Origin of the sequence: Novosphingobium sp. AAP83, assembly GCF_001295795.1 — a bacterium.
Taxonomy (GTDB): Bacteria; Pseudomonadota; Alphaproteobacteria; order Sphingomonadales; family Sphingomonadaceae; genus Novosphingobium.
In genome coordinates, this window is sequence record NZ_LJHY01000004.1 from 1 (window position 1) to 224,567 (window position 224,567).

Annotated in this window: 236 protein-coding genes and 2 tRNA genes (1 of these 238 running past the window's edge); 105 read left to right on the forward strand and 133 right to left on the reverse strand. The window is 60.0% G+C overall.

What is annotated here, in order from left to right; translation table 11 throughout:
- Nucleotides 1-27: 27 nt before the first annotated feature.
- Entirely contained in the window at nt 28-351 is a 324-nt protein-coding gene (locus IP81_RS02940; RefSeq protein ID WP_082355928.1) for a GIY-YIG nuclease family protein, read from the reverse strand.
- A 255-nt stretch (nt 352-606) separates the two neighbouring features.
- Nucleotides 607-2,379 carry a tetratricopeptide repeat protein gene (locus IP81_RS02945; RefSeq protein WP_082355930.1) on the reverse strand — a complete coding sequence of 591 codons (1,773 nt, stop codon included), beginning with the start codon at nt 2,377-2,379 and terminating at the stop codon, nt 607-609.
- A 1,243-nt stretch (nt 2,380-3,622) separates the two neighbouring features.
- Here IP81_RS02945 and IP81_RS02955 point away from each other — a divergent pair.
- The gene (locus tag IP81_RS02955; protein WP_054106500.1) at nt 3,623-4,912 is read left to right on the forward strand and encodes an adenylosuccinate synthase; all 1,290 of its coding nucleotides are present in this window, start codon (nt 3,623-3,625) and stop codon (nt 4,910-4,912) included.
- Between the two features lie 277 nt (nt 4,913-5,189).
- Nucleotides 5,190-6,170: a hypothetical protein gene (locus tag IP81_RS02960; RefSeq protein ID WP_054106501.1), complete on the forward strand. Its 981-nt coding sequence runs from the start codon at nt 5,190-5,192 to the stop codon at nt 6,168-6,170.
- Between the two features lie 161 nt (nt 6,171-6,331).
- Here IP81_RS02960 and IP81_RS02965 read toward each other — a convergent pair whose 3' ends face one another.
- Nucleotides 6,332-7,891 (reverse strand): DUF4139 domain-containing protein, encoded by a 1,560-nt coding sequence (locus IP81_RS02965; RefSeq protein ID WP_197274502.1) that lies wholly within the window; start codon nt 7,889-7,891, stop codon nt 6,332-6,334.
- Between the two features lie 10 nt (nt 7,892-7,901).
- Nucleotides 7,902-9,362: a DUF4139 domain-containing protein gene (locus IP81_RS02970; protein WP_054106503.1), complete on the reverse strand. Its 1,461-nt coding sequence runs from the start codon at nt 9,360-9,362 to the stop codon at nt 7,902-7,904.
- Between the two features lie 102 nt (nt 9,363-9,464).
- Here IP81_RS02970 and IP81_RS02975 point away from each other — a divergent pair, with 102 nt between their 5' ends.
- From IP81_RS02975 to IP81_RS02990, 4 genes are all read left to right on the forward strand, one after another.
- Nucleotides 9,465-11,216 (forward strand): cation:proton antiporter, encoded by a 1,752-nt coding sequence (locus IP81_RS02975; RefSeq protein ID WP_054106504.1) that lies wholly within the window; start codon nt 9,465-9,467, stop codon nt 11,214-11,216.
- A gap of 220 nt (nt 11,217-11,436) precedes the next feature.
- A complete protein-coding gene (locus IP81_RS02980) occupies nt 11,437-12,189 on the forward strand; it encodes a bacteriorhodopsin-like (protein ID WP_054106505.1) in 753 nt (250 codons plus the stop codon).
- Nucleotides 12,190-12,216: 27 nt separating this feature from the next.
- Nucleotides 12,217-13,164: a Brp/Blh family beta-carotene 15,15'-dioxygenase gene (locus tag IP81_RS02985; protein WP_054106506.1), complete on the forward strand. Its 948-nt coding sequence runs from the start codon at nt 12,217-12,219 to the stop codon at nt 13,162-13,164.
- A 42-nt stretch (nt 13,165-13,206) separates the two neighbouring features.
- A tRNA-Val gene (locus IP81_RS02990) sits at nt 13,207-13,282 on the forward strand.
- A gap of 50 nt (nt 13,283-13,332) precedes the next feature.
- Here the strand turns inward: IP81_RS02990 and IP81_RS02995 are convergent.
- Entirely contained in the window at nt 13,333-14,094 is a 762-nt protein-coding gene (locus tag IP81_RS02995; protein ID WP_054106507.1) for a FadR/GntR family transcriptional regulator, read from the reverse strand.
- 106 nt (nt 14,095-14,200) lie between these two features.
- Between IP81_RS02995 and manD the strand changes: the two genes are divergently transcribed.
- From manD to IP81_RS03010, 3 genes are read left to right on the forward strand one after another with little or no spacing between them, the layout of a single operon-like run.
- Nucleotides 14,201-15,409, forward strand: coding sequence for a mannonate dehydratase (gene manD, locus IP81_RS03000; protein ID WP_054106508.1), 1,209 nt, complete (start codon nt 14,201-14,203; stop codon nt 15,407-15,409).
- Between the two features lies 1 nt (nt 15,410).
- On the forward strand, nt 15,411-16,931 hold the full coding sequence (locus IP81_RS03005; RefSeq protein ID WP_054106509.1) for a hypothetical protein: 1,521 nt from the start codon (nt 15,411-15,413) through the stop codon (nt 16,929-16,931).
- Nucleotides 16,932-17,813 carry a sugar kinase gene (locus tag IP81_RS03010; protein ID WP_054106510.1) on the forward strand — a complete coding sequence of 294 codons (882 nt, stop codon included), beginning with the start codon at nt 16,932-16,934 and terminating at the stop codon, nt 17,811-17,813.
- Nucleotides 17,814-17,828: 15 nt separating this feature from the next.
- On the opposite strand, the gene IP81_RS03015 is transcribed toward IP81_RS03010, so the two are convergent.
- Both IP81_RS03015 and IP81_RS03020 read right to left on the reverse strand, forming a co-directional pair.
- Nucleotides 17,829-20,363 (reverse strand): beta-glucosidase, encoded by a 2,535-nt coding sequence (locus IP81_RS03015; protein ID WP_197274503.1) that lies wholly within the window; start codon nt 20,361-20,363, stop codon nt 17,829-17,831.
- Between the two features lie 33 nt (nt 20,364-20,396).
- Entirely contained in the window at nt 20,397-21,647 is a 1,251-nt protein-coding gene (locus IP81_RS03020; RefSeq protein ID WP_054106511.1) for an MFS transporter, read from the reverse strand.
- A gap of 417 nt (nt 21,648-22,064) precedes the next feature.
- On the opposite strand from IP81_RS03020, the gene IP81_RS03025 reads away from it, so the two are divergent.
- Complete coding sequence (locus IP81_RS03025; RefSeq protein WP_231626219.1) at nt 22,065-24,347, forward strand: TonB-dependent receptor; 2,283 nt, start codon at nt 22,065-22,067, stop codon at nt 24,345-24,347.
- Nucleotides 24,348-24,416: 69 nt separating this feature from the next.
- On the opposite strand, the gene IP81_RS03030 is transcribed toward IP81_RS03025, so the two are convergent.
- A complete protein-coding gene (locus IP81_RS03030; protein ID WP_082355933.1) occupies nt 24,417-24,824 on the reverse strand; it encodes a nuclear transport factor 2 family protein in 408 nt (135 codons plus the stop codon).
- A gap of 110 nt (nt 24,825-24,934) precedes the next feature.
- Here IP81_RS03030 and IP81_RS03035 point away from each other — a divergent pair, with 110 nt between their 5' ends.
- The 5 genes from IP81_RS03035 (at nt 24,935) to IP81_RS03055 (ending at nt 28,264) form a co-directional block, all read left to right on the forward strand.
- Entirely contained in the window at nt 24,935-25,942 is a 1,008-nt protein-coding gene (locus IP81_RS03035) for an NADP-dependent oxidoreductase (RefSeq protein ID WP_054106513.1), read from the forward strand.
- A 185-nt stretch (nt 25,943-26,127) separates the two neighbouring features.
- Entirely contained in the window at nt 26,128-26,865 is a 738-nt protein-coding gene (locus IP81_RS03040; protein ID WP_054106514.1) for a glucose 1-dehydrogenase, read from the forward strand.
- Nucleotides 26,862-27,395 carry a VOC family protein gene (locus IP81_RS03045; RefSeq protein ID WP_054106515.1) on the forward strand — a complete coding sequence of 178 codons (534 nt, stop codon included), beginning with the start codon at nt 26,862-26,864 and terminating at the stop codon, nt 27,393-27,395. Before IP81_RS03040 ends, IP81_RS03045 begins: the two co-directional genes overlap by 4 nt.
- A gap of 9 nt (nt 27,396-27,404) precedes the next feature.
- Nucleotides 27,405-27,755, forward strand: a complete 351-nt coding sequence (locus tag IP81_RS03050) for a Rieske (2Fe-2S) protein (RefSeq protein WP_054106516.1) — start codon at nt 27,405-27,407, stop codon at nt 27,753-27,755.
- Nucleotides 27,756-27,835: 80 nt separating this feature from the next.
- Nucleotides 27,836-28,264 (forward strand): nuclear transport factor 2 family protein, encoded by a 429-nt coding sequence (locus IP81_RS03055; protein WP_054106517.1) that lies wholly within the window; start codon nt 27,836-27,838, stop codon nt 28,262-28,264.
- 184 nt (nt 28,265-28,448) lie between these two features.
- On the opposite strand, the gene IP81_RS03060 is transcribed toward IP81_RS03055, so the two are convergent.
- The gene (locus IP81_RS03060) at nt 28,449-30,902 is read right to left on the reverse strand and encodes a TonB-dependent receptor (RefSeq protein ID WP_054106518.1); all 2,454 of its coding nucleotides are present in this window, start codon (nt 30,900-30,902) and stop codon (nt 28,449-28,451) included.
- A 158-nt stretch (nt 30,903-31,060) separates the two neighbouring features.
- Here IP81_RS03060 and IP81_RS03065 point away from each other — a divergent pair, with 158 nt between their 5' ends.
- Nucleotides 31,061-32,071, forward strand: coding sequence for an NADP-dependent oxidoreductase (locus IP81_RS03065; RefSeq protein ID WP_054106519.1), 1,011 nt, complete (start codon nt 31,061-31,063; stop codon nt 32,069-32,071).
- On the forward strand, nt 32,071-32,862 hold the full coding sequence (locus tag IP81_RS03070) for a ThuA domain-containing protein (protein ID WP_054106520.1): 792 nt from the start codon (nt 32,071-32,073) through the stop codon (nt 32,860-32,862). Before IP81_RS03065 ends, IP81_RS03070 begins: the two co-directional genes overlap by 1 nt.
- On the opposite strand, the gene IP81_RS03075 is transcribed toward IP81_RS03070, so the two are convergent.
- Nucleotides 32,859-33,623 carry an SDR family NAD(P)-dependent oxidoreductase gene (locus IP81_RS03075; protein ID WP_054106521.1) on the reverse strand — a complete coding sequence of 255 codons (765 nt, stop codon included), beginning with the start codon at nt 33,621-33,623 and terminating at the stop codon, nt 32,859-32,861. The genes IP81_RS03070 and IP81_RS03075 overlap by 4 nt on opposite strands.
- 99 nt (nt 33,624-33,722) lie before the next feature.
- Nucleotides 33,723-36,059: a TonB-dependent receptor gene (locus IP81_RS03080; RefSeq protein ID WP_054106522.1), complete on the reverse strand. Its 2,337-nt coding sequence runs from the start codon at nt 36,057-36,059 to the stop codon at nt 33,723-33,725.
- Nucleotides 36,060-36,212: 153 nt separating this feature from the next.
- Between IP81_RS03080 and IP81_RS03085 the strand changes: the two genes are divergently transcribed.
- Both IP81_RS03085 and IP81_RS03090 read left to right on the forward strand, forming a co-directional pair.
- The gene (locus tag IP81_RS03085) at nt 36,213-37,235 is read left to right on the forward strand and encodes an NADP-dependent oxidoreductase (RefSeq protein WP_054106523.1); all 1,023 of its coding nucleotides are present in this window, start codon (nt 36,213-36,215) and stop codon (nt 37,233-37,235) included.
- A complete protein-coding gene (locus tag IP81_RS03090; protein WP_054106524.1) occupies nt 37,225-37,953 on the forward strand; it encodes an SDR family NAD(P)-dependent oxidoreductase in 729 nt (242 codons plus the stop codon). The genes IP81_RS03085 and IP81_RS03090 overlap by 11 nt, the downstream gene beginning before the upstream one ends.
- 7 nt (nt 37,954-37,960) lie before the next feature.
- On the opposite strand, the gene IP81_RS03095 is transcribed toward IP81_RS03090, so the two are convergent.
- Together IP81_RS03095 and IP81_RS03100 are read right to left on the reverse strand one after the other, a co-directional pair.
- Nucleotides 37,961-38,503, reverse strand: a complete 543-nt coding sequence (locus IP81_RS03095) for a VOC family protein (RefSeq protein WP_054106525.1) — start codon at nt 38,501-38,503, stop codon at nt 37,961-37,963.
- Between the two features lie 13 nt (nt 38,504-38,516).
- A complete protein-coding gene (locus IP81_RS03100; protein ID WP_054106526.1) occupies nt 38,517-39,275 on the reverse strand; it encodes an SDR family NAD(P)-dependent oxidoreductase in 759 nt (252 codons plus the stop codon).
- Nucleotides 39,276-39,415: 140 nt separating this feature from the next.
- Here IP81_RS03100 and IP81_RS03105 point away from each other — a divergent pair, with 140 nt between their 5' ends.
- Nucleotides 39,416-40,222, forward strand: a complete 807-nt coding sequence (locus IP81_RS03105; RefSeq protein ID WP_054106733.1) for an SDR family NAD(P)-dependent oxidoreductase — start codon at nt 39,416-39,418, stop codon at nt 40,220-40,222.
- A 6-nt stretch (nt 40,223-40,228) separates the two neighbouring features.
- On the opposite strand, the gene IP81_RS03110 is transcribed toward IP81_RS03105, so the two are convergent.
- A complete protein-coding gene (locus tag IP81_RS03110) occupies nt 40,229-41,851 on the reverse strand; it encodes an AMP-binding protein (protein ID WP_054106527.1) in 1,623 nt (540 codons plus the stop codon).
- 177 nt (nt 41,852-42,028) lie between these two features.
- On the opposite strand from IP81_RS03110, the gene IP81_RS03115 reads away from it, so the two are divergent.
- Genes IP81_RS03115 through IP81_RS03125 form a run of 3 tightly spaced genes read left to right on the forward strand, consistent with a single transcriptional unit; the run spans nt 42,029 to nt 44,372 of the window.
- Nucleotides 42,029-43,207 (forward strand): aromatic ring-hydroxylating dioxygenase subunit alpha, encoded by a 1,179-nt coding sequence (locus IP81_RS03115; RefSeq protein ID WP_054106528.1) that lies wholly within the window; start codon nt 42,029-42,031, stop codon nt 43,205-43,207.
- Nucleotides 43,208-43,215: 8 nt separating this feature from the next.
- Nucleotides 43,216-44,019, forward strand: a complete 804-nt coding sequence (locus tag IP81_RS03120; RefSeq protein ID WP_054106734.1) for a sugar phosphate isomerase/epimerase — start codon at nt 43,216-43,218, stop codon at nt 44,017-44,019.
- Complete coding sequence (locus IP81_RS03125) at nt 44,016-44,372, forward strand: EthD domain-containing protein (RefSeq protein WP_054106529.1); 357 nt, start codon at nt 44,016-44,018, stop codon at nt 44,370-44,372. Before IP81_RS03120 ends, IP81_RS03125 begins: the two co-directional genes overlap by 4 nt.
- A 3-nt stretch (nt 44,373-44,375) precedes the next feature.
- Here IP81_RS03125 and IP81_RS03130 read toward each other — a convergent pair whose 3' ends face one another.
- The 11 genes from IP81_RS03130 to IP81_RS03180 form a co-directional block, all read right to left on the reverse strand.
- Nucleotides 44,376-44,780, reverse strand: a complete 405-nt coding sequence (locus IP81_RS03130) for a hypothetical protein (RefSeq protein ID WP_054106530.1) — start codon at nt 44,778-44,780, stop codon at nt 44,376-44,378.
- Entirely contained in the window at nt 44,777-46,522 is a 1,746-nt protein-coding gene (locus IP81_RS03135; protein ID WP_054106531.1) for an FAD-binding protein, read from the reverse strand. The genes IP81_RS03130 and IP81_RS03135 overlap by 4 nt, the downstream gene beginning before the upstream one ends.
- A 95-nt stretch (nt 46,523-46,617) precedes the next feature.
- Nucleotides 46,618-47,052: a nuclear transport factor 2 family protein gene (locus IP81_RS03140; protein WP_054106735.1), complete on the reverse strand. Its 435-nt coding sequence runs from the start codon at nt 47,050-47,052 to the stop codon at nt 46,618-46,620.
- A gap of 27 nt (nt 47,053-47,079) precedes the next feature.
- Entirely contained in the window at nt 47,080-47,631 is a 552-nt protein-coding gene (locus IP81_RS03145) for a VOC family protein (protein ID WP_054106736.1), read from the reverse strand.
- A 5-nt stretch (nt 47,632-47,636) separates the two neighbouring features.
- Nucleotides 47,637-48,956 carry an SRPBCC family protein gene (locus tag IP81_RS03150; RefSeq protein WP_054106532.1) on the reverse strand — a complete coding sequence of 440 codons (1,320 nt, stop codon included), beginning with the start codon at nt 48,954-48,956 and terminating at the stop codon, nt 47,637-47,639.
- Nucleotides 48,957-48,981: 25 nt separating this feature from the next.
- Complete coding sequence (locus tag IP81_RS03155) at nt 48,982-49,500, reverse strand: nuclear transport factor 2 family protein (protein ID WP_054106533.1); 519 nt, start codon at nt 49,498-49,500, stop codon at nt 48,982-48,984.
- Nucleotides 49,501-49,504: 4 nt separating this feature from the next.
- Nucleotides 49,505-50,926, reverse strand: a complete 1,422-nt coding sequence (locus IP81_RS03160) for an SRPBCC family protein (RefSeq protein WP_054106534.1) — start codon at nt 50,924-50,926, stop codon at nt 49,505-49,507.
- A gap of 86 nt (nt 50,927-51,012) precedes the next feature.
- Nucleotides 51,013-52,212: a cytochrome P450 gene (locus IP81_RS03165; RefSeq protein ID WP_054106535.1), complete on the reverse strand. Its 1,200-nt coding sequence runs from the start codon at nt 52,210-52,212 to the stop codon at nt 51,013-51,015.
- A gap of 109 nt (nt 52,213-52,321) precedes the next feature.
- On the reverse strand, nt 52,322-53,068 hold the full coding sequence (locus tag IP81_RS03170) for an SDR family oxidoreductase (RefSeq protein ID WP_054106536.1): 747 nt from the start codon (nt 53,066-53,068) through the stop codon (nt 52,322-52,324).
- A 143-nt stretch (nt 53,069-53,211) separates the two neighbouring features.
- Nucleotides 53,212-54,126: a nuclear transport factor 2 family protein gene (locus tag IP81_RS03175; RefSeq protein ID WP_054106537.1), complete on the reverse strand. Its 915-nt coding sequence runs from the start codon at nt 54,124-54,126 to the stop codon at nt 53,212-53,214.
- Between the two features lie 67 nt (nt 54,127-54,193).
- Nucleotides 54,194-56,491 carry a TonB-dependent receptor gene (locus IP81_RS03180; RefSeq protein WP_054106737.1) on the reverse strand — a complete coding sequence of 766 codons (2,298 nt, stop codon included), beginning with the start codon at nt 56,489-56,491 and terminating at the stop codon, nt 54,194-54,196.
- A 173-nt stretch (nt 56,492-56,664) separates the two neighbouring features.
- Between IP81_RS03180 and IP81_RS03185 the strand changes: the two genes are divergently transcribed.
- From IP81_RS03185 to IP81_RS03195, 3 genes are all read left to right on the forward strand, one after another.
- Nucleotides 56,665-57,330, forward strand: coding sequence for a TetR/AcrR family transcriptional regulator (locus tag IP81_RS03185; RefSeq protein WP_054106738.1), 666 nt, complete (start codon nt 56,665-56,667; stop codon nt 57,328-57,330).
- 136 nt (nt 57,331-57,466) lie between these two features.
- Entirely contained in the window at nt 57,467-58,153 is a 687-nt protein-coding gene (locus tag IP81_RS03190) for an SDR family oxidoreductase (protein WP_054106538.1), read from the forward strand.
- Nucleotides 58,154-58,167: 14 nt separating this feature from the next.
- Nucleotides 58,168-58,602, forward strand: a complete 435-nt coding sequence (locus IP81_RS03195; protein WP_054106539.1) for a nuclear transport factor 2 family protein — start codon at nt 58,168-58,170, stop codon at nt 58,600-58,602.
- A gap of 42 nt (nt 58,603-58,644) precedes the next feature.
- On the opposite strand, the gene IP81_RS03200 is transcribed toward IP81_RS03195, so the two are convergent.
- The 3 genes from IP81_RS03200 to IP81_RS03210 are packed head-to-tail and all read right to left on the reverse strand — an operon-like array spanning nt 58,645 to nt 61,024.
- Nucleotides 58,645-59,424, reverse strand: a complete 780-nt coding sequence (locus tag IP81_RS03200; protein WP_054106540.1) for an SDR family NAD(P)-dependent oxidoreductase — start codon at nt 59,422-59,424, stop codon at nt 58,645-58,647.
- Entirely contained in the window at nt 59,421-60,236 is an 816-nt protein-coding gene (locus tag IP81_RS03205; protein ID WP_054106541.1) for an SDR family NAD(P)-dependent oxidoreductase, read from the reverse strand. The genes IP81_RS03200 and IP81_RS03205 overlap by 4 nt, the downstream gene beginning before the upstream one ends.
- A gap of 5 nt (nt 60,237-60,241) precedes the next feature.
- Nucleotides 60,242-61,024: an SDR family NAD(P)-dependent oxidoreductase gene (locus IP81_RS03210; protein ID WP_054106542.1), complete on the reverse strand. Its 783-nt coding sequence runs from the start codon at nt 61,022-61,024 to the stop codon at nt 60,242-60,244.
- A 165-nt stretch (nt 61,025-61,189) separates the two neighbouring features.
- On the opposite strand from IP81_RS03210, the gene IP81_RS03215 reads away from it, so the two are divergent.
- Both IP81_RS03215 and IP81_RS03220 read left to right on the forward strand, forming a co-directional pair.
- Nucleotides 61,190-62,617, forward strand: a complete 1,428-nt coding sequence (locus IP81_RS03215) for an SRPBCC family protein (protein ID WP_054106739.1) — start codon at nt 61,190-61,192, stop codon at nt 62,615-62,617.
- A complete protein-coding gene (locus IP81_RS03220; RefSeq protein ID WP_054106543.1) occupies nt 62,614-63,390 on the forward strand; it encodes a ThuA domain-containing protein in 777 nt (258 codons plus the stop codon). The genes IP81_RS03215 and IP81_RS03220 overlap by 4 nt, the downstream gene beginning before the upstream one ends.
- Before the next feature lie 175 nt (nt 63,391-63,565).
- On the opposite strand, the gene IP81_RS03225 is transcribed toward IP81_RS03220, so the two are convergent.
- Nucleotides 63,566-64,663 carry an acyl-CoA dehydrogenase family protein gene (locus IP81_RS03225; protein ID WP_054106544.1) on the reverse strand — a complete coding sequence of 366 codons (1,098 nt, stop codon included), beginning with the start codon at nt 64,661-64,663 and terminating at the stop codon, nt 63,566-63,568.
- 141 nt (nt 64,664-64,804) lie between these two features.
- Here IP81_RS03225 and IP81_RS03230 point away from each other — a divergent pair, with 141 nt between their 5' ends.
- The 9 genes from IP81_RS03230 to IP81_RS03270 all read left to right on the forward strand — a co-directional run bounded on the left by IP81_RS03230 (nt 64,805) and on the right by IP81_RS03270 (nt 73,421).
- Nucleotides 64,805-65,572, forward strand: a complete 768-nt coding sequence (locus IP81_RS03230) for a LuxR C-terminal-related transcriptional regulator (protein ID WP_054106545.1) — start codon at nt 64,805-64,807, stop codon at nt 65,570-65,572.
- Between the two features lie 136 nt (nt 65,573-65,708).
- The gene (locus tag IP81_RS03235; RefSeq protein WP_054106546.1) at nt 65,709-66,116 is read left to right on the forward strand and encodes a Zn-ribbon domain-containing OB-fold protein; all 408 of its coding nucleotides are present in this window, start codon (nt 65,709-65,711) and stop codon (nt 66,114-66,116) included.
- A complete protein-coding gene (locus IP81_RS03240; RefSeq protein WP_054106547.1) occupies nt 66,113-67,264 on the forward strand; it encodes a thiolase family protein in 1,152 nt (383 codons plus the stop codon). Before IP81_RS03235 ends, IP81_RS03240 begins: the two co-directional genes overlap by 4 nt.
- Before the next feature lie 8 nt (nt 67,265-67,272).
- A complete protein-coding gene (locus IP81_RS03245) occupies nt 67,273-68,487 on the forward strand; it encodes an acyl-CoA dehydrogenase family protein (protein WP_054106548.1) in 1,215 nt (404 codons plus the stop codon).
- Between the two features lie 202 nt (nt 68,488-68,689).
- Nucleotides 68,690-69,664 carry a thiamine pyrophosphate-dependent dehydrogenase E1 component subunit alpha gene (locus IP81_RS03250; protein ID WP_054106549.1) on the forward strand — a complete coding sequence of 325 codons (975 nt, stop codon included), beginning with the start codon at nt 68,690-68,692 and terminating at the stop codon, nt 69,662-69,664.
- A gap of 16 nt (nt 69,665-69,680) precedes the next feature.
- Nucleotides 69,681-70,694, forward strand: a complete 1,014-nt coding sequence (locus IP81_RS03255) for an alpha-ketoacid dehydrogenase subunit beta (RefSeq protein ID WP_054106550.1) — start codon at nt 69,681-69,683, stop codon at nt 70,692-70,694.
- An 11-nt stretch (nt 70,695-70,705) separates the two neighbouring features.
- Nucleotides 70,706-72,148: a 2-oxo acid dehydrogenase subunit E2 gene (locus IP81_RS03260; RefSeq protein WP_054106551.1), complete on the forward strand. Its 1,443-nt coding sequence runs from the start codon at nt 70,706-70,708 to the stop codon at nt 72,146-72,148.
- Nucleotides 72,145-72,675 (forward strand): VOC family protein, encoded by a 531-nt coding sequence (locus IP81_RS03265; protein ID WP_054106552.1) that lies wholly within the window; start codon nt 72,145-72,147, stop codon nt 72,673-72,675. The genes IP81_RS03260 and IP81_RS03265 overlap by 4 nt, the downstream gene beginning before the upstream one ends.
- Nucleotides 72,676-72,755: 80 nt before the next feature.
- Nucleotides 72,756-73,421, forward strand: coding sequence for an extensin family protein (locus tag IP81_RS03270; protein ID WP_054106553.1), 666 nt, complete (start codon nt 72,756-72,758; stop codon nt 73,419-73,421).
- 65 nt (nt 73,422-73,486) lie between these two features.
- On the opposite strand, the gene IP81_RS03275 is transcribed toward IP81_RS03270, so the two are convergent.
- From IP81_RS03275 to IP81_RS03305, 7 genes are all read right to left on the reverse strand, one after another.
- Entirely contained in the window at nt 73,487-74,113 is a 627-nt protein-coding gene (locus tag IP81_RS03275) for a response regulator transcription factor (RefSeq protein WP_231626221.1), read from the reverse strand.
- Nucleotides 74,114-74,379: 266 nt separating this feature from the next.
- Nucleotides 74,380-75,138 carry a proteasome-type protease gene (locus tag IP81_RS03280; RefSeq protein ID WP_054106554.1) on the reverse strand — a complete coding sequence of 253 codons (759 nt, stop codon included), beginning with the start codon at nt 75,136-75,138 and terminating at the stop codon, nt 74,380-74,382.
- Between the two features lie 95 nt (nt 75,139-75,233).
- Complete coding sequence (locus IP81_RS03285) at nt 75,234-76,046, reverse strand: transglutaminase family protein (protein ID WP_054106555.1); 813 nt, start codon at nt 76,044-76,046, stop codon at nt 75,234-75,236.
- 8 nt (nt 76,047-76,054) lie between these two features.
- Nucleotides 76,055-77,002: an alpha-E domain-containing protein gene (locus tag IP81_RS03290; RefSeq protein ID WP_054106556.1), complete on the reverse strand. Its 948-nt coding sequence runs from the start codon at nt 77,000-77,002 to the stop codon at nt 76,055-76,057.
- Entirely contained in the window at nt 77,002-78,435 is a 1,434-nt protein-coding gene (locus IP81_RS03295) for a circularly permuted type 2 ATP-grasp protein (RefSeq protein WP_054106557.1), read from the reverse strand. Before IP81_RS03295 ends, IP81_RS03290 begins: the two co-directional genes overlap by 1 nt.
- 145 nt (nt 78,436-78,580) lie before the next feature.
- Nucleotides 78,581-79,384, reverse strand: a complete 804-nt coding sequence (locus IP81_RS03300) for a triacylglycerol lipase (RefSeq protein ID WP_054106741.1) — start codon at nt 79,382-79,384, stop codon at nt 78,581-78,583.
- A 100-nt stretch (nt 79,385-79,484) separates the two neighbouring features.
- On the reverse strand, nt 79,485-80,039 hold the full coding sequence (locus tag IP81_RS03305; protein WP_054106558.1) for a DUF3617 domain-containing protein: 555 nt from the start codon (nt 80,037-80,039) through the stop codon (nt 79,485-79,487).
- 126 nt (nt 80,040-80,165) lie between these two features.
- Between IP81_RS03305 and uvrB the strand changes: the two genes are divergently transcribed.
- From uvrB to IP81_RS03325, 4 genes are all read left to right on the forward strand, one after another.
- A complete protein-coding gene (uvrB, locus tag IP81_RS03310) occupies nt 80,166-82,367 on the forward strand; it encodes an excinuclease ABC subunit UvrB (RefSeq protein ID WP_054106559.1) in 2,202 nt (733 codons plus the stop codon).
- Nucleotides 82,368-82,464: 97 nt separating this feature from the next.
- Nucleotides 82,465-82,746, forward strand: coding sequence for a type II toxin-antitoxin system RelE/ParE family toxin (locus IP81_RS03315; RefSeq protein WP_054106742.1), 282 nt, complete (start codon nt 82,465-82,467; stop codon nt 82,744-82,746).
- Complete coding sequence (locus IP81_RS03320; protein WP_054106560.1) at nt 82,721-83,038, forward strand: HigA family addiction module antitoxin; 318 nt, start codon at nt 82,721-82,723, stop codon at nt 83,036-83,038. The genes IP81_RS03315 and IP81_RS03320 overlap by 26 nt, the downstream gene beginning before the upstream one ends.
- A 9-nt stretch (nt 83,039-83,047) precedes the next feature.
- Nucleotides 83,048-83,614 (forward strand): hypothetical protein, encoded by a 567-nt coding sequence (locus IP81_RS03325; protein WP_054106561.1) that lies wholly within the window; start codon nt 83,048-83,050, stop codon nt 83,612-83,614.
- On the opposite strand, the gene IP81_RS03330 is transcribed toward IP81_RS03325, so the two are convergent.
- Genes IP81_RS03330 through tsaD form a run of 4 tightly spaced genes read right to left on the reverse strand, consistent with a single transcriptional unit; the run spans nt 83,611 to nt 87,664 of the window.
- Nucleotides 83,611-84,111, reverse strand: a complete 501-nt coding sequence (locus tag IP81_RS03330; protein ID WP_054106562.1) for a hypothetical protein — start codon at nt 84,109-84,111, stop codon at nt 83,611-83,613. The two genes, IP81_RS03325 and IP81_RS03330, sit on opposite strands and share 4 nt — an antisense overlap.
- A gap of 19 nt (nt 84,112-84,130) precedes the next feature.
- Nucleotides 84,131-85,627 carry a lipopolysaccharide biosynthesis protein gene (locus IP81_RS03335; RefSeq protein ID WP_054106563.1) on the reverse strand — a complete coding sequence of 499 codons (1,497 nt, stop codon included), beginning with the start codon at nt 85,625-85,627 and terminating at the stop codon, nt 84,131-84,133.
- On the reverse strand, nt 85,620-86,615 hold the full coding sequence (locus IP81_RS03340; RefSeq protein ID WP_054106564.1) for an NAD(P)H-dependent glycerol-3-phosphate dehydrogenase: 996 nt from the start codon (nt 86,613-86,615) through the stop codon (nt 85,620-85,622). Before IP81_RS03340 ends, IP81_RS03335 begins: the two co-directional genes overlap by 8 nt.
- Entirely contained in the window at nt 86,612-87,664 is a 1,053-nt protein-coding gene (tsaD, locus tag IP81_RS03345; protein ID WP_054106565.1) for a tRNA (adenosine(37)-N6)-threonylcarbamoyltransferase complex transferase subunit TsaD, read from the reverse strand. The genes IP81_RS03340 and tsaD overlap by 4 nt, the downstream gene beginning before the upstream one ends.
- Before the next feature lie 45 nt (nt 87,665-87,709).
- Between tsaD and hemC the strand changes: the two genes are divergently transcribed.
- Genes hemC through IP81_RS03360 form a run of 3 tightly spaced genes read left to right on the forward strand, consistent with a single transcriptional unit; the run spans nt 87,710 to nt 90,245 of the window.
- Entirely contained in the window at nt 87,710-88,660 is a 951-nt protein-coding gene (hemC, locus tag IP81_RS03350; protein ID WP_082355934.1) for a hydroxymethylbilane synthase, read from the forward strand.
- Nucleotides 88,657-89,337, forward strand: coding sequence for a uroporphyrinogen-III synthase (locus tag IP81_RS03355; protein ID WP_054106566.1), 681 nt, complete (start codon nt 88,657-88,659; stop codon nt 89,335-89,337). Before hemC ends, IP81_RS03355 begins: the two co-directional genes overlap by 4 nt.
- A 29-nt stretch (nt 89,338-89,366) precedes the next feature.
- Nucleotides 89,367-90,245: a mitofilin family membrane protein gene (locus IP81_RS03360; protein ID WP_054106567.1), complete on the forward strand. Its 879-nt coding sequence runs from the start codon at nt 89,367-89,369 to the stop codon at nt 90,243-90,245.
- A gap of 619 nt (nt 90,246-90,864) precedes the next feature.
- On the opposite strand, the gene IP81_RS03365 is transcribed toward IP81_RS03360, so the two are convergent.
- From IP81_RS03365 to IP81_RS03410, 10 genes are all read right to left on the reverse strand, one after another.
- On the reverse strand, nt 90,865-91,782 hold the full coding sequence (locus IP81_RS03365) for an NAD(P)H-binding protein (protein WP_054106568.1): 918 nt from the start codon (nt 91,780-91,782) through the stop codon (nt 90,865-90,867).
- A 2-nt stretch (nt 91,783-91,784) separates the two neighbouring features.
- Nucleotides 91,785-93,263, reverse strand: a complete 1,479-nt coding sequence (locus IP81_RS03370) for a carotenoid oxygenase family protein (protein ID WP_054106569.1) — start codon at nt 93,261-93,263, stop codon at nt 91,785-91,787.
- Nucleotides 93,264-93,320: 57 nt separating this feature from the next.
- A complete protein-coding gene (locus IP81_RS03375) occupies nt 93,321-94,109 on the reverse strand; it encodes a CmcJ/NvfI family oxidoreductase (protein WP_197274504.1) in 789 nt (262 codons plus the stop codon).
- A gap of 100 nt (nt 94,110-94,209) precedes the next feature.
- Nucleotides 94,210-95,154 (reverse strand): Gfo/Idh/MocA family oxidoreductase, encoded by a 945-nt coding sequence (locus IP81_RS03380; RefSeq protein WP_054106571.1) that lies wholly within the window; start codon nt 95,152-95,154, stop codon nt 94,210-94,212.
- A 42-nt stretch (nt 95,155-95,196) separates the two neighbouring features.
- Nucleotides 95,197-95,592, reverse strand: coding sequence for a hypothetical protein (locus IP81_RS03385; protein ID WP_054106572.1), 396 nt, complete (start codon nt 95,590-95,592; stop codon nt 95,197-95,199).
- 81 nt (nt 95,593-95,673) lie between these two features.
- Complete coding sequence (locus IP81_RS03390; RefSeq protein WP_054106573.1) at nt 95,674-96,513, reverse strand: class III extradiol dioxygenase subunit beta; 840 nt, start codon at nt 96,511-96,513, stop codon at nt 95,674-95,676.
- Nucleotide 96,514: 1 nt separating this feature from the next.
- A complete protein-coding gene (gene ligA, locus IP81_RS03395) occupies nt 96,515-96,934 on the reverse strand; it encodes a protocatechuate 4,5-dioxygenase subunit alpha (protein WP_054106574.1) in 420 nt (139 codons plus the stop codon).
- Nucleotides 96,931-97,956, reverse strand: a complete 1,026-nt coding sequence (locus IP81_RS03400) for an amidohydrolase family protein (RefSeq protein WP_054106575.1) — start codon at nt 97,954-97,956, stop codon at nt 96,931-96,933. Before IP81_RS03400 ends, ligA begins: the two co-directional genes overlap by 4 nt.
- On the reverse strand, nt 97,953-98,774 hold the full coding sequence (locus tag IP81_RS03405) for an NAD(P)-dependent oxidoreductase (protein WP_054106576.1): 822 nt from the start codon (nt 98,772-98,774) through the stop codon (nt 97,953-97,955). The genes IP81_RS03400 and IP81_RS03405 overlap by 4 nt, the downstream gene beginning before the upstream one ends.
- Nucleotides 98,775-99,526: 752 nt before the next feature.
- Nucleotides 99,527-100,681: a LysR substrate-binding domain-containing protein gene (locus IP81_RS03410; protein WP_054106577.1), complete on the reverse strand. Its 1,155-nt coding sequence runs from the start codon at nt 100,679-100,681 to the stop codon at nt 99,527-99,529.
- 106 nt (nt 100,682-100,787) lie between these two features.
- Here IP81_RS03410 and ligK point away from each other — a divergent pair, with 106 nt between their 5' ends.
- The 5 genes from ligK to IP81_RS03435 all read left to right on the forward strand — a co-directional run bounded on the left by ligK (nt 100,788) and on the right by IP81_RS03435 (nt 106,109).
- Entirely contained in the window at nt 100,788-101,462 is a 675-nt protein-coding gene (gene ligK / locus IP81_RS03415) for a 4-carboxy-4-hydroxy-2-oxoadipate aldolase/oxaloacetate decarboxylase (protein ID WP_054106578.1), read from the forward strand.
- Entirely contained in the window at nt 101,455-102,513 is a 1,059-nt protein-coding gene (locus IP81_RS03420; RefSeq protein ID WP_054106579.1) for a 4-oxalomesaconate tautomerase, read from the forward strand. The genes ligK and IP81_RS03420 overlap by 8 nt, the downstream gene beginning before the upstream one ends.
- Before the next feature lie 139 nt (nt 102,514-102,652).
- Nucleotides 102,653-103,537: an amidohydrolase family protein gene (locus IP81_RS03425; RefSeq protein WP_054106580.1), complete on the forward strand. Its 885-nt coding sequence runs from the start codon at nt 102,653-102,655 to the stop codon at nt 103,535-103,537.
- Nucleotides 103,538-103,824: 287 nt separating this feature from the next.
- Entirely contained in the window at nt 103,825-105,708 is a 1,884-nt protein-coding gene (locus IP81_RS03430) for a methyl-accepting chemotaxis protein (RefSeq protein WP_082355936.1), read from the forward strand.
- 56 nt (nt 105,709-105,764) lie between these two features.
- Nucleotides 105,765-106,109 (forward strand): energy transducer TonB, encoded by a 345-nt coding sequence (locus tag IP81_RS03435; RefSeq protein WP_054106581.1) that lies wholly within the window; start codon nt 105,765-105,767, stop codon nt 106,107-106,109.
- Between the two features lie 79 nt (nt 106,110-106,188).
- Here the strand turns inward: IP81_RS03435 and clpB are convergent, their stop codons facing one another.
- On the reverse strand, nt 106,189-108,768 hold the full coding sequence (clpB, locus tag IP81_RS03440; protein WP_054106582.1) for an ATP-dependent chaperone ClpB: 2,580 nt from the start codon (nt 108,766-108,768) through the stop codon (nt 106,189-106,191).
- Between the two features lie 261 nt (nt 108,769-109,029).
- A complete protein-coding gene (locus tag IP81_RS03445) occupies nt 109,030-110,649 on the reverse strand; it encodes a M28 family metallopeptidase (RefSeq protein ID WP_054106744.1) in 1,620 nt (539 codons plus the stop codon).
- Between the two features lie 209 nt (nt 110,650-110,858).
- On the opposite strand from IP81_RS03445, the gene IP81_RS03450 reads away from it, so the two are divergent.
- The gene (locus IP81_RS03450) at nt 110,859-113,729 is read left to right on the forward strand and encodes a pitrilysin family protein (RefSeq protein ID WP_054106745.1); all 2,871 of its coding nucleotides are present in this window, start codon (nt 110,859-110,861) and stop codon (nt 113,727-113,729) included.
- A 103-nt stretch (nt 113,730-113,832) separates the two neighbouring features.
- A complete protein-coding gene (locus IP81_RS03455) occupies nt 113,833-114,129 on the forward strand; it encodes a hypothetical protein (RefSeq protein ID WP_054106583.1) in 297 nt (98 codons plus the stop codon).
- Nucleotides 114,130-114,174: 45 nt separating this feature from the next.
- On the opposite strand, the gene gatB is transcribed toward IP81_RS03455, so the two are convergent.
- The 6 genes from gatB to rpsU form a co-directional block, all read right to left on the reverse strand.
- On the reverse strand, nt 114,175-115,674 hold the full coding sequence (gene gatB, locus IP81_RS03460; protein ID WP_054106584.1) for an Asp-tRNA(Asn)/Glu-tRNA(Gln) amidotransferase subunit GatB: 1,500 nt from the start codon (nt 115,672-115,674) through the stop codon (nt 114,175-114,177).
- Nucleotides 115,661-116,059, reverse strand: a complete 399-nt coding sequence (locus tag IP81_RS03465; RefSeq protein ID WP_157573062.1) for a hypothetical protein — start codon at nt 116,057-116,059, stop codon at nt 115,661-115,663. Before IP81_RS03465 ends, gatB begins: the two co-directional genes overlap by 14 nt.
- 3 nt (nt 116,060-116,062) lie before the next feature.
- Nucleotides 116,063-117,547, reverse strand: a complete 1,485-nt coding sequence (gene gatA / locus IP81_RS03470) for an Asp-tRNA(Asn)/Glu-tRNA(Gln) amidotransferase subunit GatA (RefSeq protein ID WP_054106586.1) — start codon at nt 117,545-117,547, stop codon at nt 116,063-116,065.
- On the reverse strand, nt 117,547-117,849 hold the full coding sequence (gene gatC, locus IP81_RS03475) for an Asp-tRNA(Asn)/Glu-tRNA(Gln) amidotransferase subunit GatC (protein ID WP_054106587.1): 303 nt from the start codon (nt 117,847-117,849) through the stop codon (nt 117,547-117,549). Before gatC ends, gatA begins: the two co-directional genes overlap by 1 nt.
- 107 nt (nt 117,850-117,956) lie before the next feature.
- On the reverse strand, nt 117,957-118,532 hold the full coding sequence (locus IP81_RS03480) for an FKBP-type peptidyl-prolyl cis-trans isomerase (RefSeq protein WP_054106746.1): 576 nt from the start codon (nt 118,530-118,532) through the stop codon (nt 117,957-117,959).
- A 173-nt stretch (nt 118,533-118,705) separates the two neighbouring features.
- The gene (rpsU, locus tag IP81_RS03485) at nt 118,706-118,912 is read right to left on the reverse strand and encodes a 30S ribosomal protein S21 (protein WP_011446475.1); all 207 of its coding nucleotides are present in this window, start codon (nt 118,910-118,912) and stop codon (nt 118,706-118,708) included.
- Between the two features lie 184 nt (nt 118,913-119,096).
- Between rpsU and crcB the strand changes: the two genes are divergently transcribed.
- From crcB to IP81_RS03515, 6 genes are read left to right on the forward strand one after another with little or no spacing between them, the layout of a single operon-like run.
- Nucleotides 119,097-119,513 carry a fluoride efflux transporter CrcB gene (crcB, locus tag IP81_RS03490; RefSeq protein ID WP_054106588.1) on the forward strand — a complete coding sequence of 139 codons (417 nt, stop codon included), beginning with the start codon at nt 119,097-119,099 and terminating at the stop codon, nt 119,511-119,513.
- Nucleotides 119,510-120,907: an RluA family pseudouridine synthase gene (locus tag IP81_RS03495; RefSeq protein ID WP_054106589.1), complete on the forward strand. Its 1,398-nt coding sequence runs from the start codon at nt 119,510-119,512 to the stop codon at nt 120,905-120,907. Before crcB ends, IP81_RS03495 begins: the two co-directional genes overlap by 4 nt.
- A gap of 9 nt (nt 120,908-120,916) precedes the next feature.
- Complete coding sequence (locus tag IP81_RS03500; protein ID WP_054106590.1) at nt 120,917-121,519, forward strand: FMN-binding negative transcriptional regulator; 603 nt, start codon at nt 120,917-120,919, stop codon at nt 121,517-121,519.
- A complete protein-coding gene (locus tag IP81_RS03505) occupies nt 121,516-122,172 on the forward strand; it encodes an HAD-IA family hydrolase (RefSeq protein WP_054106591.1) in 657 nt (218 codons plus the stop codon). Before IP81_RS03500 ends, IP81_RS03505 begins: the two co-directional genes overlap by 4 nt.
- The gene (locus tag IP81_RS03510; protein ID WP_054106592.1) at nt 122,169-122,399 is read left to right on the forward strand and encodes a hypothetical protein; all 231 of its coding nucleotides are present in this window, start codon (nt 122,169-122,171) and stop codon (nt 122,397-122,399) included. Before IP81_RS03505 ends, IP81_RS03510 begins: the two co-directional genes overlap by 4 nt.
- Nucleotides 122,396-123,091: an ATP12 family chaperone protein gene (locus IP81_RS03515; RefSeq protein ID WP_054106593.1), complete on the forward strand. Its 696-nt coding sequence runs from the start codon at nt 122,396-122,398 to the stop codon at nt 123,089-123,091. The genes IP81_RS03510 and IP81_RS03515 overlap by 4 nt, the downstream gene beginning before the upstream one ends.
- Nucleotides 123,092-123,122: 31 nt before the next feature.
- Here the strand turns inward: IP81_RS03515 and IP81_RS03520 are convergent, their stop codons facing one another.
- Genes IP81_RS03520 through IP81_RS03535 form a run of 4 tightly spaced genes read right to left on the reverse strand, consistent with a single transcriptional unit; the run spans nt 123,123 to nt 126,703 of the window.
- A complete protein-coding gene (locus IP81_RS03520) occupies nt 123,123-123,695 on the reverse strand; it encodes an ABC-type transport auxiliary lipoprotein family protein (protein WP_054106594.1) in 573 nt (190 codons plus the stop codon).
- A 12-nt stretch (nt 123,696-123,707) separates the two neighbouring features.
- The gene (locus IP81_RS03525; protein ID WP_054106595.1) at nt 123,708-124,667 is read right to left on the reverse strand and encodes an MlaD family protein; all 960 of its coding nucleotides are present in this window, start codon (nt 124,665-124,667) and stop codon (nt 123,708-123,710) included.
- 9 nt (nt 124,668-124,676) lie between these two features.
- On the reverse strand, nt 124,677-125,537 hold the full coding sequence (locus IP81_RS03530; protein WP_054106747.1) for an ABC transporter ATP-binding protein: 861 nt from the start codon (nt 125,535-125,537) through the stop codon (nt 124,677-124,679).
- Nucleotides 125,538-125,584: 47 nt separating this feature from the next.
- The gene (locus IP81_RS03535; RefSeq protein ID WP_054106748.1) at nt 125,585-126,703 is read right to left on the reverse strand and encodes an ABC transporter permease; all 1,119 of its coding nucleotides are present in this window, start codon (nt 126,701-126,703) and stop codon (nt 125,585-125,587) included.
- Between the two features lie 140 nt (nt 126,704-126,843).
- On the opposite strand from IP81_RS03535, the gene IP81_RS03540 reads away from it, so the two are divergent.
- Together IP81_RS03540 and IP81_RS03545 are read left to right on the forward strand one after the other, a co-directional pair.
- Nucleotides 126,844-129,690 (forward strand): valine--tRNA ligase, encoded by a 2,847-nt coding sequence (locus tag IP81_RS03540; protein WP_054106596.1) that lies wholly within the window; start codon nt 126,844-126,846, stop codon nt 129,688-129,690.
- Between the two features lie 128 nt (nt 129,691-129,818).
- On the forward strand, nt 129,819-130,562 hold the full coding sequence (locus tag IP81_RS03545) for a 7-carboxy-7-deazaguanine synthase QueE (protein ID WP_054106597.1): 744 nt from the start codon (nt 129,819-129,821) through the stop codon (nt 130,560-130,562).
- A 61-nt stretch (nt 130,563-130,623) separates the two neighbouring features.
- Here IP81_RS03545 and ssb read toward each other — a convergent pair whose 3' ends face one another.
- From ssb to IP81_RS03570, 5 genes are all read right to left on the reverse strand, one after another.
- The gene (ssb, locus tag IP81_RS03550; RefSeq protein WP_054106598.1) at nt 130,624-131,172 is read right to left on the reverse strand and encodes a single-stranded DNA-binding protein; all 549 of its coding nucleotides are present in this window, start codon (nt 131,170-131,172) and stop codon (nt 130,624-130,626) included.
- Between the two features lie 94 nt (nt 131,173-131,266).
- Nucleotides 131,267-133,126, reverse strand: a complete 1,860-nt coding sequence (locus IP81_RS03555) for a ferrous iron transporter B (RefSeq protein ID WP_054106599.1) — start codon at nt 133,124-133,126, stop codon at nt 131,267-131,269.
- The gene (locus tag IP81_RS03560; protein WP_054106600.1) at nt 133,123-133,380 is read right to left on the reverse strand and encodes a FeoA family protein; all 258 of its coding nucleotides are present in this window, start codon (nt 133,378-133,380) and stop codon (nt 133,123-133,125) included. Before IP81_RS03560 ends, IP81_RS03555 begins: the two co-directional genes overlap by 4 nt.
- Before the next feature lie 88 nt (nt 133,381-133,468).
- Nucleotides 133,469-134,125: a COQ9 family protein gene (locus IP81_RS03565; protein WP_054106601.1), complete on the reverse strand. Its 657-nt coding sequence runs from the start codon at nt 134,123-134,125 to the stop codon at nt 133,469-133,471.
- 18 nt (nt 134,126-134,143) lie between these two features.
- Nucleotides 134,144-134,761, reverse strand: a complete 618-nt coding sequence (locus IP81_RS03570) for an ankyrin repeat domain-containing protein (protein ID WP_054106602.1) — start codon at nt 134,759-134,761, stop codon at nt 134,144-134,146.
- A 188-nt stretch (nt 134,762-134,949) separates the two neighbouring features.
- Between IP81_RS03570 and IP81_RS03575 the strand changes: the two genes are divergently transcribed.
- Genes IP81_RS03575 through IP81_RS03600 form a run of 6 tightly spaced genes read left to right on the forward strand, consistent with a single transcriptional unit; the run spans nt 134,950 to nt 138,806 of the window.
- The gene (locus tag IP81_RS03575) at nt 134,950-135,450 is read left to right on the forward strand and encodes an SCO family protein (protein ID WP_369800698.1); all 501 of its coding nucleotides are present in this window, start codon (nt 134,950-134,952) and stop codon (nt 135,448-135,450) included.
- A gap of 7 nt (nt 135,451-135,457) precedes the next feature.
- Entirely contained in the window at nt 135,458-135,919 is a 462-nt protein-coding gene (locus tag IP81_RS03580) for a YcgN family cysteine cluster protein (RefSeq protein ID WP_054106604.1), read from the forward strand.
- Nucleotides 135,912-136,670, forward strand: coding sequence for a M48 family metallopeptidase (locus IP81_RS03585; RefSeq protein ID WP_082355938.1), 759 nt, complete (start codon nt 135,912-135,914; stop codon nt 136,668-136,670). Before IP81_RS03580 ends, IP81_RS03585 begins: the two co-directional genes overlap by 8 nt.
- 40 nt (nt 136,671-136,710) lie before the next feature.
- Entirely contained in the window at nt 136,711-137,202 is a 492-nt protein-coding gene (locus tag IP81_RS03590) for a hypothetical protein (RefSeq protein WP_054106605.1), read from the forward strand.
- Entirely contained in the window at nt 137,199-138,170 is a 972-nt protein-coding gene (gene ribD / locus IP81_RS03595) for a bifunctional diaminohydroxyphosphoribosylaminopyrimidine deaminase/5-amino-6-(5-phosphoribosylamino)uracil reductase RibD (RefSeq protein WP_054106606.1), read from the forward strand. Before IP81_RS03590 ends, ribD begins: the two co-directional genes overlap by 4 nt.
- Nucleotides 138,171-138,182: 12 nt before the next feature.
- The gene (locus tag IP81_RS03600; protein WP_054106607.1) at nt 138,183-138,806 is read left to right on the forward strand and encodes a riboflavin synthase; all 624 of its coding nucleotides are present in this window, start codon (nt 138,183-138,185) and stop codon (nt 138,804-138,806) included.
- A 213-nt stretch (nt 138,807-139,019) separates the two neighbouring features.
- On the opposite strand, the gene IP81_RS03605 is transcribed toward IP81_RS03600, so the two are convergent.
- The 3 genes from IP81_RS03605 to IP81_RS03615 all read right to left on the reverse strand — a co-directional run bounded on the left by IP81_RS03605 (nt 139,020) and on the right by IP81_RS03615 (nt 142,045).
- Nucleotides 139,020-139,688 carry an alpha/beta fold hydrolase gene (locus IP81_RS03605; protein ID WP_054106608.1) on the reverse strand — a complete coding sequence of 223 codons (669 nt, stop codon included), beginning with the start codon at nt 139,686-139,688 and terminating at the stop codon, nt 139,020-139,022.
- A 3-nt stretch (nt 139,689-139,691) separates the two neighbouring features.
- Nucleotides 139,692-140,567, reverse strand: a complete 876-nt coding sequence (locus IP81_RS03610) for a methylenetetrahydrofolate reductase (protein WP_054106609.1) — start codon at nt 140,565-140,567, stop codon at nt 139,692-139,694.
- An 80-nt stretch (nt 140,568-140,647) separates the two neighbouring features.
- The gene (locus IP81_RS03615) at nt 140,648-142,045 is read right to left on the reverse strand and encodes an aminomethyltransferase family protein (RefSeq protein WP_054106610.1); all 1,398 of its coding nucleotides are present in this window, start codon (nt 142,043-142,045) and stop codon (nt 140,648-140,650) included.
- A gap of 123 nt (nt 142,046-142,168) precedes the next feature.
- On the opposite strand from IP81_RS03615, the gene purU reads away from it, so the two are divergent.
- Nucleotides 142,169-143,023: a formyltetrahydrofolate deformylase gene (purU, locus tag IP81_RS03620; protein ID WP_054106611.1), complete on the forward strand. Its 855-nt coding sequence runs from the start codon at nt 142,169-142,171 to the stop codon at nt 143,021-143,023.
- A gap of 78 nt (nt 143,024-143,101) precedes the next feature.
- Nucleotides 143,102-143,503, forward strand: coding sequence for a glyoxalase/bleomycin resistance/extradiol dioxygenase family protein (locus IP81_RS03625; protein WP_054106612.1), 402 nt, complete (start codon nt 143,102-143,104; stop codon nt 143,501-143,503).
- Between the two features lie 5 nt (nt 143,504-143,508).
- Here IP81_RS03625 and IP81_RS03630 read toward each other — a convergent pair whose 3' ends face one another.
- The 15 genes from IP81_RS03630 to IP81_RS03700 form a co-directional block, all read right to left on the reverse strand.
- Nucleotides 143,509-144,249: an alpha/beta fold hydrolase gene (locus tag IP81_RS03630; RefSeq protein WP_054106613.1), complete on the reverse strand. Its 741-nt coding sequence runs from the start codon at nt 144,247-144,249 to the stop codon at nt 143,509-143,511.
- Nucleotides 144,249-145,025 carry a glutathione S-transferase family protein gene (locus IP81_RS03635; protein ID WP_054106614.1) on the reverse strand — a complete coding sequence of 259 codons (777 nt, stop codon included), beginning with the start codon at nt 145,023-145,025 and terminating at the stop codon, nt 144,249-144,251. Before IP81_RS03635 ends, IP81_RS03630 begins: the two co-directional genes overlap by 1 nt.
- A 23-nt stretch (nt 145,026-145,048) precedes the next feature.
- The gene (locus IP81_RS03640; RefSeq protein ID WP_054106615.1) at nt 145,049-145,510 is read right to left on the reverse strand and encodes a protein tyrosine phosphatase family protein; all 462 of its coding nucleotides are present in this window, start codon (nt 145,508-145,510) and stop codon (nt 145,049-145,051) included.
- Nucleotides 145,511-145,514: 4 nt separating this feature from the next.
- The gene (locus IP81_RS03645; protein WP_082355941.1) at nt 145,515-146,387 is read right to left on the reverse strand and encodes an amidohydrolase family protein; all 873 of its coding nucleotides are present in this window, start codon (nt 146,385-146,387) and stop codon (nt 145,515-145,517) included.
- A gap of 83 nt (nt 146,388-146,470) precedes the next feature.
- On the reverse strand, nt 146,471-147,895 hold the full coding sequence (locus tag IP81_RS03650) for an aldehyde dehydrogenase family protein (RefSeq protein WP_054106616.1): 1,425 nt from the start codon (nt 147,893-147,895) through the stop codon (nt 146,471-146,473).
- Between the two features lie 45 nt (nt 147,896-147,940).
- A complete protein-coding gene (locus IP81_RS03655; protein WP_054106617.1) occupies nt 147,941-150,061 on the reverse strand; it encodes a PQQ-dependent dehydrogenase, methanol/ethanol family in 2,121 nt (706 codons plus the stop codon).
- A gap of 49 nt (nt 150,062-150,110) precedes the next feature.
- Nucleotides 150,111-151,676: an AMP-binding protein gene (locus IP81_RS03660; RefSeq protein WP_054106618.1), complete on the reverse strand. Its 1,566-nt coding sequence runs from the start codon at nt 151,674-151,676 to the stop codon at nt 150,111-150,113.
- Nucleotides 151,677-151,679: 3 nt separating this feature from the next.
- Entirely contained in the window at nt 151,680-152,465 is a 786-nt protein-coding gene (locus IP81_RS03665; RefSeq protein ID WP_054106619.1) for a glutathione S-transferase family protein, read from the reverse strand.
- Nucleotides 152,462-153,232 carry a glutathione S-transferase family protein gene (locus IP81_RS03670; RefSeq protein ID WP_054106620.1) on the reverse strand — a complete coding sequence of 257 codons (771 nt, stop codon included), beginning with the start codon at nt 153,230-153,232 and terminating at the stop codon, nt 152,462-152,464. Before IP81_RS03670 ends, IP81_RS03665 begins: the two co-directional genes overlap by 4 nt.
- Before the next feature lie 204 nt (nt 153,233-153,436).
- A complete protein-coding gene (locus tag IP81_RS03675; protein ID WP_054106621.1) occupies nt 153,437-153,805 on the reverse strand; it encodes a hypothetical protein in 369 nt (122 codons plus the stop codon).
- Nucleotides 153,805-154,227, reverse strand: a complete 423-nt coding sequence (locus IP81_RS03680; protein WP_054106622.1) for a cytochrome c — start codon at nt 154,225-154,227, stop codon at nt 153,805-153,807. Before IP81_RS03680 ends, IP81_RS03675 begins: the two co-directional genes overlap by 1 nt.
- Nucleotide 154,228: 1 nt before the next feature.
- Nucleotides 154,229-155,764 (reverse strand): FAD-binding oxidoreductase, encoded by a 1,536-nt coding sequence (locus tag IP81_RS03685; protein WP_231626222.1) that lies wholly within the window; start codon nt 155,762-155,764, stop codon nt 154,229-154,231.
- A gap of 239 nt (nt 155,765-156,003) precedes the next feature.
- Nucleotides 156,004-156,501 carry a DUF3237 domain-containing protein gene (locus IP81_RS03690; RefSeq protein WP_054106624.1) on the reverse strand — a complete coding sequence of 166 codons (498 nt, stop codon included), beginning with the start codon at nt 156,499-156,501 and terminating at the stop codon, nt 156,004-156,006.
- 9 nt (nt 156,502-156,510) lie between these two features.
- A complete protein-coding gene (locus IP81_RS03695) occupies nt 156,511-158,691 on the reverse strand; it encodes a PQQ-dependent dehydrogenase, methanol/ethanol family (RefSeq protein WP_054106625.1) in 2,181 nt (726 codons plus the stop codon).
- A complete protein-coding gene (locus IP81_RS03700; RefSeq protein ID WP_054106626.1) occupies nt 158,691-159,548 on the reverse strand; it encodes a hypothetical protein in 858 nt (285 codons plus the stop codon). Before IP81_RS03700 ends, IP81_RS03695 begins: the two co-directional genes overlap by 1 nt.
- Before the next feature lie 91 nt (nt 159,549-159,639).
- Between IP81_RS03700 and IP81_RS03705 the strand changes: the two genes are divergently transcribed.
- From IP81_RS03705 to IP81_RS03715, 3 genes are read left to right on the forward strand one after another with little or no spacing between them, the layout of a single operon-like run.
- On the forward strand, nt 159,640-160,029 hold the full coding sequence (locus IP81_RS03705; protein WP_054106627.1) for a nuclear transport factor 2 family protein: 390 nt from the start codon (nt 159,640-159,642) through the stop codon (nt 160,027-160,029).
- A 14-nt stretch (nt 160,030-160,043) separates the two neighbouring features.
- On the forward strand, nt 160,044-160,502 hold the full coding sequence (locus IP81_RS03710; RefSeq protein WP_054106628.1) for a nuclear transport factor 2 family protein: 459 nt from the start codon (nt 160,044-160,046) through the stop codon (nt 160,500-160,502).
- Between the two features lie 7 nt (nt 160,503-160,509).
- Entirely contained in the window at nt 160,510-161,250 is a 741-nt protein-coding gene (locus IP81_RS03715; RefSeq protein WP_054106629.1) for an SDR family oxidoreductase, read from the forward strand.
- A 4-nt stretch (nt 161,251-161,254) separates the two neighbouring features.
- On the opposite strand, the gene IP81_RS03720 is transcribed toward IP81_RS03715, so the two are convergent.
- From IP81_RS03720 to IP81_RS03730, 3 genes are all read right to left on the reverse strand, one after another.
- On the reverse strand, nt 161,255-161,461 hold the full coding sequence (locus IP81_RS03720; protein WP_054106630.1) for a hypothetical protein: 207 nt from the start codon (nt 161,459-161,461) through the stop codon (nt 161,255-161,257).
- A gap of 9 nt (nt 161,462-161,470) precedes the next feature.
- On the reverse strand, nt 161,471-161,827 hold the full coding sequence (locus IP81_RS03725; RefSeq protein WP_054106631.1) for a hypothetical protein: 357 nt from the start codon (nt 161,825-161,827) through the stop codon (nt 161,471-161,473).
- A gap of 81 nt (nt 161,828-161,908) precedes the next feature.
- Nucleotides 161,909-162,556 (reverse strand): glutathione S-transferase family protein, encoded by a 648-nt coding sequence (locus tag IP81_RS03730; RefSeq protein ID WP_054106632.1) that lies wholly within the window; start codon nt 162,554-162,556, stop codon nt 161,909-161,911.
- Nucleotides 162,557-162,635: 79 nt separating this feature from the next.
- On the opposite strand from IP81_RS03730, the gene IP81_RS03735 reads away from it, so the two are divergent.
- On the forward strand, nt 162,636-163,616 hold the full coding sequence (locus IP81_RS03735; protein WP_054106633.1) for an AAA family ATPase: 981 nt from the start codon (nt 162,636-162,638) through the stop codon (nt 163,614-163,616).
- Between the two features lie 248 nt (nt 163,617-163,864).
- Here IP81_RS03735 and IP81_RS03740 read toward each other — a convergent pair whose 3' ends face one another.
- The 3 genes from IP81_RS03740 to fmt all read right to left on the reverse strand — a co-directional run bounded on the left by IP81_RS03740 (nt 163,865) and on the right by fmt (nt 166,751).
- A complete protein-coding gene (locus tag IP81_RS03740; protein WP_054106634.1) occupies nt 163,865-164,980 on the reverse strand; it encodes a zinc-binding dehydrogenase in 1,116 nt (371 codons plus the stop codon).
- 1 nt (nt 164,981) lies between these two features.
- The gene (truA, locus tag IP81_RS03745; protein ID WP_054106635.1) at nt 164,982-165,734 is read right to left on the reverse strand and encodes a tRNA pseudouridine(38-40) synthase TruA; all 753 of its coding nucleotides are present in this window, start codon (nt 165,732-165,734) and stop codon (nt 164,982-164,984) included.
- A gap of 111 nt (nt 165,735-165,845) precedes the next feature.
- Nucleotides 165,846-166,751, reverse strand: a complete 906-nt coding sequence (gene fmt / locus IP81_RS03750; RefSeq protein WP_054106636.1) for a methionyl-tRNA formyltransferase — start codon at nt 166,749-166,751, stop codon at nt 165,846-165,848.
- Between the two features lie 75 nt (nt 166,752-166,826).
- Between fmt and recR the strand changes: the two genes are divergently transcribed.
- The 4 genes from recR (at nt 166,827) to IP81_RS03770 (ending at nt 170,455) form a co-directional block, all read left to right on the forward strand.
- Nucleotides 166,827-167,423, forward strand: coding sequence for a recombination mediator RecR (recR, locus tag IP81_RS03755; RefSeq protein ID WP_054106637.1), 597 nt, complete (start codon nt 166,827-166,829; stop codon nt 167,421-167,423).
- 131 nt (nt 167,424-167,554) lie between these two features.
- Nucleotides 167,555-168,121: a peptide deformylase gene (def, locus tag IP81_RS03760; RefSeq protein ID WP_054106638.1), complete on the forward strand. Its 567-nt coding sequence runs from the start codon at nt 167,555-167,557 to the stop codon at nt 168,119-168,121.
- Between the two features lie 76 nt (nt 168,122-168,197).
- Nucleotides 168,198-169,700, forward strand: coding sequence for a DNA recombination protein RmuC (rmuC, locus tag IP81_RS03765; protein ID WP_054106639.1), 1,503 nt, complete (start codon nt 168,198-168,200; stop codon nt 169,698-169,700).
- On the forward strand, nt 169,697-170,455 hold the full coding sequence (locus IP81_RS03770; RefSeq protein ID WP_054106640.1) for a hypothetical protein: 759 nt from the start codon (nt 169,697-169,699) through the stop codon (nt 170,453-170,455). The genes rmuC and IP81_RS03770 overlap by 4 nt, the downstream gene beginning before the upstream one ends.
- Here the strand turns inward: IP81_RS03770 and IP81_RS03775 are convergent.
- The 8 genes from IP81_RS03775 to IP81_RS03810 all read right to left on the reverse strand — a co-directional run bounded on the left by IP81_RS03775 (nt 170,452) and on the right by IP81_RS03810 (nt 176,352).
- Nucleotides 170,452-170,850 carry an META domain-containing protein gene (locus tag IP81_RS03775; RefSeq protein ID WP_054106641.1) on the reverse strand — a complete coding sequence of 133 codons (399 nt, stop codon included), beginning with the start codon at nt 170,848-170,850 and terminating at the stop codon, nt 170,452-170,454. The two genes, IP81_RS03770 and IP81_RS03775, sit on opposite strands and share 4 nt — an antisense overlap.
- Nucleotides 170,851-170,904: 54 nt before the next feature.
- Entirely contained in the window at nt 170,905-171,708 is an 804-nt protein-coding gene (locus tag IP81_RS03780; RefSeq protein WP_054106642.1) for an RNA methyltransferase, read from the reverse strand.
- Nucleotides 171,709-171,748: 40 nt separating this feature from the next.
- A complete protein-coding gene (locus IP81_RS03785; RefSeq protein WP_054106643.1) occupies nt 171,749-172,045 on the reverse strand; it encodes an HPr family phosphocarrier protein in 297 nt (98 codons plus the stop codon).
- Between the two features lies 1 nt (nt 172,046).
- The gene (locus IP81_RS03790; RefSeq protein WP_054106751.1) at nt 172,047-172,451 is read right to left on the reverse strand and encodes a PTS sugar transporter subunit IIA; all 405 of its coding nucleotides are present in this window, start codon (nt 172,449-172,451) and stop codon (nt 172,047-172,049) included.
- Nucleotides 172,452-172,593: 142 nt separating this feature from the next.
- The gene (gene rapZ / locus IP81_RS03795; RefSeq protein WP_054106644.1) at nt 172,594-173,526 is read right to left on the reverse strand and encodes an RNase adapter RapZ; all 933 of its coding nucleotides are present in this window, start codon (nt 173,524-173,526) and stop codon (nt 172,594-172,596) included.
- A gap of 60 nt (nt 173,527-173,586) precedes the next feature.
- The gene (locus tag IP81_RS03800) at nt 173,587-174,012 is read right to left on the reverse strand and encodes an HPr kinase/phosphorylase (protein ID WP_054106645.1); all 426 of its coding nucleotides are present in this window, start codon (nt 174,010-174,012) and stop codon (nt 173,587-173,589) included.
- On the reverse strand, nt 174,009-175,628 hold the full coding sequence (locus IP81_RS03805; protein ID WP_082355944.1) for a stimulus-sensing domain-containing protein: 1,620 nt from the start codon (nt 175,626-175,628) through the stop codon (nt 174,009-174,011). Before IP81_RS03805 ends, IP81_RS03800 begins: the two co-directional genes overlap by 4 nt.
- Nucleotides 175,597-176,352 (reverse strand): response regulator transcription factor, encoded by a 756-nt coding sequence (locus tag IP81_RS03810; RefSeq protein ID WP_054106646.1) that lies wholly within the window; start codon nt 176,350-176,352, stop codon nt 175,597-175,599. The genes IP81_RS03805 and IP81_RS03810 overlap by 32 nt, the downstream gene beginning before the upstream one ends.
- A gap of 231 nt (nt 176,353-176,583) precedes the next feature.
- Here IP81_RS03810 and IP81_RS03815 point away from each other — a divergent pair, with 231 nt between their 5' ends.
- Together IP81_RS03815 and IP81_RS03820 are read left to right on the forward strand one after the other, a co-directional pair.
- The gene (locus IP81_RS03815; RefSeq protein ID WP_054106647.1) at nt 176,584-178,188 is read left to right on the forward strand and encodes a phosphoenolpyruvate carboxykinase; all 1,605 of its coding nucleotides are present in this window, start codon (nt 176,584-176,586) and stop codon (nt 178,186-178,188) included.
- Nucleotides 178,189-178,358: 170 nt separating this feature from the next.
- Nucleotides 178,359-179,177 carry a GNAT family N-acetyltransferase gene (locus tag IP81_RS03820; protein ID WP_054106648.1) on the forward strand — a complete coding sequence of 273 codons (819 nt, stop codon included), beginning with the start codon at nt 178,359-178,361 and terminating at the stop codon, nt 179,175-179,177.
- On the opposite strand, the gene IP81_RS03825 is transcribed toward IP81_RS03820, so the two are convergent.
- From IP81_RS03825 to IP81_RS03835, 3 genes are all read right to left on the reverse strand, one after another.
- Nucleotides 179,147-179,866 carry a 1-acyl-sn-glycerol-3-phosphate acyltransferase gene (locus tag IP81_RS03825; protein WP_197274505.1) on the reverse strand — a complete coding sequence of 240 codons (720 nt, stop codon included), beginning with the start codon at nt 179,864-179,866 and terminating at the stop codon, nt 179,147-179,149. The genes IP81_RS03820 and IP81_RS03825 overlap by 31 nt on opposite strands.
- 73 nt (nt 179,867-179,939) lie before the next feature.
- Entirely contained in the window at nt 179,940-180,905 is a 966-nt protein-coding gene (locus IP81_RS03830; RefSeq protein WP_054106650.1) for an adenylate/guanylate cyclase domain-containing protein, read from the reverse strand.
- Nucleotides 180,906-181,053: 148 nt separating this feature from the next.
- Entirely contained in the window at nt 181,054-181,644 is a 591-nt protein-coding gene (locus IP81_RS03835; protein WP_054106651.1) for a J domain-containing protein, read from the reverse strand.
- A gap of 40 nt (nt 181,645-181,684) precedes the next feature.
- On the opposite strand from IP81_RS03835, the gene IP81_RS03840 reads away from it, so the two are divergent.
- The 6 genes from IP81_RS03840 (at nt 181,685) to nusB (ending at nt 185,779) form a co-directional block, all read left to right on the forward strand.
- On the forward strand, nt 181,685-181,957 hold the full coding sequence (locus IP81_RS03840; protein WP_197274506.1) for a BolA family transcriptional regulator: 273 nt from the start codon (nt 181,685-181,687) through the stop codon (nt 181,955-181,957).
- A complete protein-coding gene (locus IP81_RS03845; protein ID WP_054106653.1) occupies nt 181,950-182,414 on the forward strand; it encodes an NUDIX hydrolase in 465 nt (154 codons plus the stop codon). Before IP81_RS03840 ends, IP81_RS03845 begins: the two co-directional genes overlap by 8 nt.
- The gene (locus IP81_RS03850) at nt 182,411-183,295 is read left to right on the forward strand and encodes an alpha/beta fold hydrolase (RefSeq protein WP_054106654.1); all 885 of its coding nucleotides are present in this window, start codon (nt 182,411-182,413) and stop codon (nt 183,293-183,295) included. The genes IP81_RS03845 and IP81_RS03850 overlap by 4 nt, the downstream gene beginning before the upstream one ends.
- Nucleotides 183,296-183,375: 80 nt before the next feature.
- Nucleotides 183,376-184,047 (forward strand): ATP phosphoribosyltransferase, encoded by a 672-nt coding sequence (gene hisG, locus IP81_RS03855; RefSeq protein ID WP_054106655.1) that lies wholly within the window; start codon nt 183,376-183,378, stop codon nt 184,045-184,047.
- Nucleotides 184,047-185,336, forward strand: coding sequence for a histidinol dehydrogenase (gene hisD / locus IP81_RS03860; RefSeq protein ID WP_054106656.1), 1,290 nt, complete (start codon nt 184,047-184,049; stop codon nt 185,334-185,336). The genes hisG and hisD overlap by 1 nt, the downstream gene beginning before the upstream one ends.
- On the forward strand, nt 185,333-185,779 hold the full coding sequence (gene nusB, locus IP81_RS03865) for a transcription antitermination factor NusB (RefSeq protein WP_054106657.1): 447 nt from the start codon (nt 185,333-185,335) through the stop codon (nt 185,777-185,779). The genes hisD and nusB overlap by 4 nt, the downstream gene beginning before the upstream one ends.
- Nucleotides 185,780-185,876: 97 nt before the next feature.
- On the opposite strand, the gene fghA is transcribed toward nusB, so the two are convergent.
- The 4 genes from fghA to copC form a co-directional block, all read right to left on the reverse strand.
- Entirely contained in the window at nt 185,877-186,722 is an 846-nt protein-coding gene (gene fghA, locus IP81_RS03870) for an S-formylglutathione hydrolase (RefSeq protein ID WP_197274507.1), read from the reverse strand.
- Nucleotides 186,722-187,093: a VOC family protein gene (locus IP81_RS03875; RefSeq protein WP_054106658.1), complete on the reverse strand. Its 372-nt coding sequence runs from the start codon at nt 187,091-187,093 to the stop codon at nt 186,722-186,724. The genes fghA and IP81_RS03875 overlap by 1 nt, the downstream gene beginning before the upstream one ends.
- Nucleotides 187,094-187,189: 96 nt before the next feature.
- The gene (locus tag IP81_RS20030) at nt 187,190-187,330 is read right to left on the reverse strand and encodes a hypothetical protein (protein ID WP_157573064.1); all 141 of its coding nucleotides are present in this window, start codon (nt 187,328-187,330) and stop codon (nt 187,190-187,192) included.
- Between the two features lie 6 nt (nt 187,331-187,336).
- Nucleotides 187,337-187,714 (reverse strand): copper homeostasis periplasmic binding protein CopC, encoded by a 378-nt coding sequence (gene copC, locus IP81_RS03880; RefSeq protein WP_054106754.1) that lies wholly within the window; start codon nt 187,712-187,714, stop codon nt 187,337-187,339.
- 188 nt (nt 187,715-187,902) lie between these two features.
- Here copC and IP81_RS03885 point away from each other — a divergent pair, with 188 nt between their 5' ends.
- From IP81_RS03885 to IP81_RS21615, 4 genes are read left to right on the forward strand one after another with little or no spacing between them, the layout of a single operon-like run.
- Entirely contained in the window at nt 187,903-188,160 is a 258-nt protein-coding gene (locus tag IP81_RS03885) for a hypothetical protein (protein ID WP_054106659.1), read from the forward strand.
- Nucleotides 188,160-188,600, forward strand: a complete 441-nt coding sequence (locus IP81_RS03890; RefSeq protein WP_054106660.1) for a Spy/CpxP family protein refolding chaperone — start codon at nt 188,160-188,162, stop codon at nt 188,598-188,600. Before IP81_RS03885 ends, IP81_RS03890 begins: the two co-directional genes overlap by 1 nt.
- Nucleotides 188,601-188,608: 8 nt before the next feature.
- Complete coding sequence (locus IP81_RS03895; RefSeq protein WP_054106661.1) at nt 188,609-189,172, forward strand: RNA polymerase sigma factor; 564 nt, start codon at nt 188,609-188,611, stop codon at nt 189,170-189,172.
- Between the two features lie 53 nt (nt 189,173-189,225).
- Nucleotides 189,226-189,465 (forward strand): copper resistance protein B, encoded by a 240-nt coding sequence (locus IP81_RS21615; RefSeq protein WP_369800699.1) that lies wholly within the window; start codon nt 189,226-189,228, stop codon nt 189,463-189,465.
- 91 nt (nt 189,466-189,556) lie between these two features.
- On the opposite strand, the gene IP81_RS03905 is transcribed toward IP81_RS21615, so the two are convergent.
- Nucleotides 189,557-190,705: a M20 aminoacylase family protein gene (locus IP81_RS03905; protein WP_054106663.1), complete on the reverse strand. Its 1,149-nt coding sequence runs from the start codon at nt 190,703-190,705 to the stop codon at nt 189,557-189,559.
- Between the two features lie 41 nt (nt 190,706-190,746).
- Nucleotides 190,747-191,148: an Lrp/AsnC family transcriptional regulator gene (locus IP81_RS03910; protein WP_231626223.1), complete on the reverse strand. Its 402-nt coding sequence runs from the start codon at nt 191,146-191,148 to the stop codon at nt 190,747-190,749.
- 69 nt (nt 191,149-191,217) lie between these two features.
- Between IP81_RS03910 and IP81_RS03915 the strand changes: the two genes are divergently transcribed.
- Nucleotides 191,218-191,682 carry a DUF2721 domain-containing protein gene (locus IP81_RS03915; protein WP_054106755.1) on the forward strand — a complete coding sequence of 155 codons (465 nt, stop codon included), beginning with the start codon at nt 191,218-191,220 and terminating at the stop codon, nt 191,680-191,682.
- A 325-nt stretch (nt 191,683-192,007) separates the two neighbouring features.
- Complete coding sequence (locus IP81_RS03920; RefSeq protein WP_054106664.1) at nt 192,008-192,592, forward strand: hypothetical protein; 585 nt, start codon at nt 192,008-192,010, stop codon at nt 192,590-192,592.
- A gap of 19 nt (nt 192,593-192,611) precedes the next feature.
- Here IP81_RS03920 and IP81_RS03925 read toward each other — a convergent pair whose 3' ends face one another.
- Genes IP81_RS03925 through IP81_RS03935 form a run of 3 tightly spaced genes read right to left on the reverse strand, consistent with a single transcriptional unit; the run spans nt 192,612 to nt 194,879 of the window.
- Nucleotides 192,612-192,905 (reverse strand): polyhydroxyalkanoic acid system family protein, encoded by a 294-nt coding sequence (locus tag IP81_RS03925; protein ID WP_054106665.1) that lies wholly within the window; start codon nt 192,903-192,905, stop codon nt 192,612-192,614.
- On the reverse strand, nt 192,905-193,660 hold the full coding sequence (locus tag IP81_RS03930) for a hypothetical protein (RefSeq protein ID WP_054106666.1): 756 nt from the start codon (nt 193,658-193,660) through the stop codon (nt 192,905-192,907). Before IP81_RS03930 ends, IP81_RS03925 begins: the two co-directional genes overlap by 1 nt.
- 7 nt (nt 193,661-193,667) lie before the next feature.
- The gene (locus IP81_RS03935) at nt 193,668-194,879 is read right to left on the reverse strand and encodes a toxic anion resistance protein (RefSeq protein ID WP_054106756.1); all 1,212 of its coding nucleotides are present in this window, start codon (nt 194,877-194,879) and stop codon (nt 193,668-193,670) included.
- Nucleotides 194,880-195,019: 140 nt separating this feature from the next.
- On the opposite strand from IP81_RS03935, the gene IP81_RS03940 reads away from it, so the two are divergent.
- Both IP81_RS03940 and IP81_RS03945 read left to right on the forward strand, forming a co-directional pair.
- Nucleotides 195,020-195,739, forward strand: coding sequence for an SDR family NAD(P)-dependent oxidoreductase (locus IP81_RS03940; RefSeq protein WP_197274508.1), 720 nt, complete (start codon nt 195,020-195,022; stop codon nt 195,737-195,739).
- 130 nt (nt 195,740-195,869) lie between these two features.
- The gene (locus IP81_RS03945) at nt 195,870-196,751 is read left to right on the forward strand and encodes an MBL fold metallo-hydrolase (protein ID WP_054106667.1); all 882 of its coding nucleotides are present in this window, start codon (nt 195,870-195,872) and stop codon (nt 196,749-196,751) included.
- A gap of 1 nt (nt 196,752) precedes the next feature.
- On the opposite strand, the gene IP81_RS20035 is transcribed toward IP81_RS03945, so the two are convergent.
- The 5 genes from IP81_RS20035 to IP81_RS03965 all read right to left on the reverse strand — a co-directional run bounded on the left by IP81_RS20035 (nt 196,753) and on the right by IP81_RS03965 (nt 200,095).
- Complete coding sequence (locus IP81_RS20035; RefSeq protein WP_197274509.1) at nt 196,753-197,076, reverse strand: hypothetical protein; 324 nt, start codon at nt 197,074-197,076, stop codon at nt 196,753-196,755.
- 658 nt (nt 197,077-197,734) lie between these two features.
- Nucleotides 197,735-197,810, reverse strand: a tRNA-Lys gene (locus tag IP81_RS03950).
- Between the two features lie 39 nt (nt 197,811-197,849).
- Entirely contained in the window at nt 197,850-198,341 is a 492-nt protein-coding gene (folK, locus tag IP81_RS03955) for a 2-amino-4-hydroxy-6-hydroxymethyldihydropteridine diphosphokinase (protein WP_054106668.1), read from the reverse strand.
- The gene (gene aguB / locus IP81_RS03960; protein ID WP_054106669.1) at nt 198,338-199,186 is read right to left on the reverse strand and encodes an N-carbamoylputrescine amidase; all 849 of its coding nucleotides are present in this window, start codon (nt 199,184-199,186) and stop codon (nt 198,338-198,340) included. The genes folK and aguB overlap by 4 nt, the downstream gene beginning before the upstream one ends.
- A gap of 51 nt (nt 199,187-199,237) precedes the next feature.
- On the reverse strand, nt 199,238-200,095 hold the full coding sequence (locus tag IP81_RS03965) for a class I SAM-dependent methyltransferase (RefSeq protein ID WP_054106670.1): 858 nt from the start codon (nt 200,093-200,095) through the stop codon (nt 199,238-199,240).
- A 76-nt stretch (nt 200,096-200,171) separates the two neighbouring features.
- Between IP81_RS03965 and msrA the strand changes: the two genes are divergently transcribed.
- Nucleotides 200,172-200,708, forward strand: a complete 537-nt coding sequence (gene msrA, locus IP81_RS03970) for a peptide-methionine (S)-S-oxide reductase MsrA (RefSeq protein ID WP_054106671.1) — start codon at nt 200,172-200,174, stop codon at nt 200,706-200,708.
- A gap of 51 nt (nt 200,709-200,759) precedes the next feature.
- Here msrA and IP81_RS03975 read toward each other — a convergent pair whose 3' ends face one another.
- Nucleotides 200,760-202,019 (reverse strand): RsmB/NOP family class I SAM-dependent RNA methyltransferase, encoded by a 1,260-nt coding sequence (locus IP81_RS03975; protein ID WP_054106672.1) that lies wholly within the window; start codon nt 202,017-202,019, stop codon nt 200,760-200,762.
- A 72-nt stretch (nt 202,020-202,091) separates the two neighbouring features.
- On the opposite strand from IP81_RS03975, the gene IP81_RS19520 reads away from it, so the two are divergent.
- Nucleotides 202,092-202,268 (forward strand): DUF1674 domain-containing protein, encoded by a 177-nt coding sequence (locus IP81_RS19520; RefSeq protein WP_082355947.1) that lies wholly within the window; start codon nt 202,092-202,094, stop codon nt 202,266-202,268.
- Nucleotides 202,269-202,271: 3 nt separating this feature from the next.
- Here IP81_RS19520 and IP81_RS03980 read toward each other — a convergent pair whose 3' ends face one another.
- From IP81_RS03980 to dksA, 4 genes are all read right to left on the reverse strand, one after another.
- Entirely contained in the window at nt 202,272-202,718 is a 447-nt protein-coding gene (locus IP81_RS03980) for a DUF4112 domain-containing protein (protein ID WP_082355948.1), read from the reverse strand.
- Nucleotides 202,719-202,723: 5 nt separating this feature from the next.
- Entirely contained in the window at nt 202,724-204,190 is a 1,467-nt protein-coding gene (locus IP81_RS03985) for an ABC transporter substrate-binding protein (protein WP_054106673.1), read from the reverse strand.
- A gap of 75 nt (nt 204,191-204,265) precedes the next feature.
- A complete protein-coding gene (locus IP81_RS03990; protein ID WP_054106759.1) occupies nt 204,266-204,640 on the reverse strand; it encodes a PilZ domain-containing protein in 375 nt (124 codons plus the stop codon).
- 166 nt (nt 204,641-204,806) lie between these two features.
- The gene (gene dksA, locus IP81_RS03995; protein WP_054106674.1) at nt 204,807-205,265 is read right to left on the reverse strand and encodes an RNA polymerase-binding protein DksA; all 459 of its coding nucleotides are present in this window, start codon (nt 205,263-205,265) and stop codon (nt 204,807-204,809) included.
- A 295-nt stretch (nt 205,266-205,560) separates the two neighbouring features.
- Between dksA and IP81_RS04000 the strand changes: the two genes are divergently transcribed.
- On the forward strand, nt 205,561-205,905 hold the full coding sequence (locus IP81_RS04000; RefSeq protein WP_054106675.1) for a sel1 repeat family protein: 345 nt from the start codon (nt 205,561-205,563) through the stop codon (nt 205,903-205,905).
- 1 nt (nt 205,906) lies between these two features.
- Here IP81_RS04000 and IP81_RS04005 read toward each other — a convergent pair whose 3' ends face one another.
- Genes IP81_RS04005 through IP81_RS04025 form a run of 5 tightly spaced genes read right to left on the reverse strand, consistent with a single transcriptional unit; the run spans nt 205,907 to nt 209,125 of the window.
- Nucleotides 205,907-207,037 (reverse strand): GNAT family N-acetyltransferase, encoded by a 1,131-nt coding sequence (locus IP81_RS04005; protein ID WP_054106676.1) that lies wholly within the window; start codon nt 207,035-207,037, stop codon nt 205,907-205,909.
- A gap of 7 nt (nt 207,038-207,044) precedes the next feature.
- Nucleotides 207,045-207,824 (reverse strand): glycerophosphodiester phosphodiesterase family protein, encoded by a 780-nt coding sequence (locus IP81_RS04010; RefSeq protein WP_054106677.1) that lies wholly within the window; start codon nt 207,822-207,824, stop codon nt 207,045-207,047.
- Nucleotides 207,805-208,272: a RidA family protein gene (locus IP81_RS04015; RefSeq protein WP_054106678.1), complete on the reverse strand. Its 468-nt coding sequence runs from the start codon at nt 208,270-208,272 to the stop codon at nt 207,805-207,807. Before IP81_RS04015 ends, IP81_RS04010 begins: the two co-directional genes overlap by 20 nt.
- On the reverse strand, nt 208,269-208,898 hold the full coding sequence (locus IP81_RS04020; RefSeq protein WP_054106679.1) for a hypothetical protein: 630 nt from the start codon (nt 208,896-208,898) through the stop codon (nt 208,269-208,271). Before IP81_RS04020 ends, IP81_RS04015 begins: the two co-directional genes overlap by 4 nt.
- Nucleotides 208,895-209,125, reverse strand: a complete 231-nt coding sequence (locus tag IP81_RS04025) for a DUF3572 family protein (protein WP_369800700.1) — start codon at nt 209,123-209,125, stop codon at nt 208,895-208,897. The genes IP81_RS04020 and IP81_RS04025 overlap by 4 nt, the downstream gene beginning before the upstream one ends.
- Before the next feature lie 114 nt (nt 209,126-209,239).
- On the opposite strand from IP81_RS04025, the gene IP81_RS04030 reads away from it, so the two are divergent.
- On the forward strand, nt 209,240-209,602 hold the full coding sequence (locus IP81_RS04030) for a response regulator (protein ID WP_054106681.1): 363 nt from the start codon (nt 209,240-209,242) through the stop codon (nt 209,600-209,602).
- A 1-nt stretch (nt 209,603) separates the two neighbouring features.
- Here IP81_RS04030 and IP81_RS04035 read toward each other — a convergent pair whose 3' ends face one another.
- Nucleotides 209,604-210,185, reverse strand: a complete 582-nt coding sequence (locus IP81_RS04035) for a Pycsar system effector family protein (protein WP_082355951.1) — start codon at nt 210,183-210,185, stop codon at nt 209,604-209,606.
- A gap of 150 nt (nt 210,186-210,335) precedes the next feature.
- On the opposite strand from IP81_RS04035, the gene IP81_RS04040 reads away from it, so the two are divergent.
- From IP81_RS04040 to IP81_RS04050, 3 genes are read left to right on the forward strand one after another with little or no spacing between them, the layout of a single operon-like run.
- A complete protein-coding gene (locus IP81_RS04040; protein WP_054106682.1) occupies nt 210,336-210,575 on the forward strand; it encodes an acyl carrier protein in 240 nt (79 codons plus the stop codon).
- A gap of 37 nt (nt 210,576-210,612) precedes the next feature.
- The gene (locus IP81_RS04045; RefSeq protein WP_054106683.1) at nt 210,613-211,812 is read left to right on the forward strand and encodes an aminotransferase class I/II-fold pyridoxal phosphate-dependent enzyme; all 1,200 of its coding nucleotides are present in this window, start codon (nt 210,613-210,615) and stop codon (nt 211,810-211,812) included.
- Nucleotides 211,812-212,603: a GDSL-type esterase/lipase family protein gene (locus tag IP81_RS04050; RefSeq protein WP_054106684.1), complete on the forward strand. Its 792-nt coding sequence runs from the start codon at nt 211,812-211,814 to the stop codon at nt 212,601-212,603. The genes IP81_RS04045 and IP81_RS04050 overlap by 1 nt, the downstream gene beginning before the upstream one ends.
- A 19-nt stretch (nt 212,604-212,622) precedes the next feature.
- Here the strand turns inward: IP81_RS04050 and mutM are convergent, their stop codons facing one another.
- Nucleotides 212,623-213,435 carry a bifunctional DNA-formamidopyrimidine glycosylase/DNA-(apurinic or apyrimidinic site) lyase gene (mutM, locus tag IP81_RS04055; RefSeq protein ID WP_054106685.1) on the reverse strand — a complete coding sequence of 271 codons (813 nt, stop codon included), beginning with the start codon at nt 213,433-213,435 and terminating at the stop codon, nt 212,623-212,625.
- A 74-nt stretch (nt 213,436-213,509) separates the two neighbouring features.
- Here mutM and IP81_RS04060 point away from each other — a divergent pair, with 74 nt between their 5' ends.
- The 3 genes from IP81_RS04060 to IP81_RS04070 all read left to right on the forward strand — a co-directional run bounded on the left by IP81_RS04060 (nt 213,510) and on the right by IP81_RS04070 (nt 217,061).
- Nucleotides 213,510-214,247, forward strand: coding sequence for a class I SAM-dependent methyltransferase (locus tag IP81_RS04060; protein WP_054106686.1), 738 nt, complete (start codon nt 213,510-213,512; stop codon nt 214,245-214,247).
- A gap of 142 nt (nt 214,248-214,389) precedes the next feature.
- On the forward strand, nt 214,390-215,943 hold the full coding sequence (gene ubiB, locus IP81_RS04065) for a 2-polyprenylphenol 6-hydroxylase (RefSeq protein WP_054106687.1): 1,554 nt from the start codon (nt 214,390-214,392) through the stop codon (nt 215,941-215,943).
- A 14-nt stretch (nt 215,944-215,957) separates the two neighbouring features.
- Nucleotides 215,958-217,061, forward strand: a complete 1,104-nt coding sequence (locus IP81_RS04070) for an acyltransferase (protein WP_231626224.1) — start codon at nt 215,958-215,960, stop codon at nt 217,059-217,061.
- On the opposite strand, the gene IP81_RS04075 is transcribed toward IP81_RS04070, so the two are convergent.
- Nucleotides 217,058-217,456, reverse strand: coding sequence for a hypothetical protein (locus IP81_RS04075; RefSeq protein WP_054106688.1), 399 nt, complete (start codon nt 217,454-217,456; stop codon nt 217,058-217,060). The two genes, IP81_RS04070 and IP81_RS04075, sit on opposite strands and share 4 nt — an antisense overlap.
- A gap of 101 nt (nt 217,457-217,557) precedes the next feature.
- Between IP81_RS04075 and coaBC the strand changes: the two genes are divergently transcribed.
- Together coaBC and dut are read left to right on the forward strand one after the other, a co-directional pair.
- Entirely contained in the window at nt 217,558-218,754 is a 1,197-nt protein-coding gene (coaBC, locus tag IP81_RS04080; protein ID WP_054106762.1) for a bifunctional phosphopantothenoylcysteine decarboxylase/phosphopantothenate--cysteine ligase CoaBC, read from the forward strand.
- Nucleotides 218,741-219,208: a dUTP diphosphatase gene (gene dut / locus IP81_RS04085; protein WP_157573066.1), complete on the forward strand. Its 468-nt coding sequence runs from the start codon at nt 218,741-218,743 to the stop codon at nt 219,206-219,208. Before coaBC ends, dut begins: the two co-directional genes overlap by 14 nt.
- A 63-nt stretch (nt 219,209-219,271) precedes the next feature.
- Here the strand turns inward: dut and IP81_RS04090 are convergent, their stop codons facing one another.
- From IP81_RS04090 to secB, 4 genes are all read right to left on the reverse strand, one after another.
- Complete coding sequence (locus tag IP81_RS04090; protein WP_054106689.1) at nt 219,272-220,012, reverse strand: DUF4136 domain-containing protein; 741 nt, start codon at nt 220,010-220,012, stop codon at nt 219,272-219,274.
- Between the two features lie 157 nt (nt 220,013-220,169).
- On the reverse strand, nt 220,170-221,189 hold the full coding sequence (trpS, locus tag IP81_RS04095) for a tryptophan--tRNA ligase (RefSeq protein ID WP_054106690.1): 1,020 nt from the start codon (nt 221,187-221,189) through the stop codon (nt 220,170-220,172).
- An 11-nt stretch (nt 221,190-221,200) separates the two neighbouring features.
- The gene (gene murJ / locus IP81_RS04100; protein WP_054106691.1) at nt 221,201-222,772 is read right to left on the reverse strand and encodes a murein biosynthesis integral membrane protein MurJ; all 1,572 of its coding nucleotides are present in this window, start codon (nt 222,770-222,772) and stop codon (nt 221,201-221,203) included.
- 106 nt (nt 222,773-222,878) lie between these two features.
- Nucleotides 222,879-223,412 (reverse strand): protein-export chaperone SecB, encoded by a 534-nt coding sequence (gene secB / locus IP81_RS04105; protein ID WP_054106764.1) that lies wholly within the window; start codon nt 223,410-223,412, stop codon nt 222,879-222,881.
- A 231-nt stretch (nt 223,413-223,643) separates the two neighbouring features.
- Here secB and IP81_RS04110 point away from each other — a divergent pair, with 231 nt between their 5' ends.
- Nucleotides 223,644-224,345 (forward strand): Tim44/TimA family putative adaptor protein, encoded by a 702-nt coding sequence (locus IP81_RS04110; protein ID WP_054106692.1) that lies wholly within the window; start codon nt 223,644-223,646, stop codon nt 224,343-224,345.
- Nucleotides 224,346-224,399: 54 nt separating this feature from the next.
- Nucleotides 224,400-224,567, forward strand: the 5' portion of a protein-coding gene (locus IP81_RS04115) for a murein transglycosylase A (protein WP_157573068.1). 1,032 nt of this gene lie beyond the right edge of the window; only the first 168 of its 1,200 coding nucleotides appear in the window; it begins with the start codon at nt 224,400-224,402; its stop codon lies beyond the right edge, outside the window.

Sequence of the window (224,567 nt, forward strand, 5' to 3'; positions counted from 1 at the left end):
CTCTGCCCGGAATCACGAAGAAACGGGTCAAACCGCCCGAATTACCGACCGAAACATACCAACGGCGCGGTCGTTATAGCCGAAAAGCAGAGGGAGCAGCCCTCCTCGGACCAATCCGACTCGAACTACCCGGTTTTTGCGGGTGTCCAGCTTCTCGCGCGCGATCGCCGGTTCGATTTCGTCGTGCCGCTCGGCATAGACCAGCCTTGTCTTGCCAAAGTCCGTCACGTGGATTGAGCCGTCGCCCTCACGATGTTGCCACACGCGGCGGGTCAGATCGGATGTGACGCCAACGTACATCCCGCCACGATAGCGGTTTGCCATGATGTATACCCAGCCACCCTTTTCCATCAGGCCGTCATGCCAAAGGTGAGGTGGCAAGGGAAGCCAGGCCCCGTGTCAAGCACGGGGCGACGGGCGGGTGTTGGATCGGAATTCCGGGGACAGTATACCTAATTCCGTGATTGCTTTGCCATGCTGACCTCCATTGCAACCAGCAGGTTGAATCAGATCATTGCCCTAATGGGAATCCCTAATCGATTCCATCAATCTGAAATCGACTCTAAGTATACTGCCCCCGGGATTGCCATGAATTTGCGCCCTAACTCATTGCACATATATATGCCCTGGTGGCAATTCATTCAGATGAAAATGATGCATTTTTCGATACAAAATTTCAATATTCTTCGCATAAATCTTAGGATCAAATAATGATGTTACATGATTATTATCTAAAAGCTGGCCCCTGATTTTTTTAATTCTGTTCGAATCCAAAGCAAGTTCAATCGCTATTTTTTCATACGATTGTAAATCTTTTGCTATCAACTCGGGTATTCCGGCATTCGTTAACAAGCTTGCCGCAACCCTACTTGCAAATGACTGCCCTTCCATTGTGACCACTGGAAGCCCCATCCTCAATGCGTCACTACAGGTTGTATGTGCACCGCACGGGAACGTATCAAGAAATATGTCTGCCAAACGGATTCTATTCAAATGATCCTGTATTGGAACGTTTTCCGCAAATATTAGCCTATTGACATCAATGTTGGCTTCAAAAGCATATTTTTTAAGATTATTTTGAGCTATAGAATTGGTTGCTAATAACCAAAGAACGCTACCGTCAACTTCTTTCAAAATTCTCATCCAGGATGCAAAAATGGGCGGAGTTATCTTGTAATTATTATTAAATGAACTAAATACAACTCCATGTTTCGGTAAACTAAAATTTGATCTGCAGACAGACTCTGCAAATACATCTCTTCTATAACAGTTGGGTTGATAGCAATCGGGCAAATAAGCTATTTTTTCTACGTAAAATTCTTGCTGCTCCTCTTTGATTAGTAATTTATCAGCAACAATGTAATCTATAAAATCGGTACCCATCGTGCCAGGATATCCCAGAAAATTTACCTGAATTGGTGCCGCACGATCAGCAAAGATCCCGGTTCTTGAATCAGTTGTAAATCCCTTTAGATCAATTGCGATTTCAATTCCAAGATCGCGCGATAATTTTGCAATTTCTTTGTCAGAATTATTGTTGCATTCAATAAATTGATCGAATGCCTTTCTTGCCCGAGACTGCCAAGCGTCATTGGTAATAGGTCCAAATGAAAATGCAAAAATTTCAAAATGATCTTTGTCGTGCTTTTCAAGCACGTCTGCCAACAAATGCATCGTGGCATGGTTATGAAAATCTGCAGAGAAGTAGCCAATTTTAATTCTATGCGATTTATTGATCTTAAATTTTTGATTTTCAACTGCTCTAACATCAAATTTCGCTTTAACATAAATTTGCGATGCCATTTTTTGAGTGGCAGGGCAGTCAATTAAACTAAGCAAATCGAAAGGATAAATCGCCTTATTATTTTCATCAATTTTTTTCTTAATCGATTCCAATTGATTTTCAAAATCAAGCCAATTGGATAGATGCATCTGTAAATGTAATTTTATTCCTAATAAAAATTCTATTTTCGGATCAATATCAAATGCGTACTTATAGCTCTCATAGGCTTCATCGAGTCTTTTCAATTTTTGGAGAGTAATTCCGCGATTGTAATATGCAGTTGCGTATTTCGCTTCCAATGAAATTGCCTTGTCGTAATGGTTTATTGCCTCATCGAGGCGATTTAATTTTTTCAATACATTGCCAAGATTATTCTGTGACTCTGGGTTTTCAGGATTTAATAAAACTGATCTTTTAAGAAATTGATACGCCTTTAATGCTTCACCAATTTCATAATAAGCGCTGCCGATTAGGCATAAAAAATCAGAATTAAGTTTCATTTTTGGTAAAATTTTTAAATAAATACCAATGGAATCCTGAACTTTTCCAGATTTATGTAATTGAATTGCTTTTTTTATTAATTTCGAATTACTCATAATTTCTGCCTTTCGTTAACTTTGTCTCGATAAAAAGTTATTTGAATAAATTCATGATATCATTGGCTTTCGGTAATTGTATTTGCGCGATTAATTGCGATGAGGGTGTCGTAAAAATATCAGATTTCACAAAGATGAGGCTTTGTATTTTTCTAAAATTACAGAAACTAAGCAAACATTACCTTACATCCTTCAAGGAACATTCATTCTGACATTTATAAAGTAAGACTTTATTCAAATCTAACTACGGAAAATACTATCATCGACGTCGTCTTCAATCTTATAATCAAATTTCAAATCACTTTAAATCAAAGATACATTATTTTTTTATCGTGTGTCAACGAAGGTATAAAAAGGAGCCTGCTACAGGTTTGAAAGTGGGCCAGTCATTTCAGCCAAAGGCCTCTGATTGTGGCTGGGGTTGATCGGCGTCGGGTCAGCGGCAGTAGCATAGCGAAAGTCGATTTGCCGTTTCTGATCAGAGCATCTTGCCGCCCTCCTAGTCATTTTGGCGCTTACATCTGCTTGCAAGACGTAAGCTGTCACCATTCATCTCGAGGAGGTGGGCATGGTGGGCGTGGCCGTAGGACGTTCGGAGCCGGGGATTCAGAGGACAGCCGGGATTTCGAGGGGGATTCCGAGGACAGTATACTTAATTTCGTGATTGCTATGCGATGCCGCGAAGAGGTTGGTTCGTGCAGAGATCGCAGAGGACGCAAAGGTTTTTCGCGCAACGACGCCAAGAACTTGCGTAACGTCTAAGCTCTGAAGACAGCACAAACCGCTATCCTACACGCCGCCAAATCCCTACCGTCCATCCCGCTCCTTGAACCGTTCAAAACTCCGGCAAAGCCCGCCCAAACGCAGCGCATTTCCGCTGCGGGCGCGGGGCAAAACGCCCCCGAAAAGCACACCCCACCGGCCCCCTGATTTCTTCTCCAGAACAGTGTAAACTGTGTAAACTTGTTCAGGTTACGCCGCACCATCCTGAACAAATCCGCCATCCAGACCTTGCGCATAACCGATTCCCCAGCCATCCCAGCCTTGCCGAAAGTTGCGCCCCATACGGTATACGTCCGATGAATTGCTTTGCGCGCTGTCACACCCTTGACTTGGAGAGGCATTCCCCCCTAACGCGCGCTCCGAAATCAGGGTGCCTGCCGCCCGTCCAATCCATCCGTTTCGCCGAGTCCTGTCGAAGGGCGCTACCGGATCCACCTTGGCAGGGTGGAGGAGTATAAGCATGGCCAATGTAACCGTAATCGGTGCCCAATGGGGCGATGAAGGCAAAGGCAAGATCGTCGACTGGCTTGCCAGCCGCGCTGATGCCGTCGTCCGTTTTCAGGGCGGCCACAATGCCGGCCACACGCTGGTGGTGGGCGAACAGGTCTATAAGCTATCGCTCCTGCCATCGGGCATCGTCACCGGCACGCTGTCGATTATCGGCAACGGCGTGGTGCTCGATCCTTGGGCCTTGAAGGCCGAGATCGAGAAGCTGACCGCGCAGGGCGTCGAAATCAACGCTGACAACTTCGCGATTGCCGACAATTGCCCGCTGATCCTGCCGCTGCACCGCGATCTGGATGGGTTGCGCGAAACGGCTGCCGGTTCGGGCAAGATCGGCACCACCGGTCGCGGCATTGGCCCTGCTTATGAAGACAAAGTCGGCCGCCGCGCCATCCGCGTTTGCGATCTGGCGCATCTTGATAAGATGGGCTCGCAGCTTGATCGCCTCTGCGCGCACCACGATGCGCTGCGCGCAGGCTTCGGCCAGCCCTCGGTGGATCGTGAGGCCCTGATCGCCGAACTGCGCGAAATCGCACCTTACGTGCTGCAATTCGCCCAACCAGTATGGAAGCGCCTCAATCAGGTGCGCAAGGCTGGCGCGCGCATCCTGTTCGAAGGCGCACAGGGCGTGCTGCTCGATGTCGATCACGGCACATATCCCTTCGTCACCTCGTCGAACACCGTGTCGGGCACTGCCGCTTCGGGCTCCGGCCTTGGTCCCAACGCCACCGGTTTTGTGCTGGGCATCGTCAAGGCCTACACCACCCGTGTCGGCTCCGGCCCTTTCCCCACCGAATTGGAAGATGCCGTCGGCCAGCGCCTAGGCGAACGTGGCCACGAATTCGGCACCGTCACGGGGCGCAAGCGCCGCTGCGGTTGGTTCGATGCCGTGCTCGTCCGCCAGTCCTGCGCCATCTCGGGCGTCACCGGCATCGCGCTAACCAAAGTTGATGTGCTTGATGGCATGGAAAAAGTGAAGATCTGCACCGGCTATCGCCTGCGCGGCAAAGTGCTCGACTATTTCCCCAGCCACGCCGCCGATCAGGCCGAAGTTGAGCCGATCTACGAAGAAATGGACGGTTGGGAAGGCACCACTGCGGGCGCCCGCTCTTGGGCTGACCTGCCCGCGCAGGCGATCAAATACATCCAGCGCGTGCAGGAATTGATCGAAACACCCGTCGCGCTTGTCTCCACCAGCCCCGAACGCGAAGACACGATCCTCGTCCGCGATCCCTTCGTAGACTGACGCAGGCCCACGACACCGCCTTTGCCGAGTCGCAAAGGCGGTTGCGCGGCGGCGAAATCTTCGGCCAAGGCACTGCCCATCGCGCGTAGTACCTTCATTTTGGCCGTTGGATGCACGACACTAACGGATCGGTAAATCCAGCAATGGCGGCCATTTACAGGCGATAGTCTGCCGATGGCGCGCGCTAATTGATCCAAAATAGCGGTAAATGGTCTTGACCTGATCCTATTTTGTTCCCCACATGTTCATATACGTAGCGACACTAAGGAACGTAGGTATGGGACAAACAGCTACACAGTTTGATTATCCGGCCGATGATGTGGCGCTGTTGCGGCCGCTATCGCCGCTCTCCGTCGCAATTTTTTCTGACCGGGCCTATTTGCGGACCGAAATGGCCGAAGATGCTGCCGCTGCCGGTTTGCGTGTAACCCGTACATCAGAACTTAACGCGCTGCTGGGTGAGGTCGAACAACCACTCGGTGATCTCGTGCTGGTCGATTGCCCCGTGATCGAAGGCGCAGAACTGGCGGCGCTAGCGCGGCTGGATATGCGCGCGGCCCGCTCCGGAACGCAGCTTGTCGTCTCCACAAGCATGGGTTCGCTCGATGATGTGTTCGGCTGCCTAAATCAGTCTGCCGCGCAAATCCTTGTCAGCCCCAGCCGGGCTGACCGTGTGGTGGCACTGGGCCGTCTGCTCACCGCCGAAGGGGCGCGGGTGCGCGAATTGTCCGATCATGATCGCATGTCGTTGCTGCGGTTAACCGAACAAGTCTCGCAGATCGCGCAACAACTGGAATCGTTGTCAGGACCCGTAGATGACAGTATGGTTGTCAAAGCTTCTGCGTTTAGTTTCGATAGCAATGGTTCACGCGATCCTGCCGCACAACGGATGACACGCAAAACACGCCCCGCGCTTCCTGATCCACGGTTGGTGCGAAAGGTTATCCGCCAACGCCAACTGCGCGGACGCTTCTTCCAAAGCGATCTGTTCGCCGATCCCGCGTGGGACATGCTGCTTGATCTCACTGCGGCACGGGTCGAACACAAACGGGTTTCGGTCACCTCGCTATGCCTTGCCTCTGGTGTTCCGCCCACTACCGCACTGCGCTGGATCAACCAGATGACTGATATGGGCCTGTTCTGCCGTGCTGAGGATGATTCTGACCGCCGCCGCGCTTTCGTGACCCTGTCTGACAAAGCCTGCGATGGCATGGCGCATTACTTTGCCGAAGTCGAAGGCGCAGCTTTGATGGTCTGATGGTCTGATGGTCTGATGGTCTGATCTTCTGATTTGTCCCGGTCCGGTCCCCCCCTGCACCGGCCCCTGGCGCGCCCGGCCAGCCTTCATGCCGGGCGCGTTTTTTTGCGCATGGCAGCCAGAAAAGCATCGCCGCGATCAGCTATAAACAGAAGGTCCGATTATTGCGACTGCACCAGCGTATAATTCCACGATACTGAGCCGTTCGCGGGGATCGTCACCGCCCAGATCGTGCGGCCATCCTTGCGCGTTACCTTGCCCCCGGCGGGCGCGGTCTTCAGGCCAACGATCTGCTCTCCCGCACCACTGGCAATACGCGCCTCGAACTGCACAGGAACTCCACGGGCATTGCGCGCGGTCAGCCGCACTGTTTTCGCACGTTCGGTATCGCTGATAGTCTGCGCCTCCAGCGTCACTTGTGTCGCATTGGCGAGCATGATCTCCACATCCTCGCCCACCGCACGGTCAGCAAGGCCACCTTCGCCTGATAGCAGTACTGCATCGCCCTGCGGTTCAAACACGGTCACTGGCCCGCCCGGCAGCGGCAGGCCAAGGCCTTCTTCCTTGCGGTTGCGGGTGCGCAGCATCTGTCGCACGCCATCGGCGCTGTCTTCCCACACCTCGGCGCGATAAAGCGCCTCCATCTTCACAGCCTTCTTTAAAGCGAGCGCCACTTGCTTTTGTGAATTCGCCGCGACTGTAACTGGCACGGGCACACGGTAAAGCTTGAGATCGCCAAGCGCCTCTTGCTTGACTTCAACACGAGCCCTGACCAAGCCGAAGGCGCGTACTTGCGGAGCTGGTGAAAGTTCGTTCATCAAACTGTCGTCACCAGTCAATTCAAATACAAGCTGCGCATCAGTTTTCTCTGGTAAGGATGCAGGTGACGCTCGCGTTGCCAATGGCGATGATAGCGAGCACTTCAACACCAGCGCCCCTCCACTTGGCGCAGTCCCCCGGCCCTTATCTGTCCGATTTACCTTGCCCGCAATCACCGCCGCTTCCGCATTGGCAAAGCTGGTGGAATCGCTGCTCGCCAACGTCACCCAAGCCGATAAACTAGCAGTCCGGCCATCGGGGTTCATCGTGACCACATAATTGGTCTGCCAATCAAATCCCCACGCCAGATACGATAGCGAAACCGTGGCCTTGTGCGCCTGCGCAGCCTCCGTCTCGATCGACAGCGTCGGCCGTGCGGACAAATCCTTCGGAGCCTCCGGATAGATCAATTCGTCCTGAAGCCCACCGCAAGTGGCCACTTCAAAGCCCGCCGCCGTCTGAACAATTGCCGCGCCATCCACGCCGGACCGGATCACCGCGCGCTCCTCGCGCACTCCGCCCGATCCGGGCAAAGTGCGGCGCAAAGTCACAGGCCGCCCGAACATCCGCGCGTAAAGGCTGCGCGGCGATAGCAGATCGGCATCAAGGTTTTTTTCGCGCACGCCCGATGGCAGGCCGGTAACGATGGCGCTTTCGGGAAACAGCCCCGCCGCCACGCCTTCAAACCGGATCGTCGCCTTGCCCGCCGGAATATCCACCGTGCGCTTTTCGGTGATCAGCGCATAACCTTCCAACCAGCTCAGGTTCATCGCGGTATCGCTACCCCGGTTCGGCGCGCGATAGACGCTGACAGACACGTTATCGGGTGCAACCGATGTCACCACACCTTGCGCAAAGGCAGGCGCGCTCAACACCAGCGAAAGAGACAGCAAGCGGCGCACGCCCCGCGCCTCAGTATCGCGAATCAAACTGGACGGTCAGCGTCGTCTCGCCATTGGCGGGCACCGGCACCGCCCACGCGCGTTCATCGGCAGAACGCTGTTCGCCCTTGATGTTTTCGGATGGCACGCGCGTATCGTGCCACCAATTGTCCAGCCCACCCTGCACCACTTCCACCGTTACCGGCACGGCCTTGGCGTTGGTAACCTTGTACGTCATCGTCGTGCGCCAGAACGTTTTCTGGGTATCCACCGTCACTTCGGTCGGGGCCTTACCCGGTGTGGTCACGCGGTAACGGACGGTGCGCTCCCATTCGCCGCTTTCGATAACATCGCGCTTTTCCAGCACCGGCTGCACTTTCACGTCAAACGCCTCTCCGGTTTTCAGCGCAAGACTCGACCCCATCGGCGTGTGGCCGATGGAGTTTTCGCCAATGAACTGCGGCTGCCCGCGCGCATCGCGCATATAGACGCGCACCGTGCCTGCGGGCAGCGCATCGCCAAGTCCCGCATCCTTTGCGGTAGAGAAGCGCAGCACCGTATCGGCGCTTTGCGGCTCGGTCTGCGTCGAAAGCCAGCCATTGCGGAAATGATAGGCCTTCGATGCAGGCGCCCCCGCCACATCAAGGAAGCTCACCTGCTTTTGCTGGGCGTTGGCCACAGTAGTGCGGCCCGCAATCGGATACAGGTAAAAATCGCCAAGGCTTTCGCGATTGGCGCTCTGCGTGCCCATGCGGTTGCCGGGCATGACTTGCCGCCTGCCGCGATAGGTTTGCGCACCATCGCCCACCGATCCTGCCACCAGCAGCACCTTGGCCTTGTCAAACGTCGTGCCGCTATTGTTGGTCAACGTGATCCAGCCCTGCACATCGATCTTGCCCGCAGCTTCATCAAACAGCGCCACATAATCGGCCTTCCAGCCAAACCCGCGCGACAGGTAATTGAGCGAAACCGGACGCGCACCGGGGCTGGTCGTATCGAGCGTTACCGAAAGCGTGGGCCGCGCGCGCAGGCCTGCTGGCAAGCTGGGGAATACCACCCGCGCCGCATATGTGTTCAGCACCTCGATCCGGTCACCAATGCGCACCACGGTGCCGCCATTGTTGGCAAGGATCGTCGCGCTCTCGCGCGTCTCTGCGCCAGTGGCCGGATTGGTGCGCACCAGCGTCACCACCTGTCCCACCGCCTTGTCCATCAGCTTTTCCGGCGTCAGCAGATCATAATCAAAGTTCTGTTCGACAATCCCCGTGCCGCCAGCATTCAGCGTCACCGTCTCTGGCCGGATCGCGGCGGACACATCGGGAAATTCCTGCCGCGTGCGCCCCAGCGGAAGCGACATCTGCCGCACATCCTGCACCAGCGCCAAGTCGTTGTTATAGATCGTCAGCGATACATCGCCCTGCGCCGAAGGCGCGCTTTGCGCAAATGCCGCAACCGGCATAGCCACTGCCACAAGATACCCGACGCCGCGCATAAGCCTCTTCCCGATTTCCCACAGGCTATAGTTTCACCCGCCACAGATCAACGCAAGCTGAACAAGTATTGCGGCGCGTGTAGATAAAGCTAGACAACAAGCATGGCCGAACATGCATCCTTGCTTCACGATGGATTTCTCCTGCTCGGCTTCGCGCTTGTATTCGTGCTACTATTTCGGCGGCTCGGCCTTGGCGCGACTTTGGGTTATCTGGTGGCAGGTGCCGTTATCGGGCCGCAAGTGCTGGGGCTGGTCGGCGGGGCAGAACAGAAGCTTGGCATCGCCGAACTCGGAATAACCCTGCTGTTGTTCCTCGTCGGGCTGGAACTGAACCCGTCGCGGCTGTGGCGGATGAAGCGCGATATTCTGGGGCTGGGCCTGTTGCAAGTGACGGCATGCGGCCTCGCCGTGGCGGTGATGATCGGGCTGACGACGGAGTTTAGCTGGGCCGCAGCCTTGGCTTTGGGCCTGCCCTTGGCGCTGTCGTCCACCGCACAGGTCCTGCCGATGCTGCAATCTGCGGGCCGGCTGCGCACCCCGTTTGGTGAACGCGCCTTTGCCATCCTGCTGTTTCAAGACCTCTCGATTATCCCGCTTATCACGATCATCGCCGCGATGAGCCGCAACCCGGCAGACGCGGGCGGGCCTCCGGGCTGGCTGCTGGCGTTTTATACTATCGGCGCGCTTGTCGGCCTCATCGCCGCCGGGCGCTTTATCATCCGCCCGCTGTTCCGCCTGATCGGCAATCTGGGTGAGCGCGAGATGTTCGTCGTCGCCGCGCTGTTCACGGTGATGGCTTCGGCGGCGGTAATGGAGGCCTTGGGTCTATCCACCGCATTAGGCGCATTTGTCGCAGGCGTGATGCTGGCCGACAGCCCTTATCGCCACGAGCTCGAAGCCGACGTTGAGCCGTTCCGCTCGATCCTGCTCGGCCTGTTCTTCCTGGCCGTTGGCATGATGCTGAATTTGCAAGCCATTGCCGATCGCCCGCTATTCGTGATCTCGATGGCAATTGGCCTGATCACGATCAAAGCCGGGATCGTGTTCCTGATCGCGCTTGCCTTCCGCATGCCGTGGCGTGGGGCATTGGCGCTCGGCCTGCTGCTCAGCCAAGGCGGTGAATTCGGCTTTGTGCTGTTTGCCCAAGCCCAGCAAGCGATGCTGATTGCGCCTGATGCCGCCAGCCTGTTTGGCGCGGTCGTCACGCTTTCCATGGCCACCACCCCGTTCTTGATGATGGCCACCCGCCGCTTCCGGCAAGAGGCCGAAGTTACCAAAGGCACCCGCGCAGGCCCGCAACCTGATGGTGCCAGCGCGATCATTGTGGGCTTCGGGCGATTCGGCCAAGGCGTCAGCCAGATGCTACTCGCCAGCAATATCCCGGTCACGATGGTCGATACCGATATCGAAATGATCGACGTTGCCGCAAGCTTTGGTGCCAAAGTCTATTTCGGCGATGGCACGCGCCTCGATCTGCTTAGGCAAGCGGGCGCTGGCGATGCCGAAATGATCTTCTTCTGCATCGATGGCGATCAGATCACGCCCGAATTTGTCGAGGCGGTTCACAACGCCTTTCCCGCCGCGGCAATTTATATCCGCGCATATGATCGTCGCGCGCTGATCCAGTTGAAGGGCACTCCTGCCAACGCAGTGGTGCGCGAAGTGCTCGAATCTGCGGTGCGGATGGCCCGGATTGCACTGGGCGATGCGGGCATTTCCGAAGAAGCCATAAACCGCGCCGAAGACATGTTCCGTGCTCACGATCGTGAGCGCCTAAAACTACAGGTCGAGGCAGGTGACGTGCGCGCCGCGCGCGATCGGATTATCACAGAGCCACAAGCCGCGCCGGGCTAAACTGCCCCCCAAGCTCGCGCGTACCACAGAATATTTCGATAATACACAGTGTTATGCCCGTTAGGGTATAGCCATATTGTTGTATGGCCGGGAACTAAAATGCGTGTCATGCCTTCCCTACAAGGAATAATTACAAATCCGAAAGCAATCGCTTTTGGGAGACTTCACTATGATCAAAGCGGAATAATAGTTTTTGATCTTAGTGAAACTGGAGGGCATAATGGACGTTATTTCGATTTTCCAATACTCGCTCGTGTACAACGCATTTTCCTTCTCGTTCGCAACTATGGCGGCCGCAGCCCTGTTTCTCTGGCTCGGCCGCTCGCAGGTGTCAGCGAACTACAAAACCGCAGTAACGATCTCCGGTCTGGTCTGCGCCATTGCCGCCTACCACTACCTGCGTATCTTCGAGAGTTGGGAAACCGCCTATGTTGTCAAAAACGGCGTGGTCATCACCTCCGGGTTCGCATTCAACGACGCCTATCGTTATGTTGACTGGCTCCTGACCGTGCCGCTTTTGCTCATTGAACTTGTATTGGTGATGCGCCTTACCCGCGAGGAAACTATTAGTAAATCGGTGCGCCTGGGCTTTGCTGCAGCGCTGATGATTGCGCTTGGCTATCCTGGCGAAATCGCATCTGACATTCCAACGCGCGCGCTCTGGGGTACGCTTTCTGCAATCCCGTTCTTGTACATCGTGTGGGAATTGTTCAGCGGCCTTGGCGCTTCGATTGATCGCCAGCCAGAAAGCGTTCGCAATCTGGTAAAGAAGGCACGCCTGCTGACATTTGCGTCATGGGGCTTTTATCCCATCGTTTACATGGCACCTTATGCCAACATCTCAGGCGCAGATGCAGAAACGGCTATCCAGATTGGCTATACCATTGCCGATCTCGTCGCCAAGGCTGCCGTCGGCGTGTTGGTCTGGGTCATCGCAGTGCGCAAGTCTGAAGCTGAAGCACTTACGGCCTGATTTGACATGGAGGCCGCTCGGTCACTGATGATCCCCGTCCCCGCAGGGCCATTGACCGACAGCACCGGCACGCGCATTTCGCGCGTGCCGGTGTCTCCGCTTTTCTGGCTGGCGTTGTCGCTGATTGCAGGCGGGATGGCGCTAGGCTCTGGATTGGGCCAATCCCTACCGATTGCCGTAGCAGCGGTTCTGATGTTGCTGGGGGGTCTGCCGCACGGCGCCTATGATATAGCCATCGCACGCCATACGCTTGGCATGGGCTGGGCACGCGCAACCGTCGCCTTGCTGGCCTATATCGCGGTGGCTCTCGCCATGATCGCGCTCTGGGCTATCGCCCCACTATATGCGCTGGCGGTTTTTTTGATGCTTGCCGCCATTCACTTTGGCGAAGATTGGTTGATGATCGAAACCGGATTGCTGCGTGTGATGGCCGGTGCATCGATAATTTGCGTTCCAGCGTTCTTTCGCGGACCAGAAGTTACCGCATTATTCACCACCATGGCAGGACCAGGTGCGGAGACTTTGCAGAATATTGCGGTCGCCTGCACTCCGGTCGCACTGCTCGTAAACGCTGTCGGCACCTTGCAGACCTGGCGCGCGGGCCACCGCGAATGGGCCACGGCGCAAACCATCGCATTGATCACCCTTGCAACAACCCCGCCGCAGATCGGCTTCATGCTCTATTTCGTGTTCCTGCATGCGCCGTTGCATATGCGCGGCTTGGGCACCGCACTGCCGGATTGGTCCCCGACAAGAATATGGGCCTATGGCGCTATCATTTGCGTGATCACTCTGGCGGCAGGAGCCTTGATCGCCCCCGGCTTCTTGTCGGGCGATATCAAGGCACTATCGGCAGAAAGCTTCCGCCTCCTATCGGTTGTAGCAGCGCCTCACCTGCTGCTGACCACGATTTTGAAGCAGGCAACCCGAGGACATCCTCACCCAACCTCAAGATTCTCCAAACTCGGCGGTTGACGAACCAGCAAAAACCCGTAAATGCCCATCTTCCGCGAGAGCGGGCGCTTAGCTCAGTTGGTAGAGCATCTCGTTTACACCGAGAGGGTCAGCGGTTCGAGCCCGTTAGCGCCCACCACCGGACTACCGGATTTTATACCGGTCTATCCCCGATCACAGCCTCAACGCTTATGCCGTTGCGCGGGCATAGCGATCACGCTTTACTTGCGTGGCCTTGCGCGCTTCGGCCAGCGCGCGCTCTTCTGTCGCGAACAAAAGGCCTTCCAGCACGGCGGAAAGGTGCGCGCGCATAGCGGCTCGGGCGGCATTGGGATCGCGCGCGCGCAAAGCGTCCAGTACGGCGGTATGCTCTTCCACCACCGGCTTGATCTGGGCGTGGCGCGCTTTTTCATGCAGCAGCGCCGCCTCTGGCGATGTCGAACGCAAATCCCACAAGTGGGCGATAGCGTTATAAACCGCAACATTGCGCGTCGCACGGGCAATCGCCAGATGGAATTCCCGATCCGCGCTCTCGGTGCCGTTGGGCTCCTGATTTTCCTCGGCAATCCGCTGCACCAGCACTTCGATTTCGGCGATGTCAGCATCGTTTACTTGCGTCGCCGCCAAGGCCGCGGCCTCACCCTCGAACAACAGCCGTGCTTCGGTCAATTCAAACGCGGTCACGTCAAAGCCGGGCCGATCTTCATCGCCCGGCAAACGCATCACATATGCGCCAGAGCCAAGGCGTACCTCGACCAGCCCTTGCACTTCCAGTGCGATAACCGCTTCACGCACGGTGGGGCGGCTGACATCATAACGCGATGCCAGATCCCGCTCAGCCGGAAGCCGCGTACCCACCGGATAGTGTCCTTGCGCCAATTCCTCCATCAACGAGCGGGCAAGGTCTTGATACAAGCGGTCATTGGATTTGACGTTCGGCACGAGAGCCATGGCGGACAACCTTTTGGTAAAACCAATTTTCAAAACTTGACAGACCGAAATTGGTCCGTCAATCGGTAATACCACATTAGGCCAACACAATGCGAGTGCCCGAGTCATGAAAATTACCGCCGCCCGTGTGATCGTCACTTGCCCCGGTCGCAACTTCGTCACGCTCAAGATCGAAACCGATCAGGGTGTCTATGGCATCGGCGATGCCACACTGAACGGGCGCGAGCTTTCCGTGGTCGCCTATTTGCAGGAACACGTCGCCCCTTGCCTGATCGGCATGGACCCGCGCCGGATCGAGGATATCTGGCAGTACCTCTACAAGGGTGCCTACTGGCGGCGCGGACCAGTGACGATGCGCGCGATTGCTGCGGTCGATATGGCGCTCTGGGATATCAAGGCCAAGATGGCGGGCATGCCGCTTTACCAGTTACTCGGCGGGCGCAGCCGCGATTGCATCATGGTCTATGGCCACGCTAACGGATCGGACATTGCCGAAACGGTCGAGGCGGTCGGCCACTACATCGACATGGGCTACAAGGCGATCCGCGCGCAAACCGGCGTGCCGGGGGTGAAGGATGCTTACGGTGTCGGGCGCGGAAAGTTGTACTACGAACCCGCCGATGCCTCGTTGCCCTCGGTCACCGGATGGGACACGCGCAAAGCGCTCAACTATGTGCCCAAATTGTTTGAAGAATTGCGCAAAGTGTACGGCTTTGACCACCATTTGCTGCACGATGGCCACCATCGCTACACCCCGCAGGAAGCGGCCAATCTGGGCAAGATGCTCGAACCTTACCAGTTGTTCTGGCTGGAAGATTGCACCCCTGCCGAAAATCAGGAAGCGTTCAAACTCGTCCGCCAGCACACTGTCACCCCGCTCGCGGTGGGCGAGATTTTCAACACGATCTGGGACGCCAAGGACCTGATTCAAAACCAGCTTATTGATTATATCCGCGCCACCGTTGTCGGCGCAGGCGGCCTCACGCATCTGCGCCGCATCGCCGATCTGGCCAGCATGTACCAGGTCCGCACCGGCTGCCACGGTGCCACCGATTTGTCACCCGTTACAATGGGTTGCGCGCTGCACTTCGATACCTGGGTCCCCAACTTCGGCATTCAGGAATACATGCGCCATACCGCAGAAACCGATGCCGTGTTCCCGCATGATTACTGGTTTGAAAAGGGTGAGTTGTTCGTCGGCGAAACCCCCGGCCACGGCGTCGATATCGACGAGGCGCTGGCCGCAAAATATCCTTACAAACCCGCCTATCTGCCCGTCGCCCGGCTTGAAGACGGCACGATGTGGAGCTGGTAAGATGATGCGCAAAACTCTTTTGTCGGCCACGGCTCTCGTCGCTCTCACAGGTGCGGGGCAGGCTCCCACCCCCGCACTGCAATTGGCCAAGCTCCAGAAACTGGGCACAACCAGCGAACGCTATCAGTCTTACAACATTGAAATGGTTGAAGTTACCGGCGGGCGTTTCTGGGCACCCTATGGCGGCCCGGCAGACGAACGCTATCGCCAACGCCCGCCGATCGACCTGACCGATCCGAAGCTGATCGCCTTGGCCAAGGCACTTGGCCCCAGCCTGCTGCGCGTCAGCGGAACATGGGCCAACAACACGTATCTGGAGGCCGAAGGCGAAAACCTTTCCGCCCCGCCCGCAGGCTTCGTACAAGTGCTCAAGCGCGACCAATGGAAAAAAGTCGTCGCCTTTTCAAAAGCCGTCGATGCCCCCATCGTCACCAGCTTTGCGGTCAGCAATGGCACGCGCAACACAGATGGTGTTTGGACACCCGTACAGGCGCAGCGCCTTGTCGATCTCACACGTGAGGCAGGCGGCAGCCTCTATGCCGCCGAATTCTTCAACGAATCCAATATGCCCGGTGCGGCACCTGAAATGCCCAAGGCCTATACCGCTGCCAATTATGCCGCAGAGTTCCGCCTGTTCCACGATTGGGCGCGCAAGGCCGTCCCCGAAATGCGCATGCTCGGCGTTGGCGGCGTCGGTGAAGTCGGCTTGCTGAAAGATGTGCCCGTACCTGCCGAAATGGGCACCCACGTCAGCACCGAAGACATGATGAAGGCCAATCCCGATAGCGTTGATGCGGTCTCCTATCACTTCTACGGATCGGTTTCCCAACGCTGCCTCGGGCTTGGCATCGGCACGGCGGTCAAGGAAAACGCACTAAGCGCCGCATGGCTTGACCTGACGGTGCGCGATTATGCCTATTACGCCGCTTTGCGTGACAAGTTCGAACCCGGCAAGCCGATGTGGAACACCGAAACCGCGCAAGCAGCATGTGGCGGAAGCCCGTGGGCATCGACCTTCCTCGATACGTTCCGCTACCTCAACCAGAACGCGGCGCTTGCACAAAAAGGCTTGCAAGTGGTGATGCACAATACGCTGGCCGCCATCGATTACGCGCTGATTGACCGTGACACCTTGAAGCCGCGCCCCAATTACTGGGCCGCCGTGCTGTGGCGGCGCACGATGGGGCAAACCGTGCTTGCCTCTCCGAAGTCCCCCTCCCCCGCCATGCGGCTTTATACCCACTGCCTTGCCGGAAAGGCAGGCGGCGTGGCAGTTATGGCACTGAACACGGGCGAGGCGGCGCAGCGCATCAATCTTGGTGGCAAGGGACTTGGCTGGACAATGACCGGCACACCACTTGATACGCGCAACGTGCTGGTAAATGGCCACCAGCCTGTACTTGATGCTGATCTCAAGTTCACAGGGCTTGAAGGCGCGGCGATTAGCGGGACGACCACAATCCCCGGCCAATCGGTTTCATTCTTTGCGATACCGGGTGCCGCCAATCCGGTTTGCCGTTAAATGCGGGTCGTTCTCGTCGGGGAAGCCATGGTCGAACTGTCGCAAGACGGCGCGGGCTGGCAGCTTGCCTATGGTGGGGACACCCTGAACACGGCGATCCACCTCGCCCGCGCCGGGGTGGACACCGCCTACCTCACAGCGCTTGGCACCGATCCGTTCAGCGCAAACCTGAAGGCGCAATGGTCGGCCGAGGGACTGGACACTAGCCTTGTCCTTGCCGATCCGTTGCGCAATCCCGGACTCTATGCGATCACTTGCGATGATACGGGCGAGCGCAGCTTTACCTATTGGCGCGGCGATAGCGCGGCACGGCGGCTGTTTGATTGTGACGGCATTGCGCCTGCCCTTGCCAATGCCGCGCAGGCAGACCTGCTCGCCTTCTCGCTGGTATCTTTGGCGGTCCTACCCGATGCAGGGCAACAGGCCTTGCTGGCGCTGGCCCGCACTGTGCGCGAACGCAGCGGACAAGTGGTGTTCGACGGAAACTACCGCCCCCGCCTCTGGCCCGATGCCGCAACCGCACGGGCTGCACGCGATGCCGCGATTGCGCTGGCCACCATCGGCCTGCCCACGCTTGAGGACGAAGTGCTGCTGGGCAGTACCAACAATCCCGCCGCCGTGGCCGCCCATTGGCAAAGCCTTGGCTGCGCCGAAACCGTGGTAAAGCTTGGCGCAGACGGATGCCGCTTGCCCGATGGCCGGATCATCGCGCCCGAAAGCGTGCTCGCCCCTGTTGATACCAGCGGCGCGGGCGATGCATTCAACGCCGGCTATCTTGCCGCGCGCCTTCGCGGCGATACGCAAGAGCAGTCTGCACGCGGCGGACATGCCCTTGCCGGTTGGACAGTCATGCGCCGGGGGGCCATTCCCTCGCGGGATTAGCCCCCCAATGCCCGCCTACCGGTCGATATAGCCCACCCGCACCAGATCTGCCGGTGCGGACGAGCGCCCCGCCCAAACCGTAAAACGGCCTGCCGGGATCACCCACGCATGCGCCTTTTCATCCCACACGCCCAGCGGGTGGTTGGTCGCAGCAGGATCGATCCCGATCTCGACCGCACCCGATGCACCCGGCTTCAATTCTATGCGCTGGAAGCCCACCAGACGCTTGGGCGGTTGCACCGCGCCCACCGCGTTTGCGCTTTGCGGCAACGACACATAGACTTGCACCACTTCGGCTCCGGTCCGCTTACCGCTATTCTTGACCCGCACTTGCGCGCGCCATGATCCGCGCGCGCTGTCAAAGACAAGCTTCGGCGCGCACTGGACAAATGTGGTGTAGGACAGGCCGTGCCCGAACGGGAAGGCGACACAAGGGTTCCGCCCCGCCCGCACCGCGCAGCCACCGCTCACATTGGCATCGTACCAGCGATAACCAATGGCCAGCTTCTCGCTGTAGGTGACCGTCTGGGTCTTGCCGTCTGCGGCCAGAACGCCGGGGAACTGGGCCGGGGTCGCATGATCGAGGAAGCCCTTGCCCGCCTGCGGGAAAGTCACCGGCAGCTTGCCCGATGGATTGACCCGGCCGAACAGCACATCGGCCACGATATTGCCGTCTTCCTGCCCGGGGAACCATGTTTCAAGAATGGCTGGCCCCTTGGCTCCGATGACAGAACCCGGCAGCGCAACGCCTGCATTGTCTTTCAGCACCAGCACCGATTTGGCCGCCATCGACCGTCCCGTAACCGAACGCGCCGCCAGCAAAGCCTCGATCATCGCTGTCGTCCCGCTGTTGCGCGCTGTGTTCTTCTCGCCGCTGGTGGCAATCGCGTTGGACCGCGCCGCATACCAATCCAGCCCGCTGCCAAGCGCCGCACCCGACGCAAGCTGATGGCCGCTGGTATCGGTGAAAGTCGCACGGTCTGCCCCTTCCTCCGATATCGTGCCCGCCATGATAACAACCGCATCGGCCTTCGCCGCTTCGGCAACCGCATCAGCAAAGGAGACTTGCGTGCCGTCAACGGTGCCCGAGGCATTGGCATCATCCACCAGCACCAGCTTGACCGAAGCTGTCGCGCCCAAAGCGCTGCGCAATCCTTCAATCGGGGAAACGGTGTACGCTGGCACCACATCGGAACTGCCGCCGCCCGATCCCATCGGCTCGCCCGTAATCGCCCCGCCTGCTACCGCTTGCTGCGCATAGACCTGGCTGGCCTTGCCGATCAGGACGAGCGACTTGATCCCGCTGCGCAAGGGCAAGGCCCCGTTGTTCTGCAACAGCACCGCTCCGCGCCCGCCAATGGCCCGCGCCAGCTTGCCACCTGCCGCATAATCGATTGGCGATTGCTCCAGCTTGCGGTCAAAAATCCCCGCCTTGAAGGCTTGGGTATAGCGCCGCTCCAGCGCTGCATCGATCTGCGCCACGGTCAGCGCACCACTGGCAAGCGCGGCCTTGATCTTATCGGGTGCCCATTGGATCGGCATCGGCATTTCGTGATCCATGCCATTGGCAAAGCTTGCCACCGTGCTTTTCATCGCGAAAAAGTCTGACTGGACATAACCGGTGAAGCCCCAATCCTTGCGCAAGATATCGGTCAGCAGCTCGCGGCTCTCGCACGACGATTGCCCGTTCACATAGTTATAGGCGCACATCACCGATGCGGCCTTGCCATCCCTCACCGCCATTTCGAACGGCAGCAGATACAACTCGCGCAAAACCTGCCGGTCCACCGTGGTCTGGATGGCCATGCGGTTGGTTTCCTGCTCATTAGCGGCATAATGCTTGGGCATGGCGATCAAACCACGCGCCTGTATTGCCTTGGTTTCGGCAACCGCCATCACGCCGCTCAAATAGGGGTCTTCCCCAAAATACTCGAAATTCCGCCCCAGAACCGGCAAGCGCGCCAGATTGACGCCGGGGGCCTCGAACACGTGCAGGCCCAGATTGTGCATCTCTGTGGCGATCACCTCACCATACAGGCCCGCCACTGCCGGATCGAACGATGCCGCCGCCGCCATAGCAGATGGCAATGCCGTCGCCTTGGCCGAGCTTGGATGGGTATAAGCGCCAACGCTGATGCCACCAAAACCGTTCGCTGACGGCGGGATCTTGGCCACCTCGGGCGAGACGCAATCGTTCTGCCCCAGCCCGACCGGCCCGTTGGTGATGCGATAGGTCGGCACGCCAAGCGCCGCTATTGCGGTCACATGCCGCGCGCCGTAGCACGCTGGCAGGTCGGGCAGGATTTCGGGTCGCGCGCCGGTCAATTGCTGCAACTTCTGATCCAGCGTCATGGCGGCAAGCAGCATCTTTGCCCGGCGATTGGCGATACCTTCGCGCGCAGCCTCGCCTTGCGCCGCTGTCATTTCGGCGATCACATCGGGCGAAAGCCACGGCAGCGCCGTCTGCGAATAAACCGGATTACCAAGCGCCATGGCCAAAGCCATCGCACCTGTGGTGCTTGCCATTTTCAGCTTCGAACCCAAAGTCATGCGCTTCATCCTCACCAAGGTTTCCATACTATTTCAGACAGTTGCTTTGCCACCGTCAGACTTCAACAGTCCCCACAGCACCACCGCTGCCAGCAAATCCAATCCCGCCAGCGCCACGAACAGCGGGTTATACCCGAACAGGTCCGCGCTCTGCCCGATCAACAGCGTGAACAACATCCCGCCGATCCACGCCGATGTGCCCGCCATGCCGCTGGCCGTACCTACCGTGCGGCTGTCAAACACGTCGGCGCACAAAGTGATCAGCGCGCCGTTGAGCAATTGATGCGCAAAGCCGCCGACGCAGAACAGCGCGATTGCCATTGCGGGCGACGTGGCAAGGCCAATGCAAGCAGGCCCCACCATGCACAGCGCGCCCAGCGTCATGGTGACCTTGCGCGATGATAACAGCGATTTTCCGCGCGCCATCAACCAAGGCGGCAGCAATCCTGCTGCAAGGCTGCCAAAATCGGCAGCCAGAAACGGCAGCCAAGCCCACAGCGCGATAGATTTCAGATCAAGCTGCCACACCGCCACCAGATAAAGCGGGATAAAGAAGTTGAAGGTCTGCCACGCTGGTTCCGCCAGAAAACGCGGCACCGCAATGGCCCAGAAAGACCGGCTGCGCAGCACGTCCGCTTTGGTTGCAGGCTTGGTGGCATCGGGCTGGTTCATCTTGATCAATGCATCGCGTTCAGCCTGCGATAGCCGGGGATGATCTGCCGGGTCGCGATAGCCGACCCACCACAAGCCCGCCCAAACAAGGCTTAAAGCCCCTGTCACGATAAACGCCGCCTGCCAGTTCCACGCAAGAATGCAAAACGCCACAAGCGGCGGCGCAATCATGTTGCCAACGCTCGTGCCCATCTGGAACAGGCTCGTGGCAAGCGGGCGTTCCTTGGGCGGAAACCACTGCGCCACGGTCTTGGTGCCCGCCGGAATCGCCGCCGCCTCGGTCGCGCCCAATGCTGCGCGGAACATAGCAAGGCTCATCCAGCCTGTGGCAAAGGCGTGCGCCATATTGCTCACCGCCCACCCCACCGCGAACACGAAAAAGCCGATCCGCGTGCCCAGTGCATCCAGCACAGCGCCTGCCACCGTCTGCATCACTGTATAGGTCGCCTGAAAGGCAAGGATCACCCAGCTATATTGCTCGGTGGTCATCGCAAATTCGGTCTTGAGCGTGGGCGCGGCCACCGAAAGCGTCGAACGCGCCAGATAGTTGAGGATCGTGCCCAGCGTGATAAGCGCGATGATCCACCAGCGCAGCGGGAGCGTCTTGATCATGCCGGGCCTCCAATGGTCCTGAATCCAATGGTCCTGGACAAGTCTGCGCAAGCAACCTGCGCTCTTGGTCCGTCACACCAGCTGTCCCGATTCGAACAGGCAAAAGACTCAAGCGCCCCGGCAGGTGCAGGAGGTGACGCAAGCCAAGATGTCTGGCCGATAAAGCCGTTTTGCAACACGTCACTCTCCCCGTCGAAGCTGGCACCATATTGGTCAGACCGATAATAAAGCCATATTTGCCCGCTTTGGCAAGGATTTCCTGATGTTCCAAGCCAAAATCGGTAATTTGCGATCGCGAATTGCAACAAATTAGTCAAAACTTTGGCTTGACAGTCACGACTTTTCCCGCAATTCGGTCAGACCAACAAGCTTGCCAAATTCCGTTGGGAGAGAAAAATGTCGTTAAAGAGGCTTCTTTTGTCCGCGACCGCAGTCGCTTTGGTGCCCGGATTCGCATCGGCGCAAGACACTGGACAGACCGGTTCGGTCGAATCCGCTCCCGAACAGGAGAATGCCGGTCTCGAAGAAATCATCGTCACCGCGCAAAAGCGTGAACAGAACATGCAGGACGTGGCCGTTGCGGTCACCGCGCTTAGCGGAGATACGCTGACCAATCGCAACGTCGCCACGGTGGCCGACCTTCCGCGCCTCGCCCCCAGCCTTACCCTGACGCAAGGCAACGTGCCCACCAACAACTCGCTCAACTTGCGCGGAATCGGCACGGTATCGTTCAGCACCGCCATCGAACCATCGGTCGCGGTGATCGTCGATGATGTGCCGCTGCTGCAACAGGCCCAGGCGTTCTCGGGCCTCAGCGATATCGCCCGCATCGAAGTGCTGCGCGGCCCGCAAGGCACGCTGTTCGGCAAGAACGCCTCGGCAGGTGCGGTCAATATCGTATCGCGCGGCGCATCCGATGTCTTGACCGGCGCGATCACCGGCACAGCCACCACGGACGACGAACTGCGCGTCGAAGGATCGATCGCCGGACCTCTTGGCACCGGCGTCGGCTTCCGCGTCAATGCTTTCTACGCCGACCGCAAGGGCTATATCCGCAATCTCGAAGACGGTTCACGCCTCAACAACGACAAGAGCTACGGCGTGCGTGGGCGGCTTGAATTTGAACCGACCGACACGTTGAAGTTCGATGTCATCGCCAGCCATACCGTCAATGAAAGCAATGGCTTTGCCCGCACCTATCGCACGGCCCCTGCCGGAGCGACTGTGTTTGGTTCTTCGCTTGCCCCCAGCATCGCCGGGATCACCGCAGGCGAAGACAATTACAGCGTCCGCCTGAACCGTCCGCTGTTCAACAAAAGCGAACAGACCACAGTTTCAGGCCGCGCCACACTCGATCTCGGCTTTGCCGATCTGGTATCGGTCACCAGCTATCAGGACTGGGCCTTCCAGTTCGAGGAAGATTTTGACTACACGATCTCCAACGTGATTGGCATCCCCGGCGGGATCACCGCAAACAGCACTTATGCTGCCAGCATGTTCACGCAGGAATTGCGCCTCGTTTCGTCAGCCAAGTCAGACTTCACCTATGTGGTCGGGCTATTCTATGCCGATGGCAAAACCGACCGCAGCTTTGCCCGTGGCCCATCCGGACCGGTCGTGGCGAACTGGACATCGCGCAGCGCAACCCAAAGCTATGCCGGTTTTGCGCAGGCGACCTACACCCTTTCGGACACGACCCACATTGATGCCGGAGTCCGCCTGAACCACGAAGAAGTGTCCGCGCGCTTCATCAACAACGTGCCAAACGCCAACCCGCCCGCCAACAACGCCACATGCCTCAGCCTGTGCAACGGCGCAGCATCCGATACCGTGGTGACATGGAAAACATCGCTGCGTCAGGACCTTTCCGATGCCGTCATGGTCTACGCCTCGTTTGCGCGCGGCTACAAGGGACAAGGCTTCGATATCAGCACCGGCTTCAGCCCGCGCCGTGCGACCAACCCGGTACGTCCGGAAACCTCGGACGCTTATGAAGCAGGCATCAAGTCGCGCTTCCTTGACAACAAGGTGCAGCTCAACATTTCGGCATTCTGGAGCAACTTCCGTGACTTCCAGGCACAGTCGGCCATTGTTCTGCCCGATGATACGCTCGAACTGACGCTCAACAACGTCGGCCGTGTCCGCACACGCGGCTTCGAAGTCGAATTGTCCGCGCGGCCCATCCCCACCCTCACGCTCGACAGCGCGCTGAGTTTTACCGATACGCGGATCATGTCGTTCCCCGGCGCACAATGCTATGCCGCGCAAACCGTGGGCTGCTTTGATCTTGATGGCGCTGGTCCATCCAATGTCAGAGGCCAGAACCTTGCCGGCAAGCGCCTGCCCAACGCACCGCGCCTGAAATTCAACGTCGGCGGAACCTACGATATCCTGCTGCCATCCTTACCGTTTGACGGCTTTATCCAGACAGATGTGTCCTATCAAAGCGCGGTCAATTTCGACCTTCTCGCCAACCCGCTGCTTGAGCAAAAGGGCTATGCTGTCGTCAATGGCAGCATCGGTATCGACCAGAACGACCGTGGCGGGCTGCGCGTAGCGCTCTATGTCAACAACCTGTTCGACAAGCGCTATGCTTCCAACCTGACGGTTGCTCCGGGTGGCTCGGTCGGCCTGCTCCAGCAAGCCCTTGATCGCAATTCACGCCGCTACTTCGGCATCCGGGCACGCTACAAGTTCTGACCTGCTAACATAAAACCAGATCCACCCTAAGGCTCCGGGCGCGTCCAAAGCGCCTGGAGCCTCTTTTTGTTATGCAGACGCCTTCAATGCTGCTGCTGCCTGAAATACGGCGTGATCAAAATAGAACGGCTTGATTTCGCAGCACTTGCCATCGCGAAAGCGGAACACTTCGCACAATTCAGCAGGGGCCAACGACGGGTCTGCAAAGCGGAACGACAGGATCGTTACCGCATGGTCCTTGCCCGCTGTCGTTTCAACGCGGTCAAGCCCGACGACATCCACCATCGTCATGACTTTCGCATACAATTCGCGCAGCGCGGTTTTGCCGCGATAGACACCAGCCATCGGCAGGCCTTCTGCTTCGGTGATGAAGAAATCGTCCGTCAACATCGTTTCTGCCGTGTCGAAATCGCCCACGCCGGTCGCGGCATAGAGGTCGTCGACGAACTGGATCATTTCTGCTGCGGTCATGTTCATTTTTGATATTCCTCTTCCCGGTTTTGTGCAGGATCACCTAACCGGGCCTCGTGCGAAACCTAGCGATATAGCTAGCGCGGAACAGCGCACACTGTCGCTAAGGTGCTCCCATGCAAACAACCCGCCAGATCACCCTCGTCCGCCGCCCTTCAGGCGTGCCTCTGCCTACAGACTTCGCCCTGACCGTGGCCCCCCGGCCTGTACCCGGCCCCGGTGAAATCCTCGTGAAGATGCGCGTCTGCTCGTGCGATCCTGCCATTCGCGGGTTCCTGGATGACCGGCCGAGCTATTTGCCGCCGGTTGCGCTGGGTGCGCCGATCAACGGCATGTCGCTGGGCGAAGTGGTCGAATCGCACAATCCCGATTGGCCGGTTGGCACCCTGTTGCGCACATTTGCGGTCTGGTCGGAATACTACGTCGTGGGCGCAGACGCCTTGGGCATCGAAAAGGTCGAACCTGTGTCCGGCGTGCCCTTGCAGCACTATATGGGCGCGCTTGGCCCGGTTGGCCTGACCGCGTGGGTCGGCCTGTTTGAAATCGGCAAGGCGAAGGCGGGTGAAACCGTGCTGGTCAGCGCCGCAGCCGGCGCCACCGGCAGCACCGTCGTGCAACTCGCCAAAGCCGCCGGATGCCGCGTGATCGGCCTTGCTGGCGGCCCTGCCAAGGCGCAAATCGTGCGCGATATGGGCGCAGACGTGGCGATTGATTACAAGGCCGCACCCGATCTTGCCGCCGCCATCGCACAAGCCGCCCCCGAAGGCATCGACGTCTATTTCGACAATGTCGGCGCTGAAACGCTCGAAGCCGTCCTGCCGCTGATGCGCCTCCATGGCCGCATCGCGGTGTGCGGCATGATCGCGCAATACAATGATGCCGATAACCCCCACGGCAACCGCAACTTGTGGCAACTGGTGGTCAACCGCCTGACCATGCGCGGCTTCATCACCTATGATCACCCCGAAGTGCTGGGCGAGGCGCAAGCCATGCTGGATCGCTTGTTCAGCGAAGGAAAGCTCAAGCCGCTCGAAAACGTGCGCGAAGGCCTCGAAAAGCTGCCAGAAGCCTTCATCGATCTGATGAGCGGGCGCACCACCGGCAAAACGCTCGTCCTGATTTAAGGCATTAAGAAAGGCGTCTAGTCCGTTTGCAAACAAGCCCTTTGGCTTCGTCATTTGCGAGCCCTGCGCAGCGGGGAGAAGCAATCCAGAGCGGATTACACACCCTCTGGATTGCGTCGTCGGCTTCGCCTCCTCGCAATGACGAAGTTAGGTTTGGCAATAGGCTCAAAAAGAAGGACAGAGTGATGGGAATTCTGGAGGGCAAGACCGCCTTTGTCACCGGCGGCGCATCGGGCCTTGGTGAAGCCATCGCCCGGGCCTATGTGGCCGAGGGCGCAGCGGTGATCATTGCCGATATCGATGCAACCTCAGGCAAAGCGCTGGCCGAAGAACTGGGCGCGCGGTTCGTCGCGCTTGATGTGACACAGGAAGCATCCTGGGCCAGTGCTATCGCCGCCTGTAACCGGATCGATGTGCTGGTCAACAATGCCGGGATCACCACGCTCGGCTCGATTGAGGAGGTAACCCTCGACCAGTTCCGCCACGAACTGGATATCGATGTGCTGGGCGTGTTCATGGGCATTCAGGCCGCCTTGCCCAAAATGAAGCCGCACGGCGGATCAATCATCAACATGTCGTCGCTATCAGGCGTCAAAGCCTCGTCCAACCTTGTCGCCTACAATGCGGCCAAGGCGGCGGTAACGCTGATGACCAAATCCTGCGCGCTGCACTTTGCCGAAAAGGGCTACAACATCCGCTGCAACTCGATCCATCCGGGCGCAATCCACACCCCGATCATCGATAAAGTGCTGGCGCAATCGGACACCCCCGATGCGCTTTACCAAAGCTTCGTCGATGTCCACCCCGTCAAGCGTCTGGGACGGCCCGAAGAGATCGCAGCCATTGCGGTCTATCTGGCCAGCGATGCCAGCGCCTTTGCCACCGGGGCCGAATTCCGCATCGATGGCGGTGCCTCGATATGACCGGCGCGCTCCCCATCCGCCAGGTCGCGTTCTTCGTTGAAGATGTGCGCAGCGCCGCGCGCGCACATCACGCCACGTTCGGATCGGGGCCATTCTTCGTGGCCGACAATATCCCGCTCAAAAGCGCGGTCCATCGCGGCACCGAACGCCTGCTCGATCATACATCGGCCTACGGGCAATGGGGCGATGTGATGGTGGAATTTGTCAGCCAGAACAATCTCGGCCCCTCGCCCTTCCGCGATCTTTACCCCGAAGGATCGGGTCGCTGGGGTATGCATCATGCCGCCATCTTTGTGGACGATGTCGATGCCGAAATCGCGCGCTTTGCCGCCAAAGGTGCCGCCTGTGCCTTACGAGCAGAAATGAACGACGGCTTCGTGTTTGCCTTTGCCGATACAACCGCAACGCTGGGCCTGATGACCGAACTTTACGCCCCCACCCAAGCGCTTATTGATTTCTATGCAATGGTGGCGCAGGCCGCCAAGGACTATCGCGGCACAGACCCGATCCACACCATACGCATGACTTGAGGACATTTCGTGAGCGATACCTGGCACTCCCTGATCCCCGAAGCCGAATTCCCCGCAGAAGGCAAAGTCGCCACCAAAGTCGGCGGCTGGCACGTCTTGCTCGCCAAAACGGACGAAGGCCTGTTTGCGGTCAATGATCGCTGCACCCATCAGGCAGCCTTGCTCTCCACCGGACGCATCCGCCGTGGTGCGGTAATGTGCCCTCTGCACGGCGCGCGCTTTGAAATAGCAAGCGGTCGTTGCGTGGGCGGGGCGTACAAGGACTTGCGCCAGTTCCCGGTGCGCCTCGAAAACGGCCAGATCGAAGTCTGCGTGCCCGATGCCCAACCCGGCATGGATGAATTGCCCATCCAGATCTAACCTCGCCTATCCCACAGGTTCGCAAGGGGCGGCACCGCGTTACTCTTGTGCCCAAGCAACAAGAAACCGGAGAGAAACCCATGCCGTTCACTGGCCCTTTCGAAGACCGCCTCGCCATCCGCGAACTGCTTGAGGCTTATGCCGATGCCGTTACGCGGATTGATGCCGATGATTGGGCAGCGACATGGGCGCAAGACGCCGAATGGTCGCTGCCCGATTACCCCGAACTTGGCACCACGCGTGGCCGCGCCGCGATCAAGGCGATGTGGATCGAGGCGATGAAGAGCTATCCCGGCATCATGTTTGAAGCATGGCCCGGCTCGATCGAAGTGACCGGCGATACCGCCGTAATGCGAAGCTACACCTCGGAAGTCTATGACCAGAACGGTGTGACCATGCGTGATCGCGGCCAGTATGAAGATACCTGCGTGAAGATTGACGGCAAATGGCTGTTCAAAACCCGCAGCTTCCGCAACATCCACCGCCAGCACGCACCCAAGGGCTGTTAAGCGGCTCCTCCTTCAACAACACAAAAAAGGCGGAGCCAGAAGCTCCGCCTTTTTTGTTGCGCTGTCGTGCAGCTGACAGACAAGACCCTTCAATTCGTCACTGCGAGCCCCGCGCAGCGGGGAGAAGCAATCCAGAGCGATGAAACGCGGCTCTGGATTGCTTCATCGAAGGGCCTTCTCGCAATCAGAAGCGCTTCGTCACCGTCACCTGAACAGTGCGCGGCAGGTTGCCAAAACCGAGCTGGTCAGCGCGAATACCGCCAGCCGTGCCGGTGCCGCCACCGGTCGACGGGCCATCCACCACGCCGCTCACGAAGAAGCGGTTGGTCAGGTTCTTGCCGATCACCGCGATCTGCCAGTTATCGTCTTCCGCGCCAAAGCGGATGCCCGCATCAAGCACGGCATACTTGCTCTGTTCAGAGAACGGATTGCCAAAGCCCGATGCCAGATAAGCACCGGAATAGCGTGTATCGACATTGAGACCCAGCTTCATGCCGTTACCGATTGCCGCATCATAACCGATGCCGAATGCGCCGGTCCATTCAGGCGCAACCGACAGCGGCTTGCCGCCAAGGTTCTGGCGTGGCGCGCCTGCCACCAGCGAACAACCCTGCGCAGGCGTTTGGCCTGCATAGCATGGTGCCGATGGGAAGTTGGTATAACGCGCATGGGTGTAGTTGATCGAACCATGCACGTTCAACCCATCAAGGCTGCGCGGTGCATATTCGAATTCCACTTCCACACCCTTGGTGCGCGCATCGGCGGTCAGCGTCTGGAACGCGAAGATCGGCGAGTTGAAGAAATCGACCTGCAAATCATCATAGGCATAGCTGAATAGGCCAAGATTCAGCCGAAGCTGGTTGTCCAGCACGGTTGACTTGATGCCGAATTCGAACCCGCGCGCCTTTTCAGGATTGAAGGTGAGATCAGCCAGCGGATCAGCCGAAAACTTCGAATTGATCCCGCCGTTCGAGAAACCGCCCGACTTATAGGCCGTCTTGTACGCGCCATAAACCAGCACATCATCAACCGGCTTCCACGTCAGCGTCACTTCAGGCGACCAGTCGTTGAAGGTTTGCTGTGCGCTGATTTCGCCCTGACCATCGGGATCGGCCTCGTCGCGGAAAATCCCCTGCACGCCGATGTTGTTGTAAGGCTGCGTGAAATAGCTGTCCTTGGTTTCGTGGGTGTAACGCACCCCGCCTGCCAGTTCGAGCCGGTCCACGATTGCCCATGTTACCTGGCCGAACAGCGCGGTGGTTTCACCATCGGTGAAGCTGGTCTTGGCCGAAGCGACAAAACGGTTGGCAGCAGCAGCCCGATCATCGCGCAAACCCGCAAAGGCCACATACTGTTCAAATTCGCGCTTGGTCTTCTGGTACAGGCCGCCGATCATCAGATTGATCGGGCCATCAAACGCGGTTTGCGCACGCAATTCCTGCGAAAATGCACGCCATGTGGAATTTTCCGTCGCCCACGTTGCGTTGTTGCTCGTCTGGAAGTCGCAGGCGCAGGCCCAACGGTTGTTGTTGGTGTTGTAATTGGTGACAGAGCTGATCGTCAGATCATCGTTGACGGCATAAGTGATATTGCCGTTCAGCGCCCACGAACGATAGCGATTGTAGAGCGAACCGTCGCTTTTCGCGAAGGGGAAGTTGGCGGCAATATCAACCGGCATGTTGTTCTGGTGCGTGACGAAATCGGTGCCGCAAGCATAGCCGGTCAACTGGCTGATGCCGTTGGCGTTGCCGCAATTGTACGCCACATAGTTCCACGACGAATTGTTCACTTCGTTGTGATCGAACGAGCCCTTGACCGTCATGGTCAGCTTGTCGTCCGGCGTATACTTCAGCGTGATACGGCCCAGCAATTCATCCTCGCCCGGTGCATCGGCAGCAGCAGGCAAAGCAAGATGGCCGATCGGGTTTCCAGCACCGCCGGTCAGCAGGTTCTGGATATCAACCGTGGTATAAGTGCGGTTGACCGAGACATTGCGATAATAGCCCTTGTCCATCATCGAACCGCGCACGGCCAAACGCACACCAAAGGTATCGGACAACGGAACCGAAGCGATGAACTCGCCAAGGTATTGCTGCGAGCGGAATTCATACCCGGCACGCGCGATGAATTCGCGGTCCTGGCCCGGATCATTGGTGGTCAGCGAGATCACGCCAGCCGTCGCGTTCTTACCAAAGAACAGCGCCTGCGGGCCTTTGAGCACTTCAACCCGCTTAAGATCGAAGAAGCCTTCCTGAATGACGCGGCCTTGCCCGTAATAGGCGCCATCCACCACCACGGCGACCGACTGTTCGATACCGATCGAGGTTGATGACGAACCGATGCCGCGCATCGTCAACTGCGCGCCCGAACCGTTCGAAGCACGGCCGACCGAAAGGTTCGGCGTCGCGCCTGCGATCTTTTCGATGCTGGTGATATCGCGCTGCTGGATCACGCGCTCGGAAATGGCGGTAACCGCAACCGGCACGGTCTGCACCGATTCTTCACGCTTGCGTGCGGTCACGATGATTTCTTCAAGCCCGCCGCTGCTGGCCCCCTCTTGTGCCGCATCTTGGGCAAAGACCGGTGTGGCCGCAGTCAATGCGCAAGTCGCTAACAGAAGCGTTCTAAATGACCGCATGGTAATGTCTCCCTGGAATATTTTCGTTACAGTTTCTCGCGCCCGTCTTTAGTTTTTCATGCCGAAAATCACGCCTCCTCAATCGACTAGCCTGATCTATTGGCTAGGTGTGGCAAGCTTGTCGTCACGGCACCTCCTGTTACCGAGAGGAATTCCCGATGACCGCAAACCGCTTTTGGCAGCTTGACCGCCATCCCCAAGGATCAGACTTTGCCAGCGCGTTGAGCCTGCAAACCGAACAACTGCCCGTGCTGGAACAGGGCGAGGTTCGCGTGAAAGTGGGCTGGCTTTCGATGGATGCCGGCACCCGCATGTGGATGAGCCCGCGCACCGATGGCTATCAGCCGCCCCTGCCGCTGGGTTCAAAGATGGCGGGCCTCGTGCTTGGCCGGATCAGCGAAAGCCGCGATGCAGCATGGCCGGTTGGCACGTTGGTGCGCGGCTTCGGGCAATGGGCTGATAACGCAACGGTCGTGCCCGCCCTCTCCGGCCTCGAAGCGCTGGACGAAACTGTGGCCGACATCCGCCAGCACTTCGGCGCGCTGGGTATGAATGCCTGGACGGCCTATGTCGGCGTAAAAGAGGTTGCAGCGATCAAGCCCGGCGAATGGCTGGTCGTATCGGCTGCTGCCGGAGCAACCGGATCGCTGGCTTGTCAGGTAGGGCGCAACCTTGGCGCGAAAGTCGTCGGCATTGCCGGTGGGCCTGACAAGTGCCGCTACCTTACCGAGCAGTTGGGCGTAGACATGGCGATTGATTACAAGTCCGAAGATGTTGCCGCGCGCCTTGCCAGCATTGAGGGCGGCGTCCATGCCTATTTCGACAATGTCGGCGGCCCCATCCTCGATGCAGTCCTGCCCAATATGGCGCATTATGGCCGCGTGGCCGTCTGCGGCATGGTCGCCGCTTATGATAACGACGCCCCCCTGCCCGGCCCCGCGCAGTTTGATCAGGTGCTGATGCGGCGCTTGCGCATCGAAGGCTTCTTCATCCCCGATTTCCTGCATCGCGGTGCCGAATTCCTGCCCGCCTTGCGGCAATGGGAGGCGGAAGGACGCCTGACCGTCAACCTTGATGAAACATCAGGCCTTGAAAACACCCTCACCGCCTATGCCCGCATGCTGACCGGCAAGGCCATCGGCAAAGTCATCGTGAAAGTCGGCGCATAATGCCAATCATTCACCACCGCGCCCCCCTCAAATGCCTTGTCGCGGTGCGCGGCCATCCCTTTGATCGCACCGCGTTCGATGCGATGTTCCAGGCGATGGACGGGATCACCGCGACCATGGTCGATCAGCCCGCCGCCGCGCGCCTGATGAACCCCGAAGGCATGCGCGGGTTCGATGCGCTGGTGCTCTACGATATGCCCGGCCTCGATTTCGAAGCACCGGAAAATGCGCCGCTGTACCTTGAACCCGACGAGGCACTGAAATCGGGCTTTCGCGCCTTGCTGGAACAAGGGACCGGCGTGGTCGCGCTGCATCATGCACTCGCTGGATGGCCCACATGGGGGGAATATCACGAATGGCTGGGCGGACAATTCCATTACCATCCCGGCACATCACGCGGACAACGGGTAACCGACAGCGGCTATTGCCACGATGTGACGCACAGCATTGATGTGGTTGCAGACCACCCGGTCACAGCAGGTCTGCCCGCAAGCTTCACCCTGACGGACGAGCTTTATCTTGGCCAGGTTTATGGGGACAGCGTTACGCCGTTACTGCGATCATCGGCCACATTCACCCGCGATCACTTCTGGTCTGCCGAAAATGCGGTGCGGGGCGAGATGTATTCGCGCGAAGGCTGGGATCACCCGCCCGGATCAAATCTTGTCGGCTGGACAAAGCAGGCCTTGGGCAGCCGTCTGGTCTATCTCCAGCCCGGCGATGGTCCGTCTGCCTATGACAGCCCGGACTATCGCCGTCTGGTAGAAAACGCGATCCGCTGGGTGGCTTAAAGAGCTGTCATTCCGCCATCAACGACCAGTTCGGTGCCAGTGACATAGCGCGATTCATCCGACGCCAGGAACAGGTTCATGTTCGCGATATCCGCTGGATCGCCCATGTACCCCATTGGTATCAAAGCCACTGTGGCATCATAATTCGCGGCATTGTCTTCCTGTGCCACACCCTGGATGTTGGTCATGATCATGCCGGGATGCACCGAATTCACGCGGATACCGTCCTTTGCGGTTTCCACCGCGATGGTTTTGGAAAACAGCCGAACGCCGCCCTTGGCCGCAGCATAAGCGCCGCAAGCGGGCACACCTATCAGGCCTGCAACGGATGAAATATTGATGATTGATCCTTTGATGCCACCCTTGCGCATCATCACCACCGCGCGCTTCGTGCCTTGAAACACGCTTTCCAGATTGACCGAATTCTGCAAGCGCCAGTCCGCCGTCGTCATGTCCTCGATGGGCCGCAAAACCGCAATCCCGGCATTGTTGACCATCACATCCAGCTTGCCGTCTTCGGCCTCGATTGCGGCAAATACGGCGTCCCATTGCGCTTCATCGGTCACATCATGAAGCATCGCGGTGGCTTGTCCGCCATTGTCGCGAATGCCCTGCGCCACCTTTTCGGCACCGGCCAGATCGCGGTCGGTCAACCACACCTTGCAGCCTTCTTCGGCAAAGCGTTGCGCGGTGGCACTGCCAAGGCCGGGCACTGAAGCACCGCCAGTAATCAGCGCGATTTTTCCGGAAAGACGGGACATGGGCTGCAACTTTCAAAAAATCCGGGGAGAGGGACAAAGGAGCAAAACTCCAGGTCCCTCCCCCCGGCGAGGTGGATCAGATTATGCGTGCGTCAGGCCTCAATACTTGAAGCCGATCGTCGCGCCATACGTCCGTGGCTCAAGCGCCATCGCGAAGGACCACAGGCCCGCCACGGTAAACGCGTGAGTCGAAGTCCGCTCGTTCGCAAGGTTGCGTCCGAACACACGGAAATAAGCCTTGGTGTTGTTCAGATCGAAGTTGAAGGTCAGGCTGGCATCGACCAGATCCTGCGTGGTCGTGCGCACGCGCGGATCGTTACCGTTAACCGTCACGCGCGTCACATTGCCGCCAACGGTTGTCGGCGTCAGCGATGCTGCCGAAAGCTGCTGGTCGTATGGCGAGATATGACGCCAGCCCAGATTGGCCGAAATATCGCCAAAGCTGGTGGGCTGGGTATATTCCGCACCCAGCGATGCCGTGAAGTCAGGCGCATAGATCAGGCGGTTGGCCGAATAATCGAACGGCACAATTGCTGTTCCGAATACGCCATTGGCGACAAAGTTGCGGAACTTCGAATCCAGCACTGCCAGCGATCCGGTCAGGCGCAGATTGTCGGTAATGCGCAACGAACCATCAAGTTCGATACCCTTGATCAAAGCGCCGCCAGCCACGTTGCCGGTCACTGTCTGGTTGCCAGTAGGGCCGCCGGGCAGGGTCAGGTTCTGCTGCATGTCCTTGTAATCAGACACGAAGCCCGCAATGTTCACTTCCAGACGGTTGTCGAGGCCTGAGAACTTTGCGCCCACTTCATACGAATCAACCGTTTCTGGCTGGAACGGGGTGCTTGCCGTCTGTGCGGTTGCAGCGCGTGGGCTGAACCCGCCCGAACGATAGCCGCGCGACCAAGAAGCATAAACCATCACGTCGTTGTTCGGACGCCAATCGATGCCGACCTTCGGCGTGAACTTGCTGAAATCGGCATTACCCGTACCAACCGGCACGAACTGGCTGCGCTGAACATTGTTAGGATCAATCAGCTTGCCACCGGCAAAGCCATTGAACAATTGCTTGCTGTCATGGCTCCAACGGCCACCGAACGACAGACGCACGGTTTCATTCAGCGCCCAGTTGAAGTCACCAAAGAACGCATAGCTTTCGGTTTCGCCAACCACATGCTGCGCATTGCGGTCAAACAAGGTTGGCGGCGTGGTCGGGCTGAAACCGAACACGCGGCTCCACTGCGTCAGGTCATACTTCGATTTGAAGTAGAATCCGCCAACCACATAATCGAAGCCATCAAACGCTTCACCCGCAGCGCGGATTTCCTGGCTCCACTGTTCATAGTGCTGGCGGCGGTCGACGTAATAAAGATCAGCCGACGAACCATCGAAGTCCTGCGTCTGGGCTTCGGTGCTCTTGCGCCAGCCTGTGATCGAGGTCAGCTTGACCGCACCTGCATCGTAGTTCAATTCGAGCGTAGCTTCAGGGGCCTTGTAGTTGCTCGAAGCGGCATCACCGAACGTGGTGTAAAGGTCGGTGGTGCTGTTGCGATTGCATTCGCGCGTCGGAATAAATCCGCAGAACACTTCGCTGCTGTTGGTGATGTTGCTGACCACGGGATCAAATTCTTGTTCCACTTGGGCAACGGTCAATTGTGCTTCAAAGCCCGAACCTGTCGGCTTGAAAAGCAAGCTGGCGCCATAGTTTTCAGCGTTGCTCCAGCCTGCGCTGACATTGCGGGTGACGTTGCGGTAAAAACCGTCCGACTCGTTGTGGAAGTACCACGCCTTCACGCCCCAGCTTTCACCGTTGCCGTAATTGGCAATCGCTTTGGCTGCGAAAGTACCGAAGCGGGCATATGTTGCTTCGGCCTTGATGCCCGGCTCCATCGTGGGCTTCGAGCGCTGGATGCTGATCACACCGCCGATGGTGTTTGCGCCAAACAGCGTGCCTTGTGGGCCGCGCAGCACTTCCAGCTGGGCAATGTCGAACGCATCCTGCAACTGGCCGGTGTTGGTGCCGATCACCACGCCGTCCACCAGCACGCCCACGGTTGGCGTCTGCGATTTTTCGATGTCGGCATAGGTCAGGCCGCGAATCGAGATGTTGGCGGCTTGTGCGCCTGAATTCTGCTGCGTGATCAACAAGCCCGGTGCCGCGCCTTGCAGATCGCCGATGTTCACGGCGGCCTTGGCTTCCAGCATCGCGGTGTTCACAGCGGTGATGGCCACTGGCGTTGATTGCAGCGTTTCCGAACGGCGACGCGCGGTCACGATGATCGCACCGGTTTCCTCGGGGGCGTCGGCTGAAACATCGCTCTGCGGCGCTTGCGCTGCGTTCTGGGGTTCGTCTGCGGCAAAGGCGGGCATCGCCAGACCGAGCGCAGTGGTGGACAAGGCAACGGTCAACGTTCGCCGAGTAGTAAAGGCTTTCATTCAGTATCCTCCCTCATGGGCTGCCTCGCCTCATGTGGGCGATAGCTCGCCCCCTTAATCTACGTTGCCGTTTCCCGAACCAACTGCGACTTGTTACAGGTGCTATCCTCCAGCCATGCTGCATCTTCATAAAAACAACGCGGAGAGAACCCGATGACTGTAAACCGCCGCTTCCTGTTGGCCAGACGCCCCCATGGCGCACCGGTTCCCGAAGACTTTTCGTTTGTGGAACAAAAAGTTCCAGATGCGCCCGAGGGCGGATTTGTAGTGCGCAATTGCTATGCCTCGCTCGATCCTGCGCAGCGCGGATGGATGGACGATGCACCCAGCTACATGCCGCCCATCCCCTTGGGCGATCCTGTACGGGCCACCACAGTCGGCGTGATCACCGCCTCAAAATCATCCGATTTTGCCGTGGGTGACTGGGTTCTGGGCATGAATGGCCTTGAAGATTACTCTGTAAACGAAGCTGGCGGCTTCACCATGAAGGTTGATCCGTCAATTGCCGATTCGCCATCGCGGTTCCTTTCGGCAATGGGCGCGGTCGGCCTCACCGCCTATTTCGGGCTTATTGACGTGGCCAAACCGCAGCCGGGTGAAACCCTGCTCGTATCAGGTGCCGCAGGCGCAGTCGGCTCCGCTGTCGGCCAGATCGGCAAGATCATGGGCGCGCGCGTGATCGGCATTGCCGGTGGCGCAGAAAAGTGCCGTCGCCTCACGCAAGACTACGGTTTTGACGTGGCGATTGATTACAAAGGCAAATCGGTTGACCAGCTTGCCGCAGAAATCCGTGCAGCAGCCCCCGGTGGCGTCAACGTGATTTTTGAAAATGTGGGCGGCGATGTGTTTGATGCCGAACTGCTGAATCTGGCCAAACATGCGCGAATCGTGTTGTGCGGATTGATCAGCGAATACAACTCTCCGACCAAAATCGGCGTCCGCAATATGTGGCAGGTGCTGGCGCAACAGGCCACGATCTATGGCTATCTGATCATGGATTATGCCCCGCGCTTTGCCGAGGGCGGTGCGGTTATGGCCGAATGGATGGCGCAAGGAAAACTGCGCATCGATGAAGATGTGCAGACAGGCCTCGAAAACGCCTACCCCGCGTTCATGCGCCTGTTCAGCGGCGCAAACACCGGCAAGCTCGTGCTCAAAATCGCCGATGGCCTCTGATCCCATGGCGGGCCGGTTAAGCGGACGACGGGCGATTGTCACCGGCGCGGCATCGGGCATCGGTGCTGCCACCGCCGCCCGGTTGCGGGCTGATGGCGCGCACGTGTTCACCGCCGATGCCACAGATGGGGCCGATTTCGTCGCAGACCTTACCGGCGAAGGGGCAAATGCACGCCTTGTCGAATCAGCCGTCGCCGCGATGGGCGGTCTTGATACGCTGGTGCCATGCGCTGGAATCAGCGCGTTCCACCCGCTCGAAGGCCACGACGATGCCTATTTCGCGCGTGTGCTTGAGGTCAACGTGATGACCGTGTTCCGGCTTGTCCGCGATGCGGTGCCCCATCTGAAAGCGGCGGGCAAAGGCCGCATCGTCACCATCGGCTCAACCACCTCCAGCCATGGCGACGAAGGGCTATGTGCCTATTCCGCATCCAAACACGCAGTGCTCGGCTTCACCAAATCGGCCGCCGCGGAACTGGGGCCGTTCGGCATCACCGTCAACTGCGTCCAGCCCGGCGCCATCGCCACCGCGATGACCGCGCCAGCCTTTGAACAAATGCCCGAATTCAAAACCTTCTGGGAAAACAAAGCCCCCTTGCGCCGCTTGGGCCAGCCCGAAGACATCGCCGATGTCATCGCGTTCCTGTGCAGCGACGACGCCCGCTTCATGTCAGGCCACGGCGTCTGGGTCGATGGCGGCGCGATGGTCAGGCATTAGCCAAACCTCACTCCGGCGTAATCACGCCTTCGCCCGCACGCCACACCGCGCGGATCTGTTCGTGGTCATAGATTTCCATGATCTCGAATACGTTGCCGAAGAAATCGCGACAATATGTGGCGGCATAGCCGTGCTTGGTGCCGTCTGCGTCAACGGTTATACCTTCCAGCGTTGGCGGCGCATGCACCCGGATGCCCGCAGCCAGCAAGCGCTCGTAACAGGCCTGCACATCTTCAACCTGCACCGCAAAATGCGTGTAACCATAACGGTTTACACCCTCATCCGGGTCTTGCGGCGCAGATCGCGGGGATGAGTATTCGAACACTTCGATAAAGGCATTGCCCAACCGGCACATGAATTGCCGCGCCGCGCTGTCTTTCAATCCGACAATCGCATCAACGAAAGGATTGGCTTGCCATTCCAGCGGTGTTCCCACCTCGACCGCGCCCAGCAAGCCAAGATAGAATTCACGCGCCTTTTCGAGATCGGGGACGGACACGCCGATGTGCTGGATTGCCACTGCACCCACTTTTCCGTCCCCGATGCTCATGTTGTAATGATCCTTAGAACTGGACGCGCTTGGTATAGCCGCCATCGATCACCACGTTGGTGCCGGTGGTGTAGGACGATGCCGGGCTCGCCAAAAACACGATGGTCTTGGCCACTTCATCCGGACCGCCCCAGCGGCCCAGCGCAAACTGCGCTTCGGTCGCGTCATACAGCGCAGGCGCTGCGCCCTTGATCGCTTCCCAGTTGCCGCCCGGAAACGCGATAGGCCCCGGCGATACGGCGTTCACACGAATGCCCTTGGGTCCGATGGCCTGGCCCAATTGCTTGGCATATGTCAGCAAGGCTGCCTTCATCGCATTGAACGCCTGCGGCACGATAAACGTCTCGGTGCCCGCCGTGCTCGACATGATCACGATAGAACCCGCATCGCTTTTTTCCAGCCAAGGCTGCAATGCCTCACAGCCAAGGACCGTGCCCTTGATGTCGGCGTTAAAGCACGCGTCCCAATCGCCCGTCGCGCCCGATCCCGATGCGCTGGCACCCGGCACAAAGATATCGCAACCGCCCAGCTCTTCTGCCGTTGATGACAGCCAAGCGCGATAGGCATCGTGATCGCTCATATCCAGCGCCGTGCCGATCACTTTGCCGCCATGGCGCGAAAGCGATTCAACCGTTGCGGCCACTTGTTCGGCATTGCGTGAAAAGAAAGCCACATCGCAGCCCTCTTCGGCAAAGATTTCCAAGGCTGCCCGTCCGATGCCACGGCTGCCACCGGTCAGAATAACCTTCTTGCCTTTTAGTCCCAGATCCATGCGCCTGCTCCTCTTTGCCATTTATTGCGATAATGCCACCCTTGAAGCGGCCTGACATGCGCCACTACTCCCCTTTTGAACAGGAAAGGCATCGCTGCTGTGGTGATAACGCAGGCGCAAACACGCAACGGGAGCAGACCATGCCACGTCTTACCGGCAAAACCGCCATCGTTCTGGGCGCCAGCAGCGCAGGCAATATGGGACAGGTCATCGCACAGCGCCTGATCGAAGAGGGCGCAACCGTCCTTGTGGCAGGCCGCAAACAGGATGTGCTGGCTGATTTTGCAACGGCCTCCGGATGCCTGTGGGCACCGTGCGACATTACGGACGAAGCCAGCGTCAACGCGCTTGCCGAAACCGGTGTTGCCGCGATGGGCGGCATCGATATCGCGATCAACGCCACCGGCTGGGGCCTGCTCAAACCGTTCCTCGATGTCACGCGCGAAGAACTGGACGCGATGACCGCGCTGCAACTGGTCGGCCCGCACCAGTTCTTTCAGGCCATGGTCCGCAAGATGGCCACGTCGCTCGGCGGACGCGGCGGATCGCTGATCACGATCAGCTCGGCCACCGCCACGATCATGCTCAACGATCACGCCATCTATATGGGCACCAAGGCCGGCACCGATCACATCGTGCGCTGCATCGCGCATGAATTTGGGCAAGAAGGCATCCGCGCCAACTCGATCTCGCCCGGCCTCACCGATACGCCGATGAACGCCGAGGCCAAGCAGGTCCCCGGTCTGTTCGAAAGCTTCCGCAACAGCTACCCGCTGGGCCGCTGGGGCACATCGGAAGACGTCGCCGCCGCCGTCGCATTCCTCGCCAGCGACGAATGCTTCATGACCGGCGAAAACCTCCAGATAAACGGCGGCCTGACCCTGCGCCGCAACCCCACCCGCGACGAGATCAACGCCAGTGTAGCAAAGGCGATGAGCGAGGGGTAACCCTCGCTACAGGCCCAGCTTCGCCCGCACATCCGCCCGCAACTGGTCCTTGCGCACCTTGCCGCTGGCGGTGCGCGGGAAATCATCGACCAGTTCGAACCGCTCCGGAATCTTCTGCTTGGCCAGCCCCGATGCGCCTACATGCGCGGCCAGCGCCACCCCATCCACCTCCCCGCACGCGATGACATAAGCGCACACACCCTCGCCCAGCCGGTCATGCGGCATCGCCACAACGGCGGCCTCACGCACAGCGGGGTGGGTGTGCAGCACGTCCTCGATCTCCTTGGCCGAGATATTCTCGCCGCCCCGGATGATCAGGTCTTTCTTGCGCCCGGTCACGGTGATCGCACCATCGGCTGACAGCACGCCAAGATCGCCTGTCCGGAAATAGCCATCGGGCGTGATCGCCTCTGCGGTCTGCGCCTGATCGGCATAGCCCATCATCATGCCGGCCCCCCGCGCCAGAATCTCGCCTTCTGCGCCGCGCGGCAGATCATGGTCGTCATGGTCCACGATCCGCACGTCATAATCCACCACTTCGCCATCGGTTGTCGCGGCAAGGCCTTCGTCGTGCGGCCAGCCAAACGATACCAGCGGCACTTCCGATGCGCCAAACACGCGAAATGCGCGGGCGTTTTCAAACGCCGCATTGGCCGCCGGGATCAGGTCTGCCGGAACCGCCGCGCCACCACAGGCAAAGAACCGGAACGAGGGCAAACCCTTGCCCGCCGCGCGCGCAGCCGCTGCCAGCTCAACCAGAAACGGCGTTGCCGCCACCGTACCAATGCATTGATATTGCTCGATCAGCGCAAGCGCTTCATCAGCGTTCCACACTTCCATCAGCACCGACCGGACCCCGCAGATGAACGGCGCTTCCAGCCCGTTGGCATAGCCCGAAACATGCGTGACGGGCGATGGCATCAGCGTCGTCTCGCCTGCCTCCATCCCCCAGTGCCGCCCGCTTTGCGCCACGATATGCGCCAGCGTGCAATGGCTGTGCAGCACACCCTTGGGCCGCCCGGTCGTGCCCGAGGTATAAAGCACCATCTTCACGCCCATCGGATCAACGTCCGGCGCAACGAATGCTGCACTTTCTCCTGCTGCAACCAGCGCCGCAAAATCATCCGGCCCTTCGCCGCGCACCGTGAACACATGCTCCAGATCGGGCAGGGCATCTCGGCACCGTGCGGCCATTGCGGCATAATCCACCCGCCGCCATTCTTGCGGCACAAAGATCGCCCGCGCACGGCAATCGCCCAGCATCATCAGCATTTCGGCATCGCGATAGATCGGCACAATCGGGTTCACAATCATGCCCCCGATCACCGCTGCCAGATTGATCACCGCCGCCTCGCGCCAATTGGGCACCTGAAACGCGATCACATCGCCTGCGCCCAGCCCGCGCGCATGCAGCGCTGCGGCCAAGGCCTGCGCCTGCGCCAGAACCTGCGCAAAAGTATAGCTGCCCTCGCCATCGATAAAGCACACGAAATCAGGCGTTTCCCGCGCCCTTTCTTGCGCCAGACCGGCCAGCGTCTTCATCCCCCATAGCCCCGCCTGCACGAATTCCGTCTGATGCGGTGCGGGAATCGGGAGCCAGTCCCACGGTTTTGCGCTGTCAATCATCATGGCCCCATGTCCTCTGCCCCAGCAATGCCCCGCAATTGGCGAAAAGGCGAGTTCGGCCATGCCGCCAATCCGGCAACAAACCCGAAACCTAACCCCTGTCACAGCTTCCCCCGCGCCCTTGCGCAAGGCATGGTCCCACCCATGGACCCGTATGACGGGCACGGAGAGGCCAAATCAATGAACCGGATTGAGCGTATCGGGAATGTCGCCGCGATCATGCGCGATTATGTCGAGAACAAGCAGACCTTCCTCACCGACACCACCAAAAGCGTGCCCGCCCGCAGCTATACTGATCCCGATCAGTGGAAGGCGGAAATGGAGCTGATCTTCAAACGCGTGCCGCTGATGCTGGCCTTCACCGCCGAATTGCCCAATGCAGGCGATTACAAGGCGATGGACGCGGTGGGCATGCCCGTGCTGATCAACCGCGATAAAGCGGGCAAAGTCCGCGCCTTCCTTAACGTCTGCTCGCACCGCGCCGCGCCGGTCGCATCCGAGGGCCACGGCAATAGCGCCCGCTTCACCTGCAAATACCACGGCTGGACATATGGCGCAGACGGCAAGCTGATCGGCATTTCCGAAGCCAGCAAATTCGGCGAAGTCCACAAGTCCGAACTGGGCCTGCGCGAACTGCCGTGTGAAGAGCGCGCGGGCATGATCTTCGTCGTGCTCACCCCCAACGCGCCGATTGATGTCGATGCCTATTTCCGGGGCTTCCTCGATGATTTCGATGCGCTCGATTTCGGCAACTGGACTTATATGGGCAGCCGCACCATCCACGGCGCAAACTGGAAGGTCGCCTATGACGGCTACCTCGAAGGCTATCACTTCGCCTCGTTGCACCCCGAAACGATCTTCCCGCGCACCCCGTCCAATTGCATGCACTACGAAGGCTTCGGCCCGCACCAGCGCATCGGCTTCCCGCATCACCGCATTGCCGAAGCCTTGCAGGATGTCCCGCGCGAGGAATGGGGCACACAGGAAAACAACGGCTTCGATTTTGTGCGGATCATGTTCCCCAATGTCTCAGCCTTCATCGCGCCTGAAATTACCCAAGTCGCGCAGTTGTTCCCCGGGCCGACGCCGGGCGAGAACCGCACCGTCCTCAATTACCTCCGCCGCGAACCGATCCGCGATGAGGAAGACCGTGCCAATGTCGAAGCGGCTATGAACTTCTTCCGCGATGTGACTTATACCGAAGACTACCTGATCGGCCTTGAAATCCAGAAGGGCCTTGAATCGGGCGCGCACGATGAACTGATGTTCGGCCGCAACGAACGTGGCAACCAGTTCTTCCACGAATGGCTCGACTGGTACTTGCAGGATGACAAGGACCTGCCCGAACCGGTAATGTGATCCGGGCGATGAACCCGATCTCTCTCGCCTCGGGCGTCGTCCCCGAATTCGGCCCGGTTGATACCATCGAAGCCGCCCGCGCGGGCGGCTTCGATATGGTCGGCCTGTGGGTCGATCCGCTGGAATGGACCGCCGCTCACACCCGCGATGCCCGCACCGCCTTGACCGCAACCGGCCTGCCGCTGCTCGATGTCGAAGTGATCTGGATAAAGCCCGACAGTGCTCCAGGCAGCGCGATTGACGATCACCGCGAGGTAATCGATGTCGGCGCAGAACTGGGCGCGGCCAACGTGCTTTGCGTCTCGTCCGATCCCGATCATGCCCGCACCGCCGCGCATCTGGCCGCCTTGTGCTGCCACGCCGAAGCATCGGGCATACGCGTCGCGCTGGAATTCGGCATCTTTACCGAAGTCAAAAACCTTGCCGCCGCAATGGCCATCCTCGATCAGGTCGCCCACCCTTTGCGCGCGCTGCTGGTCGATCCGATCCATGTTGACCGTTCAGGCACCACCATCGCGCAAATCGCCAACGTAGACCCCGCGCTGCTGCCCTACGCGCAATTCTGCGATGCCCCTGCCCAGCGCCCCGACCCCGCAGATTTTGATGCGGTGATCCACGATGCCATCAACTTGCGCGAACAGTGCGGCGAAGGTGCACTGCCGCTGGCCGCGCTCTATCACGCGCTTCCGGCCAACATCCCGCTGGCCATCGAATTGCGGTCAGAGGCCTTGCGCGATGCCTTCCCGCACCCCGCCCTGCGCGCCCGCGCCGTGGCCGATGCCACCCGCCGCTGGCTTGAGGCTTTTACATGACGGTCACCGTCCTCACTCTGCTCAAACGCCGCGAAGGCATGACCAAGGCAGATTTCATCGCGTATTATGAAACGCGCCACCGGCTGATCGGTGAAAAGGTCCTGTCAGGCTGGGCCACCCGCTATGTCCGCAAACACTTGCACCCGCTGGACGGCAACGATGCAGTCCACGATTTTGACGTGGTACTGGAAATCGATTTCCCCGATCAGACCACCTGCGACGCCTGCTTTGCTGCCATGGCTGATCCCTCCACGATGGCCGAAATCATCGATGATGAACAACGCCTGTTTGACCGCTCACGCATGCGCACTTACGCGGTGGAAGTCCACGCATCGGCCTTACCCACCGGCTGACCGTTACGGTTTTGCTCCGTCCGCAATCCACTGGCGGACTTTGGCAATGTTTCCGGCATCAAGCGGGGGCGCGCCGAACGGCATTTGCCCACCCGATCCGGCATGGGCCAGATGCGTGCCCTCCAGCTTCATTACCAGATAACTGGCATCAGGATCGCCCGCTACCACCCGCATGATGGCCGGTGCTTCCTGCGATGGCTGGCCCACAAGGAAGTCACGCGCTACATCGCCCACCAGCGACATCCCGCCCGCTTCCTCACCCGTCAGATGGCAGGTGGCGCACTGGCTTTCGATCAGCGGCACGATGTCTGCCTGATAGGACACCGCAGCAATCGGGACACCAACTTCTGCCTGCGCACTGCAAGCAACAGCCAACAACGCCGCACTGCACAGCGCTAAATGCTTCATGCACTCACCGCATGCTTTGCCGCGATATAGCCAAAGGTCACCGCCGGACCAATCGTGCCACCTGCGCCCAGATAGGCTTGGCCGGTGGGTGCCGAAATGCAATTGCCTGCCGCATAAAGGCCAGGAATCGGCTGTCCGTTGGCCGCCAGCACTTGCGAATGGGCATTGATCTGCGGTCCGCCTGCGGTGTCAAGCGTGCCAGGTGCAAGGATGATCGCGTAATACGGCCCCTTGGGCGCAAACGGGTGCATCGTATTGTTGGGATACGGGTTTTCGGGCTGGGTCGTGCCCGCGCGGCGTGCCGAAAACAGCAAGTGCCATTCGCGGTCGTACAGATATTTGCCGCGCCCGAATTCGGGATCCACGCCCTTTTTGGCATAGCTGTTGAAATTGCTGATCGTCTGTTTGGCATTGCCCGCAAATTCGGGCGCAAGCCGCGCGCCGCCGGTACGGCCGGTCCATTCGGCCAGTTGCGCGTCGATCTTGGTGAACACCTCCTCCCAGCTCATCCCTTCGATCAGGTGCGGCTGTTCGGCCTTGTTTGCAGGGAACGGGAACGCGCCGCCAAAGGCATCGATGCTGCGTTCGTCAAACAGCATGAACATCAGGTGGTTGGGATATTCCTCGTGCGCCGGATCATAGCTGAAGTGCGCTTGCGTGCGGTCATTGTAGTCACGCTTTTCGTTGACCACGCGCTTTCCATACTTGTTCACAAGGATCATCGAATCCCCCGGCAGCACAAATGCGCCAAGCCCGATACCGCGCGTTTTCAGCGCCTCGCCCAGCACCACTTGCGTGCGCCAGCCCAGCCCCAGATTGCCCATCATCGCGCCTGCTTCCTGCGCAATCGCGATAAAGTCGCCGGTCGATCCCGGCGTGGAGCATGAGCCATAGACCGCAGGCTGGTGCACGTCGCACAATTGCATGTTGTGGCTGTAACCGCCAGTGCCGAAGACCACGCCCTTGTTCGCCTTGATGCGCAGCGTCTTTTCGCCCTGCACGGCTTCTGCGCCAATCACGCGGCCTGTTGCGTCCTTGATCACGCGCGTCACGCGGGTGCGCGTCATAATCGGCACGGCCTTGGCCTTGAGATAGGCGTGCATCTGGCTGGCCAGGCTGCCCCCGCCCTGCGACGAACCAGACCCGACCGCAGGCTCCAGCGCGCGGCCCGTAGGCACCTTGTTTTCAGGCAAGTGATCGGCATAATCGGGCGCGGGCTTGTCCACCTGAAACAGGCGGAACTGCTTGAACTGCACCGCATCCAGCGCACGCAAGTGATCCACCGCCGCCGATCCATGATCGTAAAACGCCTCGACCACGCGGAAGCGGTTTTCATCAAGGCCCAGCGTCGGGCTGTCAGGATTGTACTGGCGCGGATAGCCAAAGCGCACGGTATAGCGCAGCGCATCGGCCTTGGGATCGGCAATGCCCTGTTCGCGGAAAATGAAGTGGTTGAACACCCATGTCACGCCGCCCGATTTGGCGGTCGTGCCGCCAAGGATCGGCATCTTTTCGACCATCATCACTTTGGCCCCGGCAGCCAGCGCGGTGACGGCGGCGGTGCCTGCAGCTGCACCACTGCCAATGCACAGCACGTCGCATTCATGATCCCAGTCCGCCGACGCTGGTGCTTCTGCTGCGCGCGCCGCGCTGGTTATGCCGCCCGATGCGGCAGCGGCTGCGGCGATCCCTGCGCCTGCCAGAATCTGGCGGCGACCGACCTTGCTGGTCTTTTCAGTCATGGAAAGCGTCTCCCGTTTGCTTTTTTGCTTGGCGCAAGTCCGCCCTCACCCCCGAACGGGAGTGTGTTGCTGGCGGTCATCTTTGGCGAAATGGCTTACTTCGCGTTTTCCAGCGTGCCCGTCAGCGGCATCAGGAAGTCCATGGTGTAACGGGTAGCCTTCCAGCCAGCATCGGTGCGGACCACGTCAAAGTAATAACGCCCGTTCACCGTCACCGTGCTGCCATCCTTGCCCGTGCCCATGCCGACCACATAGGCGCGCATTGATGCCGTCTCGCCATCATAGGCAGTCACCGCAAAGTTCGTCAGATAGTGGGCGTGGTGCGTCATGTTGGCAAAAACATTGGTGAAGAATGCACGGATGCCATCGTGGCCCAGTTGCGCAGCAAGGCCGATACCCGAAAGATCGAACACGGCATCGGGGGTAAACACGTCAAGCACGCCATCTATGTCGCTGACGGTATCAACCGCATGGGCATAAGCGATCATGAGGTCCTGAATTTCAAGACGGTCTTCAATCGGGCATTTCATGGACATTGAGTCCTTTCTCATGAGTTATTAAGTGAACAAAGGCCGGATCGGGTCGGTCACACCGTCCCAATCAGCTGCGCCTTGGGCAATGCGCGTAAAGGCCTCGGTCTCGACATCGTCCTGCTCGACAATCTCGATCATGCAGCCCAGCGCAGACGATGTATCGACATAGCAGAAGCGCATGTTTCCGAACTTGCTGTCCACCGCGACAACAAAGCCCTGATCGACATAACGCTGGCGGCAGGCATCGTAATCATCGGTATAAATGCAGAAGTGGTGAAAGCCCTGCGCACCCTTGGCAATCGTATCGCGATAGGCGCTGGGGCGGTCGCAGTGCTGCTGGATCAATTCCACCTGCATCCCGCCCGATTGCGCCAGCGCCACCGAAAAGTCACAGCCCTCGCCCGGTTCCCCGCGATAGGTCAATTCCGCCAGTTCGATGTGCGGAACCATATAGAACGGCCCGATACCGGTCGTGGCGATCCATGCCTTGGCCGCAGCCTCCACGTCATCGACCATAAAGGCCACCTGCATCAGGTGCGGACCGGTCTGGCCGGGCGTGACTGCAATTGCGCGCATGGCCATCAATCCTTGTTCAATACAAAATCGTTCAGCCGCTCATGGAACCGCTGCACGCGCTTTTCCTGCCCCGGCAAGATGCAGCCCTTGAAGCCGCGCGAATTGAGGCCCTGTTGCTGGGTCGTGCCGATCGAAAGGTCCTGATCGGCCACATAGCCTACCGAAACCCCATCCCCGTAAACCGAATGCCGCGTGAGCGCGTCATGGCGCAGCGGAGCCGGCCCAACCGGGGTAACAACCTCGGCCAGCTTTTCGTTCTGCGGATACAGGCACCAGTGCTGGAACACGCACTTTTCAGGATCGGTCGGGTGCGGTTCGGTGCGCAGGATCTGGCACTGTTCAGGAGACATCGTCAGCGTCAGGTTGGGGAACAGCGTGCAGTGGAAATAATCCACCAGTTGCTGGTCGGTCATCGCGCTATAATCATAACCAGCATCCGCGCCGCGCTCGCGCTTGGCCTTGATCACAGCTTCGCGGATGTCCGATGTGCGGCCGCGATATTCCTTGGGATCAATGCCCCAGGCCTCCGCCGCTTCATACAGGCCGGGAGGCACGTCGCCGCTGACGTAATCCTTGCGGCTCGTGGCCTGATGGCCGATCATCCACATCGCATTGTGCCCGCTTTCATACATCTCGAACACGGTCGTGGGCAGGCCATCGTTGATGAAGGTCGCCAGTTCCGGATGGATCGTGGGCAGGTGGTAGCTTTCGTTGAAGTTATCGCGGATGATCTTCCAGTTGAATTCGCAATCTGCCGAAACCGCAAACACCCGCACCCAGTTGTCCAGCTTGTAGCCTGCAAGGCGGTCGGTCAGCGGGGCCAGCCATTCGCGCAGCGGCGCCACATCATCGTCCATGCACCAGAACACAAACGGCCCCCACGTCTCGCAACGCAGCTCCGCCAGCTTCACTTTGCCGCAAGGGCTGCCACCGGCAAAATCATCAGGGTCCTGCACATGCACCAGCGTGCCATCGGGCGCATATTGCCAGCCGTGATAGCCGCAGGTGATGCGCGGGGCAGAAGCCACATCGCCCAACACCAGCCGGTTTCCGCGATGCGGGCACGTGTTGTAAAATGCCTTCACCGATCCGTCGGCCTGACGGACCATGATCACCGATTCCTTGCCAAAGTTGTGGCGGACCAGATCGCCCTCTTCTTCCAGATCGGCCAACACCCCGCCCAGGTGCCAGACCTTGGGCCACAAGTGCTTGTTTTCCAGATCCATCCATTCGCGCGTGATATAACGATCCGCCGTGATCGTATCGCCGCGCACGGCCACGTCGAACTCCGGGGAATAACGGGAAATTGTGTCTTGGACGGTCATCTTGGCATCCTCTTGAATCGCTTTGTCAAACCGGCCAATCGCGGGTCTGGCTGAAGTCTGTTCCGCGCCGCCCCGGCCTGACCAGCGGGTTGCCTTCAAGGAAACCGTCAGCCGCCGGGTCGGTACGCGCCCAGTCTACTATTTCGCGGCGGCGGCTGATGCGCCACTGCCCATTCTTGCAGGTGTATTCGTCAACATAACGCCCAGCGACGACCAGATCCTTGGCCTCACCACCTTCGGTCGTGCGATGCCAGCCATAGAAATAGACCTCGCCCGAGGCTTCAGCCCCACGCACATCGATCTGCGCCTGCCCGATAATGTGCTGGCTGCCGCCCAGATCAGCCAGAAAACCTTGTGCAAACGCCACGAATTCATCGGCGGTGCCCTGCATCAACCCGCAATCAACCCAGGCATCGTCATGAAACGCACTGCGGTGTAATTCGGGATCCAGCCGGTCCTGCCCGCGCATGTACCGGCATAACGCATCGTGGATATCCCGGCGGGCACAAAGGTCCCGGACTTCGGCTTCCATATCGAATGACATCGCTTCAGCCCTCTGCCGCCAGATATTTGTCGATCACCATCTGGAAATGGCGGATGCGCGATTCCTGATAATTGCCAAGGTTTTGCACGCCGAAGGCACTGGCGCGGAAGCCTTGCTGCTGGGCGCGCAAGTTGTCCGTATCCTGATCATAGACATGGCCCATCGCCGCATCAAATCCCGGCGCGGTCGCATAGCTGTCGCGCTCGGCCACATGGAACGGCTCGGGCGGTTCGGGTGCCACGCCATTTTCAGGATTGGGCCGCAGAAACAGGATTTCAAACAAGGTGCGGTTCGGATCGCTGCCAATCGGCCGGAAGCGATAGACCATCGGCAAGGACAAGCCTGGGAACAGCACCATGTTAGGGAAAATGTGATATTCGATGGTGTCGATCATCTCGCTGTCCGAAACGGCCGAAAGATCGCATTTGTAAAGCGCGCCCATCACCTTGCGCAAATGGCGGGCCATCACCGTGCGGGCGGTTTCGCCCTCTTGCACATCAAGGCTATCGTCGCGTGAATCCGTGTCGCCAAGGATCATCGTGGCCAGCAATTCCTTTTCGGAAAGCGGATTGGCAAGGTGCGGAGAATTGACACCGCTGGCGGCATAGAAGCGCGTCACCGTGTCGGAATGGCAATCGTATTGCACGTTGGCATCGCCCACGCCTTTCAGCAATTGCGGGTGCGTTTCCAGAACATGATACGATTCAAGGAAGGCTTCCTGCGCGGTCTTCCAGTTACACGGCAGGTCCTTCGAAACATGCACCGCGACGTACCGGTTGGCGATGTCCCAATCCTTGAAATGCTCCGGCAAGGGGCTGAGGTATTCCTCAAGGCTTAGGCCTTCCGCGCTCGGATTGATAAAGATGAAACCGCCCCATTGCCCCACCCGCAATTGCGGCAGCGCGGTTTTGGCAGGATCGATATGCGCAAAATCCCATGCGCACGGCACCGCCTTCAGCGAACCGTCATTGTCCCACGTCCAACCGTGATAGGGGCAGCGCAGGCTGTCGCCCGAACCGATTCCCTCTCCGCGCTTGAACTTGGTTGACCGGTGCAAACACGAATTCACGAAGGCGCGAACCGACATGTCCTGCTGCCGCACCACCACATAGGATAAGTGCGCCACTTCATAAGTGTAGAAATCCCCCGGCTCGGGAATGTGATCCTCGCGGCACACCCACTGCCAGGTCTTTTTCCAGATTTTCTCGATCTCGGACTCGAAAATATCCTGATCAAAATAGCGGTTCACCGAAACCGGCGCACTACCCAGATAAGCCGGCTCCTCCATCGCCAGCACCGCAGGCGGCGGCAAGGCATCGCGGCCCACGATTTCCTGCATGCTCGGCGCACCGGGGCAGCGGATAGAGGCCAGTTCGCCGGGTTCTGCGGGTTCGGGTAAACCGTGGGGATTGATGGCTTCAAACATGACACTCTCCGATGCCGCCAATTAAAACCGGCAGCTTGACCTTTTTTATGAACTCAACCCCGCCTCGCCTCAACCTGTCCCTTGCGCTAGGTAGGCCAGACCAGCTCGATCCGGCGCAGCGCACCGACAATACCGGGCACGGGCGAAAGGTCGCTGCCTGTGCCCACGCTGAATTCGGGAATGCGTTTCAGCCACTCCTCCAGCGTGATCGCCACCTCCTTGCGCGCCAGTTCCTGACCGGGGCACATGTGCGCCCCACTGCCGAACGTCGAATGCCGCGCCCGCTTGCGCGCCGGATCTATCGCCAGCGGATCGGGATTGATCGCCGGATCAAGTCCATGGACTTGCGTCGGGATCGCAATCATGTCGCCCGCCTTCAACTGAAGCCCGTGAAATTCGGTATCTTGGCGCACCTCGCGCGCGATGGTTACCAGCCCGAAACGCCGGAACAGCTCGTTCACCACCGGCATCGTATCTGCACCCCGCGCGCGCAGATCGGCCCGCAGCGCAGGGTCATCCGCCAGTTCGCGCAGGATAAAGCCCAGTACGTTGACCACCGTATCCAGCCCCGCCACCAGCACTTGCGTCGATAATGAAAGCGCCTCATCACGGGTCAGGGTGCGGCCGCCGATATCGGCGGCCAGCATCCCGCTCAGCATATCGCCACCCGGATTGGCGCGGCGCGCATCCACCAGCGGCGCCAGATATTCAAAGAACGCCGCTTTGCCCTGCTCGAACGTCATGTCCATCCCGGGCCGCGTCATACATTCGGCCCAGTGGCGGATCTTTGGCGCTTCGGCCGCATCGATATCCACCAGCGCCATGAACACGCGGATGGGGAACTGTTCGGCAAATTCCGCTGTAAAGTTGCAGTGCCCCCGGCTTGCAAAACCGTCGATCAGTTCAATCGCGGTGGCACGGATGCTTTCGGACAGGCCACGGATCGTGGCGGGGTTCAGATGCGCGTTCAGCAATTGGCGATAGGGGCGGTGCTGCGGCGGATCGATGGTCGTAGGGATCAGGCCATGCTGCTCGCCTATCGATTTGGGCAGCACGATCACGCGCGATGAAAAACGCTCATGATCTGATTGCACCTCCTGCAATGCCTCGCCGCCCAGCGCAATCCAATGGCCTTCATTGCGCGGAGTCCACACCACCGCCGGATTGTGCGCGGTCAGGTCGCTCCACGCCTTGTGGAACCCGTGCTCCACAAGGCCGGGCGGCATATAGATGTCGATGTCAACGATACGGTCTTCAGGCACATGGTCCGGGCGCGCTGCGGTCATAACAAGTGATCCTCTCTCGATCTTTTGCCGGGGATCATGCGTGAGTCCGCAGCGGCTGGCGCTTGGCTTTTAGGATAGGGGCACAAATGCCCGCCGCTCACCCCGCCGCTCACCCCATCGTTTCGCCATTATCGATCACGATATTGGTGCCGGTAATGTGGCGGCCATCATCGCAGGCAAGGTAAAGCACCATGTTGGCAATATCGCTCGGCTGGCCCATGCCGTGGTTATGCACCTGATCCAGCCCCGCAGCATCGGCGGGCAACTCGGCCAGCGCCTGCGCGGTCATCGGCGTCACAATGCCGCCCGGCGCAATCGAATTGCAGCGGATACGATAGTTCTGTTCGCGGCAATGCACCGCGATCGAACGGGTCATGCCGATGATGCCCGCCTTGGCCGCAGCATAAGCCGGAATAACGCTGATCCCCTTGATCCCGCCAACTGATGCCATGTTGATGATCGAACCCGACCCGTCCCGGCTCATGTGCGGTATCGCCGCCTTGCATCCCAGAAACGTGCCGCCCGCCATCACATCGGTCTGGAGCTTGTACTCCTCGTACGACAATTCCTCGACCGTGCCGAACCGCACCAGCCCCGCATTGTTGACCAGCACATCCAGCCGCCCGAACCGTGCAATGGTTTCAGCCACCACTTCATGCCAGCGCGCCTCATCGCGCACATCATGGTGCAGGAACACGCAACCCGGAATACCGGCGGCTACTTCCGCGCCCAGTTCCGCCTGCATGTCGGTAATCACCACCTTTGCGCCCTCGCGCGCCAGCACGCGCGCGTCTTCCGCGCCCAACCCCGATGCGCCGCCGGTAATCAGCGCAACTTTACCTTCCATCTTGCCCATGTCGGTGTTCCTTATGCTGCCCAGTGGGCGTAAACGGGGTCTGCACTGCCAAAGCAGCCACGGTTGGTCAGCGCTTCGTAAAAGCCGTCATGCTTCATCGTCGATGGATGGGAATGGGTCCAATCCGCCACAAACGTGCGCGACTAGATCAGCCATTTGCCCTCCCGCTTCACATAGCGGTCAATATACCGCCCGCCGGTCAGCACTTCGGTTCCGGCCTGCACCATTTGCGCAATCGCGTAATGTTCGCCCACGGCTTCATGCCCACGCACATCAACCCATTCGTTGGCAACCGAATGGAAGCACATTTCAAGGTTGGTCTTTACAAACGCGGCAATATCGCGCGCAAAGTCCTTGCCCGATCCGTTCACGACGCCGGAGATAACGGTTGAATCATCGGTAAAAATCGATGCCAACAGCGCTTCATCGGCGCGGTCCACCCCGCGCGCATAGGCCATGCACAAGTCGTGGATTTCGGCTTTGGCAAGAGCGGCTTCAAGCGCGGCTTCGCGGTCTGGTGTTGCGGTCATAGTCGTTCCTCTGGCGCTGGCTGCATGAAAGGCGAGCAGGGCACGGCCCGGATCAGCCGCCCCCTTTGCGCCTGCGGGGACATAATGGTCAGGCGCGACCGGCGGATCGCTGCGTGCTGCGGTCGACACCCGGTTGCTATTGCCGTCCAGCACATAGGTGCGATGGGTCAGCCGCCATTGCCCGTCGCGGCATTCGTGGCGGTCAAGGTAACGCCCGAACACCCAGCGTTGCAGCGCCTCTTCCTCAACATAAGCGATGACATAGGATTCAGATGTGGCACGATTGCCATCCACCCTGATCCAGCAATTCGATGTGCGGTGCAGCGTCGGCAACGCGCCCTTTTGCGCCTCTACCAATACCCCCACCAGCGTTGCCGCAGGGCCTGCAAAAAAGCCGTAATCGACGGTCGCATCGTCGTGATAGGCCGCGCCCAGCAAATTTGCATCGGCGCGGTCAACGCCCCGGCTATGCAGCGCCAGCGCATTGGCGATGCCTGCGCGGGCGATAAAGTCGTCAGTCCCGATCAAGGCCCATGTCCTTCCAAAAAAGTGCCCCGGTTACAGTGAAGTAACCAGGGCTAGGGAGGATTTCAGATCAGAAGTTGAAGCCAGCCGATACGCCGAACTGGCGTGGCGGAGCATAGCCGACCAGACCCATGTAACCGGGGCTGTCGTACACCGTCGAAATGTAACGCTTGTCGAACAGGTTCTTGCCCCACAGGCCAATCGAATACTTCTTGTCCGGCCCGTAATAGGTCAGCAACGCATCAACATAGTATGTCGGCTGGATGGTCGAACGCGGGGTGTTGACCACGGCGGTATAAAACTTCGACGCGGTATACATCCAGCTCACATCGGCCACCACGCTGCTGTCATCGGGCAGCTTCGTGGTGAAGTTTGCGCCCAGCGTCGATGCCCAGCGCGGCGCATTCTGCAAGGCAAAGCCTTCCAGATCGAGTGTGGAGCCAGCTACCGGATCAAAATACAGGAAATTCTTGTACTTCGTATCAAGGAAGGCAAGCGATCCGCGCAGCGTCAAACCATCCACCGGCACGGCCTGCATCTCCAGCTCGAAGCCTTTGATTTCAGACTGGGCGGCATTGAGAATGCGGTTGCCTTGCACGTTGGTGTCCGGATCGAAATAGATCTGCGCAACCTGCATATCACGGTAGTTGGTATAGAATACCGACAAGTTGGCGCGCACCTTGCGGTCAAAGAAATCAGCCTTCAGACCGGCTTCAAACGTATCGACCTTTTCCGGGCCATAAGGCGTATCGCCATCTGCCGCCACGCCGATGCGCCCGGTAAAGCCGCCCGATTTGAACCCGCGCGCCCAGCTTGCATAAAGCAACTGGTTCTGCGCCAGCTCGTAATCAAGGCCGATCTTCCAACCGACATTGTTCCAGCTCTTCTTGCCGCCCACATCAAGGCTGCCGGGGAACACGACATCGAACTTGTCCCATTGCGCCGATGTCAGCGCTTCACTGCCAAGCCCGGTGTCGAGCGTTGAACGCGCATCGATCTTGTCATGGGTATAGCGGATGCCTGCTGAAAGCTTCAGCCGGTCTGTCAATTGGGTATAGCTCTGGACAAAGGCCGAAAACGATTCCGTTGCCTGATCCTGAACATTATACTGGATCAGGCCCGGCAGCGCGAAGTCCAGATGGTACATCTGGTAGTGGTTATAATCCGTCTTCAGATAAAACAGACCGGCCACGGCATTGAACCTGTCGCCCACATCGAATGAACTGCGCAATTCCTGGCTGAACTGCCAGCCTTGCGTGCGTCGGCGGGTGGCATTGTTGGTTTTCGCCGTGCCATCCTGATCGGTATATTCGAACAGGGTGAAACGCTTGTAACCGGTGATCGCCGTAATATCGCCCAGCGCAGTGTTGTCGTACTGGATGGTGCCGACAAAGAACTTCGTCGTCATGTCCGACTGGTCCGGCACTTCATTGTTGCCCGAAAGATATTCGTCTGGCGCAACGCAAGGCTGGTTGGGCACAGCGCAGGGGCTGCGGTACATCGGCAGCTTGGCACCATTCCAGAAGGTGCCTTCGGGAACATGGTTCGCCTCACCCGGCAACCCACCGTTGACGACAATCGGCGCACCATTGCGCGCGGCCACATATTCGCCCTGAAGCGTAACCGTCAGATCGGAATTGGGCGTGATACGCAACTGGCCGCGCACCGCGTCCACGTTCTTGCGGCCCATGTCCTCGCCGTTCCACACGTTCGTTACCCAGCCATCGCGCTGGGTGTGGATGCCCGAAACCTTCAGGCTCACCACATCTTTAACCAGCGGTGCCTCGATGGATGCATTCACATCAAACCGGTTCCAGTTGCCGTATGTGCCGCGCAGATAACCGCCAAATTCGCCGGTCGGCTGGTTCGTCACCACGTTGACAACGCCGCCTGTGGTGTTTGCACCAAACAGCGTGCCTTGCGGCCCGCGCAGGACCTCAACGCGGCCCGTGTCATATGTATCCAGCAGCGCCCCCATCGAGAAGAACTGCGGCACGCCATCAACCACGATCGACACGGTATTGCCGGCGTAGGGATCGGGTTCGATCACGCCGATGCCGCGAATGGTGAACACCGCATTGTTGGGCGTATTGGCAAAATTATCGATCTGCACGTTGGGAACAGAGCCTTGCAGCGCCTGCAACGTGGTCACGTTCATCGCCGAAAGTTGTTCGCCACTGACAGCCGCAATCGAGATCGGCACCGACTGGATGCTCTCGGCCTTCTTTTGCGCTGTAACGATGATTTCGCTGATGCCGCCTGTGCTGGCTTCGGCTTGTGCCTCTTGGGCTCCGGCAAACGTGGGCGCGGTGACCAGTGCCAAGGCCGAAAGCCCGGACATCAGACGAATGGCGTTTATCGCTTTCATCAATTCCCTCCCATGGTCGGGCGCCGACATTTCACGCCGGTCGCCTCCTTTCACGAATCGCCAAATAACAGGCGATGCTGCCTGTTTTATGATCCTATCCTTGGTGATGTGCCTACTAGCGGTTTTGTCAGGAGGTCTTGGCAAGCGCGAAAAGGCATGACAGGACGATGACGATGTCCGGTTCCACCATGCAAAAGCGCATGCTCGATGCGATGCGCCCCTCCGCTCTGGGCGATGAACCCGTGCGCTGGCAGCAACGCAAATCCGCGCAAACGCGGCTTAAAATGCTCGAAGCTGCGGTCGATTGTCTGGTAAGCGGCGGCTATGCCGGTTTAACGACTGCACAAGTGGCAGAACGCGCAGCCGTGTCACGCGGGGCCATGCACCACCACTTTGCCACACGCATCGATCTGGTCGCAGCCGTGGTCGATCACATTTTCTACCAGCGCATCCGCCTGTTTCTCGATGATTATCTGGGCACAGTGGCGCAGCGTAGCGACGTGGAACTAATCGATCTGGCAACGGAGGCACACTGGCGCAGCGTGCAAACGCGCGAATATGCCGCCTATGTCGAACTGGCCGTGGCCGCGCGCACCGATCCGGAACTCAACGCCGCGTTCGAACCCGCCGCCCGCCGCTATGACGAAGTGTGGACCGCCGAAATGATCGAATCGTTCCCGCAATGGCGCGATCAGTGGCACGCGATGAAGCTGGGCAGCGACTTTGCGATTGCGGTGCATTCGGGCCTGCTGTTGCACCGCCCCGTCTTCGGGCAAGAGCGCATCGACATGGTCCTTCAACTTTCGATGCAAGCCATCAGGGCGCTTTACAAGGCCTGAGGCCCTGCCCTCCAAATTTGCGGCAGGCTAGCCGGATTTCTCGCTGAAACACCAGTAGTCCCACCGGCACCACTGGTGCAAACAATCGCCAACACATCCCGGCACAGCGCGGGACCAAGATGGGAGAGCAGGCACTATGGCTATCGTCGCAATTACCGGCGCAGGGCGCGGGATCGGGCTGGAACTGGCAAGGCAGCACGTCGCAGCAGGGGACCAGGTACTGGCGCTGGTGCGCGATCCGCAGGGCGCAACCAGCCTTGCCGATCTGGCCGCATCTTCAGGCGGCAGTCTGACCGTCCATCAGATGGACGTCGGCAACGACGCCTCGGTCAAGGCCGGTGCTGCCGATACCGGCAGCGCTGCCATCGACATCCTCTACAACGTCGCCGGGATCGCTGGCCCCGAAGCCCCCGAACTTGACGGTGCAGACTGGGCAGCGTGGGACGATACCAACCGCATTATGGTGCAAGGCCCGCTGCGCGTCTTGCACGCCTTCCTCCCCCGCTTGGGAGCAGGCGCTAAAGTCATCAACATCTCCAGCCAACTTGCCGCCTCGACATGGCCCTATGGCGGTTTCTACGCCTATGTTGCCGCCAAAGCCGGTCTCAACCGCATGATGCGCTCGGTCGCGGTTGACCTCAAGGATCGCGGCGTGATCATTGGCCTTGTTCATCCGGGCTGGGTGAAAACCGATATGGGCGGCGAAGGCGCGGACCTCACGCCCGAAGAGAGCGCCACCGGCATCCGTAATGTCGCGGCCAACTGGACGCTCGAAACATCGGGCGATTTCCTGAAATGGAACGGTGAAACCCACGCTTGGTAAGGAGTTAAGCGCCAATGCCATTTACCGGACCAATCGAGGATCGCACCGCCATCCGCGAATTGATGGACACCCACGCCCACGGCGTGATGACCAGGGACGCCGAACTGTGGGGTTCAATCTGGGCAGAAGATGCCTATTGGGAACTGCCCGATTATCCCGATCTTGGCGGCTTTACCGGCAAGGACGTGATCGTTTCAGGCTGGGTGGAATCGATGAAGCATTACGGTCTGGACAATTGCACCAAACCGATGATCTACTTCATGCAACCCGGATCCATCGAAGTGGATGGCGATAAGGCCAATGCCATCGCCTACACCATCGAGATTTACGACGATCCCGCCACAGGCAAACGCATCCACACCACCGGATGCTACACCGACGAACTGCGCAAGATTGACGGCGCATGGAAATTTACGCGCCGGGCCTACCGCACGATTTTTGCTGATTGAAAAAATGGGGCGGAGCAACAATGCCCCGCCCCACTTTGACTATCAAATCTGACTGAAACCGCCATCCATCAGGAATTCGCTGCACGTAACAAAGCTTGCGGCCTCCGAACACAGATAGACCACGCCGCCGCCCATTTCATCAGGACGGCCCATGCGGCCAATCGGGTGGTTGGCCACAATGCCTTGCAGTGCAACCTCGCGCGATGGCACCGCGCCCAGTTCCACATAGCGGTCCATGATCGATCCCAACATGCTGGTATCGATCCCGCCGGGATGCACCGAATTGACGCGGATGTTATAGCCAAGCGCGGCAAACTCGGCGCCAAGGCACTTTGACAGCATCTTCACCGCAGCCTTGCTGGTGCAATAGGCCGCATTGAAGGCCGCGCCGCGCAATCCGCCCACGCTTGAGAAATTGACCACCGAAGCGCCACCTGCGCGCGCCTTGCCACCCCCGCGCAGCAATGGCAGTAACACCTGACAGCCGATAATGACCGCATCCACATTCACCGCGTTCACCCGGTGAAAGTCGGCAAGCGGCGTCTCGTCAAACTTGCCGACGATAGAGATACCGGCATTGTTCACCAGCGCATCCAGCCGCCCGTACTTTTCCTGCACCAGCGCGGCCACCGCCTGCCAATCAGCCTCATTGGTCACGTCATGCTGCAAATAGTGATCCGCGCCCTCGATATCTGCCGAAGCGGCCATGTCGGTGGCGATCACCACCGCATGGGCGGCCTTCATCGCCTTCACCAGTTCGCGGCCGATCCCGCCCGCAGCCCCGGTGACCACGGCCACCACGTTGTCCAAAGCGATTGTCATTGCGCCGTATATCCCCCGTCGATGACAAGCTCGCCACCGGTCATGTAACTTGAATCTTCAGATGCGAGGAAGAACGCGGCAGAAGCCAGCTCTTCAGGTTGGGCAAGGCGACCAAGCGGCGTCATCCCCACCACACCTGCCACCAGATCATCGGGCTTTTCGGCAAAGCCCTGATCGACCCAGCGCTGGAAGCCCGCCTTCAACAATGGCGTTTCGACAAAGCCGGGGTGCAGCGAATTGGCGCGGATCGGCATTTTCTTCTGCGCAAATTCAATCGCGATGCCTTTGGTAAACAGCCGCACCGCGCCCTTGCTGGCGTTATAGGCCGAAACCTCGTTCATCCCCACCAGACCCATGATCGAACTGACATTGATGATCGAAGAACCGCCCCGGAAATCGGTGCCGCTTTGCGCCATAAGCGGCACGAAATGCTTGGTGCCAAGGAACACGCCATCGACATTGATCGACATGATCCGCCGCCAGCCCTCAAGCGTCATATCCTCTACCGGGCCGGTCAGATCGATCCCGGCATTGTTCACAAGGATATGGCACTTGCCGTGGCGTTCCTTGACCAGTGCAATCGCGCGCCCCCAGTCTTCCTCTTTGGCCACGTTGGCGCTGATATAGCTGGCGGCCTGGCCAAGCTGTGCCATCACCTCGCGCGCGGTATCGCCATCTTCGGCATCAAGATCTGAAAGCACCACTTCGGCACCCTCGGCCAGAAACCGCCGGGCGCAGGCAAGGCCGATGCCGCGAAGTCCGCCCGATACAAAGGCGACGCGGCCCTTCAGCCGTTGTGCAGATAATTCCATCAACCTCAAACCCCCATCATTCCGGCGGTCGTCGCACCGTCGATTGCGTATTCTGCGCCAGAGATGAACCCGGCCTCATCGCTCGAAAGATAGGCGACCAATCCGGCCACTTCATTCAGTTGCGCCATGCGCTTCAGCGGAGCCATGCCTTCATACATCGCACGCGCCGCCGCAGGATCGGGCTGCGCATTCATGATCTGCTGGATCAGCGGGGTTTCCACCACGCCCGGCAAAATCGCGTTGACGCGGATGCGATAGCCCTGCTGCCCGCAATGCACCGCCGCCGATTTGGCCAGCGCGCACACCGCCGCCTTGGTCACCGAATAAGTCACATAATTGCCTAAGGGGCGCGTCGCATTCATCGAGGAGTTGATAATGATCGATCCCGCAGGCCCTTCGGGATTGCGCTTCATACCCAAAATCGCGTTCTGCACGGTCAGCATCACACCGGTTTGGTTGACCGCCACGACATTGTCCCAACCCTCGATGCCCACATCTTCAATGCTGGCATCGCCGCTTTCGGTGCCCGCATTGGCAAACACGATGTCGAGACGGCCTTCGGTCGCGATGATTTCATCGATCAACGGTGCCCATGCGGCAGCTTCCTGCACGCGGTGCTTACGAAAAGTCGCGCCGGTTTCAGCCACCAGCGCAGCGGCAGCCTCCTCTTTCGATCCGGTGAACCACACCTTTGCACCCTCGGCACTCAGCCGCGCCACTGTTGCTGCGCCAATCCCGGTCGTACCACCGGTGATAAGCGCGACTTTACCTGCAAGCCTGTTTGACACTGTTCTCTCCCGCGAGAATCCGTAAGAATTTATCGTGCAAGTGGTTACGCTTGCCACGCGCCTGTGCAACCTATGCTTTCAGCAAGGTGACTTGCGCGCGTGCGTGGATCAAAACCGGCGGCATTGCCCGAGACGCGGGCGTGAATCGTGGGTGAGGAAACAAAAATGGCTGACAGCGATCCCAACATGGGCCGCGATACCCTTGAAGGCGGCAGGGCACGTAGCGAAGCAATCAGTTGGCAGGAACTGTTGGCGCAGGATTCGCGCCCCGCGCCCGCGATCCTCACCGAAGAAAGCTACGAATACCGTGGCTCCGAACCGCTGGACGCCAGTCGCTATACCAGCGAGGACTTCGCCCGTCTGGAACGCGAAAAGATGTGGCCCCACGTCTGGCAATTCGCCGCCCGCGAAGAAGATATCCCCGAAGCTGGCGATTACACCGTGTTTGAAAACGCGGGCCGGTCTTGGCTGATCAGCCGTCAGGAAGATGGCAGCGTCAAGGCGATGCACAACGTCTGCCTGCACCGTGGCCGTAAATTGCGCACCGAAGATGGCACGGCGGACAAATTTACCTGCCCGTTCCACGGCTTTGCGTGGAACAAGGACGGCAGCTTTGACGGCATGCCCTGTTCATGGGACTTCAAGCACTTATCGGCTGAAAAAATGTCCCTTCCCGAAGCCGAAGTCGGCCGTTGGGCTGGCTATATCTTCTTGCGTGAGGAAAAGGGCGGCCCCAGCCTTGAGGAATACCTCGCCCCCCTGCCCGAATTCTTCAAACGCTGGCGGCATGAAGAATGCACCACTGTCATCTGGGTGGCCAAGGAAGTCCCGGCCAACTGGAAGGTGACCGCCGAAGCCTTCATGGAGGCGTGGCACACGGTCGTCACGCACCCGCAATTGCTGCCCTTCACCGGCGATGCCAACAGCGCCTACTGGATCTATGGCGATAATGTGAACGTCAATCATGTGCCGTTCGGGATCATGTCCCCGCACGTCGATCCCGATGGCAAAACGCAGCAGTGGATCGTTGACGAATTCTGCAAGTACAATGGCCGCAGCGCCGACAATTATGACGCGGCGGGCGATCCCTTCGCCGTCAGCGTGCCCGAAGGCATGACGGCGCGCGCCGCCTTGGGCGCTGCCATGCGCGCAGGCTATTCCGCGCAAACCGGCTATGATCACGATGACGCCACCGATGCCGAATTGCTCGACGGCCTGGTTTACAACGTGTTCCCCAACTTCGCGCCCTGGGGCGGGTTCATGCCGAACATCGTCTACCGCTGGCGTCCCGGAAAAACGCCCGACACCTGCCTGATGGAAGTGCGCATCATTGCGCGCGTCAAGAAGGGTGATCCGATGCCGCACGGCGTGCCGATGAAGCTTTTGACCAAAGACCAGAAATGGACCGACGCGCCTGAACTGGGCGTTTTGGGTCACGTGTTCGAACAGGACATGGACAACCTGCCCTATGTGCAGGATGGCCTCCATGCTTCGAAAACCGGAAAGATCAACCTTGGCGATTATCAGGAAATCCGCATCCGCCAGTTCCACCAGACGCTCGACAAATATCTGGGCGCAGGGGCCGCTGAATGACCGATACGGCGCATCCTCCCCGCATTGATTGCGTACTCGTCTGTGGCGGCGTGTGGCACGATATGGACTTTGCACGGCTTGAACTGCTCAAGCTCCTTGCCGAAGACCCATCCGTGCGCACCCGCGTGTTCGAGGATTACGAGAACATCGAGGCGATCAAGGCCGCCGATATCCTGATCACCTACACCTGCGATGTCACCCCCTCGCTAAAAGCGCAGGAAGCCTTGCGCGGCTGGCTTGAAGCTGGCGGGCGCTGGTATGCGCTCCACGGCACCAATTCGGTGCTGCGCCTGCTGGCAGACGGGCCGAACAAGGGCCTGTGGGATGCGCCGCGCTGGGCACCGCTGATGATGGACATGCTCGGCAGCCAGTTCATCAGCCACCCGCCCATCGCGCCCTACACCGTCACCGTGGCAGACCCCGATCACCCGCTGACCCGGGGGATCGAACCGTTCGAAACCACGGACGAGCTCTATCACATGGAATGCCACGGGCACTTGCACGTCCTGCTCGAAACCGAATGCACCGTCCCCGGCACCGGCTTTGTCGAAGCGGCAGACGCTATCGGCACGCACCCGGTCATGTACCTGAAAGACCACGGCGCAGGCGCAGTGCTCTATAACACGCTAGGCCATTGTCGCGGACACTATGACCTTCAACCCATGCTCGATTGGTGGCCCACAGTGGATCGCTGCGCATGGGACTTGCCGGTATTCTACGACCTGCTCCGGCGCGGCATCGGCTGGCTGAAAGACCGCCCCGCCAAAGCATAACCCCCAACGTCGTCATTGCGAGCACAGTGAAGCAATCCAGAGCGCCATACACCGCGATCTGGATTGCGTCTCCCCGCTGGGCGGGGTTGGCAATGACGAAGTGATTTCCCCTTCTTCCCCCCTCCCGTTTACGGGATGGGTCGGGGGTGGGCTTACAGCCTATGCGCCAACCGCCTCAACCCACCGCAGCAAACCGGTCCAGCGCCACTTCAGGATCATCGGGCCAGCGCGAAATCGCCAGCAGCCGCTTGTGCCCGTGCCCGATAAACAGTTCATCGGTCACGCCCATGCCGCCGTGGAACTGGATCATCTCATGCCCCAATTCCACCGCCGCTGGCGCGATAAACGCGCGCAGACCATAGACGGCAGAGGCAAAACGGTCTGATCCGGCAGACACGATGGCAAGGTTCAGCAACGCCCGCGCCTGTTCGATCACCGCATATTGCGCGGCCATGCGGTGCTGGATCGCCTGAAAGCTGCCCAGCGGCACGCCAAACTGCTCGCGCGTGCGCAAGTAATCCAGCGTCGCATCAAACAGATGCTGCATGATGCCCACAGCCTCGGCTGATCGGGCAATCGATGCCAGGAGGTCGTTCTCTTCAAGATCCGCCAGTGATCCACCCAGCCGGATTGCCGGAACCGCCGCCAGCGTCAGCGAAACCGCAACCGCCCCGTCCACCATGCGCCACGGATTGACCGAAAGCCCCGGCGCATCGGCGCTCACCAGATACATCGCCACGCCATCAGCACTGGTCACAGCCCCGCTCTCGCGCACGCTGACGATATAGCCATCCACCCCGGCCCCTGCGGGCACGCAGGATTTGGCACCGGTCAGTGCCCCCGTGGCATCAACGCGTGTTTCCACATAGGTCCGCCCGCCGCGTGCTGCGTGTTCGGCATGGGCCAGCGCCATGCGGCGGCTGCCCGTCGCCAGCGCTTTCATCCAGACGGCCTTGATCTCTTCAGGCGCAACCCGCTCGAACAGGCGCGCTGCGCTCATCACGTTTTCGATCAGCGGTTCAACCACCAGCCCCTTGCCCAGCGCTTCAAACACTGTGGCAATGGCCGTTGCATCCAGCGCCATGCCGCCGCTCTGTTCGGCCAGCGGCGCAGCAATCAGCCCCAATTCGGAAAGCATCGCCCACATATCCGGCGAAAAGCCGTTCGAGCCGCCGAGGTAACCGCGGCGGGAATCAAAGTCATAATTGTTGGCAACGAAGCGCTCGGCCAAAGCCTTCAGCATTTCTTCGTCTTCGTTCAGATCAAAATTCACGTACCTCTCCTCGGAGGTAACCCTTACCACTGTCTAAGATGCCGCCACGCTGCGCAAAAGACTAGGCGATTTTGCCAATCGCGCCGTTGTTTAGCAAGCGCGCGACCGGTATGGGTACGGCAATAAGAACAGGAGAGGTTTGTGCAACTTTCGGTCGAAGCCATCGACGCCGTGCGGATCGTAGGTCCCAAGGACGTGCGTCGCGCGGCCGAAGAACTCCACAAGATTGCCATGGCAGCGGGGCTGCGCGCCGCCCCTGCCCACGATATTGCCGACAAACGCACCCCCGTTGATGCCGACGGTAACATCCTCGCGCGGGACGTGTTCGGCTGGAATGACGAGAAAGTGTGGTGGCGCAATTCGCGCATCGCGCTCGATTCGCCGATCACATCGGCCTGCCGCTTTGAAAGCGAACCTTTCTGGGCCAACGCCAACGGCTTCCACACGCGCCAGCCCAATCACTATCTCACCGCGATTGACCTGACGAACTTTGAAACCCGCGCGATGACGCGCAGCGCCATCGTCGTGCCGGTGCATCTGCCGTTCGGGCAAATCGGCGCGGTCAGCTTCAACCCGCTCGATCCTGCCATCACCGAACTGGACGACGTGTTCCTCGAAATCGGCGATGCGTTGGGCATCTATGCGCGCACCTTCATCGCCAGCTACGTGCACGCGATGGGTTCGGCCCAGGCCCTGCCTTCGGGATCGCGCCTGTCCAAACGCGAAGTGGAATGTCTGCGCTGGGCCGCGATCGGGAAGACCGATCTCGAAATCTCGATGATCATGAGCCGCAGCCGCGCCACCGTACGCTTCCACATCCACAACGCCTCGATGAAGCTGAACGCGGTCAACCGCAGCCAGACCGTCTTCAAGGCCGCACAGCTGGGCTACATTTCGCTCGCCACTTGATCTTGCTGGCAGCGGCGGGGCGCTTCATCGGTCATCCTGGCAAAAGCGACAACCCTAGCGTTTTGCAGAGTCGGCAAAGTGGCATTTCAGGTGGCTTAAGGGGACGACTAAAGAATCGCACCTGATCGGGAGAGTAATGCAGGTAACCGGCCACGCCATTGCAGACGGATTGTTCACCGACGAGGCCCAGCCTCGGCTGATTGGCGGGCAAGACCTTGAGAGCGGGCGGATCGTGTTTCCGTGTCCAACAGGGGATCGCTTTGCCCCTATCCCTCTGTCGCGCACCGGCACGCTGTGGTCCTACACCATCCAGCGCTATCGCCCCAAATCCCCGCCTTACGCCGGGCCGGAAGCCTTCCGCCCGTGGCCGGTCGGCTACGTCGAACTGCCGGGCCAGGTCATCGTCGAAGCGCGGCTGACCAATGTTGCATTTGACGCGATCACCATCGGCATGCCGCTGGAAATGACCCTGATCCCGCTCGATCCCGATGCCGCAGAACCGGTCCTGATCTACGCCTTCCAACCTATCGGAGCCAGCGCATGAGCGGGGACGTCTGCATCGTCGGCATCGGCATTCACCCCTTTGGCCGCACCGATGGCACCTCCGGCCTCGATCAGGGCGTGGTCGCCGTGCGCGCAGCGCTCGCCGATGCCGGGATCGCATGGCCCGATGTCCAGTTCGCCTATGGCGGATCAGATGCTGCGGGCAATCCCGATACGATGGTCGAACGCCTCGGCCTCACCGGCGTGCAGTTCATCAACGTGCGCAATGGCTGCGCGGCAGGCGGCTCTGCGCTGTTCTCGGCGCAAATGGCGATCAAGTCTGGCGAATTTGAAATCGGCATGGCGGTCGGCTTTGACAAGCACCCGCGCGGCGCGTTCAACGCCCTGCCGTCCGAATACAACCTGCCCGAATGGTACGGCGATGCAGGCTACATGATCACGACGCAATTCTTTGCCAACAAGATCACGCGCTACATGCACGAACACGGCATCAGCCAGACCTCGCTCGCCCGCGTCGCCAACAAGGCCTTCCGCAACGCCGTCCACGCCGATCACGCATGGCGGCGCGAACCGGTCGATATCCAGACCATCCTTGATGCGCCGCTGGTTTCCGATCCTTACACAAAATACATGTTCTGCTCGCCCGCAGAAGGCGGCGTCGCGCTGATCCTTGCCAGCGAAAAGAAGGCGCGCGAACTGGGCAAACCGCTGATCCGCCTGAAGGCCGCCGCCATGCGCACGCGCCCTCCGGGCAGCTTTGAAGTCTTCGCCCCGTCAATCGATATCGGCGGCGGCAAGGCCACAGCCACCCGCATCGCCAGCGCCGATGCATTTCGCATGGCAGGCATCGGGCCTGAAGACATTGCCGTTGCCCAGTTGCAGGATACCGAAGCGGGCGCTGAAATCATGCACATGGCCGAAAACGGCTTTTGCGCCGATGGCGATCAGGAACGCTGGCTGGCCGAAGGGTTGACCGAAATCGGCGGCAAGTTGCCCGTCAACACCGATGGCGGCTGCCTTGCTTGCGGCGAACCCATCGGCGCATCGGGCCTGCGGCAGGTCTATGAAAACGTCGTACAATTGCGCGGGGATGGTGGCGGTCGGCAAGTCCCCGGCGATCCCAAAACTGCATTCACCCATGTCTATGGCGCGCCGGGCGTTTCGGCCGTGACCATCCTCGAACGCTGATAGAACCGATGGACATCACCCTTTCACCCGAAGAACTGGCTTTCCGCGACGAAGTGCGCGCATTTCTGGCCACCAACTTGCTGCCCGAAATCAAGGACGGCGCTGCCGCATCGCCCACCGTCTTTGTCGAGCCCGATATCGGCCAGCGCTGGAACGCAATCCTCAATGAAAAAGGCTGGCTCGCCTATCAATGGCCGGTCGAAGCAGGCGGCACGGGCTGGAGCCCGGTTCAGCGCTATATCTTCGAAAAAGAATGCGCGTTGGCGGGCGCTCCCAACCTCACCGTACTCGGCCTCAAACTCGTCGCCCCGGTGATTTACACTTTCGGCACGCCCGAACAAAAGGCCAAGTACCTGCCCCGCATCCTGTCGGGCGAAGATTACTGGTGCCAGGGCTTTTCCGAACCCGGCAGCGGATCAGACCTTGCCAGCCTGCAATGCCGCGCCACGCTGTCGGATGATGGCACCTATTACAAGCTCAACGGCTCGAAAATCTGGACCACGCATGCGCACTGGTCCAACAAGATGTTTGCGCTTGTCCGCACCGATAGCGAAGGCAAAAAACAGGCGGGCATTTCGTTCCTGCTGGTCGATATGAACCAGCCCGGCATACAGGTCCGCCCCCTTCTAACGCTGGCAGGCGATCACGAGGTCAATCAGGTTTTCCTCGAAAACGTGATCGTGCCGGTGGAAGACCGCGTGGCCGAAGAGGGCGATGGCTGGATGCTGGCCAAGTTCCTGCTCGAAAACGAACGCGGCGGGTCATGCCATTCACCCAAGCTTGAATATGATCTGGGTCAGCTTGAAGCCGCCGCCGCCGATGAGCCCGATGGCCGTGGCGGGGTCCTGGCCGAAGATGCCGAATGGAAGCGCCGCATGGCCAAAGTGCGCCTTGGCATCCAGTCGCTGGAAATGATCGAACTCAAAATCCTGTCCGAAGTGGCCAAAGGCCGCCCGCCGGGTCCGCAAACCTCGCTGTGCAAATTGCTCGCATCAAACTTGCGGCAGGATGTCGATCTGCTCGCGGTCGATCTTTACGGTACCGCAGGCCTGCAACTCGAATTCGCGCGCCCCTTCTATGGCGATAACGCCCCGGCCCCGGTGCATTCCAAAGCAGCACAAGTCGCCTCGGCCCGCTATCTAAACAGCCGCGCGTGGACAATTTTCGGCGGCACCAACGAAGTGCAGTCGGGCATCATCGCCCGCACTGTGCTCGGGCTTTGATGATGGCTTTGCGCTGGAACAAGCCCACCCCCAACCCCTCCCGCAAGCGGGAGGGGGGAATAATGCGCAACATCTGCCCTCCCGCAAGCGGGAGGGCAGCGAGACTTACCGAACGCAGTGAGGTTAGTCGCAGCGGGGTGGGCTTTGTGCCGCACGCAACGTTTGAAAACACAACTTCAAAAACAAAAGGTAAGGACCAAGGATGCAACTGAGCCGCGAGGCGCTATTGCGCGCTTACCGCCAGATGAAAGTGATCCGCGAATTCGAGGAGCGCCTTCACGTCGATATTCAAACCGGTGAAATCGCCGGGTTCACACACTTGTACTGCGGGCAGGAAGCCGTCGCGGTCGGCGTGTGCGAACACCTCTCGGTAGAGGACAAGATCGTCTCCACCCATCGCGGCCACGGCCACTGCCTTGCCAAAGGCTGCGATGTGAACGGCATGATGAAGGAAATCTGGGGCAGCCGCGAAGGCCTTTGCAAAGGCAAGGGCGGATCAATGCACATCGCCGATGTCGACAAGGGCATGTTGGGCGCAAACGGCATTGTGGGCGCGGGCGCACCGATCGCAGTCGGCGCGGGCATTGCCTGCAAGATCGATGGCAAAGGCCACGTCGCGATTACCTTCTCGGGCGATGGTGCCTGCAATCAGGGGACCACGTTCGAAGCCATGAACATGGCCGTCGTCACCAAGGCGGCCACGATTTTCGTGTTCGAAAACAACCACTATTCCGAACACACCGGCTTTGAATACGCCGTCGGCACACAGCGCGATATCGCCAGCCGCGCCGAAGCCTTCGGCATGAAAGTGTGGCGCGGCGATGGCACCGATTTCTTCAGCGTGTTTGAAACCATGCGCGAAGTGCTCGAATATGTGCGCGTTCCCGGCAATGGCCCGGCAGCGGTTGAGTTTGATACCGAACGCTTCTTCGGCCACTTCGAAGGCGATCCGCAGCGCTATCGCGGCCCGGGCGAACTCGACCGTATCCGCGAATTCCGCGATTGCCTGAAGAACTTCCGCAAGAGCGTGACCGATGCAGGCGTGCTGGACCACGCCGATCTCGATGCGCTGGATGCCGAAGTGCTCGCAGTCATCGAAGAGTCGGTCGCCCAAGCCAAAGCCGCTGATCGTCCCACCGCCGAAGACGTCCTCACCGACGTCTATATCTCGTACTAAGCCGGGGAGCGGACTTATGCCAAAAATGATGTACCGCGACGCCGTTGTTACGACGATCGCAGAAGAAATGGCTCGCGACGAAAACGTCGTCTGCCTGGGTGAAGATATTGTCGGTGGCATGGGCACGCCCGGCGGCCCCGAAGCCATCGGCGGCATCTGGTCAACCTCGACCGGCCTGTTCGGCAAATTCGGCGCTGATCGCGTAATCGATACGCCCATCTCGGAAAGCGCGATCATGGGCGCGGCAGCAGGGCTCGCACTCTCGGGCAAGCGCCCGATTGCCGAACTGATGTTTGCCGATTTCATCGGCGTCTCCCTCGACCAGATCTGGAACCAGCTCGCCAAATTCCGCTACATGTTCGGCGGCAAGACCAAGTGCCCGGCGGTCATCCGCATGGCCTATGGCGCGGGCTACAACGCTGCGGCCCAGCACAGCCAGGCCGTTCACCAGATCCTCACCGGCATGCCCGGCCTCAAGGTCGTCATGCCCAGCACCCCTGCCGACGTGAAGGGCCTGCTCCGCACCGCCATCCGCGATGATGATCCGGTGATCTTCCTTGAACACAAGGCGCTTTACGGGATGAGCGGCGAAGTGCCCGACGATCCTGAATACATGATCCCGTTCGGTCACGCCCGCCTCAGCCGCGCCGGACAAGACGTCACCATCGTCTCCACCGGCCTCCTCCTCGGCTTTTGCGAAGCGGTGGCGGATAGGCTCGCAGCTGAAGGCATCGGTTGCGATGTGATCGACCTTCGCACCACCAGCCCGCTCGATGAAGAAACCATCCTCGATTCGGTCGAAGTCACCGGACGCCTGATCGTGGTGGACGAAGCCCCGCCACGGTGCAGCCTTGCAGGCGACATTTGCGCGCTGGTTGCCGAAAAGGCCTTTGCTGCGCTGAAAGCGCCACCTTTGGCCGTCAATCCGCCACACACCCCCGTCCCATTCGCGCGCGAGCTGGAATCTGCCTACCTTCCTTCGGTCGACAAGATCGAAGCGGCGGTGCGCAAGGTTCTCTCTTACCGCTGAGGAGCCAGAACATGGCCAATATCCGCCCGTTCTGCATGCCCAAATGGGGCATCGAAATGACCGAGGGCACCATCGCCGAATGGATGGTCAAGGAAGGCGACGCCTTTACCAAGGGCCAAGTCCTTTGCCTGATCGAAACCGCCAAGATCACCAATGAGGTTGAGGCGGAATACGACGCAGTGCTCAAACGCCTGCTGACACCTGCCAGCGAAGACGCCCATCCCGTGGGCGCGCTGCTTGGCGTCTTTGCCGATGCCGATACGCCCGATGCCGAAATCGACGCTTTCATCGCAGGCTTCAAGCCCGCTGAAACATCGGTTGCGGCAAAGTCTGGCAGCAGCGCGCCTGCGTCTGCGCCCGCCGCTGCACCAGCTCCGGCTGCGGCAGAACCTGCACGCGCACCCAGGAAGATCGTCACCAACCGCGCAATCAGCCCCGAAGCGCTCAAGCTTGCCGAAGCCGAAGGCGTGGACATTGAACCCATCGCAGGATCGGACCGTAATGGCCGCATCACCTATCAGGATGTGGTCCAGGCCACCCGCCCCGAACGCGCCGCCGCGCTGAAGGGCAGCGCAACGCTGATCGAGGACAGTGCCGAAGCTTTCGCATCACCACTCGCCCGCCGCCTTGCCGCAACCCACGGCATCGCATTGTCCGGCATCACCGGTACCGGCCCGCGAGGTCGCATTTCAAAGGCCGATGTCCTTGCACTGGTAAAGCCGACCACGGCGGCTGCGCCCGTGTTCGGTGCTGCGTTCGAACTGGTCGCCAATCCCGCCACGGTCCAACCGTTCGACAAGATCCGCAAGATCGTCGCCAAACGCCTGACCGAGGCCAAGCAGACCATCCCGCACTTCTATCTGCGCTCATCGGCGCGGGTGGATGATCTGATCGCCTTGCGCAAAACCGCCAATGTCGTGCTCGGTGCAAAGGCATCAATCAACGATTACATCGTCAAGGCCGTCGCCCTCGCGCTGGTCCGCCATCCAGATGTCAACGTCCAGGTTCATGGCGATGCTGTGAACAGCTTTGCCCATGCCGATGTGTCGATCGCCGTGGCCAGCCCCAAAGGCCTTGTCACGCCCATCGTCCGGCAGGCAGACCGCATGCACATAGCCCAGATCGCGGCCACCACCCGCGCCCTGATCGACAAGGCACAAGCAGGCAAACTCGGCTATGAAGACATGGACGGCGGCACTTTCTCCGTCTCGAATCTCGGCATGTTCGGCATCGAAAACTTCGATGCGATCATCAACCCGCCCCAAGGTGCGATCCTTGCCGTGGGCGGGGTGAACCGCGTCGCGGTCGAGGCGGATAACGGCGAAATCGCGTTCGAAAGCCGTATCTCCTTCACCCTCTCGGTCGATCACCGCGCGATTGATGGCGCGGCAGGTGCGCAGTTCCTGCAAACCTTCAAGAACCTGCTCGAAGCTCCAGAAGGGCTATTCGCATGACCCGCAAGATCACAGACCTTGGCCCGGTCGGCCAGCTCGCCTATCTCCCGCAAGACTTTGATGCGGCGGTAAAATACTGGACCGAGACGATGGGCGTCGGCCCGTTCTACCTGATGGAGAACGTGGCGCTGGGCGATTGCAAATACAAAGGTGTGCCCACAGGCGCGGTCTTTTCCATCGCCATCGCCTATTGGGGAGATGTCCAGATTGAACTGATCCGCGCGGAAAACGCCGAACCATCGATCTACACTGGCGAATATGCGGTAACCGACCGCCTGCACCACATCTGCATCTTCGTGGATTCCATCGATGAAGCCCGCGCAGCCTGTGCCGATGCGGGCGCGGAGATCCTTGTTGAGGGAACCGTCGGTGCCGATGGCGCGGTGATCTATGTCGATGCCGGAGGCGGCCCCGGCCACGTCATCGAACTGCTCCAGAACATGACCGGAGCCGACGGCATCTTCCAGATGATAAAGGATGCCGGCAAGAATTGGGACGGATCGGAACCCTTGCGCAAGCTCGGCTAATCGCCTGATTCCATCTCTCGTTATGCACGATCCGGCGCGTTGTTAACGCGCCGGTCAACGCCTTGTGCCAGACTTCGCCGATGGGCATAAAAGTCGTTACCGCGCTGCTATTGGCCACGCTGCTCGCGGGTTGCGCCGGTGCGCCCGATGGGCCGCAACGCCCTCCTGCGCGAAATACGGGCGCAGCTATCAACCAGACCCCGCAAGGACGGGCCTGCCTTGCCAGCCTGGGCACAGCGCAAGCAAACTTCACCCCGCTGCCCGATCGCTTCTTTGGCGCAGGCTGCGCCACACAGGGCACGGTCAGGCTGGACTGGCTGCAAGGCGATGCCGGACGCTTGGCGATCACCAACCTCGGCCCCGTTTCTTGCCCCTTGGCGCTCGCCATGCAAAATTGGGTGCGGTTTGGCGTAGACCGCGCTGCCCGCCAGATCCTCGGCAGTCCGCTCGCCCGGATCGAAACGATGGGCAGTTATTCCTGCCGCAATGTGGCGGGCACGCGGCGGCTCTCTGCCCACGCCACCGCCAACGCGGTGGATATCGCCGCCTTCCGCCTTGCCGATGGGCGGCGCATCAGCGTGCTGGGCGATTGGAACGCCACCTCGCCGCAGATCCGCGCCTTCCTGCGCACCATCCGCGATAGCGCCTGCAAGCGCTTCGGCACCGTCCTCACGCCCGAATACAACGCCGCGCACCGTGATCACCTGCACCTCGAAACCAGCGCCATGCGCCCACTTTGCCGCTAAACGCACAAGAAAAAGGCAGGGTTTTGCGCCCCGCCCGTTTCAAAACATGCTGATCGGTATCGGGATCAAGCGGCGATGTCGTCCAGCCCCGTTGCCTCGATGCGCAACCGCACCGCTTCGGCAGCGTGGCGCGCGCCGAGTTTGCCCATCATCTTCATACGGTGGATTTCCACGGTGCGCGGGCTGATATCCAGTTCGCGTGCGATGGCCTTGTTGCTGCACCCTTCGGCCAGCCGGTCCAGCACTTCGCGCTCGCGTGTGCTGAGCCGCGATATACGCTGGCGCGCTTCTGCTGCGCGGGCACGTTGTGCGCGGAATGAATCCGCCTCACGCGCCGCTTGCGAAACCGCTTCGTTCAACGGCGCGATCTGTGATGGCATGGCCAGATAATCCAGCGCGCCCGCCTTGATCGCACGAACCACCGCCGAAGTTTCAGGCGTTTCTGCAATAGCGATAACCGGAAGCCAGTGCCCTGCGCGCATCATCGCGGCAATCAGGTTAGGGATGCCTTCCCCCACCGGATCGTCTTGCGCCAGCACAAGGCCGCCGGATGGCGCGTGCGCCAAAAGCTCCTCTGCGCTTGCATAGATTTCAGCATGATGTCCCGCTGCAAAAGCAAGACGTGCCAGTTGAGCCCTGCGGGCGGTGTCACCATCTAGGATGTGAAGGGTTACGCGATCAGCCATAACCATAGTTAGTGACCCGTATGAAAAATAAAGCCATAGGGGTTAGTTTCGGAATGAACCGATTATCCAGAGGATTCAGGCAAACATACAGGTTTTTGCTTAGGAGCATCGCTTCAGGAACGGATCATTACCTTATGCGTTTTGGCGAAAAAACCGCAGCGCGCCGCTGAAATCGGTTCAACCAGATAGCAATGCGGCAAAATTCAGAAGCTTTGCGTTAACCATTTCTCCGAGCCTTAATGCAGGGAATTGATCGGCAAGGCGTGGTAAATTCAATTCGGTTCTTCACCATCCTGTTGGAAAGTGTATTCCGGCAAGGAATGGAAAGCCTGCCGTAAAGCCTCGCTCCAACTGGATGAAATTGCAGTGAAATAAGGGTCATTGGCCATGATCCGGCGCTGGTGCAGCGGCTCGAAACGGTCACGTTCGATCACCATGAGATCCAGCGGCAAGCCCACCGAAAGATTGGCAGCCAGCGTGGAATCGAAGGAAACCATTAACAGCTTGACCGCATCTTCAAAGCTCATCGTCCGGTCGTAACCACGCAAAAGAATCGGGCGGCCATATTTAGTCTCACCGATCTGGAAGAACGGCGTATCAAAACTGGCTTCGATGAAATTCCCTTCCGGATAGATCATGAACAGGCGCGGTTCCATGTCCTCGATCTGGCCCGCCACAATCATCGAGGCAGTAAAGCGTGGCCCTTCGGATTGCATGCCGCCATCCTGCCGCCCCTCGATCACACTGCGCAGCAAACCGCCCACTTGCGTTGCCACCTGAAACATCGTTTGCGCTTCAAGGATGGATGGGCGACGGTCGCTGGGCGCTTTGTTGCGCTCTTCCAATTGCGAAATCACCGCTTGCGTCGTGGCAAGATTGCCAGCGGTCATGATCGTGATCTGGCGCTCCCCCGGGACCGACCAGTGGAACATCTTGCGGAACACCGATATGTTATCGACGCCCGAATTGGTGCGGGTATCGCTCATCAGGACAAGTCCCTTGTCGAGCACCATTCCCACGCAATACGTCATGCCTTGCCCCGATTTTTCCTGTCGCGCTCTTAACCCGTCATGCTGCGCTTGGCAGCCAATGACCGAATCCGGCGTCTCTAAGTCGTATAGCAGCTTTATTGCTCGATGTGCTGTTGTTCCACAGCCAGCTTGACATGCATGGCCTCGTCACGCGCGCCATATCGTATACCGGTGATCGGTGCTGCATCCTTATAGTCGCGTCCGGTCGCCACGCGGACATAGCGCGCATCCGGGCTGATCCCGTTCGAGATATCAAACCCCACCCAGCCCAGCCCCTCGACATGCGCCTCGGCCCAGGCGTGGCCTGCGTCCTGTTCGATCCGGTCATCCATCATAAGATAACCGCTGACATAGCGCGCCGGAATGCCAATCGAACGCGCCGCGCCTATAAACACATGGGCATGATCTTGGCACACCCCACGCCCTGCGACCAGAACGCCCTCTGCCGTTGTCGCCGAATCGGTATAGCCAGCAGCATATTCCACGCGCTCCCGGATCAACGCCGAAAGGTTGTGCAGCGATGTCAGGACATTGGCCTCGGCAGGCAGGCCGCTCAGCAGGCCGCGTGTCCTTGGCCCGGTGCGCGTCAGATCGGTCTGCTCAAGAAACTGCCACATCGGCATAAAACCGGAATGGCGGCCGATGATCCCGGCCTCGTCATTGGTATCGACCAGCCCCTCGCACCGGATGGTCACTTCGCTGGTGCCTGCATCGAACGAGATCAGCGAGACATGATTGCAATTGGCATCGTCATATTCCACCTGCAGTTGCGCGCCTTCGAAGGTCATCTTCCATTCGATCACGCGCTGCCCGGACGTCGTCTTGGGCATCAGGCGCAAGCGTTGCAGGCCCCGGCTCACAGGCCCGGAAAACACGTAATGCGTGGTATGGTCAACGGCGATGCGCATGGGCGGCCTTATTCTGTAAAACGGTAATCACGCTGGATTTGCAGCGCGAGCGCGGTATTGGCGCGGATAAACTTGCCGATAAACTCGTGCAGCCCTTGCTCGAAAATGCTCTCGATCGTCGTGGTGTGGAATTGGCACGCCGCATCGCCCAGCATTTCGTGGCTCTTCACCTCGCTGCCATATTCGCGCGCAAGGCTGGCCAGATTGGATCGCAGCTTGGAATAGCAAAACGCCAGACTGCGCGGAAAACGCTCATCCAGAATCAGAAACTCGGCGATCCCGCGCGGGTCCATGCGCCCCGCATTCAGCCAGCGATAAGCCCGTTCACCGGCCACAGATCGCAGCACGTTTTCCCACTGCACATTGTCCAGGCTGGACCCAACATAGGACACCGAAGGCAATAGCACATAATACTTCACGTCAAGGATACGCGCGGTATTGTCCGCCCGTTCTATAAAGCTGCCAATCCGCGCAAAGTTGTAAATCTCGTTGCGCAGCATGGTGCCTTCCATCGCCCCGCGCACTTGCGTCGCCTGCCGCCGCACCAGATCGAGCACAGCGCCCAGCCGCGTTTCGGTAACCGGCCGCGCCAGCGCCTCGCGCAATTGCATCCAGCCATCGTTGACTGATTCCCACACCTCGCGCGTGATCCCGCCACGCACCATGCGCGCATTGGTCCGCGCAGCCTCGGTAATCGCCAGAATGCTACCCGGGTTGTCCTTGTCGCGCAGGATAAAGTTGAACACGTGGGGGCCGGTATAATCGGTCCCGTACCGCGCCTCGAACGCCTGCCGCAACCCCAGCGTGACGATAAGCGACCGCCACTCATCCACCGCGTCAGACGCAGAACGCGTCAGCGCCATACGGAAACCCGCCTCGATCAGGCGGGAAACATTTTCCGCCCGCTCAAGATAACGGAACAACCAGAATATACCGTTTGCCGATCTACCTAACATCAGTCGTCCAGTACCCAGCTATCCTTGGTGCCCCCGCCTTGCGATGAATTGACCACCAGTGATCCCTTTTTCAGCGCTACCCGCGTCAACCCGCCCGGCGTAATGTCGATCCCGTTGGGGCTGACCAGCACGAAGGGCCGCAAATCGACGTGGCGCGGCGCAAGCCCCGCCTTGGTCAGGATCGGCACGGTGGAAAGCGCCAGCGTTGGCTGTGCGATATAGTTCTCAGGCCGCGCCCGCAGCTTGGCTTCAAACACAGCCAGTTCCTTCTTGGAAGACGTAGGCCCGATCAGCATCCCGTAACCGCCCGAACCGTGGACTTCCTTGACCACCAGCTCGGCCAAATTATCCAGCACATATTGCAGTGATTCCGGCTCCGAACAGCGCCACGTCGGCACGTTCTGCAAGATCGGTTTTTCGCCGGTATAGAACTCGACGATTTCGGGCATGAACGAATAGATCGCTTTATCGTCGGAAATCCCCGTGCCCGGCGCATTGGCAATCGTGATCCCGCCTGCGCGGTAAACATCCATGATGCCCGATACGCCCAGCATGCTCTGCGGGTTGAACATCAGCGGATCAAGGTATTCATCGTCCACCCGGCGGTACAGCACGTCAATCGGCTCATACCCGCGCGTGGTGCGCATCGCGATGCGCCCGTTTTCCGCGCGCAAATCGCTGCCATCAACCAGTTCGGCACCCATCTGGTCTGCCAGAAACGCATGTTCGAAATAGGCGGAGTTATAAATCCCCGGTGTCAGCACCGCCACCAGCGGCGTCTTGCGATCACACGCAGGCGGTGCGCACGCGGCCAGACTGCGGGCCAGACGGCGCGGATAATCCGAAACCTCGCGCACCCGCACCCGGGTGAACAGCTCGGGGAACATCGCCATCATCGTCTCGCGGTTCTCCAGCATGTAGGAGACACCGGACGGGGTGCGGGCGTTATCCTCCAGCACCATGAAATCATCCTCGCCCGTGCGGACAAGATCGATCCCGACGATGTGCGTATAAACCCCGCCCGGCGGCGTGAAGCCCACCATTTCAGGCAGAAACGCCACGTTGTTTTTCAAAAGGCGCGCAGGCAAACGGCCCGACCGCACAATTTCCTGCCGGTGATACAAATCGTGCAGGAACGCGTTCAGCGCCCGCACCCGTTGTTCAATCCCGCGCGAAAGCTTGCGCCATTGCTGTGCGGTGATGATCCGGGGAACCATATCGAACGGGATCAGCCGCTCTTCGGCGTCCTCGTTCCCGTAAACATTGAAGGTGATGCCAGTGCGGCGGAAGAAGGCCTCAGCCTCGCTACCTTTGCGCCGCAACAAATCGGCTGGTTGTTCATCATGCCATTGGCAGTAACCGGCATAGGCAGAGCGCACCGAACCATCGGCATCGAGCATCTCGTCATATGACGCGGATAAAGGTTTTTTCATTGGCACATCCCGTCTGTATCTCAAGCTGGCACAACGGATCGGGTTTGCCAAGCGCATCCATGTTGCACTTGCGAAATAAATTTTGCGTCAAATTGTAACGATGGGCAGGCCCAGAGGGATTAGGCGGGGGGATCAGGCAGTGCGGTCAGTAAGCGTCGACCAGCCGGTTGACCATTGCTGCCACATCAGGATGTGCGGCAAACCCCAAATGCGTACACCGCATTGGCACAGCCAGATCACGCTCGTCCTTGCGCCCGCAAGCGGACCGCGGCGAAACAATGCCATCGCGCGCGCTCCACAGCGCAACGGTCGGCACTGGCGGTTTGACTGACATCTCGCGCCCGATCGGCGGCTCGTCCACTGAATGGCCGGTAATCAGTTGATAGGCCCGCCACGCGTTGTTGGCCCGGCGGTCGCCCGAAAACGGCGTGCCCATCGTAATCACCATCCGCACGGCTTCAGGATGCAGCCTCGCCACTTCGCGTGCAAATATGCCGCCAAGGCTCCAGCCGACCAGCACCAGCGGCTCGCCTTCCTTGCGCGCCATGGTGCAAACCCGCTCGCATAACCGCTCGAACCGCTCTTCGCTCGGCCCGAAGTTGAAACCCAGCCCCCAGTCGCTCACCCGGTGGCCCGCCGCTTGCAGCACTTTGCCCAGCGGCTTCATCCGCGCAGGATGTGTGCCAAATCCCGGCAACAGCATGACCGCGCGCGAAGGCCCCGTTGGCGTATCGGCCACGCGTCGGTGCCGCCCCTGTTGCCGGACCGCCTGCCAATGCTCGATTGGCGTCCGCAATTCGCCCAGCAACCGCTCCCACGCCGGCCCGCGCGATCCTTCCGGGCGCGGCTCAAACGCCAGCGCTTGCCGCCGCACGATCTCAGCGCGCAGCACGGCAAGCCAGGCCAATGCATGGCCCTTGCTGCTTGCTGCTTGTGGTTGTTTGATCATCATTTCCATTGCCTGCGCTCTATCGGACTAACGCCAGATGAACGCCAGCATTTCAGAAATGTTTCACATAAGTGTCAAGGTTCTCAAAAATGTCTTAAACCTAGGAATCTTCATTACCCTTACAATCGCCGACATGTTTGGAAGCAATTGCCATGGTCATGTTCATGTTCATGTTTTTGCCATTGGGCGCTGCGCCTTGCATATCCATTGTCATGTCATAGGTATCTGCGCTGTAAGTACCGGCAAGTTTCATCTTGGCTTCGGTCGTGCCGTCAGGCCCCTCGCCCTTGCACGTCATGGTTGCATCCACTTTGCCGCCGCCCATCTTGAACGTTTCGTACCGGCAATCGGCCCCTTCTTGCCCGAAGAATGAACCGTCGGGCTTCTCCGCCTCTTCCTTGGTCAAACAATTGGAATAAGTGCGGCCCTGCCCCAGCATCTGCTCCATCGCCTTTTTAGCTTCCGGTGGCATGCCTTCAATTTCAAACTTGGTGAAGTCCGTCGTCAGTTCCCACCTCCCCGGCTTAAGCTTCATCCCCGCATCGGCGACAGATTTGGCCACTTCGGCGGCTGAAGCATCCTTTTTCTCCACGGACTTGTCATCCCCGCAGGCAGACAGGGCAACGGCAAACATCAAGGCATAAGCGGCGCGCATCGGGTTTTCCTCCAGGAATGTGCCGCCAAGCTAACACCCCCAAACCAAAGCACCAGTGCGCAGCATCACCGTCCTTGCCCGATACGCCCTGTTGCGCGGACGTGGCTTGTTCCCCATATCGCAACCATGGCCGAACTCGTTATCCGCAGGGGACTCGAAGAGCCCGACACATCGGGCACTTTCGTGCCGCACCGCCCCGCCCGCCCGGATAAGGTCGAAGGCGGCAGGCCCTTCAAAGTCGTCTCGGAATATCAGCCCGCAGGCGATCAGCCCACCGCCATCGCCGAACTCGTCGCCGGGATTCGCGGGCAGAACGGCGGCGAAGGTGATATGACGCAAGTCCTGCTCGGTGTCACCGGCTCGGGCAAGACCTTCACGATGGCCAAAGTCATCGAGGAAGTGCAGCGCCCCGCCCTGATCCTTGCGCCCAACAAGATCCTCGCCGCGCAGCTTTACGGCGAAATGAAAAGCTTCTTCCCCGAAAACGCGGTGGAATACTTCGTCTCCTATTACGACTACTACCAGCCCGAAGCTTACGTCCCCCGCTCCGATACCTACATCGAGAAGGAGTCCTCCACCAACGAGGCGATTGACCGGATGCGCCACTCGGCCACCCGCTCCCTGCTCGAACGCGATGACGTGATCATCGTCGCCTCGGTCTCGTGCATTTACGGCATCGGCTCGGTCGAAACCTATTCGGCGATGATCTTCGATCTCAAGGCCGGCAGCACCGTCGATAGCGGCGAAATCATCCGCAAACTCGTCGCGCTGCAATACAAGCGCAACGACCTCGGCTTTGGGCGCGGCAACTTCCGCGTGCGCGGCGATAACCTCGAAATCTTCCCCTCGCATTATGACGACACCGCATGGCGCATCAGCTTCTTCGGCGACGAGGTGGAATCCATCGCCGAATTCGATCCGCTAACCGGCAAGAGCGGCGCGAAGCTCGATAGCGTGCGCGTCTACGCCAATTCGCACTACGTCACCCCCGGCCCCACCATGCAACAGGCCGCCAGCGCGATCCGCTTCGAGCTCACCGAACGGCTCAAGGAACTCGAAATCGAAGGCAAGCTGCTCGAAGCCCAGCGGCTTGAACAGCGCACCAACTTCGACCTCGAAATGATCGCCGCCACCGGCAGTTGCGCAGGGATCGAAAATTACAGCCGCTTCCTCACCGGCCGCCTGCCCGGCGAACCGCCGCCAACCCTGTTCGAATACCTGCCCGAAAACGCGCTGCTGTTCCTCGATGAAAGCCACCAGACCGTGCCCCAGATCAGCGCGATGGCGCGCGGGGACCACCGCCGCAAGATGACGCTGGCCGAATACGGCTTCCGCCTGCCCAGTTGCATTGATAACCGCCCCTTGCGCTTCAACGAATGGGACGCGATGCGCCCGCAAACCATCGCGGTCTCGGCCACGCCCGCGTCATGGGAAATGGAACAGGCAGGCGGCGTGTTCGCCGAACAGGTCATCCGCCCCACCGGCTTGATCGATCCGCCGGTGGAAATCCGCCCTGTCGAAGATCAGGTGCAGGATTGCATCACCGAATGTAAAAAGGTCGCCTCCAACGGCTACCGCACACTCGTCACCACGCTGACCAAGCGCATGGCCGAAGACCTCACCGAATTCATGCACGAAGCAGGCTTGCGCGTGCGCTATATGCATTCCGACGTTGAAACGCTCGAACGCATCGAACTGATCCGCGATCTGCGCCTCGGCGTCTATGACGTGCTCGTCGGCATCAACCTCCTGCGCGAAGGCCTCGACATCCCCGAATGCGGCCTTGTCTGCATCCTCGATGCAGACAAGGAAGGCTTCCTCCGCTCAGAAACCTCACTCATCCAAACCATTGGCCGCGCCGCCCGCAACGTCGATGGCCGCGTCATCCTTTATGCCGATCGCATGACCGGCAGCATGGAACGCGCCATCGCCGAAACCGACCGCCGCCGCACCCGCCAACAAGCGTTCAACGAACTCCACGGCATCACGCCCCAATCCATCATCCGCGACATCCACAACATCATGGCCGACACCGCGAGCCGTGACGGCGTGCTCGTCGATATCGACGCAGAAGGCGCCAACAACCTCGTCGGCCACAACCTGCGCGGCTACATCGAAGACCTCGAAAAACGCATGCGCGCCGCCGCCGCCGACCTCGAATTCGAAGAAGCCGGACGCCTGCGCGACGAAATCCGCCGCATGGAAGCCACCGAACTAGGCCTGCCAGCAGGCGAACACAAAGCGCCGATTGTCGGGAGGAGCAACGAAGGCAAACCGGGGACGCGCAAGACGCGGTACGGGAAGAGCCAGAAGAAGTGGGGGAAGTGAGTCGTTTATCCCCGAACATTGCCTAATTGCGGAAAGTCAACCTTGCGGAAAGCGATTCTAGCCTATTAATAGGGTGCTGCACTCAGGAACCGCAGCCATGATCATCAACTTCGCCAACAAGGAAACCGAGGCCATCTGGTCCGGCAAGCGCAGCCCAAAGCTGCCTGCCGATATCCAGAACCGCGCGCTTGCCAAGCTGGCGATGCTCGATGCCGCCGCCGAACTGGACGACCTCAAAAACCCGCCAAGCAACCGCCTTCATGATCTAAAGAAGGATCGCGCAGGGCAACATTCCATTTCCATTAACAAACAATGGCGCATATGCTTTGTCTGGAATGACGGAAATGCCCACGATGTCGAGATCACCGATTACCACTGATAGCGAATGGCTGCATAACCCGCACGCAGGCGAACTGCTCGTGTCGGAATTCATGGAGCCGCTGGAACTCGATTGCACGTCGCTGGCCGGGGCCATCGGCGTTGAACCTGTGCGCCTGTCATCCGTGATTGACGGTGCAGCACGGATGGACGGCGAACTCGATCTTCGCCTCGCCCGCTATTTCCGTATGTCCGAGGGCTTTTTCCTGCGCCTGCAAGACCAGTTTGAACTGCGTGAGGCCAAACGCGCGCTGAACGGTGATCTTGAACGTATCGTGCCACGCGCCGCCTGATCCCGCCCCATGAAGTTCCGCATCACCGCCGCCCTCGCGCTCACCCTCGCCGCCTGTTCCAAATCCCCCGCTCCCCCCATCCGTGAAGGTGCGCCGGAAAACGCCGTGCGGATGGCAATGCCGGAAGGCGAGGCTTTGCCGGGCATTCAGGACAATGCATCCACGCCGGACTGGGCCGCATCAGCAGATGGCCAATCGGCACGTTTCGGCCATCCGGGGGAAACACCGCTCGTCTCCGTCGCCTGCCGCACCGGCGTGCTGGTTGTCACCCGCCATGCTTTTGCGCCCATCGGTGCGCAGGCGCTGTTCGCGCTTGTCGGCAGCGATGGCATCTTGCGCCTGCCGGTCGATGCCACGGCCATTCCCGGCCAGCGCGGCTATTTGTGGCAAGGCAGTCTGGCCGCAGACGATGCCCGCGCAGATGTGCTGGGCGGGGCCTATACCGGCACACTACCGGGCGCTGGCATGATCAAGGTTTCCGCAGGCAGCGCGGCGCGCGATGTCGTGGCGCGTTGTAGAAGCGCCGCGCCCACCTTTGCGGCAGAACCGGTCAACCCTGCCCAAACGGCTGACTAAATCTTCCCGAACTTCGCCTCATAGGCAGCCGCATCGCCGCTTGCCAAAAGCTTGGCCTGCTCCACCCAGTTATCCCGCACGGCGCGGCCTGCAAACGATCCCAATTGCGCATCGATCCGCGCAATGTCCTCGTCGCTCCAGCCTGCAATCTGCGCAAAGCTGGTCACGCCCAGCGACGCCAGCAGAGCCTTCAGCTTAGGCCCCACGCCCTTGATCCGGCTCAGGTCGTCGCCCGCACCAACCGGCGCAGCCTCTGCCACTTCATCGGTCGCGGCATGGGCCACAATCTCGCCCACGCCCGCCATCGTCACCGCGCTCGGCGCAGCAATCAGCGCGTTGTTGCGTGTCGCAGGCGCAGCGCCTTCCGATAGAACGTCGGTATATTCGCGCTTGGCAGGAGCCGCCTTTGACCGGCCCCACATCCACCACACCACAACGGCGATCAGCAGGACGATCCCTGCCCAAACAAGATGATTGGTTTCGATCAATTCGAGCATGGCAAACCCCAGATAGGTATTACACCGCTTGCTGCTTGCGGAACAGCACGCGGTCATCGTGTCCGAAGGAACGGACCCACAGCATATAACAATAAATTCCCAGAATGGCAGGGATGCCCAGCGCCAGTTCGGCCCATTCGGGCAGCCACGTCACGCCCGAACCCACCGCCGCCGCAGGAATCACCGCCCAGGCAAGGCCCCAACGCCAATTGCTGATGCTCTGCCCCAGAATCCGCGCCAACATCCGCGATTTCACCATCGATGCCAGCCCCAATGAAAGCGCCAGCGCCAAAGCGGCAGCGGCGGCCACATACATCGGCCCCAGCCCCGCATTGCGCGCCAGCATGATCAGGCCAATCGTCAGCACGGCCTGAAAAACAATCGTCGCAAGGCTCACCCACAAGTTGCGGATGCGTGCGAGGTAAACCAGCGCCGCCTCGCTAACGACAGCCTTCGATGCCACCACTTCGGCCACCAGCAGGAACACCAGCGCCGCCGTGCCCGCCACAAAGTCCGGCCCGCCAAGGCCCATCAGCCCCTTGCCCGGAATGCCCAGCGCCATCGCGATGCCGATCTGCGCCGCCGTGATCCAGAAACCCACCTGACACACCTGCTTGGCAATCGCGCCGTAATCGCGGTCTTTCACGCTGCGCGTGATCACCGGCCCCAGCACCGGCTCGAAACTCGTCTTCAGCTTCTGCGGTAGTGATGCAAACTGTTGTGCAAAATAGTAAATCCCCAGCGGAGCCTCACCCACGAAGAAGCGCAGGATGAACACATCCAGCTTGCGCGTGCCCCATTCCACAGCGTCCGCTCCCGCCAGCGGAATGTTGCGCTTCGCAATCTGCCACAGCAACCCCGGGCGCGGATGCCACGCCTTGGGCAAGCCATAAGACCGCACCAGCGCAAACAGCGCCACGCCCGTCGCCGCCCATACCGAAAGCAGATAGGCAAGGCTCAGGCCCGATGCAGGCCACACCACAAAGAACACGCCCGCCGCGATGGAAATCGTCCAAGGCTCCACCACCGAACGCGCGCGCACCGTGGTTGCCACATCAAAGCGATAGGCCAGCGCCGCCAGCGCCAGATCGCCCAGTGCAAGGCCGGGGATCGAAAGCACCAGCAACCGGTCCGCCACAGTAAAGTTGCCGCTTGGGTGCATCGATTGCGGGAAAGCATAGATCATCACGCCCATCCCCAGCGATAAACCTGTCGCCAGCAAAAGCGCATCCCACACCGTATTGGCCGGAAGCTGGTCGCTTTCTGCCAATCGCTGCGCCAGCCCGCGCTTTTGCCCCAGCGTTGCGAGCATCCCGGCAAATTCCACCATCACCAGCGCCGATGCAAAGCGCCCCATCGCAGGCGCACCGTATAATCGGCTGGCAATGATCAGGAACGGAATGCGCGCCAGCAACCGCAGCAGAAATCCAAGGAAATTGGTTCGCCCACCCTTGGCGAGCGCGGCAATGTCTTGCTGTCCGGCCTGCTGTCCTGAAGGTTTCACGGCGTCAGACAAACGGATTTTCCGCCGTCAACGGGCGCGAAAGCAGCCCCGCCACCACATCGCGCGCAGGCACCGTGCCTTTCAGCAAGCTCACCACCGCATCCACAATCGGCATCGAAATCCCGCGCTCATTGGCCAGTTCCGCCAGCACCGGCGCGGTAAATGCGCCTTCGGCCACCGTCGTCTGCTCGGCCAGCACGTCTGCCGCACGCGCCCCTTCGCCCAGCGCCTTGCCCAGCGAAAAGTTGCGGCTTGATGTGGAAGAGCATGTCAGCACAAGATCTCCCAAACCCGATAGACCCGAAAGGGTTTCCGGCCGTGCCCCCAAAGCAAAGCCGAAGCGCTGCATTTCGGCAAAGCCACGGCTGATCAAGGCCGCGCGCGCATTCTGGCCCAGTTGCAGCCCGTCGACAACGCCGCAAGCAATCGCGAGCACGTTTTTCACCGCGCCGCCAATCTCTGCCCCGGTCACATCATCCGAATAATAAGGCCGGAACGCGGGCCGCGCGATGGCAGGTGACAGCCGCTTCCACTGCGCCTCCCCGCCCGCACAAGCCAGCGTCACCGCCGTCGGCAATCCCGCCGCCACTTCATGCGCAAATGTCGGGCCGGAAAGCACCGCAAGGCTGGCACCGGGCGCTGCATCGCGCGCCACATCGGCCATCAAGCGCCCTGTGCCCGCCTCGATCCCCTTGGAACACAGCACCACGTCTCCGCCGCGATGGCCGATCCCGCCCAGCACGCGCGCCAGATGTTGCGCCGGTGTCACCAGCAACAGCACCGGCACATCGGCCATATCGGCCAGATCGCCGGTCGCCCGGATCGAAGCGTGCAGCCTTGCCGATGGCAGGAACAGGCTGTTGCGCCGCCCTGCGTTAATCTCATGCACCAGTTCCGGCTCGCGCGCCCAAAGCAGCACCTCGCGCCCGTCGCTCGCCAGCATTTGCGCCAGCGCTGTGCCCCAGGCCCCCGCGCCCACGACTCCCACTTCCACGCTCATGCCTTCACCCCTGCCCCGCGCACCGGCGCGGCATTATCATCCAGCGGCCAGCGCGGACGCGCCGCCACATCCAGCGCATCTGTATATCCCAAAGCAAATCGCTCTGCGCCAGCCCAACCGATCATCGCGGCGTTGTCTGTGCACAGCTTTGGCGGTGGTGCCACCAGCGCCAGCCCATGCGTACCAGCCAAAGCCTCAAGGCTCCCGCGTAGCGCCGCATTGGCTGCCACGCCGCCCGCCACCACCAGCGCGGTCATCCCCGCCGAAGCCGCCCCCAGCGCAATACGCGTGCGATCGATCACGCAATCAATCGCCGCCTGCTGGAAGGAGGCCGCAATATCCGCATCGGCATAAAGCCCCGCGTCCTTCGCCCGCATCACCGCGCTTTTCAGCCCCGCAAACGAAAAGTGCACCTCTCCGCTGCCCACCAGCGGACGCGGCAGACGCACCGCTTTTGCATCGCCCTCGCGCGCCATCCGCTCCACCGCAGGCCCGCCGGGATAGCCAAGGCCCAAAATCTTGGCGGTCTTGTCAAACGCCTCGCCCAGCGCATCGTCAATCGTCGTGGCAAGGCGGCGATATCGCCCCACGCCCGCCACTTCCAGAATCTGGCAATGTCCGCCCGAAACCAGCAACAGCAAATAGGGGTACTGCAAATCGGGATCGGCCAGCCGTGGCGATAAAGCGTGCCCTTCCAGATGGTTGACCGCGATCAACGGCTTGTCCGCCGCCATCGCCAGCGCCTTGCCGGTCACCAGCCCCACCATCACCCCGCCGATCAGCCCCGGCCCTGCCGTTGCCGCAATCGCGTCCATATCCGCAAGGCCAAGCCCCGCATCGGCCAGCACCGCCTCGATCATAGGCGCCAAAACTTCCACATGCGCGCGCGCCGCAATTTCGGGAACCACCCCGCCATAGGGGCGGTGCGCATCGTCTTGCGAGGCAATGCGCTGCGCCACGATCCGCTGCGCCAGCGTCGTGCCGTTGCTGTCGATCACCGCGGCGGCGGTTTCATCGCAACTGGATTCTATACCAAGGATCAGGGCCATCAGGCGCTTTCCTCTAAAGATAATCCCGTTTACAGCAAGCGGTGCATGAACAGTTCTTCGCCCTCCGGCCTGCCCGCGCAGCCGCTTAAGCTCGGCACACGCCGCTCCCCCCTCGCCATGGCGCAAGCTTATGAGACGCGGACGCGCCTCTGCGCCGCGCATGGCTGGCCCGAATCGATGGTCGAACTGGTCCCCGTCACCGCCAGTGGTGACAAGATCCTTGACCGCCCCCTGGCCGAAATCGGCGGCAAAGCCCTGTGGACCAAGGAACTCGATGCATGGCTGTTCACCGGCGAAATCGATTTTGCCGTCCACTCGATGAAAGACGTTGAAACCGTCCGCCCTGAAGAATTCGTGATCGCCGCCGTTCTTCCGCGTGCCGACGTGCGTGACGTTTTGGTTGGCGCGGCCTCCATCCAAGCCATCCCGCACGGCGCGCGCGTCGGCACCAGCGCGCCGCGCCGCGCCGCATTGATGCTCCACGCCCGCCCCGATGTCACCGTCGTCGGCTTTCGCGGCAATGTCGCCACGCGCCTTGCCAAGCTCGAAGCAGGGGAAGCCGACGTCACCCTCCTCGCCGCCGCCGGTCTGCAACGCCTTGGCGAAACCGGCGTAGGCCAGCCGCTCTCGGAAACCGATTGGATGCCCGCCCCCGCCCAAGGCGCCATCGGCATCGAATGCCTCGAAGGCCGCAGCGATGTGCGCGCTTGGCTTGCCGCGATTGACGATCAGCCCAGCCACGCCGCCATCCGCGCCGAACGCGCACTGCTGCTGGCGCTCGGCGGCAATTGCCACAGCCCGATCGCGGTGCTCACCACGCACAACGATGCCACGCTCACCATGCGCGCCGCCATCTTCAGCCCCGATGGCAAAGTGCGGGTCGAAGCCAGCGAAACCTTCGCCCCCGCCGATGGCGAAGCCCCCGCCCGCCTCGCGCGTCACCTGCTCGAACAATCGCCCGAGGCCATCCGCGTGCACTTCCACGGAGCGGGATGACCGCGCGCCCGCTGTTCATCCTGCGCCCGCAGCCCGGCAACGCCGCCACGCTCAAGGCTGCCCGCCAACGCGGCCTTGATGCGCACAGCTTTCCGCTGTTCGAAATCGCGCCCGTGGCATGGCAAGCACCGCAAGGCCGGTTCGACGCGATCCTTGCCGGCAGCGCCAACATCTTCCGCCACGGCGGCCCACAATTGGCGGCGTTCGCATCCGTGCCCGTCATGGCGGTCGGTGCCACCACGGCGGATGCCGCGCGCCCAGCAGGCTTTGCCATCAGCCACATTGGCGAGGGCGGATTGCAGCCCATGGTCGAAGCCCTGCCCCCCGGCCATTACTTGCGTCTGGCAGGCGAAGACCGCGTTACCCTCACCCCGCCGCAGGATGTGCGAATCACCACAGAAGTGGTCTACGCCGCCCGCCCGCAACCCCTTTCACCGCCATTGCGTGCCCTGCTCGATAAAGGTGGCGTCGTCCTGCTCCACTCGGGCGAGGCTGCGCGCCATTTCGCCAACGAATGCGAACGCCTTGGAATCGTTCGTAATTGTATCGATCTCGCCTGCCTTGCCCCGCGCATTGCCAGCCTTGCAGGGCAAGGCTGGGGCACAATAGCCTCCGCATCAACAAGAACCGATGCGGACTTACTGGCACTGGCCGCGCGAATGTGCCAGATAGTGTGACTTCGGGGATACAGGACAAGTAAAAACGGATGCAGGACATCGGCCAAACTCCGCGTGGGGAAACCCCGCGCAGCGGAATGCGCACGCGAACCATCGCTGCGTTGATCGCTGGATGTGTGCTTGCGGGCGCTGCGGGCATGGCATGGCTCGGCTGGCGCAACGGCTTTGTCGATGTTGATCTGTCCGAAGGCGTGCCGCAACTGGTCACCGGCCCCACCACCGCCGCACCTGCGCCCACCCTGCCTGCCGATGAAACCGCCGCGCAAGTGCAACTGGCAAGCGCCGCCACCAAAGTCGCCCTGCTCGAACAGCGCATGGCCGAACTGAACCAGCAAGCCACCGCCGCCTCTGCCAACGCCACCCGCGCCGAATCGCTGCTCCTCGCCTTCGCCGCCCGCCGCGCGCTGGAACGCGGCCAGCCGCTTGGCTGGATCGAAACCCCCTTGCGCGCCCGCTTCGGCGCAACCCAGGGCGCTGCGGTGGATCGCCTGATCGCCGCCAGCACCTTGCCCGTCACGCTCGCGCAGCTTGGCGAACAATTCGAACTGCTCGCCCCGCAACTCGCCGGTGGCGCGCCCGATGAAGGCACATGGGACTGGCTCTCCCGCGAGGTCTCGAGCCTCTTCGTGATCCGCCACGACGATGCCCCATCCCCCGCCCCCGAAACCCGCCTCACCCGCACCCGCGCGTTCCTCGCCGGCGGCAAAGTCGAAGCCGCCATCGCCGAAATAGAACGCCTCCCCGGCAAATCCACCGCCACCGACTGGCTGGCCCACGCCCGAGACTACATGGCCACCCAGCGCGCCCTCGACCAGATCGAAGCCGCCGCCCTGATGAGCGCACAACCGGTCACCGCACCAAGCGCCGCGCCCAGCCCGACAGCAGAGGCGTCTGACGGGGCGTTTTAAGGGGTGGGCTGTCCGCTATTCGGCGTTAGCGATTAAAAGCTGCTGTTTAGGACACGACGCCTGTGTGGACATTGTCTGCACCCCGCATAATCTCGCACAAGTCCAAAAACTGCAGTCATCCTGAAGTTCATTTGTCATCGCAAGCCGCCTCCCGTCGCCCCGTGCTTGACACGGGGCTTGGCTTTTCTTTGCGGCGCGCGTCAAGAAAAGTGGTTCGCGCAAAGACCGCCGAGGCCGCAAAGACATATCATGGGGCGGCTTTGTACACTCCCCACATCTCTGCGCGAAAACAAAAAAGTGGGCCCACGGTTCAAGCCCGGGGTGACGATGTGTGTGGGGGGGAGGGAGAAGCGTCTCGCCTTTCTTACCCCCCTCCCGCTTGCGGGAGGGGTTGGGGGTGGGTTTTCCGGCCTCTGAAACTTCACCCGGCCCTTTGCCAAAAACACAAAAAACCCCGCGCCTCCCCTTTCTTCTCCGCGTCTCTGCGTGAACCCGAAGCGCAACAAAAAGCCCCCTCCTCTTCAGAGGAGGGGGTTGTGGGTGGTGGCATTGGGCCGCAGCGGCTTGTGATTCAGCGCCACCCCCCGGCCCCCTCCTCTGAAGAGGAGGGGGAGAGCGATCAAACCGACCGCAGCATCTCCACATTATCCTCGATCATCTGCCGCACCGAGCGCGCCTTGCGCCCTGTCAGCCGCTCGACATCATCGGTGCAGATTTCCAGAAATCCCCCCCGGATCGCCTGACCGAACGTCACCATGTCATCGCTGTTCCACGGGATACCGCCCACTTCCAGATCGTCCACCGGACGACGCGGGATGCCCATGGCGTCGAAGATCGCGTATTGGCTCTCGTCATCAATCGGCACAAATTCCAGCGGCTTGCCGATGATTTCTGCCATCAGCGCGGTCACCTCGCGGAAGGTCTGCAATTGCGGACCGGTGATGTTATATGTCTTGCCTTCGTGGCCCTCGCTGGTCAGCACCGCCACCGCGCTGGCGATGCAGTCATCACGCCAGACCATCGCCTCGCGGCCCTCGCCCGTATTGATCATCCACTTGCCTGTTGGAATCACGTTGGGCGCGGTCATCAGGATCATCGCATCGGCATAATGCGCATCGCGTAGCATGGTCCAGGCAGCACCGCTTGCTTTGATCAGCGTTTCGGTTTCAATATGGTCGTGCCGCACTTCGGCGGGGTTGGCCGGATCATCGATGCCGATAAAGCTGGTATAGATCACGTGCCCCACACCCGCGCCCGCCGCCGCATCGATCGCCGCCTTATGCTGCACCACACGTGCGCCCACGCGGGTGCCCGAAATCAGCAGCATCTTGTCCGCACCCTGCACAGCGGCGGCCAGCGTTTCGGGCTTGTCGAAATCGCCATAGCGCACATCGCAGCCTTGGGCTGCGCGCTCGGCCAGCTTTTCCGGCTTGCGGGTGATCAGGATCAGGTCAGACGCCCGACCTTGCGCGATCAGCGCGTCCGTCACGCCCCGGCCATAATTGCCCGAAGCGCCGGTGATAACGATCTTGCCCATGGTCACAGCGCCTCCAGTTGCGCCTGAGCCACCCACCAGCCGTGCACTTGCGGGCGCAGGCGCGCGGGGATGTGCACTTTGGCCACGGCCCCTGCGCCGATGTTGCCCGCGTCTACCACCCATGCTTCATGGATGAACTGGTTGTCGCCCGTTTGCTGGTCAACAATGAACACCAGCCAGCCGTCTTTCGCGGGATCAGCCGCGGGCACATGGACGGGTTCATTATACCCCGCCATCGGCGGCAGCGCCAGCGCGCCCGACACTTGCGGCGCAGGTGTGTCCATCCCGTCCAAACGCAACAGCATGTTGAAGCTCACGCCCACCGGCCCCGCAAACAGCGGCGGGCCTTGCAGCGCAGGGTTCATCGAAAGCATGAAGCCGAACGGATAGCGCTTGCCCTGGAACCTGGCCGGGATCACCGGAAAATCGCCGGGCGGGCCGATGATCGTCTCGGTCACTTCGCCGCCTTCGCTGCGCGGGTCCACGGTCCAGCGGGTCAGCGCGCCGACCACGTCCTGCGGCCCCATGAAGATACCCGAGGGTTCGCGCACAAAGGCAAAGGCGTTGGTATTGTTCAGGCACGCATCGAAGTGCAGCATGCCGTCTGCATCCTCCCACGCGTTCATCATATGATATGAATGGCAGCCCTTCGGCCCTTTGAACCACTTGATCTCGCTTACATCGCCATAGCGCGGCATCACGCCCAGCCATGAATCCAGTTCCGGCTCATGGTGCCAATGCTCCCCGCCCGCCTTCAGCCGGTCAAGGTCTGCCGTCGTCGGGTAAATCGGGAACAGCGCATAGTTCTCGCTGATCGTGAAATCGTGCATCATCGCGCAATAGGGCGCATCGAACCACTGCTCGCTCTTCAATGTGCCATCGGCTGCTACCACGCAATAGGCCACTTTGGTCGAAGCCTGCCCGTCGGCCTCATAGCCATAGAAGAACAGCTCACCCGTCGCGGCATCGATCCGCACATGCGCGGTCATCGTCTCGCTCTTCAGCGCACCGCCAAAGTCATACGATCCGATGGTCTCCAGCGTGATCGGGTCCACCTGATAAGGCCGCCCGTCTTCCTTCGCCATCAGCAGCCGCCCCGCGTGCCACACCGGCGTCGTATTTGCCACGGTGCGGTCCACGCCAGCCACGCTGGCGTCATCGGTAAACGGATTGCGATACTTGCCAAACAGCGCCTTGCCCGCGGCTTTTTCAGCCAAGTAGCGCGCGGTTTCGACATACTTCTGCGCAAAGTCTGCGGTGCCATCGGCATTAAACGACAACCGGCTGACCATGCCATCGCCCGAAAGCGTGTGATCGCTATCGAACATCGGCGCAAAGGCGGGATCGGGCAAGGCGCGATAGAAACTGCCGCGCACTTCGGCAGGCAGATCACCCTCCACGCGTAGCCCGCGCAGATCAAACTCTTGCCCGACCGGCTCGTTCAGGCCCTGAAAATAGATCGACTGCGGAAACGCGCCCATGTCCAAACCCTCACCCTAACGATTGTTACGGTGACTGTAGCGCCTTTCCGCCCGATATCAAGCCCACCACCACGCCGTCGCGCGCATTTCGATGCTCACCCGTGGCGGCGCATCGGCAGGGCAGTCGGGCATGTCAAACGCCACATGCGGCACATGGTGCGCACGCGCGGGATCGCTGTCGTTGGTCTTGAACAGCACCGCGTCATTGATCGTCAGATCGGGATACCAGTACCACTTGTGCGCCGGATTGTGCGCCACCACCAGCCCCTCGAACGACCACTCCGGCTTGCCCGCCTCGTCAAACACCGCATCGGCCGCAATCAGATCGGCGGCGGCCAGACTACGCGCATCGCACAGCGCCAGCGGCACATCCTGCGGCGGCGCGGAAATCGCGCGCCACACGTTGTAATGCGCCGACCGCGCATAGGCGCGACCGCCTGCCCCGCGCCCCGAAAACTGCGCGGCGGTCACATCCGAAATGTCGATATGCGCAAACCGCGCGGGCATCGAATTGTTGAGGCTGCCCGCCTTGCCCGACCGTTCCGAAAAGCGCAGCACGCCGGGCGCACCCACATGCACAAAGTCCGCGCCCGTCACCGCCTGCACCAGTTCCTCGATCTCGCGCATATGCACCCGCGCCACTTGCTCGCGGTCGGCAAAGTCGGTGACAGCGCTGGTGTGTTGGAGAAGCTGGAAGCCCTCGCGGTCAATCGTCGCCCCCGCCGCCTGTGCATCGTGCATCACCATGGGCGAGCACACGATCTCGACCTCGTCCTTCTCATGTGCATTGGCATAGTAGCGTGGCCGTGCAAACTTGCGGCCCGAATAGGCAATCTGTGCTTCCATCATGCTCTCCTTGTTCGCCCCGCTTTTGCGCAAGGTCCGGTCCTACCCCCCTCCCGCTTGCGGGAGGGGTCGGGGGTGGGCAGTCACGCCGCCCGCAAAATCACCCAGCCGCCAGTTGCTTCTCCAGCTCGCCCAGCACGCGATAGCAATCCAGCACTTGCGCCACCGAGCTGTTCGGCTCGCGCCCCTCGCGGATCGCCGCAATGAACTCGCGGTCCTGCAATTCGATGCCGTTCATCGATACATCGACGTTCGAAACGTCAATCGGCTCTTCCTTGCCGTTCACCAGATCATCATAGCGCGCGATGTAGGTCGCGGTATCACCGATATAGCGGAAGAACGTGCCCAGCGGCCCATCGTTGTTGAACGAAAGCGAAAGCGTGCAAATCGCGCCCGTCTCGCTCTTCAACTGGATCGACATGTCCATCGCGATGCCCAGCTCCGGATGGATCGGGCCTTCCACCGCATTGGCCTTGACGATCTTGCCCGCCTGATAGGCAAACAGATCAACCGTGTGCGCAGCGTGATGCCACAACAGGTGATCGGTCCATGAACGCGCCTCACCCTTGGCGTTCATGTTCTTGCGACGGAAGAAATAGGTCTGCACATCCATCTGCTGGATGTTGAATTCGCCGCCCGTGATCTTGTTGTGCACATATTGGTGCGAAGGATTGAAGCGGCGGGTGTGGCCAACCATGCACACTTTGCCGGTTTCCTTCTGCACGCGCAGCACTTCTTCGGAATCCGCCCAGCTATCGGCCAGCGGGATTTCCACCTGCACATGCTTGCCCGCCTTCATGCAGGCAATGGCTTGGGCAGCGTGCATCTGCGTTGGCGTGCACAGGATCACCGCGTCCACATCATCGCGCGCCAGCGCTTCTTCCAGCTCGGTGCCGGAATGCTTGGCACCATACTTTTCCGCCACAGCTGCGGCCTGTTCCGCACGGCGGCTGATGATCGAGGTGATTTCCACACCGTCGATGTTCTTCAAACCATCAAGATGCTTTTCGCCGAACGCGCCGGCACCAGCAAGGGCAATACGCATGGGATACTCCATTCCTATCCTGCGGCGCCCTTGATGGGCGCCTTAAGTGACCAATTCGGCTTCAACCTCGTACCGCTCAACCAAGTCCAGCATCATCGCCTTGAAGTCTTGAAAGCCGGCGTCAACCTGATTGAGTGAGGTGATATAAGCTGGATCATCAAAAACTATCGCTTCGAGCGGGAACTGCACCTGATGCCGTGCAATTCGTGCCCGACACGCCTCGAACGTCGTCTGCAACACTTGTGCATCCTCGGCCCTCATTTCCAGATCGTCCTGCGCCAGCTTAACCATTTCCGTTAGGCATAGCCCAAGCTGGCGGCGATACGATCCATAGTCCTCTTCCCAGCCTTCATGGCGTAAATCACCAACTTGCCGTACCTTTGATGCAAGTCTGACCATTTCCTCCAAAACAGCGATAAGCAGCAAATGCTTGATCATGACGCTTTCCTTTCGTTTCGACCAATCAGGCCGAAGGGTTTTTCCCCAAGGTGAGCGTCAGTCACAGACATTTAGGAAACCCTAATCAGGTACTAGGACAATGTGTCCGATTGCCGTGTTGCTGCACGGAATATGATAGTGCCGGTTCAGTTTCTTAACCTTCGCACCCAGCGCGCCGCGCATGATCAGCCACATGACCATCTCGATTCCCTCGCTGCCGGTTTCGCGCAAATACTCAATGTGCGGAATCAGCCGAACTTCGTCGCTATTTGACTCCAACATGTCCAGAAACTTGTTGTCCCATTCGCGATTGAGGAGGCCCGCACGTGGCCCTTGCAACTGGTGGCTCATCCCGCCGGTGCCCCAGATCTGCACATTGAGGTCTTCAGGGAAGCTTTCCACCGCGCGTGCAATGGCCTCGCCCAGCGCCCAGCAGCGGTTGCCCGATGGCACAGGGTAGGTCACCACGTTCACCGCCAGCGGCACAACCTTGCACGGCCACGCCTCGGGCTGGCCGAACATCATCGAAAGCGGCACGGTAAGCCCGTGATCGACGTCCATTTCGTTAATGATCGTCATGTCGAAATCGTCGAGGATCAGGCTTTGCGCAATGTGCCAGGCAAGATCGGCATGGCCTTCCACGTCCGGCACAGGGCGCGGGCCCCAGCCTTCGTCGGCAGACTTGTAACGCTCGCCACACCCGATCGCGAACGTCGGGATGATGTTGGCATCAAATGCCGATGCGTGATCGTTATAAACCAGGATCACCACATCGGGCTTTTCCTGTTTTTCCCATTCGCGGGTCCAGTCATAGCCTGCAAAGATCGGGCCGAAATAATCGTCGCGGCTCTTGCCCTGATCAACGGCAACACCCAGCAGCGGAACATGGCTGGAACCAACGCCAGCGGTAATGCGGGCCATATCAGTAGCCTCCCTTGATCGATCGGTTGCCGATGGCCGAACGGCCGCCATCCAGCATCATCTGGCGGTATTCCGGCCAGGTCATGTCGGTCATCGTGCTGACCGCTTCTGCAAATGGCAGGCCGTCGGCAGAAAACAGCTTCGACAGGAAGTATACGTTGCCGCCCAAATCCAGCAGCGTGTTGTAATCACGCGCCAGCAAAGCCTGCTTGGCTTCTTCCGAGATGTTCCATTCATCCAGATATGCGCGTTGGTCCGCTTTAAAGCGTTCGCGGTTTTCGGCCTTCATCAGGCTCATCGCGAACTGGTTGATCCAATATCCCTTGCGCGCGCGCGCAGCGGTATAAACACGCGTGCCCGGAATATCGTCCAGCTCGGCCAAATATTCGTGGATGTTCTGTTTAGGCACAGCTTCGCTCACAGGCCCCTCTCCTTCAGCTTGGCATCAAGGCGCGGGAACACCCGGCGGGCGTTGCCCTCGAAAATGGCATGGCGTTCAGCGTCAGAGATATCCAGCGCATCAACATAGCGCTTGGTATCGTCGAAATAAAAGCCGGTGGTGGGATCGATCCCGCGCACCGCTCCCACCATTTCGCTGCCGAACAGGATATTCTTGTTATCGATCACATCCGCCAGCAGATCGATGCCCGGCTGGTGATAGACACACGTATCGAAGAACACGTTTTTCATCAGGTGCGTATCAAGACCCGGCTTCTTCAGCATATCGGCAAGGCCGCGATAACGTCCCCAGTGATAAGGCACCGCGCCGCCACCATGCGGAATGATGAAACGCAAGGTCGGGAATTTGCTGAACAGATCGCCTTCCAGCAATTGCATGAACGCGATGGTATCGGCCGCAATATAGTACCCGCCGGTTGCGTGCATCGCCGGGTTGCACGATCCCGATACGTGGATCATCGCCGGCACATCCAGTTCCACCATCTTTTCATAGATCGGGAACCAGTATTCATCGGTCAGCGGCGGATGGGTAAAGCGCCCACCACCCGGATCGGGGTTCAAGTTGCAACCGATAAAGCCAAGCTCATTCACGCAGCGCTCAAGCTCTACAATGGAACTCGCCAGATCGGCTTCGGGCGATTGCGGCAACATGCACACGCCCGCAAAGATATCGGGATAAAGGCCCACAACGCGCGCAATCAGATTGTTGCAAGCCTGCGCCCACTTCACCGCCACGGTCTGATCGCCCACATGCGGGGCCATCGCCGATGCGCGGGGGGAAAAGATCGTCATGTCCGCGCCGCGCTCTTTCAGCAGGCGCAACTGGTTCGATTCAATCGTCTCGCGGATCTCGTCATCCGAAATCTCGGGATAAGGCGGGCACTCGGTCCCCGCCTTGAACGCCGCCTTCTGCTTCTCGCGCCATTCATCATGCGCTTTTGGCAGCACAGTATAATGGCCGTGGCAGTCGATGATCATGGTCATGCGACTTCAGTCCTCTCAAGTTTGAAATCTATGGCTTTTCCAGCCTGCTCTCGCTGGCGTTTTACAGTGCCGCTGGTCATCAATGGATCAATACCCAGCCCAATCAGCGTCTTGGCAGACTCTTCCATTTCCGCCGCGCGCCGAAGCCCATGCGTCGTCATCCGCTCAACATTGTATTCCGCACGCACAAACCAGCTATCGCTCTTCTCGCTGGCATCCAGCGAAGACAGCACCTCATCCACCACATCCGCCCGCGTTGCCGCCAGCATCATTTCTGCCGTCAGCGCTTCGATGCCTTTGACCATGATCGAACGGATCATCTTGATCGCGCTGGCACGGCCAATGTCATCACCCACAACCCGCGTCTTGGTAAAGCCCGCCGCGCGCAGCATCGCTTCGGCCTGGCCTGCATGCTCACCCGAAAGCAGCAGCGGCACATTCATCCGCGCGGGATTGACCGGCGCGAGCACCGCCACATCCACGTAGCGCCCGCCCGCCGCCTCAACGGCCCGCGCCGCATCGCGCTTGGTATCAGGCGCCACCGAATTCATATCGCACCAGACTGCACCCGGCTTCAGCAAGGCGGCATAGTCCTGCGCCACTGGCAGCGCGGAATCTGCCGTGACCAGACAAAGCACGATATCGGCATCAGACAGCGCGCATTCCGCCGTCGCACAAGCCACAACGCCAGCCTCTTCCATCACCGCGCGGCGGGCCGGATTGATGTCAAACGCCAGCGCCAAAGCTTCCCACCCTGCCGCTTTGGCAAAAGTAGACCCGGCCTCACCGAAGCCAATCAAGGCGATTGTGCGTTCCATAATGCACGGTCCTGCGTCGCCAATCCCGCCCCCGCAAATGCAAAGACAGCCAAAGCCATAAATTTTTGCAAAGCTTGGTGGAAAACAGCACCATCGGCGACCCCAACCAACCACTCCCGCCTGCGGCAGGGGAGCGAGACTTAATGAGCCAAAGGCGAATTTAGTCGCAGCGGGGTAGGCGCTCCGGCATTGCAACGAAGTGCATGCTTGAGAGGTTGCAGATTTCGCGCAGAGACGCAGAGAAAAAGGTAAGACGCAGAGATGTACCGCAGGCCGCAATGCCACCCCCCAATCCAACCTCGCACCAGCCGCAACGACCCGAACGAATGGGCGGCTTCGCCGTAAAACCCACCCCCTCCGCGTCTCAACTTGTTCTCTGCGCCTCTACGTGAAATCCGCCACTCCCTCTCGTCCCGCGCCTGTCGAACGAGCAAAAGCAAACCACTCCCGTTTACGGGAGGGGAGCGAAACTTAATGAGCCAAAGGCGAATTTAGTCGCAGCGGGGTGGGCACTCCAACGCTGCAAAAACACACACGTCAATGCGGTTCCAGATTTCACGCAGAGACGCAGAGAAGAAGGTAAGACGCAGAGATGTACCGCAGGCCGCAAGGCCACTCCCAATCCAACCTCCCACCAGCCGCAACAAATTGAATCAAAAGGCGGCTTCGCCGTAAAACCCGCCCCCTCCGCGTCTCCACTTCTTCTCCGCGCCTCTGCGTGAAACCCCTTCCTTAATCCAAAGCCAGCAAATTCAATCAAACCCCTCACCCGCAACCTGCCGCAAAATCCCCAAAAAAGCCTCCTGCGGCCCCGTCGGTCGCCACCCCTCGCGCGAAGTCACGCCAATAGTGCGCGTCACCGGAACCGGCGTTGGCCGCGTCACCAACACCCCCGCCTGCAATTCCACCGCCAATTGCGCCGCCGAAAGCAGCGCAAGCGCCTCGGAACCCAACAGCAATTGCCGCACGGTCAGCACCGAACCGCATTCGATGGCTACATGCGGCGGCTCAGCCCCTGCCTCCCGCATCATGTCCTCCCAGTATTGCCGCAACGGCGTATCGCGCGCCGGCAATATCCACGGAAACTCGGCCAACCTCGCGCCGGTTACACTGGCCTCACCCCACAGCGGGTGTCCAGCCCGCATCACCAATGTGGGCTGGTCCTCGAACACCGCCTCTTGCCGCAAATCGTCCAGCACTGCGGCCTCGCGCAACGCGCCCAGCATCAGGTCAATCTCGCCATCGCGCAAAGGCCCCGCCAGTTCGGCATGACTCCCTTCCATCACCGCCACGTCCACACCGGGATGCGCCTTGGTGAAGCGCAGGATCGTTTCGGGCAACCACCGCGCCCGGCTCAGCGGCATCGCCCCCACCACGATGCGCCCCGCTGCCTTGCCCTGCCACGCCGCCACTTCGGCAAAGCCGCTGCGCAATTCCGCCATGGCCAGGCCAAACCCGCGCGCGCGCCGCTCTCCGGCGGGCGTCAGCATGATGGATCGCCCGCGCCGGTCCACCAGCCGCTGCCCCAGCGCCACCGACAAATCCCCCACCGCGCGATGCAATGATGCCGATGAAAGCCCCGTCGCCTCTGCGGCCACGGCATAACTGCCCGCACGCGCCAGCGCCAGAAACGCGCGCACTTGCGTCCCCGTCACGCGTGGGCTGCCCACTTGCGCAATCGCCGCTTCGGCGCGCGGCGCAAACAGCAGCGCCGGTTCGGTCGGCGTCATCCCCGCTGGCCCGCGCGCAAACAGCGAACAGCCAAGGTCCGCCTCCAATCTGGCGATCGCTTGCGTCAGCGCGGGCTGCGTCAGGTTCACCGCCCGCGATGCCCGCGTCACGCTCCCGTGGCGCACCGTCGCGGCAAAGGCGGCGATGTGTCGGATATTGATTGCAGGTTCGGTCACTCTCCAACACTTAGCATTTCCTTATGGGAAAGTGCAAACATTGCATTGGCTGGCAAAGACCTCCCCCCGCATGTGTTTCATCAACTAACGCGCAAGGAACCCGCCAATGTCAGGTATCGTCGTCCAGAACATCGACCGCGCCGATCAAGCCGTGATCGACGGCCTCGCCGCCTGCGGCGTCGCCACGGTGCATGAATCTCAGGGCCGCACCGGCCTCCTCGCCAGCTACATGCGCCCGATCTATACCGGCGCCCGCATCGCCGGCAGCGCCGTCACGATCAGCGCGGCCCCGGGCGATAACTGGATGGTCCACGTCGCCATCGAACAATTGAAGCCCAGCGACATCCTCGTCCTCGCCCCCACCTCCCCGTGCGAGGATGGCTACTTCGGCGATCTCCTCGCCACATCGGCCCAGGCCCGCGAATGCCGTGGCCTGATCATCGACGCAGGTGTGCGCGATGTCCGCGATCTCACCGAAATGCAGTTCCCCGTCTGGTCCAAGGCGGTCTTCGCCCAAGGCACGGTCAAGAACACATTGGGCAGCGTCAACATCCCCGTCATCTGCGCAGGCGCGCTGGTAAACCCCGGCGATGTGATCGTGGCCGATGATGACGGCGTCTGCGTGGTCCCGCGCGAAAAGGCCGCCGAAGTCCTCGCCGCCGCCCAAGCCCGCGAAGCCAACGAAGGCGACAAACGCAAGAAACTGGCAGAAGGCGTTCTCGGCCTCGACATGTATAAGATGCGCGAACGGCTGGAGAAGGAAGGCCTCAAGTATGTCTGATTTTTCCGCCGCCTGCATGTGGATGCGCGGCGGCACATCCAAGGGCGGATACTTCCTGAAAGACGATCTGCCCGCCGATATTGCCGCGCGCGATGCCTTCCTGCTCGGCGTGATGGGCAGCCCCGATCCCGTCCAGATCGATGGCATGGGCGGGGCCGATCCCTTGACCAGCAAAGTCGCGGTCGTGTCCAAATCAAGCCGGGACGGCATCGATGTCGATTATCTGTTCCTGCAAGTCTTCGTCGATCAGGCCATCGTCACCGACGCGCAGAATTGCGGCAATATCCTCGCAGGCGTCGGCCCCTTCGCGATTGAACGCGGACTGGTCGCTGCCAGAGGCGATGAAACCCGCGTGGCGATCTTCATGGAAAACACCGGGCAAGTTGCCGTGGCATCGGTGGCAACACCCGGCGGGACGGTGACTTATCAGGGCGAGGCCGCGATTGATGGCGTGCCCGGCACCCATGCACCCGTACCGCTGGAATTCCGCGACACCGCGGGCTCTTCCTGCGGCGCGCTGCTGCCTACCGGCAATGCGGTGGACATCGTGAACGGCGTGGCCGTGACGCTGATCGACAACGGCATGCCCTGCGTGGTGATGAAGGCCGCTGACCTCGGCATCACCGGCTATGAAGACCGCGATTGGCTCGACAATGCGGCTGACTTGAAAGTACAGATCGAAGCGATCCGCCTAATCGTCGGCCCGATGATGAATTTGGGCGACGTGAAGGACAAATCGGTCCCCAAGATGATGCTCGTCGCCCCGCCCAAGAACGGCGGCGCGGTGACGGTGCGCAGCTTCATCCCGCACCGCGCGCACGCCACCATCGGCGTGCTGGGTGCAGTCAGCGTGGCCACGGCGTGCTTGATTGCGGGATCGCCAGCGGCGGAAGTCGCCGAAGTTCCCGATGGGCCGCGCAAGACGCTCTCGGTAGAGCACCCCACCGGCGAAATGAGCTGCGTACTGCAAGTGGATGATAGCGGCGCGGTTGAGACTGCTGCCCTGCTGCGCACCGCGCGCAAACTGATGGATGGCGTGGTGTTCGGGTAAAACCCTCACCCGTCCTGCTCCCTGTCCTTCGTCATTCCCGCGAAGGCGGGAATCCAGCAAGCGGCAGACGCAGCGCTGGGTACACTGGGTCCCCGCCTTCGCGGGGATGACAAAGGCAAGAATGCAAGGAACAGACCACATGACCGACCGCATCACCAGCTGGCATTCCAACCCGTCCAAGCCCCTCTATGTGCCTCCTGCGGGCGCGGTCGATGCGCACTGCCATGTGTTTGGCCCGATGGCGCAGTTCCCCTTCAGTGCCAAGGCCAAGTACCTGCCGCAGGACGCTGGTCCCGACATGCTGTTTGCCCTGCGCGACCATCTGGGCTTCGACAAGAACGTGATCGTGCAGGCAAGCTGCCATGGCACCGACAATGCCGCAACGCTCGATGCTATCGCCAAGTCCAACGGCCGCGCGCGTGGCGTGGCGGTGGTTGATCCTGCAATCTCCGAAGAGGAATTGCACGCGATGCACGCCGGCGGCATTCGCGGCATCCGCTTCAATTTCCTCAAGCGCCTTGTCGATGATGCGCCCAAGGACAAGTTCCTCGAAGTGGCGCAACGCCTGCCCAAAGGCTGGCACGTGGTAATCTATTTCGAGGCCGATATTCTTGAAGAATTGCGCCCATTCATGGATGCAATCCCGGTGCCGCTGGTGATCGATCACATGGGCCGTCCCGATGTGCGCCAAGGACCGGATGGGGCGGATATGAAGGCCTTTCGCGCATTCCTGAACGCCCGCGACGATATCTGGTTCAAGGCCACCTGCCCTGATCGGTTGGATGCTATCAAGGAAGGCGGCGCGGGCGATCCGTGGAACGCCTTTGCCGATGCGGTTGCGCCGCTGGTAGCCGATTATCAGGACCGCGTTTTGTGGGGCACCGATTGGCCGCACCCCAACATGGAAACCGAAATCCCTGATGACGGTCATTTGGTCGATATGATCCCGCGCATTGCACAGACCGATGAATTGCAGCGCAAGTTGCTTATTGATAATCCGATGAAGCTCTATTGGACCGACTAATCCGTTTTACTGTCATGGGCTTTGGCAAGGCATCTGTGTCTGCGAACATCGCAATGCGCATTATCGGCGCAATAAACTCCTCTATCTTATCGAAGCTTGATGTTCTGTTTACCCTTTAACTTCTCGATCAATCGATATTTTTCAGGTCCCGTTGGTAAGATACAGATAATTTTAGGTTAAAATCCCAAGCCAAGGCGTGCGCGACAATACGGGTAGGCCGCCTTACGCAAGATTCCAGTTCCCTTGATAGAAAAGGCAACGTTCCGCCTGGCCTTCGGGGAGTAACGATGTTCAAATTCAACATTTCAGCCAAATTCATTGCTGCGTTTTCACTGTTGTTGGCAGTGATGGGCGGCATGGGATTGTTCGCCATCTCGAAAATCGGCGAGGTTAACGCGATTGCTGCCGAGCAGCGGGACCGCTGGATCCCCTCGGCTGCGACGCTGGGTGATATTCATGCGTTCACCTCACAATATCGCCTCAAGCAAGACGAGATGTTCAATGCCGGTTCGCCCGCAGGCATGGAACGCGGCCAGAAGATGCTCAAAAATGCACGGTCAGCCATCGAAGGTGGGCTTGCCGACTATGAAAAGCTGGCAGCGACCAACGAACAAAAGGCAGCACTCGGCGCCATCCGCGAGGCATGGGGCGTGGCATTGCAGCAGGACGAGCAGATGCAATCGCTTGCTCTGGGCGGCGATCCCGCAGCGGCGCAAGTCATGCATGACTCCGAAGCACTCGACTCATTCTATTCGCTGGAAGACGCGATCCTGGGAGCCATCGAAGTAAACCAGAAGGCATCTGATGCAGTTACCGCGCATAGCGAGCATATCTACGAGTCCGCACGCAAATTTACTTTGGCAGCCATCGCCTTCGGGCTTGTCACAGCGCTCTGCCTGCTTGCCTTCTTCATGCGCAACATTGCCCGCCCTGTTGTGAAGATGTCGGAATCGGTTACCAGCCTCATCAACGGCGACCACGCAGTTCTTATCCCCGGTCTTGGCCGCAAGGACGAGTTGGGCCAACTGGCCCGTGCACTTGATCAATTCCGCGATGTCTTCGCATCGGATCATGCCCGCGCAGAAGCTGAAAACGCCCGCGCCCGCGAAACACAAGTGACGATCGATGCTATTGGCGAAGGCCTTACCGCGCTGGCGGAAGGAAAGCTGACATTACGTGTTCCTGAAAACGGCAGCGGCGCTCTGGCCAAGCTGCATGTGGATTACAACGTCGCAGTCATCTCGCTTGAGCGTGTACTGGGCAAGATTGCTGATGGCTGCAATACGATCCGGTTGGGCACAGATGAAATCGCAAGTGCTGCAACCGATCTGTCTTTGCGCACCGAGCAACAGGCCAATTCGCTGGCGGAAACATCGCGCACGCTTGGCGAATTTACGTCATCGGTGCGGACCACAGCCGATAACGTGAAGCAAACCAGTTCACGGCTGACCGTGGCGCGCAACACGGCTGAAGGCGTGGGCGATACCGCCAACCGTGCAGTTGCCGCGATGCGCAGCATTGAAACCAGCTCTCGCGAGATGGCAGAAATCGTTGGCGTGATTGATGGTATTGCCTTCCAGACCAACCTTCTGGCGCTGAACGCAGGCGTCGAGGCTGCGCGTGCAGGTGACGCAGGCAAGGGCTTTGCCGTGGTCGCCACTGAGGTGCGGGCACTGGCGCAGCGGTCTTCAGATGCCGCCAAATCGATCCGCGAACTGATCAGCAAAAGCACCGACGAGGTGAGCGGCGGCGTCGCGCTGGTGGAATCGAGCGGTGAAGCGTTGCGCCAGATCGTGGCGGAGGTGAGCGCGGTATCAACGCTGGTTGAACAGATTGCAGAAGCCGCCGGACAGCAGGCTGCGGGCATTGCCGATATCTCGGCCATGGTTGGATCGATGGACGCGTTCACCCAGCAGAATGCGGCGATGGTTGAAGAGAGTTCAGCCGGAACGCGCAATCTGGCGACGGAAACCGTGGCGTTAGTCGAACAATTGGGCCGCTTTAAATTGAGCGGAGGTGTAACGCGCATGGCGCCTGCGCACGCCGAAGTGCCCGATGCAGCCTATGCGCCGCCCGCCGTAGGGCATCGCCCGACCCCAGCTGTCCAAACACCAATGGTTATCGGCAACACCGTGCTCAAAAACGATGTTGATGAGTGGGACGAGTTCTAAGTCACTTTCGCAATTTTTGAACTGAAACAACTGCCAAACTTGAAGGAGACACGCTCATGAAAATGATTGGTAAAATTGGTACAGCCTTGACCGCCTTTTCAATGACCCTGACCCCGGCCTTTGCCCAATCGCCCGAGTGGCAGCGCCAGGTTTCGCGGATCATCGCATCGAAGCAGACTTATCCCCGCACCGCGCAAATGCGTGGCGAAGAGGGTACGGCGAAGGTTAAAGTCTTTGTCGGATCTGGCGGCGCGATTGAACGCACCGAACTGGTCGCACCTTCGGGCTCAAGCACACTGGATAAAGAAGCGCTGGCAATGCCGACGCGTGCCGGAACGGTGCCACCGCCTCCGGGCGGCGCGACAACAATCGTTGTGCCCGTAACATGGAAGCTGCTGTGATCTGAAGTTAGCCTCGCCGGCTCCCCTACCGGCGACATCAATGGGGCGGCTCCGCAAGGAACCGCCCCCTTTTTTTGCTTTACGTGACGGCGAATGACAAAGCGCCATCGCCTTCATCAATGGTCACCGTGCTGCCATCGGGGATTTCTCCGGCGAGCAAGCGTTCGGCCAGCGGATCCTGCATATGGCGCTGGACCGCACGCTTCAGCGGCCTTGCGCCATAGACCGGATCATAGCCGACACGGCCCAACCAGCGCTTGGCGGCGTCGGTCAAGGCCAGCGCGATCTTGCGGTCCTTGAGCAGTTTTTGCACCCGCCCCACCTGTATCTCTACAATCGGGGCCATATGCTCATGACCGAGACGGTGGAACAAGATGATCTCGTCCAACCGGTTGAGGAATTCAGGCCGGAAGTGGCCGCGCACGATTTCCATCACTTGCGGCTCCACGCTGGCAACGTCTTGCCCCTCTTCCAGATTGGCAAGGTACTGACTGCCAAGGTTACTGGTGAGGATTATCAACGTATTGGTGAAATCGACCACGCGGCCCTGCCCGTCGGTCAGGCGGCCATCATCGAGCACTTGCAGCAGGACGTTGAACACATCGGAATGCGCCTTCTCCACCTCGTCGAACAGCACGACCTGATAGGGCCGCCTGCGCACCGCTTCGGTCAGAACGCCGCCTTCATCATAGCCAACATAGCCCGGAGGCGCACCGATCAGGCGGCTGACCGAGTGCTTTTCCATGAATTCGGACATATCGATGCGGACCATCGCGCTGTCATCATCAAACAGGAAACCGGCCAGCGCCTTGGTCAATTCGGTTTTGCCCACACCAGTGGGACCAAGGAACAGGAAGCTGCCGAGCGGGCGGTTCGGGTCTTGCAAGCCCGCACGCGCACGTCGCACGGCCTTGGACACGGCGAGTACCGCGTCCTTCTGGCCGATCACGCGCTCACCGATAACGTGCTCCATTTTCAGAAGCTTTTCGCGCTCGCCTTGCAGCATCCGTTCGACAGGCACGCCGGTCCATTTGCTGACGACAGCGGCGATATCATCAGCGTTCACTTCCTCGCGCAGCATCGCGTTCTGGCTCACGCCTTCGGCCTCGGCCAGCTGCTTTTCAAGTTCGGGGATTCGCCCATAGGCAAGCTCGCCCGCCTTGGCCAGATCGCCATTGCGCTGCGCCACTTCCAGTTCGCTGCGGGCGGCGTCAAGCGCTTCCTTGATCTTGCCTTCGGCCGCGATCTTGTCGCGCTCGTTCTGCCAGCGCGTGGTCAATTCCGATGACTGCTGCTCAAGGTTCGCCAGTTCCTCGCGCAGATTGGCCAGACGGTCTTTTGATGCAGCATCGGTCTCCTTGGCGAGCGCCATTTCCTCGATCTTGAGCTGGATGATCTTGCGATCCAGCTTCTCGATTTCCTCGGGCTTGCTCTCCACTTCCATGCGAATGCGGCTGGCGGCCTCATCCATCAGGTCGATGGCTTTGTCCGGCAGAAAACGGTCCGCGATATAGCGGTGCGAAAGCGTGGCTGCGGCAACAATCGCGTTATCGGCAATGCGCACGCCATGGTGCAGCTCATACTTGTCCTTGATCCCGCGCAGGATCGAGATCGTGTCCTCGACCGTAGGCTCGCCCACGAACACCGGCTGGAAGCGGCGCTGAAGTGCGGGGTCTTTCTCGACATGCTTCTGATATTCATCAAGCGTGGTCGCACCGATGCAGTGCAGTTCTCCGCGCGCGAGGGCAGGCTTGAGCAAGTTCGACGCATCCATTGCGCCCTCGCCTTTGCCCGCGCCGATCAGGGTGTGCATCTCGTCGATGAACAGGATGATCTCGCCCTCGGCCCCCTTGACCTCGTCAAGCACGGCCTTGAGGCGTTCTTCGAACTCGCCGCGATATTTGGCGCCCGCGATCAGGCTGCCCATGTCGAGTGACATCAAGCGACGGCCTTTGAGGCTGTCGGGCACATCGCCATTGGCGATACGCAGCGCAAGGCCCTCGGCGATGGCGGTTTTGCCCACGCCGGGTTCGCCGATCAGCGCGGGGTTGTTCTTGGTGCGGCGGGCGAGGATCTGGATGGTGCGGCGGATTTCCTCATCACGCCCGATCACCGGATCAAGCTTGCCATCCCGCGCGGCCTGCGTGAGATCGCGGGCGTATTTCTTCATGGCGTCATAAGCGTTTTCGGCGCTGGCGCTGTCTGCATTGCGGCCACCGCGCAACTCGCTGATCGCAGCCTCCAGCGCTTGGGGCGTGACGTTTGCGGTTTTGAGCGCCTGGCCTGCTCCCGTGGTTGTGGCGAGTGCCAGTGCGACGAGCATCCGCTCGACCGTGACGAAGCTGTCGCCCGATTTGGTGGCGATCTGCTCGGCGGAATCGAGCACACGCACGGCATCATTATCCAGCCCCGGCGTCTGTTGCGCGCCTGATCCGGAAACCGAAGCCAGCTTGCCAAGCGCCTTGTCGACTTCGGCCTGCGCAACGGCGGCGTTGCCACCGGCGCGCTGGATCAAGCCGCTGGCCATGCCCTCGCTGTCCTCCAGCAGGGCCTTGAGGATGTGCTCCGCTGTAATCCGCTGATGGCTCATGCGGATGGCGACGGTCTGGGCGGCTTGCAAAAAGCCCTTGGCGCGATCGGTGAATTTCTCGAGATTCATGGTTCGAGTGACCTCCTGTTGCGCTCAACATGGTGTTACTTATTTGCAACACAAGAGCTGCGCCGACGAAAGTGGTAGAACATGCGATGGAGGGTGGTCGTTGATCTTGCGCAAGACCGGTTCACGCAGAGACGCGGAGAAGGAAGGGAGACGCGAAGGAGTAAGCGTCCGAAGGCCTCCGGCAGCACCACCCTCCAATCTTACCTTTCTCCGCCTCTCCCCTTCTTCCCCGCGCCTCTGCGTGAAACAAAAAAGAAGCGCTTACTTTACCGGAACAGCTGCCTTCGGCGCGCCCGGCGCAAATTCATTGCCGAAGAAGCTGTTTGCGTACCAGCGCGGGCGTTCATCGGCGTTGGCGAGGGTTTGTACGGTGAAGTAATTCACTTTGGCGAAGAGCGCTGCGGCATCCCAGTTGAACGGGAGCTTCAGATCGTCGCTGGGCTGGTGATAATTGTTCTTGAGGAAATCGCGGAAGGCCTTTTCGCCGGGGCCTTCAAAGCCGGTCATCATGAACACGGCGGGCACGCCCTGCTGCACGAAACGATAGTGGTCCGAACGGGTGAACAGGCCTTCTTCGGGCATCGGATCGGGCGAAAGCTTGATCCCGGCTTTGCGTGCAGCTTCGGCCACGACCGGCCCCATTGTCGAATTCTCGGCCCCAAACGCCACGACATCGGAGAACATATAAGTCAGCACCGGCATATCGAAGTTCACGACAGCGACCAGATCGCCTTGCGCCAAAGGATTTCGCGAGAGGTAGTCAGAGCCGATTAGCCCGCCTTCTTCACCTGTAAGCGCGGCAAACAACACCGACCGGCGGGGCTTTTCCCTCGCAATAGCTTTGGCCACTTCGAGCATGGTGGCAACGCCCGAGGCATTGTCCATCGCGCCGTTGTGGAGCTTGTCCTCACCCTTGCCGTGAATGCCGACATGATCGAGATGGGCGGTCATGCCGATAAATTCACTGCCCAGTTTCGCATCACTGCCCGGCAGCATGGCGACGACATTGGCGCTGGTGACATCGGTCCATGCGCTGGCAAACGAAATGCTGGCTGTGCCGGAAAGCGCAAAGCCCTTGGGCCGACCACCCTTCTTATTCGCATCGGCAAGGATTTTGGCCAACGGCTTTTTGGCAGCGGCAAACAGAGGCGCGGCAGCATCGGGATTGAGCGTGACCGATGCCTTGATCCCCGGCGCGCGGCTGAATGCCTTGCCATCAGTGCCGACCCAACCTTTGGACGGGCTCTCGGACATCTCGACCCGCTTTTCCCACGAACGCCGCGCGGTGTCTTCCAATGTGGGCACGGTGATGAGGGCGATTGCGCCGCGCTTCATGGCCATCACGGCTTTATCGGAATTGAGATGCGCGCCAAGTTCACTGGGCGTGCCCTTAGGCGATCCGGTGAGGACGACGACGATCTTCCCCTTCACATCAAGGCCTTTGTAATCATCAAAGCCCAATTCTGGCCGATCAAAGCCAAAGCCTGCAAAGACCATGCCCGCTTCAACGCCCACTCCCGGGTCGGTGAGGCTGGGACGCACCAGCACCTTTGCAGTGTCGGATAGCACCGTTTCATTTCCGCCGAAGCTAAGCGTCAGCTTGGGCGCACCATCAAGAAGCGCCTGACGCACGGTCATTTTCTGGAAAAATGTGCCGTCTGCTGCGGCGGGCTTCAGTCCCATAGCGATGAACTGTGAGGCCACATAGTTGGCGGCAATGTCATACCCACGTGAACCTGTATCGCGGCCTTCCAGCAGATCATCGGCCAGAAAAGTCACATGGGCGCGCACCGACTGTGCATCAAACACCGGATCTTGCGCCCACGCAGAGGTAGCAACAGTTGCGAGCAAAGTGGCGATCAGGGCAGACTTAACGTTCATCATTCTCTCTCGGTTTTTGTGCGCTTGGGGTCCGGGAGAACCTACCCTTAGGCACGGCCCTCTTGCATGTCCGATCTTGGCGGCTAGAAAGTTTCCATACAAACTAATTTTTGGCTACTCTAGCGCAGTTTCATTCAAATGGCTCTGCTCTCAGCCTTCGTTCATCAAAGCGGGCACAATCAATGTGCCGCCATAACTTCGGGAACACCATGCGCCGTCTTCTTTCCGCCAGCCTGCTTGCAATCGCCGCCACCCTTCCTGCCCAGACTGTTGCGCGCGAAGCGCAAGGTCCATCTGCTGCGCCCGCCCCGCTGGCGGAACTCGTCAGCAAAGTGCAGATCCCGTATGAAAGCTTCAAGCTGGACAATGGCCTCACGGTGTTGGTCCACACGGATCGCAAGGCTCCGGTTGTGGCAGTATCAATCTGGTATGCGGTGGGATCGAAGCATGAACCCAAAGGCAAGACCGGCTTTGCGCACTTGTTCGAACATCTGATGTTCAACGGCACCGAAAACGTGCCCGGCGATTTCTTCCAGCCTCTTATGCAAGTGGGTGCAACCGACCTTAACGGGACAACATGGTTTGATCGCACGAACTACTACCAGACCGTGCCCACAGGCGCGCTCGACCTGACGCTGATGATGGAAAGTGACCGTATGGGCCACTTGCTTGGCGCGGTGACGCAGCAGGTGCTCGATAACCAGCGCGGCGTTGTGCAAAACGAAAAGCGGCAAGGCGACAATAACCCCTATGGGATTGTCGAATATGAGCAGCTTGAGAACTTGTACCCACAGGGCCACCCCTATCACCACTCCACCATCGGTTCGATGGCCGATCTGGATTCCGCCAGCCTTGACGACGTGAAGGGCTGGTTCAAAGACAATTACGCGCCCAACAACGCCATCCTTGTGCTGGCCGGCGATGTGGATGCGGTCACCGCCAAAGCCAAAGTGACCAAGTGGTTTGGCGATATTCCATCCGGCCCAGCGGTAAAGCCAGTCAGCGCGCCTGTGCCCACCTTGCCTGCGCCGCTTGCCAAAACGATCAAGGATCAGGTGGCTACCACGCGGATATACCGCCTGTGGGCGGTGCCGGGTCTGGATAACCCCGATTATCTTCCGCTTGAACTGGCAGGATCGGTGCTGGGCGGATTGGCTTCGTCGCGACTGGATGATGCACTGGTCCGCCAACAAAAACTCGCGGTTGCGGTTTCGGCCAATGCGTCGATTTTCGCACAGGCGGGACAATTCGAGGTGATGGCCGATGTAACGCCGGGCCAGGACCCTGCCAAAGTTGCCGCAGCGCTTGATGCCGAAATTGCCAAGTTCATCAAAGAAGGCCCGAACGCGGATGAGATGCTGCGCGCGGCCACATCTGCCACCGCCGGCGAAATTCGCGGGCTTGAAACAACCGGTGGCGGGCACGGCAAAGCGCCCACGCTGGCCGAAGGTTTGCTCTACAACGGCGACCCCCAGCACTATCGCACAGAACTTGCCCGGATTGCCGCGATGCAATCGGGCGAAGTCACGGCTGCCATGCAGAAGTGGCTGACGCGGCCCGTATTCGCGCTGACGGTTGAACCCGGCGCGCGCGAACAAGGCGGCGAAGGGCGTGGCGGCTTCTTCACCAAAGACGCTATGGGCAGGAGCCCCGCCTATTTCCTTGATCCCGAAGCCATGGCCAAAGGTGCGCCGGTTTCCAGCCTTGGCGCAGGCGACCGTTCAAAGCTGCCCGCCGTGGGCGATCTTGCCCCGCTGGACTTCCCCACGATTGAACGCGCTACGTTGAAAAACGGCATTCCCGTGTACTTTGCGCGGCGCACGGCCGTGCCAACCGTATCGGTGCGCGTCAGCTTTGACGCAGGATATGCTGCCGACCCGAAATCCGCCCTCGGCACGCAATCCTTGTTGCTCAACCTGATGGATGAAGGCACGCAAACGCTGGACAGTTCGAGCCTTGCGCGGGCGCAGGAACGCCTGGGTGCCAGCATCCGGCTCTCGGCAAATTCAGACATGACCTCGTTCCAGCTTGATGCGCTGTCGTCCAATCTTGCACCGTCGCTTGGCCTGCTTTCAGACATCGTACTGCATCCGGCGCTCGATGCAGCAGAACTGGAACGCGTGCGCACGCAGCAACTGGCAGGCATTGCGGCAGAGATGAAGAACCCTGCTGCGCTGGCGGGGCGGGTGCTGAATCCTGCGATTTACGGCACACAGTTCCCCTATGCTTTCCCGCCCAGCGGCACGGGCGATCCCGCCGTAGTCAAAACGCTGAAGCGTGATGATCTGGCCGCGTTCCATGCGCGCTGGTTCCGCCCCGATACGGCCCGGATTTTCGTGGTGGGTGATACCACGCTGGATCAGGTGGTGCAGACGCTCAACGGATCGTTTGGCAACTGGAAAGCCAACCGGATGGCGCGTCCAACCAAGGACTTTACCGCGCCGATCCCCGCCCCCAAGGCGCGCATCATTCTGGTCAATCGCCCCGGATCACCGCAATCGTACATCACCGGCGCAAAGGTTATCGATGCCAAGGGCACCGATGACCTACTGGCACTGGGCACCGCAAACGATATTCTGGGCGGAAATTTCCTTGGCCGGATCAACATGAACCTGCGCGAAAACAAGGGCTGGAGCTATGGCACCTACAACGGCGTGACCGAACCGCTAGACCGGATCACGTTCCGCGTGGTCGCGCCGGTGCAAACCGACCGGACCGGCGAAGCCATCGCCGAAATCCGCAAGGAGATCGCCGCGTTTTCAGATGCGAATGGCGTAAAGCCTGAAGAGATGGAATGGTCCACCAAGAGCAGCGCGCGCGAATTGCCGGGAATGTTCGAAACCAGCGGCGCGGTGCTGGAAGGCATGGCCAAGATCGTCAATTACCAGCGCCCCGACGACTATTACGAAACCTTGGCGGCCAAATACGGCAAGATGACCGCAGCCGATGCCGACACGGCGTTCCGATCAAAGATCACGATGGATGGCATGGTCTGGGTTGTGGTGGGTGATGCGGCGAAAGTGAAACCGCAATTGGAGAGCCTTGGCTTGCCAATCGAGGAAGTAGCCGAAGCGAAGTAGGATAGGGCAAGGCCCCCTTCCTTCCACCGGGAGGGGGATTTATCTGCCTTGCCATTTACATGTTTGCAGGTAATTCTGCACACACAATAACGGGAGAGCATCCATGTCCGTATCAGGCAGCTACACTTGCGTTACCAAAACGCCGATGGGCGATCAGACCAGCACTTTCATTGTCAACGCAGATGGCGAAAGCTTCACCGGAAACAACTCCGGCCAAATGGGTTCGATGGACGTCGAAAGCGGCAAGGTTGAGGGCAATACCCTGATCTGGCAGATGAAAATGACCTCACCCATGCCGATGACTCTCGACTGCAAAGCAACCATCGACGGTGACACCCTGACAGGCACGGTAACAGCCGGAATGTTTGGTACGTTCCCGATGGAGGGGACGCGCGCCTGAGGCAGCAAAGGGGAAGGCCTCACGCGCCCTCCCCTTTGAATTTCCTTAAGCCAGCTTTTTCTTCAGCAGTTCATTGATGATCTGCGGGTTGGCTTTGCCTTGCATGGCCTTCATCGTCTGGCCGACGAAGAAGCCGAACAGGGCTTCCTTGCCTGACTTGTACTGCTCGACCTTGTCGCCGTTGTTGGCCAAGATAGTGTCGATGGCAGCTTCGATCGCGCCGGTATCGGTCGTTTGCTTCAACCCATCGCGTTCAACGATCAGGGCCGCGCCATCACCGGTTTCCAGCATCTTTTCGAGCACCTGCTTGGCGATGGAGCCCGAGATTGTGCTGTCGGCCACGAGTGCGAGCAGCTCAGCGCCCGCAGCCGGGCTGATTGGCGAGGTTTCGAGGCTTTTGCCAAGCTTGTTAAGCGCACCGAACAGTTCGGAGATCAGCCAGTTGGCGGCCTGCTTGGCCACATCGGCTTCAGGCTTGTTCGCCTTCGCCGCGGTTTCGGTCAGCAACACTTCGAACCAGCGCGCGGTTTCGACCTCGGCTGTCAGAACACTGGCATTGTAAGCCGAAAGGCCCAGCGCAGTTTCATAGCGCTGGCGCTTGGCATCGGGCAGTTCAGGTAGGCTCGCGCGGCATTCCTCAAGGAACGCATCGTCCAGCACCAGCGGCAGCAGATCGGGATCGGGGAAGTAGCGGTAATCGTGCGCATCTTCCTTTGACCGCATCGAGCGCGTTTCGTTGCGATCCGGATCATAGAGCCGCGTTTCCTGAACGACTTTGCCGCCGTCTTCGATCAGCGCGACCTGACGTTTGGCTTCCTGTTCGACCACGGCCATCACAAAGCGCACCGAGTTGACATTCTTCGTCTCGGTCCGCGTGCCCAGTTCACCGCCCGGCTTGCGCACCGAAACGTTGACGTCGGCGCGCATCGAGCCTTGGTCCATGTTGCCATCGCACGAGCCGACGAAGCGCAGGATCGTGCGCAGCTTCGAGAGGTACGCGCCAGCTTCCGCGGGCGAGCCCATATCGGGACGGCTGACGATTTCCATCAGCGCCACGCCCGAGCGGTTAAGATCGACATAGGACATCGTCGGGTGCTGATCGTGCATCAGTTTGCCCGCGTCCTGCTCCACGTGGATGCGCTCGACCCCGATGGTCTTCTTGGTATCGGGGTTCTTGTCGTCCAACTGGATTTCAATCGCGCCCTCACCCACGATGGGGTGGTAAAGCTGGCTGATCTGGTAACCCTGCGGAAGATCGGCGTAGAAGTAGTTCTTGCGATCAAACCGCGACCATTTGTTGATTTGGGCATTGATCGCCATGCCGGTGCGCACGGCCTGCCGGATGCATTCAAAGTTGGGCACAGGCAGCATGCCGGGCATCGCCGCGTCAACAAGGCTGACTTGCGTGTTCGGCTCAGCCCCGAAGGCCGTGGCTGCGCCGGAAAACAGCTTGGCATTGGTGGTGATCTGCGCATGGACTTCAAGGCCGATCACGACCTCCCACTCGCCGGTGTCGCCCTGGATACGATAACTACTCACCTTCATTCCTCTTCACGAGCATTGCGGGCACCATTGTTAGTGCCTCCACGGCCCACACGGTGAGCCATACAGCAAGAATGATCTGGAGAATTCTGCCATCAATCCCCAGTTCGACTGCATAAGAGATTGAAGCGAAACCGCTTACTATTCCGAATACGAGATAGATTAGAGCAATTTTCACGCTACCTCTGTGGAACCGGTCACCACTTGCGAAAACAGCACCTATTGCCCAAATTAAGCAAATTAGCAGACCAGCGAAATCTGAATATTTATCCTGAACCACCCCGAATTGCGTTATTCCAAAGCCAAGATAACCACCAAGAATACCTCCTAGGACAGTATTCGCAGCATCACGAGCTTCAATCCACATATCATTCGGCGACGGTCCCATTTTTCACCACCACTTTGCCGGACGGGCTGTAAACTGCGCACGCTGTTCGAGCGCGAGGCTGGCGTTAAGCACGCCCTGTTCGTCGAATGCCTTGCCGATCACCTGAAGGCCGAGCGGCAAGCCGCTGCGGTCCAAGCCTGCTGGCACCGACATCGCAGGCAGGCCTGCAAGGCTGGCGGGGACCGAGAACACGTCGTTCAGGTACATTTCCAGCGGATCGGCGCTCTTTTCACCCAGCGCAAAGGCCGAGGACGGCGCGGTTGGGGCAAGGATCACGTCGCACAGCTTGAACGCCTCGGTGAAATCGCGCGCGATCAGGGCACGGACCTTCTGGGCCTGTGTATAGTACGCATCGTAGAAGCCGGCCGAGAGCACATAGGTACCGATCATGATGCGACGCTTCACCTCTGGTCCGAAGCCCGCGGCGCGGGTGGCGGCGTACATGTCTTGCAGGCCGGCACCGTCGGGCAGATCACGCAAACCATAACGCACGCCATCATAGCGCGCGAGGTTTGACGAGGCTTCGGCGGGAGCGATGATGTAATATGTCGGCAGCGCGTACTTGGTGTGCGGTAAACTGATATCGACGATTTCAGCGCCCGCATCCTTGAGCCACGCGATGCCATCATCCCAAGATTTCGCCACATCGGGATCAATCCCGTCAAGGCGGTATTCGCGCGGAATGCCGACCTTCTTGCCCTTCATGTCGCCCGAAAGATTCGCGGTCCATTCAGGGACAGGCAGGTTGAGACTGGTTGAATCCTTGGGATCGAAACCGGCCATCGCTTCGAGCATGATCGCGCAATCGGTCACGTCGCGCGCCATTGGCCCCGCCTGATCGAGCGAGGAGGCGAAAGCGACTACGCCCCAGCGCGAGCAGCGGCCATAGGTCGGCTTGATGCCCGAAATGCCGGTGAAGGCGGCAGGCTGGCGGATCGAACCGCCGGTATCGGTGCCGGTGGCGGCAGGCGCTAGCCGCGCCGAGACAGCGGTTGACGAACCGCCCGACGAACCACCGGGAGCCAGTGGCGCGGTGTCATTTGGACGACGCCACGGCGAGACGACATTGCCGAAAGCGCTGGTTTCGTTCGACGAGCCCATCGCAAATTGATCGAGGTTGAGCTTGCCCAGCATACCCGCGCCCGCATCCCACAGCTTCTGACTGACGGTCGATTCGTACTGGGGCATGAAGCCTTCGAGGATCTTCGATGCAGCGGTGGTCTGCACGCCATGCGTGGCGAACAGATCCTTCATGCCGATTGGCACGCCCGCCATGGTGCCAAGCGGCGTGCCAGCGGCGCGATCCGCATCGATTTTTGCAGCCGCTTCCAGCGCCTTTTCTGGCGTGATCACAATAAACGCGTTCAGCGAAACTTGCGCTTCGGCAACGGCAGCGTTGAACGCCGTGGCGACTTCGGTGGCGGTAAATTCACCGTCCACCACGCCTTTGCGGATGGCGGCGATGCCGAGATCGGTAAGGTTCGTCATTATTCGATCACCTTGGGCACGCCGAAGAAACCGTGTTCTGGCGCAGGAGCATTGGCAAGCACCGCATCGCGCCGGTCACCGCCGGTCAGCGGATCGGCGTTGACGATATCTTCGCGCAGGCGTTGCGTGTTGGGGATGACGGCGGTCATCGGTTCGATGCCGGTTACGTCAACCTCGCTGAGCTGTTCGACCCAGGCGAGGATGCCGTTCAATTCAGGCACCATCGCCTGCAATTCGGTTTCCGAAACCTTGATGCGGGCCAGCGAGGCGATTTTGGCCACCGTGGCGGTATCGACAGACATGATCGGATACTTTCGCGCAGTTAAAAATGGAGACGCCGCGCGCTACCAGAGCGCGCGGCGTGCTTCAAGCCGAGAGGCGAGACCGGATTGGCCCCTCCCCCGGCGCATTAGGGTTGTGGAGCGCCTTCAGGCATAGGCATCGGCATACCTTGGGGCAGTCCGCCCGGAGCGCCACCAGCGCCACCCTGCATCTTCTGCATCTGCTCCATCATCGCACGCTGCTGTTCCAGTTCAGCCGCGCTCTTGTAATCGATCAGTTCGATTTCAAAAACGAGATCGCTGTTGGCAGGGATGACGACTTCGCCGGTCTGCGGATTGCGCTTTTCTTCGGCGCCATATGCCTTGTCAGACGGGATTTCGAGGACGTACTTGCCGCCCTTCTGCATCTTGCCCAGACCTTCGGCGAAGCCGGGGATCACGGTTTCGAGCGGCAAGACAGCGCGTTCACCGCGATCAAATTCCTTACCATTGGCAAGGCGACCGACATAGTTGATCAGCGCAACGTCTGACTTGGTTGGCGAAGCGCCAGTCCCAGCAGTGACGGTTTCAATCGAAACGCCTTCATAGCGGGTGGCATAAGCGACGCCAGAACCGATGAGTACGGCGGCGATAACGCCAAGCCAGATCTTGGTGAGCGAGCCCTTGGCAACAGGTTGCAATGGGACGCGGGTAATTTCCGACATGTTTTCCCCTTTGGGTGACCCCGATGGAAGCGCGATTCGCGCCAAACGGTTGCCGACGAATGATTCGCGATAACCGGATGTGCAAAAGGGCGCCGCAATGACGGCGCCCCTCTTGGCCCAGCAGGGCCAACGCGGCAAGTGGTTAGATGGGAGAGTTCCCCCTCCCGATCAACCTACTTTGCGCCGTCACGCTCTTGACGCTTACGCTCAAGCTTGCGGGCGCGGCGAACGGCAGCAGCCTTTTCGCGAGCGCGCTTTTCCGACGGCTTTTCGAAGTGGCGACGCAGCTTCATTTCGCGATACACACCTTCGCGCTGCAACTTCTTCTTGAGCGCACGAAGGGCCTGGTCGACATTGTTATCGCGAACGAGAATCTGCATAAACCGCTACACCTCAATCAAATGGCAAGAGCCCGCTATGCCTGCGGGAGTTACCTTAAATCCAAGAAATACTTAACGCGCCGAATCCAACGGGACCGGCTCGGACCGCGGGCCACTACCCAAATCGGGCAGCAAAGGCAAGCAAAGTCGTGCAATTTGCGCACTGACAGTCTAAGGGCGCGTCATGAACCCTCCTTCGACATTGCAGGCCTCTGCGCTTGTTGCCCTTGGCGGCGCAAGCGGTGCGGTGCTGCGCTACCATGCCGGACGCCTGATTGGCACCATTTCCGGCCCCAACACCGTGTTCCCATGGGGCACCTTTTCAATCAACTTCACCGGCAGTCTGGCCATGGGCCTGCTGGCAGGATGGCTGGCGCGCCACGGGACCTCTGAAGGGGCTTGGGGCAGTGAGACATGGCGACTACTCCTTGGCGTTGGCGTGCTCGGCGGCTTCACCACGTTTTCGGCCTTCAGCCTCGAATCGGTATTGCTGATTGAGCGCGGGCTATTCACATCAGCGGCGCTCTATGCCGCTGGATCCGTTTTCGCAGGAATTGCAGGGTTGTTTATCGGCCTTTATATTACAAGGGCTGTGGCATGAGCAAAGCACCAAAGAAGACAGGCGACGATCACGTACGCCAATTTACCGTCCAACACGACGATAACGACGTGCGGCTTGACCGCTGGTTCAAGCGGCAATTGCCCGAAGTCGGCTTTGCCACCGTATCGCGCTGGGCACGCACCGGGCAGATCCGTGTGGATGGCAAGCGCGCCGATGTGGATACCCGCGTATTAAAGGGTCAAGTCGTGCGCGTGCCGCCCGGTGGCGCAATCATCCCCGGCCCCAAAGGCCAGCGTGAACGCAAGCCGCTGACCGATGCGCAGATTGCACTGGCCGAATCGATGGTTCTGGAAAAGGACCGCGCCGCGATCATCCTGAACAAGCCGCCCGGCCTTGCCACGCAAGGCGGCACAGGCACGTTCGAGCACGTGGACGGGTTGCTGGATGCCTTTGTCGGCGAAACCGATGCACGCCCCCGTCTGGTGCACCGGCTCGACAAGGACACATCGGGCGTGGTGCTGGTGGCGCGTTCAGCCAATAGCGCGGCGTTTTTCTCGAAGCGTTTTTCGGGCCGCACCGCGCGCAAAATCTATTGGGCGTTGATCGTTGGTATTCCCGACATCAAGGACGGCATTATCGAACTGCCCATCTCAAAGCAGCCGGGCACCGGCGGCGAAAAGATGATGGTCGATGAAAGCGGTGAAGGCCAATCGGCCCGCACCCGCTATCGCGTGATCAGCCGCGCGGGCAATTCAGCCGCATGGGTGGAACTGCAACCGCTGACGGGACGCACGCACCAGTTGCGCGTGCATATGGCAGCAATTGGCCACCCGATCGTGGGCGATGGCAAATATGGCGGGCAAACCGCGTTCCTGACCGGTAGCATCAGCCGCAAGATGCACTTGCACGCACGGCGGTTGCGGATCGAACACCCCGAAGGCGATCTGATCGACGTGACCGCCCCTCTGCCCGAGCATTTCGCGGCCAGCATGGCGCAGCTTGGCTTCCATGAGGAAGACGGCGATCTGGCGATTGATCCGATCAAGCCGATCCCCGAAAAGACCATGCAGAAGCGCGCGGCCAAGGCGCACTCCAAGGAATACCGCAAGGAACGCCGTGGCGAGCGTCGCAAGCGCGCGGATGGCGGCGTCGCTTCGGGCGGCGGCGGGCGCAAGGCGACGGGCAAGCGTGCCGTGGCCGAGGCTGCCCTGGCTCCCAAGCGCAAGTCCGGCCCAAGAAAGCCTGTCGATGGCGCGCCGACCCGGTCCGGGCCAAAGCCTGTTGGCAAGCCTCCGCTGGGCGACAAGAAGCCAGCCGTTCGCACACCGGCTGCCAAGAAGCCTCGTAGCGACAAGCCAGCGGCCCGTAAGCCTGCCGCACCTCGATCTGCCCCAGCGCGGCCCAAAGGTCCGCCGAAGGGCAAAGCTGGCTAATACGCGACGATGCACCCCAACTCTGCCTTCCGCCACGATGACCGCGATCTGCACGAAGCGCTGATCGCGGAAATTGGCATGGGTATGGTTTTTGCGACAACGCCTGACGGCCCGCGCGTCGCCCACGCACCGCTGCTTTCAACCGGCGATGGCGCGGTGCAGTTTCATCTGGCGCGCGGCAATGCGCTGGCCAAGCATATTGACGGGATGACCGCGCTGGCCCTGATCAATGGTCCGGATGGCTATGTCAGCCCGCGCTGGTATGCCGATCAGGCCCAAGTGCCGACGTGGAACTATGTCGCGCTGGAACTGGAAGGCAGGGTGCGGCGGATGGATCAAGACGGGCTCCACGCGCTGCTGGAAAATCTGTCTGCCGCCAATGAAGCGCGGATTACCGAGGGCAAGCCCTGGACGATGGACAAGATACCGCCCGATGACTTGCGCAGGATGATGGCGGCCATCGTCGGGTTCGAAATGGAGGTCCAGGCATGGCGCCCCACCTTCAAGCTTTCGCAGAACAAGCCCGCCGATGAACGTGCGCGCGTGGCTGCCGGGCTGGAAGCACAAGGCTCTCCCGCAATCGCCGAACTTATGCGAAAGTTGGTCCCATGAAACTGGCTATCTTCGATTGCGACGGCACACTGGTGGATAGCCAGGCGGATATCTGTGCCGCGATGGAGGCGGCGTTTTCGGCAGCGGGCCTTGCACCGCCCGAACGCCATGCCACCCGCCGCGTGGTGGGCCTTTCATTGCATGAGGCGATGCGGCAATTGTACCCGCAAGGCGCGCATTCGGTTCACACTGACCTTACCCAGCTTTACAAAGACGCCTTCCGCGCGCGGCGTGAGGCGGGCGCTGTGGCCGAGCCGCTCTATGATGGCATTGCCCGGCTGATTGAACATCTGGCCAATGACGAATGGCAACTGGCGGTCGCCACGGGCAAATCGGACCGTGGCCTTGCCCATTGCCTTGCCGCGCATGGCCTGACCAAGCACTTCGTATCGTTGCAAACTGCCGACCGTCACCCGTCCAAGCCCGATCCTTCGATGATCGAACAATGCATCGCCGATGCCGGCGCAGACCGCGCCCGCACCGTCATGATCGGCGATACGGTCTATGACATTGCGATGGCCTGCAATGCCGGCGTTACCAGCTTCGGCGTGGATTGGGGCTATCACGAGACGCATGAATTGATCGAGGCAGGCGCCGCAGACGTTGCCACAAGCGTGGCGCACTTGCGCGATTTGTTGAGGGGTATAGCATGACAGATCAGCCCGATCCCGCCGCCAGTCGCTTTGCCGTGTTACAGCTGGCACGGGCTTCAGGCGCTTTGATTATGCTGCTGGCTGTCTTGGTCATCGCGGGCAAAGCCCCGGCCATGCTCGGCAGCATCCCTAAAGAAGTTGGCTATGTCCTCGCGGCCATCGGCCTGTTCGAATTCTACGCGCTGCCGCGCTTTCTTGCGCGCCGCTGGAGGTCTCCAAAAGAATGAAGCGTTTTTACCGTGAAGTGACTGTCGTCGAAGCCGGGGCAGGTTTCGGCGTGCACTTGGATGGCCGCGCGATCAAAACCGTAAGTGCGCGCCCGCAAGTGGTGCCAACCCGTGCGCTAGCCGAGGTGCTGGCACAAGAATGGGCTGAGCAGGGCGACGAAATCGATGTGGCGCGCTTCCTGTTCCGCGACATGGCCGACTATGCGATCGATGTTGTCTCGCCCGATCCGGCAGCCGCGATTGAAAGCCTGCTGCCTTATGCCGCCACTGATACGCTATGCTATCGTGCCGAACCGGACGAACCCTTCGCCGCGCGCCAGCGGCTGATGTGGGAGCCTTTGCTGGCGGGTGCAGAAACCCGGCTTGGCGTGAGGTTCGTGCGCATTTCGGGCGTGATGCACAAGCCGCAGCCGCCCGAAACACTAGCGCGCCTGCGCGACGAACTGACAACGCATGATGCCTTTGCGCTGGCCGCTTTGCGCAACACCGCAGGTCTTGCCGCCTCATTGGTAATCGGCTTGGCCGCACTTGATCCGCAGGCCGATATCGACGCGCTGTGGGATGCGGCCAATCTTGAAGAAGACTGGCAGGCCGAACTGTGGGGCAAGGATTGGGAAGCCACCGAATTGCGCGCCAAACGGGCGGCGGCATTTGCGGCTGCGGCACGGTTTGCGCAGTTGGCTAGACCTTAACCCACTATCCGTTCGGGCCGGGCTTGCAAATTCACCCTACCCAATCCGCAACTGCTTGCGCCACGGTATTGGCTGCCTCGTTTAACGCAGGGCCTACATACTCCGCCTCGGCTTCGTTCACCGGGACGACGCTTTCAAACCGGCGTGTTTCAATCTTGCCTCCCGCCTGCTTCACCGCATCAAACCGCACCACAACTGAACCGGTGCGCACATCATAGCCCATATCAAGCAGACGGCCTGACAGCTTCGGGCCATTGGCGCCTGCATCATTCTCGATCACCAACTGCCCGCCCTTGGCGCGGATCGTTTCAGCCAGTAGGCGCTGGAACAGGCGCGAGGGTCGTTCGACCCACATAGTTTTCTTCAGGTAAGCCACGTTGGCATCATCGATCTGCACCGGTACACGAGTGACAGCGAGCCGAGCGTCCGCTGTCGGTTCAAGCACCGCCAACGCCGTTTCTGCCGTACCACTTGCGGTCGCTCCCGCAGCAGGTGCATTCGTCGTACGCAGCGAAAGCAACGTATCGGGTGTTTTGGCACCGAAGCTGACGCAACCTGCCAAAGCAGCAGAAAGGCCCAACATCATCAGGGTTTTGGCGTACATGCGCTCGCCTCCTCAGTTCTTGTAATCAGGCAGCTTGGGGCCGCCAACAATGCCGCCGATGCCATCGTTGTTGATACGATCTGTCACCTCGCGCAGCGATTTGGTGGTCGCTTGCAGATCCCGGATGGCCGCTTCGGCAGCGGGCAAAGTGCGTTCGTTCAATTGGCGTGCAGCAGGCCTTGCGTCATTCAACGTCGCTTGCAATTCGTTCGCCGCGCCCTCTGCCGAAACCAGCGTCTTGCGCAATTGCTTGGCAATGCCGTTGCCTTCATCGTTGATCATCGTATCGGCAGAGTTGGTTAGCTTTTCAAAACTTGCCAGCGAGTAGTTTGCTTGCCGCAGGGTAGCTTGCAATTCAGTAAGCGTCCGTTTGATATCGGGCGAAGCGTCGGCCAGATTGCCACTCAACCTATCTGTGTTGGTCAGGATGTTCTCGATAGAGTTCTGGTTCTTGTCCGACAGGACCATCGTCAGCCGTTCCGTCAACGTCGCAAGCCGTTCCAGCAGCAGCGGCGCGTTTGACAGGATCTCGCCAAGGCCCGAGCGCTTGGTCGGGATCACCGGCACGCCTTCAGGGCATGTCGCACGCTTGTTTTGCTTTGGACATTCAATCACCGGAGCACCTTTGTGTGCGCCCGAAAGCTGGATTGTAGACACGCCGGTAAAGCTTCCTTGCAAGCTCGCGGTGGTTCCCTGCAAAATCGGCACCTTGCGATCAACTGCAATACGCACGCGCACGAATTCGGGATCACGCTCCCACAATTCGATGTTCTTTACCTGACCAAACGGCACGCCTGAGAATGACACTTCCGATCCTTTGGCCAAGCCATCGACCGATTGCTTGAAGAAAATGTCATATTCGTTGAGTTCGCCCTGATTGAGCCGCGCGATCCAGATAGTCAGCATGGCTGTTGCCGCCAGCAGCGCCAGCGTTACCAGACCCACCCATATGTGGTTTGCCCGCGTTTCCATGGCCTGTCCTTAATCCTCGCCCATGATCGGCGAAATCTGCTTTGTGGCAGCATCTGTCACCACACTTGCACGCACAACCTGTTGCCGTGCCTGCGAATCTTGTGCTGCCCGCCCACGCGGGCCGTTAAAGTATTCCTGAATCCACGGATGGTCGAGCGCCAACAATTCAGGGATCGTGCCCACGGCGATTACGGTGCGATCCGCAATCACCGCAACCCGGTCGCAAATCTCGTACAAAGTATCAAGATCATGCGTGATCAGAAACACGGTAAGGCCCAGCGTCTGCTGCAATTGCAGAATCAACTGGTCAAACGCCGCCGCGCCGATCGGATCAAGTCCCGCCGTCGGCTCATCCAGAAACAGCAGTTCAGGATCGAGCGACAAGGCCCGCGCAAGACCAGCACGCTTGCGCATACCGCCAGAAAGTTCTGACGGGTACTTGCTCGTCGCTTCGGCGGGCAGGCCCGAAAGCAGCACTTTGTAGCGGGCGATTTCATGCCGCAATTCATCACCGATTTCAGGATAAAACTCGCGTAACGGCACTTCAACGTTCTCTGCCACGGTCAACGTCGAGAACAGCGCGCCGCCCTGGAACAACACGCCCCAACGGCTGCGGATATCGATATCGGCATCGTCGCGTGCATCGGTGATCGATTGACCCAGTACTTCGACATCGCCGGCTTGCGGTGTTTGCAGGCCAATGATCGTGCGCATCAGCACCGATTTGCCCGTGCCCGAACCGCCCACCACGCCGATGATCTCGCCCCGGCGCACATCAAGATCAAGGCCTTCGTGAATGACGTGATCGCCAAACACATTGCGGATGCCGCGCACTCGGATCGGGAATTCGCCGTCAAACGCCCCGTGCATTTCCGGCAAGTCTGTCGTCACGGGCGCGAAGGTTTCTGCTTCACCCATCAGCCCCACCCGATTTCGGTAAAGAAGATGGCGAAGAACGCATCGAGCACGATCACCGTAAAGATCGCCATGACCACCGCCGCCGTGGTGCGTGCCCCCACCTCTTCGGCGTTGTTCTTCACCTGCATGCCCTGATAGCATCCCGCCAACGCCACGATCAGCCCGAATACCGGCGCTTTGGTCAGCCCTACCCAAACGTCATGCAGCGGCACAACCTCCTGGATACGCGTCAAAAATGTGAAGAAAGGAATACCGAGTGTCAGACTGGAGAGGAATGCACCACCGATGATGCCGAGAAAGGCTGAGAAGAAGCCCAGCAGCGGCATCATGATCATCGTGGCCAGAATACGCGGCACGACCAGCGCTTCCATCGGCGAAACCCCGATGGTGCGCATCGCATCAACCTCTTCGGTCAACTTCATCGTGCCGATCTGCGCAGCAAAAGCAGAGCCGGACCGGCCAGCGACCATGATCGCGGTCATCAACACGCCCAATTCACGCAAAGTCAGGCGGCCGACGAGATTTACGGTGTAAATTTCAGCCCCGAACTGGCGCAATTGCACCGCCCCCTGCTGCGCAATCACGATGCCCACAAGGAAGCTCATCAAGCCGATGATCGCCAGCGAATTGACGCCGACCAGTTCCATCTGGTGCACCAGCGCCTTCATGCGAAAGCGCGCAGGATGCCGCGCCAGCGTGCCGACCGAGAGGATGATCTGGCCCAGAAAGCCGATGACCTGCAAAAAGCCTTTGGCCATCCCAATCATCACATCGCCGACATGCTCGGGCACGCGCTGGAACAGCGGCAAGCGCGCTGCGCGGATCGAATGGGCGTTGGAATCGGCTTTGCTGATCGCATCGATCAGCTTCTGCGGCTCAGGCTTGCAGCCGATGATTTCCGCGCCGGAATCACGCGATAACCGCCAAACTGTCCACGCGCCTACGGTATCCATAACCGTGACCGCCGAAACATCGATCTTTGACAGAGAATCATCGAGCCCGCGCAATTCGCGGTCGGTCACGCCCAGCGAGGAAACGGTCATCGGCCCGCTAAACGCAAGCACGGCCCCTTCATCCCCGGACCCGGGCGTCAGTTGAAAATCGGTTAAAGCCCGCATGGTATCCGCTTCATGCGGTAATTCTGGCGGGGCGACAAGTGCAACACATGCGCTGTAACGCGGGAACTTGGGCGAAGGTTCCGCATATGAACCGCCTGCGCGCTTGCAGCGGGGCCACGGCGATGGCAAGGCGCAGCCCTATGAGCGCACACAATCCCGCAGAACTCGCCAAGACTTTCGAGCCCGCAGGCCTTGAGGCCAAATGGTATGCCCATTGGGAGCAGAACAACCTGTTCCGCCCCGAGCGGCCTGACGCCGCACCCTACACCATCGTGAACCCGCCGCCGAACGTGACCGGCAGCCTCCACATCGGCCACGCGCTCGACAACACGCTGCAAGACGTGATGATCCGTTATGAGCGTTTGCGCGGCAAGGATGCGCTATGGGTGGTTGGCACCGATCACGCTGGCATCGCCACGCAGATGGTCGTCGAACGCCAGATGGAGGCCAAGGGCGACAAGCGCTCGAACTACACGCGCCAAGCCTTCATCGACAAAGTGTGGGAGTGGAAGCACGAGAGCGGTGGCACGATCACCGACCAGCTGCGCCGCCTCGGCTGCTCGATGGACTGGTCCAGAGAGCAATTCACGATGGACCCGCACTTCACCAAGGCCGTGGTCAAGGTCTTCGTCGAACTCCACAAACAGGGCCTGATCTACCGGGACAAGCGGTTGGTGAACTGGGACCCCAAGCTGAAAACCGCGATTTCCGATCTCGAAGTGGAAACCCGCGAGACGCAGGGCGGCTTTTGGCACTTCAAATATCCGCTGGCTGACGGCGTGACGCGCGACGACGGGCTGGATTACATCGAGGTTGCCACCACACGCCCCGAAACGATGCTCGCCGATATGTGCGTTGCCGTGCATCCTGAGGACGAGCGCTACAAATCTGTCATCGGCAAGGAAATCCTCCAGCCGTTGACCGGACGCCGCTTGCGCGTTGTGGCCGATGAACACGCCGATCCCGAACTTGGCAGCGGCGCGGTGAAGATCACGCCGGGCCATGATTTCAACGACTTCGAAGTGGGCAAGCGCGCCGGGATCAAGGCCGCAGACATGCTCAACATGTTCGATGCCGAAGCGAAGGTAGTCCAGACCGCCGACGGACTGGTGCCTGCCGAATTCGTAGGGCTGGACCGCTTCGATGCGCGCAAGCTGGTTGTGGAACGGATGAAGGAAGCCGGCTTCCTGATCCCGCACGTGACCAAGGACAAGGAAGGCAACGAGATTGCCGCCGACTTCGAACCGCGCACGATCCAGACGCCGTTTGGCGACCGTGGCGGCGTGGTGATCGAACCTTGGCTAACCGATCAGTGGTATGTCGATGCCGCCGAACTGGCCAAAGCGCCGATGGAAGCCGTGCGTTCAGGCGCCATCGAGATCGTGCCCAAGACGTGGGAAAAGACCTTCTTCAACTGGATGGAGAATATCCAGCCGTGGTGCGTCAGCCGCCAGCTGTGGTGGGGTCACCGGATTCCGGCTTGGTACGCCGAAGACGGCTCGATCTTTGTCGCTGAATCCGAAGAAGACGCGCAAAAGTTGGCGGGCGACACACCGTTGACCCGCGACAACGACGTCCTCGACACATGGTTCTCCTCCGCGCTTTGGCCCTTCGCCACGCTCGGTTGGCCCGAAGACGACGCTAATCCCCCCTCCTCTTCAGAGGAGGGGTCAGAGGGTGGTGGCGCTGCCGCAGGCGGCGCGGTTCCAGCACCAAGCTCAAAGGGGGATCACCACCCCCCGGCCCCCTCCTCTGAAGAGGAGGGGGAGAAGAAGCCCTCACTCCTCTCCAAACACTACCCCAACGACCTGCTCGTCTCCGGCTTTGACATCCTGTTTTTCTGGGATGCGCGCATGGCGATGCAGGGCTTGCACTTCATGAAGGAAGTGCCGTGGAAGAAGCTCTATCTGCACGGCCTTGTCCGCGCCGCCGATGGGCAGAAGATGAGCAAATCCAAGGGCAACGTCGTCGATCCGCTGCTGCTGATCGACAAGTATGGCGCTGATGCCTTGCGCTTTTTCATGTGCGCGATGGAAAGCCAGGGCCGTGATGTGAAGATGGATGAGCGCCGCGTCGAGGGCTATCGCAACTTCGCAACGAAGCTTTGGAACGCCGCGCGCTTCTGCCAGAGCAACGGCATCACCGGCAGCACATCGGTCGCCGCGCCTGCCGCCAGCAGCGCGGTGAACAAGTGGATCATCGGCGAGGTTGTCGAAACGCTCGCCGCGCTCGATCAGGCGATGGCCGATCTGCGCTTCGATGCAGCGGCGAACACAGTCTACCACTTCGTGTGGGACCAGTTCTGCGATTGGTACATCGAACTGGTGAAGGGCAACTTCGACGACGAGACCAAGGCGGTCGCCGGTTGGGTGCTCGACCAGATCCTCGTCATGCTCCACCCGTTCATGCCCTTCGTCACCGAAGAGCTGTGGCATGCGTTGTCTGACCCCACCCACCCACGTGAGGCAGAACTGATCGTGGCGGCTTGGCCTGCACCAGACGCGGCGGTTGACGCCGCAGCCAAGCGCGAGGTCGAATGGCTGATCGCGCTGGTTTCAGCGCTGCGCACCGCCAAGAACGAACTGGGCATCGCGCCCGGCGCAAGGCTCGAAGCCTATCTGCCCGATCCTTCGGCAGCAACGCGCGCGATTATCGACGCCAACCCCGCCGTGATCGAACGCCTCGCCCGCCTCACCGCCATCCGCTTCGAAGCTGCTCCTGCGGGCGCGGCGATGCAGATCGGCGCGGGCGATGCGAACCTGATCGTGCCCCTTGAAGGCGTGATCGACATTGCCGCCGAAAAGGCACGGCTGGAAAAGGCGCTGGCGACCTCGCAGAAGGAAGCCAAGTCGCTTGAAGGGCGGCTTTCAAACGCTTCGTTCGTCGAAAAAGCCAAGCCCGAGGCTGCGGAAAAGGCCCGCGCCGATCACGCCATGCATGCTGCCGAGGCCGAGCGTCTGGCCGCAGCGTTGAAGCGGTTGGGGTGAAACCGCCGACTTTCCTGCTTCCCCTCCTCTTCAGAGGAGGGGATCGAGGGGTGGTGTTGACCCGCAGGGTCACTTCTGCACGCCACCACCCCCAAACCCCCTCCTCTAAAGAAGAGGGGGCTTAAGCGATGCTAACCCTTGCCACCGTAAACCCCGGTGAGCCGGAGGTTTTCGCCTCGCTGCAAGGCGAAGGGCCATCGATGGGGCGGCCTTCGATCTTTGTGCGGCTATCGCGCTGCAACCTTGCGTGCAGGTGGTGCGATACGGCCTATACGTGGCGTTTCAGTGGCGATAATCGCCCGCACCGCGATGAAGTGGCATTCGAACGGGGCGATAACCAACTCTCGCTGGACGAGGCCGAAGTTGCCGCGCTGATCCTTGCGCATTCCGAAGACCGGTTGGTGATCACCGGCGGCGAACCCCTGATGCAAGGCGCGGCTTTGGCAAAGCTGGTCACCATGTTGAAAGACGCGCGGCCTGCGCTGCATGTCGAGGTGGAGACGAACGGGACGGTTGCCCCCCACCCCGCGCTCGACGGCCTGATCGATCAGTACAACGTCAGCCCCAAGCTGGCCCATTCGGGCAACGCGCCTGATCTGGCGCTGGTGCCCGAACGGCTTGAGGCGTGGGCTGGCGATCTGCGCGCGTGGTTCAAGTTTGTGGTGGCAACGCCTGCGGATCTCGCCGAGATTGAGAGCCTGCAACACCGCTATGGCATTGCAGCGGATCATCTGTTCGTGATGCCGGAAGGTACCGCCAGCGCCGTCTTGCGCGAACGGTCACGCTGGTTGGCCGAAGAGGCGCTTGAGCGCGGATGGCGGTTTACCGACAGGCTGCATATTCATTTGTATGGGGATACGCGGGGGACTTGAGCGGCTGAATTAACAGGCCGTTCCCCGGCCCCTCCCGTGAACGGAAGGGGAGGATTTTTGATCAGAACGGGATGTCGTCGTCGAGATCGTCGCCGAACCCGCCGCCAGCAGGCGCGCCGCCGCCACCAAAGCCGCCGCCCGACGACCCGCCGCCGCCGCCCTGGTTCCAACCGCCGCCAGCGCCGCCGCGCGAACCGCCTCCAGACGAGCCGCCTTCGTTATAGCCACCCGAACGACCACCGCCGCCGCCGCCTGCACCGGGGGCGCCATCAAGCATGGTGAGAACACCGCCGACGCCAACCGAGATTTCGGTGGTGTAGCGATCATTGCCGCTTTGGTCCTGCCACTTGCGGGTGCGCAGGCTGCCTTCGATATAGATCTTGCTGCCCTTTTTCAGGTAGCGTTCGGCCACGCCGACAAGTCCATCAGACTGGAGCACAACGCTGTGCCATTCGGTGCGCTCTTTCTTTTCGCCGGTGGCCTTGTCCTTCCAGCTTTCGCTGGTGGCGATGCGCAAGTTGCAGATGCGTCCGCCGTTCTGGAAGCTTTTGACCTCGGGGTCCTGGCCCAGATTGCCAACGATGATGACCTTGTTGACGCTACCTGCCATCGAATCATGTCCCTTCGAATTTGATCGCTTGCCTAGCGCAAAGGTGCGGGTTGGCGCGAGTCATCCCGCCGCATTTCCCACAGCGCAGAGCGCGCTACCCCAGCCCCAAAGCCATTGCCGTCCAGAACGTGACGAACGATGCAAGGTAGGCCAGCGCAAACAGGTACGCGAGCATGAACGACGGCCATTTCCAGCCGTTGGTTTCGCGCCGCGCGACTGCGATGGTCGAAAGGCACTGCGGGGCGAAGACGAACCACGCAAGAAACGACAGCGCCATTGGCAGGGTCCAGCGCGATTTGAGCTGATCGCCCAACGCCATGGCAGTCTGGTCGTCGTCGTCACTGGCGCTGACCGCATATGTGGTGGCAAGCGAGCTGACCGCCACTTCGCGCGCGGCCATCGCGGGGATGATCGCAAGGCTCATATCGCGGTTGAACCCGATCGGTTCGAGCACGACGGCAAGACCATTGGCGAGCGTTCCGGCGACCGAGGCGTTGATCTGGTCCTGCCCGGGCTCTGCACGCGGGAAGTTGAGCAAGATCCACAACGCGATGGTGACGGTGAAGATCATCGTGCCGGCGCGGCGCAGGAAAATCCATGCGCGCTGCCAAAGGCCGATGGCCAGGTCCTTGATCGTGGGGAGCTGATACTTGGGCAATTCCATGATGAAGCCCGAAGCCGCACCCTTGGTGACCGAACGGCGCAAAACCAGCGCCACCAGCATCGCGCCGACAATCCCGGCCACATAAAGTGCGAACAGCACCAGCCCTTGCAAGCCGATGCCGGGGCCGACTTTATCGTTGGGAATGAACGCCGCGATGATCACCGCATAAACAGGAAGCCGCGCCGAACAGGTCATCATCGGCGCGATCAGGATCGTGGTCAGCCGGTCTTTGGGGTCGGTGATGCTGCGCGTGGCCATGATGCCCGGAATCGCGCAGGCAAAGCTGGAAAGCAGCGGAATGAAGCTACGCCCGGAAAGCCCGACGCCTGCCATCAACCGGTCCATCAGGAAGGCAGCGCGCGCCATATAGCCGGTCGCCTCCATCGTCAGGATAAAGAAGAACAGGATCACGATCTGCGGCAGGAACACGACAACAGAGCCGACACCCGCGATGATCCCGTCAGTTATGAGATCGCGCAGCAGACTTTCAGGAAGCGTTGCCTTGACCAGATCGCCAAGGCTGCCGACCAATGCTTCAAGGCCATCGGCAAAGGGCGTAGCCCATGTAAACACCGCCTGAAACACCACGAACAGCAGCGCAAACAGGATCGGTGGCCCCGCCCAAGGGTGCAGGAGCGCTTTATCCAGCTTGGCATGAATGCGGTGCTTGGCGGTTTCGGAGATAATCGCCGCACTGGCCATTTCGTGCGCCAGCATCCGCCGTTCGGGCAAAGTGACGTGCGGGCGCGGATGGGCTTCGTGCGCCCGTGCGCGATCGCGTGCTTCGCCAATCGCCGCACCCAGTTCGGCCAAGCCGCGACGGCGCACGGCGACAGTCGGGATCACCGGCACGCCGAGCGCGGTTTCCAACGCCGCAGGATCAAGCACCAGACCATCGCGTTCGGCAAGGTCCACCATGTTGAGCGCAACCACGGTGGGGCGGCCCAATTCGAGCACTTCTTGTGCGAAAACAAGATGTTGTTCGAGGTTCGAGCTATCGAGCACCAGTACGATCACATCGGGCTGCGCCTGGCCGGTCTGTTCGCCCATGATGACCTTGCGGGTCACTTCCTCGTCCGGGCTGGTCGAATCAAAGCCATAGGAACCGGGCAGATCGACCAGTTCCACCGGTTCCCCCGTGGGCAGGATCAGGCGGCCCGCTTTGCGTTCCACCGTAACGCCGGGATAATTGGCGATCTTCTGGCGCGCGCCGGTGAGCGCGTTAAACAGCGCGCTTTTGCCTGCATTCGGGTTGCCAACTAGGGCTGCGACGATTGGCATACGGCTCATGCGCCAACCGCTTCGGTTATCGGCTCAACCGTCATCGCGCGGGCATGGACGCGGCGCAGTGCTACGGTCATCCGGCCAATCTCAACCGCCAGTGGATCATGCCCTGCAAAGACCCCGCGATAGGCCAGCGTCACCCGCGCCCCGGCATCAAGCCCGAGCGACTGCAAACGCTGCGCTTCTTCGGCAACGAGCGCTGACCAGTCAACCGACGCGATTCGCGCAGGGGTGCCAAGGGGGAGTTGATCAAGTGTCACGCCCTTGCGCTGCCATAGAGAGAACGACTTTGCAAGTCATTCGCAATAGAATTGCGCTGGATCAAAATTCCGTGCCGTTTCGGCCAGTTTAAGCAGCGGGATAGCGCAGACGCCCAAGCAAGCGCGTGAACGAAAATGTCTCGTCATCGCTGCGCTTGGTCCACTTAGCCTTGGCCTTCTCGAACTTCATCACACCATCGATCCGGCGATCGAGGAATGCGCGGGCGTCGGCATGGTCTTCGCTGGTATCGCTGGCAAAAACCGAAAGCGTGGCGGCATAGATCGCACCCAGCGTCAGACGCTTGGTATAGTGGTTGTAATCGGTGGCGACATCGCCTGCCAAACGCCACATTTTATCGGCGCTGGACCAGCCAAGGCGGGTTGCGGCAGGCACATTCTGCGGCATGGCCATGATCGCGAGTGCGCGGCGCAGCGCTTCTTCCTTGCCGATTTGCGCATCAAGGCGGAATTGGACCAAGCGTCGGATGCGTTCGCGGATCGACATGTTCGACAATTGCGCCTGTGGCAGCGCCTCGGCCATATCGGCATCGATTCGCGCGATCCATGCGGTGATCATCGCCATTGGTCCGCCATCAAACGCGAAGCGTGCCAGAGCCGGATCAACGCCTTCTGCGCCGGCAGCAGCGGCGACAGCAGCATCGGTCCATCCATCAAACACAGCAGCTTCGGCAATCGCAGGGGCAAGGCGGAGGCGGAGGCCTTCAAGGCTTTGATCATCGGTCATGTCAGCTTGTCACACGCGTTAGAAGGAAGGGCCATATGTCTTCTTGGGACCGGTGCCTTTGGCCTCTTTCGAAGCGCGTTCGATTTCGCCCAGAACCGAGCTGGTTTTGCCTTCAAGCGTGGCATAATCGCGCGCGGAGCGGCCGGAATTATCGGGCCTGTCGGGGTTCGCACCGGCTTTGATCAACAGGCGCACCAGAGCCAGATCGCGGCGGTGAACGGCGCTGATCAGCGGGGTTTCCCCGGTGTTGTTGGCATCTTCAACGCGGGCACCAGATTTGATAAGTTCGTCGACACCTTCGATAAAGCCAAGCTCACACGCCTGCACCAATGGCGACATGCCCTTGTTATCGCGGACGTTTACGTTGGCTCCCTTGGCGATCAGGAATTGAATCCACGTCAGATCGCGCCGTGCCACAACGATATGCAGCGCCGATTGACCGGTGGTGAAATCCTTGGTGTTGATAATCTGCGAGCCGGGCTCGCTCAAAGCCTCGGTGACCTTTTCGCCTTCCTTTTTGCGGACGGCCTCGAGGAACTTGTAACTGTCAGAGAACTGGGCTTGCGCGGGCAAGGAAACCGCAGCGGCAAGCAGAACCGCCATGATGGCAAATGGCCTGCGCATGATCGACAGCATCAAATCCTCCTGTTGCAAGCCCGCGACTTGTTTTAGCGAAACGGACTAGCCTCTTGCAAGCGCACGGTTAGCAGAGCATGAACCGGCACGCTATGGCCCACAACTTCCGATCCCTTTTCATTGCCTTTGCGGCGACCTGCACTTTCGCGCTTTCTGCTTGTGGCGGCGCGCCCAGCGAGAGCCCTCCCTTGGAAGGCGCAGCGATCGGTGGCGATTTTACGCTGACGGGCAAAGACGGCAAGCCGGTGCGCTATGCTGATTTCAATGGAAAATATCGCATCGTCTATTTCGGGTACACGTTCTGCCCGGATGTTTGCCCGCTGGATTTGCAGAACATTGCCCAAGGGCTGAAGCTGTTTGGCAAGGATCACGCCGAGGACGCGAAAATCCAGCCGCTGTTTATCACTATCGATCCCGAACGCGATACACCTGAAGTTATAGGAAAATATGCCGCAAACTTCGGACCTTCGATGATCGGGCTGACCGGCACGCCCCAGCAGATTGCGGCTGTCGCCAAACAATGGGCGGTGTTTTTTGGCAAGCGCGATGGTGGCGTGCCCAAGGATTATCTGATGGATCACAGCCGCGCGGCTTATCTGATGGGGCCAAAGGGTGAGCCTATTGCCCTGCTGCCAGCGGAACAGAACGCCAAGGCCGTGGCGGCTGAACTTGAAAAATGGGTTCATTAACAACGCGATGAGTACAGACGCGTTCTGGAAACGTCCGATCGAGACGTTGAACCGCGAGCAGTGGGAAGCGCTGTGCGATGGCTGCGGGAAATGCTGCCTGCACAAGCTGGAAGACGACATTACCGGCGAGGTTTATCACACCAATGTATCGTGCCGGTTGCTGGACCTGAAGACCGGGCGGTGCAGCGATTATAAGCACCGGCGCGTCTATGTGCCCGATTGCCTTCGGTTGACGCCCAAGCTGGCGCGCGATTTGCCTTGGTTGCCAGATACTTGCGCTTATCGCCTGCGGGCTGATGGTGATCCCCTGCCCGATTGGCACTACCTGATTTCGGGGGATCGCGAAGCGGTTCACGCGGCGGGGCAATCGGTGCGGGGCAAGGCGATTAGCGAGACGGTGGCAGGGCCGTTGGAGGAGCATGTTGTTCCGGCGGATTACTTTGATAACAAAGGCAAAACCGGTGCTTGATTGGCTGCGCCGGGCCGATACGCGGGCCAAGGAAACGCCGGCCCCGCGCAAGGTTGCGGCCCGCGTGATCGTGGTGGGCGAGCGTGAATTACCCCTTGTTATCCGCAAGTTAGGCCATGCGCGGCGGATGACATTGCGGCTGGCCCCCGATGGCAGCGAGGCGCGCGTCTCGATCCCCGCATGGTGCCGCGTGGGCGATGCCGAGGCTTTTGCGCGCGACCGGGCCGACTGGCTGGCAGGACAGCTCGCCAACCTTCCCGAAGCGCGGCAGATTGCCCCCGGTGCGACGCTGTGCTTCAGGGGCGAAACGCTTTTAATTCAATGGACTGAGACAGCACCGCGCAAGCCCGTGATCGAGGATGGGCGGTTGATTATGGGTGGCCCGCCCGAGTCTTTGAGCCGCCGCTTGCAGCGCTGGCTTGAGGGTGAAGCGATGTGGCATTTTGGTGGCGATTTGACGCATTATTGTGCGCAAGCCGGACATCAGGTGCCGCGTTTGGCGCTTTCGCGGGCGCAACGGCGCTGGGGCAGTTGCGCTTCGGATGGATCGATCCGGATCAACTGGCGTTTGATCATGGCACCCGATTTCGTGCGCCGGTCTGTCGTCGCGCATGAAGTGGCGCACATGACGCATTTCGATCACAGCCCTGCCTTCCACGCGCATCTGGGCACGCTGTTTGAAGACGATGTGAGCGCGGCCAACCGCTGGTTGAAGCGCAATGGGCGTTCGCTTTATGCGCCGTTCGGGTGATGGCTGGATTCTGCTGCGTGCACGCCCTATCTAGGCGGCTATGAAATCGTTTTTCCGCAATGTGTCGCCGCGCCGCGCGGTCGTGGACTTCTGGCAAGTGCTGGGCGCGCCGAGCGAGTATCGCGGCATCGCGCTAGTGCTGGCCACGATCATCACCGGCACCATCTTTGTGGCGCTGGGCAGCGAAGGCGGACGCGGGCTGCCCGATCCGCCCAAGGTGATCTATTTCCCGAGCCTGATCGAAGGCCGCACCGACGCTGAAATTCTGGCAGAAAACCGCGTGGTTACAGACAAAGTGCTGGCCGAAGAGGCCGAGGAGGAGGCGCGGCAAGAGCGGATGCGCCAGATGTATCGTGCGGTGGGCGATGCGACCGGTGTTGATACGGTAAAGGCTTATGAAGAGGGCAAGGCCGAGCGCGCGGCGGAAAAGGCCAAACTTGAGGCCAAGCGCAAGGCGATCCTCGACAAGCATTTGATCGACAATCCCTTGTTCGACAAAGCGAAGAAGACGGGGCTGGCCGACGCGCCATGAGCCGCCCTGACGATCTGCGCTGGATGCAAGCCGCCGCTGCCTTGGCCGCACGCGGGCGTCCGCTTAGCCGCCCAAACCCGGCGGTGGGCGCGGTGATCGTGAAAGAGGGTATCGTGGTCGGGCGCGGATGGACACAGGCCGGAGGCAGGCCCCATGCCGAAGCTGAAGCTCTGGCGATGGCGGGCGATGCCGCGCGCGGGGGCACGCTTTATGTGACGCTGGAGCCGTGTGCCCATATCAGCACGCGCGGAGCCTCTTGCACATCGCTGGTCTTGAACAGCGGCCTTGCCCGCGTGGTGATCGGCGTGGAAGACCCCGATCCGCGCACGGCGGGCAGCGGTGTTGCGGCGATAAGGGCAGCGGGGATTGTAGCAGAAGTGCTCTCCTGCCCTGCGGCGCGCGCATCTTTGGCGGGCTATCTTGTTCGCGCTGCCAAGGGCCGCCCGCATGTGACGCTGAAGCTGGCGATGTCATTGGATGGCAAGATCGCGCTGGCCGATGGATCGAGCCGGTGGATTACCGGACCGGAAGCGCGCGCGCACTGCCATGTCGAGCGCGCGCGGGCCGATGCGATTCTGGTGGGCGGTGGCACTTTGCGCGCCGATAGCCCCCGGCTTGATGTGCGTTTGCCCGGGCTTGAGGGCCGCAGCCCGCAGCGCATGGTGCTGACGCGCGGGGCAGCGCCCGAAGGCTGGACAGCGGTTCACGACATCACGGCACCGGACGCATTTGGCGATGCGCAATATCTGTTCGTGGAAGGCGGGGCGCAGACGGCGGCAAGTTTCATCGCAGCGGATATGGTGGACAGGTTGCTGATCTATCGCGCGCCGATCATTGTCGGCAATGGCTTGGCGTGTATTGGCGATATCGGTTTGGGATCATTGGCCGACGCACATGGGCGTTGGTGCAATGTGGACAGGCGGACGCTTGGCAGCGACACAGCGGACGTCTACGAACGCGTCCGCTAAAGGAGATTTGCAATGTTTACCGGGATCGTCACCGAAGTGGGCAACATCCTTGCCATCGAAGACAAGGGTGACCGCCACATCACGATCTCGTGCGCGATGGACCCTGCCAAGATCGCCATTGGCGCATCGATTGCCTGTTCGGGCGTTTGCCTGACCGTGGTGAACAAGGGCGGGATTGCCGGTGAAGGTTGGTTTGCGGTGGACGTTTCGGGCGAGACGATCAATTGCACTGCCCCGCAGCAGTGGGTGGTGGGCGCGCCACTGAACCTTGAGCCAGCCCTTAAACTGGGCGACGAACTGGGCGGGCATATCGTGACCGGGCACGTCGATGCGGTGGGCGAAGTGGTGACGGTCAGCCAGGTTGGCGCTTCGTGGCAGTACATCGTTGCGGCGCCCAAGGAGCTTGCGCCGTTCATCGCGGCCAAGGGATCGATCACGGTGGACGGCGTTTCGCTGACGGTGAACGAAGTGGCCGATCAGGCCGATGGCACGTGCCACTTCATGCTCAACATCATTCCGCACACCGCCGAAGTCACCACGCTCGGCACTCTGGTCGCAGGGCGCAAAGTGAATCTCGAAATCGATGTGCTGGCGCGGTATCTGAAGCGGATGCAGAGCTTGGCGGCGCAAGGGTAAGCTTTTCGTTAGCCGGGTTTTTCTGTGGCTGATGTCTTGAAGCAACGCACAGACCCCGAACCAGCGGCTTGCCCTATTGCTTCCGCTTGCCGCCCACTCGTGCTTCGTCATTCCCTCGTAGGCGGGAATCCAGACTGGCATTGTTCGCTGGATCCCCGTCTTCGCGGGGATGACGAGGGTGGAGCGGGAGGAAGGTGCGTAGGCGGGGCTGGATCAGGCGCAGCTTAGCAGGATTTCCAGAAGCTGTTCGGGCTGGTCCATCATGACGTTATGGCCGCAGTTCGCCTCGTGATATTCCCAATCCGGGTTATCCTTCAACGCGTGGCTGAACTGGGCGAAGGGTGTTGGCTGCCAGGCATTGGCGAAGATATAGATACGGCGAGGAATCTTGGCTTCTTCACCGGTCAGGCGCACCGCTTCGAGCAACGTCAGCAGCGGGTGTGGCGTGAGCATCGGTGCTTCGAGACCGGGCAGCGGTGCAACCGCGCCGGGCTGAAACTTCTGGCTGCCGATATAGTGGTTGTGTTCGAAATCGCCTGCCATATCCCATAGTGATTGGCCATCTTGCGGCACGAAAGCATCGACATAGACGATGGCATCGATGCGCGCGCCAAGACGGGCCGCAACGCCGGTGATGACCATGCCGCCCCATGAATGGCCTACCAGCACGAAGCGATCCAGACCGGCAGCTGCCACCTGATCGCAGACATCATCGATCATCGTTGTAAGCGTGATGCCGGGATGGAATTCGGCAACGCGGCTGCCGAGACCGGTGAGGTTGGCATTTACGACGCGATGACCGGCTGCCGTCAGTTCGGCTTCCTGCCGTGCCCAAGCCCAACTGCCACACCATGCACCGTGGACGAGGACGAAGTCAGCCACAGATCAAAGGCCTTGCTTGGCGTTGTAGGCCTGGACCCATTCGAGGGTTTTGGTCAGACCGCCAAAGGGATAGAAGTGCAAACGCACTTTGCCATGTTCCGGCCCCAACCCTTTGGCAAAGGCATTGACGAGTTTATCCGGCCCTGCACTGCCCAGCAGGTTCGTGACCGAGATGCCATATTTCTTGAGCACGGACGTGGAGGCACCCACGCCGCAGCGCGCGGCAAAGGCGAGCAGGCGCTTGATGCCCGCAGGCCCCGGAACGCCGATCCGCACCGGCGCATCGATGCCGCGCGCGCGCAAGGTCTTCAGCCAGGCCAGGAACGCGTCGGGATCAAAGCCGAACTGGGTGACGATCAAGGGTGCCATGCCGCGCTTGGTGATTTCAGCGACTTTCTTGTCCAGCACCGCCCAGCATTCGGCCTCGGTCATGTTCGGATGACCTTCGGGGTGGCCGCCGATGCCGATGGCCTTGATTCCCGAACGTTCGAACGCACCGGTGGCGATCAGGGCTGAGGTATCGAAGTAAGGTCCGACCGGTTCAGGCGGATCGCCCGCAACGATGAAGCAGCGCGTCACGCCGGCCTGTTCGACCACAGCGCGCAAGTAGCCTTCGAAATCGTCTTCCGACGTAATCCGGCGGGCGGAGAAATGGGGCATCGGCTCAAAGCCGAGTTCGCGCACCGCGACGGTGGCGGCAACGCGGGCGGCCACGTCTTCACCGGGGAGGAAAGTGACGGCAACGGGGGTTTCAGCCGGGATAAGCGGGGCGGCATCGCGCAGCGAGGCTTCGTCCTTCGCGGTCATCTCTAGCGAGAAACCATCAGTGATCCCGGCGGGCTCCTTGTCCCAATTCGGGTGGATTTGCGGTGTGGCCATGTTCGGGATCCTCTGGAAATGGGAGGCAACCCGCCCGGCAGCCTTTGCGGCGATCCGGGCGGGGCCTGTTTCAGCGTGCCTTAGCGGGCCGTGCGCCAGCCTTCGGCATAAGCTTCGCGTGCGACGCGGCTGTAGGGAACCGGCGAGACGATCACGCGGACGTTAAGCTGCTTGTGCGGTTCAACCGTGGTCTTGCGGGTGCCGCCGTTTTCTTCACCCCAGACAACGTGGAGTTCGGTGCCGAACGGAATTTCCGGATCAACGGTGGCGAGGCTGAGGGCCTGCTTTTCGTTGTAGGAGAAGCCGGTGAACATCGAGAGGCCGACGGTCTTGCCAGCAGCATCAACAACGCGGTCATAGTTCGACGAGGCATAGTTCGCGAGCGGAACGTCGAAGAACTTGTAGGCTTCGCCATCGGGGTTGAACATCGAAGCCATGATCTTGGCCATGTCTTCAGGATGCCATGCCAGCGTAACCTTCTTGCGCTGTTCGGCAGGGTTCAGCGCTTCAAGTGCTTCACGCCCGTGGAAATCATGATCGAACTTCACGAAGTTGCCATAACCCAGTTCCCACGGGTTGAGGTAATAGTCTTCGATGTTTTCCGAAACGAACGAACCGCCGATCGAACCGGTGGCTTCGTAGCTGTCAGCCGCCAGCCATTCGCGGAAGCCTTTGAGCTTTTCGCCGGTGTAGATGGCGGGCAGTGGCGACGGGATCCAGCCCGATTCCAGCGTGTTCGAAGGATAGGCGCGGCTGCCGCAAGCGATCAGGCCGAATTCCTTGCCCGCTTCGAGAATGGCGGCGCGGATTTCTTCCTGTTCAGCGTAAGGACCCCAGATTTCAAGGCCCGGTGCGCCCGACATGCCGTGGCGTAGCGTGCGCACGGTCTTGCCTGCGATGTTCATCGTGGACATGTTGAAGAACTTGAGCTGTTCGAGCGGCCCGCCGTGCAGCTTTTCGATCACGGCCCAAGCGTTTGGACCCTGTATCTGGAAGCGCCATTCCTTGCGCGTCACAGGCTTGCCCATCGGGCGCATTGGCGAACGGTCATCCAGCTCGATTTCGCAATCATAGCCGCCGGTGGCCGCGTGATAGCGCAGCCAGTTGGAAGCCGGCGCGCGGCCCACGTAAGTGAAGCTTTCTTCTTCTTCCCAGAAGATGATCCCATCGCCGATCACATGACCATAAGGCGTGGTGGGAACGTATTGCTTGGCCTTGTTGACCGTCCAGCCCTTGGGGCTGTTGATCATGGTATCGGACAGGAGCTTTAGCGCATCCTTGCCGCGAATGTAGAGGTTGACCATGTGGTGCGACTGGTCAAACAGAACGGCGCTGTGCTGCCACGCCCACTGTTCGCTGCGCCAGTTGGAAAACTCCGGTGCAACCACGGGATAAACGTAAGCGCCAAGCTGCGAGTTGCGCAGCATTTCAACTACGTTGCCGTTCTGGTTGATTACCTCTTCAAGGTTCTTGGCCATATATTACTCTCCCGACGAAAAATGGCAGGTTGAAAAATTTGTATGCAACACATACAAGTTTGTTAGAGATTCGCAATGGCAAATGTTGCGCCCTATGAGGCGCTACCCGACGGGAGAGTTTTGATGAGTGCATCGTTGATTTTGACGCTATCGTGCGAAGACAAGCCGGGCATCGTGGCCCGCGTGACCGGCAATCTATTTGAAGCTGGCGGCAACATCAGCGAAGCGCAGCAATTTGACGATCCGCAAAGCGGCAATTTCTTCATGCGCGTTGTGTTCAATCCGGGCGAGCTGGATGTTGCAGCATTTCGCGCATCATTCGCGCCGGTAGCCGAACAATATGCAATGCGTTGGAATATCCGCGATACATCGGTGAACCGCAAGGTGATCCTGATGGTCAGCAAGTTCGACCACTGCCTTGGCGATCTGCTGTATCGCACCCGTCTTGGCGAATTGCCGATGGATGTGGTGGCGATTTTGGGCAACCACCCCAAGGAGGCGCTGAACATTTCACTGATCGGCGATATCCCGTATCACTATCTGCCAATCACCAAGGATACCAAGCCGCAACAGGAAGCCGAAGTGAAGCGCATCGTTACCGAAACGGGCGCGGAACTGGTGGTGCTGGCGCGCTATATGCAGATATTATCCGATGATTTGACGACCTTCCTTTCGGGCCGTTGCATCAATATCCACCACTCGTTCCTGCCCAGCTTCAAAGGCGCCAAGCCCTATCATCAGGCACATGCACGCGGCGTGAAGATGATCGGCGCAACCGGCCACTACGTAACGACCGATCTTGATGAAGGTCCGATCGTCCATCAGGATGTGGAAACGGTAACCCACGCCGACAGCCCTGAAGATCTGGTGCGCAAGGGCCGCGATGTGGAACGCCGCGTGCTGGCAGAAGCGGTGCGGCTGCATTTGGAAGACCGCGCGCTGGTGAACGGCACCAAGACGGTTGTGTTCAAGAGTTAAAGTCTTCACAGCTTGGGGGAGGGACGGCGGCAGGGGTGGAAAACGCCCCGCCGCCATCTTTGATTCGGGAGAGATGAGATGACCGTCAACGCACTCGATCACGTGAATATCATCACCGACAAGCTTGATGAGACCGCACGGTTCTATCAGACGCTGCTGGGGCTGGAACGGCGCAACGGGCCCCCACCGCTGACCGCGCACAATGCGCAATGGATGTTTGATGGCGCAGGCCGAGCGATCATACACATCAACGCGGTCGATTGCCCGCGCACGTATGACCGCGCGGTAGAGCCGGGTTCGCTGACCGGCGCGATCCACCATGTTGCGCTCAATTGCAGCGGCTATGATCAAGTGATGGGGCGGATTGGGGCGCTGGGTCTTGATTGCCAGACCAACACGGTTGAGGCGATTGGCCTGCGCCAGATTTTCACGGCTGACCCGAACAATGTGCTGCTAGAGCTCAATTTCTTCGGAGATTGATGAAGTCAGGCCGGAATAGCAGCCTCAAGCGCATTGGCCAGTTCCACCGGCTTTGACAGATACGGGCTGTGATCGGCCTCTAGCGTGACGATATGTGCACCCGGCGAATAGCGCTGCATCTGGCGCTGGCTGTCGATGGGGATCGTGCGGTCGAGGGTACATTCGACATATGTGCGAGGCTGGCTGCCCCAGCGTTCGGGGGTGAGGTGCAGCTTTTCTGAACGTGGGGCATGGGGCTCTGCCAAAAGGCGCGGCAGGACGGCGGCGACCAGTTCGGGCGGCGAGGCTTGGGCGAAAACCGGCGCAGCGTTGGCGGTGTCTATCACCGTGGCGATGCCGCCGTGAACTTTGCTGATGATGCCATCGAACGCAGGGTTCGGGCCTTCCAGTTCCTTGAATCCTGCGCGGCTCATGCCTGAAGGCAGCATCATCGCGCAGATATAGACCAGCGCATCCATCGCAGCAGGATCGGCCTCGGCGGCGGTCGAGACCACAAGACCGCCGCGTGAATGGCCTGCGAGGACAACGGGTGCACCATTCAATTGTTGCTTCAAGTCGCGGCAATGCTGCGCAGCAAATTCGCCCCAGCCATCAAGCGTGACGGCGGCCATTTCATCAGCCGAGCCACCCATGCCGGGAAGCGTTGGCGCGACGACGGTGTGGCCGCGATCGCGCAGCAATTGTGCAACCGGATCAAAGCACCAGCCGCCATGCCACGACCCGTGAATGAGAACGAAACCTGCCATTAACGCACTTCCCCTGACCAGACGCGAAGGCCCGGCAATGTTCGATCTTCGCCTTTTAGCGCTTCTGCCACCGCCGGACGCGCCATCACGCGATCCCGCCATTCGCACAGGCGCGGTGCGCGGCGCGCGATGTCCATTTCGGGGAACATGCGTTCAACCATGGCCCCGCAATGCGAATAGAAATTGATGTCGGCCAGCGTGTAAGTATCGCCCGCGAGCCACTTTGTCTGGCCAAGCTGCGCTTCGATCTTGTCGACCGCATATTCGATCTTGGCGGTGGCGTTGGCCAGATCGGCCTCGGAAAAGCCGGAGCGGGCAGTGGCCCACTTCTTGCGCTGATCGGGCAACGGAATGCTTTCGAGCAGCTTTTCGAAATCACCGCTTTCCACATTGCGTGCGATCACACCGACCATGCGGTGCCAGCCGTGCATCGAAACATAGTTCATCACGTGTTCGTCGATAAACTTGTTCCAATAGCGCATCCGTGCTGCGCCAAGCGCATCGCGGGGACGCAGGGGTGCATCAGCGGGTTGGGCATCGGGAAAGACGTCTTCAAGGTATTCGTTGATGACTGTGGTGTGCGTGATGATCACGCCGTCATGATCGAGCACCGGCACCTGGCCTTCGGGATTGATCGCGGTGAACCATTCCGAATGCTGCTCAAACTTGTGCAGATCGACATAGACGCTTTCATAGTCGAGGCCCTTTTCCTTCAGAGGGACCATCGATTTCAGCGAATTTGCCAGTGGTTCGGCATGATAGTATTTCAAAGCCATAACACTCTCCAAGATCGCCGCTGTCAGGTGCGCGGCTTGATAAAAGCAGCCCAAGCTTCGGCTTCGGGCCGATTGACGCCATCGGGCGACCACTGGCGCTCCATGAGGGCGCGCGCTGCGGCTTCTTCCATCCCGCGATAATCACGGTTGAGGCGATAGAAGAACGCCGAGACGCGCCAGTTCATGATGCAGTGAACGTGGACCGGGCCTTGCGCGCTTTCAACGGCATCGCGAAATGCCGCAAAGTGCGCTTCGGTTGGCGCATCAAACGGAACCGGGATGTGCGTATAAGCGATGCCGTGTTGGCCCAGCTTATCACCCTCACCCGCCAAAGCTTCGGGATGGGTTTCGAGCGCGAGGTTGATCACTTGCGTAACACCAATCGCAGCAAGACGGGCAACGTCCTTGTCCTCAATCCGGCCTGACGTGGTGATAGCGTCATCAAGACGCTGCCACGCTCGAATATCGACCGGATCAAGTTCCATTTGCTCAAGCTAGCCCGAGCAGGCGCGCAGCATTGTCTTTCATGATACCGGGGAGAACTTCTTCCTTGAAGCCGACCTGCCGTGCGGCATCGAGCCACTTTTGCGGGTGGATTAGCGGGAAGTCTGAACCGAACAGCATCTTATGCTTCAACTGTGTGTTGGCATATTGGATGATCTGCGGCTGGAAATACTTTGGCGACCAGCCCGATAGATCGATGAACACGTTGTCCTTGTGCAGCGCCATCGACAGGCTTTCATCAACCCACGGCCATGACGGATGCGCAAGGATGATCTTCATATCGGGGAAATCGACCGCAACATCATCGACCAGCATCGGCTGACCGTACTTCAGGCGAACGCCGCCGCCACCGCGCATGCCGGTGCCCATGCCAGAATGGCCGGTGTGGAATATCGCGGGCAACTTGTATTCGTTGATCACTTCGTAGATCGGGTAGCCGATCTGGCTGCCGGGTTCGATGTTCTGCATGATGTGATGGAACTTGAAGCCCTTCACGCCATGATTTTCGATCAGGTCGCGCGCCTCACGCGCGCCCATCTTGCCCTTGTGCGGATCAACCGAGGCGAACGGAATGCAGATATCATCGTTCTTGTTGGCGATTTCAGCAATCTCGTAATTCGAAACGCGCTTGGCCCCGATGCCGCTTTCGCAATCGACCGTGAACATGCAGAAAGCGATCTGCTGTTCGCGATAGATTTCGACAATTTCAGGCATCTTGGGCCGTTCGCGCGGAGACTTGAAATACGCGCTGGCAGCATCGAAAAACTTGCCCATTACCGGATCTTCAGGATCGTGGCATGATACCTCGGCATGGACGTGGACGTCGATCGCCTTGATCTTGGAAAGGTCGATGGGCACGGAGCAATCCTTTGTATTCAGGCATTTTTAACACGGCCCCGACAACGCATGGTTGCCGGGGCCGTGCAGTATTCAGCGGCTGATCAGACCAGCGCATCTTTCTTGACGGTGATCACCTGGCTGTAGGTGAATTCCGTGAGGCCTTCGACGCCATATTCTGCGCCGAAGCCCGACTGCTTGTGACCGCCGAACGGAGCGAAGGGCGAAAGGTGCAGGAATTCGTTGATCCACACCGTTCCGGTTTCGAGCTGCTCGGCAATCGCCACACCACGGTCCGTGTCCTTGGTCCAGACAGCGCCAGCAAGGCCATATTCCGAATTGTTGGCGCGCGCGATGACTTCGTCGTCGCTCGAGAACTTCATGAGCGGCATGACCGGGCCGAACTGCTCTTCAGCCACGATGCGCGCATCCTCGGGCGGATTGTCGAGGATGGTGATCGGCACATAGTAGCCTGAGCCCGACGGATCGACATCGCCGCCGACGAGGAACTTGTAGCCGTTCGACTTCGCGTCCTCGATCAGCTCGCATACACGCTCGAACTGCTTCTTGTTCTGGATCGGACCGACGCCGGTGCCTTGGTTGGCACCGTCGCCCACTGTCACGCCCTTGGCATATTCGGCAATCGCGGCGCTCATCTCGTCATAGATATCCTCGTGGATATAGACGCGCTTTGCAGCGACGCAGATCTGGCCTGCATTGGTGAAGCTCGACCAGAACAGTTGCTCTGCCACCTTGGCAACATCCGCATCGGGCAGCACGATCGAGGCGTCGTTGCCGCCGAGTTCGAGCGTGATGCGCTTGAGGTCCTTCGAAGCGCCTTCCATGATGCGCTTGCCGGTCGCGGTCGAGCCGGTGAAGGTGATCTTGTTGATGTCCGGGTGCGCGGTCATCAGCGGGCCGAGCGAATCTTCGCCGGTGATGATGTTGACGACGCCTGCGGGCACGATGTCCTTGATCAGTTCGGCAAACTTCAGCGTGGTTAGCGGCGTGAACGGTGAAGGCTTAAGCACGATGGTGCAGCCTGAAAGGATCGCAGGCGCAATCTTCTGCACGGCCATGAGGACGGGGAAGTTCCACGGCACAATGCCCGCGACCACGCCCACCGGCACGCGGCGCGTGCGGCTGAGGCGCTGATCACTGTCCTCGTTGATTGTTTCTTCAAGCGTGAGAGTCGACTGCGCGTTCATGATACCCGAGCAGGCACCGATTTCATGCTGTGCCTGATGGTGAGGCTTGCCCTGTTCAGCCGTTAGCAGGCGGTAGAGTTCGTCCGCGTTTGCTTCGACAGCGGCAGCCATGGCGCGGATCACGGCGCGGCGATCATCGACAGGAGTCTTGGACCAGGTTTTGAACGCAGCGCGGGCGGCGGCAACGGCACGGTCAAGTTCGGCAGCACCACAGGCAGGAACGCGGCCAATTACCTGCTCGTTGGCTGGGTTGACGACATCGAGCGATGTTTCGGTGGTGACCAACTCACCATTGATCAGATTCGGATAAAGGTGCGTCATGAGTCTCTCCGTTCGATTCTAATTGCTCTACCTTATAACAATCTCTCAACGCGTTTCCAGCGCTTTGTCTTCATTTGCGCGCTTGATAACATAATGGCGGATGGCCTCGATCTGGTCCTTGGTCATGTATTTGCCCCAGCCGACCATGCCATTGTCTTTGAGGATGCCATCATGCACGACCGATTGCCACGCTTCGGGATCAGCATTCAGGCCGCTGTGGCGCAAATCAGGCAATAGCCCGCCAACCGCCGCGTCGCCGTGGCAAACGGTGCAGTATTGGCCATAGAGATTATTGCCCAAGGCAATCGTTTCAGGTGTGCCGACCAGAGCAGGCGGATTGAGGCGCTTTTCTTCAAAAGGCGGTGCATCGGGCAGCTTGGCTTTGCCACCGATCTTGAACACCAGCAGACGGCTGATGTTGCGGACTGGGCCGGATTTGTCGGCCAGAATGCCTGTCGCCAATGGCCAGACGCCGCCCCAACCGGCCAGCACTGCCACATATTGGTCATTACCCACCTTGAACGTGACAGGCGCTGCCACCACGCCGGTTTGCGCGGGGAACGACCATAGTTCTTTGCCATCCTTTGAAGAATAGGCCGCGAACATGCCCTTGGCATTGCCCTGGAACAGCAATCCGCCTGCGGTTGCCAGCATCCCGCCGTTCCATGGGCCGGGGAAGCTGACGCGCCAGCGTTCTTTCTTGGCGACCGGATCCCATGCAACGATCGCGCCGGTGGTGGCGGCCTTTGCACCTTCGCGCGCTTCGCGGATGGCAGGCATAGCCCCTGCTGCGCTATCGACGCCGGTGTTGAAGCCGACGGCTTGCGCCTTCCAGTCTTTCGACGGGAAATAGGGATAAGCGGCAAATTGGGCGGGGATGTAGACCAGTCCGTTGGTCGGGTCATAAGCCATCGGATGCCAGCTATGGGCGCCGGCTGCGCCCGGCATGCCGATGAAGGGCTTGCCAGTCTGGTCATAGCGCGCTTCCGGGTTTTCGATCGGCCGCCCGCTGACGGGATCGAGCCCCTTGGCCCAGTTTACCGGAGCATAAGCATTGCCCGAGATGAATTGGCCGTTGGTGCGATCAAGCACATAGAAAAAGCCGTTCTTGGGCGCTTGCATCAGCACCTTGCGCGGCTTTCCATCGATTTGCATGTCGGCCAGCATAATGTGCTGGGTAGACGTAAAGTCCCACGTTTCGCCCGGTGTCTGCTGGTAATGCCAGACATATTCGCCGGTTTTGGCGCGGATTGCCACGATCGATGAGAGATAGAGGTTATCGCCGCCGCCGGGTGAGCGGTAGGCCTGATTCCACGGGCTGCCATTGCCGACGCCGATGTAGAGCAGATCAAGCTCGGGGTCATAAGCCATGGCATCCCATACGGTGCCGCCGCCGCCCAGCTTCCACCATTCGCCCTTCCACGTGGCTTCGGCTTTCTTGAGGTATTCCTCATCGTTGTTACCGGGCTTGTCGGGCACGGTGTAAAACCGCCAGAGCTGTTTGCCGGTCTGCGCATCATAGGCGGTGACATAGCCGCGCACGCCCATTTCCGCGCCGCCATTGCCGATCATGATCATGCCGTTGATCGCGCGCGGTGCGCCGGTGATGGTATAGGGCTTGGTCTGATCAACCGTGACGGTGGACCACACTTCCTTGCCGGTGGCGCGATCCAACGCGACGAGCCGCCCGTCGAGCGTGCCCATGTAAAGCTTGTCGCCCCATGCCGCCATGCCGCGATTAACGACATCGCAGCAGGCCTTGACCGCCGTTTCGCCCGGAACTTTGGGATCATATTCCCACAGCAGCTTGCCCGAAACGGCATCATAGGCCTTGGCTTTGGACCATGCGGTGCTGAAATAGATCTTGCCATCGATCACCAGCGGCGTGGCTTCCTGTCCGCGCGCGGTGTCCATATCGGCGTACCATGCAAGGCCAAGATCGCCGACGTTGGCATCTGTGATCTGGTTCAGCGGGCTGAAGCGCTGTTCGTCATACGTGCGGCCATAGGACAGCCAGTTTGCGCCATCGTCGGTCATAAGGCTTTGCGCCGTGACCCCGCCGGCGGCATTCGCCACGTTGGCGTCTGTCACGCTGCACGCGGCCAATGGCAGGGCCATGACCAGCGATCCTGCCAGTGCCAGCTTCAACTTGCGATTCCGAAGCATCGTCAATCCTCTCACAGACGACCGGTAAACCCGGCTCGATCAATCAGGTCTAGTTCACCATGCGCTGGGAGTCGCCCCAGTATTTGGTGCGTAGCGCCTTCTTGTCCATTTTGCCCGCTGCCGTGCGCGGGATCGCATCGACGAACTCTACCGACTTTGGCGCTTTTACACCGCCAAGGCGGTCTTTGGTATAAGCAATGATCTCAGGCGCGGTGATGCCATCGGCCACGACGACAGCATGGACTTGTTCACCCCACTTTTCGTGCGGGATGCCGAACACGCAAGCCTCTTTCACAGCAGCCAGTTCGGTTACTGCCGCTTCAACCTCGGCGGTGAAAACATTGAACCCGCCCGAGACGACCATGTCCTTCTTGCGGTCTACGATGTAGAGGTAGCCATCGGCATCAAACTTGCCGACATCGCCGGTGTGGTGCCAGCCGAACTTGCGGATTTCGGCGGTCTCTTCGGGCTTTTCGAAATAGGAATGGGTGACGAGCGCGCCGCGCACGCAAATCTCGCCTGCTTCGCCCAGCGGCACTTCAACGCCATCATCATCGAGTAGCGCGACTTTGATCGACCGTGTCGGCTTGCCGCATGAGGCGAGCTTTTCCGGTGCCTCAGCGGCGAAACGCGCGACGTCCTCTGGCGGGAACCATGCCACGATCATCGGGCATTCCACCTGACCATAGGACTGGCACATGGCAGGGCCGAAGATCGACACGGCCTGCCGCAGCTTTTCGGGGCTGCATGGCGAACCGACGAGGATGAAGATTTTAAGCGACGAATAATCGTGATCGCCGATCTCGGGCGAGGCGAGCAGCTGGTACATGGCCGTGGGCGGCAGGTACATGTGCGTGACTTTGTATTCCGCGATAGTGCGCAACACGGCCTCTGCATCAAAGCTTGGCAGGATCACTTGCGTTGCGCCAAGGCTCATCGTGGAAAGCGCGATCGGGCCTGCCGCATGGGTAATCGGCGCAGAAACGAGCGCCACCGGATTATCGGTGCGTCCACCCATGCCATCGGCGGCGGTTTCGATCATCGTGCCCCAGCCAAGGTTGGTGACATTCGCGCCCTTGGAAGGGCCGGTGGTGCCGCCGGTGGGGAATATGCCGACCATGTCCATCAGGTTGCCGAAAGCGTCGATCTCTGGCTCGGCAAAGTCAGCCTCGGTGACCCCTTCCACGAACTCCGCAAGGCTGGGATCATCGCCCATGCGCTTATCAAGGCAGACGAAGTGTTGCAGTGTGGGGCACAGGGCTTTGAGTTGTTCAACCTCGTCAGCCTTCGACGAATGATAGACCATCCATTTGAGGCGGACGTAGTTGATATAGGCAGCGTTGGCATCGATGGCGTTGCGGGTGTTTACCGGAATCCATTTGCCGTTCGCACGCCACATCGCCAGCAACACAACCAGCAACATGCCATCGTTAGGGCCATAGAGGCCAAGCAGGTCCTGATTTTCGAAGCCGCCCTTTTGCAAGGCAGCCGCAATCTGGATCGACTGTGCGCGGGTTTCGGCGAAAGTGAGCTTCAACCCCGTCTCGGTATCGACGATGGCGAGACGCTGCGGATCGCGGTCATGGCCACGGTCAAAGTAATCGATAGCGCGCATTGGTTATCCCCAACGATTGATTTCTGGCCCCGGCGCCCAGGCGCGGAGCGGTTCGGAAACGGTCGCGCGTGCAAGCGCCGCGATAACGGACGGACGGACAGCAACCCTATCGAGCCAAGCATTGGTCGGCGCGGCATCGGCAAAGGCCGAAGGGCGCAACAGACGCATGCCCGCAAGCCAGGAATAGGTCACCAGATCGGCGATAGAGAATGATCCCATCAACCAATCGCGGCCATCGGCCAGTTGCTTTTCGCAGCGTTCGACGGTGGCGATGATCTTGGCTTCGCTATCGGCGATCTGCGCCGGGATGCTCACATCATCATGCAACGCCAGCCAACGGCCGCGCAGATCATCAGAAACGATACGCGCGGTGAGGTCATCGAAACCGGCCTGCGGGATGGCCGCAACAACCGCCTGCGATGCTGCCAGATTGCCAAGCAAGGCGGCTGCGGGCGACAGGCGTTCGGTAATCTGCCGACACCACATCATCATTTCCCAGCGCGCATAAGCATCCGCCGGTTGCAAGCCTGCACCGCCCGCTGCCTCATCAAAATATTGTGCGAGGAAGACGGATTCGGTCATTGCCTCGCCGTCTACCAGCAGCACTGGCCCCTCACCCTCAACCCCAAGGTCAAGCGCAATGGCTTCGGTCACGCCGTCCAAGGCATGGCGTTCGCCCGCAAGCAGATCGATAGCGCGGCATTCAATGGCAAGGCCTGATTCTGCCAGTGCAGCCAGCACCGTCAGCGACGCGCCATTGGGCTGCCCGTGATAGAGCACCGCGCTCATGCTTCGATCTCCTTCATGATCAGGCCGTAGCGATTAGCGAGATCGGTCTTGCCCATAGCCCACGTTTGCTTCACCGCATCGCGGGAATAGACCCGTTTGAGCCAGCGCATGATGTTTGGCGTCTTGTCTTTGCCGGCAAGGTCTGGCTGCGACAGCGGCAGCGAATAGGTGCTGTTGAAGATATTGATATCGGCGAGCGAATACTGGTTTGACCCGACATAGGGCCGCTTGCCCAGTTCTTCTTCCAGCTTGGCGATGCCCAGCCCGACACGGCGGCGGCTTTCGGCCATCTCGGCTTCTGAAAAATCGCCGTTGATAGCCTTGCGCCACGCAGTGCGGCGTTCGGGCAGCGGGATACGGTCAATTGCGGCGGCAAGTTCTTGCGGGTCGCGCTGGCGTACCATTGGCCCTACAAACACGCTCCACCCGATCATCGAAAAGCTGGGGCCGAGCCACTGGTCCATGAATTTCATCCACCAGCGTACGCGCCAGCAATCCTGCGGATCGGATGGCATCAGATTTGGTCCGGCAAACCGGTCATTCACGTATTCCATGATCGCGGTGCTTTCGGTCAGCACCAGTCCGTTATGCGTCATCGCCGGGATCGTACCTTGCGGATTGATCGCGAGGTATTCCGGCTTGTGCTGATCGAATTGCAGCATATCGATGTAATGGCTGGCGAAAGGCACGCCTTTTTCCATAAGGGCGAGCATCGGCTTGCCTGAATTGGCATTGGGCTCCCAATGATAAAGCGTAACTTCGTCCATACGTCCGCTTGCCTCTCTCCCGATTCCGGTCGCTCCGGAATTGTTAGTAACACATACTAAATCAGCGGGAGCGGCGGTCAAGCCCGTGAGGCCGATTAATTCGTGCCCATTTGGGTAGCGACGGCAACGCATTCTGCGCATTACCTGAGACGTTGCATTTCACACTGTGCAACAACAGGCAGTGGAAATTGGAGCAGGTTTTGGTCAGCGGCTGACCATGCTCCAACGAAACAGGTGATCGCGACCCGAAAGCGGAGCAGGTGCGCGCGCTTCGTCTAGCGCGCGCAAACCCTGTTCTTCCAACGCACCGCGCAGGGCAGTCCAGTCGCTCCAACGTGTGAGACCGTTCACGCGGGACGGACTGCCCAGTGCGCGCCATGCCGCTTCGGTGCCTTGGGCCAGATCAATCGTGCGCATACCTGCTTGCGTTGCAGCAAAGGCAACAGACTCGGGGATTCGGCTGTCAAAGATGACGAGCGGCAAGGCCTGCATTTCCATTGCCCCTGCTGGCATAGCGATGGCAGACGTGGCCAGAGCCCCGCCTTTTAGCATTGTGCGCCGGGAAACCTGCATCAACCGGCCTTTCCAAGATACTTCGACACCGCATCAAGTTCGGCATCAGTGATATCGACTTTGGTCTGCTGCGGCATTGCGCCCTTGCCCAGGCGGACCACGGTTTTGACGTAATCGGCGGTCAGGTCCCTGCGGTTGGTCAGCAAGCCTTGTTGCGGCGGATTGCCCGCCATCATCTGCTGCTTGGTCAGCAAGTTTGTGCCCATGCCGCCAACGAGGTGGCAATAGCCGCACTGTGCTTCGAAAACCGCCTGGCCATCGCGACCGGCCTGAAGGCGATCCCCTTCGGGTGCCTTGGCGCGCAACATATAGGGCGGCATGGGCGGAGGTCCGGGAGGGGCGGCAGCAGGCGCAGTTGGCGCTTGGGCAAAGGCAGCCGCACCCAAAGCAAAGGCTGCGGCAGCGAGGATCACACGCTTCATCTTACTGACCTCCCTTATAGGCCGAGCCGCGCATGTTGGCATAATTGGCGGGCCATACACCCTGCTTACCCGGCGCAATCACGCCGTTGGGATCTAGTGCGGATTTTACCTTTTCATCGAAACGGCGCAGCGCATGATTGTTGAAATCAAACGTTTCCATCACCGGGTCCATCCAGCCGAGGTGCGTGCGGTATTCGGCATAACCGGCTTTGGCGGTTTCGACGATCAACGCATCAAACAGCTTGCGCATCTTGGCAACTTCTGCCGCATTATCGCGATCATACATCAGCATGTTGACGTTATTGGCAAAGCGGCCGCCGATGGTGAAGCTGGCGTAGAAATCGACATCGAAATCGGCGATAATCTTGCGGCTGCGGCGCATCTGATCAAGCACGTGGGTGCCGGTTGCCGGGACCACAGGCGAAAAGCCCATATGCGCGCCGCGACCGCCAACCCAATCGGACATTTGCAACGGCACCGCCGAGGGCACGCCCATCGTCACTTCATACTGGCCGATGGGATCACCCTGACGCCACCAGATTTCCTGCGGTGCAGCGGCAAGGTTGCGCTTCATAGCCGCCTTGACCACTTCGGCGCGGGCTTTGACCACCGGCTCTTCGCCATAGAGGCGCAACGCGACCTGCCAGTAACCGAGTTTGTATTGCTTGAGCAGTTCCTCAACCCGCCATTCGGGGATGGCCGAGGGCTTATCCCAGAAGTCATGACGCTGGCCCTTGAGCACCATTTTACCCAGCCATGACGGGATAAAGACGTTCTGATCGATCAGTCCGGAAATCTTGAGCGGCGTGATCGTATCGATGACCCAGCCGATGTCTTCGGCATTGGGAATGTCCCAAATGATTTCAAGCGAGGTTTCAGGCGCGGGCTGGAGCCATACGCCCGCCTTCGTCACGATGCCAAGGTTCGATTGCGAGAAAGCCAGATCCCACGTCGGGCCATAGCTCATCGGGAAAAGGTGGAAGGCGGGGTTGTTGTTCATCGCGCCCATGCCGGTGCGCAGCAAATCGCCATCGGGCAGGACGGCCTCGACTCCGCACAAGTTGCGCGCGTGCAGGCCATAGGACGTATAGCCGATACCATGTTCGAGCGCGTTGCCCAGCACCGAGCCCCAGGCGTTGCCCGGAACCGACAGCCACAGCGGAGCCTTTTCGCGCTGGATCTGGTCATAAAGATCGAAGAACCCTACGCCGGGTTCCACTACGCAATAGGCCAGCTTGTGATCGAGTTCGAGCACCTTGTTCATGCGCCCAAGGTCCATCACCACGGTGCCTTCCATGCGCGGGGCGGCGGTACCGTAGCCAAGGTTTTTGCCACGCGCGACAGGCCAGAGCGGCACTTTGTGTTCATTGGCCAGACGCACAATCGCGCGCACTTCGTCAACGCTGGCGGGCGCTACCGCAGCAGACGCGGGCCATTCCTCGGTTGATCCGGGGGCATAAGTGTCGGCATAGGCGTCACGATCGGCGTCCGTGTCCATGACCCAAGGTTTGCCAACGACGCCGGCGAAGGCGGTCATTGCCGATTGGAATTGCTTTGGACTGACGCGCGGGGGCAGATGCAGCTTCACCGGTCAGATTCTCCCGTTATCTTTTTATAACAATTGTTATAATTATGCTTGGCAGTTTGCGTTTCGTCAAGCCTGCTCCCCCTCTTCTTCAGAGGAGGGGGCCGGGGGGTGGTGTTCGCAACATTCGTTGTGTCTGGACGCCACCATCCCCAACCCCCTTCTCTGAAGAGGAAGGGGCTTTTTCGGGCTTAGGTCAGCGCGTAATACTTCACGTAGTTACCGTCAGCTTTGCGTTCGCCTACGCCAATGAAGACGTGGCGCGTCAGCCAATCGTGCTTGCCCTTGCTCACTTCGAAACTGGGTTGGGCGCGCAAGTAATACTCGGCATGTGGCACCGGTTCGCCGCCTGCGAATGCCCAGTTGCGCAGCCGGTCCATCGTGCCGGGTTCACGGCCCCAAAGGAAGCCCTTGTTCTGCATGTAGATCAACGTGCCGTCATCGACTTCGAGCATATAGCGCGCATCGAACGAGGCGGTGTCATCGGGGCGGAAGAAGGCATAGTCACCGCCCGAATTGGGCACAGCCTTGCCCTTCAGGCGGGGGCCTTCGAATTCGCCCTCATCGACATAGACCGCGCTGCGCATTCCGCCCGAGGGCAGATCGGGCACCATCTGCACGCGGGTGAAGCGCAAGCGGCAGGCGAAGGCGAATTCGAGGCGGGGATTGTCGAGCGTGGAGAAGTCCATGGGAGTGCCTCAATAATTCGAAAGGATGGTCAGGCTGGGGCCGTCGAGCGGCTTTCCTGCCTTTTGCTTTTCCAACTCGTCCTTGTGGGTGCTGGCTTGCAGATCGATCAGATAGGCGTGGATCGCATCGGTATCGTCTGCCGACAGGATATCGTCCCAACGCGGCATGCCGTTGGGCACGAGCAGGCCTTCACGCACGATCTGGCGGAACATCTCGTGCGTGGCAGGCTGCATCCGGCGCAGATCGGGCGTGATCGAGCGTGGCTGATTGGCGTGGCAGATCGCGCAATTGCTGAAGAACAGGCCTTGCCCGCGTGCGATAGCTTGCGCGGTGACGCCAACAACCTGCGCCGGTGGCTCGGGCGCGACTTCGAGGGCGGGGCGCATATCCGGCATGGGCACAGGGCCGCCGCCGATCTTGAACACGAGCAAGCGGTTCATGTTATCGCGGGTATAGGCAGCCGAATAGCGCGGCACGAAGGGATACCCTCCCCCGCCCCAGCCTGCCATCACGGCGATGTACTGTACCCCGTTCACCTCATAAGTCATCGGTGCGGCCATGATCGCGGTGCCGGTGTCAATCTCTTTGAGCAATTTGCCGGTCTTCGTTTCGCGCACGAACAGTTTGCCGGTGACGCCGCCATAGACGGTGAGGCCGCTGGCGGTGGTGAGCACGCCGCCCCTGTCCTGCCAGCCTGCGGTATCGGCTGCCCAAACGGTCTTGCCGGTCAACGGATCAATCGCGCGCACTTGCGCGGTGGCGGGTTGGCGCAGGGCTTCCTGATAGGCGGGCAATTTGCGCACGGCATCGCCAAATGCGGGAGGGAACGCAGCCAGCGCCTCTTTCACATCGGGCGTGAAGATGAGCGCGGCATCGTTGTTCAACCCGCGCGCCTTGAAGGGCTTCTGGCCTTCGGTCATGAAGATCAGGTTGCCCATATCCAGCACCGCGCCAATATAGAGGCCGGTGGCGGGATCATAGCTGGCGGGGTGCCAGTTGCGCGCGCCGGTGGTGGCGGGGAACACGATCTTGGGGCCGGTGGTATAATCCGCAGCATCGGGATCAAGGATCGGGCGGCCGGTCTTGGGATCGATGCCCTTGGCCCAATTGGTGCGCACGATAGGATTGGCGCGCAGCAGTTTTCCATCCCGCCGGTCAAGGATGTAGAGATAGCCGTTCTTGGGCGCATGGAGCACGACCGGACGGCTTTGCCCGTCAATGTCCATGCGCGTAAAAATCATCGGCTGGGTGGCAGTGAAATCCCAGTTATCGCCGGGGGTTTCCTGATAATGCCACTTCATCCGGCCCGTCCTGGGATCAAGCGCGACAAGGCTGGCGAGGTAGAGATTATCGCCGCCTGCGGGTGAACGCTTTGACGTGGCGTATGGCCCGCCATTGCCGGTGCCGACGAGGACAAGGCCGGTTTCGGGATCGAAATGGATCGCATCCCACGGGCTGCCGCCGCCGCCGATATCCCAGCGACTGTTCGGGTCCCACGTTTTGAGCGCGGCTTCGAGTTCGGGTGTTTCCTGCGGTCCCAGCTTGGGATCGTGCGGCACCACATGCCAGCGCCAGCGCAGCTTGCCGGTTTCGAGATCGAGCGCAGTGACATAGCCGCGCACATCGTATTCCGCGCCAGACATGCCGACGACGACAACATCGCCCGCGATTTCAGGGGCGCCGGTGGAATTGTCCCCCCGGCGGCGGTCTTCGATAAAATCGGATTTCCACACCACGGCGCCCGTCTTGGCATCGAGCGCGTACATCCAGCCATCGAGCGCGGCGACATAGACTTTGCCGCGCGCTACCGCGATGCCGCGATTGACCATGTCGCAACAGACCGTGCGGTTGACCTGCATGTCGACTTCAGGTTCGAAGCGCCACAGCTCTTTGCCGCTGGCCGCATCGAAGGCATAAGCGCGGCCCGTGGTGCCCGATGTGTAAAGCACGCCATCAATGACCACCGGCGTGGCTTCCTGCCCGCGCATCGTGCCAAGGTCTGCCGCCCAGGCAAGGCCGAGTTGGCCGACGTTTTCTGCCGTGATCGCGGTGAGAAGCGAATGGTGCGTTTTGCCCGCATCACCGCCGGGACTGGTCCATTGTGCGCCCGTGCCTTGCTGGAGCGCGGTAGCCCCGCCGAGCGAACAGGCGGCAAGACCGAGAAAGAGGCTGGCGAAAAGGTGGCGCATCACAGGGAATCCCATGGGGAAGGCATGCGGTATGGCACGGTGATGAAGTTGGCTTCGATCTGTTCAATCATGCCATGATCGATCTTGAACAGTTCGGAAATGTAGAAGCTGTGCGGGCGCAGCACCGGACTTTTGACCGTGCGGCCATCGGTGAGCTGGAATTCGCGCAAACGGCCCGAATGATCGATAAAACCAAACGCGAGAACGAGGCCGCGCTGTTCATCAACCAGCGGAAAGCGGCGCGCGCGCAGATCATCGTCATAACGGTAATTGCCCATGCGAAACTGCTCTTCGCAACCCAGCGCAGAGACCGGCACAATCTTGGCGAAATCGGGATTGCGCGTTGTCTGGACGCCATTTTCCACACGGTTGCAATCGGGATGAAATTTGGTGTGGATCGTGCCATCGTTGCGCTGGAGCGTATCGAAATAGCCGTTCGACAGGCGCACCATTTCTGCGCGGGAAACCGGCGCTTCCACTTCGCGATTAAGGATCGGCTTGTCCCAATAGCGGCAGTTTTCAAACTTGATGCCGCTGTCAGACTGGCGGACGATCAGCATTTCACATTCGGTGATTTGGCCTGCGGAATTCAAGGCCAACCGCAGCGTGAACGCAGATTCTTCGATCGGTTCGATGACCGTGCCGAAGTACCCGACCTGAGCGGTCTTCTCATCGGCAAAGCGCAGTTTATAATCGCCCAGCCGGTCAATTGTGCCCCAAACGCCATCACCTATTTCAAGCATGACGTTGTTTTCGCTGTGAAATGCGCCTTCTGCCCAATCAAGAGAATGGGGATCACGCGCCCCCAGTGCCGCCAGAAAGCGATCAAGCACGGCATAAAGATCGGCGCGGTTCATCGAATCTCCTAAACTGCAAATTGAGGCTTTGACGGCCTTCTTGGATCACGGCATACTCTACCAAATGTTATAAATAAAGGGGAGAGCGAAGATGGCTCGCACACCAGCGGAACATGCCAATCATGACCTCGTTCTGGAGATGTATAACAAGGTCCTGATCGCCATGGATAGCGGCGCAGTGGACCGGTATATTGCGCCGGAATACGTGCAGCATTCCTCGCTGGCAGAAGCATCGGTTGATGCGCTGAAAGGCTTTCTGGATCGGGTCCGCATCGAATCACCTGACGCACAGCAGACCATTCATCGCAGCTTTGTCGATGGCGATCATGTGATCACGCATACCCATGTGGTGCGCTGGCCCGGCGACACGGGGCTGGCCGTGGTCGACATTTTCCGGGTGGAGGGTGGCATGATCGTGGAACATTGGGACGTGATCCAGCCAGTGCCGGAAAATCCGGTGAATCCCAACAGCATGTTTTGAAAGGAGAGAGTATAATGCGCTTGATTTCGACAGCGATTGCGATTGCGCTCGCGCTCACCACAACCGCCGTGCAAGCCAAGTCTTGCAAGATGACGCCCAAGCAAGTGGTAAGCCAGTTTATGGACGAGTTTTACGTCCAGAAAAAGGTCCGCTCATCGTTCGAAAAGTGGGTTGATCCGGGCTATATCCAGCACAATCCCTTTGCTGCAACGGGCCGCGATGCCGCGATTGCTTTTCTGGAGCCGTTCGTTGCCAACAACCCGGGGCAGAAGACCAAAATCCACCGCATCATTGCCGATGGCAACATGGTGGCCGTGCACAGCCATGGCTGGAATGAGGACGGCGATGCAGCGGCCAAGCGAGGCTTTGCGGTGGTCGATATCTTCCGCGTGCAGGGCTGCCGCGTGATGGAGCATTGGGACGTGCTATCGCCGGTGCCAGAAACCGCCGCCAATTCGAACACGATGTTCTGACCGGCGGATGCGATTTACCGATAAATGCGTGGCGATCCTTGGCGGTAACGCCGGGATCGGCCTTGCTGCCGCGCGGATGTTTGCCGCAGAAGGTGCCAAATTGGCGATCACCGGGCGCAATGCCGAAAGCTTGCGCGCGGCGGCCGAAGAGCTTGACGCCCTGTGCATCCGGTCGGACATGGGTGATCTGGGCCAGACCGATGCGGCTCTGGCCGAGATTGCCGATGTGCTGGGCGGCATTGATGTGCTGTTCGTCAACGCAGGTGTTGGCGGGTTTGCGATGGTTCCAGAAGTGACGCCCGAATTCTGGGATCAGGTCCACAGCGTAAACTTGCGCGGTGCCTTCTTCGCGATCCAGAAAGCCTTGCCGCTGATGCGCGATGGCGGGGCGATTGTGATCACCGGATCGATCGGATCGATGGCGGCGGTGCCGGGCAATGTAGCCTATGCAGCAGCCAAAGCGGGCCTTCGGGCGATGGCGCGGATTGTGGGCAAGGAATTGCTGCCGCGCGGCATCCGCGTCAACATGGTCAGCCCCGGCCCCACCGATACCGAGATTTTCAAGCGCGATGCCAGCGCCGAAGAGATCGCGGGGATGCGCGAGATGCTATCATCGGTCGTGCCGATTGGCCGGATGGGCTCGGCTGAGGAAGTGGCGCGGGCGGTGCTGTTTTTGGCCAGCAAGGAGGCCAGCTTTATCAATGGTGTGGATTTGTGCGTCGATGGCGGGTGCATCGAACTGGGCTGAATTATTAAGGCGGGCCTGATTGGGCCGCGCCGATCAGCGTATCGCCGCCTTTATCGGGCAGAGTCCAGATGATCAGGTTGATAATCATTACGCCGGCCAGCGTCAGCATTAGCACAGGACGCTGGCGCTCTCCCCGCCGGAAAAGGAACACTGCGCCACCGACAAGCGCGATGGCAGCAAGCATAAGCAGAGAGAGCGCAGCGTCTAACATCGAGAGGCGTTAGCCGCCGAACAGGCCCTTGGCCATACCGGCGATGTCATTGATGGGATTGCCGTCGCCATCCTTATCGAGCATTCCAGTGACGGTCTTCATTATGTCGCCTTGACCAAGCATTGATGCCAGATTGCCAAGGCCACCTTCACCGCCAAGCTGCCCGACGATTTCTTGCAGCTTTGAAGCATCAAGGCCGGAAGAGGCAGCGGCAGTCGCAATGGTATCGCCTTCAGCTTGGTGCCCGGCCGTGAGCGCACCGATGGCGGTTGCGGCCATAGCAGGATCGAGCCCGACTTTGGCTGCAAGATCCTTTAAATCAACGTTGCCGGTAACTTGGCCGATAATCGAATCGAGCATTGACATAGTACATCCCCCTTAGAGAACACCCACTTTAGCAGCGCCGGTTCGGACTGCTAGTGCGCACACTCTTAGCGACACTTGATTTTACATTGCCATGATGCGCTTTGCGACAACCTCTTCACGTTCGGCCACAGCGGCCCATGCCGGGCGGGCCACGACACGGCCATACCATGCGGCTGTTATGGGGCGCAGCGCAGGATCGATGCCGTGGCCAACATAAGCCAGCGTGCGCATGGTCGATGCGACCGCGATATCAGCAAGAGTGAAGGTATCGCCCACCAGCCAACCCTGCGCAGGCACTTGTGATTCAAGCCAATCGAGCCAGCGCGGGAGTTCAGCCTCGCCTTGCAGCGCGATCGCCTCATCCCCGCCGACTTTGAGCAGCTTTGGTCCGACCAGCCGGTTGAACAGGATCTTGAGGCCCGAGGTGCCCAGCACGGTATCGGCGTATTCATCCCAGAACACGGTTTTGCCGCGCGTTTGCGGATCGGCTGGCAGCAGGCTGGGTTCGGGGTACTTGGCATCCAGATAGAACGCGATGGCCGACGAATCAGCGAGCGTGAAGCCTTCATCGTCAATTGCAGGGATCTTCCCTAAAGGGCTGGCGGCGAGGAATTCGGGATCGGTACTGCCGGGGCCGCCCCGCGCCAAATCCCAAGAAATGCCCTTTTCCGTGGCGATTACGGCCACTTTGCGAACGAACGGCGAAAGTAGGGCACCGTAAAGCTTCATCAATTTTCTCCCATTCGAACGGACAGGTTTCTTCAAACCTTATTGCAGCGCCGCGCATGCGCGTATAGGCGATTGAGCGATGAGCGACATACCCCACAATCACGCAACGACCGTTCTGGCCGCACCTGACACGCAAATCGATGTCCGCGAAACTTTCGGCATCGATATCAACATGAAAGTTCCTGCGTTCTCGCGTGCGGACGAGCGCGTGCCCGATACCGACGCGACTTACGTGTTCGACCCGGACACCACTTTGGCGATCCTTGCAGGCTTTGCCTACAACCGCCGCGTGATGGTGCAGGGCTATCACGGCACCGGCAAATCGACCCACATCGAACAGGTTGCCGCGCGGCTGAACTGGCCATGCATCCGTATCAACCTTGATGCGCACATCAGCCGTATCGATCTGGTGGGCCGCGATGCGATCGTGCTGCGCGATGGCTTGCAGGTCACCGAATTCCGCGAAGGCTTGCTGCCTTGGGCGCTGCAAACGCCAACCGCATTGGTCTTTGACGAATACGACGCGGGCCGCCCGGACGTGATGTTCGTGATCCAGCGCGTGCTGGAAACCGAGGGCAAGCTGACGCTGCTCGATCAGAACCGCGTGATCCGCCCGAACCCCTTTTTCCGCCTGTTCGCCACTGCTAACACGGTGGGCCTTGGTGATACCTCGGGGCTCTATCACGGCACACAAGCGATCAACCAGGGCCAGATGGACCGCTGGAATCTGGTCGTCGCGCTGAACTATCTGACTGAGGCGACCGAAGTCGAGATCGTCAGCAAGAAGCTGCCTGATCTTGATCGCAAGATCGTGACCGACATGGTGAAGGTCGCCAACTTCTCGCGCCAAGGCTTCGTCAACGGCGATATCTCGACGGTGATGAGCCCGCGCACGGTGATCAGCTGGGCGCAGAACAGCAAGATCTTCAACGACGTCGGCTTTGCCTTCCGCCTCTCGTTCCTGAACAAGTGCGACGAGACCGAACGGGTGTTGGTGGCCGAATACTATCAGCGCGTGTTCGGCAAGGAATTGCCCGAAAGCGTTGCGCACCGGGGATAAGTCCTTGGCGCTGTGACAGAGGTAAAAAGGCCCTTGGCGTTTGCCGGGGGCCTTTTTTGGTGCGCGATAAAGCCATGCCTTCGTCATTGCGAGCCCCGCGCAGCGGGGCGAAGCAATCCAGAGCGGCATGGTGAACGCTCTGGATTGCGTCGTCGGCTTCGCCTCCTCGCAATGATGAAGTGTTTGATGAGTTTGGGTTCAAGCCCACCCCCAGCCCCTCCCGCTTGCGGGAGGGGAGAAGAAGTGGCTCAGGCTCCGGGAACGATGAGGTATTTCTCACCCGTGCGACGCGCGTTATAGCCGGTGGCGGCTTCACGACTGAGCGCTTGCTCCAGATTGACGCGGGCTTTGTAGCTGCTGGCAAAAGTGGTCGTCAGTTCTGCGACCACGCGGTTGCGCATTTTCTCGACGATTTGCGGCCCTAGTTTGGCCATCCACGGGGTGAGCAGCCAGCCCGAGACATCCCAGCTAAAACCGAAGTTGCGCGTCAAAACCGTGGGCGACAGATCAAGCACGCCATAGATAAACGCGTGCTTCGGACTGTTGGAGCCATAGCGGCTATAGGCAGCGCCAGAATTCGCCACTTGTTCGATCACGGTCAAGATCTGGCTCACCAGCTTGCCGCCGCCGATGGCATCAAAGGCCATCGTGGCCTGCGTTGCGGTGACCGCAGCGGTAAGATCTTCGATGAAGCTGTCTTTCGAGCTATCGACGACGTGTTCTGCGCCAATGCCTTTCAGGAGCGCCACTTGCGCCTGGCTGCGCACAACATTGACCAAGGGAATGCCATCGGCCTGACAAATCTTGACCAGCATCTGCCCAAGGTTTGAGGCGGCGGCGGTGTGGACCAAAGCCTTGTGCCCATAGTGGCGCATGGTTTCGGTAAAGCTGAGTGCGGTCAGCGGATTGACGAAAGCCGATGCACCCTGCTCTGCCGTGATGCCATCGCCCAAGGCCAAGCACATGCGCGCATCGGCCACCGCATAAGTCGCATACATCGCGCCGGGGAAGCAGGCGACCAGCTTGCCCAACAGGGCCTGTGCTTCGGGCGCTTCGCCAGCGGCCACGACTGTGCCTGCGCCTTCATTGCCCACCGGCATCGTCATGCCGTGGCGCGCGGCCATGGCGCGGACTGCTGGATCAGGCATACGCGCCACGATTTTGCCAAGGGTGAAGGTCGCGTTTTCGATATCCGCCGGTCCAAACAGCAGGCCAAGATCAGACGGGTTAATCGGCGAGGCTTCCACTTGCACTACCACCTGGGTGCCGGTGGGCGCAGGCACATCATGATCTGCAAGCTCCACGGTGAGAGTGCCATCTGCATCAAGTGTTGATACGAGTTGCTGGCCGCGAAGCTGGGTCATGTTACTCTCCGGGATAGATTGCTTTTACAAAGTATAACCCGTCAGGTGGGGCGTTAAGTCCCAATTTGCAACGGTCTTTCGCTTCCAGTGCGTCGATCAGATCATCGCGCGTCCACTGCCCCTGCCCGACCATCGTCAGACAGCCGACCATCGAGCGCACCTGATGATGCAGGAAGCTGCGCGCGGCAGCCTCGATGATCACCCGCTCCCCTTCGCGCCGCACATCCAGCCGGTCGAGCGTTTTGACGGGGCTGGCCGACTGGCAATGGACCGAGCGGAAGGTGGTAAAGTCGTGCAAGCCGATCAGGCTTTGCGCGGCATCGTGCATCGCATCGGCATCGAGCGGCTTGGTGATGCGCCATGCCTTGCCGGCTTCCAGCGTGAGCTGCGCACGGCGGTTGATGATGCGATATTCATAGGCGCGGCCGGTGCAGGAAAACCGCGCGTGCCAATCCTGCGGCACTTCCACGCAATCGAGCACCGCGATGGCATAGTTCCCCATGCCCAGATGCGCATTGAGCGCGCCCGCCATGCGGAACGGATCAAAGCTGCGCGAAAGATCGAAATGCGCGCGCATCCCCAGCGCGTGAACGCCGGTATCGGTACGCCCCGATGCGTGAACGCGCACCTCCTCGCCGGTCACGCCAAAGGCTGCTTCTTCCAGCGCTTGCTGGATCGACGGTCCATGCGATTGGCGCTGGAAGCCCTGATAGGCAGCGCCGTTCCATTCGATGGTGAGGGCGAGGCGGGTCATGTTGCGCTCCACCACCCCCCGGCCCCCTCCTCTGAAGAGGAGGGGGAGCAGGTTACGCTATCTGATAGCCCCCTCTTCTTTAGAGGAGGGGGTTGGGGGTGGTGGCGTGCATCAACCAAGATATGTCCCCACACCAACCGCCCGCCCGCGCAACAGCGAGCCCGCGTCCATCGCTGGCCGTCCCGCGCGCTGTATCAGGGTCGGGCGGATGGCACCCGAACCGCAGGCAATCGTCAGCGCATCATCCAAGGTCTCGCCCGCAGCGCCCGCACCCTCGACAACATCCGCCGCCAGCACGCGATAGCGCTCGCCATCAAGCTCGAAAAATGCGCCGGGTGCAGGGGCGAAGGCGCGGATCTGGCGCTCCACCTCCACGGCAGGCAGCGCAAAGTCGAGGCGGCTTTCGGCCTTGTCGATCTTGTGGGCATAAGTCACGCCCTCGTCATGTTGTATGACTGGCGGATAGACAGCAAGATCGGCAAGCACTTGCACCATCAGGGCCGCGCCCTTTATCGCAAGTTCACTGGTCAATTCGCCCGCCGTCTTGCCCGAAACCGGCGTTTCGATTTTCGCCAGCATCGGCCCGGTATCAAGCCCGCGCGCCATTTGCATGATGGTAACGCCGGTCAAATCATCGCCCGCAAGGATCGCGCGCTGCACCGGCGCAGCCCCGCGCCAACGCGGCAGGATGGAGCCATGGACGTTAAGGCATCCCAGCTTTGGCGCATCCAGCACCGCTTGCGGCAGGATCAGGCCATAGGCGGCGACCACCGCGATATCGGCATCGAGCGCCGCCAGCTCTGCCTGTTCGTCTGCGCCTTTCAGCGAAACCGGGGTGCGCACTGCGATGCCGTGGGCCTCTGCCGCCAGATGCACGGGCGAAGGTTGCAGCTTTTTGCCCCGTCCAGCGGGACGCGGCGGCTGGCTATAGGCGGCGACAACATGATGCCCTGCGGCGACCAGCGCATTGAGCGTCGGCACCGCGAAATCGGGGGTTCCCATGAAGATGATGCGCACCTGCGTATGTTCCCCGTTGTCGCAATGACGAAAAGACACTTTCCTGCAACCGCCGCAGTCCCTATCCCCCCCCGAATGGCATCGCAAGAGATCGAGGCACTTTCAGGCGCATTGGCGCGGCTACCGGGGCTTGGGCCGCGTTCGGCGCGGCGTGCGGTGCTGTGGCTGATCAAGCGGCGCGAAACCGCGCTGGAGCAATTGGTCAACGCCCTGCGGCAAGTGCAGGAATTGCTGGTCGAATGCGATACCTGCGGCAATGTCGATACCACCAACCCCTGCGGCATCTGTGCCGATCCGCGCCGCGATGCGCGATCAATCTGCGTGGTCGAGGAAGTGGCCGATTTGTGGGCGCTTGATCGCGCGCGGCTGTTTACCGGCAAATATCACGTGCTGGGCGGGCGGCTATCCGCGCTGGAAGGGGTGCGGCCCGAAGATCTGACCATTGGCAAACTGCTTGACCGCGTGGGCCAAGGCGGCGTTGATGAAGTGGTGCTGGCGATGAACGCCACGCTCGAAGGCCAGACCACCGCGCATTACATCGCCGAACGGCTGGAGGGCAGCCCCGTGCGCGTGACGCAACTGGCGCACGGCCTTCCGGTGGGCGGCGAGCTGGATTATCTGGACGAGGGTACTCTGGCGCAGGCGCTGCGGGCGCGAAGGCCCGTGGGGTGACAACCCACCCCCAACCCCTCCCGCATGCGGGAGGGGAGCGATACGTAATGAGCCGGAGGCGAATTTAGTCACAGCGGGGTGGCCATTTCTGCACCTTGCGACTCCGCAATATCTTCCTTATCTGACCCCTCATGGCCATTCTCGAAATCCTTGAAGTTCCCGATCCGCGTTTGAAGCAGGTTTCGGTTCCCGTTGAAAAGTTCGATGACGAACTACGCACGCTCGTGTCCGACATGTTCGAGACGATGTACTATGCGCCCGGCATCGGTCTTGCCGCCATCCAGGTTGGCGTGCCGCTGCGCGTGCTGGTGATCGATCTTCAACCTGATGATCCCGATGCAGAACCGGTGGCCTGTGCGCATGATGGCCACGCCCATCATCACCAGCCCACCAAGCGCGAACCGCAAGTCTTTATCAATCCAGAAATTCTCGATCCGTCTGAAGAGCAGACGCTCTATCAGGAAGGGTGCCTTTCGGTGCCCGAGATCTATGCCGATGTCGAACGCCCATCGCGCATCCGCGCGCGTTGGCAGGACCTTGATGGCAAAGCCCACGAACAGGAAATGGACGGGCTGATGGCAACTTGCCTCCAGCACGAGATGGACCATCTCGAAGGCGTGCTCTTCATCGATCACCTTTCGCGCCTGAAGCGCAACATGGCGATCAAGAAACTGGAAAAGCTGCGGAAGGTTGCTTGAGCATAACCGGCCAAGGCCGGTTGCAAGTAACACGCTTACAGGTTAAGTTCACGCTTCGTTCTAGTTAGGGGCAAGCGTGGACACCGGTATAATTCTTCTCGTTATCATTACTTTACTGGCTGGAATCGCGCTCGGCTGGTTCCTCGGCTCGCGCCCTGTGGCCGAATGGCGGGCGCGGGCTGATTCGCGCGATACCGAGGCGAAGGCGCTGGAAGGCACGGTCAAGGCGATGACCGTTGACCTTGCCGCGATGAGCGAGCGGGTGCGCGCGATGGATGCGCTGGCGGCGGAACTGGCCGATGTGCGCCGTGATCGCGATGAACTGGCCCCGGCCCTTGCCACCGCGCGGCAGCAGGCCGCCGATGCGCAAGTGGTGCGTGCTGAACTGGCGCAAGTGCGGGCTGATCGCGAAGCCTTGAGCACGGCGATTGAACGCCTCAAAGCCGATGCCGAAAACTTTGCCGAACAAAAGCGCATGCTGATCGAGGCGCAAGAAGCGCTGCGCAAGGAGTTTGAGAACGCGGGCAACAAAGTGCTGGAAAAGGCGCAAGAGACGTTCCTTGCGCGCGCGCAGGCCCGCTTTGAAGAGAGCGAGAAGTCGAGCGGGGAGCGGCTCAAGGCGCTGCTCTCGCCGGTCGATCAGCGACTCAAAAGCTATGAAGAGCAAGTGGGCAAGCTGGAGAAGGAACGCGTTGATGCCTTCGGCAATCTGACCGGCCTGATCCAATCGATGCGCGACGGGCAAGAGGCCGTGCGTGCAGCAGCGGCGCAATTGGGCAATTCCTTGCGCAATGGCCCCAAAACGCGCGGCCGCTGGGGCGAATTGCAATTGCGCAATGTGCTCGAACAATGCGGCCTTGCCGAACACACCGATTTCGTCACCGAACAATCGATCGAAACCGATGAGGGCCGCTTGCGTCCTGATGCGATTGTGCGGGTACCGGGCAACAAGCTGCTGGTGATCGATGCAAAGGTATCGCTTAACGCCTATCAGGATGCGTTTGAGGCGACCGATGACGATGCGCGCAAGATCGCGCTTAACGCCCATGTCCAATCAATGCGCAACCACATCCAGACGCTGGGCGCGAAGTCCTATCAAAGCCAGTTTGAGGAAGCGCCCGATTATGTGCTGATGTTTGTGCCGGGTGAGCATTTCATTGCAGCCGCACTGGAGCGTGATCCGGCGTTGTGGGACTATGCCTTCGAACGCCGCGTGTTGCTCGCCAGCCCGACCAACCTTGTCGCGATTGCGCGCACCGTGGCGCAAGTGTGGCGGCAGGATGGTCTGGCGCGTGAGGCGCGCGAGATTGGCCGCATGGGCGGGGAACTTTATGACCGTCTGGCAGTGGCAGCGGAACATCTGAAACGTGTCGGAAATGGTTTGGATAGCGCTGTAACGAACTACAACAAGTTTGTAGGCAGCTTTGAACGGAACGTATTGTCTGCCGGACGCCGTTTGAAAGACAAGCATATTGAAATCGGCAAGCGCGAGGTCGAAGAAGTTCCATTGGTAGAGGCCGCACCGCGTTATGCCGAAGCGGAAGTAGCCGCTCTTGAAGGAGATTCAGGCACGGAATGATGGGAAGAGCAGGGCCATCGCTGATCGCGGCATTCTGGCTAACCTTGGCCGGATGCGAACGTGAGGCAGCGCCTGTTCCTGCACCATCATCAAGCGCCTTGCCCCCCCCTGAAGCCAGCGCAGTCCCCTCGCCCGAACCGTCTGCCAGCCCAACGCCTATCGCCAGCGCCGAACCGGCCAGTGTTTCTGGCCAAACTTACGCACCACAGGACGATTGCGCCGCAGCACCGGGCTGGCCCACCTTTCACAAATCGCTTGTAGCGGCGATCCGTGCGCGTGATGGCGCTGCCCTTGCCGCACTCTCCTCAGCCGATGTGACACTGGATTATGGCGGTGGGAATGGCGTTGAGGAATTGCAAAAGCGGCTTGCCGATCCCGAACGCGAGCTTTGGCAGGAGCTCGAACAGCTATTGCCGCTGGGCTGCGCGGTTGAAGGCGGCTTGGCAGCGATGCCTTGGGTGTTCTGGAATGTGCCGGACAGTACCGACAGCTATTCCGCCATGCTCGTGACCGGCAAGGATGTTGCATTGCGCGATGGGCCAAACGGCAAGGCGCTTGGCAATGTGGGCTGGGCCATCGTCGATATTGATCCGATGGCATACAAGCCCGACGCCAAGACGACGCCCGTCACGCTTGCCAATGGCGATAAAGGCTGGATCGAGACCGCCAGATTGCGCAGCCTTCTGGACTATCGCCTGATTGCAGAACCCAAGGATGGCGGCTGGCAGATCACCGCATTTATCGCCGGTGATTAGATCAGTTCCAATTCAAGGATATGACCACCCGAAGTAAGTCGCAGTGTTTTGCCGCTCCGCAACAGTTCGGGTGCGGCTGAAAGCAGCGCGTTGACGGCCTCTTCCTGTTGCCAGACAGGGCCTTCGCAGAACATCCTTGTGGCCATCAGTGGTCCGGCAATCAGCCGGTTGCCCTCGATACGATAATCACCGCCAATCCCGTTGCAGCCGACATTGGCGCCGAGACGGTCCTGATCGAAACGCATGGTCGCCTTGGCAGGCACGACCGGAGCTGCGCCATCAATCCGTGTGATCGTCCAGCGGGTATCGGAAAGCGCCGTGGTGGCAGAAGGCGCGGTGGCGCAACTGCCAAGTAGGGCAGCAGAACCGGTGATTAGGGCTAGAGCGTTGCGCATGGACGCTATTATCCACAGAACGCCTGACCATTTGATTAACCGGCCTGTCAGCCTTCACACATCAAGCGTTGCCAGCACCTCATAGGCCAAGACAGCGCCTGCAACAGCGGCATTAAGGCTGTCGGCGCGGCCCCGCATAGGCATGGTCACGCGCAGATCGCAGGCCGTTTCGTATTCTTCTGGCAGTCCGCGCGACTCGTTGCCGATCATGACAAAGCACGGCGCGGCATAGGCGGCACCACGATGGGGCACAGCCTCGCGCAAACTGGCGGCGACCAATTGGCCCTCGCCTGCCCGCAACCAAGCACTGAATTCATCCCAGCGTGCCTGCGCCAGTTGTTGCGTGAAGATCGCGCCCATGCTGGCACGCACGGCTTCGACCGAGAACGGATCGACGCAATCGTCGATCAGGATCAGCCCGCCTGCGCCCACTGCATCAGCGGTGCGCAGCATCGTGCCAAGATTGCCCGGATCACGCATGGCATGTGCCACAAGCCAGATCGGCGCGGCGTTGCGATCAATGCGCTGGATCGAGGTGTCCCATTCAGCGAAGACCCCGGCGACGGCTTGGGGATTTTCCTTGCCGGTTACTTTGGCGAGAATATCGACTGGCAGTTCGATCACTTCGCCGCCTGCGGAATCGACCGCCGCTTCGAGTTCATCCAGCAATGGATGACCTTCGCGGCCTTGCGCCATCAGCAGGATTTCCGGTAAACGCCCGCCCTCGCGGGCATCGGTGAGCAAGCGCAGCCCTTCGGCGAGGAATTTGCGTTCAAGCCGCCGGTACTTCTTTTCGCGCAAACTGCGCACGAATTTGACCGTGGGGTTGGAAAAGCCGGTGATGATCTTGCGCGTCATGCCGCCCCCATGCGTCAAGCAGCTTCAGGCGGCAAGAGGATCAATCTTCGCCGAAGCCGTCCTTGATTAGTCCGGTCAGCTTCATCAGGATCGCGTCGGCATCGCCTTCGGGGCCGGATACGGTGACATCAACCATATCGCCTTTGGCCGCGCCGAGCATCATCAGGCCAAGGATCGAGCCGCCATTGGCGTCGGTCCCGTCTTTGGCGACGATCACTTCAATGCCTTCGGGCAGCTTGGCCACGGCATTGACGAATTTGGCACTGGCGCGGGCATGGAGGCCGCGCTGGTTTACGATCGTCACCGTTTCGCGAGTGACATAACCTTGATCCGACATCTCACGCATCCTGCCCTAAGAATTCGGAAGCGATCGTTATGTAGTTTCGGCCAGCGTCACGCGCGGCCGATGTCGCTTCTTTGACGCCCATGCAATTGCGCGCCTTGGCCAGACGGATCAGCATGGGCAGATTGATCCCGGCAATCACTTCGACTTTGCCCGCCTGCATAAGCGAGATAGCAAGGTTGGATGGGGTGCCGCCGAACAGATCGGTGAGGATGATCACGCCTTCACCGCTATCGACACGTTTGATGGCGTCGGCGATTTCCTTACGGCGTTTTTCCATGTCATCATTCGGGCCGATGCAGACGCCAATTACGTCTGTCTGGCGACCGACAACGTGCTCCATCGCATGGATGAATTCATCGGCAAGTGCGCCGTGGGTAACGAGAATAAGACCGATCATGAACAGGGCGTGCTCCGAGGTGCGGCCAAACATCTTGCCAGGCCTTGCATGAACGCAAGCTTGGCACGGACGCGGGGAACGCAAAACGACTGGGAATCGAAAACCATGACTTCCAGTAATGCCCCGCCCATCATCGTTATCATTATCCCTTGCCGCCTAGGTTCTGATTGCCTTCCAGCATATCAGCCGCCCGTGACGACAGGTTGCGATGCAGCAATGTGGGAGAAAATCCCGCGTCGCGCAAGTCAGAAGCGATCTGCTCGGCCATGAACACCGAACGATGCCGCCCGCCGGTGCAGCCGAACGCGACGTGGACATAGGCTTTGCCCTGTTCCTGATAGCGCGGCAACAGCAGCAGGAGCAGGTCACGAATGCGGGCAAAAGCCTCGGCAAAGGCGGGATCTTGCTGGATAAACGCGCCGACCGCATAATCACGCCCGGTTTGCGGGCGCAAATCATCGACCCAGTGCGGGTTGGCCAGAAAGCGCATATCAAACACCAGATCAGCCAGCGGCGGCGTGCCGCGCGAAAAACCGAAACTGCTGATCGTCAGCGTTGTCGGGGCTGGCGTTTCACCAGCAAACTGGCTGCGAATCGCTTGTTGCAAATCGTTTGTGGTAAAGTTGCTGGTGGTGATCACCACATCGGCCCAGCGGCGCAGCGGCTCCAGCAATTCGCGCTCTGCCGAAATGCCGGTGGTGGCGGGCTTATCCTCGCTCATCGGATGGCGGCGGCGGGTTTCGTTATAGCGCCGTTCAAGCTCTGACCCGGCGCAATCGAGGAACAGTGTTGTGATCAGCAGGTCTTTGCGCTGCGAGAGCTTTTTAACCATTTCAATCGTGCGCGCCGGATCAAATCCGCGTGTTCGCGTATCAAACCCGATGGCCATGGGAGCGCCGGATTCGACACGAGCTGACCTGTGTTCGGTTTCCAGCAAGCGGTCGAGCAGGCGGATGGGGAAGTTGTCAATCGCTTCCCAGCCAAGGTCCTCAAGCGTGCGCAGCGCCGTCGTCTTCCCCGCCCCAAGCAGGCCGGTGACGAGAAGGATGCGTTGCGGATTCGACTCTTGCGCCATCACCGCGTGCTTTGCGCTTTTGTAGGGACGATGAAAAGTCCGTAAGCGACTTGTCCCGTATCAGGAAAACATCAATCCATAAGTGCGCATTGCGATTTCTGCGCGCAACGCCAGAACCGGGCTATCGGGATAGAGCTTTACCCATGGCAGCGGGACATCGCCGATGGTGATGGTCGCAGCGCTCTCGATGAAGCGCGGCGCTTGGCCATCGAGGCTAATCACGAGCGCGACGGGCACCGGCGATGATACCGGCATGTCCACCAAACCCACGTTGCGCACTTCGAGCGTGCCGATGGTGTTGGGGTGGGGCGCTGCAATCAAACGCCCGTTTTGCGCGCTAAGCATCACGCCATCATCACCCAACAGCATGGCGCCGCGATCAATCAAGGCAAGCGCAAGGCTGGATTTGCCCGACGCCGGCGCGCCTTCGATAAGAAGGCCGCGCCCGCCGATGGCCACGCAAGTTGCCTGTCGCACGGTGCTCATTCCGCCTCCTCCTCGGCCAACAAGGGCAGGCTGAGCACAAGGTAAGCGCCCTGCTTTCCATCTGGCCGGTCATCCACCACCAGCGCGCCATCGTGCGCTTCGGCAATGGTGCGGGCAATGGCGAGGCCAAGGCCGCTATGCGCACCAAAGGCTTCTTCGGTCGGGCGGACGGAATGGAAGCGCTCGAACACTTTGTCGCGTTCCGATGCCGGGATACCGGGTCCCTCGTCCGATACCGAAAGATGCGCCATTTCCTCGTCGCCCCACACCACAACTTCGACCACGCCGCCAGCCGGAGTGAAGGATACAGCGTTATCGAGCAGGTTTTCGAGCACGCGTTCCAATCGGGCGGCGTCCCCCGGAACCAGTGTATCGCCGCCTGCATGGTCAAAGCGGATCGGGATCGAGGCATTGGCGCGTATATCACGTGCGCCGACAATCTGCGAGGCAAGGGCAGCCATATCCAGCGGCATGAACGTGGCGCGACTGAGTTCGGCATCGATGCGGCTGGCATCGGCGATTTCGGTGATCAGGCGATCAATCCGCTGCACATCGTGCGCGGCGATATCGGCCAGTTGCCGACGCAAGGCAGGGTCATCCACACGCTCCATCGTTTCCAGCGCGCTGGACAGCGAGGCAAGCGGGTTCTTGAGTTCGTGCGCGACATCTGCCGCAAACATTTCCACCGCATCAATGCGCTGGCGCAGTGCAGTGGTCATATCCGAAACGGCGCGTGCGAGCAGGCCGATCTCGTCTCCCCGATCCGGCAAGCGCGGCACGACGACCTCACGCTCGCGCCCCAAGCGCACGCGCACGGCGGCCCGCACCAGAGCGCGCAAAGGCTGCACGATGGTGCGCGCAAGAAACAAGGAGAGCTGGATCGAGAGCAGCAGGGCAAAGCCGATGATGATCACCAGCGTCTGGCGGGCATCGCGCACCGATTGGGTAACGTCCAACGCGTTACGCAAGCTAAGCAACACCTCGCCGTCTCTGCCGACGGGTGCAGCGGCGGTGATCACCGGCGTACGGTCCGGTGCATAGCGCAAGTACACCTCGGTCTTGCCCGAATTGCGCGCGGCGGCAATTTCGGGCCAGCTTCCGGCGGGCTGTTCAGCGGTGTCGCTATAGCGCTGCACCGATGGCGCGTTGACGATAAAATCCACGCCGCGATCCAGCAATCGCGCGGCTTTCTGATACCATGGTTCGGTTTCGGGATCGATCAGCGCGAAGGAGGGTGGAGCAAGCGCAAAGCTATCGGCCAGAAGCTGGCCTTGCCCGTCGTAAAACCGCAGGCGCAAGGTCTGTTCGGTGCCGATGCGGGCGAGCAGTTTGCGACGTTGTTCGATACTGGCGCCATCAAGCGCGTCAGCGGCGATATCAGCTTCGGCCCGGGCGAGCTTAAAACGCTCTTCGATCAACTGGGAGCGGTAGCTGTCCAGATAGAAGAAACCGCCAGCCAGCAGCGCGAGTGCGATAACATTGAAGAACAGGATGCGCGTGGTAAGCGACACGCCGCGAATACGCCAGCGGCGGCCCAGACGCGGACGCTCCAGACGCGGCCGGGGCGGCAGCGGGCGGGCGTCATCAATCGTCGGCAAAACTGTAGCCTGCGCCATAGAGCGTTTCGATTGCACCGAATTCGGCATCGGCGACGCGGAACTTGCGGCGCAACCGCTTGATGTGACTATCGATGGTGCGATCATCGACGAAGACATCATCGTGATAGGCCGCGTCCATCAGCTGGTTGCGCGTTTTGACCACTCCAGGGCGCATGGCAAGCGCTTCAAGGATCATGAATTCGGTAACCGTGAGCGACACCGGTGCGTCATTCCAGGTTACAGCGTGGCGCGCCGGGTCCATCACCAGACGCCCGCGCCGGATCGGATCGGGCAGCGGTTCGCCGGTGGGTTCTTGCTCTTCGGCTTCGCGGCGCACGATATCACTGCGCCGCAAGATCGCCTTGATCCGCGCGACGAGCAGGCGCTGGCTGAAGGGTTTGGCAATGTAATCATCGGCCCCCATCGACAGGCCAAGCGCCTCGTCGGCCTCGTCATTTTTGCTGGTGAGAAAAATAAGTGGCAGATCGCTTTTCTCCCGCAAGCGGCGCAGCAATTCAAGGCCATCCATGCGCGGCATCTTGATATCGCACACCGCAAGGTCGGGCGGGTTGTCCAGCATGGCCTTCAGCGCGCTATCCCCGTCGTTATAAAGCCGGGTAACAAAGCCTTCGGTTTGCAAAGCAATGGAAACAGTCGTTAAAATGTTGCGGTCATCATCGACAAGCGCGATGGTCCTTGGGTCAGCCTGCGCCGCAACATGGTCTGGTGGAATACTGCCCATAATGTGTGAATACCGGCAGCACCGACCGCGCGCAACTTTATGCCGACACGCGACTGAAAAGATAGTTGCATGAGATGCAAGCGACTGCGCAAAAAACTTCGTTGAAGCGTGGCATTTGACGCAGCATTGCGCAAATACTATGCGCCACCTCAGAATCAGCGCATTCGTATTCGCAATACCGCGCAAGGCGGGGTCTCTACCCGCTTACGCGCCGCCATCGGGAGGTCCTAAGTGTCCGCTAACAGCCTGAATGTATCTCTCGCCAGCCAGGGTTTTCCCGAACCGGCAGAACTGTTTGCCAACCTCGGAACAACATCGCTGGTCGAACATGCCGTCCGCAACGGCGAAGGTTTGCTCTCGGTTGACGGGCCACTGGTGGTTGAAACCGGCAAACACACGGGACGAAGCGCAAAGGACAAGTTCATTGTCCGCGATGCCGAAACAGAAAACACCGTATGGTGGGGCAAGACCAACGCTTCGATGACGCCAGAACACTTTGCCGCACTCAAGGCTGATTTTATCGCCGCACTGGGCGAAAAAGATCGCCTCTATGTGGCCGACCTGTTTGGCGGTAGCCAGCGAGAGCATCGCGTGAATGTGCGCGTGATCAACGAATTTGCATGGCACAACCTGTTCGTGCGCACCTTGCTCGTCCGCCCGACCGATGCCGAACTGGCAACGATTGCGCCGGAATATACGATCATCGATCTGCCCAGCTTCCGCGCCGATCCTGGACGCCACGGCAGCCGCAGCGAAACCGTTGTGGCGGTGAACTTCAGCGAAAAGCTGATCCTGATCGGCGGCACGGCCTATGCCGGTGAAATGAAGAAGTCGGTGTTCGGCATCCTCAACTACCTGCTGCCTGCCAAGGGCGTGATGCCGATGCACTGCTCGGCCAACGTCGGCCCCGATGGCAAAACCGCCGTGTTCTTCGGCCTTTCAGGCACCGGCAAGACCACGCTTTCGGCTGATGCTTCGCGCACGCTGATCGGCGATGACGAGCATGGCTGGTCAGATACCGCCGTGTTCAACTTCGAAGGCGGTTGCTACGCCAAGATGATCCGCCTATCGGCAGAAGCAGAACCGGAAATCTTCGCTACGACCAAGCGTTTCGGCACGGTGCTGGAAAACGTCGTGATCGATCCGGTGACCCGCACAATCGATCTTGATGATAACAGCCTGGCTGAAAACAGCCGCGGCTCCTACCCGATCGATTTCATTCCCAACTGCTCGGAAAAGAACCTCGGCCCGGTTCCCGCCAACCTCATCTTCCTCACGGCAGATGCTTATGGCGTGTTGCCTCCGATTGCGCGCCTCACGGCCGATCAGGCAATGTACCACTTCATCTCGGGCTACACCGCACGCGTTGCCGGCACCGAAATCGGCGTGACCGAACCCGAAGCCACGTTCTCCACCTGCTTTGGTGCGCCGTTCATGCCGCGTCACCCATCGGTCTATGGCAACCTGCTGAAAGAGCGCATCGCCAAGGGCGGCGTAAAGTGCTGGTTGGTCAACACCGGCTGGTCAGGCGGCAAGGCCACGCAAGAAGGCATCAAGCGTATGCCGATCAAGGCCACGCGCGCGCTGCTCAATGCTGCGCTCGATGGCAGCCTGAACAACGCAACTTTCAAGAAAGACCCCAACTTCGGCTTCGAAGTGCCGGTTGAAGTGGCAGGCGTTGATACGAAGCTGCTCGATCCACGCGGCGCATGGGCCGATGGCGAGGAATACGACAAGACTGCACAGGAACTGGTCCGCAAGTTCGTGGACAACTTCCAGCAGTTTGCCGAGCACGTTGACCAGTCGGTCCGCGATGCGGCGCCTGTCGCGGCCTGAACCGATATCTCATAATCTGAGCGTCAAGAGGCCCCTTCCCGGGGCCTCTTTTCGTTTGGGCAATGTGAAATAAACAAGACAGAACCGACGATTTCGCCACATAACTGGCATCGATCCGTAAAACGCGGGTCACAGAGAGAGGGTATCGGCACAGACTGGAGGGGTTTGTGATGACCGAAGTTTTGCCTGCTATTCCTGTTCGCGAAAAGCGTGGCGAGCGCCGCCTCTCAATCCGCCTTGCGCGCGATGCCGACGATTTGCTCGCAGTCCAAAAACTGCGCTGGCAGGTGTTTTTTGCCGAGCGCGGTGCGGCAGCCATTACACAGGCAAGTGAAGCTTCACCTCTGCTCGATCATGATGCCTACGATGATTTGTGCGATCATCTTCTGGTGATTGACGAAGCGGCCCCGGCAGATTCATGCGTGGTGGGCACCTATCGCCTTCTGCGTGAATCGGTTGCCCGCGCTCACAGCGGATTTTATTCCGCAGGTGAATATGATCTTTCGCAACTGGTTGGTGGCGAATGGAGGCAGTCGGGCGAACTGCTCGAACTTGGCCGCTCGTGTGTGCTGCCACCCTATCGCACCAGTGGAACCATAGCGCTGCTGTGGCGTGGCATTTCCGAATACATCGCCCAGCACGGCATAGAACTGATGTTCGGTTGCGCGTCGTTTCAGGGGGTTGATCCGCACGCCCACGCGCCGGCGCTCTCTTGGCTGTACCACAACCACCTTGCACCTGCCGGGATGTGCCCGCGCGTTTTGCCGGCACTTGGCGTCAGCATGGACTTGCTTGCGCCGGGCAGTTTTGACGAACGGCAGGCGATGCTGAACTTGCCGCCGCTGGTCAAAGGCTATTTGCGCACCGGCGCGATGTTCGGCGACGGCGCGTTCATTGACCATGCTTTCAACACGGTCGATGTTTGCGTGGTGATGCCGGTGGACCGGATCGCAGGCCGTTACGCCACACGCTTCAGCGTGGCGGCCTGATCCAGCAATTCATCAGCCAAACGGGCCGCGATAACCGCCCCGGCGCGGACTGCTGCATGCTTGCGGTCTGTCGCGACAAATGGCTGTTCGAACCATAGATCAAGCGTTACCCCGCCTGATCGCGCGAGTGCCAGAGCGTGGGGCAAGAGCGACGCATCGCCAAGCCACGCTGCCAGCGCGCGGTCTTGAACACTGCGATAGACCATCGCTACGGGCTGCACTTGCAATGGCTGGCAGGTGACGGCACCGGTCAGCGTGCTGCGGAATGGCAGAACATGATCGCCCGGCCCGGTGGTGCCTTCGGGAAAGACGATGACATTGCGGCCAGCGTCCAGCCGCTCACCCAGTTGCGCGGCGATCAGGTGCGCTGAACGGCGGGAGCTCCGTTTAACGAACAAGCACCCGATGCGCCGCGCGGCAGCGCCGATGATGGGCCAGCCGCCGACTTCTGCCTTGGCAACAAAGCACGCGTCTATGGTGCGGCCGAACGCGGCAATATCGATCCATGACACGTGATTCGCCAGCAGAAGCGTGCCGCCCTGCGCAGCTTGGCCATGGACGACAAGTTGCACCCGGAAGAGCCGCAAGACACTTGTCCAGAGCAGAAGCTCAATCGCGCGCAGCGGAACGATCAACCGCAAAAGGCCGAGCACCAAAAACACGCCAAGCGCCAGAACTGTCCTGATCAACGGCATCTCCTTCCGATCTATGCCGATGTTCTAGCCCTGTAATCTGACAGGCTCGCGACGAAAGGCTTACCAATCAGGCTGGAAGGAAGGCCGTGAGGAATTCGCCAACGTCGCCGAAGTGCAAAGCCAAAGCAGGCACTGAGCGGTTATATCCTTTGATATTAGTATCTATCATTTGCGATGGTCGAAAACGCACATCGCCCAAAGCGCTGAAGACCGAACCCGATATCAGGATATCGCAGGCGCATGCTTTGGTTGCGTCCTCCAGCAGGAATGCAATATTTACCGCCTCACCCATGGCGGTGAAATCGGCTGCTGCGCCGCTACCGATATTGCCGACCGAGGCAGTACCAGCACTGTATCCGCAGCCAAAACGCAGCGCGACAGGCGGTTTGTGACGCTTTTCCGCCAGCCGGAAAATCTCCTGATAGCCGCTGACGACATCCAGCACGGTCACCACATCGCGGCGCAGGAGGGCATTGGTGGGATGAAGCCAAATCGCCAGAATCGCATCACCAATGAACTTGATCGACCATGCTTCGGCGGTTTCGAGCAGTTCGCCCGCTTCGCGGTTGATATCAGCCATCATCGCTGCAATCGCTTTTTCGCCCATCGCTGCGGAAAGCTGGGTGAAGCCGCGCAGATCGATGACCAGCGCGCTGACCAGTTGCTGGTCCATGAAGAACTGGGTGCGGCTGTCCGATGGATCAGGCAATTCAGCCGGAGCCGAATGTTGCACAAATTCGATAATCTGGCGGCCGATCAGGATGCGGTCGCCCGATTTCAACTGGGTTGGGCCGAGCACTTGCCGACCATTCAACCATGTGCCATTAGTGCTGCCCAGATCGTTCAGAATGCAAAGGCCACTAGCGTTGCGGCGGATCATCGCATGTTCGCGCGATGCCAGGCTATCGTCCAACACCACGGTATTGGCAGGCACGCGGCCAAAGCCGCAGATACCCAAACGGGGCAACGGTATGTCCCGAATGGTGCCTGCGGTATCAATTCGCACAAAGGTATCAGATTCATCGGCCGCCACAATTGACTCCGTAGGTTTACCGGGGAGTACAGAAGCAACTACGCACGGAATGTGTCAATCCGCACGTTTTGGTTTTTATCGCATTCTCAGCAGTAGCAATTGAAAAATGCAACTACAATTCAAGCAGGAATTGACCGGGGCTACTGCGTTACTTGAACACAGTGTTGGCTTTTAGCAAGTTGTAGGCCTCGACGACGGCCTGAAGCTGGCCTTCATATCCACGATCCCCGCCGTTGCGATCGGGGTGGAATTTGCGCACCAGTTCGGAATAGCGTCCCCGCAGCGCGCGCCGATCCGCGTCATAGCCAAGGCCGAGCACATCATAGGCCTTGCGTTCATCGGGACTGATGCCGCGCCGTGCTGCTTCGGCGGCCATTTCATGGTCTGCCCGGCGGGCTTTGACGCGGGACGAGATCGCGTCGAGGGGGTCGGTAAAGTCTGCCCAGCGCGGGGCAGCGTCGATTCCGGCATCGGGGCGGAAGGCGCGGGTTTCACGCTCCCATCCGGCCAGCGGTGATTGCGCGGCGAGGATTTCGTCGGCGGTCATGCCTGCAAAGAAATCATATCCTGCGTTGAACTGGCGCACGTGTTCAAGGCAGAACCAGCGGTAATCGCCCGGCCCGTCAAAGCCCGAAGAGCGGACGCCGGGTGCGCGGAACTCGCCCGGTTCATCGCAACCGGGCGCATTGCAGATGCGTCCATCACTTTGAACGCGGCCGTGGAACTTATCATTTCGCATGCCCCTTCCACATGGCGATAGAGCGGCTAGAAGGGAAGCCATGACAGGACCAATCGCACAAGAAATCGAGCGTCTGCTGACCCAGGCCCTTGCCCCCACCAGCCTTGCGGTGATCAACGATAGCGCCAGCCATGCGGGCCATTCAGGCCATGACGGTTCGGGCGAATCGCACTTCACCATAGAGATCGAAAGCGCCGCCTTCATTGGCCAATCGCGGCTGAACCGGCAGCGCATGGTCAACAAGGCTCTGGGCGATCTGCCCGGTGAGCGGGTTCACGCGATGGCGATCAAGGCCCGCGCGCCCGGTGAGTGAACGACCAGTCGCACGCCGCATCCGTCGGTCAGCGCGTATCCTGCTGACAGATGATCGCGACCGGTTGCTGCTGTTCCGCTACGCTCCTCAGAACCGCCCCGCATTCTGGTGCGCGCCCGGTGGCGAATGCGATCCGGGTGAGGATTTTGCTGTGGCAGCGCGGCGGGAGTTGTTTGAAGAGACCGGGCTCGACACCGAACCCGGCCCAGAGATTGCCCAACGCGCCGATGATTATGTGACTTTGGAAGGCGAGCCGATCACTTCGGACGAGCGGTTCTACCGGGTGCGCGCACCTGCCTTCGAAGTTGACACCAGCGGCCATACCGAACTTGAGCGCAAGATGCAGATGGAGCCTCGCTGGTTCACTTTTGCCGAAGTGGCCCAATGGCACGAGCCAATCTTTCCGGACACGATCCTCGAACTGGTCGCGCTGGACACAACGGGAGAAACCGCATGAACATGACACGCGTAACGCTTGCGAGCGGGATTGAACTCGACGTGATCGACACCGGCCCGAGGGACGCGCCGGTGCTGATGTTCCTGCACGGATTTCCCGAAAGCCACCGCACTTGGCGGCACCAGATCGCACACCTTTCGGGCCGCTTCCGTTGCATAGCGCCCGATCAGCGCGGCTATCGCGGATCATCGCGGCCTGAAGGCATGGAAAACTATACGCCGGATAAGCTGATCGGCGATGTGTTCCAACTGGCCGATGCTTTGGGCGTGGGGCAGTTCACCATTTTGGGTCATGATTGGGGTGGCGCGATTGCCTGGGGCGTGGCCTTGATGGGCCAGGGCACCCGCGTGACCCGCGCGGTGATCGCCAACGCGCCGCATCCGGTGATCTTCCCGCGCTTGCTGTGGACCAACCCGCAACAGCGCGAGGCCAGCCAATATATGCGCGCCTTCCGCGATACGGCCAATGATGCGCTGGTGCGCGAACATGGTCTGGGTGCGCTGCTGATGAAAGCGATCAGTTGGGGCCGCTCGTCCGCGCTGGAAGACGCGGAACGCGATGCCCTGCTTCAGGATTGGTCAGACCCAGATACTGCCATCGCCATGCTCAACTGGTATCGCGCAAGCGCAATCAACGTGCCGCCAATGGACGCACCCTTTGCCCTGCCCGAAGGCTATACCGATGCGCCCTTGCCGCCACTGGCCATTCCCACGCTGGTAATCTGGGCAATGGACGATCTGGCGCTGCCCGCCTGCAATCTGGAAGGCATGGACAAACTCGTGACCAACCTGACGCTGCACCCCGTGCACGAATGCGGCCACTTCGTGCCGTGGGAAGCGCCAGACCAGGTCAACGCCGCGCTGGATGCGTTTCTTGGGTGAGACTTTTCGATAAACCCGATCAAGGTGACCGGGTTCATTCGGTTGCCCTTTGCGGTCGTCTGCCATATGGGCAGCGGGCTATGTCTACGCCCAAACCCCTCGTTTTCGCCATCCCAAAGGGCCGCATCCTTGATGAGGCGCTGCCTTTGCTGGAGAAGGCCGGGATCGTGCCTGACGCAGACTTTTTCAACAAGTCTTCGCGCGCGCTCTCCTTTGCCACCAACCGAGCAGACGTGAAGATCATTCGCGTGCGCGCTTTTGATGTGGCGACATTCGTGGCGCATGGCGCGGCACACGCGGGCATCGTGGGTTCGGACGTGATCGACGAGTTTGATTATGCCGATCTTTACGCGCCGGTTGATCTCAACATCGGGCATTGCCGCCTGTCTGTGGCAGAACCTGTCAGCGCGGTGGAAAGCGGCGCAAATGCGCGCGAAAGCCATGCGCGGGTCGCCAGCAAATATCCCAACCTGACGCGCCGACACTTTGAAAAGCTGGGCGTACAGGCTGAAATCGTGAAGCTTAACGGTGCGATGGAACTGGCGCCTTCGCTGGGCCTTGCCAGCCGCATCGTCGATCTGGTTTCCACCGGACGCACGCTGAAGGACAACGGATTGGTTGAAACCAGCCAAATTCTGCCGGTTTCAGCCCGCCTGATCGTAAACCGTGCCGCGCTGAAAACCGATAGCGCGCGCATGGGCGCGCTGATCGATGCGTTTCGCGCGATAGTTGCGCAAAAGGATGCCGCGTGATGCAGCGTTTAAAGTCTAACGATCCCGATTTTCCGCGCGCCTTTGCCCGGCTGGTCAAAGACCGGCGCGAGAGCGATGAGAACGTAGCCCGTGATGTGCAGACCATCATCGATGATGTGCGCCTGCGCGGTGACGAGGCACTGGCGGAATATACCGCGAAGTTTGACGGCCATTCGCCTGCTGACGATGATTGGCGCATTTCGGCCGAGGCTTGCCGTGAAGCGTTCGATGCGTTGAAGCCCGATCTGCGCGCCGCGCTGGAACTGGCGGCACAACGCATCCGCGCCTATCACGAAGCACAATTGCCCGAAGACCGCGACTATACCGACGCCACCGGCATGCGCCTTGGCGCACGGTGGAGCGCTGTGGACGGCGCAGGGCTTTATGTGCCGGGGGGACGCGCATCGTATCCATCATCGCTGCTGATGAACGCTATTCCGGCAAAGGTGGCGGGCGTTGAGCGGCTGGTTGTGGTAACGCCCACGCCCAAGGGTGAGGCCAATCCGCTGGTTCTGGCCGCCGCGCATTTGGCCGGAGCCGACGAAGTGTGGCGCATTGGCGGCGCGCAGGCCGTGGCCGCGCTGGCTTATGGCACCAAGCGGATCAAGCCTGTCGATGTGATCACCGGCCCCGGCAATGCCTGGGTGGCCGAAGCCAAGCGCCAGTTGTTCGGCATTGTCGGCATCGATATGGTGGCAGGGCCTTCGGAAATCCTTGTGATCGCCGATGGCAAGAACGATCCGCAGTGGATCGCCGCCGACTTGCTCAGCCAGGCCGAGCATGACCCCGTGGCGCAATCGATCCTGATTACTGACGATGCCGGATTTGCCGATCAGGTGATCGATCTGATCGGCGTTGAAATCGCCATGCTGCCCACGGCCAAAGTGGCCAAGGCCAGTTGGGATGCCTATGGCGTGATCATCGTGGTGGATTCACTGGATGAAGCGCCCGCACTGGCCAATGCGCTGGCTGCCGAACACGTTCAGATCGCCACCGATGACCCCGAAGCGCTGTTCGACCAAATACGCCATGCGGGTTCGGTCTTCCTTGGCCGGATGACCCCCGAAGCTGTCGGCGATTACGTCGCCGGTCCCAATCACGTCCTGCCCACCGGGCGCCGCGCGCGCTTTTCCTCGGGCCTTTCCGTTCTGGATTTCATGAAACGCACCAGCTTTATTGCCGCCACTGACGCGAGCCTTGCCGCCGTCGGTCCTGCCGCCATCGCCCTTGCCGACGCCGAGGGCCTTGCCGCCCACGCGCGATCGATCGAATTGAGGCTTGGCATATGAGCAGCTTTTCAGGCCAGGCCCGCTCGAACTCGCGCCTTGCCGCAGTGCAGGCGCTCTATCAGGTCGATATGGAGCGGACCGAGCTGCACTTGCTTCTCGACGAGTTTCATCAGCACCGTTTGGGCGCGGAAATCGAAGATGTTGAATATGCCAAGGCAGATATCAACTTCTTCGACGATATCGTGCGCGGCGTTGAAGCGCGGCGCGGCGAAATCGACGCGACGCTAACGTCCAAACTGGCCAGCGGCTGGGCAATCCCGCGCATCGACAAGACCATGCTGCAAATCCTGCGCGCTGGCACTTATGAATTGATGGCGCGCAAGGACGTGGCGATTGGCACGGTGATCAGCGAGTATGTTGATGTGGCCCATGCGTTCTTTGATGAACGTGAGGCCAAGTTCGTCAATGGGCTGTTGGATGCTGTTGCGCGGGAAGTGCGCTGAGGCTTAAGTGCCCACCCCGCTGCGACTAAACTCGCCTTCGGCTCATTAAATCTCGTTCCCCTCCCGCAAGCGGGAGGGGTTGGGGGTGGGTCTGAATTTACAGCCGCTCTGCATGCCAGCGGACATGGTCTTCCATGAACGTCGAGATGAAGTTGTAGCTGTGGTCATAGCCCGGTTGCAGGCGCAGCGTCAGATCAACGCCTGCGGCTTTGCAGGCATCAGCCAGCAGCTCGGGGCGCAGTTGTTCGGCAAGGAAGTTGTCAGCATCACCTTGATCTACAAGGATATCCCCAGCCGGACGCTTACCGTCTTCGATCAGCGCCACCGCATCGTGATGGCGCCAGACCGCGCGGTCGTCACCCAAATAACCGCGCAAAGCCTTGTGGCCCCACGGTACTTGGCCCGGCGCGACAATCGGCGCGAAGGCTGACAGCGATTTGAACGTTTCGGGGTAGGTCAACCCCAACGTCAGCGCACCGTGGCCGCCCATCGAGTGGCCGGTGATGCCCATACGGCCCAAATCCACCGGGAAGTTCGCGCCCAGCAACGCAGGCAGTTCTTGCGCGATGTAATCCCACATGCGGTAATGTGCGGCAAAAGGTGCTTGCGTGGCGTTGACATAGAAGCCCGCACCGAGGCCGAAATCATAGGCTGCGGCAGGATCATCGGCCACGCCTTCACCGCGCGGTGATGTGTCAGGCGCAACGAACGCGATGCCGAGTTCGGCGCAGATCCGGCGATATTCACCCTTGTCGGTCACATTGGCATGGGTGCAGGTGAGGCCTGACAGATAAATCAGCACCGGCAGCTTCACGCCCGCTTCCGCCTGAGGAGGCAGGAAGACCGAGAAGGTCATTCCTGTCCCCGTGGAGGCCGAATCGTGTTTATAGACGCCCAGCGTTCCGCCGTGCGCCTTTGTTGTCGAAACGGTCTCGATGCTCATCAGGCGATGACGTCCAATGCGCACAGCTTGTTGCCGGCAGGGTCACGCAGATAGGCAAGATAATAGGGCGAACCTTCGCGTGGGCCCGGAGGATCTTCACATGCCGTGCCGCCATTGGCCAAGCCTGCTGCATGCCATGCATTGGCTTGTTCAGGGCTCATCTTGAAGCCGATGGTGCCGCCGTTTGCGCCGCAAGCCGGTTCACCATTGATCGGCTGCGTCACAAGGAACATGCTGCCATTGTGCTGATAAATCAGGCGACCTTTGGGATCCATGATGGCTTCCGGCCCGCCAAACGCGGCGAAGGTGGCGTCGTAAAACATCTTGGATGCGGCGATGTCGTCACTGCCGACCATGATATGGCTAAACACTTTGCACTCTCCCGTTGATAAGTTGCAATTTACGATGTGCGAGGCAAACGCCCTTCAGGTCAAGCGCTGTTGTGGGGAAACTTTGTTGCCAATAGGCTAGGCTGCGGGATCCAGCACGCCCAGCCATGCAACGATGCCGACGACGCAGATGCCGAACGCGAATTCGAGCGGTAAAGACCGCTGCGATTGCGCCGCACAGGCGGCGAAACGCGCCAGTGTCAGGCCAAGCGGCTCCACGGTGAATCAGCGGACGGTGAAGCTGTATTGGCCTTCGATGCGGTGTTGATCGCCGGCCACCGCATGCCATTTCAGATTGTATGCCCCAGCGGGCAGAGCGCGCGGCAGCGTGATGGTGAGGACTTTGCCATCGGCTGCGTTCTTGAAGCCCTTGATCGGCATGGGCGCGTGATCGGCCATGCCCGGCATGCCGGTCATCACCAGTTCGATGCCCAAAAGCGGGCCAACGAGCGCTTCGGAAAAGGTCAGCGTCAGTTTGGTTGGCTTGGCCACCGTTGCATTCGCTATAGGGCTGGATGACAGCAGCTTGGTATGCGCGAATGCGGCACCGGGCAGCGCCATCATGGCAAAGGCCGGAGCAACAAGAAGAGCAAAACGGCGCATCAAAATCGTTTCGGCAGTGGGATCTTGTGCCACCTCATGGGCCACCTCTCGAATGGCAATACGCACCGCCGCTTGCGATCCCTCAAGCACGTAACGAAGTTTTTTCTTGCGGGGGCACTGTCAGATGAGGGAATTTGCCGCAGGCTGCGTATCATGCATTACGTGGAACGAAGGACAAGAACCGATCTATGGCCGATCTTGATGCTATCTTGGGAGCTCTTGGCGGGCAAAGCCTGCCGGCTACACTGGCAACGATTGACGAAGGCGTGATGCAGGGCCTTGCGGCGCGGCGTGATGCGCGTGTGGCACGGCGCGGCATGGTGATGGCCCTTGCGGTTGCCGCACTTGTCGGCGTGGCCGGTTCGCTGGCACCTGTGGCCCCGGCACAGGCCGAACCGCTGTTTGGTGTGCCAGCGGGTGCACCTTCGCAATTGCTGGCAAATTGATGCGCGCGAACTTGCGCTATGTGCTGGTCGCGCTGGTATCTGCGGCGATAGCGCTGGCCGCCAGCCACTTTGCACGCGGCGTGATGGTGGCCGATCATGGCGGCAGCGAATTGCACCAGTTGATGCACGACCGGCTTGAGCTGACAGCCACACAACAGGCCGAGATTGACCGGCTTGAGGCGGACTTCGCCCAGCGCCGCAAAGCTTTGGATGCGCAAATGCGGCAGACCAATGCCGATCTGGCCAAGGCGATGGCCAGCGAGCACCAGTTCGGCCCCAAAGTGGCGGGCGCGGTGGACCGTTCGCACATGGCGATGGGTGATCTTCAGAAGGAAACGCTGGCGCATGTCTTTGCGATGCGCGCGGTCTTGACGCCCCAGCAGGCCACGATCTTTGACCGCGAGATCGCCCGCGCGCTCACGGCCCCGCAAGCGCACTGATCGCCAAGATGGGGGCACCGCCAGCCGACGCGAGCGACGCCGCGCTGGTCGCGGCTGCGCTTGGCGGCCAGCAGGCGGCCTATACCGCACTGATGGACCGGCACCGCGAGGCGGCGTTCCGGGTGGCCCGGCACCATTTGGGCGATGACAGCGAGGCAGTGGACATTGCGCAGGAAACGTTCGTTTCGGCCTTTGCCGCGCTGGGGCGTTATGACCCGGCCAAGCCGTTTCGCACTTGGCTGATCCGCATCGCGCTGAACAAGTGCCATGATTGGGCGCGGCGGCGCGCGGTGCGGCGACTGTTCCGGATGGCACAGCCGCTGGACGATGCCTTTGATGTGGCAGACGCAGGCCAAGACCCAGAAGCTGCTGCAATTTCAGCACGCGAAGTGGCGCGGATTGGTGCAGCACTGGCCGCCCTGCCCGCGAACTTGAAGGAACCCCTGATCCTGTGCCGCTTGGAAGGGATGAGCATGGCGGAGGCCGCGACGATTCTTTCGCTGAGCGAAAAGGCAGTGGAGACACGGATTTACCGCGCGCGGCAGAAATTGTCGGAAATTCTTGAGAGATAACGCAATTTCAAGCTTATCGCATATGTGATGGAAAAGCACCTCCTGCTTGATCGTTGTCGCTTGGCGCGGGTGCGATGGGCCTTGCCCCGCTGTTCCCGGCTTGGGCGCACCCGATCCATCTGCCTGGCCACTTCTTTGAACTGGGCGCGCGGCAAGACTTTGGCGCGGGGCCGGACCGCACTTATGGCGTGATCGGCGTCGAAGGCCTTGCGCCTTACTGGTTCGAGCTTGGCACGCGGCTGCGCTATGAAGTCGTACCCGAATTTGCGCCCTATGCGGGCTTGCATTGGTAGCGCAAGCTGGGTGCAACAGCGCGGCTGGCGCGGGCCGGGGGGAAGCCCTTCGTCATTCAGCGCGCTGATCGGCGTTAGGGCTTGGTTCTGATCAGACCAGCCAGTGCTTGGCCAAAGCCACGTGCAGGCGGATGCCCGTTTCCATCACGGAATCGTTGAAATCATACTGCGGGTTGTGCAGTGGCGCAGCGTGATCTGGGGTGCCTTGGCCGAGCCAGATGTACGCGCCGGGGCGCTGTTGCAGCATGAACGAGAAGTCCTCCGATGTCGGCGCAGGTTCAGCCGCAAGTTCGGCGTGGGCCACAGTAGCCGCAACTTCCAGAGCATCGGCTGCGGCTTGAGGGTCGTTGATCGTGGCGGGGTAGTAGCGTTCGTAATCCACCGTGCAGCGCACTTCGAACGATGCCTCGATGCCTTTGAGCATTCCGTGCATCCGTTCAACAATGCGGTCCTGCACCACCGGATCGAAGGTGCGCACCGTTCCGCCGACCGTAACCTCTGCCGGGATCACATTGTGCACATCACCGCCATGGATTTGGGTGACGGACAGAACCGCAGAAGACGCGGCTGGCACCGCGCGCGAAATGATGGTGTTAAGTTGCTGCACCAAGGATGCTGCGGCAAGGATAGCATCGGGTGAATCCTGTGGGATCGCCGCGTGGCCGCCTTTGCCCGCAACCTTGATGTTGAACTTGTCTGCCGCGCCCATGATCGCGCCGGGGCGGGTGCTGATCGTGCCGGCGGGCAGGCCCGGCCAGTTGTGCAGGGCAAAGACGCGATCACAGGGGAAACGGTCGAACAACCCTTCCTCGATCATCACGCGCGCACCGCCCTGCCCTTCCTCGGCGGGCTGGAAGATGAAGTTGACGGTTCCGGCGAAGTCCGGGTCTGCCGCCAGCACATGCGCCGCGCCGAGCAACATCGCGACGTGGCCATCATGGCCGCAGCCGTGGAACGTGCCGGGCATGCGGCTTGCCCATGGCAGATTGGTTGCCTCGTGGAACGGCAGGGCGTCCATATCGGCGCGCAGGCCGATGCTGCGTATGCCTTCACGCTTGCCCTTTAAAACGCCGACAAGACCGGTGACACCAATGCCTTCATGCACTTCGATGCCGATACCGCGCAGTTCATCGGCAATCCGCCCCGCCGTGCGATGTTCGCAAAAGCCGAGTTCGGGGTGCTGGTGAATATCACGCCGCAGCGCGACAAGGTTTGGCAAAAGATCGGCGATGGTCGTCATGCGGGTCCGCTTCAGGCTTAAGGCTTAAGGCCGTTTTTTCATCAGGTATGCGTTTGGCCAAACAGGTTCTGGATCGGGAAGTGATGCTTGATGAATGGCGATTTGATTACAACATAGCTGAAGTATTTTTCGATGCCATAATCGCTTTCGAACATGCCTTCGATAATCGACTGGTAATGCGAAACCCCGCGCGCCACGAATTTGAGCAGGTAGCCATATCCGCCCGAAACAAGGTGGCATTCGACGATCTCGTCGATTTGCACGATCCGGCTTTCAAAGCGCGAAACGTCACCCCGGCGGTATTCGCTGAGCGTGACTTTGGTGAACACGGTCAGGAATTCGCCCAGCTTGTTCAGCACAGCGCAGGGGCAAAGCCGAGCACGATCACGCCATTGCCAGCACGAATGTGTCACCAACGCCTTACATTGAAGCACAATCGCCATGCAGACGTATCCAGCTTGCCCCCGATGGTCTGCCCGTGGCACTTGGCAACAAACGCGAAAGACCTGTTTATGAATGCTGCCCACACCGGCGTAATAGCCCAGACGATCCAACTGGCCCTGGCCCCCGTTTTCGTGCTGGTGGCCATCGGCAATATCATGAACATCCTCACCACGCGCCTTGGCCGCATCGTTGACCGGTCGCGCACCTTGCAAAAGCTGCACGGCGAAACCGTCGGGCCTGCGCATGATGTGGTCGTGATCGAAATCCGCTATGTAGACCGGCGCATCCACCTGATCGGCCGCGCGCTGCTGCTGCTCGTGCTGTCGGGCCTTGCGATTGGCGTGACCGTCGGCTCGCTGTTCGTGGGCGAGATGTTTGGCCGCGACCTTGGCAACCTCACCGGCATCACTTTTTCCACCGCGATTGCCTTGCTGATGATCGCGCTGATCTATCTCCTGCTCGAAACCCGCATCGCTGCCAACTCCCTGCGCCTGCCGCAGGAACTGCTGGAACTGGAACGCAAGGATATTTGAGCGGCGACGAACGGCAGGTGGACACTTCATCGAGGCCACCGACGTACTACGCCATCGCCCCGCCCCCCACCGTCACACCGGGCTTGACCCGGGGTCCCGCTTCTTTTTCCTTTTTCGCGCAAAGACCGCCGGGCAGACGATATCACGCAAAAAACCTTCAAGCCCTGCGCGTTGTAAAGCAGCGGTCATCTAGGGGTTTTCGCACCCGTTAGTGTTGTTCCCTTCACTGTTTGTCCTCGACTCTTGCGCCAAATTATGCGGCTTAGGTAGCATGCTTAGCATCCGGCGAAGCACGTCATCTGTTTTATACTGATCGGTGCATGACATGAGTGAAGAGATCTATATCAAGTTTCCAAAATACTCTTCTTATGTTGAGAAACATAGCATTATCTTGGATAGCGCAAATCCAGAATTCCCAAAAATTGTTGGAATTATAATAAGTCAATTTGCGATCATCGAAGATTTCGTGCCACTCGTTGTTCGGCAGATCACCGGAATTTCAGAAGATGACTCGACTACCATACTCGGAGTCATTCGGAATTTCTCAAATAAAATCGAGCTTATTGGCGAATTAATTAATAAAAGAGATAAAAAATCAAATGATTTTATCGTAATTGATTATGTAAAAAATTTGCTTTCTGAAGCGAACTCTATTCGTAATAAATATGCCCATGCAAAATACGGTGGATTTAAGCATAACCCCAATTTAAAAGACGAATATATTTATATGGAATTATTCTCAGCAAGCTATAACAAAAATCGAAAATTAAAGAAAATGATGATAAAAGATTTTGAAAAAGATAGAAAAAGAATGAACATTATGATCTGTGAAATCCATCACATCTTACATGCAAGATGGTTGCCACCGAAGCTTTTCGCACAACTGCCTCAACCACCCGTGCCCTTGTAGAATCAATCCCCTACACCCGCTAACTCAACAACTTCCCCGTCTTCTCGCGGATCATGCCTTCGATCATGCGTTTGGCAAAGCCCAGCGTGGCGGGGATATCGACGTCGACCACCAGTTCGCTGTCGGTGAGTTCCACCGCGCAATCGACGGTATAGCCCATTGCGCCAACGCTCATGGTCATGTGATCGTCATCGACGAAGGTGGTGGTGATCGTGGCCATGCTTTCGGCCTTTTCCATGGCCTTTTCCGCCTTTTCGCGCAAGCGGCGGCGCGCTTCTTCGCGGGTCAGGGTGTGGGGAATGGCAACGCGCATCAGGCTTCCTTTGGTGCGGCAAGCTGGGGCGCGTCGTCTAGCCCTTCGCCATAGCGATAGTCCAGATAGCGGCCACGCACCGCCAGCGCATCAAGATCGCCCGCCGCCAATTGGCGGGTAATCTCGTCAATCTCCTTCGAGATTTTGCCCAGCCCGTCGCTCAATTGTTGATCGGCGTTGCGCCCGCCGCGCTCTTCCTTGCGCAGATGCGGGGGTATCTTGCGCCAGCTTTCGACCATGCCGGGCAGATGTTCGCCCACCAGACGGCGCACTTCGCCCACCGCCGGTTCGGCAGGATCAATGCCTTCAAGCTGAAGCCCGAGGCCATCCAGTTGCACGCCGATCTGGTCCACCAGTTGCACCGCAGGCGCGGGCAAGGCGGGGCGTTGCGCCTCGAGCCACAATTCAGTGCGCCCCACCATCGTGCGCACATCGCCTGTGTTGAGCGCGGCCAGATCGGGCACTTTGAGCTTGGGGAATGTGGCGAAGAACACCAGCGCCGCTATGATCGCGAGGCCCAGCAGCATGACGCCGGTAAAGCCGATGCCATCCAGCACCAGCCCCGCCACCATCGCGCCCACCAGCACCACGCTGACGGCCATCGCCATGCGCGCCAGCTTCTTGCCGCGATGCTGGCGCTTTATATCTGCCGAACGCTGGCCGATGCTGCGCCGCCCGCCTGCCTGCTGGCGGACGAGCGTCGATCTGGCTTCGGCAAGGATGCGCTGGCTGTCTTGCGCGGGACTGTTGGCCATCAGCGGCTTAACCCTCAAGGCTCAGAAAGGGTGAGCTTTCCGGCCCCGCCAGCTTGGCTTGCGCCGCGCCTTCGGCCCGCGCGATATAGCCCTTGGATTTCTCGACCTCGCCCGACAGCGTGTTCACCGTCTGCTTCATGGAATCGAGCGCCTTCAGCTTGAACGTGTCAATCGTGTCCATCGTATCGTAGATGTTCTGGAACGCGCGTTGCAGCGTTTCCAGCGGGATCGTGCTGGCGGCGGCGAGTTCGTGAATCTTGCCGGTCTGTTCACGCAGCAGCTTGCCGGTGGAATCGATCATGTTGGCGGTGGTGGTGTTCAGCGCGGTGATCTGTTGCAGCACCAGCCGCTGGTTGGTCATCGCCTGCGCTACCGTTACCGCCGTGCGCAAGGCCGCGACCGTGGTGGTGCTGGCGCGGTCAACGCCCTTCACCAGTTCGACGTTGTTCTTTTTCACCAGATCAAGCGCGAGATAGCCCTGCACCGTCACCGCCATTTGCGTGAGCAAGTCCTGCGTGCGCTGTCGGGTATAGAACAGCGCGCTTTCACGGATCGCCTTGGCCTTGGCGGGATCGGTGTGGTCAAGATCTTCCGCCGCGCCTTCCAGCTTGGCGTCCAGCGTTTTGGAGATGTGGATCATCTGTTCCAGATTGCCCATCGCCTCCCACAGCTTTTGCCGCTCAACATCAATCGCGGCATTGTCCATAAGCAATTCGTCTTTGCCCGATGCCAGCCGGTCAAGGATCGCCTTGATGTGGCCCTGCGCCGAAACATAGCCGTCAAAATACTTCTTCAGGCTGTTGCCGAACGGGATGATGCCGAGGAACTTGCGCCCCGATGAAAGCTTGCCCTGTTTGCCCGGGTCAAGGTCTTCCACCGTGCGGCGCAAGGCGGCCAGATCAGACCCGACGCCGCTATCCTTGTCCATCGCGCGGATGGGGCGGTCCAGAAAGCGGTTGGCCATGCCCGCTGCCTGGGCAATTTCCTTGCGGCCCATGTTGGTGAGCTGATCGACCTTTTTGCCGAATTCCGGACTCCGCGCATCTTGCGCCACCAGATCAGCAACGAAGGCATCCACCTTCGATTCCAGCTTTGACCGGTTTTCATCCGAAACCGGCACCAGCCCAGCGGCCTGAACGGGCGCCACCACAGGCACAGGATCGGGCGGGGTCAGCGTCAACGGGCTGAGGGTGGCAGTCTCGGTCGAAGGTGTGGCCATCGCAAACATGCTTTCGAAAAGTGGGCAATCATCAACATGGGATTTCGAGGCCCGCCGTGCAAGCTGTATTATAGCAGCAATACAGCAATGCGCGAACGGCCATATCGACAGACAGCTTACCGCGTTCCACAGGCGGCGTCATGGAAAACGGTTTGCGATGCGCAGTATTCGGGGCAAGCGGTGGCATCGGCGCTGCGCTGGTAAACCAGTTGGCCGCCCGCGACGATGTGGCTCAAGTCTATGCCCTTGCGCGAAAGTCGCTCGAAGCATCGCCCAAAATCCACCCACACACCTTCGATCTGGCCGATGAAGTCACCATTGCTGCGGCCTGCGCCAGCATCGGTGGTACGCTTGATCTGGTGATTGTCGCCACAGGCCGCCTGGTGCTGGACAATGGCCAAGGCCCTGAAAAATCGTGGCGCGCGCTGGATGCCGCTGCGATGGCAGAAATGTTTGCGATCAACACGATAGGCCCCGCGCTGATCGGCAAGCACTGCGCGCCGCTATTGCGCAAAAGCGCAAGGCCGGTGTTTGCGGCGATCTCGGCCAAAGTGGGCTCGATCACCGACAACCGGCTGGGCGGATGGTACTCCTACCGCGCTTCAAAAGCCGCGCTCAACATGATGGTGCGCAATTTCGCGATTGAACTTGGCCGCACGAACCCTGCCACCATCGCGGTCACCTTGCACCCCGGCACAGTAGATACCCCGCTTTCGCGACCGTTTCAGGGCAATGTTCCCGCCGAGAAGCTGTTCACGCCCGAACAATCCGCCGCATATTTGCTCCGCGTGATTAATGGCCTGTCCCCTGCCGATAGCGGCAAGCTATTTGCTTGGGACGGAGCCGAGCTTCCCTTTTAATCCAAACCAAATTTCACGCTATGTAACTTTTGAAAGCTTCTTTTGGTGGTTTTGGCCGCCGATGCCGATTAGACTGCCCTTTGGAGACAATTGGCGGCGGGCAAGCCGCGAACCGAGAGGACTTCTTCCGATGCGAAAACTGTTCACCATGCTGGCTGCCGGGACAGCCTTCATCGCTGGCACAGCCATGGCAAAGCCGCTGGAAGTCGAGATCCTGCGCACCAGCGAAGCATCGCTCTATTCCAACATCGCGCTGATCAAGGGCGAAAAGAAGGCCGTGCTGGTTGACGCCCCCTTCACCCGGGCAGATGCGCATCGCGTCGTCGGCATGGTGCTTGATAGCGGCAAAGAGCTTGAGACGGTCTATGTCACCCACGACCACCCCGATCACTTCTTCGCGATGGAAGTGATCATGAACGCATTTCCCAATGCCAAAGTCGTGGCGCACCCTACAGTGGCTGCGGATATCTGGCGTTCCTTGCCTGCCAAAGTGAAGCGCTGGTTCCCGGTGATGGGCGCCAATGCCCCCCGCACCCCCACCGCGCCGCAGCCTTTGGATGGCGATACGATTATGCTGGAAGGCAACGAGTTGAAGGTGATTGGCCCGAACCAGGGTGATCACAAGCACGCCACCGCGCTGTGGGTGCCTTCGATCAAAGCGCTGTTTCCAGGCGATATGGTCCACAACGAGGTGTTCTTGTGGTTCGGCGAGACCGATCCTGCCGCCATTGTCGCTTGGGGCGAGGCGCTGAACACGATGATGGCGTTGAAGCCCGAACTGGTTGTTTCAGGCCATGCTAAGCCCGGCAAAGGCAACGATGCCACCGCGCTGGCCTATACCCGCCGCTACATTGACGAATGGCCCAAACTGGTTGCTGCCTCGAAGGATTCCAAAGACTTGCAGGCGCGCGTGCGCAAGGCTTTCCCCGAAAGTGTGGATGTGCTGGGCGGCTTCCTGTTGGTCAATTCTACCGAAGTGGCGATGGGCGAACAGAAAATCTGGGACGAATGAGTTAGAGCGCGCTCCAGTCGAACCATTCTGCGCAAGCGTGGCACGTGGCAACCAGCCATTCGCGCGGGGCAGGTGCGGTGCCATCCCACAAGGTCAGCCGCAGCACGCTCGGCTGCGGGAACCTGTTGTATGACCAGCGAATGGAACACCGGGGGGATAATCGCCAGCAATGGCAATCACCCCTGCGCAAACGCGTGATCCGGTCCGCCAAACCAAGCCAAGTATAAGTATAAAGCCCTTCACGATCCTGCGCGCGTGCCCGTGACCCCTGCGCCAGCACCCGTGCCCATGAAGCGTTACGAACCTGTAAGCGCGCAAGCTCCAACAGGAACTGCCTTTCCAGCATGCAATGCCTATGAGCCGCGTTGTTTGGTCGATTGCCTTCAGGGAATCCAGTTCACGTGATCTGCTATTTGCCTGAATGTGCTACCGTTCCGTCCATTGGGACAAATGGGGCGAGTTGGCTCACCGCAACAGCGCCAAAGCATTGACTGTTAAGTTGTTGACCATTCTGATTTCGGAACGGGCAGCATCTGCCTCAGGTGACTTTTGAAGATCGACACACCGTAATCCAATAACCGCTCACAAAATCGTTAGACGGTCATCGGTTAACTGGTGGCCGCTTTTCTGCAGGCCAAAAATACCGGGAAACTGCCTAAATGTAAGTCTTGAGTCGGCGTTGGTTCAAAATCTCGGCTGCTTGAAATGCGGAGCCAAGGTTTGGTTGCCTACGAATCCGATCAGGGAGATTCTGTCGATGGGGCGGTGAAGATTATCAAGCCTTCCACAAGGTGGGATCACCGACGAAGAGGCCCTTCCCCCATGAGATGCGGCTGCGACTGCTGACCTTAGTGTCGGGAGGAGGGTCAAAGCACTTGTAGCCTTCAGCACCTGTCCCGACGTCCACTGCTATCCAATGATCGTCTCCTTCACTCGGTCATCAGCTGGAGCAGTTGATGGCACTGCCGATGGATTGATTATATTGGTGGACCCGTCGGGACTCGAACCCGAGACCTACAGATTAAAAGTCCGTTGCTCTACCAACTGAGCTACGGGTCCACACCAAACCGATTCACTTTGGAACCGAGGCAAGGCGCGTCACCTAGGGGGGGATCCGCGGCGGGTCAAGCGGGTGAACAGATGTTTCAGCGTCAAGCCGGTCAAAGGGTCGCGCCAATCAGGTGCAATTCGTGCCGCAGGGCGCAAAACAAAGTCGCGTTTGCGGAATTCTGCGTGGGGTATGGTCAGCCGCTCATCCGCCCAGCCCCCGCCGTTCCATAGCACGATATCCAGATCGAGCGTGCGCGAACGCCAGCGTTGGCCTTGGCGGCGTCTGCCAAAAGTGTACTCTATGCTTTGCAAAAGATCGAGCAGTTCCAACGGTTCCTTTGGGATTTCCACCACAACGGCACCATTGGCATATTCGCGCAAGGAAGGCCCGATCGGACGGCTGCGCAAAACCGGACTGGCGGCTGCAACCGTCACGCCTTGCACCACCAGCTCGGCCAAAGCGGCGCGCAAGATCGCCGACGGACTGCCATAGCGCGCATGACGCTGGTTTGATCCCAGCGCGATCACATAGCGGTTCACACGTCCTCTGAAAGGCGCGTGTAAAGCTGAGGGCGGCGGTCACGGAAAAAGCCCATGCCTCCGCGGTGCGTTGCGGCGCGTTGCAGATCGATGGTCGCGCTTAACACGCCGGTTTCGCCTGCGCCGAATTCGGCCAGAAAATCGCCCCATTCATCGCTGATGAAGCTGTGACCATAGAACCTTTGCCCGTCCTCGGTGCCGATGCGGTTGGCGGCGATCACGGGCATGCAGTTTGATACCGCATGGCCCAGCATCGCACGCCGCCACATCCGGCTGGTATCGAGGTCAGCGTCATAAGGCTCGGTGCCGATGGCGGTGGGATAGAACAGCAATTCTGCCCCCATCAGTGCCATCGCGCGCGCGCATTCGGGATACCACTGGTCCCAGCATACCCCCACGCCAATCCGCGTGCCGAATACATCCCACACTTTAAAGCCGGTATTGCCGGGGCGGAAATAGTACTTTTCCTCATAGCCCGGACCATCGGGAATGTGGCTCTTGCGATAGATGCCCATGACATCGCCATCGGGGCCGATCATCGCGAGAGTGTTGTAATAGTGGTGCCCGTCACGCTCAAAGAAGCTGGTGGGGATGGCGATGCCCAGCGCCTTGGCCAGCTTGCGCATTTCGCGCACCGAAGGGTCCTGGTCGAGCGGGTAGGCGAGCGCGAACAGCGCCTCATCTTCAACCTTGCAAAAATAAGGCCCTGCAAACAGTTCAGGCGGCAGCACGATCTGCGCGCCACCTTTTGCAGCGTCTTCTACTAAAGCAGAGACGGCTGCGATATTCTCAGACTCGCCCGCATGGAGGGCAAGTTGCAGGGCGGCGACGGTGATCTGGCTCATGGACCTGACCTAAGCCGCCGCCCGCTTCAATTCAACCTTAGTAGCGCGTTGTCATGGACGCTTGCGGAACAGCAGCGTCATGCGGTCGCTCTCACCGATGGCGGTAAGGCGCGCTTTCTCAGCCGCTTCGGTATTTTCACCCATCGACGGTGGCAGCGTCCATACGCCACCCGGCCAATTGGCGGGGTCCTTCGGATTGGCATTGGCCTCGCTTTTGCCGACGAAGGTAAAGCCGTGGATTTCCATCAGCTTGATCATATCGGCTTCGAGCATGTAGCCCTTCGATCCATCGGTGTACGCGAATGGCGCATCTGCCTTGGCGCGATGCTGTTCGATGCCGATCATGCCATCGGGCTTCAACAATTCGCGCATCTTGCGGATTTCGCTGTCGGCCACGTTCGAACGCATCATGTTGTGCAGCGCACGCATTACCAGAATGCGATCAAACGTACCTTTTTCGGCATCGGGAATCGCGCCCAGCGTCAAAGCGCTGAAGCGGTCGGCGGGAAGGCTTGCCCATTCGGCAACCTCAGCCGGGAACTTGGCGACGTTCTTGGCGATGTTGGCTTGCATCTGTTCGGTGCCTTTGCTGGCATCGGCAAAAAGCCCCACCAACTTGCCCTTGGGGCCAAGGTAAAGGCCAAGCAGGCGCGAGTACCAGCCACCGCCGGGGGCATATTCGCCCACCTTCATCGTGGGGCTTACTTGGAAGAATGTCAGCGTTTCGTCCGGGCGGCGATACTTGTCGCGCAGACTATCGGTTGCGCGTGATTTATCTGCCACCGCAGTGGCCAATGCTGGATCAATCGCGGCTTTGGCCATCACATGGCCTTCATGTTGGGCAGCGGCAGGCAGGGAGCAGCACAGAGCGGCGATCAGGGCAAATGTGGCAAGACTGGCTTTACGCATGGGGGATTCTCCTAAGGGCCGATGACAAGCGGAGTGCGCCTGCCTATCTTGTAAACATATAAGGAGAATAAGACGCATGAGCGAACAAGCAACGGCCATTATCGCTGGTGGATGCTTCTGGTGCACAGAAGCTGTGTTCCGCGACGTGATTGGCGTCAGCAATGTCGAAAGCGGCTACATTGGCGGCCAAGTGGACAACCCGACCTACAAGCAGATCTGCACCGGCAACACCGGCCATGCCGAGGCGATTCGCGTCACGTTTGATCCCACAACAGTCAGCTACGGCGATATCCTCGACATCCACTTCGCCACGCATGACCCCACGCAGTTGAACCGGCAGGGCAATGATGTGGGCACGCAATACCGTTCGGCGCTGTTCCCGCTGGACGATGTGCAACTGGCCGATGCCAAAGAAGCCATCGCGCGCGATCAAGCTGGCAGGGCAGCGCCTGTTGTGACAACCATTGAAGGCCCCGCCACATGGTATCCGGCGGAGGACTATCATCAGGAATATTGGGAAGGCGAAGGCAAGCGCAACCCCTATTGCCTCGCCGTGATCCCACCCAAACTGATGAAGCTGCGCAAGAGTTTTGCGGAGCGGGTTAAGGGGTAAGGTGCCCACCCCGCTGCGAGAGAGGTCGGGGGTGGGCTTTAAACCTTAAACTTAACCCTTAACCCACCGCGCAGCAAAAAAGCCATCAATCCCGCCGACTTCGGAAAGCATTCCGGGGTCGGCGCGGAAATAGCCGTTGGCCGCGGCAATGCCTGCGGGCAATTCGGCATCGGTGACAGGTTGCGGCGTCAGCAAACCGAACGCCTCGGCCTGCGCCTCGCCCTCTTCAGGCTCAAGCGAGCATACCGCATAGACAAGCTGGCCGCCGGGCTTGAGCCAGCTTGACGCGCGTTCCAGCATGGCGCGCTGCAAATCGCCCAGTTCGCCCATGTTCGCCAACCGGTGCAGCACGTCGGGATGGCGGCGGCAGGTGCCCGTGGCGCTGCACGGGGCATCAAGCAGGATGGCATCGAACGGCTCGTCCGGAGTCCATGTCAGTGCATCGGCCACAACCACTTCAGCCTCAAGCTCGCTCCGCTTCAGGTTGTCCTGCAAACGCTCTACCCGGCGGGCGGATTTATCGAGCGCGGTGACTTTCCAGCCAGCGGCTGCCAATTGCAGCGTCTTGCCGCCCGGAGCCGCGCACAAATCAAGCGCGCGGCGGCCTTGCCCAGCGCCCAGCAATCGCACCGGCACGCTGGCGGCCAGATCCTGCACCCACCATGCGCCTTCGGCAAAGCCGGGCAGCGCTTCGATTGATCCCGCACGCGCCAGGCGCACATGGCCCGGCGCCAGCGATTGCCCGCCCAGCGTTTCAGCCCACTGCGCCGTTTGGCTGGCATCACGCAGGCTGAGGTCGAGCGGTGGCGGCTCGGCCAATCCGCGCGCTATCTGTTCCACGCGTTCGGGCCACGCCACATCCCAGCGATCCGCCACAGCATCGGGCAGGCTAGGTGCTTCGGGCAATTTGGGGTTGGCTTTGGTCACGGCAGAGAACACGCCATGCGCCAAGCGGCGCGGCCCGCCCATCAGCAAGGGCAAGCCGGTTGCCACCACAGCATGGCCCGGCAGACCCAACCGCAGCGCCTGCGCCAGCATGATCCGCAGCACATTGCGCGCCTTGGCATCCTCGGGCAGCACTGTGCGCGTTGCCTGATCGATCAGCGCATCCAAGTCTGCCATCCAGCGCAACGCCTCTTGCGCAATCGCAGTGGCCAGCGCGCGGTCATCACCGCGCTCAATCGCGCGCAGGATTGGCGGCGCGGCTTGATCGAGCGGCTCTCCGCGCCGCAGAACGGCATCAAGCAGCCGCAGCGCGGCAAGGCGTGCGGGTACGCCGGGGACTTCATCAGGGTTGTTGTTACGGGCCATAGAGGGTGCCTATCGACCCTGCTGCCCCAAATGGCAATTGCGCTTCGGGTTTCGAACGCCCATTTAGGCGCCATGAGCAATCCAACCCCGCGCGCCACCACCCGCCCGGCGACTTTCGCCCGCCCCGATCACTGGACCACTGATCCCGCACCCATGCCCAAAGCGGCCGAGCATCGCGATGATCCTGATGGCATAGACCCCACCCGTTTTGGCGATTGGGAAAAGAACGGCATCGCGATTGATTTCTGAGGGTTACCCCTCGATCACCCCTGATGCGGGGTGATGCTTGTCCAGATGCTTGCGCAGGATCTTAAGATTCTTCGTGTTAGACCGGAAGAAAAAGTCGAATGCATCACCCACCAGTGGCACGGCCCCCATCGCGGTATCGAACGCCACATTTGCGCCCATGCGCCACAGCTTCCACTTGGGTAGCCCCAAATTGCGCGCTTCCCAAACGACATAAGCGCCCATCACAGCCGTCAACACATCGCCCAACACAGGGACCATCCCGGCGATGGCATCCAGCCCCACATCGCGGCGGATGACCGGTATCTGGAAGCTGCGCTCCAGCACGCGTTCAAGCATTTCAACACGTTGGCGCACGGATGCGGGGTCATTGCCAAGGCCCGGCAGTTCTGGCCGGAGCCGTTCGGGCCGACGGGCTGGTGAAGGCGAAGCGTTGAAGGGCGGTTTGTCCATGCGCTTTATTTGGGGAGCCACGCCATTGGCGGCAAGGGATGCCAGCCCCAAAGGTTCTGCGCAAAGCCATTGGTGCCGCTGCGCACCATCGACCAGCGCAAAGGCCTCGCGATGGGGATAAAGCCGTTGGCAGCTGTAATCTCCGCCTCAGCTTCGGCCAGCAAGGCAGAGCGTGCCTGCGGATCGGTGGCACGGCGGGCTTCTGCCACGCGCTCATCACCAATCGGACTGCATACAGCCTTTTGCACACTACACGAAAGTTGGTTGAGGAACCACGTGGCGCGGCCATAGCGCGCGGCCACATCAATCAGGCGCAGATCGGCGCGATCCAGTTCGGGCACGCGGCGCACAGAAAGGCCGATCTTGGCAAAGCCGTCACGCACGGCTGTAAACACGAGGCTGGAGCCCGGACCATCAGACATGGCGATATTCAGCGTAGGCAGTGCCCGTCCCGCATCTTTCCACGCCGCAACCCGCGCCGCGCCTTGGGCATGACGGTCAGCAAGGCTCATGCCCTGCCAACGCTCGCCAATCGTGCCAAGATCATCTTCGACATCGGGCGAAACGATCCGTGTGGTCGGCTGCCATCCACCGATATTGAAGCTGGCCAGCAGTTCTTCACGATCAATCGCCATGGCCAGAGCCTCGCGGTTGGCGGCATCGGCCAGAAAGCCATCGCCACGGTCGACGATCAGGCCATACATGCCCGTCACCGGATCAAGCCGGACATTGCCGCGCGTCAAACCGATCCGCCCGGCCAAAGGCACGGTGTCCACTTTGCCACCCAGCAACACATCAACGTAACCATCGTCAAACATGGCAACAGCTTTGGCCGGACTCGCAAAGGTTACAGCCAACACCCGCGCGCGCGTGGCAAAATTGGCTTGCTTGGGCAGGCCGCGCTTTTCGGGAGGAATCAGCGTGAAATCGTGAGCGCCATCGTCTCCCGTCTTGAACGTCATCGGCCCCACGCCTCGCCCACCATAGTGCAAGCCAAGTTCAGGCTGGGCCAGTAAGGTCAGCAATTCCGGTACAGGCGCGACCAGATCAATCTCGATCACGCGATCAGCCATTACCCGAACTTCATCAATCGCGGCCAGATCCAGCCCAAGGGCCGTGCCTTTCAGTGCGCCAATGGCCTTGCGCAGGGAGATCGCCGCAGCCTCGGCGCTGATTCGCTTGCCATCAGGCCAGATTCCATCGCGTAAGCGAAAGATATAGCTTTGCCCATTGTCCGTGACGATCCAACGGTCAGCCAGAGCTGCGACAACGCGGCCTTGTTCGTCAAAGCTGACCAGTCCTTCGGTTGTAGCAGCGCGGACCAGTTGAGCTTGCGGGGACAACCTCACGCCACGCTCTTTCAGTACCGCCGAATCACCGATCACGGCAACGCCCAGCGCGCCATCTTGGCTTTTGCCACAGGCGCCAAGCGCCAGCACGATTGCTAGGATTGCGGAAAAACGACCGGCCATGTGCCACAACCTAGCAGAACACTGGACCAAGGTCAGGTCTTGTGTGGCCCGCTGCGCAAATGTCTCAATAGGGCTTTAGACTTTGCGCATAGGCCCGATGCCGTGGAACGAGATCGGCGGCTTTACAAAACGGGGCGTACCTTCGCCAATCACCAGTGGCGCGCGCGCCAGTTTTGGATCAATTTCTTTAAGCAAAGCAATGCCAAACCGGTTATCCTGTATCCATGCGACAACACCTTGGACCCAACCGATATTGCGCAAGTTAACCTCGACCTGGCTGCCACGCTGCACTGTCATAGGGCCTTCGGCCATCATACCACCGGCAGACAGATTGCGCAATTTCACGCGATACTCAGCCTCGGAACCGACCAGACGCACCTCTGCCATCAGGAAAAGGCTGTCACGCGATAACTGCCGATGGTCCATGTCCGTCACCAAAGGTCCTGCCATTGCCAGAGTTTCGTCACGATTGCGGTGCGCCGTATGCGCCTGCACGAGCAATACTCACAGAAATTCGTAGCAGAACTTTGAAGAATTAAGGTTAACGATCCATTAGCCCAGACACAAATTAACCAACTTTAGCGGCCCCGCAGCCTGCACTACAGCAACCTGCACGTTACATATCGCGCGAAATTTTCTCACGCCGTTCATGCGCTTCCTGCGCTTCGACCGTCATCGTCGCAATCGGCCGGGCAACAAGGCGGCCAAGACCGATCGGCTCTCCTGTCACTTCGCAATAACCATATTCGCCTTCATCGATCCGCCGCATGGCCGAATCGATTTTGGCAATCAGTTTGCGCTGACGATCACGCGTGCGCAGTTCAATGCCCCAGTCCGTCTCGCTCGATGCGCGATCGTTGAGGTCAGGTTCACGAATCGGACCGTCCTGCAATGCTGAAAGGGTTCCAGCAGAAGCGGATAGGATCGACTTTTTCCATTCGAGGAGCAGTTTGCGGAAATAATCCTGCTGCGCCTCGTTCATGTAAGGTTCGTCGTCCGTTGGCACATAATCACCTGACAAAGCGCGACGCGCTTTTGCCAAGACATCGATTTCGTCACTCAAGACCCCAGCCATTCGGCCCTCCGCGTAACAAGCTGCTCACCCCTCCCGGCCCGCTTCTTTTCCCTTTCAGGCGAACGGACTCAGTACTTGCGGGCCTATAGGCACCGCCCGAAAAGGGCACAAGCTATTTGGCGCATTCCCTGCATTTAGGATGGCCGATGCGCCCGCCATGGCAGGCAATCGTGTCTGCTGTGTTTCATCCCGCGACAGAAGGTTCACCGCGTTAATCATTTATTGACCAAGTTTAGAGACTTTGGCCCCATCGGAGCCACATCAGGATTGTGCTCCACCACAGGGGTATTGGGAAATGACACATTCCTGGATAAAATTGGTTGCCGCCGAAAGCAGCCCTGGCGTCAACGCCGAATCGGCCAAAACGGCGGAATTGCTTGTAGCGTCTTGCTTGGCCGCAGCTACCAACGGCGATGGCAACGCGTTGTTCGATCTGGGCGTTGCTTATTCCACAGGCAGCCATGGCGTTGCCTGCGATCTTATTGAAGCACACAAGTGGTTCAACCTTGCCGCCGTTGGCGGCCACGAAGAAGCTGCCTTATGCCGCGCGGACATTTCTGACGAAATGACCGCACGCGAAATCGCCGAAGCCCAACGTCGCGCCCGCGAATGGCTGCGTGCAGGGCGCGCTGCTGCCTGATTTACCCCTTCTTGAAAGGCGTGCGCTCTCCCAGCAGCAACTGGTCCTGCGCAATCCCGGCGCGCTCCCGCACCAGAAAATCTGCAACTGCGCGGCAAAAGCCGGGATCGACGATATAGTGGGCTGACCACGTCTGTACCGGCGCATAACCGCGCGCCAATTTGTGTCCACCTTGCGCCCCTGCCTCAACGCGGGAAAGTCCCAAGGCAATCGCAGCATCAATGGCCTGATAATAGCACAGTTCGAAGTGCAGGAACGGCTTGTCGATCAACGCGCCCCAATAACGGCCATACAGCGCATCGACACCAATAAAGTTGATCGCGCCTGCCACCGCTTGGCCATCAAGGAAGGCCAGCACCAGCAGCACCTTGTCTGCCATGCGCTCACCAATCAGGTCAAAAGCTTCACGCGTCAGGTATGGCCGCCCCCATTTGCGCGCCCCGGTGTCCTGATAGAAGACCCAAAACGCATCCCAATGCTCGGGTTTGATTTCTGCTCCGGTAAGCGCACGAATCTCGATGCCGTCTTGCGCCTTTGCCCGTTCCTTGCGCAAATTCTTGCGTTTGTCGGACGAAAGCACCGCCAGAAAATCGTCAAAGCTGGTATAGCCTCGATTGTCCCAATGGAACTGGATATCGCTTCTGAGCATCCACCCGGCTTCTTCGAACAACGGCAGTTGCTCTGGCATGATGAATGTCGCGTGCGCCGAAGATAGCCCATTGTTTTCGCACAATTGTTCAGCTGCGCGCAGCAGCGGCAGGGCAAGCTCGGGCTGATCGCCCACCAGCAATCTTGGCCCGGTCGCAGGGGTGAACGGCGCGGCGATCTGCAACTTGGGATAGTATTCCCCGCCAGCTCTGGCCCACGCATCCGCCCACGAATGATCGAACACATATTCGCCCTGGCTGTGGCTTTTGAGATAGGCAGGCAGGGCCGCAGCCGGACGACCATCTGCCCCATCGATCACAATCGGCAAAGGCGACCAGCCGCTGCGCGCTCCCACCGAGCGCGAATCCTCAAGCAACTTGAGAAAAGTGTGTGAAACAAACGGGTTCCCATCCCCGGCCAGCCGGTCCCAATCCCCGGCTGCGATTTCGGAAACTGATTTGTGGATTCGGGCTGAATAGGTCACGCAGGCCTTATGCCCCCAGCCCTGCACCCTCGGCAATAGGTCCATCGGCACAGTCAGCCGCCCGTGCGACCTGCTCTGCCGAGCGCACCGTCCATGTCAGCACAGGAAAACCGCGCTTGCGCTGTGTCGCCGCAAATTTGCTGGGCAAATCGCGGATATCCCACGCCAGAAATTGCGGCTTGGCCTGCCAGAACGCCAGATGCAGTTTGATGCGCGCAAGAAGGGTGCGATTACCGTTTTCGGTGACCACCAACCCTTGCACGATGTGCGGGGAATAGCGCCTGAACCAGCGCGAAACGCGCGGGTCAAAGCTCATTACCGCCACAGGCCCGCGATAACCCTCAAGCGCCCGGCGTACCGCCAGACATAGTGGCGCTGCGCGCAAGTCACCCCGGGATTTCAATTCGATCAGCACGGGCACGCGCCCTGCCACCTGGTTCAGGAATTCGCGCAGCGTGGGAATGCAATCGGCGCTGCCGCTCAAACCGATTTTGGTCAACTGGTCCATCCGCCGGTCAAGCACTGCTCCGGTCTCGCCGGTCAATCGCTCAAGCTCCCAGTCATGGAATACCACGGCCTGCCCATCGGCGGTGCGCTGCACATCGCATTCGATGCCCAACCCACGCTCGATCGCCAAGGCAAAGGCGGTGGGCGAGTTTTCCGGTACACCGCCACCGGTACCAGCCCCGTGCAGCCCTCGATGCGCGTAAGTTACCCCGCGCAACCAGCCCACACGCGCCGGATCAGGCGCGGTAACGAAGAACCTGTCAAGCAGAGCGAATAGCAAAGATAGCGTCGACTTCCACAGCCGCTCCCAATGGCAAAACCGGCACACCCACAGCGCTGCGCGCATGTTTGCCCACATCGCCAAACGCTGCAACCATCAATTCCGACGCACCATTGGCGACCTTGGGCTGATCGGTAAAATCTTTTGCCGAACTGATAAACGCGCCCAGCTTAACGACGCGCTCAACCCGGTCCAACGATCCCAGCGCGGCTTTGACTTGCGCCAGAATCATCAAGCCGCATGCCTGCGCCGCTGCATTGCCGTCCTCAAGGCTGACGTCCTTGCCCAACCGACCGGTTACCAGCTTGCCATCGATGAACGGCAATTGCCCCGAAACGTGCAGCAGTCCGCCCGCTTCCACTGTGGGCACGTAAGCCGCCACAGGCGCTGCGGCTTGCGGCAAGGTCAGACCCAACTCGGCCAAACGGGCTTCAACTTTATCGGTCACGCGTCTTCTCCATGCATTTGTTCAAGGATCCACGGCAGCGCCGCGTCCCACTGGTCAATCCGTGCGTGTGCGTGGCCCGCTTGATGCGCGCAATCGATGTGCGGCGCAATCATCGGCTCCCCACACAAGTGCAGCCGGATCACGTCGGGCGTCAATTGCCCGACCGAATCATGGTGCTGCGGCAGATCATCGATGAACAGTGAACGCGTTGGCTTATACTCATCGAGGATCGCCTTCAACGCCGGTCCTTTTGGCCCTTGATTGGTGAATACCCGGGCGTTGATGCCGACATCTGCCAATTGCTGCGTGCGTGTTTCACGGCGATGATCGTTCAGATTCGTCAGAATGACCACATCCGCATTCTCGGCAATTGTGTTGATCCCTGCCACGGCCCCGGCAATCGCTTGCTGCCGGTACATTTCGGTATCGAAAAAACGATTGAGCAAGTTCCAGATTTCTTCTGTCGGCACGGCACTGCCATCAGCGGAATAACGCAGCGCATTGGCAAAATCGGCCTTGTCCATCTTGAAGGTCACGCCTTCCTTTTCCGCCAGCCAATCGCGGAACGGGGCGACCATGTGCAGCAGCACCTCGTCACAATCGCTGATGATCAAGGGGCGGCTCATGCTAAATCCTTTCGTGCGGCGATCAGGGCCGCGGGCGAGATGTCGAGTGCCGCTGCCGCGTTGACAAGGTCACCTTCATGATTCGCCAAAAAATCGAGAACTGCGCCCAGAACCGCAGGTTCGCCTAATCCGGCGCGCAGTTCCTCGGGCGTGAGGCCTGTGAGCCCCAGAAAACGCTCGGCACGCAGGCCGTCAGACAGCACCCAGCCAAGGGCCTGAAGGGCCAATGCAGATGCATCAGGCGTGGAAGCGGGTTCGCGAATGATTGTCAGGGCCTTTCTCGGGCAATATGGGTGGTCCTGAAAGCGGCAAAGCCATGCCGTCCGGGAACACGATTGTCAGTGGCAAAAAGAATTCTGGTTGTCGAGGACAACGACCTTAACCGCAAGCTCTTCTGCGACCTTTTGCGCGCCAATGGGTTTGAGGTTGAACCCGTGGCCGATGGGCGCGAGGCTATTGCGAAGACGCACCAATTCATGCCCGATCTGGTCATCATGGATATCCAGTTGCCCGAAGTTTCCGGCATGGACCTGATTACCGCGATCAAGGCCGATGATGACCTCAAGGCCATCCCGATCCTCGCTGTCACGGCCTACGCTGGCAAAGGCGATGAGGATTCGATTCGCGATGCAGGCGCTGAGGGGTATCTTGCCAAGCCTGTGTCGATTGGGCCGTTCATGGTAGCGGTCAACAAGCTGATCTGACCTATCCGATTGTCCCGTTGCCAGCGTGCTCGATCACGAACGTGACCACTGTCAGGCACATTCCGGCTATAAAGCTTTTGTACGCATAGCTTAGAAAACGGTATTTCTTGCGCTGGAGGACTTGGCCGTTCTGATAAATGTCGCGCAACATTGTCCGGAACACGGTTTCATCGGAATGAAGTTCGGCCAGAATTGACTCAGTCCATTCATCCTCATCCATATGGGTGAAATAGCCGAAGAACAGCGTGTTCGGCTTGGCACCGGTAACGGTCGCTTTGCCCGGTCCTCCAACACTGGGCAAGACGGCAAACACCGCGCACATGGCAGAGATAAACGCAAACACAGCCAGCACGCCAAGCGAAAAGGGTATTGGCCCGCTTCTGGCCTGCCCCACGGAAATCGTGAACACCAAGAACGTCGCCCCCATCAAAATCGAGGCCTTGGCGTCTGCCATCTGGCTCAGCGAGAGATTGATCTGCTGCGTGGTGCGGACAAGATGGATGGCGTGGTTGGAAAAGCCTGTCGGGGACAACATCGATGGTGTGGCGGCTGGCTTTGCGGACTGATCGCCGGTTTCGGCCATGGTCTTCCCTTCAGTTTTCGTATAATTTTCAGGTAATCGGGGATGACACATTGTCGCTGCGCTTGACAAGCAGGGGCAATGGCCGCTTTTCCGCCTTAATCGTCTGGCAGGGGCTAATCGCCCAAAGGCTGCCCGTTGGAGAAAAGAAACATGGATCGCGCCGCAACTGCCGAAAAAATCGCTGAACTGATTGAACCCTTTAACAAAAAGGGCGTTGCAGTCACCGAAGCGACCACTTTTGCCGGCGATCTGGAATGGGACAGCCTGACCGTGATGGACTTCGTCGCAGCCATCGAAGATGACTTCGACATCATCATAAGCATGAACCAGCAAGCTGAAATTGAGACATATGGCCAGCTTATCGATGCGGTGACAAAACTACAGGGCTAAAATCCCGGTTGCCGAAGGCAGAGGACAACATAAGCGCATGACCGACCTTTTTTCGAAGTTTGATCCCCTGATCGAACAGCGCCGCGCGCTGCTGGCAGGCGGGGTTGAAGATCCGTTTAATCTCGTGATGGAACGCGTAATCTCGCCCACCGTAGCAGTGTGCAACGGGCGCGAGACGATCCTGCTCGGCACTTACAATTACATGGGGATGACCTTTGACCCCGATGTGATTGCGGCAGGCAAACAGGCCTTTGATGATTTCGGTTCAGGCACCACCGGCAGCCGCGTGCTGAACGGCACTTATGCCGGGCACCGCGCTTGTGAAGAGGCGCTCAAGGAATTCTACGGCATGGATCATGCCATGGTGTTCTCGACCGGCTATCAGGCCAACCTTGGCATCATCAGCACGATCGCGGGCAAAGGCGATTACATCGTGCTCGATATCGACAGCCACGCCTCGATCTGGGACGGCTGCAAGATGGGCGATGCCGAAGTGGTGCCGTTCAAGCACAACGATATCGTCGCGATGGAAAAGCGCCTCAAGCGTATTCCCGAAGGCGCAGGCAAACTGGTCATCCTTGAAGGCGTCTATTCGATGCTGGGCGATATCGCCCCGCTGAAGGAAATGATCCGCGTCGCCAAAGAAAACGGCGCGATGGTGCTTGTCGATGAAGCACATTCGATGGGCTTTATCGGACCCAACGGGCGCGGCGTGGCCGAAGATCAGGGCTGCCTTGAAGATGTCGATTTCGTGATCGGCACGTTCTCGAAGTCGGTTGGCACCGTGGGCGGATTCTGCGTTTCGAACCACCCAAAGTTTGAAATCCTGCGCCTCGTCTGCCGCCCTTATGTGTTCACCGCCTCGCTGCCGCCCAGTGTGATGCACACCGCCACGACATCGATCCGCAAGCTGATGCACGGCAAAGCCAAGCGCGACAAACTGTGGGAAAGCTCGCGCGTGTTGCACAAGGGCCTGCGCGATCTGGGCTTCCAGTTGGGCACGCCCGAAGCGCAAAGCGCGATCATCGCGGTGATCATGCCCGATCTCGAACGCGGCGCCGCCATGTGGGAAGCGCTCCTGCACGAAGGGCTTTACGTCAACCTTGCGCGTCCACCGGCAACGCCAGCGGGGATGACGCTGCTGCGCTGTTCGCTCTGCGCCGAACACACTGCCGATCAGGTGCAGACCATCATTGGCATGTTCGAACGCGCTGGCAAGGCCATCGGGATCATCTGATGCGCAAGGCTTTGCTGGCGCTGGCACTGCTTTCAACGCCCGCACAGGCGCAAAACCGCCCGCCAGCGCCAGCCGCTGTCCCCGAAGGGATGAGCGATAGGCCCTGCCCTGTGCAGACGCAGGGCTTTCACGCAGGCCACCCCTACGTTCGCCAGAACGACTGGGCGTGGCTGTGCCGCTATGCCGAAGCCGACAAGCAAATCGCTCAAGCGCCTCGCGTGGTGTTCATCGGTGATTCGATTACCGAGGGCTGGGTCGCGCTTGCGCCATCGCTGTTCGTCAGCGGCGCGGTGGGGCGCGGGATCAGCGGGCAGACCAGCCCGCAAGCGCTGGTGCGGTTCTATCAGGATGTCGTGCGGCTGCGCCCCAAAGTGGTGCACATCATGGTGGGCACCAATGACGTGGCGGGCAATACCGGCCCTTCCAGCCCCGAAATGTACACCAACCACATCGCCGCGATGGTCGATCTGGCGCGCGCCAACGGCATCGCGGTGGTGATCGGCAGCATCCTGCCCGCCGCCAAGTTCCCGTGGCGACCAAACCTTACACCCGCCCCCCAAGTCGTCGCGCTCAACACCTGGCTCAAAGACTATGCCAAAGCGCGCGGCGCAGCCTTCGCCGATTACCACAAGGCGCTGGTCAACGCCGAAGGCGGCATCAACCCCGACCTGGCACCTGACGGCATCCACCCCAACGCCAAGGGCTATGCCCTGATGGAACCCATCGCGCGGGCCGCGATTGCCGAGGCGGAAAAACTGCGGGGAAAAACACCGACGGCGAAGCGGCGCTAAACAGCTCACCGCCCCTTCATTACTTCTGGCACTTCGCACAAAAGAACGTCGACCGCCCCCCCTGTACTACGCGCTCGACCGTGCCGCCACAGGCGCATTCCTCCCCCTCGCGGCCATAAACGCGCCAGTCTTTGGCAAAATAGCCCAGTTCGCCGCTGGGGCGGGCGTAATCGCGCAGGGTTGATCCGCCTGCTGCGATGGATTCGTTCAAGACATCACGGATGGCGGGGACGAGCAGGGTGAGCGCTTTGGCGGAAACTTTGCCGCCTGCACGCTCGGGATGGATGTGCGCACGGTTCAGGGCTTCGCAGACATAGATATTGCCCAAGCCCGCCACGATCCGCTGATCGAGCAGCAGGAGCTTCACCGCCGAAATCCGGTCTTTGAACGCGGCTTTGAGATGCGCGACAGACAGCCCTTCGCCCAGCGGTTCCGGCCCCAGCGCGGCAAATTGCGGCCAGGCATCGAGCGCCGGGGTATCGACCAGATCGACCGAGCCAAACCTGCGCGCATCATTCAGCGCCAGAATTCGCCCATCGCCGGTCTCCAGCACCAGATGGTCATGCTTGCCGATATCTTCAGGATCGATTCGCCAGCGACCCGACATACCAAGGTGAAACACCATCGTGCGATCACGATCCGTGTGGATCAGGCCATACTTCGCGCGCCGCGAAAGCCCGGTCACCCGCGCGCCGGTGAGCGCTTGCGCCAAGTCCACAGGGAACGGACGCCGCAAATCGGCGCGATTGACCGCAACGCGCGCGATAACCTGCCCGTCAAGCACGGTTGTAAGTCCCCGGACAGTGGTTTCTACTTCTGGTAATTCGGGCATAACGCCATCACCCCTAACACCCCTCACCTAACACCCTTTGCCGTCCGGGCAATTCCCCACTAAAGGCGCTAGGCATGACCGCACAAGAAACTGCCTCGTTTGGCTACGAAGATATCCCCGCCGATGAAAAAGAAGGCCGCGTTGGCGCGATCTTCTCGAACGTGGCGCGCAAGTATGACGTGATGAACGATGCCATGTCTGTTGGCATGCACCGCTTGTGGAAAGACAAGTTCGTGCGCCGCGTCCGCCCCAAAGAGGGCGAGACGATCCTTGATATGGCTGGCGGCACCGGCGACATCGCGTTCCGCATGGCTCCATCGGGCGCGCAGATCACCGTGTCTGACATCAATCAGGACATGCTCGATGTAGGCATCGAACGCGCAATGAAGCAGGGCTTGGACGGGCTGGTCTGGTCCTGCCAGAACGCCGAAGAGCTGAGCTTTGGCGACCGGTTTTTTGATGCCTACACCATCGCTTTCGGCATCCGCAACGTGACGCACATCGACCAAGCCTTGGCCGAGGCGCACCGCGTGCTGAAGTTTGGCGGGCGGTTCTTCTGCCTGGAATTCTCGACCACGCAATGGCCGGGCTTTTCCGAAATCTACGACGCCTATTCGCACAAGCTGGTGCCCAAACTAGGCCAGATGATTGCAGGCGACGAGGAATCCTATCGCTACCTGATCGAATCGATCCGCCGCTTCCCGACCATGCCCGAATTTGAAGGCATGATCCGCGCAGCAGGCTTCCGCCATACCAAGGTTGAGCCGATCCTTGGCGGCTTGGTCGCGATCCATTCGGGCTGGAAGGTGTGATGCAGGGTCTGCCAGAACAACTCCCCCTCCTCTTCAGAGGAGGGGGCCGGGGGGTGGTGCTGCGACAAATGCAGCGCCCTGATCCCACCACCCCCAAACCCCCTCCTCTGAAGAGGAGGGGGTTTAACAGCGTCATCCGAGCATGACTCACCCCGCCACACATTTGCGCCGTTTGCTCGGCTGGGGCCGCACGCTTGCGCGCCACGGTGCCTTGCGCGGGATCGAGGCTGATCCCAATACGCCTGCACCCGTGCGCACGCTGTGCCGTGTCGCGCGGTTCGGCACGCGCCAGCCCAAGACGCCAGACTACGCCGGAGCATTTCGCGCCATCGGCCCCGCCGCGATCAAGCTGGGCCAGACGCTGGCCACCCGCCCCGATCTGGTGGGCGAGGAAGCCGCGCACAATTTGCTGGCATTGCAAGACAAGCTGCCGCCGGTTGATTTCGCGCTGATCCGGGCCGAGATTGAACGCTCGTTCGAAAAGCCGCTGGAGGCGCTTTACGCGGAATTCGATCCCGAGCCGGTTGGCGCGGCATCAGTCGCTCAAGTGCACAGCGCTGTTACCACCGAAGGCCGCAAGGTGGCGGTGAAAATTCTGCGCCCCGGCGTGCGGGAAAAGCTGGCGCGCGATATCACGACTTATGAATGGGCCGCAGCGCACCTTGAGGCTCTGGGCGGCGAGGCGAGCCGGTTACGACCGCGCATGATCATCGCCAACTTCAAACGCTGGACTGTGCGCGAGCTTGATCTGCGGCGCGAAGCGGCATCGGCATCCGAACTTGCCGACTTGATGCGTGCCCATGCAGGCTACCGGGTGCCCGCCATCGATTGGGACCGCACCAACGGGCGCGTGATGACGCTCGATTGGATCGACGGTATCAAGATCAGCGATACGGCAGCTCTAGATGCGGCGGGAATTGATCGCAAGGACTTGGCTTCGCGCCTCGTCATCGCGTTTTTGACGCAGGCGATCAGCGGCGGGTATTTCCATGCCGACATGCATCAGGGCAATCTGTTCGTCGAAGCCGATGGCACGATTACCGCGATTGATTTTGGCATCATGGGCCGGATCGACCGGCGCGCGCGCCAGTGGCTTGCCGAAATCCTCTATGGCCTGACCACGGGCAATTACCGCCGCGTCGCCGAAATCCATTTCGAAGCGCAATATGTGCCAAGCTACCACTCGGTCGAAGAATTCGCGACTGCCCTGCGCGCGGTGGGTGAACCGATGCGCGGACGTCCGGTGAGCGAATTGTCTGTCGGGCAGATGCTCGACGGACTGTTTGCGATCACCCGCGATTTCGACATGCAAACGCAGCCACACTTGCTGTTGCTGCAAAAAACGATGGTCATGGTCGAAGGCATCGCCACCCAACTCGATCCCGAAATCAACATGTGGGACACTGCATCACCCTTTGTGCGCGACTGGATTCGCGATGAACTCGGCCCTGAAGCGGCGATTGCGGACCAGATGCGTGAGGGCGTCAAGACGCTGCTCGGCTTGCCCGATCTGGTGCGGCGGATCGAAGAGAAGTTTCCGCCCAAGGGGGGCGCTCCTGAAGCGCCGCCATTGCCAGAGATCGATCTGATCGTCGGCCCCAATCGGCGTCGTCGCAATTGGCTGGGACAACTGGTGCCGTTCCTTGCAGGCGCTGTGGCTGTGGCCGGTGCCCACGCGCTCGGCCTCTGGGGCTGATAGGTCCAAAGCCCTTGCCACACTACGATATCTCGCATTTGCGCCTGCCCAAGCGCCATTTCCATGCGCTGGACCTGTCGCGCCTGCTGGCGGCGATCATGGTGCTGTTCTGGCATTACCAGCATATCTTTGTGCCGCCGGTGCCCTATCACGTGCACGTCGATCGGGCGATCCAGCCTTGGTATCCGGTGCTAAGCTGGCTGTATAATCACGGCCACACGGCGGTGCAGTATTTTTGGGCGGTATCGGGCTTCGTCTTCGCCCACGTCTATCTTTCAGACCCGCGCGCGCGGGGGCGGTTCTGGCTGGCACGGTTTGCGCGGCTGTGGCCGCTGCACCTGCTGACGCTGGGCCTGATGGCGCTGCTGCAAGGGATTTACTTCACGCGCACCGGCACCGAATTCATCTACCACACCAACGATCTGAAGCACTTCCTGCTCTCCCTGCCGCTGATGCAGTATTGGGGTTGGCAGAATAACCAATCGTTCAATGGCCCATCATGGTCGCTCTCGACCGAGATTCTGGCCTACCTCGTGTTCTGGCTCGCGCTACCGGGCTTGCGCCGCTTGCCGCTCGCTCTGGCATCGGTGCTGGGTGTCGGGATGCTTTGGTACATGCTCAAGGGTGGCCCGAATAAAGAGGTGCTGTCTTGCGTCGGCTACTTCTTCGTGGGCTGTGCGGTCTATGGCGCCGCGCTCAAAGGCTGGCTGCGCATTGAGAACCTCCTGCCCTTTGGCGCTGCGTTGATAGTCGCTGCATTCTGGCTCAAAGCCACCTACCGCGGCGGGGATGCTGCCACGATTGCGGGCACCTTCGGCGTGGTATTCCTCACGCTTGCCGCCGATCTTTCAGACGCCAAAGGCCGCCTCAGCTTTGGCCAGAAGCTGGGCGATGCGTCTTATGGCATCTATTTGTGGCACATCCCGATCCAGCTTACGATCGTGCTGATCATCGATTCCATCGGCATCCCCCGCGACATTGCGCGCCAGCCGTGGTTCCTGATCGTCTTCGTCAGCATTGCCATCGCGGCAGGATTCATCAGCCACAAGCTGTTTGAACGCCCCGCGCAAAAGGCGGTGTTCGCATTGTGGGCGAGGGTTAAAGCCCGAAAAGCCTAGGCCGCGATCTCCGCTAGCTTGTGGTGCGGCAAAAGCCGCCATGCTGCCAGCATCAGCAACACGTGCAAAGCCTCATAGATCATCGGTATGGCCCAGTCGGGATAGCTGCCCGACAGGCCCAGATCGAGCAAGCGGCCGGCAAATGATGCGCCAAACAACAGCGCTGGCACCAGCAACAGGTCGGCATTGCGCCGCCATGCGCCCCACATCATGCACACCCCGGCAACGCCGAAAAACGATGTGAAGTCCGCGCGGATGGTCGAGACGCCCGCCGCGCCACTTGCCAGCACGCCCAGACCGCGCGCGGCTTGTGCAGGATCGATCAGGAACGAAATCGCCATAAACAGGTTGAGCAACCCGCCAAGGAACACCACTGCGGTCAGGATAAGTCTCATTCGGTGTCACCTTCAGGTTTGTGGCGTGCAGAGTGCACCATACAGGCACCATACGCAAAAGGATTGCGCGCATGGCCCAGCCATTGCACAAGCGCGGTGCAATGATCGGCAAACGCATTCTCCTTATCGTCGGCGGCGGGATCGCGGCTTATAAAGCCTGCGAAATGGTGCGGCTTATCCGCAAACAGGGCGCGGACGTCACTTGCGTCCTTACCGATGGCGGCGCGCATTTCGTTACCGCGATGACGCTGGCGGCGCTCAGCGAAAATCCCGTCCACACCACGCTGTGGGACCTCAAGAACGAGGTCGAGATGGGGCACATCCAGCTTTCGCGGCAGGCAGACCTGATCGTTGTGTGCCCTGCGACGGCTGACCTGATGGCGCGCATGGCAGCGGGCATTGCCGATGATCTGGCCACCACACTGCTGCTGGCGACGGACAAGCCGGTGATGGCCGTGCCCGCGATGAACGTGCGGATGTGGCAACACGCCGCCACCGTGCGCAATGTCGCCACCTTGCGCGGCTCCGGCGTGACCGTGCTTAACCCAGACGAAGGCGTGATGGCTTGCGGGGAATATGGCCCAGGGCGTCTGCCAGAACCCGAAGCGGTGCTGGCGGCGATTGCCGACCGGCTTGGCGCCACCAATGTCGCAGGCCCGCTTACCGGCAAACGCGTGCTGATCACCGCAGGCCCGACGCACGAACCGATTGATCCGGTGCGCTACATCGCCAACCGGTCGAGCGGCAAGCAAGGCTTTGCCATCGCCGCTGCCGCTGCCAAGGCAGGCGCGCAGGTGACGCTGATCGCTGGCCCGGTCACCTTGCAGACTCCCGCAGGGGTCACGCGCGTCGATGTGGAAACGGCGCGCCAGATGTCTGCCGCAGTTGATGCCGCGCTTCCTGCCGATGTTGCGATCATGGTGGCCGCTGTGGCCGATTGGCGCTCTGCCGGAGAGGCGAACCAGAAGATCAAGAAGGACGGTTCGGGCCAAGTGCCACCGCTGCAACTGGTCGAGAACCCAGATATCCTCGCTACGCTGTGCAAATCAGACCGCCGCCCGCCGCTGGTGATCGGCTTTGCCGCCGAAACCAACGATGTTCTGGCCCACGCGCAGGCCAAGCTGGCGCGCAAAGGCGCAGACTGGATCGTTGCCAACGATGTCGCCACGCACAAGATGGGCGGCGAGATCAACGCGCTGCATATCGTCAGTGCAGCGGGCATCGAAAGCCTGGGTGAAATGCCCAAAGATGCCGCCGCTGCTGCTCTTGTCCAAAGGATCGCCGATGTCCTCGCCTGAAGTTTCCGTGCTTGTAAAGCGTCTGCCCCATGGTGAGGGCCTGCCGCTTCCCGCCTATGCCACCGCAGGCGCGGCGGGCATGGACGTGGTTGCCGCCGAGGATGTGGACCTTGCCCCCGGCGCGCGCCACGCAGTTGCCACCGGGCTATCGGTCGCCATTCCGCATGGATTTGAAATCCAGGTCCGCCCCCGCTCCGGCCTTGCGCTGAAGCACGGCGTTACCGTGCCCAATACGCCCGGTACGATTGACAGCGATTATCGCGGCGAGCTCAAAGTCATCATGATCAACCTCGGGCCAGAGACTTTCGCGATCCGCCGGGGTGATCGCGTAGCGCAACTCGTTGTCGCTCCCGTGACACGCGGAACGTGGCTTGAGGTTGCCGAGCTTGACGAGACCGCGCGCGGCGAAGGCGGCTTTGGTTCAACCGGCGGATTGGCGGCGCTGAAGGGCTAAAGGGCCACCAGCCAAAAAGGCCCCGCATCGCTGCGAGGCCTTCTGTCATCCGAAAACGGAAGGTTACTTTACCTTCTTCACCGTCTTCTTTTCAGGCGCGATGGAAATGCGCAAGGTTTCGCCGTTGTTGCCGGGGAAGCCCGTGAACATCGCTTCAACCAGATTGGGCACCACATAAGACAGGCGGTTCGATTGCGAGGCTGCTTCGGCCTTGCCTTCGAACAGACGCTGGCCATCTGCGCGGCGATCAATCTTCAGATCGATGCCGCTGGTGTAAACCGTGACTACATCAACGCCGCCGCCGCCCCAGCCGCCGCCACCGAAGAAGAACGGATCGTTCCAGCCCCAGCCCCAGCCACCGCCACCCCAGCCGCCAAAGCCTCTACGAAAGCCCGGGCCCCATCCCGGACCCCAGCCACCCCAGCCGCCCCAACCACCCCAGAAGGGATCGTTGAAGCCGGTTTGGCGGATACGGTCACGGCCCTGATCAACGCCGTAATCAAAGCGCACGATCATATCGGCAACGTCGGCATTGGCGGGCGCATAGCCCAGCTTTTGCAGTTGCCCGCCGACAAGCGAGGCATATTGCGCAAATTCCAGGCCGCCTGCATCCTTGGGATCATCGGCGACAATCGCAAAGGTCTGTCCTTGCGGTGCCGGAAGCTGCCCTTGGAAACGCTGAACGTCAGCCTTGAACGGGGTGGTGCAGCCCGCCAGTGTGGCCAGCAATAGCGGCACTGCGGCAACGCCAACAAGCCGACGCCGACCGGTCGCCAAAAGCTTGCTGTGCAATAGGGTTTTCATCGTTGCGACTCCTTACGTGCAGCCTACCACATCCTAATCGGACGTACGATCGCATAGCATGCCGTCTTTTTGGACGGGAGGTGCTGAATGCACGTTGAATGGCTCCGGCAACATTATTTGCACGCGAGCCATGCTTTGCAACAATTCAGCTTGCGCCTCAGCCTCTTACGAGGCCCAACGCTTCATAAGTACGCGCCAGAGTGGGCGCAGCAAGATCACGCGCCTTGAACGCTCCCTTGGCTAAAATGGCATCCAGCGATTCACGGTCTTGCCGCAACTCGCGATAACGCGCAGCCATCGGCGAAAGCTTTTCGACGAGCAGTTCGCCCAACGCAGGCTTAAACTGGCCAAAGCCCTTGCCTTCAAAATCAGTCAGCACGGAGGCCGGTGTCACCCCTGCCATCGCGGCATAGATGCCGACAAGGTTGTTCGCCTCGGGCCGTCCGGCCAAACCTTCGACTGTTGCGGGCAATGGTTCGGGATCGGTTTTGGCCTTCTTCACCTTCTGCATGATCGCATCGGCATCGTCGGTGAGGTTGATCCGGCTCATATCCGATGGATCAGACTTGCTCATTTTGGCGCTGCCATCGCGCAAAGACATGATCCGGGCGGCTTCTGGCGGGATGATCGGTTCGGGCAGTGTGAACAGCGGCGCGTCTTCTGCGCAGAAATCGTTGTTGAACTTTTGCGCAATGTCGCGCGCCAGTTCCAGATGTTGCTTCTGGTCTTCGCCCACAGGCACGTGTGTTGCCTGATAGAGCAACACGTCAGCAGCTTGGAGCACCGGATAAGTGAAAAGCGCTACAGAAGCACCCTCGCGGTTCTTGCCCGCCTTGTCCTTCCACTGCGTCATGCGGTTCAACCAGCCCATCCGCGCGGTGCCATTCAGCAACCACTGCAATTCGGCATGGGCGGGCACTTGCGCCTGATTGAACAGGATCGACTTATCCGGATCAATTCCGCAAGAAACCAGCGCTGCCACCATTTCACGCGTGGCCGCGCCCAGTTCTGACGGCGTATGCGGCATTGAAATGGCGTGCAGATCGGCCAGGAAATAAAGGCACTGCCCGCCTTTGGCCGAATATTCATCCTGCATGCGCACCCAGTTCCGGATCGCACCAAGGTAATTGCCGAGGTGGAGATTGCCCGTGGGCTGGATACCGGAAACGATGCGCATCAAAGTGGCCTTCAATTGGCGCGGCGACGCCGCAGGAGAAGTTTGAGATCGTCCTTGGAGAATGCCCCCAGAATGACCGTGGCGAGCCCATAGACCACCGCTCCGGCGGTGACCAGTGCAGCCATCGCCGCAATGCGGATCGTCCAGGTGCCATGAACATAGGGCAAGACCAGCCCCTGCCCCAGCCACAGCACACCGCCCATCGCCAGCGCCGCCAGTGCCAAACGCCAAACCCGGCGTTTCAGCCGCGCATCGGCGACAAAGTGCCCGCGCTTCACCAGCGTGCGATAGAGCAACCACACATTAACGGTTGAGGCTATCGCGGTGGCCAGCGGAGGCCCCATATGTTGCAGCGGCACGATCAACATCAGATTGCCGATCAGGTTCACCCCCATCGAGATCATGGCATAGCGGACCGGCGTTTTGGTGTCTTGCCGCGCATAGAAGCCCGGTGTCAGCATCTTTACCAGAATGTAGCTTGGCAAGCCGATCGAAAACGCCGCCAGCGCTTGCGCGGTATAATGCGTGTCGAGCGCGTCGAATTTGCCATAGCCGAACAGCGCCGCCGTAATCGGCTCACCGCACAGCACCAGCGCCATCGTGGCGGGAAGCGTTAGCAGCAGCGCCAGTTCCATGCCCCGGTTCTGCGTTTCCATCGCTGCGGCCTCTTCGCCCCCGCCTAACTGGCGCGAAATCGTTGGTAGCAGCACGGTGCCAAGGCCGATGCCGATTAGCCCCAGCGGCAACTGGTTTAGCCGGTCAGCCATATAAATATAGGTTACCGAGCCGTTGGCGAGCAACGAAGCCGCCAGCGCGGTTGAAACCACGAGATTGATCTGAACGGCACCCGCGCCCGCTGCAGCAGGGAGGATCAGCATCAACAAGCGCTTCACTTCCGGGGTCAAACGCGGACGCCGCAGCCGCAAACGCACGCCATTACTGCGGCAAGCCCACGCCAGCCACGCCAGTTGCAAGGCACCCGAAACCGAAACGCCGATCGCCTGATTGCGCGCGGTTATCAGCGGATCATCGGAATGAAACCCCAGCAGTGCGGCGATCAGCGTCACGTTAAGCAGGATCGGCGCGGCGGCGTTGACCCAAAACTTGTTCATCGAATTGAGGATGCCGCCAAACAGCGAAACCAGGCTGATCAGCATCAGATAAGGGATCGTCAACCGCGAGAGCTGAACGGCATAGGCAAACTGCTCGGCGCTTACCCCGTTAAACTTGCCGGAAAGCACGAAAGTGACTGGCCATGCGAACACTTCGAGCAGCACCGTCATCACGATCAGGACCGGTAGCAAAACCGCCAGCGCCGCTTCGGCAAAGTCCAGCCCGTCGCGCAATCCCTTGCCTTCGGGATCGGCCACCTTCTTATTGAACATCGGGATGAAGGCAGACGTAAACGCACCTTCGGCAAACAACGCGCGAAACATGTTTGGCAGGCGGAATGCCACCAGAAACGCGTCAGAGGCAAAGCTTGCACCGACATAGCGCGCAAACAGGCTATCGCGCAAAAGTCCCAGAACGCGGCTGAGCAATGTCAGCCCGCCAATCGTGCCGGTCGCCTTCAGCAGATTCATCGCGTAGCCCCTTCACTCAAAACCCGCCCGTACCGAGCCTGTCGAAGGCTATGCCCATCGCATACCTTCATGCCCCGTCCGGGCGGGATTTCGAGAGATCCGGGAATCAGGCGTTACCCGCAGGCACTGCCTCAGCCGTCGCTTGGGCCTGCGCCAGTTGCTGCAAGTATAAGCCGTTAAAATCGATCGGTTCCAGCATCATCGGCGGATAACCTGCATCGCGCACGGCATCGGCGATGATGCGGCGGGCAAACGGGAACAGGATGCGCGGACCTTCGGCAAACAGGAACGGATGCGCCTGCTCTTCGGCCACGTTGCGCATGCCGATCAAGCCGCAGTAGGCCAGTTCGACGATGAACGCAGTGCCTTGCGGGCCCTTTGACGTCACGTTGATCTTCAGTTCGATCTCGTGAATTTCAGGCTGGATGACGCGTGCCGAAATATTGAAGTCCACAGCCATCTCGGGAACGTCGGTCCACTGGTAGCTTTCAGGGGCATTCGGGTTCTCGACCGACAGGTCTTTCACATATTGCGAAATCAGGCCAATCGCCGGTGAGGTGTCTTCACCATTGGGAACCGGACCGCCGTGGCCCTGCTCGTCAAGGTTGAGATTCGAAATGATGTTGCCTTCGTCGGCCATGAGGACAGCTTTCTTGGTAGTTTTGGTCTTGGCCGCGCGCCTAGCACCACAGCAATCACGCGGCAATGCGCCATGTTTAAAGCCAGGCTGCGGCAACCGGTCCCAAATCCAGCCCGTTTCGTTTCGCCCTATGGGTCATGCACGCGTTGTTCATTTGTAATCCGTACCTATTTAAGGCAGATTGAAACGATGCCGGACACGCTTTGTGCAGGTTTGGTCAGTTCGGGAAAAATGTGCGTGATTGTTCAGATTGTTATCCTGGCGATGATTGCAGCCTTTCTGGGCCTGCGTCTTTACTCCGTACTCGGCCGCCGGCCCGAGCGTGACGAAGAGCCTGCGCGCCGCCGAATCGAACAGCACGATCCGTCGGCACAAAACCGCACTGCTGCGCAACAAGCCGCAGCGCCGCGTCTTGTCGAAGGCGGTGCAAACGGAAGCCGCGCGCGTGAAAACGCCGCGCCGGAACCCAACACCTTGGATAATCGCGCAGAAATCGGTGTGCGCGCGATCATCGCGGCAGACCGCCGGTTTGATCTTGCCCAGTTCCTTGCCGGTTCCAAAGGGGCCTATCGCATGGTGCTTGAAGCATTCTGGCGTGCCGACAAGGATGATCTAAACCAGCTTTGTGACGCTGATGTGTACGAGGGTTTCGCGTCGGCCATCGATGCCCGCGTCGAAGCGGGTGAAACTGTTGAAGCACGCCTTATCCGTATCGAAGAGGCTCGCATCATTGCCGCAACACTGGATGGCACAATCGCGCGAATCACCGTCCGCTTTTTGGCAGATATCGCTTCGATCACCCGTGATTCGGACGGTCAGGTCATTGCCGGCACACTTGACGATGCGATTGAGGCGCGTGACGTGTGGACATTCCGCCGCGATCTTATGTCAAGCGATGCTGATTGGCTGCTGGACGAAACTGACGAAGCCTGAGTCGGAGTGATGTTGGGGGAAGGCGCTGCCGGATACACCCGGCATGAAAACGCAATGCTGCGCCTTTCCCTCCTGCTCGCTGTAGCGCTTCTTGGCGGTTGCATCCGGCTGGTTCCGCAAACAACCCGCCCGGCAACGGTCGTCACAAAGCCTGCAATTACAAAACCTGCCGTCACAGGGGCAACTGCTGCTCTCACCGGGATCACCAACGGACCGATGCCA

Bases quoted from the DNA above. Each gene is read 5' to 3' on its own strand.
- IP81_RS03465 (WP_157573062.1), bottom strand. From the start codon at position 116,059: ATGGGACCGTCGCCGAATGATATGTGGATTGAAGCTCGTGATGCTGCG.
- IP81_RS03240 (WP_054106547.1), top strand. From the start codon at position 66,113: ATGAGCGGGGACGTCTGCATCGTCGGCATCGGCATTCACCCCTTTGGC.
- IP81_RS03480 (WP_054106746.1), bottom strand. From the start codon at position 118,532: ATGTCGGAAATTACCCGCGTCCCATTGCAACCTGTTGCCAAGGGCTCG.
- copC (WP_054106754.1), bottom strand. From the start codon at position 187,714: ATGCGCCGTTTTGCTCTTCTTGTTGCTCCGGCCTTTGCCATGATGGCG.
- IP81_RS03375 (WP_197274504.1), bottom strand. From the start codon at position 94,109: ATGGAAGCACAGATTGCCTATTCGGGCCGCAAGTTTGCACGGCCACGC.
- IP81_RS03820 (WP_054106648.1), top strand. From the start codon at position 178,359: ATGACCGAAGTTTTGCCTGCTATTCCTGTTCGCGAAAAGCGTGGCGAG.
- IP81_RS02970 (WP_054106503.1), bottom strand. From the start codon at position 9,362: ATGCGCGGCGTCGGGTATCTTGTGGCAGTGGCTATGCCGGTTGCGGCA.
- IP81_RS03570 (WP_054106602.1), bottom strand. From the start codon at position 134,761: ATGCTGTCGATCATGCGCAGGCCATTTGCCATCATGGCGGTTCTGCTT.
- IP81_RS03170 (WP_054106536.1), bottom strand. From the start codon at position 53,068: ATGGGCAAGATGGAAGGTAAAGTTGCGCTGATTACCGGCGGCGCATCG.
- hisG (WP_054106655.1), top strand. From the start codon at position 183,376: ATGTCTACGCCCAAACCCCTCGTTTTCGCCATCCCAAAGGGCCGCATC.
- IP81_RS03945 (WP_054106667.1), top strand. From the start codon at position 195,870: ATGCGAAAACTGTTCACCATGCTGGCTGCCGGGACAGCCTTCATCGCT.
- aguB (WP_054106669.1), bottom strand. From the start codon at position 199,186: ATGAGCCAGATCACCGTCGCCGCCCTGCAACTTGCCCTCCATGCGGGC.
- IP81_RS03115 (WP_054106528.1), top strand. From the start codon at position 42,029: ATGAACCGGATTGAGCGTATCGGGAATGTCGCCGCGATCATGCGCGAT.
- truA (WP_054106635.1), bottom strand. From the start codon at position 165,734: ATGACCCGCCTCGCCCTCACCATCGAATGGAACGGCGCTGCCTATCAG.
- IP81_RS02940 (WP_082355928.1), bottom strand. From the start codon at position 351: ATGGAAAAGGGTGGCTGGGTATACATCATGGCAAACCGCTATCGTGGC.
- IP81_RS03630 (WP_054106613.1), bottom strand. From the start codon at position 144,249: ATGGCAGGTTTCGTTCTCATTCACGGGTCGTGGCATGGCGGCTGGTGC.
- IP81_RS04040 (WP_054106682.1), top strand. From the start codon at position 210,336: ATGGATCGCGCCGCAACTGCCGAAAAAATCGCTGAACTGATTGAACCC.
- IP81_RS03400 (WP_054106575.1), bottom strand. From the start codon at position 97,956: ATGACCATGATCATCGACTGCCACGGCCATTATACTGTGCTGCCAAAA.
- IP81_RS03785 (WP_054106643.1), bottom strand. From the start codon at position 172,045: ATGTCGGATCAAGGTTATGTCACTCGCGAAACGGTGACGATCGTAAAC.
- IP81_RS03500 (WP_054106590.1), top strand. From the start codon at position 120,917: ATGCACCCCAACTCTGCCTTCCGCCACGATGACCGCGATCTGCACGAA.
- IP81_RS03020 (WP_054106511.1), bottom strand. From the start codon at position 21,647: ATGATCAAGACGCTCCCGCTGCGCTGGTGGATCATCGCGCTTATCACG.
- IP81_RS02945 (WP_082355930.1), bottom strand. From the start codon at position 2,379: ATGAGTAATTCGAAATTAATAAAAAAAGCAATTCAATTACATAAATCT.
- IP81_RS03370 (WP_054106569.1), bottom strand. From the start codon at position 93,263: ATGGGCGCGTTTCCGCAGTCGATCTATTTTCAGGGCCTGAACGAGCCG.
- ligK (WP_054106578.1), top strand. From the start codon at position 100,788: ATGTCAGGTATCGTCGTCCAGAACATCGACCGCGCCGATCAAGCCGTG.
- IP81_RS02975 (WP_054106504.1), top strand. From the start codon at position 9,465: ATGGCCGAACATGCATCCTTGCTTCACGATGGATTTCTCCTGCTCGGC.
- IP81_RS03925 (WP_054106665.1), bottom strand. From the start codon at position 192,905: ATGCGCGTTGCCATTCCCCACACCCTGACCCGCGAAGAAGCGCGCCGC.
- IP81_RS03195 (WP_054106539.1), top strand. From the start codon at position 58,168: ATGCCATTTACCGGACCAATCGAGGATCGCACCGCCATCCGCGAATTG.
- IP81_RS03035 (WP_054106513.1), top strand. From the start codon at position 24,935: ATGCAAACAACCCGCCAGATCACCCTCGTCCGCCGCCCTTCAGGCGTG.
- IP81_RS03980 (WP_082355948.1), bottom strand. From the start codon at position 202,718: ATGGACAAACCGCCCTTCAACGCTTCGCCTTCACCAGCCCGTCGGCCC.
- rpsU (WP_011446475.1), bottom strand. From the start codon at position 118,912: ATGCAGATTCTCGTTCGCGATAACAATGTCGACCAGGCCCTTCGTGCG.
- IP81_RS03380 (WP_054106571.1), bottom strand. From the start codon at position 95,154: ATGCGTATTGCCCTTGCTGGTGCCGGCGCGTTCGGCGAAAAGCATCTT.
- IP81_RS03425 (WP_054106580.1), top strand. From the start codon at position 102,653: ATGACCGACCGCATCACCAGCTGGCATTCCAACCCGTCCAAGCCCCTC.
- IP81_RS03850 (WP_054106654.1), top strand. From the start codon at position 182,411: ATGAACATGACACGCGTAACGCTTGCGAGCGGGATTGAACTCGACGTG.
- IP81_RS03055 (WP_054106517.1), top strand. From the start codon at position 27,836: ATGCCGTTCACTGGCCCTTTCGAAGACCGCCTCGCCATCCGCGAACTG.
- IP81_RS03625 (WP_054106612.1), top strand. From the start codon at position 143,102: ATGACCGTCAACGCACTCGATCACGTGAATATCATCACCGACAAGCTT.
- IP81_RS03340 (WP_054106564.1), bottom strand. From the start codon at position 86,615: ATGAGCGTGGAAGTGGGAGTCGTGGGCGCGGGGGCCTGGGGCACAGCG.
- purU (WP_054106611.1), top strand. From the start codon at position 142,169: ATGAGTGCATCGTTGATTTTGACGCTATCGTGCGAAGACAAGCCGGGC.
- IP81_RS19520 (WP_082355947.1), top strand. From the start codon at position 202,092: ATGAGCAATCCAACCCCGCGCGCCACCACCCGCCCGGCGACTTTCGCC.
- IP81_RS03010 (WP_054106510.1), top strand. From the start codon at position 16,932: ATGCGGGTCGTTCTCGTCGGGGAAGCCATGGTCGAACTGTCGCAAGAC.
- def (WP_054106638.1), top strand. From the start codon at position 167,555: ATGGCCATTCTCGAAATCCTTGAAGTTCCCGATCCGCGTTTGAAGCAG.
- IP81_RS03320 (WP_054106560.1), top strand. From the start codon at position 82,721: ATGTCGAGATCACCGATTACCACTGATAGCGAATGGCTGCATAACCCG.
- IP81_RS03085 (WP_054106523.1), top strand. From the start codon at position 36,213: ATGACTGTAAACCGCCGCTTCCTGTTGGCCAGACGCCCCCATGGCGCA.
- hemC (WP_082355934.1), top strand. From the start codon at position 87,710: ATGAACAGTTCTTCGCCCTCCGGCCTGCCCGCGCAGCCGCTTAAGCTC.
- IP81_RS03720 (WP_054106630.1), bottom strand. From the start codon at position 161,461: ATGTTAGACGCTGCGCTCTCTCTGCTTATGCTTGCTGCCATCGCGCTT.
- IP81_RS03450 (WP_054106745.1), top strand. From the start codon at position 110,859: ATGCGCCGTCTTCTTTCCGCCAGCCTGCTTGCAATCGCCGCCACCCTT.
- IP81_RS03565 (WP_054106601.1), bottom strand. From the start codon at position 134,125: ATGACCGATGATCAAAGCCTTGAAGGCCTCCGCCTCCGCCTTGCCCCT.
- IP81_RS03590 (WP_054106605.1), top strand. From the start codon at position 136,711: ATGAAATCGTTTTTCCGCAATGTGTCGCCGCGCCGCGCGGTCGTGGAC.
- IP81_RS03290 (WP_054106556.1), bottom strand. From the start codon at position 77,002: ATGTTAGGTAGATCGGCAAACGGTATATTCTGGTTGTTCCGTTATCTT.
- IP81_RS03885 (WP_054106659.1), top strand. From the start codon at position 187,903: ATGGCCGATCTTGATGCTATCTTGGGAGCTCTTGGCGGGCAAAGCCTG.
- IP81_RS03405 (WP_054106576.1), bottom strand. From the start codon at position 98,774: ATGGAACGCACAATCGCCTTGATTGGCTTCGGTGAGGCCGGGTCTACT.
- IP81_RS03155 (WP_054106533.1), bottom strand. From the start codon at position 49,500: ATGTCATTCGATATGGAAGCCGAAGTCCGGGACCTTTGTGCCCGCCGG.
- IP81_RS03890 (WP_054106660.1), top strand. From the start codon at position 188,160: ATGCGCGCGAACTTGCGCTATGTGCTGGTCGCGCTGGTATCTGCGGCG.
- nusB (WP_054106657.1), top strand. From the start codon at position 185,333: ATGAGCAGCTTTTCAGGCCAGGCCCGCTCGAACTCGCGCCTTGCCGCA.
- IP81_RS03680 (WP_054106622.1), bottom strand. From the start codon at position 154,227: ATGAAGCGTGTGATCCTCGCTGCCGCAGCCTTTGCTTTGGGTGCGGCT.
- IP81_RS03305 (WP_054106558.1), bottom strand. From the start codon at position 80,039: ATGCGCGCCGCTTATGCCTTGATGTTTGCCGTTGCCCTGTCTGCCTGC.
- IP81_RS03275 (WP_231626221.1), bottom strand. From the start codon at position 74,113: ATGGTTATGGCTGATCGCGTAACCCTTCACATCCTAGATGGTGACACC.
- IP81_RS04060 (WP_054106686.1), top strand. From the start codon at position 213,510: ATGACCGCACAAGAAACTGCCTCGTTTGGCTACGAAGATATCCCCGCC.
- IP81_RS03235 (WP_054106546.1), top strand. From the start codon at position 65,709: ATGCAGGTAACCGGCCACGCCATTGCAGACGGATTGTTCACCGACGAG.
- IP81_RS03200 (WP_054106540.1), bottom strand. From the start codon at position 59,424: ATGACAATCGCTTTGGACAACGTGGTGGCCGTGGTCACCGGGGCTGCG.
- IP81_RS03270 (WP_054106553.1), top strand. From the start codon at position 72,756: ATGGGCATAAAAGTCGTTACCGCGCTGCTATTGGCCACGCTGCTCGCG.
- IP81_RS03905 (WP_054106663.1), bottom strand. From the start codon at position 190,705: ATGACGACCATCGCCGATCTTTTGCCAAACCTTGTCGCGCTGCGGCGT.
- gatA (WP_054106586.1), bottom strand. From the start codon at position 117,547: ATGACGAACCTTACCGATCTCGGCATCGCCGCCATCCGCAAAGGCGTG.
- IP81_RS04075 (WP_054106688.1), bottom strand. From the start codon at position 217,456: ATGAGACTTATCCTGACCGCAGTGGTGTTCCTTGGCGGGTTGCTCAAC.
- IP81_RS03445 (WP_054106744.1), bottom strand. From the start codon at position 110,649: ATGAACGTTAAGTCTGCCCTGATCGCCACTTTGCTCGCAACTGTTGCT.
- ssb (WP_054106598.1), bottom strand. From the start codon at position 131,172: ATGGCAGGTAGCGTCAACAAGGTCATCATCGTTGGCAATCTGGGCCAG.
- IP81_RS03965 (WP_054106670.1), bottom strand. From the start codon at position 200,095: ATGCGTAAAGCCAGTCTTGCCACATTTGCCCTGATCGCCGCTCTGTGC.
- IP81_RS03775 (WP_054106641.1), bottom strand. From the start codon at position 170,850: ATGCGCAACGCTCTAGCCCTAATCACCGGTTCTGCTGCCCTACTTGGC.
- IP81_RS03690 (WP_054106624.1), bottom strand. From the start codon at position 156,501: ATGGACTTCTCCACGCTCGACAATCCCCGCCTCGAATTCGCCTTCGCC.
- IP81_RS03390 (WP_054106573.1), bottom strand. From the start codon at position 96,513: ATGGCCCGCATTACCGCTGGCGTTGGTTCCAGCCATGTTCCGCTGCTG.
- IP81_RS04000 (WP_054106675.1), top strand. From the start codon at position 205,561: ATGACACATTCCTGGATAAAATTGGTTGCCGCCGAAAGCAGCCCTGGC.
- IP81_RS03635 (WP_054106614.1), bottom strand. From the start codon at position 145,025: ATGGCTTTGAAATACTATCATGCCGAACCACTGGCAAATTCGCTGAAA.
- IP81_RS03205 (WP_054106541.1), bottom strand. From the start codon at position 60,236: ATGGAATTATCTGCACAACGGCTGAAGGGCCGCGTCGCCTTTGTATCG.
- IP81_RS03735 (WP_054106633.1), top strand. From the start codon at position 162,636: ATGAGCGACATACCCCACAATCACGCAACGACCGTTCTGGCCGCACCT.
- IP81_RS03525 (WP_054106595.1), bottom strand. From the start codon at position 124,667: ATGGAAACGCGGGCAAACCACATATGGGTGGGTCTGGTAACGCTGGCG.
- IP81_RS03915 (WP_054106755.1), top strand. From the start codon at position 191,218: ATGAATGCTGCCCACACCGGCGTAATAGCCCAGACGATCCAACTGGCC.
- IP81_RS03130 (WP_054106530.1), bottom strand. From the start codon at position 44,780: ATGAAGCATTTAGCGCTGTGCAGTGCGGCGTTGTTGGCTGTTGCTTGC.
- tsaD (WP_054106565.1), bottom strand. From the start codon at position 87,664: ATGGCCCTGATCCTTGGTATAGAATCCAGTTGCGATGAAACCGCCGCC.
- mutM (WP_054106685.1), bottom strand. From the start codon at position 213,435: ATGCCCGAATTACCAGAAGTAGAAACCACTGTCCGGGGACTTACAACC.
- IP81_RS03545 (WP_054106597.1), top strand. From the start codon at position 129,819: ATGCTAACCCTTGCCACCGTAAACCCCGGTGAGCCGGAGGTTTTCGCC.
- IP81_RS03180 (WP_054106737.1), bottom strand. From the start codon at position 56,491: ATGAAAGCGATAAACGCCATTCGTCTGATGTCCGGGCTTTCGGCCTTG.
- IP81_RS03145 (WP_054106736.1), bottom strand. From the start codon at position 47,631: ATGCGCGCAATTGCAGTCACGCCCGGCCAGACCGGTCCGCACCTGATG.
- IP81_RS03650 (WP_054106616.1), bottom strand. From the start codon at position 147,895: ATGACGCACCTTTATCCGAATCTGATCAATGGTGAGTTGGTCACCACC.
- IP81_RS03985 (WP_054106673.1), bottom strand. From the start codon at position 204,190: ATGGCCGGTCGTTTTTCCGCAATCCTAGCAATCGTGCTGGCGCTTGGC.
- clpB (WP_054106582.1), bottom strand. From the start codon at position 108,768: ATGAATCTCGAGAAATTCACCGATCGCGCCAAGGGCTTTTTGCAAGCC.
- IP81_RS03810 (WP_054106646.1), bottom strand. From the start codon at position 176,352: ATGGGCAGTATTCCACCAGACCATGTTGCGGCGCAGGCTGACCCAAGG.
- IP81_RS03280 (WP_054106554.1), bottom strand. From the start codon at position 75,138: ATGACGTATTGCGTGGGAATGGTGCTCGACAAGGGACTTGTCCTGATG.
- IP81_RS03535 (WP_054106748.1), bottom strand. From the start codon at position 126,703: ATGCGGGCTTTAACCGATTTTCAACTGACGCCCGGGTCCGGGGATGAA.
- IP81_RS03660 (WP_054106618.1), bottom strand. From the start codon at position 151,676: ATGCGCGCTATCGATTACTTTGACCGTGGCCATGACCGCGATCCGCAG.
- IP81_RS03610 (WP_054106609.1), bottom strand. From the start codon at position 140,567: ATGGCCACACCGCAAATCCACCCGAATTGGGACAAGGAGCCCGCCGGG.
- IP81_RS03265 (WP_054106552.1), top strand. From the start codon at position 72,145: ATGACCCGCAAGATCACAGACCTTGGCCCGGTCGGCCAGCTCGCCTAT.
- IP81_RS03530 (WP_054106747.1), bottom strand. From the start codon at position 125,537: ATGCACGGGGCGTTTGACGGCGAATTCCCGATCCGAGTGCGCGGCATC.
- recR (WP_054106637.1), top strand. From the start codon at position 166,827: ATGGCATCGCAAGAGATCGAGGCACTTTCAGGCGCATTGGCGCGGCTA.
- IP81_RS03045 (WP_054106515.1), top strand. From the start codon at position 26,862: ATGACCGGCGCGCTCCCCATCCGCCAGGTCGCGTTCTTCGTTGAAGAT.
- IP81_RS03005 (WP_054106509.1), top strand. From the start codon at position 15,411: ATGATGCGCAAAACTCTTTTGTCGGCCACGGCTCTCGTCGCTCTCACA.
- IP81_RS02980 (WP_054106505.1), top strand. From the start codon at position 11,437: ATGGACGTTATTTCGATTTTCCAATACTCGCTCGTGTACAACGCATTT.
- IP81_RS03515 (WP_054106593.1), top strand. From the start codon at position 122,396: ATGAAGCGTTTTTACCGTGAAGTGACTGTCGTCGAAGCCGGGGCAGGT.
- IP81_RS03505 (WP_054106591.1), top strand. From the start codon at position 121,516: ATGAAACTGGCTATCTTCGATTGCGACGGCACACTGGTGGATAGCCAG.
- IP81_RS03095 (WP_054106525.1), bottom strand. From the start codon at position 38,503: ATGAGCATCGGGGACGGAAAAGTGGGTGCAGTGGCAATCCAGCACATC.
- IP81_RS03840 (WP_197274506.1), top strand. From the start codon at position 181,685: ATGACAGGACCAATCGCACAAGAAATCGAGCGTCTGCTGACCCAGGCC.
- IP81_RS03640 (WP_054106615.1), bottom strand. From the start codon at position 145,510: ATGGAACTTGATCCGGTCGATATTCGAGCGTGGCAGCGTCTTGATGAC.
- IP81_RS03060 (WP_054106518.1), bottom strand. From the start codon at position 30,902: ATGCGGTCATTTAGAACGCTTCTGTTAGCGACTTGCGCATTGACTGCG.
- IP81_RS03140 (WP_054106735.1), bottom strand. From the start codon at position 47,052: ATGAAATGCCCGATTGAAGACCGTCTTGAAATTCAGGACCTCATGATC.
- IP81_RS03725 (WP_054106631.1), bottom strand. From the start codon at position 161,827: ATGTCAATGCTCGATTCGATTATCGGCCAAGTTACCGGCAACGTTGAT.
- IP81_RS03165 (WP_054106535.1), bottom strand. From the start codon at position 52,212: ATGACCGCAGCGCGCCCGGACCATGTGCCTGAAGACCGTATCGTTGAC.
- IP81_RS03700 (WP_054106626.1), bottom strand. From the start codon at position 159,548: ATGAACCGCGCCGATCTTTATGCCGTGCTTGATCGCTTTCTGGCGGCA.
- IP81_RS03215 (WP_054106739.1), top strand. From the start codon at position 61,190: ATGGCTGACAGCGATCCCAACATGGGCCGCGATACCCTTGAAGGCGGC.
- manD (WP_054106508.1), top strand. From the start codon at position 14,201: ATGAAAATTACCGCCGCCCGTGTGATCGTCACTTGCCCCGGTCGCAAC.
- IP81_RS03315 (WP_054106742.1), top strand. From the start codon at position 82,465: ATGATCATCAACTTCGCCAACAAGGAAACCGAGGCCATCTGGTCCGGC.
- IP81_RS03740 (WP_054106634.1), bottom strand. From the start codon at position 164,980: ATGACCCAGCTTCGCGGCCAGCAACTCGTATCAACACTTGATGCAGAT.
- IP81_RS03990 (WP_054106759.1), bottom strand. From the start codon at position 204,640: ATGGCAGGACCTTTGGTGACGGACATGGACCATCGGCAGTTATCGCGT.
- IP81_RS04110 (WP_054106692.1), top strand. From the start codon at position 223,644: ATGTGCGTGATTGTTCAGATTGTTATCCTGGCGATGATTGCAGCCTTT.
- IP81_RS03730 (WP_054106632.1), bottom strand. From the start codon at position 162,556: ATGAAGCTTTACGGTGCCCTACTTTCGCCGTTCGTTCGCAAAGTGGCC.
- msrA (WP_054106671.1), top strand. From the start codon at position 200,172: ATGAGCGAACAAGCAACGGCCATTATCGCTGGTGGATGCTTCTGGTGC.
- IP81_RS03710 (WP_054106628.1), top strand. From the start codon at position 160,044: ATGCGCTTGATTTCGACAGCGATTGCGATTGCGCTCGCGCTCACCACA.
- IP81_RS04020 (WP_054106679.1), bottom strand. From the start codon at position 208,898: ATGAGCCGCCCCTTGATCATCAGCGATTGTGACGAGGTGCTGCTGCAC.
- dksA (WP_054106674.1), bottom strand. From the start codon at position 205,265: ATGGCTGGGGTCTTGAGTGACGAAATCGATGTCTTGGCAAAAGCGCGT.
- IP81_RS03015 (WP_197274503.1), bottom strand. From the start codon at position 20,363: ATGACTTTGGGTTCGAAGCTGAAAATGGCAAGCACCACAGGTGCGATG.
- IP81_RS03770 (WP_054106640.1), top strand. From the start codon at position 169,697: ATGATGGGAAGAGCAGGGCCATCGCTGATCGCGGCATTCTGGCTAACC.
- IP81_RS03110 (WP_054106527.1), bottom strand. From the start codon at position 41,851: ATGATGATTGACAGCGCAAAACCGTGGGACTGGCTCCCGATTCCCGCA.
- IP81_RS03160 (WP_054106534.1), bottom strand. From the start codon at position 50,926: ATGTTTGAAGCCATCAATCCCCACGGTTTACCCGAACCCGCAGAACCC.
- IP81_RS03285 (WP_054106555.1), bottom strand. From the start codon at position 76,046: ATGCGCATCGCCGTTGACCATACCACGCATTACGTGTTTTCCGGGCCT.
- gatB (WP_054106584.1), bottom strand. From the start codon at position 115,674: ATGAAGGTGAGTAGTTATCGTATCCAGGGCGACACCGGCGAGTGGGAG.
- IP81_RS03100 (WP_054106526.1), bottom strand. From the start codon at position 39,275: ATGGATCTGGGACTAAAAGGCAAGAAGGTTATTCTGACCGGTGGCAGC.
- IP81_RS04035 (WP_082355951.1), bottom strand. From the start codon at position 210,185: ATGGCCGAAACCGGCGATCAGTCCGCAAAGCCAGCCGCCACACCATCG.
- uvrB (WP_054106559.1), top strand. From the start codon at position 80,166: ATGGCCGAACTCGTTATCCGCAGGGGACTCGAAGAGCCCGACACATCG.
- trpS (WP_054106690.1), bottom strand. From the start codon at position 221,189: ATGCGCATCGTTTCCGGTATCCAGCCCACGGGCAATCTCCACCTCGGC.
- IP81_RS03355 (WP_054106566.1), top strand. From the start codon at position 88,657: ATGACCGCGCGCCCGCTGTTCATCCTGCGCCCGCAGCCCGGCAACGCC.
- IP81_RS03220 (WP_054106543.1), top strand. From the start codon at position 62,614: ATGACCGATACGGCGCATCCTCCCCGCATTGATTGCGTACTCGTCTGT.
- IP81_RS03250 (WP_054106549.1), top strand. From the start codon at position 68,690: ATGCAACTGAGCCGCGAGGCGCTATTGCGCGCTTACCGCCAGATGAAA.
- IP81_RS03105 (WP_054106733.1), top strand. From the start codon at position 39,416: ATGCCACGTCTTACCGGCAAAACCGCCATCGTTCTGGGCGCCAGCAGC.
- IP81_RS03715 (WP_054106629.1), top strand. From the start codon at position 160,510: ATGCGATTTACCGATAAATGCGTGGCGATCCTTGGCGGTAACGCCGGG.
- IP81_RS03580 (WP_054106604.1), top strand. From the start codon at position 135,458: ATGAGTACAGACGCGTTCTGGAAACGTCCGATCGAGACGTTGAACCGC.
- IP81_RS03260 (WP_054106551.1), top strand. From the start codon at position 70,706: ATGGCCAATATCCGCCCGTTCTGCATGCCCAAATGGGGCATCGAAATG.
- IP81_RS03665 (WP_054106619.1), bottom strand. From the start codon at position 152,465: ATGAGCGCGGTGCTCTATCACGGGCAGCCCAATGGCGCGTCGCTGACG.
- IP81_RS03365 (WP_054106568.1), bottom strand. From the start codon at position 91,782: ATGGGCAAGATCGTTATCACCGGCGCTTCGGGCAATTATGGCCGGGGC.
- IP81_RS03030 (WP_082355933.1), bottom strand. From the start codon at position 24,824: ATGAACATGACCGCAGCAGAAATGATCCAGTTCGTCGACGACCTCTAT.
- IP81_RS03295 (WP_054106557.1), bottom strand. From the start codon at position 78,435: ATGAAAAAACCTTTATCCGCGTCATATGACGAGATGCTCGATGCCGAT.
- IP81_RS02955 (WP_054106500.1), top strand. From the start codon at position 3,623: ATGGCCAATGTAACCGTAATCGGTGCCCAATGGGGCGATGAAGGCAAA.
- IP81_RS03555 (WP_054106599.1), bottom strand. From the start codon at position 133,126: ATGAGCCGTATGCCAATCGTCGCAGCCCTAGTTGGCAACCCGAATGCA.
- IP81_RS03420 (WP_054106579.1), top strand. From the start codon at position 101,455: ATGTCTGATTTTTCCGCCGCCTGCATGTGGATGCGCGGCGGCACATCC.
- fghA (WP_197274507.1), bottom strand. From the start codon at position 186,722: ATGAGCATCGAGACCGTTTCGACAACAAAGGCGCACGGCGGAACGCTG.
- IP81_RS03040 (WP_054106514.1), top strand. From the start codon at position 26,128: ATGGGAATTCTGGAGGGCAAGACCGCCTTTGTCACCGGCGGCGCATCG.
- IP81_RS02995 (WP_054106507.1), bottom strand. From the start codon at position 14,094: ATGGCTCTCGTGCCGAACGTCAAATCCAATGACCGCTTGTATCAAGAC.
- IP81_RS03705 (WP_054106627.1), top strand. From the start codon at position 159,640: ATGGCTCGCACACCAGCGGAACATGCCAATCATGACCTCGTTCTGGAG.
- IP81_RS03185 (WP_054106738.1), top strand. From the start codon at position 56,665: ATGTCCGGTTCCACCATGCAAAAGCGCATGCTCGATGCGATGCGCCCC.
- IP81_RS03190 (WP_054106538.1), top strand. From the start codon at position 57,467: ATGGCTATCGTCGCAATTACCGGCGCAGGGCGCGGGATCGGGCTGGAA.
- IP81_RS03920 (WP_054106664.1), top strand. From the start codon at position 192,008: ATGAGTGAAGAGATCTATATCAAGTTTCCAAAATACTCTTCTTATGTT.
- IP81_RS03910 (WP_231626223.1), bottom strand. From the start codon at position 191,148: ATGGCGATTGTGCTTCAATGTAAGGCGTTGGTGACACATTCGTGCTGG.
- IP81_RS03330 (WP_054106562.1), bottom strand. From the start codon at position 84,111: ATGCTCGAATTGATCGAAACCAATCATCTTGTTTGGGCAGGGATCGTC.
- IP81_RS03075 (WP_054106521.1), bottom strand. From the start codon at position 33,623: ATGTCCCGTCTTTCCGGAAAAATCGCGCTGATTACTGGCGGTGCTTCA.
- IP81_RS03070 (WP_054106520.1), top strand. From the start codon at position 32,071: ATGCCAATCATTCACCACCGCGCCCCCCTCAAATGCCTTGTCGCGGTG.
- crcB (WP_054106588.1), top strand. From the start codon at position 119,097: ATGAACCCTCCTTCGACATTGCAGGCCTCTGCGCTTGTTGCCCTTGGC.
- gatC (WP_054106587.1), bottom strand. From the start codon at position 117,849: ATGTCTGTCGATACCGCCACGGTGGCCAAAATCGCCTCGCTGGCCCGC.
- IP81_RS04045 (WP_054106683.1), top strand. From the start codon at position 210,613: ATGACCGACCTTTTTTCGAAGTTTGATCCCCTGATCGAACAGCGCCGC.
- IP81_RS03435 (WP_054106581.1), top strand. From the start codon at position 105,765: ATGAAAATGATTGGTAAAATTGGTACAGCCTTGACCGCCTTTTCAATG.
- IP81_RS04090 (WP_054106689.1), bottom strand. From the start codon at position 220,012: ATGAAAACCCTATTGCACAGCAAGCTTTTGGCGACCGGTCGGCGTCGG.
- IP81_RS03135 (WP_054106531.1), bottom strand. From the start codon at position 46,522: ATGACTGAAAAGACCAGCAAGGTCGGTCGCCGCCAGATTCTGGCAGGC.
- IP81_RS03805 (WP_082355944.1), bottom strand. From the start codon at position 175,628: ATGGCGCAGGCTACAGTTTTGCCGACGATTGATGACGCCCGCCCGCTG.
- IP81_RS03520 (WP_054106594.1), bottom strand. From the start codon at position 123,695: ATGTACGCCAAAACCCTGATGATGTTGGGCCTTTCTGCTGCTTTGGCA.
- hisD (WP_054106656.1), top strand. From the start codon at position 184,047: ATGCAGCGTTTAAAGTCTAACGATCCCGATTTTCCGCGCGCCTTTGCC.
- IP81_RS03930 (WP_054106666.1), bottom strand. From the start codon at position 193,660: ATGGCCAACAGTCCCGCGCAAGACAGCCAGCGCATCCTTGCCGAAGCC.
- IP81_RS03800 (WP_054106645.1), bottom strand. From the start codon at position 174,012: ATGAGCACCGTGCGACAGGCAACTTGCGTGGCCATCGGCGGGCGCGGC.
- IP81_RS03975 (WP_054106672.1), bottom strand. From the start codon at position 202,019: ATGGCCCGTAACAACAACCCTGATGAAGTCCCCGGCGTACCCGCACGC.
- coaBC (WP_054106762.1), top strand. From the start codon at position 217,558: ATGATCGGCAAACGCATTCTCCTTATCGTCGGCGGCGGGATCGCGGCT.
- IP81_RS03540 (WP_054106596.1), top strand. From the start codon at position 126,844: ATGAGCGCACACAATCCCGCAGAACTCGCCAAGACTTTCGAGCCCGCA.
- IP81_RS02960 (WP_054106501.1), top strand. From the start codon at position 5,190: ATGGGACAAACAGCTACACAGTTTGATTATCCGGCCGATGATGTGGCG.
- IP81_RS03655 (WP_054106617.1), bottom strand. From the start codon at position 150,061: ATGCTTCGGAATCGCAAGTTGAAGCTGGCACTGGCAGGATCGCTGGTC.
- IP81_RS03790 (WP_054106751.1), bottom strand. From the start codon at position 172,451: ATGATCGGTCTTATTCTCGTTACCCACGGCGCACTTGCCGATGAATTC.
- ubiB (WP_054106687.1), top strand. From the start codon at position 214,390: ATGACTCACCCCGCCACACATTTGCGCCGTTTGCTCGGCTGGGGCCGC.
- IP81_RS03325 (WP_054106561.1), top strand. From the start codon at position 83,048: ATGAAGTTCCGCATCACCGCCGCCCTCGCGCTCACCCTCGCCGCCTGT.
- IP81_RS04050 (WP_054106684.1), top strand. From the start codon at position 211,812: ATGCGCAAGGCTTTGCTGGCGCTGGCACTGCTTTCAACGCCCGCACAG.
- IP81_RS03385 (WP_054106572.1), bottom strand. From the start codon at position 95,592: ATGATCAAGCATTTGCTGCTTATCGCTGTTTTGGAGGAAATGGTCAGA.
- IP81_RS03455 (WP_054106583.1), top strand. From the start codon at position 113,833: ATGTCCGTATCAGGCAGCTACACTTGCGTTACCAAAACGCCGATGGGC.
- IP81_RS03495 (WP_054106589.1), top strand. From the start codon at position 119,510: ATGAGCAAAGCACCAAAGAAGACAGGCGACGATCACGTACGCCAATTT.
- IP81_RS03255 (WP_054106550.1), top strand. From the start codon at position 69,681: ATGCCAAAAATGATGTACCGCGACGCCGTTGTTACGACGATCGCAGAA.
- ribD (WP_054106606.1), top strand. From the start codon at position 137,199: ATGAGCCGCCCTGACGATCTGCGCTGGATGCAAGCCGCCGCTGCCTTG.
- IP81_RS03895 (WP_054106661.1), top strand. From the start codon at position 188,609: ATGGGGGCACCGCCAGCCGACGCGAGCGACGCCGCGCTGGTCGCGGCT.
- IP81_RS03510 (WP_054106592.1), top strand. From the start codon at position 122,169: ATGACAGATCAGCCCGATCCCGCCGCCAGTCGCTTTGCCGTGTTACAG.
- IP81_RS03245 (WP_054106548.1), top strand. From the start codon at position 67,273: ATGGACATCACCCTTTCACCCGAAGAACTGGCTTTCCGCGACGAAGTG.
- murJ (WP_054106691.1), bottom strand. From the start codon at position 222,772: ATGAATCTGCTGAAGGCGACCGGCACGATTGGCGGGCTGACATTGCTC.
- IP81_RS03780 (WP_054106642.1), bottom strand. From the start codon at position 171,708: ATGACGCGCAAGATCATCACCGGCTTTTCCAACCCCACGGTCAAATTC.
- IP81_RS03685 (WP_231626222.1), bottom strand. From the start codon at position 155,764: ATGACCGCCTTCGCCGGCGTCGTTGGCAAACCTTGGGTCATGGACACG.
- IP81_RS03125 (WP_054106529.1), top strand. From the start codon at position 44,016: ATGACGGTCACCGTCCTCACTCTGCTCAAACGCCGCGAAGGCATGACC.
- IP81_RS03600 (WP_054106607.1), top strand. From the start codon at position 138,183: ATGTTTACCGGGATCGTCACCGAAGTGGGCAACATCCTTGCCATCGAA.
- IP81_RS03430 (WP_082355936.1), top strand. From the start codon at position 103,825: ATGTTCAAATTCAACATTTCAGCCAAATTCATTGCTGCGTTTTCACTG.
- IP81_RS03120 (WP_054106734.1), top strand. From the start codon at position 43,216: ATGAACCCGATCTCTCTCGCCTCGGGCGTCGTCCCCGAATTCGGCCCG.
- IP81_RS03670 (WP_054106620.1), bottom strand. From the start codon at position 153,232: ATGGACGAAGTTACGCTTTATCATTGGGAGCCCAATGCCAATTCAGGC.
- IP81_RS03090 (WP_054106524.1), top strand. From the start codon at position 37,225: ATGGCCTCTGATCCCATGGCGGGCCGGTTAAGCGGACGACGGGCGATT.
- secB (WP_054106764.1), bottom strand. From the start codon at position 223,412: ATGGCCGACGAAGGCAACATCATTTCGAATCTCAACCTTGACGAGCAG.
- IP81_RS03080 (WP_054106522.1), bottom strand. From the start codon at position 36,059: ATGAAAGCCTTTACTACTCGGCGAACGTTGACCGTTGCCTTGTCCACC.
- IP81_RS03935 (WP_054106756.1), bottom strand. From the start codon at position 194,879: ATGGCCACACCTTCGACCGAGACTGCCACCCTCAGCCCGTTGACGCTG.
- IP81_RS03675 (WP_054106621.1), bottom strand. From the start codon at position 153,805: ATGCAGGTTTCCCGGCGCACAATGCTAAAAGGCGGGGCTCTGGCCACG.
- IP81_RS02985 (WP_054106506.1), top strand. From the start codon at position 12,217: ATGATCCCCGTCCCCGCAGGGCCATTGACCGACAGCACCGGCACGCGC.
- IP81_RS03695 (WP_054106625.1), bottom strand. From the start codon at position 158,691: ATGCGCCACCTTTTCGCCAGCCTCTTTCTCGGTCTTGCCGCCTGTTCG.
- IP81_RS03300 (WP_054106741.1), bottom strand. From the start codon at position 79,384: ATGATCAAACAACCACAAGCAGCAAGCAGCAAGGGCCATGCATTGGCC.
- dut (WP_157573066.1), top strand. From the start codon at position 218,741: ATGTCCTCGCCTGAAGTTTCCGTGCTTGTAAAGCGTCTGCCCCATGGT.
- IP81_RS03940 (WP_197274508.1), top strand. From the start codon at position 195,020: ATGGAAAACGGTTTGCGATGCGCAGTATTCGGGGCAAGCGGTGGCATC.
- rapZ (WP_054106644.1), bottom strand. From the start codon at position 173,526: ATGGCGCAAGAGTCGAATCCGCAACGCATCCTTCTCGTCACCGGCCTG.
- IP81_RS03615 (WP_054106610.1), bottom strand. From the start codon at position 142,045: ATGGCCAAGAACCTTGAAGAGGTAATCAACCAGAACGGCAACGTAGTT.
- IP81_RS03065 (WP_054106519.1), top strand. From the start codon at position 31,061: ATGACCGCAAACCGCTTTTGGCAGCTTGACCGCCATCCCCAAGGATCA.
- IP81_RS03360 (WP_054106567.1), top strand. From the start codon at position 89,367: ATGCAGGACATCGGCCAAACTCCGCGTGGGGAAACCCCGCGCAGCGGA.
- IP81_RS03835 (WP_054106651.1), bottom strand. From the start codon at position 181,644: ATGCGAAATGATAAGTTCCACGGCCGCGTTCAAAGTGATGGACGCATC.
- IP81_RS03150 (WP_054106532.1), bottom strand. From the start codon at position 48,956: ATGACCGTCCAAGACACAATTTCCCGTTATTCCCCGGAGTTCGACGTG.